Origin of the sequence: Sorangium sp. So ce281, assembly GCF_051527395.1 — a bacterium.
In the GTDB taxonomy this organism is placed as follows: domain Bacteria; phylum Myxococcota_A; class Polyangia; order Polyangiales; family Polyangiaceae; genus Sorangium; species Sorangium cellulosum_B.
Genome location: NZ_CP150322.1, coordinates 288357 through 519042, shown reverse-complemented (window position 1 = coordinate 519042; position 230686 = coordinate 288357). Strand labels below are relative to the sequence as shown.

Below are 230686 nucleotides of genomic sequence, written 5' to 3'. Positions count from 1 at the left end.
CTCGACTGGCCCGCGCGCTGCTCGCTGCGCGCCCTGCTCACCGGCGGCGACAGACTACGACGCTGGCCTCACCGCGCCATCCCCTTCGAGGTCGTCAACAACTACGGCCCCACCGAGGCCACCGTCGTCACCACCTCCTGCGCCCTCCCCAGGGACGCCCACGACGACCGCGGCCCCTCACGCGAGCCGCCCATCGGCCGGCCCATCGACAACGTGCGCGTCTACATCCTCGACCCGCGCCGACAGCCCGTCCCCGCCGGCGTCCCCGGCGAGCTCTACATCGGCGGCGACGGCCTCGCCCGCGGCTACCTCCACGACCCGGAGCTCACCCGCGAGCGCTTCCTATCCGACCCCTTCTCCGACGCGCCCGGCGCCCGCATGTACCGCACCGGCGACCTCGTCCGCTGGCGGCACGACGGCGACATCGAGTTCCTCGGCCGGCTCGACCACCAGGTCAAGATCCGCGGCTTCCGCCTCGAGCTCGGCGAGATCGAGGCCGCGCTCAGGCAGCACCCCGCCCTCGACGACGCCGTCGTCCTCGCGACCGACGACGCCCACGGCGACAAGCGCCTCGTCGCCTACGTGGTCCCGACGGGCGGCGACGGAGCCTCCGCGCGAGGAGTGGAGAGCGTGGAGGCGTCGCCGGCGGCGCTCCGCGCTCACCTCCAGGGCAGGCTGCCCGAGTTCATGGTGCCGTCCGCCTTCGTCGCGCTCGACGCGCTGCCGATGACGGCGAACGGCAAGGTCGACCGGGCGGCGCTCCCGGCCCCCGGCCCCGCGCGGGCCGCGCTGGCGCACGCCTTCGTCGCGCCTCGCTCTCCCGTCGAGCGGGCGCTCGCCGAGATCTGGCAGGAGGTGCTGCGGCAGGAGCGCGTGGGGGTGCATGACAGCTTCCTCGAGCTGGGCGGCAGCTCTGTCCATGCCGTGCGGCTGCTCTCCCGGGTGCGCAGCGCGCTCGGGGTCGAACTCGCGTTCCAGGAGCTCTTCCGCCGCCCGACCATCGCCGAGCTCGCGCCCCTCGTGAGGCAGGAGCCCGCGGCGCGCGGGGTCGAGCGCGCGATCTCGCCCGTCCCGCGCCTCGGGCCGCTGCCCCTGTCCTTCGGGCAAGAGCGCCTCTGGTTCCTCCAGCGGCTGGCGCCGGAGAGCCGGGCCTACAACTGCTTGTTCCCGTTCCGCCTGCGCGGGCGCGTCGATACCGGGGCGCTGGACAAGAGCCTCCGCGAGCTCGCGCAGCGGCACGAGATCCTGCGGACGACCTACGCGGAGCGCGACGGGCGGCCGGTCCAGATCATCGCCCCGCAGAGCTCGTTGCAGCTCAACGTGATGGATCTCCAGCACCTCTCCCCGGAAGAGCGGGAGGTCGCGGCGCACCAGCGCATCAACGCGGAGGCGCAGACCCTCTTCGACCTCGAGCGAGGCCCCCTGCTCCGGGCTTGCCTGCTCAAGCTCGGGCCGGAGGACCACGTCCTGTGGCTCCACCTCCATCACATCGCGACCGACGGCTGGTCCATCGAGCTCGCGTTCCGCGAGCTCGCCATCCTCTACGACGGCCACCGCCGGGGCGCCCCCGCGGCGCTGCCCGAGCTCGCGATCCAGTACGCCGACTTCGCCGCGTGGCAACGCGAGCAGATGAGGGACAGCGCCCGAGCAGCGCTGCTCGCCTGGTGGAGAGAGCGGCTGCTCGACGCGCCGCCTCTGCTCGATCTGCCGAGCGATCACCCGCGGCCGGCGATCCAGAGCCTGCGCGGCGCCACCGTCTCCTTCCGGATCGACGCGCCGCTCGCGGAGCGCCTCGGGGAGCTCAGCGCCCAGCGGGGGATGACGGTGACGATGGTCCTCATGGCCGCCTTCGCCGTCCTGCTGCACCGCTACACGCAGCGCGACGACCTCTTGATCGGAATGCCGAGCGCCAACCGGGCGCGCATGGATCTCGAGGAGATCATGGGCTTCTTCGTGAACATCGTGCCCCTGCGCGTCGATCTGTCCGGCGACCCGAGCTTCGACGAGCTGCTCCAGCGGGTGCGGCAGCTGTGCCTGGAGGCCTACGAGCACGACATGCTGCCCTTCGATGTGCTCGTGCAGGAGCTGAGGCCCGAGCGCAGCCCGGGCTACAACCCGGTCGTGCAGATCGCCTTCGCCCCGCAGAGCCCCGCGGAGCGCGATCTCGCGCTCGCCGGGCTCGAGGTCCGTCCCATCGAGGCCGACGCCAAGAAGACGATCTTCGACCTCTCGCTGTACTCCTGGGAGAGCCCCGGCGGCGTGACGGGGATGTTCGAGTACAGCACCGATCTCTTCGACCGAGCGACGATCGAGCGGATGGCGGAGCACCTGCTGACGGTGCTCTCCACCGCGGCCTCGGGGCCGGATCAGCCGGTGTCGTCGCTGCCGCTGCTCACGCGCGTCGAGCAGCGGAGGCTCGTGATCGAGATGAACGACACGGCGGTCGACCCTCCAGGAGACCGGTGCGTCCTCGACCTGTTCGAGGAGCAGGCGGCGCGCGCGCCGCATGCCTTGGCCGCCGTGACCGACCGCGGCTCGTTGACGTACGGCGAGCTCGATCGCCGGGCGAACCAGCTCGCCCACCGCCTGCGCGAGGCCGGCGTGGAGCCGGGGACGGCGGTCGCGATCCATGCAGAGCGGTCGCTCGCTCTCCTGATCGGCATCGTCGGGGTCCTCAAGGCTTCCGGGGCGTACGTCCCCTTCGGCCCCGAGAGCTCGAGCGAGCGGCTGGAGCTCATGCTGAACGACTCCAGGGCGCCGGTGCTCATCACCGGGGCGCGCCTCGCCGACCGCATCCCCGCGTTCGGCGGCGTGGTGATCCGCCTCGACGCCGACGGGCGGGCGCTCACCGGGCAGCCTGATTCGGCGCCGCCGAGGAGCACGGGCCCCTCCGACCCGGCGTATGTCATCTACACGTCGGGCTCGACGGGCCGGCCGAAAGGGGTGCTCGTGGAGCACCGCGGGCTCACCAACCTGGTCGCCTGGCACAGGCGGCGGTTCGCCCTGTCCAGCACGGATCGAACCACCCTCATCGCGAGCCCGGGCTTCGACGCCTCGGTCTGGGAGATGTGGCCCTCGCTCTGCTCCGGGGCCTGCCTGTACATCCCCTCCGAGCCCCTCCGCCGCTCGCCCCTGGAGCTCCAGCAGTGGCTGCTGGAGCAGCACATCTCGGTCTCCTTCGTCCCCACCCCGATCGCCGAGGAGCTGCTGCGCCTCGACTGGCCCGCGCGCTGCTCGCTGCGCGCCCTGCTCACCGGCGGCGACAGACTACGGCGCTGGCCTCACCGCGCCATCCCCTTCGAGGTCGTCAACAACTACGGCCCCACCGAGGCCACCGTCGTCACCACCTCCTGCGCCCTCGCCAGGGGCGCCCACGACGACCGCGGCGCCTCACGAAAGCCGCCCATCGGCCGGCCCATCGACAACGTGCGCGTCTACGTCCTCGACCCGCGCCGACAGCCCGTCCCCGTCGGCGTCCCTGGCGAGCTCTACATCGGCGGCGACGGCCTCGCCCGCGGCTACCTCCACGACCCGCAGCTCACAGAAGACCGCTTCCTCCCCGACCCCTTCTCCGACGCGCCCGGCGCCCGCATGTACCGCACCGGCGACCTCGTCCGCTGGTTGCACGACGGCAACATCGAGTTCCTCGGCAGGCTCGACCACCAGGTCAAGATCCGCGGCTTCCGCCTCGAGCTCGGCGAGATCGAGGCCGCGCTCAGGCAGCACCCCGCCCTCGACGACGCCGTCGTCCTCGCGACGGACGACGCCCACGGCGACAAACGCCTCGTCGCCTACGTGGTGCCGAGCAGCGGCGGGCAGCCCGCGGCGCACGACGCGAGCCTCCAGGCGGGCCACGTCACGGAGTGGCGCGCGCTGTACGACGACACCTACGCGAAGGACACCGCCGTCACCGATCCGGACCTCGACATCACGGGCTGGAACAGCAGCTACACCGGCGCGCCCATCGAGGCGGCGGAGATGCGCGCGTGGCGCGATTTCACGGTCGAGCGGATCCTGTCCTTCCAGCCGAAGCGGGTCTGGGAGATCGGCTGCGGGACAGGCCTCCTGCTCCTGAAGACGGCGCCCCGCTGCGAAGCCTACCTGGGGACCGACTTCTCCGAGCAGGCCATCTCCCTGCTCCGCCCCAGGCTCGCCGCCAGGGCGTATGCACACGTGACGCTGGCGCGCCGCGAGGCCAACGACTTCAGCCACGTCGAGCCCGGGAGCTTCGACGTGATCGTCCTCAACTCGATCGTGCAGTACTTCCCCGGCGCCGACTACCTGCGATCGGTGATCGAAGGCGCCGTCCGCTCGGTCGCCCCCGGCGGGCTCGTGTTCATCGGCGACGTGCGGAGCCTCCCCCTGCTCGAGGCCTTCCACGCGTCGGTTCAGCTCCACCGGGCGTCGCCGGACACCGCGGCCGAGGAGCTGCGTGGCCGGGTGCGGCGGGCGCTCTCGACCGAGGAAGAGCTCGTCGTCGCGCCCGACTACTTCCGCGCCCTGCGCGGCCGGATCCCGGGCGTGAGCCACGTGGAGATCTGGCTCAAGCGCGGCCACGGCGCCGAGGAGATGACCCGCTACCGGTACGACGTCGTGCTGTTCGTGGGCGCGGCGGCGGAGCCGGCCGCGATCGCGCGATCGATCGGCGGGCCGGCCGCGGCGGACCTCCGCGAGATCGAGCGGTCGCTGCGGGAGGACCGCCCCGAGGCGCTGGAGGTGCTGGGCATCCCGAACGCGCGCGTGCACGCGGACGTCGCCCTGGCAGCGGCGCTCTCGACGGCGAGCGGGACCAAGGAGGACCTCTGCGCCGCGGGCCCCGCGCGCGCCGGCGCCGCGATCCAGCCGGAGGCGCTCTGGGAGCTCGGCGACAGGCTGGGCTACGCGGTCCGCGTCACCTGGTCGCGGACCGGAGGCCCCGAGCGCATGGACGTCCTCTTCGAGCGCGACGGGGATCCGCGGAGGCCGCGCGCCCTCCTCGGCGCGAGCGCCGCCGAGGGACAGGCGCGCTCGCCGCTGATCAACGACCCGCTCCGCGCGAAGCAGGCGCGCGCGCTCCTCCCGGCCCTGCGGGCGTTCCTTGCGGCGAAGCTCCCCGAGTACATGGTCCCGGCGATCTTCGTGAAGCTCGACGCGCTGCCGCTCAACGCGAGCGGGAAGGTCGATCGGCGCGCGCTCCCCGCGCCCGAGCGCCCGACGCCGAGCGCCGAGCCCAGGACCGCCGCGCCGGCCTCGGACATCGAGGCCGTCCTGAGCGAGATCTGGCGCAAGGTGCTCGACCTCGACCGCGTGGGGCTCGATGATCGGTTCTTCGAGATCGGCGGCCACTCGCTCCTGCTCGTGCAGGTCCAGGCCGCGCTCCAGGCGCGCCTCGGCCGGAGCGTGCCGATCGTGGAGCTGTTCCAGCACCCGACGATCCGCAGCCTGGCCGCTCACCTCGGGGCGGCCTCGCGGGCCGCGGAGGCAGACGAGACCGCGGCGCCGGCGCCGCCGACGCGCCCCTCGAGCCGCCGGGCCCCCGCGCCGGAGCGCAAGGCGGCGCCCGCGAACGCCGTCGCGATCGTCGGGATGTCCGGGCGCTACCCCAGGGCGCGCGACGTCGACACGCTCTGGTTCAACCTGCGCAACGGCGTCGAGGGCATCCGCTTCTTCACGCCCGAGGAGCTGGAGGCCTCGGGCGTCGATCTGGAGCTGATCCGCGCGCCGAACCTCGTGCCGGCGTGCGGCGTGCTGGACGACGCGATGTGCTTCGACGCGCGGTTCTTCGGCTACAGCCCGAACGAGGCGATGCTCATGGACCCGCAGCACCGGATCTTCCTCGAGTGCGCCTGGGAGGCGATGGAGAGGGCCGGCTACGACCCGCTCTCGTGCGAGCAGTCGATCGGCGTCTTCGCCGGGAGCGACGCCCCGCTGTACTGGCTGGAGCGCGTCGGCATGCCCAAGGCGCCGCTGAGCGCCGAGTACTACCGGATCCTCACCGGGAACGTCACCGACGGCCTGACGACGCGGGTGGCGTACAAGCTGGGCCTCCGCGGGCCCGCCGTGACGGTGCTGACCGCGTGCTCGACGTCGCTCGTCGCGGTGCACCTGGCCTGCCAGAGCCTCGCCACGAAGGAGTGCGACATGGTCCTCGCGGGCGGCGTCGTGGTCCTCCCGCCGACGCGGCTCGGCCACGTCCACGAGGAGGGCTCGCTCGCGTCGCCGGACGGCCACTGCCGGCCGTTCGACGCCGACGCGCAGGGGACCGTGGCCGGCAGCGGCGTGTCGGTGGTCGTGCTCAAGCGGCTGGAGGACGCGCTGCGCGACGGCGACCACATCCACGCCGTCATCCTCGGATCCGCGATCACCAACGACGGCTCGCGCAAGGTCGGCTACGCCGCGCCGGGTACGGACGGGCAGGCGCAGGCGATCCTCAAGGCGCACGCCGCCGCGGGGGTGGAGCCGGAGAGCATCACCTTCGTCGAGGGCCACGGGACGGGCACGAGGCTCGGCGATCCGATCGAGGTCGCCGCCCTGTCGCGCGCCTTCGGAAATGGCACTGACAAAGTCGGGTTCTGCGCGCTGGGCTCGGTGAAGAGCAACCTGGGCCACCTGGGGGCGGCCGCCGGGGCCACCGGGCTCATCAAGGCCGCGCTCTCGCTCGAGCACGAGCTGATCCCGCCCACGCTCCACTTCCGGCGCCCGAACCCCGAGCTCCACCTGGAGAGCAGCCCGTTCTTCGTCAACGCCGCGCCGCTCGCCTGGAAGCGCGGAACGCGCCCGCGCCGCGCCGGGGTGAGCGCCTTCGGGATGGGGGGCACGAACGCCCACGTGGTCCTGGAGGAGGCGCCCGCGCTGGAGCCGTCCGGCCCGTCGCGGGCTTGCCAGCTGCTGGTCCTGTCCGCGCAGACGAGCGAAGCGCTCGAGGGCATGACGGATCGGCTGGCCGGGCACCTGCGGCACGCGGCGCACGTCTCCCTCCCCGACGTCGCCTTCACGCTCCAGCAGGGGCGGGCGCGCTTCGCGCATCGCCGCGCCGTCGTCTGCCGCGAGCCGGTCTCGGCGGCCGCCCGCCTGCGAGCGCGCGATCCCGCCCACGCCTTCGGCGACGTCGCCGAGGGCCGCGCGCCGAAGGTGGTGTTCCTCTTCCCCGGCGGAGGCTCCCAGCGGGTGGACATGGGGCGAGAGCTGTACGGGAGCGAGCGCGTCTTCCGGGAGAGCCTCGATCAGTGCGCCACGCTGTTCCAGCGCGCGCTCTCCATGGATATCCGGGCGCTGCTCTTCCCGGGCCCCGAGGAGCAGGAGCGCGCGGCCGAGCAGCTGCGCGCCCCCTGCGCGAACATGGCGGCCATCTTCTCGACCGAGGTCGCGACGGCGCGGCTCCTCCTGTCGTGGGGCATCCGCCCCGCGGCGGTCAGCGGACACAGCCTGGGCGAGTACACCGCCGCCTGCGTCGCGGGCGTGCTGTCGCTCGAGGCCGCGGTGACGCTCATCGCGGCGCGCGGGCGCCTGTACGAGCAGCTGCCCAGGGACGTGGCGACGCTCGTCGTGCATCTCTCCGAGGACGCGCTGCTCGATCGGCTCGGCGACGGCCTCTCCCTGGCCGCCGTCAACGGCCCGGAGGTGTGCGTCGTCTCCGGGACGCTGCCGGCGATCGAGCGCCTCGAGCGGGAGTGCGCGCGCGAGGGCCACGAGACCCGGCGCTTGCCGATCGCCACGGCGGCGCACTCCTCGCTCGTCGGCCCGCTCGCGGACCGCTTGACCCAGCTGGCGGCCTCCCTGGAGCGACGGGCGCCGCGCATCCCGATGCTCTCGAACCTGACCGGCACGTGGATGACGGACGCCGATGCCCAGGATCCGTCCTACTGGGCTCGGCACCTCCGGGGGACCGTCCGCTTCGGGCGAGGGCTCGCAGCGCTGCTCCTCGACCCGGATCACGCCTTCGTCGAGGTCGGACCCGGGCGGACGCTGTCCACGCTGGCGAGCCAGCACCCCGACGCCGGCGCGGGGCGGCTCATTCTCACCACGATGGCGAGCTCGGGCTCCGATCGGACGGACCTGGAGGCGCTGCTCGCCGCCGTCGGCCAGCTCTGGTGCGCCGGCGCCGACGTCGACTGGGCGGCGTTCTCCCGGGACGAGCGGCGCCGGCGCGTCCCGCTGCCGACGTACCCGTTCAAGCGCACGCCGTACGTGCTCGGCGCCTCGCGCCCGGCGCCCGCGACGACGGCGGCGCCCTCGTCGGCGCTCGACAGCGGCGACGCGGCGTCGCGCCCGGCGCCTGCGACGGACCGGGGCGACGCGAGCTCCGAGCAGAGGGCCGGGGCGCCTGCGGATCACGCGGCGCGCGCGCTCGCGGGCATCTTCAGGGAGGTGCTCGGCGTGGCCAAGGTGCGGCCGCACGACAACTTCTTCGACCTCGGCGGGGACTCCTTGAGCGCGATCGCGGTGCGGACCCTGATCAAGGAGCGGCTGAAGGTCGAGCTCTCGGTGCACACGCTGCTGGAGCTCCGCACCGTCGCGGCGCTCGCCGAGCACATCCACGAGAGCCAGCCTTCGAGCGCCGCCGCGCCGCCCACCCACAGGAGCGCCAGCGTGGCGTCGGGGCGCGGGCGCGGCCGGCTCACCGTCCCGCTCCACGTCGGGTCGCACCGCAAGGGGCCGCTGTTCCTCGTGCAGCCCATCGGCGGCACGATCTTCATCTACCGCGAGCTGGCGCGGCAGATGGGCGCCGAGCTGTCCATCTACGGGATCCGGGCGTCGGGGATGGAGCCCGACGAGCCCGTCTTCACCGAGATCCCCGCCATGGCGGCGCGGTACGTTCAAGAGCTGCGCGCCGTCCAGCCGGAGGGCCCGTACCTCCTGGGCGGCCACTCGGCCGGCGGCGTGATCGCCTACGAGATGGCGCAGCAGCTCCTGGCGGAAGGGAAGAAGGTGCAGCTCCTCCTGCTGGACACCGGATCCCTGGCGGCCGCGCGGGGCGCGTCGATCGAGAGCGCCGACGACGTGCTCCGGCAGCTGATCGGGCTCAAGGACGCGGCCCCCAAGGCGTACCAGGGCTTCGTCGCCGCGCTCCAGGAGGACGCGCCGTTCCGTGCCATCGTGCTGAGCACCTGGCGCGCCATGACGCTCTACGAGCCGCGCCCGACGGAAGCCAGCGTCCTGTTCGTGCGCGCGCACGAGCAGCTCGACGCGAGCGAATCCGACGACGTCGACTACTGGAGGGACCTCACCCGCGGACGGTTCGTCATGCACCAGGTCCCGGGCAACCATTTCACCATGATGGAGCCGCCTCAGGTCGCGTCCGTGGCCCGCGTCGTCCGGGCGCACATCACGGCGCAGAGCCGCGTGCGGGCCAGGATCCCCGAGAGCACCGCGCGTTCGGGATTGAGCCGATGGAGCTCCCGGAGAAGCGGCCCGGACAGCAGCCCCGACAGCGGACAGGCGAGGACCTGAGCCGGTCGAGCCGGCGCCGCGCTCAACGCGCGGCGCTCTTCACGAGGCCGTCGGTCCTCCCGGTCCTCTGCAGCGCGTACGCGATGCCGCTCTGGAGCGTCCCCCGCGTCACGATCTCCCTGAACTCGATCTGCAGGCCCGTGAGGGTCGTCGCGACCTCGGGGCGGATGCCCGTGATCACGGCCTGCGCCCCGAGCATCCGGAGGGCCCTCGCCGTGGCCATCAGCGTGCTCGCGACGTCGCTGTCGACGAGCTTCACGCCGGTGATGTCGATGATCACGACCTCGGCGCCGTTCGACTCGACCCCGTGCAGGGCGGTGCTGAGCGCCTGCTGGGCCCGCGCGCTGTCCATCATCCCGATCAGCGGCATGACCATGATCCGGTCGGTGATCGGGATGATGGGGGTGGACAGCTCCGCGAGCCGGTCGTTCTGCACCCGGATGATCTCTTCCTGCAAGGACAGGCGCTCCCGCTCGCTCCGCTCTCGCCCGGCGAACTCGACCCCGAGCCGCTGCTCGGCCTCCTGGAGCGCCGCCGTGCGGTGCTCCAGGTGCTCGTAGAGCAGCGCGTTCTCCACGGCCGTCCCGGCCTGCGTGAGAAGGAGCCTGACGAGCTCCTGCCGCGCCGGCTTGAAGGTGCTCGGGGCGAGCCGGTTCTCCAGGTAGATGATCCCCTTGGTCCGGCCCTGGTGGACCATGGCCAGGCACAGGATCGACCTCGGGGCGTACGCGGCGATGTACGGGTCGCCCGCGAACCGGGACTCCTGGGTCGCGTCCGCCAGGATCACGGGCTCCTTCGTCCTCGCGACGTACTGCACGATGGAGACCGGCACGTCGGCGCTCCCCTCGAGCGGGGCGGCCAGGCCCGCCCGGAGCGAGCTCGGCTCCGCCGTGACGACCGCCTCGACGAGCAGGTGCTGTTCGCGCTCGAGGATGAGGGCGCCCTTCTGCGCGCCGGAGTTCTTGATGACGATCTCCATCAGCCGGCTCACGACGCTCTCCAGGACGACCTCGCCCGCGAGCGCCTGCGCAGCCTGGATGACCGCTTCCACGTCGAGGATGCTGGTGCTGAGCCGCGTCGTCGACGTGGTCTGCGCCCTGCCGGAGCGCGACGAGGCGACCACGCTGCGCGGCCCGAGGAGCCCTCCGTCGGCAGGCACGAGGTGGGGAGCGACCCGCGCCAGGCTCTCCACCTTGGCTGTCGCCCCCCACAGGAGGTACGCGTGGTAGGCGTCCGTCATGAAGGCCCGAGCGGACCGGAGCAGCCCCTCGGCCTCGTACAGCTTCGCCGCGATCTCGTTCGCGATCGCCTCGTCGCGCACGAACCGGCTCGCCCTCGCCGCTTCGATCGCCTTCTCGTAGAGCATCATCGCGTCCCGCGTCCTCCCCGAGAGGCGCGCCACCTCGCCCGCCACGAGGGTGCTCTTGTGGGCGTAGTTGGACGGGCTCAGCTCCGCCCAGTGGTTCAGCTTCGCCTCGAGCCTCGCGATCGCCTCCATGTGCTCTGCCCGCTCGCCGTCCGGCGCCCCGTCGCACGACGCCGCGAGCGTCAAGCAGCCGAAGAACACGATCTCCGTCGCCCAGGCGTGGGTCGTCCACCCCACGCTCTGCCGCTCGGCCGTGGCCAGGAGCGAGCGCGCGGACGCGTAGTCCCCGTGGAGGTAGCTCAGCTGGAGCTTGAAGGCGCTGTACCAGCTGGCCACGTAGCCGAGCTCCGGCCCCTCGATCGACCTCGTGAACTCGGCCTCGTCGAACGACCCGCCGCTCAGGGAGTGCCCCCCTTCGGTTCGACCCGTGAGGTTCGCGACCACCTGCTTCGCGCAGACCAGGGCGTGGATCGTGGTCAGGTCGCCGATCCGCCGCACGAGCGCGAGGTTCTGCTCGATCTCGTCCGCGAGCGCGTCCAGATCGTCGCCGAGGTTCAGCTTCGCCGCCGCGATGTGCATGCAGCAATACGACGCATAGACCAGGTCGCCGCTCGCCAGCCCGGCCTGGCGGGAACGCCCGAAGCAGTCGATCGTCGCCGAGAGATGCTCGAACAGATGGAGTGTCGCCGCGAAGTAGATCAGCAGCTTGCAGGTGAGGCGAACGTTGTTGAGCTTCTCGTTGAGCGCGATCCCGAGCTTCGCGAACTCGTACCCTTCCTCGTATCGTTGAGGGTTGTCCCGGAACAGGGGCAGATCGTTCCCCAGCATGCTGCCGAACGAGACGTACCCCAGGGCGGACGTGGCCGAGTTGCCGTGCTTTATCGACAGGTTGATCTGCTTGACCACCGCGAGCAGGCCGAGGGTGGGATCCACGGCGTTCGCCGGCGTCGCCAGCTCGCCCAGGAGGCCCAGGGTCATCTGTGTCTCCGCGCTGGAGGCCAGCGGCAGGTCGATGAGCTCGGCGATCGCGCGCCCCTCCAGGCTCGCGCGCAAGGCGGCGAGCTCCGCGCGCAGCATCACCTCGCGCTCCTCGGCGGCCTGCGGGAACTCGACCCCGAGGAGCCCGAGCGCCTCCAGCGCCTGGTCTATCACCCGGTTGATCTGGCCGAGCATCAGGTAGAAGGTCATGCGCAGCACGCAGACCTTCGCGCGATCCAGCGTGCTCTTCGCCTGGGTCGCGAGGACGTCGAACAGCGGCTCGGCCGCCTCGAAGCCGCCGCTCAGGCACCTGCACTCCGCGAGCTCGGCGTGGAGCGCGAACGCGAGCTCGTACTCGCTCTTCCAGCTCTCGGCGTCGAGCAGCGATGTCCCGATCTCGAGGTAATGGACCGCGGCGTCATAGGCCGCCCCCATCTTCGCCCGCTTGCCGGCGTCGAGGTTCAGCCGCGAGAGCGCCCGCTTCTCGCGATCGTCCGTGATCAGGGCGACCCCCCTGTTCATGTGGCCCACGATGTCGAACAGCTCGGCCTCGGACTGTTCTCGCCTGCTGTCCTCCAGCATCAGCCGCCCGATCTGGAGGTGCGCCGCCTGCTTGTCCGCGTCGTCCATGAGCGCGTAGGCGGCCTGCTGCACGCGATCGTGCAAGAACCTGTAAGAGACGTTGAGCTCCTCGCCGGAGCCGTCCTCCGCGACGGCGAGCTCACCGTCCATGGCGATATCGAAGAACCTGGACTCCGCGTCCACGGGGAGGATGAAGCCCTCGCGGAGCACGCCCCAGAGCTCGCGGGCCGCCTCCAGGCGCGACCGCCTCGTCACGATCGCCAGCGTCGTCAGATCGAACTGGTGGCCGACGCACGCCGCGAGGGAGAGGATGCGCTGGGCGCGCTCGGGCAGCCGGCGCATCTTGCCCACCATGAGCTCGATCACGTTCTCCGAGGCCTTCGCCTCGCGGATGCGATCGAGGTCCCATGTCCACGAGAAGCCGCCGGGGTCGAACGAGAGGAGCCTCTCGGCGTGCAGGCTCTTCATGAGCTGGCTCATGAAGAACGGGTTGCCCCGGGTCTTGTCGAAGATGAGCCTCGCGAAGGGCTCCGCGCGGTGAGGATCGCAGCTCAACGTGTCGGCGACGAGCTGGTTCACGTCGGCGAAGGCGAGCGGCTTGAGCGTCAGCTCGCTCACCGCCGCCGCCTTCTTGCGGAGCTCCCCGAGGACCACGGAGAACAGGTGGCTCGCGTCGACCTCGTTGTCGCGGTACGCGCCGATCATGAGCATGTAAGGGATCCGCGCCTCGGCCGCGATGGTCTGGAGGAACTTGAGCGACGCCGCGTCCGCCCACTGCAGGTCATCGAAGAAGAGGACCAGGGGGCGCTCCTTGGAGGGGAAGGCGCGGCAGAAGTTCTGGAGCGTCAGCTGGAACCGCGCCTGCGACTCGGTGGGGCCGAGCGCCTGGACGGCCGGCTGAGGGCCGAGGAGGAGCTCGAGCTCCGGTATCAGATCGATGAGGAGCTGCCCGTTCGAGCCGATCGCCGCCGCCAGCCTGCGCTTCCACTGCGCCAGCGCCTCGGCGGGCTCCGCCATGATGTTGCGGATGAGCTCCTGGTAGACGTGCGCGACGGCCGCGTACGGCGTGGTCCGGTTGAGCTGGTCGAACTTGCCGGTCGCGAAATACCCTCTCTCGCGAACGACGCTCTTCTGGAGCTCGTTCACGAGGACCGACTTGCCGATCCCGGAGTAGCCGGAGACAAGGACGGATTCGCTCCCGCCCTGCCTCGTGCGGACCCACGCGTCGGAGAGGAGCGCGACCTCGGTCTCCCGGCCGTAAAGCTTCTGAGGCGCCCGCAGCTCATCGACGTAGTCGTATCGGCCGGCGGGGAACGGCTCGATCTTCCCCTTCGCGGAGAGCTGCGACGAGCACTCTTCCAGGTCGACCTTGAGCCCGTGCGCGCTCTGATACCTGTCGTCGGGGCTCTTGGCGAGGAGCTTCATCACGATGTCGGAGACGGCGCTCGGCACCGCGGGCGACACGGTGTGCGGCGCCGGCGGGGTCCGCGCGATGTGGCTGTGCACGAGATCCATGAGGTCCGTCGTCCGGAAGGGGAGGACGCCCGTCACCATCTCGTACAGGGTGACGCCCAGGGAGTAGAGGTCCGTGCGGCGATCGATGACGACGTTCAGCCGCCCGCTCTGCTCCGGCGACATGTAGGCCAGGGTCCCCTCGAAGGACGCGAAGCGGTTCGCTTTATGGGCTTCCTGCGACAGGCGCGTCGCGCTGCCGAAATCCGTCAGCTTCGCCTCCAGCGTCTCCGCGTTGACGAGGATGTTGTGCGGCTTGACGTCCATGTGAGTGACGCCTCTCCGATGGATCGACTCCAGGGCGTCCGCGATCGAGATCGCGATACGGAGCGCGTCCTCCAGCTTCAGCTTGCCCGCGCTGATGAGCTCGTTGAGCGGGCGCTCGCCCGCGTCCTCCATGATGAGCGCCAGGCTGCTCCCCACCATCTCGATCCCATAGACCCTCACGACGCCCTGCAGCGCGAGGTCTCGGGCGATGGCGTATTCGTACTTGAGCTTCGCGATCTCGACAGGCAGCGGGCGCTCGCTCTTGAGCCGCTTGATCGCCACCGGGGAGCGGTCGCTCTCTCGAACCCCCCGGTAGACCGTCGTCGCCGAGGATTCGTGGATGACGCCCGTCAATGTGTAAGCTGCCCCACTTGCCATAAATACATTCTCGCGGGTTCGGGTCATGGCAGCAAGGGAATCCCTTACAGGCGCAACCTGACGGAGCCGCCCAGGTGATCCACTGGGGTCGGACGTAGCAGCCCGCGGCAGGCGAGCGTCGGCGTCGCGCGCGCCGCCCGTCCGCCCCTCAGGCGCGCCGGCCCAGCAGGAACGCCGCCAGCGCCTCCGCCTTCGGGACCAGCGTGCCCACCTCGAGGAGCTCGTCCTTCGTGTGGAAGCCGCTCCCCCGCGGCCCCAGCCCGTCGATGGACGGGATCCCGATCTCGGCCGTCGAGCTGGCGTCGGATCCGCCGCCGAGGAGGGGCGCCTCGGCGTCGCCGAGCCCCGCCGCCCGCGCGCAGGCCGCGTACTCACGGCAGAGCGCCGCGCTCGCGTCGGTCCGCGCGAGCGGCGACCGCGCGATCTCGCCCTCGACCTGCACGGCGGTGCCGGGCACCTCGGCGGCCGCCTCGCGCGCCGCCGCGGCGAGCGCCGCCAGCATCGCCTCGCCGTCCGCGCGGCTCACGAAGCGGAGGTCGACCTGCGCCTCCGCCGCGTCGGGCACCGTGTTCCTGCCCTGCCCTCCGCTCACCTTGCCGACGTTGACGGTCACCCCCCGCCCGTAGTCGGTGAGCTGCTGCGCCCGGTCGACGAAGCGCGCGAGCGCCCAGATGGCGTTCGCGCCCTGCCGGTGCGCGTTGCCGGCGTGCGCCGCCTTGCCCGTGGCCCTCACCGTCGCGCCCCCCGTGCCCTTGCGCGCGGTGATGATCCGGTCCCCCTCGCGCCCCGCCTCGAACACGAGCGCGCACGCGGCGCCCGCGAGCTCGCGCTGCAGCAGCGGGCGCCCCTCGGGCGACCCGACCTCCTCGTCCGCCACGATCGCGAACCGCACCGGGATCGCCGGCAGCGCGCCGATCCGCTCGAGCGCCCTGAGCGCCTCGATCACCACCACGAGCCCGCCCTTCATGTCGAGCACGCCGGGCCCGCGCGCGAGCTCCCCGTCCAGGCGGAAGCCCTCGAAGACCCCCGGGGGGAACACCGTGTCGAGGTGCCCGACGAGGGCGACGTGCCCCACCGGCGACGCCTTGGCCGCCTCGCTCTCCGCCATCCAGTGCGCCGCGTAGCGCGCGCTCGCGAACCGCCGCACGCACAGGCCGGGGATCGTCGAGAGCTCGTTGGCCAGGACCTCGCCCACCGCGTCGCCGCCGCGCGGGTTGTCCGTGAACGAGTTGAGGTTCACCAGCCGCTCGAGGAGCGCGAGCATCGGCTCCGCGCGGCCGGACAGCGCCTGTCGGAGGGCCTGGATCACCGCGCCAGCATGCCACGGAAGCCACGGAGGGCCGAGCGCCGCCCGCGCGGGGTGGCGCCGGCGCCCGCTCGCGCTGCCACCCCGCGCGCGGGCGCGGGCGCGGGCGCGGGCGGCCTCTGCACGGGCCGCAGCAGAAGTGGTACGTGTGTCCCTCATGAAATGTCCCAGAGCAGCGCGGAGGCGCCCGTGACCACGGCGGCGGGCCCGCTCGTCATCAAGCTCGGCGGCGAGGTCGTGGGCGGCCCTGCCCTCGCCATCCTCTCCAGCGACCTCGCGGCGCTCACCCGCGCGGGCGCGCGCGCGATCGTCGTCCACGGCGGCGGCGCGCAGGCCACCCGGCTGCAGGAGCGCCTCGGCATCCCCGTCCGGCAGGTCGCCGGCCAGCGCGTCACCGACGCCGACACGCTCGACGTCATGAAGATGGTCGTCGCCGGCAAGCTCAACGTCGACCTCTGCGCCGCGCTCGTCGCCGCGGGCGCGAGGCCGGTGGGGCTCCACGGCGCGAGCGGGCCCGCCCTCTCGGCGGTCAAGCGGCCGCCGCAGATCTACGCCGGCGCCGGACCCGAGCCGGTGGACCTCGGCCTCGTCGGCGACATCACGGGCGTCGATCGCGCGCTGCTCGAGCTGCTCGGGAGCGGCGGCTACTTGCCCGTCCTCGCCTGCCTCGGGGCCGGCGCGGACGGGCAGGCGTACAACATCAACGCCGACACGGTCGCCAACCGGGTCGCCGTCGAGCTCGGCGCGGCGGGGCTCTTCCTCGTCAGCGACGTGCCGGGCGTGCTGCGCGACGTCTCCGATCCCGCCTCGCGCATCCCGAGCCTCACGGTCGCCGAAGGGCGCGCCCTCATCGCGAGCGGCGCCGTCACGCGCGGGATGATCCCGAAGCTCGAGGAGTCGTTCGCCGCGCTCGCCGAAGGGGTCCGCCGCATCCACATCCTGGGGCGGCTCAAGCCCGGCGATCTCGCGCGCGAGGCGAGCGAGCCCGGCGCGATCGGCACCGTGCTCGTCCCCTGAGCCGCCCGGCGCGCCTCGCCCGAGCCGGCCGCGCGCCGTATGCTCTGGCCTCGTCGCCGTATGTCCTCCGCCTCATCGATGACGGACGCCGCCCTCGGGTTCGCCGAGGCGCACCGCGAGCAGCTCGCCATCGGCGTGGGCGTGTGCCTCGCCAGCTTCATCGCGGGCATGGCGCTCGTCACTGTCGTGCTCGTCCGGCTGCCCGAGGACTACCTGGAGAGGCAGGAGGAGTCGCCCTTCCTGGAGGGGCGTCCGGCCTGGGTGCGCGGGGCGGCGCGCGTCGGGAAGAACCTGCTCGGCGTGATGGCCGTCACGCTCGGGATCCTGCTGTCGCTGCCCGGCGTCCCCGGTCCGGGCGCGCTGGTGATCCTGATCGGCGTGATGCTCCTCGACATCCCCGGCAAGCGGCGGCTGGAACGGCGGCTCCTCGGGGCGCCGCGGGTGCGCGCCGTCGCCGACCGCGTGCGCGCCCGCTTCGGCCGCCCTCCGCTGCGCGTTCAGGCTGGCGCCCGCGGCTCTTCACCCGGCTCACCCGGCTCACCCGGCGCGCCCTGAGCGCCGCGGGCGCCCTGCGCGGGCGCCGCCGGCCCTCCCTTCGGGGCCGCGGCGCGCCGCCGGAGGTGCCACCCGAAGAGCGCCGCAGCGAGCGCGAGCGAAAGCCCCGCCGAGATCCACTCGCGCGGCGCGAGCAGGATGCAGCCGGCCACGAAGGCGCAGCTCGCGAGCGCGAGGCGCTCTTCAGCGTCGGGCGCGTCGGGCGCGTCGGGCGCGTCGGGCGCGTCGGGCGCGTCGGGCGCGTTGGGCATGGGGCGCACGTCGCCCTCCTCGTTACCGTCCCGCGCCGCGCGCATCAAGCGCGCCGTGCCGTCGCGATCCTGCCCACAGGGCGTGACCCGGCGCGCTCACGCGTCGCGCTCCTGGTCGCCTCGTGCGGCGCCAGCGCGGTTGCGGTAGGTAGGGGATGGGAACGGCGAGCGCTCCGCTCGCGCAGCATCGATCTCGACGCCTTATGAACGCAAAAGACGATCGCGACGAGGGTGGGCCCGAGGGCGCGCTCCGGAACGAGGACCCCGGCGAGAGCCGCGAAGCAGGCCCGGAGGCCGCCGCCGCGAGCGGCGCGGGCGACGGCGCAGCGCGCGCGGCGCAGCGCGACGGGGCCGCCGGGGACGACGGCGCCGCGGAGGGCGGGCACGACGAGGAAGACGGCGCGGCGCCGGAGCCGCCTCCGCGGCCGCGCGGGCCCTCGATGTGGGACATCCTCCGGGACAGCTTCTTCACGTTCGACCGGCGGACGCTCGGCTTCACGCGCATCCTGCTCGGCTTCTTCCTGATCGGCGACCTGTTCCGCCGCAGCTGGGCGTGGTCCGACATGTTCGCGGACATCGGCGTCCTGCCGAACCACGTGAACCTCTGGCGCCCGCAGGGCGGCGGGAACTTCTCGCTCGTCAACGCGTTCTCCACGCCGGGCGAGCTCTGGGTCCTCTGGGCCGTGATCTTCGCCACCTACGTCTGCCTGCTCATCGGCTGGAAGACGAAGCTCATGCAGGTGCTCTCGCTCGTGTTCGTCACGAGCATGAACGGGCGCGTCCTGCTCATCGAGAACGGCGGCTACGTCGTCCACAACCTGCTGCTGCTCTGGACGTGCTTCCTGCCGCTGGGCGATCGCTTCTCCGTCGACGCGCTCCTCGCGTCGCTGAAGCGGAGCCGCGAGCGGACCGCGGACGATCTGAACGACCGCTCCACGCTCGACGACCCCCGGAAGCCGGACGCCTATGTGACCGTCCTCGGGCCCGTCCTGCTGATCCAGCTCTCGGCGATCTACTTCTTCAACGTGGTGCACAAGACCGGCCCCGCCTGGAAGAACGGGACCGCGGTCCACTTCGTGCTCTACGTCGACCGGATGGTGACGCCGATCGTGGCGGACATCCGCGACTACGCGCCGAACTTCCTCATCCTGTTCATGACGAGGATGGTGATCTCGTTCGAGGCGGCCATCCCGGTGTGCCTGCTGTCGCCCCTCGGCCGGGTGTGGGCGCGGCGGCTCACGCTCGTGATGATGAACCTGCTCCACGTCGGGTTCGGCACGACGTTCGTGCTGGGCCCGTTCGCGTGGGCGCTCTGCGTGTTCTCCACGCTCCTCATCAGCCGCGAGGACTGGGAGATCGCCGCGCGCACGATGCGGCGCGTGCATCGGACCCGCGTGGTGCTGTTCGACCCGCGCTCGCCGGGCGCCGTGCTCGCCTGCCGCGTGCTGAAGCGGATGGACCGGTTCGGCCTGCTCACCTTCGAGGCGTCGAGCTCCGCGCCCTACGGGCTCGCCGTGCGGCGTCCTGGCGGCGAGGCGGCCGAGGGGGCCGCGGCGCTCGCCGACGTCATCGCGGCGATCCCGCTCGGCCCCGCCGTGGCGTGGGCGCTCCGCCTGCCGCTCGTGCGCGACGCGGCGACCGCGGCGATGGAGGCGGCGCACCGCCGCAGCCTGGGCCGGGCGCTCGGCGCGCGGATCCCGGAGCGCTCCGAGATCGCGCCCCCGCCGGCGCCGCTCCGGCTGGCCGGCCGGAAGGTGCTCGCGACGTTTCGCGAGCTCGCCGTGCTCGTGATGTTCGCCGGCGCGGTCAACCAGGCGGCGGTCGAGCTCTGGGTCATCAAGAACCGCTGGAAGGTGCCTCACCCCGAGCCGACGCGTGTCCTCTCGCAGAAGCTCCGGTTCCTCCAGGGCTGGTTCATGTTCTCACCGAACCCCGTGATGGACGACGGGACGATCGTCGTCGACGCCATCACGGTCGACGGCCGCCACATCAACCCCTTCACCGGCGAGCCGCCGAACTTCGACCTCCTGCACGCGAAGAGCTTCGCGTACACCCAGATCTGGTGCGACTACTTCGCCCGCATCAAGCTGCCGGCGAACACCGCGTACCGGGACGCGATGAAGGAGTACATCTACCGGTACCCCGAGCGCACGGGCCGGCCCGAGGACGCGATCGTCTCCGGGGAGGTGTACTGGGTGAAGGACTGGAACCCGAAGTGGGGCAGCACGCAGAGCTACGGGGAGGAGCGCGAGAAGCTCTTCCTCTTCCAGAACCCGAAGGCCCAGGCGCGCGCGCAGGCGGAGCCTCCGCCGGCGCCCGGCGCGCCCGCGGCGCCGCCGAGCCCTGCCAACTAGCGCTGCTGCGGGAAGTCGGCCGGGGAAGGGAACCGCCAAGCCGCCAAGGACGCCAAGAAAACCGGGGAATAGGGCGGATGCCCGGACGGCCCCCTTCCCCCTCTCCCCCTTGGCGTCCTTGGCGGCTTGGCGGTTTTTCTGCCGCTCCGGGGCAACCTCCTGCAGTCGTGCTCGGGCGCGGGGAACCAGGGGAAGCAGGGGGACCTGGTGGGGCGCCCAGGGTCCTCCCCAACGACTGACCGGCGGTGGAGAAAAACCGCGATCCATGCTTGACAGCAGCGCCCCGGCGAGTAGAGTCCGCGCTCTCGAAAGCGAGGGCCTGTAGCTCAGTTGGGAGAGCGCTAGAATCGCACTCTAGAGGTCGCAGGTTCGATCCCTGTCAGGTCCACCCTCGAAGCAGCTCAGTTCTCTTTCTTAGCCGTTCTTCTTCATCCTCCACGCCATTGCCACGCTCTCGAAGGCGTGTGACCGCATGTGAAGCGGTCCACGGAGAGCGCATGAGCTCGATCGGTCGCGAGGTGACCGCGATGAGGTGCTCCCGTCAGCACGGGGAGGCAGCGCGCTGAGCGCCTGCCGCGGCGTTGCCTGACGTCGCCCTGTGCCTCGCGGCGCTGAGCGCCCGCGCGGCTGCGGATGGCGCTCACCCGGCCGCGTGCGCCAGGCCCATCCGCGGTGGATGAGGTGGAGCGTCCACCGGGACGGCGCGCGGCGCGATCCGAGGAGCACATCGGTGCGCGGACACCGCGCGGCCGATGTGCTCACCCCGCCGGCGCCTCCGCGCTGTCCGCGGCGCGAGGCTCGCCGAGACGGCGCGGAGGAGCGGCCCGCTCACTCGTCGATCGGCTCGAAATCGGCCTTGGTCGCGCCGCACTCCGGGCACATCCAGGTGTCAGGCAGGTCCTCGAACGAGGTCCCGGGCGCAACGCCTGTGTCGGGGTCACCGACCGCCGGGTCATAGACGAATCCGCAGACCAGACACCGATATTTCTTCATCCGTGGTTCTCCTCAGGAGCTCGACGAGCGGCGCAAGACGCTACCACGAGGGCGGACACGGCCGCAGATGAACCTTCTGGTCCGCAGCTCTCGCCGCAGCGCCCAGATCCTGCGCCACGAGCGCGCGCGCCGCCCCGGCGATCGTGGGCCCGAGGGGCGGGCGCCTCAGGGCGGCGCCGGAGCGTCGCGCACCGCGCGCTGCTTCTTCCGCAGCACGCGCGCGATCGGCCCGTAGGCGAGCCGGAGCAGCCACCGCGGGCAGATGACGCCGAGGTGGATGACGAGCCACGCCACCACCCCGGGCACCACGAGCGCGCGGCCGCGGTCCACCGCGCGGACCAGCGCGCGCGCGCAGCGCTCCGGGGCGATCGACAGGAGCGCGGGCGGCTCGAGGCCCGTGAAGTTGCCGGCCACCTCGTTGAACTCGGTCCGCACGGGCCCCGGACAGACCTGCGTCACCCGCACGCCGGTGCCGGCGAGGTCGAGGCGGAGCGCTTCGGTAAAGCTCGTGACGAAGTGCTTCGTGCCGACGTACGAGGCCATCCCGGGCCCGAACGTCAGCCCGAAGCCGGAGCTCACGTTCGCGATCGCGCCGCGCCCGCGCGACACCATCGGGCCGACGAGCCGGTGCGTGAGGTACGCGAGGCTCGTCACGTTCAGCGCGATCATCTGCTCGGTGCGCGACCACGCGGAGAGATCGAACACGCCGATGTCACCGAAGCCGGCGTTGTTGACGAGGACGTCGACCCCCCCGACCTCGGCCTCGACGGCGAGCAGCATCGCGTCGACCGCCGCCCGATCGGTGACATCGCAGCCGAAGGCGAGCACGGCGAGCGCCGGGCGCGCCGCGGCGAGCTCGGCGCGCAGCGCCTCCAGGCGATCCTTGCGGCGCGCGACCAGCACGAGCACCCGGGCGCGCTGGGCGATCTCGTGCGCCAGCGCGCGGCCGATGCCCGACGACGCGCCGGTGATGAGCACGACCCCGCTGTCGATCGGCGATTGCACGGCCGAAGGGTTGCCCGGCGCCCCCCGGGCGCGCAAGGGGCCCCTCGCCGACCGGCCTCGCATCGTCCCGTCCACGCTCCCGCGCTTCCGCCCTCCGGCGTTTCCGCGCTCCCGCGCTTCCGCCCTCCGGCGTTTCCGCGCTCCCGCGCTTCCACCCTCCGGCGTTTCCGCACCTCCGCGCTTCCGCCCTGCCACAGCTCGCCCGCTACACCCCGCAGGCCGCGCGAGCGCGCCGCGCGACACCTCGGAGAAATCCGGTGAAACGGAGAAGCGCACCTCGGAGGAGATAGGCGCGCAGGAGGCACCTCGACATCCATTGCGCTACCTTCGAGACCGCGAGTCGCAACCGGCCGGTAACACGCATCACCCCGGGGGCGCCCCCCGCGACCGCCGCCAGCTCCGCGCCTTGGCCGGCGAGCGGCGACGGCGCGGCCGCGGCCGCGGCGCGCGTTGACGTCCACGGCGGCTCTCTCATACCGTGGACGGCGTCCTCACGAAGCCAGGAGACCTCATGCGTTGGCCCTCATCTCTCATCAGTGTGCTCTTCCTCGCCGCCGGGCTGGGCGCCTGCGAACGATCCGCGGAGTACGAGCACAAGGCCCCCCCGGCCTCGAGCACGGCGAAGCCCGCCGCGGCGACAAGCGACGTGAAGCCGCTCGTCTTCGATCCGAACGACGTCAAGTCCTTCAAGGTCCTGCCCGCAAAATTCGAGACGGACAAGAACACGATCACCGATGACAAGGTGACCCTGGGAAGGATGCTGTGGTACGAGACGCGCCTCTCGAAGAACCACGACATCTCCTGCAACTCGTGTCATGGCCTCTCGACCTACGGCGTCGACAACAAGCAGTTCTCCTCCGGGCACAAGGGCCAGCTCGGCGGCCGCAACTCGCCCACTGCGTACAACGCGGGCCCCCACATCGCCCAGTTCTGGGACGGCCGCGCGGCCACGCTCGAGGACCAGGCCAAAGGGCCTATCCTGAACCCCGTCGAGATGGCCATGCCGGACGAGAAGCGGGTCATCACGACGCTCAAGTCGATCCCCGAGTACGTGAAGCTCTTCAAGACGGCCTTCCCCGACGACAAGGAGCCGATCACCTACGACAACATGGCCAAGGCGATCGGCGCGTTCGAGCGCGGCCTGGTCACGCCGTCGCGCTTCGACAAGTTCCTGGGCGGCGACGACAAGGCCCTTACCGCCGAGGAGAAGGCCGGGTTCCACAAGTTCATCTCGCTCGGGTGCCCGACCTGCCACACGGGCGTCGCCGTCGGCGGCTCGACGTTCCAGAAGCTCGGCCTCGTGAAGGAGTTCCCCGGCCTCAAGGACAACGGGCGCTTCGACGCCACGAAGGACGAGAAGGACAAGTTCTTCTTCCGCGTCCCGAGCCTCAGGAACGTCGAGAAGACCTTCCCGTACTTCCACGACGGCTCGATCGCGACGCTCGACGAGACCGTGACCAAGATGGCGTGGCACCAGCTCGGCGTGGAGGCCAAGCCCGAAGAGGTGAAGGCGATCGTCGCGTTCCTCAAGTCGCTCACCGGCGATCTCCCGACCGACTACATCAAGCAGCCCGAGCTGCCCAAGAGCGGGCCGACCACGCCCAAGGCCGACCCGACGTGAGCGGATCACGCGGATCACGCGAATCACGCGAATCACGCTGATCACCTGATTGCGCCGGGAGGGCGGATCGGCTCTGCTCCGCCCTCCCGGATGAGCACGAGCTCCAGCGACGACGGGCGATCCGCGCCCGCTCCCGAGGACGGAGCGGGCGCGTCCGCGGAAGGGGCTCGCGACGCGAGCGAGGGGCGCACCGCGAGGGCGCTCGTCTTCGTGCGCGAGCGCTTCGACGGCGCGTGCCTCGCCTTCCCCGTCGCGGCGCCGGACGTCGCGAGCTTCGGCCGCGACGAGGAGGTCCTCGTCGAGCAGCAGCTCTTCCTGCGCGAGCACGCCGCGCGCGCCCGGCCCGAGGCGGTCTCCCGGCTCTCGTTCCCGCAAGGGACGGGGCTCCTCTCCGTGAGCGTCCCCGTCCCGCGCGACGACCTGCCGCGCAAGCTGCGGAACGAGGTGCCGGTGAGCTTCCCCTGCGTCGTCGTGCCGGCCGGCGAGCTGGACGCGCGCGGGCAGGCGGAGACGCCGGCGGCGGAGCGCGGCGATCGCGACGCGTGGGTGCTCGTCCCGAGCCTCGGGCACGCGTTCTACGTGGAGGCGGGCGAGCCGATCGAGACGGCGATCCGGCACGAGGTGCGCCGGCTGCTCGCGTCGCAGGTCCTGTCGACGTGGGAGCACCTGGGGCTCCTGCCCGGGAGCGCGCACCGCCTGGAGGTGCTCCACGCGCCGCTGCCCGAGCCCGAGCGCGCGGGCGGGCACGGGCCGCGCGGCGCCTCGATCGTGGAGCGCGCGCTGCGGAAGAAGGCCGTGGAGACGCTCGTCGCGGTGGCGACGCCGCTCCACGTGGCGGCGCAGCGGAGCCCGCTCGCGACGCCGCCGCTCACCTGCCGCGACGCGGAGCTCGCGCGCCTCGCGGCGCTGCTCGACGGCGAGGAGCGCCTCGGCGTGCTGCTCGTGGGCCCGGAGCACGCCGGGAAGACCGCGCTCGCGCTGGCGTACGTCGCCCGCCAGACGCGGCTCGTCTACGCGACGTCGGGCGCGCAGCTCATCGCGGGCATGAGCGGGCTCGGGCAGTGGCAGGAGCGCATCCACGGCGTGATGGAGGCCGCCGCCGCGCTCGACGCGGTGCTCTACTTCGAGAACCTCGACGATCTCCTGGCCGAGCGCGTCGACGGGGGGCACGTGGACCTGGCCGGCGCGATGCGGCCCTACCTCGACGAGGGGCGGGTGCGCGTCCTGTGCGAGCTCCGGGACGACCGGCTCGACGCGCTCGAGGGGCGGCACTGGGCGTTCTTCGCGGGCCTGAGCCGCGTCCGGATCGATCCGCTCTCGGCCGCCGATACCCGGAAGGCGCTCGCCGCGCGCGCCGAGCGCGACGGCCGCGTCGAGCCGCACCGCCCCGCTGTCGCGGGCGACGCGCTGACGGCGCTCGTCGATCTCGCGGAGCGCTACCTGCCCTACAGCGCCTTCCCGGGCAAGGCGGTCCGCCTCTACGAGGACCTGCGCGCCGTGCACGAGCGGGAGCGGACCGCGCAGGGGGAGCCGGTCACGCTCGGGCGGAGCGATCTCCACGAGCTGTTCTCGATGCGCACGGGGATGCCGGCGTTCCTGCTGCGCGACGATCTCCCGCTCCGCGTCGACCGCGTGGCGCGCGACCTCGGCGCGAGCGTGGTCGGGCAGGAGCGCGCGGTGCGCGCGCTCGCCGAGACGATCGCCGTGGTGAAGGCGGGGCTCTCGCCGCCGGACAAGCCGCTCGCGGCGTTCCTCTTCGTGGGGCCGACGGGCGTCGGCAAGACCGAGCTCGCCCGCGCGCTCGCCGGGCTGCTCTTCGGCTCGCCCGAGCGGCTCTCGCGGTTCGACATGAGCGAGTTCTCGAGCGAGGGCGCGGCCGATCGCCTGATCCGCGGGACCGACGGCGCGGGCGGGCTGCTCACGCAGCGCGTGCGCGAGCAGCCGTTCTGCGTGCTCCTGCTCGACGAGATCGAGAAGGCCCACCGGGCCGTGTTCGATCTCCTGCTGCAGGTGCTCGGCGAGGGGCGCCTGTCCGACGCGCGCGGCAGGACGGCGTACTTCCACAACGCGATCGTGATCATGACGTCGAACCTCGGCGCGGCGGAGCGGCGCGCGCGGGCGGGGTTCGCCGGCGAGCGAGGCGCGGAGCGGCCGGAGGATCAGGCCGCGCTGGACGAGGCGCACTACCAGCGCGTCGTCGCGGGCGCGTTCCGGCAGGAGTTCGTGAACCGCATCGATCGCGTGGTGCCGTTCCGGGCGCTGACCCGGGCGGAGCTCGCCGAGGTCGCGCGCCTCACGGCGCGGCGCCTCGCCCAGCGCCGCGGGCTGTCCGAGGCGGGCGTCGCGCTCGAGGTGTCGGAGCGGGCGCTCGCGCGGCTCGCCGAGGACGGCCACGCGCCGGCGTACGGGGCGCGGGCGCTGCGGCGCCACGTCGAGGAGCACCTCGCCGCGCCGCTCGCGCGGCTGCTGGCGAGGCTCGGGGGCGACGCGCGGGATCTCGCGGTGTGGGTCACCGAGGCGGGCGAGCCTGAAGCGGCGGCGCCCGCCGACGGCGCCGTGGTCGCCCGCGCCGAGACGCCCGCGCTCCGCCTCGTGGCGCGGCGGCGGCGCGCGGCGAAGGCCGCGCAGCAGGCGTTCGGCGTCGAGCAGGTCGGCGAGCTCCGGCGCGAGGTGGACCGGTGGATGGGCCTCGGGCCGCTCGAGCAGCTCAAGGAGCAGATCGACTTCCTGCTGACGCAGCTGAGCCTCGCGAGCGGGCCGTCGCGCGATCGGCGGAAGGAGATCGACGCCGCGGCGCTGCAGGCCGAGCACCACCGGCTGAGCGAGCTCTGGGGGCAGCTCGAGCGCGCGCAGGAGGAGATGCACGGCGTCGAGGAGCTCGCCCTGATGGCGCTGCTCGAGGGCGAGGAGGTGCGCGGGCTCGCGAGCGAGGCGCGCGCGGCGTGGGAGGGCGTGCGCAAGGTGCTGCCCCGCGCGCTCGTCGCGACCGAGTCGCGGCGCGACGCGATCACGCTGATCCTGGAGGAGCTCGACGCGGGGGCGTTCGAGCGGTGGCTCGCGCCGCTCCTCAAGGAGCTCCCGCGGCGCGGGTGGGGCGCGACGCTGCACATCGACGGCGACCGGGCCGGGCCCGGCGACGGCGCGTGGCCCGCGAGCCGGCGGTGGGGCCCGCCGCGCGCTCCGGGCGACGTGCTGGACGCGCTCGACAAGCCGAAGCGCGGGTTCCGGAGCGTGCTCCTCCGCTGCACCGGCGCGTACGCCGGGGCGTTCCTCTCGCTGGAGCGGGGGCTCCACCGGGTGGTCACGCGCAAGCGGGACGCGGGCGAGGCGGGCGAGGCGGGCGAGGCGTCAAAGGACGGCCGGCTGCACGTGTTCGTGCACTTCGTCGCGCACGCGGCCGACATCGCCGAGGACCAGTGGGAGCACAGGTCGCTCGCCCCGCCGCCCGCGGGCTCGGCCGCGGCGCGGCGGCGCGGGGCGGCCGCGCGCGAGCTCGACGAGGTCGAGGGCGCGGCGCTGATCGCGGGGCGCAGGGCGCGGATCGCGATGGATCCGGCGTGGTACTGGGAGCGGCTCGACGAGGTCGCGCTGACGCACCTGCTCCTGCTCGAGGACGAGGGGAGCGGGCTGGATCGGAGCGAGTACTTCAGCGCGGGCGGGGACGGCCCGGCGCTGGATGATTTGCCGGACGCCTGACCTGGCAGAGCCACTACCCTGAGGCCGTGCACTTCACGATCCCGCTCTTCGAACGGCGGACGACGAACGTCGAGTGCGTGACGCTCGGCCTCGGCCCGAGCACGCGCTCGCGGGAGGGGCGGCACGCGGAGCGCGTCCGGCGCCTGCTCACCGACGAGCTCAGGCCCGTCTTCGAGAAGGCGCGCGCGGCCGAGCTCGCGCGCTTCGAGTTCCCCCGCGGCATCCGGCTCGAGAAGGTGCGCCTCGAGCTCACGCTCTCCGGCACCGCCGAGCGGCGCAAGGTGAGCGGGCTCTGTCCCGTCGTGATCGAGCCGCGCTGGGCGTCGGAGCAGGAGCGCGTCGTCTTCGCCTACCACCCCGCCCGCCAGGGCGAGGCCGCGCCGATCCGCGAGGATCTCCCGCTGGACGAGCAGCTCCGCGCGCTGTTCCAGGTCGCGTGGGCCGCGCTCGACGACGACGAGATCGCGCGGCTCTGGAGCCGGGGCAAGGAGCGCATCACGGCGCTGTCGTTCTCGTGCGCCCCGCGCTCGGCGCTCGCCGATCTGCCGGATCGACCGGGCGACGACGACACCGGCGCCGATCCGGCGTTCCGCTGGAAGAAGCGCCGGGGCCTCAAGGTCCTGCCGAGCCTCGGCGTGAGCCTCACGCAGCGCGCGGCCCAGGGCAACCTCGACGCGGGCGTGCCGCGATCGCCGCAGCGCGAGCAGCTCGCCTTGCTGCTCGGCGCGGGCAGGGCGCAGCCGGTCGTCGTCGTCGGCCCGCCGGGGTGCGGCAAGACGACCCTGATCCACCGGGCGGTGCACGATCTCCTCGCGGCCGACGGGTACGGCGCGCACAAGAACCTCGACCGCGTCCGCGACGTCGTCGCCGTGAGCGGCCGCAGGCTGATCGCCGGGATGAGCCACCTCGGCGACTGGGAGAAGCGGTGCGTCGAGCTCGTCGAGGACGCGCGCAGCCGCGGCGCGATCCTCGTGATCGACGACCTCCACCACTTCGGCCGGATCGGCAGGTCGCGCGAGAGCGAGCGCTCCCTCGCCGACTTCTTCCGCGGCCCGCTCTCCCGCCGCGAGATCGTGATGGTCGGCGAGTGCTCCCCCGAGGCGTTCCGCCTCCTCGAGCAGGAGTCCCCGTCGTTCGCGGCCCTGTTCACGCCGCTCTTCCTCCCCGAGGCGACGCCCTCCGAGACGTTCCGCCTCATGGTGCGGGAGGTCCGCGCGCTCGAGCAGCGCCACGCCGCCCGCGTGAGCCCGTACGTGCTGCGGACGATCCTCGACCTCGGCGGCTCGCTCCTCTCGGCGCAGGCGCTGCCGGGCAAGGCCGTCGACCTCCTGCGCGAGGTCGTCCGCGCGGGCGTGACGCCCTCGCCCTCCGGGGAGCCGGGGCCGGCGCGCGGCCACGCGCCGCGGCCGGTCGGCTCGCAGGACGTGCTGCGGCTCCTGTCGCAGAAGACCGGCGTACCGCGGCTCCTCCTCGGTGGCGACGAGCCGCTCGACGCCGGCGCGCTGGAGGAGGAGCTCGGCCGGCGGGTGATCGGCCAGCCGGAGGCCGTGCGCGCGGCGGCGGACCTCGTCGCGCGCATCAAGGCGGGCCTCGTGGATCCGCGGCGCCCGTACGGCGTGTACCTCTTCACCGGGCCGACGGGGACCGGCAAGACCGAGCTCGCCAGGTGCATGGCGGAGCTCATCTACGGCAGCGCGTCGCGCCTGCTCCGCTTCGACATGAGCGAGCAGAGCGGCCCGGACGCGCCGGCGCGGCTCGTCGGCGATCGCTACGCGCCCGACGGGCTCCTGACGCAGCGGGTGCGGGAGCAGCCGTTCTCGCTGGTGCTGCTCGACGAGATCGAGAAGGCGCACCCGTCGGTGCACGGCCTCTTGCTCCAGCTCTTCGAGGACGGGCGGCTCACGGACGCGGCGGCGAGGCCCGCGAACTTCCACCACGCGGTGGTGGTGATGACGTCCAACCTGGGCGCGCGGTCGCGGGCGCTGGTCGGCTTCGGCGGCGCGGGGCTGTCGGAGGCGCGGGCGCTCGCGATCGCGGAGGAGTCGGCCCAGGAGGTCGCGCGGGCGGTGCGCGACTTCTTCCCGCCGGAGCTGTTCAACCGGATCGATCGCGTCGTGCCGTTCCGGCCGCTGACGCCCGAGGTGGCGGTGCGGGTGGCCGAGAAGGAGCTCGACCGGCTGCTCGGCCGGCGCGGGCTCGCCGAGCGGAGCGTCTTCGTGCGCCGGGGCGCCGGCGTGGCCGAGCGGATCGCGCGCGAGGCGTTCGTGGCCGAGGACGGCGCCCGCTCGGTGAAACGGTTCATCGAGGACGAGATCGGATCGCTGCTGAGCGACGCGCTCACCCGCGGCGCGCCCGCCGCGATGCAGGTGATCCGCATCTTCACGACCGCGCGCGGCGACGGCGCCGCCGCGGCGGGCGAGGGCGCCGCGTCACCCGGGTCACCCGCGTCACCCGCGTTTGCGCTGCACCGCGAGGCGCTCGCGGAGGCCGAGCCCGCGGCCGCGGCGTGGGCCCTCGCGCCGCTCATGGCGAGGCCGCTCGGCGCGCTCACGGCGGAGCTCTCGCCGCTGCTCGAGTTCGTCGACGCGCTCGATCGGAGCGACGGCCTCGCGCGCCTCTCCGAGCGGATCCGCTACCACCTCGCGGAGCACGGCCGGACCGCCGCGGAGGGGCCCGAGGCGCACGAGCACGCCGAGGCGATCTACAACCTCGACGCCATGCGCGGCGCGATCCGGGCGTTCCGCGAGCGGATCGACCTCGTCCGGCGGCGGAGCGGCGACGACGACGAGCAGCAGCACCTCGACCTGGAGGTGCGGCGGTTCGGCTACGTGACGGTCGAGGACGAGTGGAGCCGCTCCCGGGTGCGCCTGTTCCACCGGCGCCAACTGCCGGGCCCGCTGCGCCGGCCGGCGAAGCAAGAGGTCCTGGAGTGCATCGCGGAGGGCCACGCGCTCCGGCGCGCGCTCCGGAAGGTGGACGAGCCGGGCCAGCACGCGGTCCTGATCGAGCTGCTCCGCGCGGCGCGCTTCGACGAGAGGCCGGCCGGCGCGCGCGACGAGCCCGAGGAGGGGCTCTTCGAGGCGCTCGCGCGCGCCTACGGCGAGGCGGGGGGCGAGGTGGAGGGGTGGGCGTGCGCGCCGCTCGGCAGCGCGTCCGACGGCGACGGGCGCGCGCGCGTGGTCGAGCAGGGCCGCGGGGCGGCGGGGCTCGAGGCGATGCTCGCCGCCCCCGGCCGCGGGGCGGAGCTCCTCGTCCTGAGCGTCGTGGGCCTGTGCGTGATGGACTTCTTCGAGCTCGAGACGGGCGCGCACGTCTGGACGTCGCTCTCGCGCGGCCCCGAGGTGGTGCGGGTGCGCGTCCTGCCGGCCCGGCCGGGCCTCTCGCCGGCGGGCGCGGTCCGGGAGCACCTCGACCTGCAGGCGGCGTTCGACGAGGCGGCGCGGCGCGGGCGCGCGCTCCCGCCGAACCCGGCCGAGCTCCTCCCGGTGGTGCGGCGGGTCCGGTTCGACCCGCCGCGCCGCCCGGGCGCGACCGCGCCGATCGAGATCGAGGACTACGTGATGGGGTACGCCGAGTCGTCGCTGGTGCGGAGCCTGTCGCAGGCGCTGGCCCCGCTGTGGCTGCTCCGGATGAGCCGGGAGGACGTCGCGTAGCCGGCCGCCCCGGGCTGCTGCCCCGGGGACGCGCCGGCGGCGGCGGACGGCCTCTCAGGGCAGCCGGAAGAGCGGGCGACCGTACGCCATGGAGGGCCAGGGAATGGCGGCGAGGATGACGAGCAGCGTGACGAGGACGCCGAGCGCCAGGCGCCGGTGCTGCGCGGTGGGGTCCGGGGCTCGCTTCGCCCGGGCCCAGGCGACGTGGGCGACCGCCACCGCCACGATCATGCCGAAGATGTGCTCGACGGCGAAGAAGCGCAGCGCCGCGATGGGCATGGCGGCCTTCAGCGCGGCCAGCGACGTGGGCCTGAGCGGGCTGAGCGCGGTGTAGAGCAAGACGCCGAGGAGGAGCTGGGCGTCGAGCGAACCGACGAACGCCGCGCCGACCTTGCGATCCGCCGCCGTCCAGGGCCCCCGCTGGGCCCAGCCGCGGACCGACCGCGCGAGCGCCAGGAGCCCGAGCAGCAGGACGACCCAGCGCAGCCACGAGTGCGCGACGAGGACGAACGAATAGATCATGGACCTTGCTTTCCGGCCGCGGTGCCGGCCTCGATGATGTACTGCGCGATGTCGGCGAGATCCGACTCCCGGACGCCGCGGAAGCTGGGCATCGGGGGGACGTCGGCGCGCTTTCGCCCCGGGGTCACGGCCCAGCGGACGATGCCCGCGGGATCGGTCCTGTAGAGCCCTGCGATCTCGCTGAGCGGAGGGCCGACCAGCTTGGCGCTGGGGGCGTGGCACGCCGCGCAGAGGGTGGAGAACAGGGCCTTGCCCTTCGCGGCCTGCGGCGAGAGCGCGACCGCCTCCTCGGCGGGGTCGGGCTTCTTGCACGCGGCCGCGAGCAGGAGCAGGGCGGCGAGGATCGGCGACCACTTCATGCGGGCGGGCCGGAACATAGCGCGCGGCGGCGCCGCGTGGGGCGGGCGTCGTGCGGCGAAAATCGCCAGGGCGCCGCGCGCCCGCGGCGAACGTCGCGTAGGCGGCCGCCATCTCGCGCGGCGTCACCTCGTAGGAGCCGAGCGCGAGGGACAGGTAGGCGCCGAGCTTCGACGTGATCCCGAGCTCGCGCGCCCACGCGACGACGGCCTCGGGGTCGCCCTCGAAGCGCACGCGCACATCCGCGCGCCGGAGCCAGCGGCGCCACCGCGGCGCCCGGATGGCGTGTTCCAGCCGCGCCACGGTATCACGAGGACGGGCGCCGCGGAGGGCGCCGGCCAGCCGCCCATCCATCGATGTTCCGCTCGCAGCTCATCCGCTTGTCCTCGAAGGAATTGCCCGCCAGCGGCCGCGCCGATCGCGACGAACGTCGTGCGAGGCACGCTGTCCTCGGGCCAGCGGCCGAGCCCTTCGATCGTGATGGGCCGCGCTGCCGATAGGCCATGGGGCACTGCCGCGCTCGCTGCGCGCCCCTCTCTCGCCGCTGTGCTCGAGCGCGAGGTCCGGACCGCGCGTGGCACCGCGTCTCCTGCTGGAGCGTGGCTGTGACCCGAGAGTGGGGCGCTGTCGGCTGCTTCCAGGCCTCGGATCTGAAGACCGAGGGCCGCCGCGACTGACAGGCTCTCCATCACGTGTTCACGTGGGGGGAGGAGCCGGAGCGGGAGAAGGCGTATGCGTGGGGGCTGCTCGCGCTCTACAATCCCTCGGCGACACCCAACGTGATGAATGACGGTCCGGTGCCGGACTCGATGGCTGCCATCGCGCTCCACGACATCCATGCGGACGAGGAGCTCTGCTTCGACCACGGCTACACCTGGTTCGCTCCTCGCTGAGGCGAGGACGCGAGCGCCGTGGCGGCGACCATACCGCTCCGGCTCACGTCGACGATGCCGGCGCGCTGGCAAGCGCCCGTCAGCCTCGCCGGCGCACCGCGCTCGCCTCGTGAGGCCGCGGCATCTCGGTCAACGCTCGGGCCGGACTGTCGTCGTTGCGGAGGTGAGGACGGGATTCGAACCCGCGTATAACGGTTTTGCAAACCGTTGCCTAACCACTTGGCTACCTCACCGACTGTTCGAAGCGGCGGGAGGTCATGCCTCATCTCTGCCCGGCTGTCAACGCCTTTGATACCCCGTCTACCTTCACGCGGCCGAGCCGCCCCTTCAGCCGGCGCTCCACCGCGCTCGTTCCGTCGTCGTTCCCCGCCGTCGTTCCCCGCCGTCGTTCCCGTCGTTCCCGTGGTTCCCCGTCGTCGTTCCGGCTTCCAGTTCCCTCCCGTCCCGATCCTGGAGCCGCCGGAGGGGGCTCCGGCGCCTCCCCTCCGCAGCCCTCCAGAACACCCGCGCCGCTTACTGCTCGCGCACGCCGCGCCGTGGCCTTCCCGCGCGCGGCACCCTCTCCCGCCCCCCCAGGGCTCGCCCGAGGTAGCTGGCCGCGTAGACCGCCCGCCGCGTCGCCTGGAGCAGCCCGCGCGGCACGATCCCCTTCCCCGTCTGGAACGGGTTGAAGCGGAGGGCGCGCTGGTCGATGTCCACCGGCTCGTACAGCTCCATATCGGCCACTGCCATCCACCGCGCGCGCGAGCCCGCTCGCCTCACCTCGAGGCGCAGCAGCGCGAGCCCCGCCGCAGCGGCGCGCTCCAGCTTCTCCACGCGGTTGCCTTTCACCACCGCCGCGCGCAGCGGCACCAGGCGGAACTCCGCGCGACCGAAGCCGGCCACGTCGAACCGCGCCAGCGGGTAGTAGTCGTTGTCCAGGAAGTCGTGCCTCTTCGTCGTGAAGACGGCGAACGGGAGCAGCAAGAGTCGGCGCGCGCTCACGAAGATGAGGTCCTGATCGCCGGCGCTCGCGGCCGGCGTCACCTCTTCGCTGGTCCGGAAGCGCACCGCGACCCCCAGCACGTCCGGACGGCGCTCGCCCTTGCCGCCCCGCCACCGCCATATCCCGCCCGAGAGCCGCACGAGCGCCGGCCCCGCCAGCCGCTGCGCCAGCGCGCCGACCTCGCCCTCCACCACGAGCGCCTTCACCCCCGCGCAGTAGACCACGCCGTCGGGATGGAACAGCCTCGCTCTCCGGATGAAGCTGCCCCCCAAGGCGATGGGAGACAGCGCTGCCCCGATCACACGCCCAACCGCTTCCAAGAACCGCATGGTGACCCCTCCCTCGAACCTGGAGCGCCGGGGGCCAATCGCAAGTTGGGCGCGCCCCGACAGCGCACCTCCCGCGGCGCTCACCCGCGGCGAAGCGCCGAGATCCGCTGTTCTCCGCGGGCCATCCGTTCTCCCGCGCGACGGCGATTCCAGGGAAGCGCCGTGTCCCCGGCGCTCCCTCTCGTACCGCTCGTGTCGAGCCCTCCAGCGGCCCTCGCTCCGTCGCGCGCGACGGAGCGCGCGCGTCACCCCGCGCCGGCCTTCGCCGCCGGGTCGATCTCCGGAGCGGCGTCTCGCTGCGCCCGGTGCTCGATAAGGCGCTTCGCCACGAGCGTCAGGAGCGCGAGCAGGACGAGCAACGAGGCGACCGCGAACGCCGCCGAGAAGTGGAACTCGTTGTAGAGCACCTCGACGTGCAGCGGCATGGTGTTGGTCTGCCCCCGGATATGCCCCGAGACGACCGACACCGCGCCGAACTCGCCCATCGCCCGCGCGTTGCAGAGCACCACGCCGTAGAGCAGGCCCCACTTCGCGTTGGGGAGGGTGATGCGGAAGAACATGCTCCACCCGCTCGCACCGAGCGACAGCGCCGCGTGCTCCTCGTCGGCCCCCTGGCTCTCCAGGAACGGGATGAGCTCGCGCGCGACGAACGGGAACGTCACGAACGTCGTCGCGAGGATGATCCCCGGACGATCGAAGATGACCCGGAGGTCGTGCTCGATGAGCCAGGGGCCGAACACCCCTTGCGCCCCGAAGAGCAGGACGAAGATCATGCCGGAGATCACCGGCGAGACCGCGAACGGCAGATCGATGAGCGTGACGAGGAGGCTCTTCCCCGTGAACTCGAAGCGCGCGATCGCCCAGGCCGCGGCCACGCCGAAGACGAGGTTGAGCGGCACGGCGACGACCGCGGTCGTGAGCGTCAGCTCGATGGCGGCGATGGCGTCCGGCGCGGTGATCGCCCGCCAGTACCCCGCGAGGCCGTCCTTCAACGCCTCGATGAACACCGCCACGACCGGCAGGAAGAGGAAGAACCCGAGGAACGCGAGCGCCCCCGCCGTCAGCGCCCAGCGCACCAGCGGGGGCTCGGACGTCGCGCCGCGCACCGCCCCGCGCGACCTGACCCGCAGCTTGCCGGCCGCGCCAGCCACTACGGCGCGACCCCGGGCGCTCTGGTCCCCGCGGGCCGCTCGGGCGCGGGCTGGGGCGCTTCGACAGCGCTCCGCGACGACCCGCGCGCGCCGCTCCAGGACTGGAGTCGGTTGATCAGGAAGAGGAGCACGAAGGAGCAGAGCAGCATCACGAGCGCGAGCGCCGTCGCGCCCGCGTAGTCGTACTGCTCGAGCTTGGTCATGATGACGAGCGGCGCGATCTCCGTCTTGAAGGGCATGTTCCCGGAGATGAACACGACCGACCCGTACTCGCCGAACGCCCTCGCGAACGACATCGCGAACCCCGTGAGGATCGATGGCCAGAGCGCGGGCAGGAGGATGCGACGGAAGATCTCGAAGCGGCCCGCGCCGAGCGACGCCGCCGCCTCTTCCTGGTCGGCCTCGAGCTCCTCCATCACCGGCTGGACGGTCCGCACGACGAACGGGAGCCCCACGAAGGTGAGCGCGATGACGACGCCCAGGCGGCTGAACGCGCTCTGGATCCCGAGCGGGTACAGAAACTGACCGACCCACCCCTGCTGCGCATAGATGGCCGTGAGCGCGATGCCGCCGACCGCCGTCGGGAGCGCGAAGGGCAGATCGACGAGCGCGTCGACGATCGACTTGCCCGGGAAGCTGTAGCGCACGAGCACCCACGCCACGAGGACGCCGAAGACCGCGTTGATGCCCGCCGCGATGAGCGACGCGGCAAAGCTCATCTTCAACGAGGCGACGGCGCGCGGCGAGGTCACCACCGCCCAGATCTCGGCGGGCTGGAGCGTCGCCGTCCTGAGGAAGATCATCGACAGCGGGACGAGCACGAGCAGCGACAGGTACGTTACCGTAATCCCCATCGTCAGCCCGAAGCCGGGCAGAACGCTCTGTCGCCGCCAGAGGAGAGCCACGAAGTCTACTTACCGGCCTGGTAGATCTGGTCGAAGACGCCGCCGTCGGAGAAATGCGCCTTCTGGGCTTTTTGCCACCCGCCGAAGACCTCGTCAATCGAGAAGAGCGCGACCTTCTGGAAGACACCCTCCGACTCGGCCGCCGCGAGGATCGCCGGGTTGCGCGGGCGGTAGAAGTGCTTCACCGCGATGCGCTGGCCGTCCTCCGTGGAGAGGAAGGCGAGGTACGCCTCCGCCGCCGCCCTCGTCCCGCGCCTGTCGACCACCTTGTCGACCACCGCGACAGGCGGCTCGGCGAGGATGCTGATCGACGGCACGATCACCTCGAACTTGTCCTTACCGCTCTGCTTCACCGCGAGCAGCGCCTCGTTCTCCCAGGCGATCAGGACGTCGCCGAGCCCACGCTCGACGAACGTCGTTGTCGAGCCGCGCGCCCCCGTGTCGAGGACGGGTACGTTCTTGAAGAGCCGGCCGACGAAATCCTTCGCCTTCGCCTCGTCGCCGCCTGCCCGCTTCAGCTCGTACCCCCACGCCGCGAGGTAGTTCCACCGCGCCCCGCCGGAGGTCTTCGGGTTCGGGGTGATGACCGCCACGCCCTCCTTCACGAGATCGTCCCAGTCCTTGATGCCCTTGGGGTTGCCCTTGCGCACCAGGAAGACAATGGTCGACGTGTAAGGAGCGCTGTTGTCCTTGAGGCGCGCCTGCCATCCCTCCTTGATCAGCCCGGCGGACGCGACCGCATCGACGTCGTAGGCGAGCGCGAGCGTGACCACGTCCGCCTCGAGCCCGTCGATCACCGACCGGCCCTGCTTGCCCGAGCCGCCGTGCGATTGCTTGACGGTGACGTCCTGTCCGCTCTGCTCCTTCCAGCGCTTCGCGAAGGCGGCGTTCACCTCTTCATAGAGCTCACGCGTGGGGTCGTACGAGACGTTCAGTATCTGCACCGACCCCGACTTCGAGGCGCCGGCCGCGTCGCCCTTCGAGCACGCCGAGAGCGCCAGCGCCAGCGCCCAACAGAGCATCGTCATCAAGCATCGCATCGATCGTCCCTACTCCCTTAGCCAGTGGCGAGATAACGCGATTCCCGCTGCGCCAGCGCGTCGAGCAGCTGCTGGAACCGCGAGGCGCCGCAGCGCCGGGCCATGAACGCCGCGCGGCCGAGCTTCTGGCAGAGCTTCTTGGCGAGGAGCACGCCGCCGTGGCTGTTCACGTCGGTCAGCACGATCACGAGATCGGCCCGCTCGATGGCCGCCCGCAGCTCGGCCGCCCCGCGGCCGCCCGTGTTGCCCGTGTGAAACTCCAGATGGTGCCCCGCCTGCAGCGCCATCCGCTCCAGCTGGGCCTGGTTGCGATCCAACCCACCAATCCAGGTGATCCGCATCGCTCCGCCTCCTTGCTCCTCGCAGCGGGTGACCGCCGTTATAACGGACATATCTCACGCTAAAGCAGAGGGCGCAAGGGAGATCTGCCAAAATAACGGAGGACATGTCTTGGATACCGGAGGGACACGAGGCCGGTGGGGTCCGGAAATGGGGCGGGGTTGCCTACCCGCGCGAGCCGTAGGTCATGACGAGGTACATGACGGCCTCGACGCTGCCCGGGTTGCGGTAGCTGTGCGGGCTGTCGGCCTCGAACAGGATGGCGTCGCCGGTCTCGATCAGGCGCCGCTCGCCGGCCACGGTGATCTCCACCGAGCCCTCGGTGACGATCAGGTTCTCCGCGGTGCCCGGGGCGTGCGCGTCGGCGTGCTCGACCGAGCGCGGCGCGAGGCGGAGCTCGTAGAACTCCACGTTGCGCGGCCGGTCCATCGGGAAGAGCGCCCGGGAAGAGAAGTCGCCGTTGCGCGAGCGCAGGATGCGCGCGTGCGAGGCCTGCATGACGGTCGTGACGGGCGAGGTCGCCTGGCTCATCAGCGCCGAGAAGGGGACCCCGAGGGCGCGCGCGATCTTCCAGAGGACGTTGATGGTCGGCGTGCTCTGGCCCAGCTCGATCTGCCCCAGCATCGCCCGGCTCACCCCGGACGCCTTCGCCAGGCGCTCGAGCGACAGGCCCCGCTCGGCCCGGAACCGCTTCAGGTTGGAGGCGACGACCGGCGTGAGGTCCGACGCGTCGTCGAACACCGGGTCGTCCCCGCCAGGCTCGCTCGCCGGGGGCGCGGGTGGGGACGGCGGCTCGGCGGCCGCCGATCGCGCGGGGGTCTGGGCTCTGCGTGCCTTCACTGGACGCGTATCCGCCATGGTGGAGGGCGCGCGTCAAGCGAGCGGGGGGAAGGGCGCGCTCAGGGGCCGCCGGAGACCGCCTCCGCGACCGGGCGCGCGGGCGACGGGCGACGCACCGAAGGCACGGGCGCCGCCAGGAGCACCGGCGAGGTATGGCCCGTGATGAGGCGGGCGCCGCGCTTGAAGGTGATGTACTGCCACATCCACGCGAACATGACGGTGAAGCGGTTCCTGAAGCCGATAAGGAACAGCACGTGGACGGCCAGCCAGGCGAGCCACGCGAGCGTGCCCGACATCTGCAGGCGCCCGACCTTCGCGATGGCGCGCGAGCGGCCGATGGTCGCCATCGTCCCCTTGTCGCGGTAGGCGAACTGCCCGCGCGGGCGGCCCTCGAGATCATCGAGGATGCAGCGCGCGACGAAGCGCCCCTCCTGGATCGCGGCGGGGCTGAGGCCGGGCACGTCGACGCCGTTCCGGTCGCGGAGCGTGGCCATGTCGCCGATCGCGAAGACGCTCGGGTGCCCGGGGAGGGAGCAGTCCGGCCCGACCTTCACGCGGCCGACGCGATCGAGCTCGACGCCGAGCGCGCGCGCGAGCGGGGTGCCGCGGACCCCCGCGGCCCAGATGACGGTCGCGGCGGGGAGGCGCTCGCCGTCCTCGAACAGCACGCCGTGCTCGTCGATGCTGCGGAAGCGGCGCCCCTTGATGACCTCGACCCCGAGGGACGTGAGCTGCTCCTCGGCGCTCGCCGAGAGGCTCTCCGGGAAGGCCTGGAGGATGCGGGCGCCGATCTCGACGAGCAGCACCCGCGAGAGCGAAGGCTCGAGGGAGCGGAAGTCGCGCGCGAGGATGTAGCGCGCGAGCTCGGCGAAGGCGCCGGCCATCTCGACGCCCGTGGCGCCGCCGCCGATGACGACGAACGTGAGCAGCCGCCGCCGCGCAGCGGGGTCCTCCTCGCGCTCGGCGGCCTCGAAGGCGAGCAGCATGCGCTCGCGGATGGTGAGCGCCTCGTCGAGGTTCTTGAGCGCCGGCGCGAACCGGGCCCACTCCTCGTGGCCAAAGTAGTTGTTCGTCGCGCCGACCGCGAGGATCAGGAAGTCGTAGTCCAGCGGGTCGCCGTCGACGGTGACGCGCCGGCCGGCGAGGTCCACGCCCGTCACCTCGCCGAGCAGGACCCGGACGTTGCGCTGGCGCGACAGGACCGATCGGATCGGGACCGCGATGTCGGCCGGCGAGAGGCTGGCCGTCGCCACCTGATAGAGCAGCGGCTGGAACAGGTGGTGATTGGTCCTGTCGACGAGGGTGACCCGGACGGGCGCGTCGCGGAGCGCCTTTGCCGCGTTCAGGCCGCCGAACCCTCCGCCGACGATCACGACGTGAGGCTCTCTCGCGGTCGTTGCCATGGTGCCTCCTGGCGAGGAACGCTTCCTCGGTGGCACGACGATGGTAGGGGGCGCGGATCACCGCGGCAAGCAGGCGCAGCGCGCGGGCGCGGCGCCGCGATCGCTCATGCTGCCGCGGCCTTCACGTCGCTCGCCGCCTCGGTCTTGCCGTCCGGCGCTTCGCCACGCAGCACCTCGGCGAGCAGCTTCCGGCCGCGGTGCAGGCGGCTCATGACGGTGCCGACCGGGACGCCCAGCCGCGTCGCTGCGTCCTTGTAAGACATCTCCTCGAGGTCCACGAGCACCAGGGTGTCACGGAAGGTCGGCGGGAGCGTCGCGAGCGCGCGCCGCACGCCGGGCGAGAGCGCGTGCATGTCGGCGCAGCGCTCCGGCGCCGTCCACGCGCACGGGTCGGTCGCGAGCACGTCGAGGGCGTTGCGCTCGCGGCGGCTGCGCCGGCAGCGGGTGATGAACACGCTGAAGAGGATCTGGTGCACCCACGCCCGCAGGTTGGTCCCGGGCTCGTAGCTCCCCGCGAACCGGATCGCGCGCTCCACCGTGTCCTGCACGAGGTCCTCGGCCGTCGCGGGCGTCCGGGAGAGCCGCAGCGCGCGGCCGAAGAGCTCCGGTGTCATTTCGACAAGGCCCCGGAGCAGCTCGTCGACCGCTCCCCGCGCGCCCTCTCCCGGCGCCGTCCGCGCCGCGCGCGCCACACCGAAGGACGGCCCGCGCCCGAGCGCGCGCGGCGCGCCGGGCGGCGGCGCTGGGTTCGAGGACCGGGCGGGGGCATGAGCGGCGTGGACGAGCATGGCGGGACCTCCTGCGTATCCGGCACTGGCAAGGCAGGTGCCACCGCGCGGACCTCGCGAAGGCCGCGGATCGCGCTGAACGGCGCGGGCGGAGGCACGCGGGCGCGTGTCAAATCGACAGCAGGGAGAGCGGGCGCGCCAGGGTGGCGAGCCGCCCCGCGGCGCGCCCGGCCCGGCGGCCCCACCCCCGCGGGCGCCGGGCGAGGCGTCCAGCCGAGCGGGCGCCGGGCGGGGCGTCCGGCGGAGCAGGCGCTCGCGTCACGTCGAGAGCGGGTCGCTCCCGGCGGCCAGCGCGGCGATCAGGCCCGGGACCAGCTCGGCGATCTCGCCCGCGAGCAGCCCCCGATCGCTGCCCGTCTGCGCGCGCCACACATCGCCGGCGAGCGCGTGGATCAGCACCCCGGCGCTCGCCGCGGCGGTGGGATCCATCGAGCACAGGAGGGCCGCGATCATCCCGGTCAGGACGTCGCCCGAGCCGGCGGTGGCGAGCGCGGGGTTGCCCGCCATGCAGATGAACATGCGGCCGTCCGGGAGCGCGATGATCGTGCGCGCCCCCTTGAGCACGACGATCGCCCGGGTGAGCGCCACGGCCTCGCGCACGGCGCCGAAGCGGTCCTCCTCGACGGCCCGGGCGCTCCGGCCCAGGAGCCGCCCGAGCTCGCCGGAGTGCGGCGTCATGATGAGGCTCCCGCGCGCGGTAGCGAGCGCCTCCGGGCGCCCCACGAAGTGCGTCAGGGCGTCCGCGTCGACGACCTTCAGGCCGTCCCAGCCGAGCACGACGTGATCCACCGCGGCCCGCGCCCGCTCGTCGAGGCCGAGGCCCGGGCCGATGGCGACCGCCCGCCGCCCGGCGAGCGCGCCGTCGAGCGACGCCGCGACGCGGGCCGGATCGATCGAGGTCGTCATCAGCTCCACGACGCGCGACTCCATCGCGCGCGCGGTGTCGGCCCAGGTGCAGATCGTCACGAGGCCCGCGCCCGTCCGCATCGCCGCGCGCGCGGTCAGCAGCGCGGCGCCGAGCTTGCCCGAGGAGCCGGCGATGACGAGCACGTTGCCCGCCTGGTGCTTGTAGACGCTCGCCTCGCGCGGGCGCAGCGACGAGCCGATCGTCTCCGTGCGGAGGACCTCCGCGACGTGGCCCACCTGGGCGAGGATCGGCCGGTCCGGGACCCCGAGATCGACGACGTGCACGTTGCCCGCGAGCCGCGCGCCCTCGGGCGTGAGCAGGCCGATCTTGAGGTGGCCGAAGGTGACGGTCTCGTCGGCCTGCACCGCGGCGCCGAGCGGCGCGCCGCTGTCGGCGTCGAGGCCCGAGGGCACGTCGAGCGCGATGCAGAGGCAGGTCGCCGTGTTGAGGACGCCGATGACGTCGGCGAGGTGGCCCTCGATGGGGCGGTCGAGGCCCGTGCCGAAGATCGCGTCGACGACGAGGTCGGCCCCCGCGAGCGCGACCTCGAGCGGGGCGAGGGAGGCGCCCGGGGGGAGCTCGGTCAGCGCGCCGCCGAGATCGACGTAGGCGTCGTGGTTGATGCGGCTATCGCCGGTGACCTTCTCGGACCGGGCGGCCAGGAAGACCTGGACCTCCGCGCCGCGGGCGAGGAGGTGGCGCGCCACGACGAAGCCGTCGCCGCCGTTGTTGCCGGCCCCGCAGACGACGACGACGCGGGCGTGGAGGGGGTACGTCGCGGGCTGCCCCGGGCTCGGGACGTGCCGCACCGGGAACGATCGGATGCGCGCGGCGCGGGCCTCCTCGGCGCCGCGGCGGCCGTTCGACGGCGGCGGGACGCTCCCGGGGCGGCCCCGGAGACCCGCCCCGGAGGGCAACGTCGCCGGCCAGAACGCCCGCGCGGGCGAAAGGCCGGACCCGAGCGGGTGCGGCGCGCGGAGCGCGGCGTCGCCGGGCTGCCCGGCGCTGCGCCCCTCGATGATCGCCGAGATCACGTCGGCGGCGCCGCGGCCGGCGTTCTCCATGAGGACCACGCCGGGGACGTGGCACTGGTGGATCGCGTGTTTGTCGAAGGCGCGCATCTGCGCGCGCGATAGGACCGGAATCACGAGCGCTCTTTCCCTTCGTCCAGGCTGGATCGGCTCTCGCCGTCCTCGTCCTCTTCGGTCGGAGATCGGCTCTCGCCGTCCTCGTCCTCTTCGGTCGGGGATCGGCGCTCGCCGTCCTCGCCTTCCTCGGTCGGGGATCGGCTCTCGCCGTCCCCTTCCAGGATAGCCACCGCCGCCGCCACGCCCGCATCATGCGTGATCGACAGGTGGACCCGCTGGACGCCCATGCGCTCGGCGAGCGCGCGCGCCGGGCCGTGGAGCGCCATCGTCGGCGGCATGCGCGGCGCGCCGCGCACCTCCAGGTGGTGCCAGCTGACGCCCGGCGCGCCGGCCATCGCCTTCACCACGGCCTCCTTCGCGGCGAAGCGGCCCGCGAGCGCCGTCGCCCGGTCCACGCGGTGCGCGAGCGAACGGCGCTCCGGCTCGGACAGCACCCGCTCCCAGAACCGCTCCCCCCATCGCGCGAGCGCCTCCTCCATGCGTCCGATGCCGCAGACGTCGATGCCGATGCCGAGGATCACGCGCCCCCCTCGCTCGGCCGAGCGTCCGGGCCGGCGGCCGGCGGCTGCACGGCGCCTCCGCAGGTGACGCTCGCCGCGAGGCGATTGGCGGGACGGACAGACACGGGGAAGGCCATGTGGCGACTCTACCCTATTCGACGGCGACGCCTCCTGAAACGCGATCCGCGCCTCGCCCCGAGCACAGACGCAGAAGCAGAGGCAGAAGCAGAAAGCGCGTCAACGGCGGCACGCGAGCGGGGAAGAGGCCCGGCGCGAGGCGGCCGGACGCGGCCTCGCGCGCCGCGCGGTCGCGGCGAGCGCAGCGAGCGCGGCCGTGGAGCGTCGCCCGCGCGCGCCGATCGCGGCTACCATGCTCGCGGCGCCAATGCAGACAGCCCTCGATCTGACGGTCATGCTCCCGCAGAGCGCCTACGATTACGGCGAGCGCTCGTCGGGCGAGGCCCACGGCGTGGTGCTGACCAAACCCCACGTCGTGAATCTCATCCTCGATCTCGCGGGCTACACCGCGGACCGGGATCTCGCGTCGCTGTCGCTGCTCGAGCCAGCCTGCGGCCACGGCGCGTTCCTGGTCCCCGCCGCCGAGCGGCTGATCCAGTCGGCGCGCCGCCACGATCGCGACCTCCTCGAGATCGAGCCGGCGATCCGGTCGTACGACGTCGAGCGAGATCACGTCGACCGCGCGCGCCTCGCGGTCGCCGGCGCCCTCGCGCGGCTCGGGCTGCCGCACGGCGACGCGACGCGCCTCTCGGGGGCCTGGATCGCCCACGGCGACTTCCTGCTCACCAGCCAGGGGCGCCGGTTCGACGCGGTGGTCGGCAACCCGCCCTATGTCAGGATCGAACAGCTCTCGCCCGAGCTCCAGGAGGAGTATCGACACCGGTACAGGTCGCTCTACGACCGCGCCGATCTCTACGTGGCGTTCATCGAGCGCGGCCTCGAGCTCCTCGCGCCCGGCGGGGTCCTCTCCTTCATCTGCGCCGACCGGTGGACCCTCAACCGGTACGGCGCGCCGCTCCGCCGGCTGCTGTCGAGGTGGTTCCGGGTGCGGTGCTACGTCGAGCTGCGCGGCGCGTCTCCCTTCGAGTCCGAGGTCGTCGCCTACCCGTCGATATTCGCCGTGTCGCCCGGCAAGACGGGGAGCGTCCCTGTCGCGACGCTGCGCACCGCCTCGCCGGAGGAGTGCGAGGCCGCGTCCGCCGCGCTTCAACGCGCGGAGGGACGGGCAGAGGGACGCGCGGAGGCGGGCGCGGCGGAGCGCGGCTCCGGCGTCGCCGTGTCGGAGTACGCTTCCTGGTTCGAGGGCGACGACCCGTGGGTGCTCGGCTCGCCAGAGCACCTCGAGGCCCTACGCGCGCTCGAGGCGCGGTTCGCGCCGATCGAGGAGGTCGGCGGGACGCGCGTCGGCATCGGCGTCGCCACCGGGAACGACAGGATCTACATCGTCGGCGAAGAGGTGGATATCGAGCGCGATCGCCTCGTGCCGATCGTCATGCGACACGATATCGAGGACGGCCGCATCCGCGACGCCAGGCGGTTCGTCATCAATCCCTTCGGATCCGACGGCAAGGTGGTCAATCTCGAGGAGTACCCCAGGCTCTCCGCGTACCTGCACGCGCACGAGGCCGAGATCAGGAGGCGCTACATCGCGCGGCGGGGCGGCGCTGGCTGGTTCCGCACCATCGATCGCGTGGCGCCGGGGCTGACCACCGCCCCGAAGCTGCTCGTCCCCGACATCGCGGGCTCCAACGAGGTGGTCTATGACGAGGGCAGGTTCTATCCGCACCACAATCTCTATTTCATCACCTCGGAGGGCTGGGACATGGAGGCCCTCGGCGGGCTGCTCGCCTCCAGGGTCGCCCTCTTCTTCGTGTGGTCCTATGCGGTCAAGATGCGCGGAGGCTACCTGCGCTTCCAGGCCCAGTACCTGCGGCGGATCCGCCTGCCCCCGCCGGAGAGCGTCGCGGAGGAGCTGATGCGCGATCTCCGCAGCTCCTTCCGGCGGCGCGACTTCGACAGGCTCGACGAGCTCGCGCTGCGCGCCTACGGCATCGACGCGCTGCCCGGGTTCGGCTTCCTCGACACGAGGAGATAGCCCGCTATCCGGGCCCACGCGCGGCGTGATACCGTCGCGCTCTCACGGGGTGCTCGCGGGCGAGGGGACGAGCGATGACGGCCGAGAAGATCGAGTGCGCTAGCCGTATCGAGGGGGTCGTCGTGTACGCGCGCGGGGCGATCGTCACCCGCCGCGTCGAGCTCGCGGCGCCGCTCCCCCGGGGGGCGGTCGAGATCTCGGTGCCGGGGATCACGCCGCTCGCCGAGCCCGGGAGCTTCCGCGCGCTCGTCGACGCCGCGGGCGGCGCCGCCGCAGGCGCCCCGGCGGCCTCCGGGCCCGCGCGCGACGTGCGCGACGTGCGCGACGTGATCGGCGTGCGCGCGCGGCTCGTCGTGCCCCCGGCGCCCGTCTCGAGGACGGCGCTCTCCGCCGAGCTCCGCGAGCTCGAGCTCGCGATCGCGCGCCTGTCGGCGGAGCGCGACCACCTCCGCCTCTGGCGCGACCAGCTCGGCGCCGTCGCGCTCGATCCGGAGCTCGCCCGGCGCTTCCGGCCGGGCGACCCGGCGGCCCGCATCCGCGACGCGCTCGCGGTGAGCCGCCTGCTCTCGGACGAGCTCGCCGCGCTCGACGCCCGCGCCGCCGCGCTCGACGCGGAGCTCGAGCGCGCCCGGAAGGATCTCCTCTGCGCCCAGCTCGACGCCGCCCAGGCGACGAGCGGCGAGGTCGAGGAGCGCGACCCGGCGCGCCTCGACGTGGTCGTGCGGCTCGCGCCGGAGCGCGGCGGCGCGGCCGGGGAGCCGGCGCTCCGGCTCGAGTACGCCGTGTTCGCCGCGCGCTGGTGGCCCGCCTACGCGGCGCGGTTCTCGCGCGGCGCGACCGAGGTCGCCTTGCAGCTCGACGCCCTCGTCGCGCAGGCCTCCGGCGAGGACTGGAAGGACGTGCGCCTCGCGCTCGCCACCGCCGATCTCGTGCAGGACACGCGGCTCCCGGAGCTCGCCTCGCTGCGGCTCAGCCGCGCGCAGCGCCCCCCGCGCCGCGGCTACCGCCCCGCGCCGGAGGGGCTCGACGCCATGTTCGAGGGGTTCGACCGCTTCGTCGCCGCCCTCCCCGAGCCGGCCGCGCGGACCACCGCGGCGCCTGGAAAGCTCCCGCCCGCGCGTGACGGCGACGAGGCCACGCGGAGCCTGGCCAGCCCGGAGCCCTTCGCGGCGCTGAAGAGGCCAGCGCCGCCTGCGCCGTCCGGCGCGGGCGCGCTGCCGCCCCCGGTGCAGGCCGCCGCGCCGATGGCGTTCGCCCCGCCGATGCCGCTCGCCGCGCCGGCGCGCAAGTCGCGCGGGCTGTCGCTCCCGTCGTTCGGCGGCGGCTACGGGGCGCCGCCCCCGCCGCCGGCTCCCCAGGCGAGCGCGCCCCCCGTCCCCCGGAGCGCCCTGGGCTCCGCGGCGAGCGTCGAGGCCAGCCTCGAGGAGGAATGGCTCGCTCCCGAGCAGGCGCTGGAGGGCGCCGGGGCCGCCCCGGCGCCGCTCGATCCCGCGCAGGTCGAGGAGTGGCTCGACTTCGACGCGCTGCACCTCCCCGGCGCGGGCAACCAGCGCGGCCGGCTCGCGCGCGACGAGCCCGGGCCCTCGCGGCGCACCGCGCGTCGGGCAGAGCAGGACATCGCGGACCTCGGCGCCCCGCCCCGGGCCGTGGATCCGCGCGACTCGCGCGGGCAGTTCGACCACCTCTACGTCGGCGAGAGCGCCGCCGACGTGCCGTCGAACGGCAGGCTCCACCGTGTCGCGCTGGGCGCCGCGCGCGCCCCCGCCGCGCCCCGGTTCGTGACCGCGCCCCGCGAGGCCGCCGAGGTCTACCGCGAGGCGCGCGTCGAGAACCCGTTCGACGCCCCGCTACTCGCGGGGCCGGTCGACATCTTCGTCGACGGCGCCCTCGCGGCGCAGTCCGCGCTCGGCCGCGTGGACCGGGGCGGCCTCCTCCGCGCCGGCCTCGGCGTCGAGGAGCGGATCCGGGTCGCCAGGAACGCGCGCGTGGACGAGTCGAGCGCCGGCCTGCTCGGCGGCTCGCTCGCCGTCGAGCACGCGGTCGTCATCGACCTCTCCTCGTCGCTCGGCATGGGCGTCGAGGTCGAGGTCCTCGACCGCATCCCGGTGACGGACGACAAGGACGTCGAGATCAAGCTCCTCTCGTCACAGCCAAAGGCCGAGCCGTACACCCAGGAGGAGCTCGGCGAGCCGGTGCGCGGCGGGCTGCGCTGGCGCGTCCCGATCGCGCCGGGTGGCAAGGCCTCCGTCGCCTTCACCTACCGCGTGGTGCTCTCGTCCAAGAACGAGATCGTAGGCGGTAACCGTCGGGAATAACAAAGGAAACGAGCGCACCATGGCAACGGATGCGAGCGGTTCGGACCGGGCTGGGCGGAGCGCCAGCGGCGGAGGGAGCGAAGAGAGCGGCGGCCACGAAGGTGCCCGCACGCCGCGCCCGAGCGTGGCGCGCGCGGTGACGCTGTTCGAGGATCGCGCCGAGGTCGTGCGCGCGGCGCGCGTCGAGGTCGAGGCCGGGGCGCAGTGGATCGCGATCGGCGGCGTCTCGGTGTTCGTCGACGAGCGCACCGTGCAGGCGCGCGTCGCGGGCGCGGATGCGGTCCGGGTGACGGCGGCGCGCGTGCGGTGGAGGGCGCACAGGGAGGCGGCGCTCGGCCGCGAGGCGATCGACGCGCTGGAGCGCGAGGAGCGCGAGGCGTCGCTGCGGGCGGGCGCCGCCGAGCGCGCGCGGGACCGGGCGTCGCGCCGCGAGGCCCACCTCGACCAGCTGCTCGCGAAGTGGGCGCGGGCGATGAGCGAGGTCCCGAAGGACGCCGGCGAGCCCGCGCGCCTCGCCTCGTGGCGCGGCGGCGCCGAGGCGCTGCACGCGGCGCTCGCCGAGGCGCTCGGCGCGTCGGCGGACGCGCGCGCGGCGCGGGCGCGCGCCGAGGAGGACGCCCGGCGCGCCGCAACGCGGCTGCGCGAGGGGTCGGTCGAGCAGCCGCGCTATGAAGCGGTGATCGAGGTCGAGGTGCACGCCCCCGGGCCGCAGCCCGTCGATATCGAGCTGACGTACCGCGTCGCGTGCGCGATCTGGCGCCCCGAGCACCTGGCGCGGCTCGCCGCCGGCGCCGCGGGCGCGGGCGGCGCGGCAGCGCAGGGGCCTGGCGGCTCGATCGAGCTCACCACCTGGGCGGCGGCGTGGCAGGCGACGGGCGAGGCCTGGGAGAACGTCACCGCGCGCTTCTCGACCGCGCGGCCGTCGAGGAGCGCCGAGGCGCCGCTGCTCGAGGACGACGTGCTCCGCGCGCGGCGCAAGACGGAGACCGAGCGCCGCCGCGTGATCGTCGAGGCGCGCGACCAGGCGATCGCCGCGGCCGGGCTCGACCGCGGGGCGCGGGCCGTCGACGAGATGCCGGGAGTGGACGACGGCGGCGAGCCGCTGATCTTCGAGGCGGCGGAGCCGGTGACCCTCCCCTCCGACGGCCGCCCGACGCGCATCGAGATCGCGCGGCGCTCGCTCCCCGCCGAGCTCGCGCTGGTGCTGTACCCCGAGGTCCACCCCGCGGCCCACCTGCGCGCCACGGTGACGCTGGACGGCGGCGGCGCCGGCGGACGGCCGCGCCCGCTGCTGGCAGGCCCGGTGCGCGTCGCGCGGGGCGGCAGCCTCATCGGCCGCGCCCGGCTCGATTTCGTGGGCGCCGGCGAGCCGTTCGAGCTCGGCTTCGGCGTGGACGACGCCGTGCGCGTGCGGCGCACCGTCGACGAGGAGCAGGACACCGCCGCGCTCACGGGGAGCCGCAAGATCCGCCGGCGTGTGAAGCTCTCCGTGTCCAACCTCTCCAGCAACGTGAAGCGGGTGCTGGTCACCGAGCGGATCCCTGTCAGCGAGGTGGCCGAGGTAGAGGTCGCGCTCGGCGAGGCCCCCGGCTGGACGCTGGACGAGAAGGACGGATTCCTCCGTGGCCACGTCGAGCTCCCTCCGAAGGGGTTGAAGACGATGTCGTTCAGCTACGAGCTCCGCGCCGCCGCGAGCGTGGTGTTGCCTTTTTGAAGCCGGGAAACGCAGAGAACGGGAACGTGCAAGGAGAGGAGCAGGGAAGCACGGAAGCACGGAAGCCGAGGCGCCGACGGCCGCCGTCGCACGGTTCGCGCGGAGCGCCGTTGACAGAACGCAGTGCGCTTCTGTAACGGATCGATCTCCCAGCGACTTCACTCGTGAAGGAGGAGGATCGCCATGAGGCAGCAGATCGACGGGGCCGTGGTGCTGACCGCAGCGGACGAAGACGTGATGGAGTATTTGCCCAACCGAGGCGTCTTCATGGCGCAGCTGCTGGGAAGAGACCGCGGTCACGCGTTCGGCTTCTACAGGGGCACGATGGGCCCCGGCTGTGAGATCTCGCGCGAGCTCCACACGGAGACCACCGAGACCATCTACATCCTGGCCGGGCAGGCGCTCGGCATCGTCGGCGACCGCGAGGTGCCCCTCGGTCCCGGCCAGATGATGCACGTCGAGACGAACGTACACCACGGGCTGCGCAACACGGGCGCCGGGCCGCTCGAGTTCCTCGTCATCGGCCACCCCGACTTCTGATCGCGCGGTCCGCTCCTTGAGGCGCGCCGCGCCCCTCCGGTTCGTCTCCAGCGCGCTCGCCGTGACGGCGCTGCTCGGCGCTGCAGCGGCGCGAGCCGAGCCGCACGCGGCGCCGTCCGGCGCGGCGACACGGGGAGCCGGCGACACCGCCGCCCTCCGTTCCGGGGCGGCGCTGCCGGGCGCGCCGCGCCGGGCCTCGCCGGAGGAGCGCTCGCGCGCGCGGCCCGAGGTCACGTGGGATCCGGCCTGGCCGCGCTTCCGCGTGAGCGAGTACGTGGCCACGGGGCTCCTGGCCGCGACCGCCTTCGGCACGCTCGCCATCGCGCCGTCGGAGGGCCGGTGGACGACCGTGAACGGCTTCGACGGCTCGGCGCGCGGCGCCCTGCGCATCCGCAGCGATCGCCAGCGCGAGATGGCGCGGGACGCGAGCGATCTCCTGCTCACGCTGATGACCAACCACCTCGCGGTGGACGCCCTTCTCGTGACCTGGTGGGGGCACGGCCGCGGCAGCGTCGCCTGGGAGATCGCGATGATCGACGTCGAGGCGCTCGCGCTCAACGCGGCCCTGAACGGCGTCGTCGCGGGGCTCACGAGCCGCGAGCGCCCCTACCGCGTCGGGTGCGCCGGGCCGGAGGCGCAGCAGGACCGCGACTGCCGGGGGAGCAAGCGGTACAGGAGCTTCTTCAGCGGCCACAGCTCGACCGCCTTCACGGCGGCGGGGCTCGTGTGCTCGCACCACGCGCGCCTGCCCCTGTACGGCGGCGGCGCCCCCGACGCGCTCGCGTGCGCCGCGTCGCTCGGGACGGCGGCGGCCGTGGCGACGCTCCGGGTCGTCTCCGACCAGCACTTCGCGACCGACGCGCTCACGGGCGCGGCGGTCGGCGCCCTGACCGGCCTCGGGCTCCCGTGGCTCCTGCACTACCGCGGCGGCGCCCCCGCCCCGGACGCGCCGCGCGGGGACGGCGTCACGCTCGGCTTCGCGCCCGCGCCGCTCGGCGGGTACCTGGTGGGCAGGTTCTAGCGATGGCGCTCCGCCGCGCGCTGGCCGCCGCCGCGGCGCTCGCCGGGCTCACCCTGCTGCCCGCCGGGGCCGGCGCCCAGGATCTGGCCGACCTGCCGTCGCCCGCCGGCGAGCCGCCGCCGGTGCCCTCGGGCATCGACCTCCTGCAGAAGCGCTCTTACTGGGCGCGGAGCGCCGCCGCGCGCCCGTTCCTCTCCGCGCTGATGGATCTCGGCGTGATCTATTTCAGGCCGAGCCTCGCGCTCGGCGTGGGCAAGCCGCACTGGTCCTGGCTCGGGATCGAGGCCTACGCGAGCGTGTCGCCGAGCGGCGGCGCGGAGTACCTGGGCCTCCGCGCCGCGCTGCCCAGCGTGGAGATCCGCGGCGGCGCGCGGTACGCCTTCTCGACGACCCAGTACTTCCTCGAGCCTCGGGCGTCGTACACGCGCAGGGACACCGAGCTCATGCAGGGCCCCCCGTCGCGGTACGTCGCGGCGGAGATCGAGGCGTCGGGCTCGATACCCTTGCTCGGAGGCAGCCTGTTCGGCGTCGCGACCGGCTATGCGGTGCTGGGGACGCCGGAGGGATTCTACCTCTACGAGGAGGCGCTCCACGCGGTGATGAAGCCGCCGTACCTCTACCGGGCCCGGCTCGGCTACATGGCGGAGATGGACAGGTTCGGCGAGCTCCGCCTGGGCGCCGCCGCCGAGGTGCTCGGCAACCCTGGCCGCGACAGCGTCGTCGTGCGCGTCGGCCCCGTGCTGGCCGTGTCGTTGACGCACCACCTGGACGCGGTGGGGACGGTGATGGTGGTGGCCGCGACGCCCGATCGGCTCGGCCTGCTGGGCGCGGATCTCGGCCAGCTCGGCCTTCGATACCGGTGGGCGACCGGCGATCGCTGGCCGGAGTTCCCGTGACGCATGCGCCTCCCGCGACGCGTGGTAAGCGTCCCTGGATGAACAGGCTCATCTCCCTGACGTTCCTCGCCGCGGCCCTCGCGGCGTGCACCCAGCCCGGCGAGGCGAGCGCGCCCGCGGCCACCGGCGCCGCCGCGCCGCAGCCCGCCAGGGCCGACGCCCCGAAGGCGAAGGCCGCGGACGCGCCGGCGGCTCAGGCCAAGATCGGGCAGCCCGCGCCCGATTTCACGCTGCCGGACCTCGACGGCAAGCCCGTCAAGCTGGCCGATCACAAGGGCAAGACGGTCGTCCTCGAGTGGTTCAACCCCGGTTGCCCGTTCGTGCAGCTCGCGCACCGCCAGGGCGGCCTGAAGGACGTGCCGGCGCAGCAGACCCAGAAGGGGGTCGTGTGGCTCGCCATCAACTCGGGCGCCCCGGGCAAGCAGGGCACCGGCAAGGAAGAGAACGTGAAGGCAAAGGGCGAGTTCGGGATGAGCTACCCGCTCCTCATCGACGAGAAGGGCGATGTGGGGCGCGCGTACGGCGCCCAGCGCACACCGCACATGGTCGTCATCGATCCGCAGGGTACGGTCGTCTACGCCGGCGCCATCGACAGCACGAAGGGCGGTGAGCCCGAGCCGGGCGAGCAGGTCACGAACTACGTCGATGCCGCGCTGGCCGAGCTCGCCGCCGGCAAGGCGATCTCCACGAAAGAGACCGAGGCGTTCGGCTGCACCGTCAAGTACTGACCAGCCCGCCGGCGGGCCCATGAGCAGCGGAGCAGCTGAACCCACCTCGGCATCATGTCGCGCGCCCCACAAGGAGCGTCGCGAACGGCGTCCCGCTCCTCGCTGCTCTCTCGTCGGATCGTTCATTGGCGCTGTCGTCGGCGCGGCGCTGAAACGTCGCTGAACGTCGCTGAACGTCGCTGAACGTCGCGCCCGCCGCCTGTTCCCGCCCCACGCCCATCGCCGCGCCGAGCGCATCGCACCCTGGCCCCCGCGCGGCGACAGGCCCAGTCCGGGGTGTTGACATGGACGTAAACTCAGGTTTACCGTTGGGCGACAGTTTTGTCACATCGCTCGTAGCTCACGCCTGAAGCGAGGCGCTCACTGGCACGCGGCAGGCGGTCCGGGATGATGGCGATTCGGGGCCATGCGCTGGGGGGCTCCACCTTCGCTGTTGAAAAGGGTCCGAGTCATGAGCCGAATGGGAGGAGCGGGCCCGGAGAGTGCGAACGCCGCGTGGCCGGCGAGCGAGGAGCCCACGTCCCGCCCCGTCTCGATCGCACCCCAGAGCAGGCCGCCCCGCTCCGCCCCGCCGGGGAGCTCGGGCGCCGCGCAGGAGACGGTGTTCCAGTGCGTCGAGCCGCCCTCGTCGCGCGTGCCGAGCAGGTTTCCCATCCGCAACTGGGATCGGTATGAGTGCGAGTCGCTCATCGGGAAAGGGGGAATGGGCACGGTCTACAAGGCCAGGGACCCGCGACTCCACAGGTACGTGGCGCTCAAGCTGATACGGGGCAACGATCCCGAGCTCGCCCAGCGCTTCATCTGGGAAGCGCGGGCCCAGGCCCGGGTCGAGCATCCGAACATCTGCAAGGTGTACGAGGTGGGCGAGGCGCAGGGCCAGCCGTTCATCGCCATGCAGTACATCGACGGCCAGCCGCTCCACCGGGCGGCGCAGCAGATGTCCCTCGAGCAGCGGGTGAAGCTCGTGGCCGACGTCGCGGACGGCCTGCACGCCGCCCACCGGCTCGGGCTGATCCACCGCGATATCAAGCCGGCGAACATCCTGGTGGAGCGGACGGCCGAGGGCGCCTTCCGCCCCTACCTCCTCGATTTCGGGCTCGCGAGGGACACCGCGGCGGACGCCCGTGCGACGGCGAGCGGCGAGGGGACGCCGGCGTACATGGCGCCCGAGCAGGTGTCCGGGGGCCAGCGCCAGCTCGACCGCCGCACGGATGTCTACTGCCTCGGCTCCACGCTCTACGAGGTCCTCGCCGGGCGCCCGCCGTTCGTCGACCCCTCGGTGACGAGCCTCATCGCCCGCGTGGCGCGCGAGCCGCCGGCGCCGGTGCGAAAGATCGACAAGCGGATCCCCGTCGATCTCGAGACCATCGTGATGAAGTGCCTCGAGAAGGAGCCCCAGCGGCGGTACGACTCCGCGAAGATGCTCGCGCTCGATCTCGAGCGCTACCTCGAGGGGGAACCGATCGACGCGCGGCCGATGGGCATCGGCTACCGCGCCCTGAAGCGCGCCAGGAAGCACAGGCTCGCGGTCGCGGCGGCCGCCGTGGCGCTCGTCGTGCTCGCGCTCTCGGGCGCCGTCGCCCTCCGCGCGAAGCTCGCCGCCGCGCGGCAGGCCGAGCTCGCCGCGCGCGTGGCGTCCCTGGCCGAGGGCTTCGGTCAGGACGTCAAGGAGATGGAGCTGTTCATGCGCTACGCCTACGCGCTCCCCCTCCACGAGGTGTCGCGGGAGAAGGAGGTCATCCGAGCGCGCCTGGGCGAGATCGACCGGAAGATGCAGGGCATGCGCGAGACGACGGGCGATCTCGTCGAGGGCCCCGGCCGCTACGCGCTCGGGCGCGGGCACCTCGCGCTGCACGAGCCCGAGGAGGCGCTCGCGCACCTCGAGGCGGCGCTCGCGAGCGGGTACGCCACGCGCGAGGCGAAATTCGCGGCGGGCCTCGTGCACGGCATGCTCTACCTGAAGGGGCTCGATCGGGCGCGGCGCCTCGCCGACAAGGGGGAGCGGTCCGCGCACCAGCTCGAGCTCGAGGAGCGGCACAAGCAGCCGGCGCTCAGGTACCTGAGGGACAGCGTGAGATCGGCCGCGGAGCCGCCGTCGTACGCCGCGGCGCTCATCGCGCTCTACGAGGGGCGGTTCGACGAGGCGCTCGCCGACGCGCGGCGAGCGTTCGCGCGATCGCCCTGGGAATACGAGGCGAAGAAGCTCGAGGGCGACGTCCTGCTCGCGAAGGGCACGGCGGCGCGCGACCTCGGGGAGCACGCGGCGGCGCTCGTCGAGTTCTGGGGCGCCGTCGCCTCGTACGAGGCCGCGGCGGAGATGGCCGAGAGCGATCCCGACGTCCACGAGGCGGCCGCGCGCGCCCTGAGCGAGATCATGCTGATCGAGGCGCAGCGCGGCGGAGACGCGGAGGAGGTCGTCGCGCAGATCATCGCCCGGTGCGACAAGGCGCTCCGGGCCAACCCGCGGGCGAGCGGCGCGCTCGCCAAGAAGGCCTGGGCGCTCGTGCACCGCGGAAGGCGCGACCTGTCGCGCGGCTCGGACCCGAGGTCGGACCTCGTCGAGGCGGTCGCGGCCAGCGAGCAAGCGGCCCGGGGCGACCCGTCGGACGCGACCGCGTACGGCGCGATGGGGGCGAGCTTCTTCCTCCTCGCGTCGCACGAGAGCGCCGTGGGGCTCGACGCGTGGCCCTCGCTCGGCCGCGCGGTCGACAGCGCGCAGCGGTCGCTCGCGCTCGACCCGAACTCCTTCTGGGCGTGGAACGACGCCGCCATCGCCTACGGCATGATGGCCGAGTACGCCGCGTCCCGCGGCGCCGATCCCCTCCCCCTCTTCGAGATCGGCGCGTCGTACGCCGAGCGGGCGATCGAGATCGCGCCGAACGACATGCCGCCGCTCCTCAACCAGGGCTGGCTCTACGCGCGGCGCGCGCAGTACGAGCTCGACCACGGGGCGTCGCCCGAGGAGTCGCTCGACGTGGCCAAGGACAGCCTCGAGGCGGCCCTGCGGCGGCGCCCGGACAGCTACCGCGCCTACAACAACCTGGCCCTGACCTACCTGATCCAGGGCCGGCACGAGCGGCTCACCGGCGGGAGCCCGGAGGTCTCGCTCGCGCGGTCGATCGAGGCGTACGGCGCGGCGGCGCACCTCAACCCGGACGATCTCGAGGCCAAGCAGGGCGCGGGCCTCGCGCGCACCGAGGCGGCGCACGGAGCGCTCCTCCGGGGCGAGGATCCGACGGCCGCGCTCCGCGCGGCGAGGGGCGCGTTCGAGCCCATCGTGGCCGCGAGGCCGCAGCACGCGGGGGCGCTCCTCGCGCTCGGGCACATCGAGCTGCTCTCGGCGCGGTGGGCCGCGTCGCGCGGCGGCAGCCCTGCGGCGGCGCTCGGCGCCGCGGAGCGGTCGCTGCTCCGCGCCCTCGAGGCGAACGGGGGCAACCCGAGGATCTTCGGCGCCCTGGCCGAGGTCCACCGGCAGCGCGCCGCCCTGACCAGGCCGGGGCTCCTCGACGTGCGCTCGGAGGTCGAGGCGGGGCTCGCGCTGATCGAGCGCACGCTGGCCATCGACCCGGGCTTCCCGCTGGCGAGCGCCAGGAAGGGCGCGCTGCTCCTCCTGCGGGCGAAGGCGGAGCGCGGGCGCGCGGCGCGCCTGGATCTGGCCCAGCGCGCCGGGGCCTCGCTCGACGAGGCGCTCCGCGGCAACCCGCTGCTCGCGCGCGAGTACGCGCCGCTCCTCGACGAGGCCGGGAAGGTCGCCGCGGCGAGCCACCCGTAGCCCCGGATCCCCGTGGCGGCGCTACCTGCGCCTGGGCCGCGCGAGCCTGGACATCGCCTCGTCGTGAGCCCACTTGACGCGCATGAACTCGCGGGCGTCGCCGCCGCGATCGGGGTGCGTGACGAGCGCGAGCCGGCGGAACGCCTGGCGGATCTCGTCCGCGCTCGCGGCCTCCGCCAGTCCGAGCACCGCGAACGGCGACGCGCCGCGCGCGGACGCGGGCCGCGACGGCGCGCGGCTCGACGGCCCGGGGGGCGGCGGGGGCGCCTCCCGCCGCGCGCGCGGCTTGGGCCACGGGGGCTCGCCGCGCAGGACGCGCGTCCAGGCCGTCGCCCAGGCCGGCTCGATCTCGACGAGCGGGCGCCCGGCGGCGCGCTCGGCCTGCGCCCGCGCCTCCTCGACGGTCCGCGCGCCGCCCTGGCTCGCGTCCGGAGGGCGGAACGGCTCGCGCGCCGGCTCGACCGTCCACCAGGCGGCCCACAGGAAGCGGCGGCGGCGGGTCGGGGTCACCGCGTAAACGCCGCGGAGCGGGAGCGTCATCGGGGCCTGGCCTTCAGAAGAGCTCGGGGCACCACGGGGCGCGCGCGGCGCGGAACAGGCTGTCCGCGCGCTCGACGGCGCCTCCGGAGAGCGCCTCGACCTGGCCCGCGTCGGCCATGCAACGGAACGAGACGCCGCCGAGGTACGCCGAGCCGAGCGCCGTGACGTCGAGGCGGAGGTCCGGCGCCGCCGTGGTCCGCGTCGCGCGCCGCTCGCCCCCGTTGAGCTGGAACCGGCCCGCGTTCCAGGGGCAATCGCGGTCGGTGATCTCGAGCGTGAGCGCCTCGCCGCTGCCATAGGCGCGCGCCGCGAGCGCGGCCTCGACGTCCACGATGCGCACCCACAGCCCGTCGCTCGCCGTGAGGCGCAGCCGCCGCGGCTCAACGAGGAGCATGCCGAGCGGATGATCGGGCGGCAGGAAGCTCGCCTCGATCCGCTGCGCCAGGTCGATGTCGAAGAGGTACCGCCAGACGAGCCTGGTCCCGAGCGGCGAGGCGCCGATCGCCTCGATGACGCGGACGGAGCCGATCGGGATCGAGGACGCGTCAAACCGGTGGTGCACGCAGTACAGCGCGTAGGCCTCGGGGCGCCCGTCGACCTCGATCACGACGCGCTGGAGCTGGCCGCCCCCCTGGCGGATGAAGTCGTTGTCGCTCAGCCGCCGGCCCCGCCACCACGGCTCCGAGCGCGCCAGCATCCCGGGGACGAGCGGGCGGGCGCGCTCCCAGACCGGCGCGAACGCCTCGAGCGCCTCGGCTTCCCCGAGCAGCCGCGCCCGGCCCTCCGCGCTCGCCTCGCCGCGGAACGCGGTGCGATCGCGCTCGATCGAGATGGAGCACGCATGCGACGCGAGGCCGTAGCCGAAGCGGCCGTAGATGGAGCCCTCCGTGGCCCAGAGCGCGGAGATCGGCTGCCCCGCGGCCCGCGCCTCGTCGAGGTGCCGCCGGATGAGGCGCGTGAGGATGCCGCGGCGGCGGTGCGTCGGCATGACCGCGACCGCCGTGAGCCCGGCGACCGGGGCGGCGCCGCCCGGCGTGGTCATCGTGAGCGAGAACGTGCCGGCGGCCCCGACGAGCGACTCGCCGTCATAGGCGCCGAGGCGGGAGGTGAACTCCTGGAGCCGCTTCGTCCCTTCCATGCGATCGACGTTCATGAGCGCGCCGAAGGCGGTGAGGATGGGATGGACGAACTCGCCGTACTGCTCGGCGCCCAGCTGCCGGAGCTCGATGCTCATCAGCCTACGATAGCAGTCACGCCGGCGCCCTCGCGTGGCGTCCTACGCGCTCAGCTGCTCGCGCCCCCTCGCCGCCGCCCACCGGATGCGCGTCTTCAGCCAGGCCTCGATGAGCGGCCACACCGTGAGCGGCGCGTCCCGGCCGACGACGATGTCGAGGTGGCCGCGCGGGAACTCGCGGTAGGTCTTGTCCGAGGAGCGGCTGAACTCGTACGCCGGCTTCACCGACGCCGGCGGCGCGAGGTCGTCGTGCGTGCCCGCGATGACCAGGAGCGGCACGTCGAGCTGCTCGAAGCGCTCGGCGTAGCCGAAGAGGCTCCCCATGTGGTGGCCGCTCTTCCGCGACGCCGCCGCGTCCAGGAACATGTTCCGGAGCACCGTGATGCTGCCGCTGTCCATCGCCAGCGACATGTGCTGCGTGAGCACCCGCGTCTCCATCGAGCCGGGCACGAACCCCCGGATCGGCAGCGGAAAGATCGGGCTCTCGACGAACGCCCGCACGAACCGGAACGGCTCGCCCCACGCCGACAGCGGGAGCGCCCCCTGCCCGAGCGGGACGCGCCGGTCGACCGTCAGCATCAGCCGGCCGAGCAGCGCGAGCGACCGCGACCCGTGCGTGAACAGGTACGGGCTCCCCAGCGTGACGATCCCGCCGACCGCGTCCCCCATCGTCGGCGCCGTCGCGTAGCCGACGAGGCCCCCGAGCGAGTGGCCGATCAGGTACACCGGCCGCGGGCCCGAGATGCGCCGGATCTCCTCGATCGCCGCCGGCACGTCCTCGCGGACGAAATCGGTCACGTGGGCAGGCCGCCGCGCCCCGAGGTGCCGCGACCGACCGTGCCCCCGCAGGTCCAGGTTGAAGACGTCGAAGCCCGCGCGCGCCAGGTAGTTCGAGAAGCTCCGCGACGGCAGGTGCCAGATGTACCGGTTCTGGCCGTACCCGTGGACCAAGAGCACGCTCGCCACCGTGCTCCGGAGCCGCGCGCTCCGCTTGCGGATCATCGCCAGCGGCACGTCCCGCTCCACCGGCTCCGCGTCGTCCACCCCCGACGCGCGCGCCCCCTCGATCCCACGGCTCGCCGGCGGGGACTCGTGCGCGGTGCTGCGGACCCGCACCACCACGAGTTCCTTGATGAACCTGTCCCGCTCGTCGCGGTCGATCGTCTGCTCGACCTGGGCCTGATGCAGGATCATCCTTTCCGTCTATTGCGGATTATTTTGCTGTGCGCAACCTCGTTTGGTCCGCCAGCAATGCCGCCGCCGTGGAGCCCTGCCGCGCCAACATCGCACGGCCATCGAAGGCGATCACGAGCAGGCGCGCTCTGACGCGCGGTCGTGGAAAAAGCTCCGCCGTGGGCGGTCCGCAGGCGTCACACGGCGCTGCGTCTCGTGTACCCTCCCCTCGCCGGTGCCCGGTCCACCGGGGCGCGCGGAGAACCCGAACCTGGCCTCGGCGCGCCTGTTCCGTGGGCGCGGAGCCCGGCCCTGAACTTACGCATCGCTAGGTGACCTACAATGTACCACGTGAAGATGGGTCGGCAGCTCGCGGTCGGGGCGCACGCCAGGGCCGCCGCGCTCGCCGCGTTGCTCGGCGCCGTGTGCTTCTCGTCGAGCGCCGGCGCGCAGCCCAAGGACGACGCCGAAGGCAACCCGGACGACTCCCCCGCCGCCGAGAAGCAGGCCACGGACGAGAAGGCGCAGGACGACAAGGCGCCCGGCGAGAAGGACAAGCCGCAGGAAGCGCCGCCCGAGGCGGCGGATGAGAACGCCCCGTTCGAGCGGGAGGGCAAGACCTATCGGTTCGCCGGGCTCCGGTTCCGGAACCTCATCGTGCCGAAGGCGATGATCAACCTCTTCGCGGACGGCGGGTCGAGCGTGAACGTGTTCACGTTCGGCCCGGAGCTCTCGACGCGCAGGGACGGGCTCGAGATCGATCTGGCGATCTCCTACGCGGACTACTCGATGGATCCCTTCCTCTTCAAGGGGAAGAACGACGGCGACGACGCCTGGGAGATGGTGTCGAGCACCATGAAGCTCGTCTACTTCACGACCGATCTCCTCTACGAGATCCCGCTCGACAAGGAGAAGGGCCGCTTCTCCCTGCTGATCGGCGGCGGCGTCGGGCTCGGCGTCGTCTTCGGCGACCTCTACCGCGCGCAGGCGTACCCGAACAACCCGTCTCGCCTCGACCCCGACGACGTGGGCTCGTGGAGCAAGTGCCCCGGCCCGATCGGCGGCTTCTGCGACGGCTCCAACGAGCATTTCGGCGACTACGACGAGCCGAGCTGGATCAACGGAGGATCCAAGCCGTCGGTGTTCCCGTGGATCTCGTTCCCGCAGCTCAGCTTCCGGTACAAGCCGATCAAGCAGCTTCAGACGCGGCTCGACGCCGGCTTCTCCATCACAGGGTTGTTCTTCGGGCTGTCCGCGGGGTATGGCCTCTGATCGAGGGATGAGGTGACGTCGCGTCCGCTGTTTCCGCCGCGCTATGAGCCGATCGGGGCCCTCGGAAAGGGCGGTGGTGGCGAGGTGTGGGCGGTGCGCGATCGCCTCACCGGCAAGACGGCCGCGCTGAAGACGCTCGGCGAGGAGGCGGACGAGCCGGAGGTGCTCGCGCTCGTCCGCGAGGCGGCGGCGCTGTCGGGCGTCGAGGGCCTCGGCGTGCCGCGCGTGCTGCGCTTCGGCCGGCTGCCCGCGTCAGGGCGGCCCTTCATGGTGCGCGAGCTCGTCGAGGGGACGAGCCTCGCCGATCTGCTCGCGCGCAAGGGCGACCTGGCCAGGAACCTCGCGGCCATCGCCGACGCGGCCGATCAGCTGACGCGCCTGCACCGCGCGCTCCTGCTGCACGGCGACGTGAAGCCCGCGAACATCATCGTCGGCGAGAACGGCCGCGCCACGCTCGTCGACCTCGGCCTCGCGGCGCCGTTCCGGGACGACGGCTCGCGGCCCGTGGGCCTCACGCCCCGCTACGCCGCGCCGGAGCTCTTCAAGGGCGACCCGCTCACCGTCCGCGCCGAGGTGTTCGCGCTCGGCGCGACGCTCGCCGAGGCCCTCCGCGACAGCGGGGGCGAGCGCGATCCGAAGGTCGTCGAGGCGCTCCAGGGGGTCGTCGACCGGGCGACCGCCAAGGACCCGAACGCGCGCTACCCGAGCGCGGACGAGCTCGCGAACGCGCTCCGGCGCGCGGCGCGGCTCCCCACCGGGCCGGGCGAGGCGGGCGCGCGGCCCGACGCGGACGCGGGCGCCGTGGTCTGGCCCATCGTCGGGCTGGACGCGCCCTCCACGCGGCTGCTCGCGCAGATCATGGCGCTGCCCGCGGGCGGCGGGCTCTCGATCGAAGGCCCGCGCGCTTCCGGGCGGAGCGCGCTGCTCCGGCGCATCGCGTGGTCGCTCGAGGTCGGCGGGTACGCCGTCGCGTGGGTCGAGGCGGCCCGCGTGGCCGACCCGCGCGAGGCGCTCTCGATCGAGCTGTCGGAGCACGATCTCGGCCGGGTGACGGCGCTCGTCGACGACGCCGATCGGCTCGGCGACACGGCGATCGAGCGGCTCGACGAGGTGCGGAAGGCCGGCGGCAAGCTCGTGCTCGTGCTCGGGGCTCCATCGGAGAGCGGCGCGCCCGCCGGCGACGCGCCTTCCCCCGCGCGCCTGGGCCGCGGGTTCGAGCGCTTCGAGATGGCGCCGCTCGACGAGCAGGTCGCCCGCGAGCTCGTGCAGCGCACCATCCCGTCGCTGAGCGACGCGGTGGCGGCGCACGTCGTCTCCCGCGCGGGGCGGTGGCCCGGGCGCATCCGCGAGATCGTCGCGTGCATCGCGCGCGCGCCCGTCGCGTCGACCGAGGACGTCGATCGGCTGCTCGACGCGCCCCCGACGAGCGCGGCGGCGTCCGGGCCGGGCGGCGCGGGCGCCGAGGGGGCGGCGCTGCGGCCGGCGGAGATCCACCGGCTGCTCGACCGCGGCCACTACGACGCGGCCGCGGAGGCGCTCGGGCGGCACGAGGGCGGCGGCTCGGCCCCCGCGGTGCCCTCCTTGACGATCGCGCGCGCGCGGCTCGCCATGAACCGCGGCGACACGGCGCGGGCGCTCGCCGAGCTCGCGCGCGTGAAGGACCAGGTCGAGGCCTCGAACGATCACGCGCTGGCGGCGTTCTGGTCGCTGCAGATGGCCCGCGCGCTCGTGCGCACCGGCGACTACGGCGAGGCGGAGCGCCGCGCGGGCGAGGCCGTGGAGCGGGTGGGCCCGCTCAAGATCGAGGCGGGGCTGACCGGCGCGTCGCGCCCCGAGCTCGCGACGGCCGCCGCGTTCGGCGCCTCGCCCGAGGCGATCGTCGCCGAGGCGGTGGCGACGCGCGGGCTCGCGCAGAGCTTCGCCTCCCGGCACGAGGACGCGAAGCGCACGCTGGAGCACGCGGTCCGGCTCGCGCGGCTCACGGGAGAGCCGCGGATCCTGTCGGTCGCGCTCGTGTCGCTCGCGTTCGCGCTCCAGCGGGACGACCACCTCAGCGAGGCGAAGGCGGTCTACGAGGAGGCGCTCACGGCCGCGGAGCAGGCCGGCGACGCGGGCACGCTCGCGACGACCCGCCTGAACCTCGCCGCGCTCACGAAGCTCCAGGGCGACCTCGGCGCGGCCATCCGCCACCTCGAGGCCGCCGTCGACCTGGGCCGGCGCTCCGGCCGCGTGGCGACGATCCGCCAGGCGCTCCTCAACCTCGCGAACCTCGACCTCTACCTCGGGCGGCTCGCGCGGGCCCGGGTGTCGCTCGACGCGCTCGCCGCCCAGCGCGCGGATCTCGCGCCGCAGCAGCAGGCGCAGCTGCTCGCGCTCGAGGCGGAGCACGCGGCGCGCTCGGGCGATCTCGAGCAGGCCGAGCGGCTCTGCCTCGAGTGCGCGGAGGCGTACGAGGCGATGGGCCGGCGCATCGACGGGGTCGAGGCGCGGCTCGAGCGCGTGCTCTTCGCGGTGGCGCGCGCCGTCGCGGATCCGCGCGCCCTCGGCGAGGAGATCGACGTGGCGTCGGAGCGCCTGGGGACGACCGGCGCCCACCGCGCCCTGCTCGCGCTCGCGCGCGGCCGCGTCGCGGCGCTCGCGCGCGACGAGTGGCGGGCCCGGGCGGCGTACGACGAGGCGCTCGACGCGGCGCGCGCCGCGGGCCAGCGCGACTGGATCTGGCGCGCGCTGGAGGCGCGGGCGCAGCTCGAGACGGAGCGGGGGCACCTCATCCGGGCGCGCCACGACCGCGAGGAGGCGCTGATCACGCTGGAGGAGATCGCCTCGAAGCTGCCGCGCGACCTCCGGGAGGTGTTCTGGAACGACGCGCGGCGCAAGGAGATCCGGGCGGCCGCGATGCTCGAGCTGATGAGCAGCCGCACGGTGCCGTTCACCCAGCAGAGCGCGGCGGCTCAGGCAGGCGCTGCGGCCCCGCAGGGCGAGGACCGGCTGGCGCGGGTCCTCGAGATCAACCGCGAGATCGCCGGCGAGCACGATCTCGCGCGCCTGCTCGCGAAGGTGACCGATCATGCGATCGCGCTCCTCCAGGCGGAGCGCGGGTTCATCATCCTGCAGCGGCCGCCGCGCGACGAGCTGACGCCGGTCGGCGAGGGCGCGGTCGATCTCTCGATCCACGCCTCGCGCGACCAGGCGGGGGACGACCCGCACGCGCGCTTCTCCAGCTCGATCGCCGAGCGGGTGATCTCCACGGGCGAGCCGGTCGTGACCGCGAGCGCGCGGGACGACACGCGCATGAGCGATTACGTCTCGGTGCACCAGCTCATGTTGCAGTCGGTCGCGTGCGTGCCGATCCGGCAGCGGAGCGGGCAGGTGATCGGCGCGCTGTACCTGGAGACGCGGCTGAGCGCGGCGGCGAAGTTCGAGGTGGAGCTCCCGACGCTGACGGCGCTGGCCGATCAGGTCGCGATCGCCATCGAGACGGCGCGCCTCGTGAGCGAGAACGAGCGCCGCGCCCGCGAGCTCGAGCGCGCGAACGAGGAGCTGCGCGCGGCGCGCGCCAAGCTGGAGGAGCTCCTCGGCCACCGCACCGCGCAGCTGGCCGCGACGCGGCGGGATCTGCGCTCGGCGCGCGCGGTGATCCGCGGCCATTTCGGCTACGAGGGCCTGGTCGGCACGAGCGAGGCGATGCGCCGCGTGTACGCGCTCATCGACCGGGTGAAGGACACGGACATCCCGATCCTGATCACGGGCGAGAGCGGGACGGGCAAGGAGGTCGTCGCGCGGACGATCCACAACGCGAGCCCGCGGGCGAAGAAGCCGTTCGTCGGCGTCAACTGCGGCGCGATCCCGGAGCACCTGCTGGAGAGCGAGCTCTTCGGGCACGTCCGCGGCGCGTTCACGGGCGCCGATCGCGACCGGAAGGGGCTCTTCCGGGAGGTGACCGGCGGCACCATCCTGCTCGACGAGATCGGGGAGATGCCGCAGAAGATGCAGGCGGGGCTCTTGCGTGTGCTGCAGGAGAAGGTCGTCCGTCCGGTCGGCGGCGCGCGCGAGGAGCCGGTCGACGCGCGGGTCATCGCGGCGACGCACCGGGATCTCGCCGACATGGTCTCGAGGGGCACGTTCCGCGAGGATCTCTACTACCGGCTGCACGTCGTCGAGGTGCGGGTGCCGTCGCTGCGCCAGCGGATCGAGGACATCCCGCTGCTCATCGACTACTTCCTCGGGATCTTCGCCGCGCGCTACGGCCGCGATCGCCGCAGCGTGTCCCGCGCCGCGCTGAAGCGGCTGTCGGCGTACACCTGGCCCGGGAACGTGCGGCAGCTCGAGAACGTGCTGCTCAACGCGTGGGTCCTGTCGGATCGCCCCGAGCTGGAGAGCGAGGACTTCGAGCTCCCCGACGCGGCGCCTCGGTCGCTGCGGGGCTCGCTCGACAGCGGCGCCACGCCCGCGCCCCGAGCGCCCGCCGGCGGCGGGGCGCCCGCGAGCGCGGGCCGGGCTCCGCCGTCGAGCGACCCACACCACGTCGAGACGTCGCTGGACGCGCACAAGGCGAGCGAGCGGGAGCGGATCCTTGTCGCGCTCTCGAGCTGTAACTGGAACCGGGTGAAGGCGGCGCAGGTCGTGGGCCTGCCGCGCCGGACGTTCTACCGGCGCCTCAAGGAGTACGGGATCCAGTGAGCGATCGTTCGAACCTCGCCGCCTCCATCGACGGCGCGCCCCTCGCCGACGAGGAGGCGCGCGATCTCTGGACGCGGTTCAGCCGGTACATGGATGAGCACCGCGGCGACATGGCGGGCTTCGCGCGGGAGAACGGCTACGTGAGCGTGACGCCGACCTTCGAGCGCGGGCGGGCGTTGCTCGTCGTCCGGACGACGGAGGCGCCGCCGGAGAAGCCGGCCCAGCGCCCCGCTGGAGAGAAGCCGGCCCAGCGCCCCGCTGGAGAGAAGCCAGCGCCGCGCGGCGGAGGCCGCGGCAAGCCAGCGCGCGGCAGGCGGCGGCGCTGAGCGCCCACCCTACGGGCGCGAATCGCGAGCTGCCTCGATCCCGGCGGAGAGGCGCCCCGATCGGCCGGAGCCTCACCGCGACTTGCCGGCCCCTCCGGGGAAGTCCTTGCGCTTGATCTTGGCGCGCCGGCCGTCGGGATGGTGGAACACGATCCCCTCCGCGAGGTGACCCGGGGCGAAGCGGCTCTCCAGGTGCTGGAACAGGCCGCGGAGGCCGTCATACGACCTCGGGACGTCATCGTAGACGGGAATCTCGAGGTTGAACGGCACGACCATGTGGCTGGCGAGCCCGAGCGGGTTGCCCTGAATGCTCGGTCCGAGCGCCTCGGCCGAGTGCTCGCCGTCCGGCCAGCCCTGGAACTCCGTCCCGCGAACCGCCTCGAAGATCCACCTGTCTTCCGGACCGTGCTCGTCGGCGTCGACGTACCAGCCGTCGATGATTCCCTGTTGCTTCTGGAGCTTGCTCGGGTTCCTGCGCTTCTCGACCCGGACCACGTGGCCCGAGCGGAGGGTCAACCGCACGTTCGTGCCGTCGAGCTTCTCGGTGGGACGGCCCTCGCCCGCAAAGACCCACTCGCACCCCTCCCGCGGCTTCGGGAGCACCTTGAAGTCGTCGCCGCGATCGAAAATCGTCGGAATCTTCTCCATGACCTGAATGCCCTTTCGTACCTGGCCGAGCAGCTCGTCAGGGGTGATGACGCCTCCGGCGAGCCCGCTCGCCAGGGCGCGCACCAGCTCCGCGACGGAGGTGTTCGCCTCGAGCGCGACGCGCTTCAGCGCCATCCGCTCCTCCGGCGAGATCCACGCGACCAGGCGTGACCAGCCTTCGGGCGGAACCCATGTCGCGAGCTGCTGCGGATCCTTCCTCGGTCTGCCGCGCGGGCGGCCTGGCGCTGTCACGAGCTTCAGGGTAGCCCGATTTTCTATTGTGTCAATTGGCAAAACAAGAATTGGGAGCGAGGCGGGAGAGGTGGGAGCAGGCGAGACGCCGAGATGGCGGCAGGCCCAGACGCGATCCCCGCCGCCGCGGGGGCCGGTGCTCCCCCTGGAGCCCCGCGACCGAACGCTCAGCGCCGGCGCCGTCGCGACGCCAGCGCGCCGAGCACGCCGAGGAGCATGACGCCGCCGAGATCGGCCGATCGGCCGGTCGTCGAGCAGGAGCACCCGGCATCGGCGCCAGAGTCCTCATCGCCGCTCTTCGGCGTGTCGTCCGGCTCGGCGCCGCCCGCGCCGCCCACCCCGCCGCTCGAGGCGACCGACGAGCTCACGGTCGCGCCCACGGTCGATCCGCCGCCGGCCGAGGAGGAGGAGGAGGAGGAGGAGGTCGACACGCCGCTGCCGTCCGCTCCGCCATCCCCCCCGCTGCCGCCGGCGCCGCTGCCGCCGGCGCCGCTGCCGCCGCCCTCGAAGCCGGCGCACTCGGTCGAGCACTCGGTCGAGCACTCCCCGCAGATGCACTCGAGGATGCGGATATACATGCTGGCCCCCTGGGCATGGTCATTCATGCATCGCTCGACGCACGCGTCGTCCTGGCACTCGTTGACACAGCCGATGAATCCCCTGCACGCGGTCGACGCGCCGCACGCGTCATAGGCCGCCCTGCAGGTGTCCTCGAGCGAATCGTTCGAGCAGCTATCGCAGCTGTCGCCGCCGCCGCTGGCAGCGCTCGTGGCGCTCGCGACCGTGGTCCCGCCGACGGGATACAGCGCGCACACGCCGTCGATGTCGTCCTGCTCGATGGTGCGCATCGACGAGCCCACGACATAGTAAGGGGTCATCGTCGCGTTCCGCTCGCCGGAGTGGCCGAGGCCCAGGAAATGCCCCTCTTCGTGCGTGGCGATCGACTGTGTGTCGACACAGCCGTTGTTGCCGGTGTCGTTCCAGCAAAACCCGACGTCGTTGAAGACCATGTCGGCGTCCACGATGGCGCCGTCGAAGCTCCAGACGGGCAACGTGACGCCGATGACCGAGTTGACGTCGCCGAGCATGTTCGGCCAGGAGGAGCTGATCCACTGAAACACGTTCTTGCCGTCGTTGTATTTGTAACGATCGGTGGTGTCGCCGAGGAAGTCGACCTGCCACGCCGTACACCCCGCGTTCGACCACGCCTCGAACCCGGTCTCGACACGGGCGACGGCGAAGGCGGAGATCTCGCCCGGGATCGTAGAGCGGTTGATGGAGTAGGCGACGGGCAGCTTGCCCCAGCGGGGGACCACGTCATCGAGCGGCGTCCACGCGGCGGCCTCACGGGCCACGGCGAGGGACGAGACGGCGCCGAGCAGGGCGGCGAGGGCGACGCGGCGCCTCACCTCACTTCCCTCCCGCGATGCGCACGACGTCCGTCATGAGGCTCTCGATGGGCTCGACCTCCTCGACGGGCGCCTCGATGGGCACGAGCGCGGCCCCGGTCCGCCGGACGAGGTGCAGCCCATCGAGGATGCGCCGCGCCATGCCCTTCTTGTCCACGTGATAGGCCGACAGCGCCAGCGCCGTGAGGTGCCACCGCCCCTTGTCGCCCGAGCGCAGGAAGACCACGGCGTCCTCGCCAGGCGAGAGCTTGGCGTCGCCGAGCAGCCGCTGTGTCTTGCCGTTGTAGGTGCCGCCCATCTGCTCCAGCACAATCATCTTCGAGCCCCCCTTGTCCGCCGCGCCGCCCTTGAGCGGCTGGGTGATCGTGAGCTCGGTGCGGGTCACGATCGATTTTCCGTCATCGGATTCCGTCGTGTACGATCGGCCGACGATCACGCGCGCGATCGTCGCCGACTGGCGCACGAGCTCCTCCCGCGAGAGCAGGACGGCCGTCGTCGCGTCCGCGGGCGCACCGATGCCTAGCAGAGCGAGCGCAGCGGACAGGGCGAGCACTGCTTTCAAGCCTCTCTTCATGTAGATGACTCCTTAAGACATTCTTTTCTATCCCGAAGCGCGCGCGGCGGCCAACCAGGAAACAGCGCTGCAACGTGCTCACGATGCCGTGGTGTCGCCCATCTGTCGTGACGGCGGATCATCACACCGCGGCGCGATGCCATGCCGACATGTACGGAAGCAGGGATTACCACCCGGGCCGTGGCGCGCCTGGATTTGTGCCGTACACGTAGACGACGCACTCCGGAGCTCTCGGGGCGGAGACCTCCTTATCGGGTCATCCTGGCTCTCGGCAGCATCGAGCGGAGTCAGGGTGGCTGTCCGTCGATCGAGTCAACTCGCCATCAGCGCCGTCGACGTCTGTCTCCGCTCGCCGGGAGCGGCGCGCGGGCCCTCGGCGCGCGCCGCGCCGCCCGCGGAGGCTCGCCCGGGCGCCCTCCGCGCTCCGGCGCGCCTCAGGGCCCTCTCAGTCGAACCGCTTCAGGCCGTTCGGCGCCCTGGAGTCGCGCTTCGCGGGAGCCTCGTCCCGGGCCACGACGCGGCCGGCGAGGATCGCCTCCGCGAGCTCGCGGCACTCGGCGCTGGTCGCGCGATCGGCCCGCGCGAGCGCCTGCTCCGCCGCGGCGCGCGCCTCGGCCGCGCGGCCCGCGAGCGCGTGCGTCCGGGCGATCTCGGCGAGGGTCGCCGAGAGCTCCGCGGCGTTGCCCGACACGTCCAGGAGCCGCTTCGCGCCGAGGTAGAGCGACAGCGCCCCGGCGAGATCCCCCTGGATGCGCGCCAGATCGCCCCGCGCCCGCAGCACGCCGGCCTGGCCCGCGCCGTCCTCGAGCACCTCGAACAGGGCGAGCGCCAGCTCGTAGTCCGCGAGCGCCTCCTCCAGGTCCGACGCGTCGGCCGCCGCGACGCCCACGAGGTCGGCCACCAGCTCGAACTGCTTGCGGCGGAGATCGCCCCGCACCTTGAGCGTCGCGGCCTGCCCGCGGCGCTCGAAGCCCGTGCGGAACAGCGCGAGCGCCCGGTCGTAGTCGCGCACCGCGTCCACGAGGTCCTCCTGCACGGAGCGCAGATCGCCCCGCGCCTTCAGCACCGCGGCCTGGCCCAGGACGTCGCGCGTCGCCGTGAACAGCTCGAGCCCCTGGTCGTAGTCCTTCTCGGCGCCCGCCAGATCCCCCTGCCGCACCCGGAGATCGCCGCGCGCCTTGAGCACGCCGGCCTGCCCGAGGTGGTCCTCGGTCGCCTGGTAGAGCGTCAGCGCCCAGTCGTAGTCGCGCGCGGCGCCCGTCACGTTGTCCTGGCCGAACCGCATGTCGCCCCGCGCCTTCAGCACGCTGGCCTGCCCGCTCCGATCCCCCGTGTCCTGGAACAGCGCGAGCGCGGTGCTGTAGTCGCGCGCCGCTCCCGCCAGGTTGCGGAGCCGGACCCGCAGATCGCCGCGCGCCTTGAGCGCCCGCCCGTGCGCGGCGCCGTGAGGGCGGGCGCGAGGCGGCTCCGAGGGGCCCGGGGCGTCGGCGCCGGCGGCCGCCCCGCGCGACCCGGCCCGGGGCTTGAGCGGCTCGCGATCGCCGAGCTGCAGGAAGAGCTGGATCGCCAGATCGTAGTCGCACACCGCGCCGCCGAGATCGCCCTCCTCGGCGCGCGCGAAGCCCCGCGCCCTCAGCGCGTCGCCCTCCGCCGCGCGAGCGCCCGCGCCCTGGAACAGCGCGAGCGCCTCGTCGTAGTCCCGCACCGCTTGCACGGGGACGCCCTCCCGCAGGCGCAGCGCGCCCCGATCCATGAACACCTGGGCCTGCCCGAGCACGTCGCCCATCGCCCGGAACAGCGCGAGCGCCTCGTCGTAGTCGCGCGCGGCGCCCGCGTAGTCGTTCCGCCGGAGGAGCAGGTTGCCGCGCTCCCGCAGCGCGTGGCCGCGCGCCTCCGGCGGGGTGCTGTTGAGGCTCGGGGGCGCCGCGCTCGAACGGGGCCCCCGCACCACCCCCTCGCCGAGCGCCTCGGCCAGCGATCCGCTCCTCGGCGTGCAGCGATCCGTCACGCTGTCGAACGAGCGCTGCGTGGGAGGATCGCCATCCACGCCCTTCAGCTCGGACTGGACTTCGGGAAGGCGACGCATGCCAGGCGGAACAGCATACCGCGCCGGCGCCCCCCTCGTGGAGACATTGCGCGGTCAGCGCGGCGGCAGCGCTTGATCTCCCTCCGGCCCCCTCCGGCCCCCTCGGAGCGGCGCGCCGACGGCTGGGGCCGCTGCCTTCTCGCACGTTGGCTCGCTCACGCAATCGAACGCGGGCCCGTGGGCTTCGCCCCGGGCACCCCGGCCGTGAAACGCCGCAGGCGGTCGATCCTCAGAGGCCCTTGCGCGAGACCAGCACCGCGTCCCGCTCGACCTCGTACATCGCGTGGGTCACGAGCGCCGCGGCCGTGCGCTCGCGCACGTGCACGACCCGCAGCTCGGCGTAGGTCTCGTCCGGCAGCAGCTCCTCGTCGACGCCGAACTTCGGCTCGTCGACCTGCGCCGCACGCTCGTCCTGCACCCGCGGCCGGACCGTGGCCAGCTTGCCCGCGCCCCCGATCTGCTGCAGCCAGCGGTCGCCCCGCCGGACCGCGAAGAAGCGCTGCCCCGGCTTCACGCCGTCCTTCTCGCCCTTGTCGATGAACACCACCTGGTGCTGCCCGACGAGCTGGTAGGGGTAGACGGCCGCGATGATCTTCGCCTCGAGATCCGCCTCGGCGCCCACCGGCGGCACCACGTCGAGGCGCCGCAGCACCGCGCCGACCCTGTCCGTGCGCTCGACGACGTCGAGCGACTCGATGAGCCGCGCACGCACCATGTGCGTCTTCGGGTTGTAACGATCCACGCGCGCCGTGCCGCGCACCGTCACGAGCTCGCCCTTCACGTCCCCGCTCTTCACCTTCTTGATCTCGCGGAAGATCGTCAGCTCCTGGCCGATCGAGACCTCGTGATCGTCCGAGAGGCGGAGGTAGACGTCGTCGCCCTCGCTGAGGAGCATCTGGTCGTCGGGGCTCGCGACGAGCTCCCCCCACGTGTCCTTCTTCACGTCGTCGACCCAGCCGAGCTCGCGCAGGAAGATCGTCTTCGACGGCACCCGCCCCCCTCGCGTCAGCTTGTTCGCGCCGAACCCGATGCTGCCGCGGGTCGGGCCCTCGCTCGGGTCGCGGAGCCGGATCCGGTCGCCCGGGTAGATCCAGTGCGGGTTCTGGAGCTGCGGGTTCAACGCCCAGACCTGCGGCCACGCATAGGGGTTCGTGTAGTACCTGCCCGAGATGTCCCAGAGCGTGTCGCCGCGCCGCACCGAGTGCGACTCGGGCACGAACTGCCCCTCGACGACGTAGCTGCCGTTCGCGCCGCCCTTCACCGAGGCGGGGCCCTCGCTGCGGCGGCCCAGATCGAAGCCGTCCGACGGGCGGGACGTGTCCGTCGTGCCCCGGGAGCTCGAGGGCAGGTGGGCGTTCGGATCGAACCCCGGCTGCGGATAACCCGGCACCACGACCTGCGTCTCGACGGTCGGCTCGCCCCTCGGGAGCTGGACCACGGTGACGCCCGGCGCCTGGCCGGCGCCCTCTTCGCCGCCCTGCTGGTCCTGAGCGCGCGCCGGCGGCGGCGCGGCGACGATCGCCAGGGAGACCAGGACCAGCGTTGCCTTCGCGGGGAACTTCATCGCTTGCGCCTCGACGGGGTGGAGGGGGGCGGGCTCGGCGGCGGCGACCCGCGCGGGGGCTCTTCGATCACGGCGCCGTTCGCGGTCGAGCGGAGCACCGGCGGCCGCGCGCCGTCGTCCTCGGGCGCGAGCCGCACCACCTCGAGGTCGGGCCTGTCCGGCTCCTCCGGGGGCGCGGCGCGCGCCCCGGCCTCGTCAGGGCGCGCCGCGCCGCGGGCGCCGCCCCGCGAGCGCTCCAGCGAGCCCACACGATCCGCGAGCACCGCGTTCTCCGCGCGCACCCTGACGAGCTCCGCGCGCAGCTCGGAGAGCTCTCGTTCGACCGCGTCCCGCCCTCCGCCGCAACCGACGTTGAGCGCGGCGAGCGCGAGCGCCATCGCGCCGATGCCCAGGCCAATCCTCATGGGACGCCCAGCCTACCCGCCGCCGCGACGGCCGGCCAAACGCGCGGCGATCTCCGCGCCCCGCGACGGGACGCCGCGCCCCCCGACGGGGCGACGCGCCGCGCGCCGCGCCGGAACAACCGCACGCGACGCACGCGACCCGAGGTGAGCGGCGCGACGTCACGCGTTACGGAGCACGCGCAGTTCTGCTAGGGTCCCACCCCGAGATCTGGGTGCGAGGGGTGAACGTGCGGGAATTCTTCCTGATTTTCCTTGTCGTGACGGCGTGCGCCGGCGCCGGCTGCGGTGACGACGGCCCCGGGCCCGCGGCGACGGCGTGCTTCGACTACAGCAAGTTCGACGGCACCACGCCCGAGGTGAGCTTCGCGGGCGAGATCCTCCCCATCTTCCAGCGGTCCTGCTCGTTCAGCTCGACGTGCCACGGCGCCGAGGCCGGCTCGGCCGGGTTCGCGTACCTCGGCCCGACGCTGAGCGAGCAGGCCACGCAGGCGCAGATCGACGCGATCGCGGCCCAGAACGTCGGCGTCGCGTCGAGGGCGCCCTCCGGGATGCCGCGGATCACGGCCGGCGACCCCGCGAACAGCTTCCTCCTGCACAAGCTCGACGACACCCTGAGCTGCGGGGACCTCGAGTGCGCCCCCGACGGCTGCGGGGCCCCGATGCCCTTTGGCGGCGACCTCCTGCCCTCGGCGGAGCGCGACGCCCTCCGCAGGTGGATCCAGCAAGGGGCCAAGGTCCATTGATCGGCCGGCTCTCCGGCCACGTCGTGGAAGAAGGCGACGAGGGCACGGTCGTCCTCGACGTCAGCGGGGTCGGCTACGAGGTGACCGTCCCGCTCGGGGCCGTGGGGCGCGCGCGCGGCATCGCCGCGAACGCGAAGGCCGGCTCGGACGCGATCACCCTGTTCGTCCACACCCACGTGCGCGAGGACGCGCTCCTCCTGTACGGCTTCGCGACGCGCGAGGACCGGGCGGCCTTCCGCGTGCTCATCGGCATCTCCAGCATCGGCCCGAAGATCGCGATGGCCATCCTCAGCGCGCTCGGCGCGGGGGAGCTCGCCGCGGTGATCACCCGCCGGGAGACCGCGCGCCTCACCGCCATCCCCGGCGTCGGCAAGAAGACCGCCGAGCGCCTCGTCCTCGAGCTGAAGGACAAGCTCGTCCATCTCCCCGCGGCCCCGCTCTCCCCCGCGGCCTCCCCGCCCGCGGCCACCGGCGCCAAGCAGGACCTCCTGCACAGCGCGCTCACCCGCATGGGCTACCGCCCGGCCGAGGCGGAGCGCGCCGTCACCGCCCTCGGCGCGCGCGTCGACAGCGCCCCGCTCGGCGACCTCGTGCGTGATGCGCTCGCGCTCCTCTCCAAGTGAGCCCCACGTGAGCCACGCCGCCGGCGCCCGGCGAGCCCGGCCGCCCCCGCCCGGAAAACTGCGGCCGCCCGCGCCGGGAAAACCGCGGCCGCCCGCGCCCGGCGAGCCGCGATTTGCCGGGCAGAATCGCCCCGGCGAACGGGCGGGCGGCGGCGCGCGACCCCCGCTCGAGGAGCGAAGGAGCGACAGACAGTCGACAGAGGGCCGCCGCGGCGAATATGCTCCCGCCGCCGTTCGCCCTGGGATCCAGTCCGGTCGCTCGTTGTGAGGAGGCGTGGTGATCACCTGCCCGAAGTGCTCCAAGGAAAATCAGGACCATTACAAGTTCTGCCTCGGCTGCGGCGCCGAGCTGCCTCGCGACGTTTCGCCCAAGAAGTTCGCGGCAGGCACCCCGCCCCACGGCGTGCCCGCGGCGTCGCGGGCGAAGGACTACGGCGATGAGCCGACCGCCATCGGCACGGGCGCCCAGAAGGGCCCCGCGGCCGCGCCCCCGCCGCCCGCGCTCGTCGATCCCGCGGCGTTCATCGCCCCGGCCCGCGGGGAGGACACCGGCGCCGGCAAGAAGGCCGCGGCGGCCGCAGCCGCGCCCGCGACGCCGGCGGCCGGCGCAGGGACGGTCGTCTGTCCCCAGTGCCAGGAGCCCAACCCGCCGTCGAACAAGTTCTGCGCGCTGTGCGGCTTCAAGCTCGTCAAGCCGGCGGGCCAGGCCGCGCAGCCGTCCACGCCGGTCGTCCCCACGTCGGGCGCCGCGAACGTCGTGCTGACGGCGCTCCGGGCCGACGGCACCGAGGCCGGCTCGTACACGCTGCCCACGAACCCCACGCTGGTCGGGCGCGACTCGGGCACGATCTTCGGCGGCGACAGCTACCTCTCGCCGCGCCACGCGACGTTCTCGATCAAGGGCGGGCGGCTCTTCGTCAAGGACGAGGGCTCGCTGAACGGCGTCTACCGCAGGCTGCGCAGGGACACGCCGGTGCAGCTCGACAACGGCGACGTCTTCCGCATCGGCCAGGAGATCGTCCGCGTCGAGCCGCTCTCCCCGGCGCCCACGACCCCCGACGGCGTCGAGCGCCTCGGCAGCCCCTCGAAGGGCTACGTCGCGCGGCTCGCCCTCATCATCGGCAGGGACGCGACCGGCAACGCGTTCCCGGTCCCCGACACCGGCCTGCACCTCGGGCGCGAGCGCGGCGACATCCTCTTCCCCGAGGACGGCTACGTCTCCGGGCTCCACTGCCAGATCTCGCTCCAGGGCGGCCGGCTGTTCCTCACGGACCTCGGCAGCTCGAACGGCACCTTCCTCCGCGTCCTCGGCGAGACCGAGATCACGGGCGGCGACATCCTGCTCATGGGTCAGCAACTGTTCCGCATCAACGTCTGAGCGCGCGCCAGCGGCGCCCCGAGGACGGCGACCGTCCCGCTCGCACAACCCGACGCTCCATCGTACGCTCAGCAGCCCTGAGACACTCGCCATGGAAATGGTCCGCACCATCCGCGTGGTCGCCGCCGTGATCGAACAGGACGGCCGGTACCTCATCACCCAGCGCCGGCCGACCGCCGTGCTCCCGATGCTCTGGGAGTTCCCCGGGGGGCGCGTGGAGGAGACCGAGACGGACGCGGCCGCGCTGAAGCGCGAGGTCCGCCACCGGCTCGACGTCGAGATCGAGGTGGGCCAGCTGATCTCGTTCGTGAGCCACCCCTACGAGCGCTACGTCGTCGACCTGTACCTCTACGAGTGCCACATCAAGAGCGGCGAGCTCGCGTCGCTGGCCGTGAACGCGTTCCGGTGGGTCACGAGCGCCGAGTTCGATCGCTACCCGTTCACGCCGGCGGACGAGGCCAGCATGAACAAGCTCCTCGGCATGACCTGACGCGCCCGCGCGCCCTTACAGCCGCGGCGAGCGCCGCAGCAGCGCGAGGAACATCGGCCCGCCGAGCACCGCGGTCACCGCGCCCACCGGCGGCTCCGTGCCGAGCCACCGGAACAGGAGCCGCGCGACGAGGTCGCACGTGGTGAGCAAGACCGCGCCGGCCACGAGCGACAGCGGCAGGAGCCGCCGGTGATCCGCGCCGCAGAGCCGGCGGACCGCGTGCGGGACGATCAGCCCGACGAAGCCGATGAGGCCGGTGCGGCTGACGATGGCGCCGACGATGCACGAGGACGCGAGGAAGACCCGGCGCTCGACGGCGCGGACGTCGACGCCCAGGGTCCCGGCCGACTCGTCGCCGAGCGAGAGGAGGTTCAGCCGCGCGGCGTCGGCGAGGAGCACGGCGCAGCCGACGGCGACGTAGGCGGCGACGCCGAGCAGGGCCGAGGTCGTGGGCAGCTCGACGAAGCCGATGAGCCACCGGAGCAGCTGCTGGGCGCGCGACGGGGAGACGAGCGTCTTGAGGAAGGAGATGAGCCCCGCCGCGATGGAGTTCACGATGACGCCGGCGAGGAGCATCGAGGCGCCGGAGGTGCCCTCGGCCGCGCCGCGCGCGATGGCGTAGACGAGCACCGTCGCGACGAGGCCGCCGGCGAGCGCCGCCGCGGGCAGGAGCGTGGCGCCGAGGACGGTCGTCGCGCCGACGCCGAGCGCGATCGCGACCGCGGCGCCGAGCGCGGAGCCGCCGGAGACGCCCAGCACGTACGGCTCGGCCAGCGGATTCCTGAGCAGCGCCTGGAACGCGGCGCCCACGGCCGCGAGGCCGGCGCCGGAGACGGCCGCGAGGAGCACGCGCGGCAGGCGCACGTCGATGAGGAGGGTCCGGTCGAGGCCGGGCTCGGCGACGGCGCGCGCGATCGAGACGGGCTCGGAGCCGAGGAGGACGGCGAGGAGGAGCGAGAGCACGAGCGCCGCGGGCGCCGCGGCGAGGACGAGCGCGCGGCGGAGGCCCCGGCCGGGCGCCGGCGGCGCCGGGAGGGAGGGCGCGCTCGCTCGGCGCGGGGCGCGGACGGACACGGGCGACGTCAATCCTGGCCGCCTCCGCGCGCCGCGGGGGGCAGGGTGGCGGGCCCGCTGTTGCGCTCGGCGTTCCGCTCGTAGATGAGGCGCAGCCCGCTGAGCGTCAGGTCGTCGTCGACTTCCTCGATGGTCTCGGTCTGCGGCGCGATGAGCTGCGCGAGGCCGCCCGTGGCGAGGACCCGGCACGGGTAGCCGAGCTCCCGCCGGAGGCGGCCCACGAGCCCGTCGACGAGCCCCGCGTAGCCGTACACGATGCCCGACTGCATCGAGTGGACGGGGTTGCGGCCGACGACCCGGGGCGGGAGCGCGATCTCGACGCGGGACAGCCGCGCGGCGCGGGAGAAGAGCGCCTCGGCGCTGATCTGGATGCCCGGCGCGATGACGCCGCCCAGGTACTCTCCCTTCGGGGTCACGCAGTCGAACGTCGTCGCCGTGCCGAAGTCGACGACGATGACGCCGGCGGCGGCGTGATCGCCCCGGTCGGGCTCGGCCGCGTGCGCTCGCGCCGGCGCGGAGCGGGGCGCGGACTGCCGCCGCCCCCACTCGTGCGCCGCGACCGCGTTGACGATCCGGTCGGCGCCGACCTCGCGCGGGTTCTCGTAGAGGATGGACATGCCGGTCTTGATGCCCGGCCCCACGACGAGCGGCTCGATCCCGAACGCCCGCTCGACGAGCCCCACCATCGTGTCGGTCAGCGTCGGCACGACGCTCGCGACGATCGCGCTGTCGATGCGGGCGAGGTCGACGCGGCGGAGCTCGAGCATCTGCCGGACGAGCACGGCGTACTCGTCCGAGGTGCGGGAGCGGGCGCTCTCGCAGCGGAGGTGGTGCTGGAGCACCTCGCCCTCCAGCACCCCGAAGCTGATGTTGGTGTTCCCGACGTCGATGGCGAGCAGCATGCTGGCCCGACTCTAGCGCCGCGCGCCCGGGATCCGGCCAGGATTTCGGACGCGCCGCCGGCGCTCGCGGCGCGCTGCCGCACGCCCGCCGCGCCCGGCCTTCAGCGCTTGCGCGCGAGCGTCACCCCGTCGCGCACGGTGAGCATGACCTTCTCGACCCGGGGATCGCCGAAGACGAGATCGTTGAAGGCGGCGATGGCGCGGCCGTCCGCGCTCTCGGGGGCGAGGACCTCGCCGCTCCAGAGGGTGTTGTCGGCGACGATCAGCCCGCCGCGGCGGAGGCGCGGGAGGGCCTCCTCGTAGTAGGCCGGGTACCGCTCCTTGTCGGCGTCGATGAACACGAGATCGAAGGCCGGGCTCGCCGGCATGGCGCGGAGGGTGGCGAGCGCGTCGCCGAGCGCGATCCGGATCTTCCCGCCGTGCTCGCTGCGATCGAAGAACGATCGGGCGATGCGGGCCACCTCGGGGTCGCGATCGCACGTGATGAGCTCGCCGTCCGGCGGGAGCGCCTCGGCCATGCTGAGCGCCGAGTAGCCGGTGAACGTCCCGATCTCGAGCACCCGGCGCGCCTGCATGAGCGCGACCAGCATCCTGAGCAGGGAGCCTTCGACCCGCCCGACCTGCATGACCGCCCTCGGCTCGTGGGCCAGGGTGAACTCGCGCAGCTCGTCGAGGAGCGCGGGCGGCGGCTCGGAGTGGTCGTGAACGTAGCGATCCAGCTCTGGATTGACGATGGCGATCATGGGGAGGTTCCTCGGCCGGGCACCGTAGCATCGGTGCGCGCTCCCTCCGCACCTCACCTTGAGCCGCCGGCGGCCTTCGCGGTAGCGTCGACCATGGCCTTCTCTTCCTGGAAGACGTGCGCCGCAGCGGCGCTCCTGGCGGCGGCCTGCAGCTCGACGGACGGCAGCCCCGGGACGGGCGGCGCTGGCAGCGCCGGCCCGGGCGGCGCAGGCGGCGCAGGCGGCGCAGGCGCTGGCGGGAGCGCGGGCGGCGCAGGCGGCGCAGGCGGCGCAGGCGGCGCAGGCGGTGGCGGGGGGGCGAGCTCCACGACGGCCGGCGGCGGCGCGGGGGGAGAGGCGGTCTACGACTGCGCGTCGCTCGGCGATCCGTGCACGACATGCCTCGCCCTGCGCTGCCAGGAGAGCTATTGCGCGTGCCAGCGGAGCGCGGAGTGCGCCGCGCTGGGCAACTGCCTCCTCGGCTGCGCGGCGGAGGACGTGGCGTGCGAGCAGGCGTGCCTCACGGCGCACCGGGCGGGCATCTCGGGCATCTTCCTCGAGGGCGGCTGCGCGTCCGAGCGGTGCAGCGCGCAATGCCCATCGCGAGACGCGCTGTCCCCCTGCGCGTCCTGCCGGCTGGCAGGGTGCGCAGCCGAGATGAACGCGTGCATCGCCGAGCCGTCGTGCAGGGCAATGCTCGCGTGCGTGGATACGTGTCGTGCGGACGGAGATGGCTGCCTGGAGGTGTGCTCGGCGATGCACGCGGACGGAGTGCAGGCTGCCGGGGCGGTCTTCGCATGCGAAGAGGCGCGGTGCGGGGCGGATTGCGAGTGACCGGTGAGCCGCCGCGAGCCGCCATGCCGCGCGGCGCCCGCCGGGGTCGACGCCCTGGGCGAACAGGCATACCATTCCGTCGTGGCCTTCCACGGATTGCGCGAGATTGAGCGGGACCCGTACGCGGTCGTCCATCACGACCCCGCTCAGCAGCTCGTGCTCATCAAGCGAACTTCGCTGAACTATCCGAGCATCGCGGCGATCGAGCTGAGCTTCGAGCGCATCGATCGGTCGCTCGAGGCGATCGCCAGGCGGCGCACGCTCCTGCTCGTCGACGCCCGCGACGCACCGCTGCGCAACGACGCCGGATTCGAGAATGCGTTCGCGCACTGTCACACGCGGCTGACGCAAGGTTTCAAGAAGACCGCGGTCCTCCTGAAGAGCGCGACCGGGGTGCTCCAGCTCGGCCGGCTTTCGAAGGGCTATGAAAAACCGATGGGCATCTTCACCCGCCCCGAGGACGCGCTCCACCACCTCGGCGTCAGCGTCGACCTGAAGCAGCTCACCGCTCCCTGACGCGCCCTCCACCCCCAGAGCGGCTCAAGAGAGCGGTTTGCCGCCGGTTACGCCGAGGACCTCGCCGTTGACGTAGCTCGCCTCGTTCGAGGCAAGGAACACGAACGCCGGGGCGAGCTCGGCCGGCTGCGCCGGGCGCTCCATGGGATGATTCTTGCCGAAGGTGGCCACCTTCTCCTTGTCGAACGATTGCTGGATGAGCGGCGTCCACACGGGGCCGGGCGCGACGACGTTGACGCGGATGCCACGCTCGATGAGGTCCTTCGCCAGGCCCTTGCTGAAGGTGACGATCGCCCCCTTGGTGGAGGCGTAATCGAGGATATCCGGGCTCGGCTGGTACGCCTGGATCGAGGCGACGTTGATGATCGAGCCGCCTTCCTTCATGTGCGGCAGCGCGTACCGGATCATGTGGAACATGGCCAGGATGTTGACGCGGAAGGTGCGCTCGAGGCGCGCGGCGTCGATGTCCTCGAACCGCTCGACGGCCTTCCCCTGCTCCGCCGCGTTGTTCACCAGGACATCGATGCGCCCGAATTTGCGCGCCACCTCCTCGACCACCTTCCGGCAATGGGCCTCGTCGGCCAGGTCGCCGGGTAGCGTGAGCGCCTCGCGCCCCGCCTCCTTGATGACCCGCGCCGTCTCCTTCGCGTCCTCGTGCTCGCTCAGGTAGGAGATCGCCACGTGGGCCCCCTCGCGGGCGAACGCGAGCGCGACGGCGCGGCCGATCCCGCTGTCCCCTCCGGTGATCAGCGCGATGCGGTCCTTCAGCCGGCCGAGCCCCTTGTACGACGACTCGCCGTAATCGGGCCGCGGCTCCATCTTGGCTTCGATTCCGGGACGCTCCTGTGTCTTGCCCTCGAAAGGCGGCTTCGGGCCCGCGCCTTTCGGATCCGCTGTCGGTCCAGTGTTCTGCATAACCTCCTCCTGACGCTGCGCTGTGGGGAGAGGCCGAACGCGCTCCCACCGAACCCTGGCCATAAGAGCGGCGGCGCAGCCCAGCCATCGGTGGCCGCCTGCTCTCCAGATCGGAGCTCCCCCTACACCGGCGCAGCGACCAGCGAGCGGCGCGCGCCGTCGGCCCCTCGCCGGGCGCTCCCGAGCGGACACGGCGGCAGACATCTCTCGCAGACGGCGCGCGCCCCTGCCGCGCGGTACCGCCGCGGCCTGTCACGTCGAGGCTTGACAGGCGACAGCCGGTCCGGTGTCTTCACCCTGCGCTGTCTCGCGGCACGCCGCCGGCGAAGACGCGGAGGAGAACCGTCGTGATGAAACACGTCGACGAGAGCCGTCTGGAGTCAGATCTCGAATATCGGTTCGGGTACCTCATCGAGTTTGTCGGCTTCGGCGAGGCAGACATCGCGGCGATCCACGGCGCCGCGCCGCACCTCGCCCCGCGGGTCGACGCGCTCGTCGACGCGGTGTACGAGAAGCTGTTCCTCTACGACGCCACGAAGCGCCACTTCGTGCCGAAGCAGCACGGCTACGAGGGGGCGCCCCCGGCCGACCTCGCGTCGCTCACGCTGGACCACGAGCAGATCAAGTTCCGCAAGCAGCACCTCTCAGGCTACCTCGTGCGGCTCGTGACCCACCCGTATGATCCGAAGATGGTCGCCTACCTCGACATGGTGGGGAAGATCCACACCGCGAAGGCCGGCAATCCCGAGGTCGTCGTCCCGCTCGTGCAGATGAACGCGCTCATGGGCTTCGTGTCGGACGCCCTGCTCCAGACCATCCTGTCGCTGGGCCTCGACCGGGAAGCCGAGGTGCGCACCCTCCGCGCCTTCAACAAGCTGCTCTGGCTCCAGAACGACCTCCTCGCGCGCCACCACCTCTCGGCGGCCTGATCCCCCTCCCCTTCCGGCCACGCGCCGCCCGCCGGGGCGGACCGCAGCGGCGGGCTGCGCGCCGGCATCCCGGGGGCGGCGGCGCGTCGAGCGGACGGCGCGGCGCGCTCAGATGCAGAGCGAGTCGCAGTCGTGATCTTCTTCGCACGCCGAGACGCAATCGCCGTCGTCGTCGCACGCCGCGATGCAATCGTCTCGATCCGTCGAACACGCCGTGATGCAGTCGTCCCCCCCTTCGTCCTTGTCGTCGTCCGTGTCGACGAAACAGCCGGCGGCCAGGGGAATCGTGGAGACCAAGAGCACGGCAAGCACCTTGCGCAACATGGATTGTCCTCCTTCGTGGTGTACTGTCCGCATGCGATGCAGGGGACATCGAACACTCAAGCAGGGGGCGTACCAACCGCTGTTCTGACGCGACTCCCCCGTCGGGCCGCGGACCTGGAGAGCCGTGATGCCGCGCAGAGCGAGCTCGGCGCCGGAGCTCCGGGTCCCCCGGGCGCCCCGGCCGGCGGACGTGGGGTATCCTGCGAGAAGGCAAATCGCCACAGCGGAGGAGGCCATGGCGGCGCTCGGCGCCCGCGGCGCCGGGGTTTTCCGCGCGGCGCGCCGGGCGTGCGCGCCGGGCCAAAGTGTCACACCCGGCTCGACCGTGGGCGACGGCCCTCCGTCCAAGGGAGCCTCCGGCCGCGCCGGGTCTCACCGGGGCGCGGCCCCGCGGCTCACCCCTCGTCTTCGGGCTTCTGCGGCTTGGGCGGCGGCCGGTCCACGGCGTAGCGCCGCAGATCCAGCGTGTAGGGCGCGTCCCCGTGGGCGAACGCCTGCTTCGCGGTCACCGGCCAGGGCGTCGGCCCCTCGATCGTGAACCGCTGCGCGCGCCGCGCCGACGCCTCGAACCGCGTGAGCGGCGCGTCGTGGAAGGCGCGGCCCTCGGGGTGCCACACGTGGTAGGCGCACGCGCCGATCGAGCGCTTGCCCCACGTGTCCAGGATGTCGATGTGGACCGGGTGGTGGATGCCGATGTGCGCGTGCAGGCTGTGCGGCGGCGCCCAGGCGCGGAACCGCACGCCGCCCACGTGCTCTCCCGCCGTCCCCGTCGGCCGGAGCGGCAGCACGTGGCCGTTCACGAGCACCGTGTGGCGCTCCGGCGTGAGCCCCTGCGCGCGCACCTCGATGCGCTCCATCGACGAGTCCACGTAGCGCGACGTGCCCGTCGTCGTCAGCTCCTCGCCGAGCACGTGCCACGGCTCGATCGCGTTGCGCACCTCCAGCACCACGTCGCCGGCGTGCAGCGTGCCCACCACCGGGCAGCGCAGCTCGATGAACGGCCGGTACGCGTCCGCGGGCAGGGCGAGCCCGCGCTGCTTCAGGTGATCGAGCACGTCCTCGAAGTCGCGCCACAGGTAGTACGGCAAGAGGAAGCGGTCGTGCAGCGCCTGGCCCCAGCGCACGAGCCGGCCCGTGTACGGCGCCTCGGCGAACGAGGCGAGGAGCGTGCGGACGAGCAGCGCCTGGGCGACCGCCATCCGGAAGTGCGGCGGCATCTCGAAGGCGCGCAGCTCGACGAGCCCCTGCCGGCCGTGCGCCGTCTGCGGATCGAACAGCTTGTCGATGCTCACCTCGGCCCGGTGCGTGTTGCCGGTCATGTCCACGAGCAGGTGGCGGAACAGGAGGTCCGAGAGCCACGCCGGCTCGTTCTGCCGGCGCTCGAACGCGCGCGAGAGCGCGATCTCCAGCTCGTAGAGGTTCTCGTGGCGCGCCTCGTCCACACGCGGCGCCTGCGACGTCGGGCCGACGAAGAGGCCGGCGAACATGTACGAGAGCGACGGGTGGTGCTGGTTGAACGTGAGCAGGCTGGCCAGGAGATCCGGCCGGCGCAGGAAGGGGCTCGAGAGCGGCGTCGGGCCGCCGAACGTGAGGTGATGGCCGCCCCCGCTCCCCGCCATGCGCCCGTCGATCAGGTATTTCTCGCAGTGCAGGCCGCTGTGGAGCGACGCGTCGAACACCGTCTCCAGGAGCGACGCGTACGCGCGCACCCCGTCGGAGGGCGGCAGGTTCACCTCGAGCACGCCCGGGTCCGGCGTCACCGAGAAGCGGAGCACGCTCGCGCCGGACGGGGGCGGGTACCCCTCGAGCAGCACGTCGATGCCCGTCTCCTGCCGGGTCGCGTCGATCGCGGCGATGAGCTCGAAGAAGTCGGCCGGCGCGAGGAACGGCGGCAGGAAGACGTGGACGATGCCGTCGCGCGTCTCGACGCAGAGCGCCGTGCGCACGCCGTAGCCCGATCGCCCCGCGGCGGGGGCGGCGCGCTGGGGGTGATGCGCGGCGCGCTCGCCGTCGTGGGCGTGCCGCTGGGCCGCGCGCGCGCGCGCCGTCTCGGCGTGCTCCGGGTCGCCGTCGCCCTCCAGGAGCTGGACGCGGCGCTGCCTCTCTTCCTCCTCGCCGGCCTCGGGCTCGCCGCGCCGCGGGTCGGGCGGTGACACGAGCTCCTCGATCGGCGGCGGCGGGGCCACCGCGACGAGCGAGCGGAGCGGGAGGCGCAGGCCGATGGAGCTGTCGCCCGGGAGCAGGAAGAGGTGCCCGCGCCGGAAGCCCCAGCGCTCGCTGATCCACGACCCCCACTGGCGCGCGAGGGGCAGGACGAAGCCGACCTCTCGCCCGAGCCCGCGATCGAGGACCCGCGCGAGGCGCCGCCGCTCCTCCGGGTCGTCGAGGTTCGCCTTGAGCGGGTCGACGTCGGTGGGCAGGCTCGCCTCGTCCTGGAGGTGGCGCCAGGGGTCCTCGAGGGCCGGCATCAGGAAGTCGGCCAGCCCGAGCCGCGCCGCGAGCGCGCCGGCGAACTTCCGCGAGAGCTCGACGCCGCGCCCGCGCGACGCGCTGGTCGCCGGATCGGCGTGGCGCGCCTGGGACATCTCGGTCCAGATCGGGACGCCGTCGCGCCGGCCGATGATCTCGAGCGCCCAGCGGGGCAGGCTCTCGCCGGGGTAGTGCTTGCCGGCGCGGAGCAGCAGGACGCCGCCCGGCGTGATCCGGCGCCGGAGCTCGTGCGCGAGCCGGAGCCCTTGCGACCACTTCGTCGGGCCGAGCGCGCCCTCGCACCACTCGGGCGCGTCCGGGTACTCGCGCGAGTTGAAGGTCGGCTCGCCGCCCATGGTCAGGGAGAGGCCCGCGGCGGCGAGCCGCTCGTCCGCGCGATCGGCCACGGACAGGAGCTCCTGCCACACGGGCTCCTCGTAGGGCGTGGTGGGCCGCGGCTCGTGGCCGAGCCGCCCGACCTTCATCTCGAAGGTCACGTCGGTCGCGCGCGTGTCGCTCGTGCCCTCGACCGGCGCCGCGAGCGCGGGCGAGGCGGTGCAGGCGAGCGGGATGTGGCCTTCGCCGCAGAGCAGGCCGCTCGTCGCGTCGAGGCCGACCCAGCCTGCGCCGGGAAGGTAGACCTCGGCCCACGCGTGCAGGTCGACGACGTCGCGGCTCACGCCGCGCGGCTGGTCGGGGATCATCCCCTCGTCCGTGAGCTGCACGAGGTAGCCGCTCACGAAGCGCGCGGCGAGCCCGCGCGACCGGAGTGCCGCGATGAGCAGCACCGCCGAGTCGCGGCAGCTGCCGCGCCCTTGCGCGAGCGTCTCCTCCGGCGTCCAGATGCCGGCCTCCTCCCGGATGACGTACTTGATGCGCCGGTTCACGGCGGTGTTCAGCGCGACGAGGAGCGACACGGTGTCGCCCTTCGAGGGCAGCCCGGCGAGGAACTCGTCGAGCAGCGGGCCGCGGGCGAACGACGGATCGGCGCTGTCGAGGAAGGGGGCCAGGTCCTGCTTGAGCTCGGCCGGATACGCGAACGGGACCTCCTTCGCGCGCTCGTCGAGGAAGAAGTCGAACGGGTTCACGGGGCGCACGCTGACCGCGAGCTCGACAAGGACGTCGAGCTGAGCGACGCGCTCGCCCGCGGGCAAGAGCACCCGCGCGACGTGGTTGCCATACGGGTCCTGCTGCCAGCGCGCCGCGATCGGCGGGTCGATCTTCAGGCTGTACGACTCGATCTTCGCCTTCGCGTGCGTCGCGGGCCGCAGCCGGATGAGCTGCGGGCCGAGCGAGGCGGGGCGGGGATAGGTGTAACGGGTCCGGTGCTGGATGAGCAGGCGCACGGTGGTTCGTCTCCGGGGGTGGCCCTATCCAACCAGAAGTGCCCTCTTCCGTCTCGCCTTCCGTGACGCGCGTGAGGCGCGCTGCGCGATCGTTTCGAGGACGATTCGGCCAGGGGTCGACGGCGTGGCGGCGCGTGGGCGCGAGCGCGCGGCGACGCGAGCGTCCGACGGCGCGGCGGCGCGGCGGCGCGGCCTCGCGGCGGCGCGCGCCGTGTGACGAATCGACCGTACGGCGGCACAAAAACCGCGTGCTGCGGCGCCTTTGGCGCCGTTCTGTCCGCCTCGCCACGCCGCGCCCCGACACCGGCGCCGCCCGCGCTTGCCGTCCGAGGGCGAAGCGGTGATCATCGCCCGCTGTGTCGGGTTCGGAGACGAAACAGCCCTCGCTGCCCCCGGTCGAGCCGGGGACGGTGCTCGCCGGCAAGTACCGCGTGGAGCGGGTCATCGGCCAGGGCGGCATGGGCGTGGTCGTCGAGGCCCGCCACGTCGTGCTCGACGAGCGGGTCGCCCTGAAGTTCCTGCTCCCCGAGTTCACCCAGCACCCCGAGGGCTCGGCCCGCTTCCTCCGCGAGGCGAAGGCCGGCATGAAGATCAAGAGCGAGCACGTCGCCCGTGTTTCGGACGTCGGCACGCTCGAGAACGGCGCGCCCTACATGGTCATGGAGTTCCTGATCGGGAGCGACCTGGCCCGCCTGCTCCGCGATCAGGGCGTGCTCGGCATCGAGGACGCGATCGACTACATCGCGCAGGGCAGCGAGGCGATCGTCGAGGCCCACGGGCTCGGCATCGTCCACCGCGATCTCAAGCCGGCGAACCTGTTCCTGACGGCGCGCGTCGACGGCTCGCCGCTCGTCAAGGTGCTCGACTTCGGCATCTCCAAGATGGCGACCGGAGGGGTCGACGTCCTGACGGGCACGGACGCGGCGCTGGGCTCGGCCCTGTACATGTCGCCGGAGCAGATGCGACAGACGCGCTCGGTGGATCACCGGACGGACATCTATGCGCTCGGCGTCTCGCTCTACGAGCTGCTCGCCGGCAGGCAGCCGTACTTCGCGGAGACGCTGCCGCAGCTCTGCGCGGAGGTGCTGACGGGCACGCCGACGCCGCTGCGGGACATCCGCCCCGACGTGCCCGCCGCGCTCGCGGCCGTGCTGGAGAAGTCGTACGCCCGCGAGCGCGAGCACCGGCACGCGTCGGTCGCCGAGCTCATCGTGTCGCTCGCGCCGTTCGCGCCCGCGCGCACGTACCCGACCCTGGCCCGGATCGCGCGCATGGGCGGCCTGTCGCTGCACGCCGCGATCCCCGGCGGCCAGCGCGGGTCGCAGCCGTCGTTCCCCGCCGTGGACTCGAGGCTCCCTGGGCCGGCCGCGCGCGAGCCGTCGTGGCCGGGGCCCACCTCGTATCCCGCCTGGCAGCGCGACACCGCGCAGCCGCGCCCGCCGACGCCGCTCCCCCACGGGACGCCGTTCCCGCAGGCCCCGTCGCCCATCGCCCACGCCTCGACGCCCTATCCGCACCCGTCGTCGCCGTTCTCGCACGCCCCGTCACCGGGCAACGGCGCCTTCGGGCCTCACCCTGCCGAGGACGGCAGGCCGAGCCCGGTCCCGCCGAACGGCTTCCCGGCGCCCACGCCGCAGCAGCACATCGTCCCCGGTCCGTACAGCGCGCCGATGAGCTCCCGCGCCGCCGCGACCTTCGCCTCGTCGACCCACCTCGGGATCTCGTCGGACGGGCGCCGGATCCCTGGGCTATCGGTCTCCCCGTCCGCGATCCTCGCGATCGCGCTGATCTCCGCGACCCTCCTCCTGGGGCTCATCGTCGGCAGCGTCTACATGCTCCGCCGGGGCGGCGCCGACGGGGCGGAGGGCACGGCGGCGGCGCCGACGGTCGCCGTGAGCGCGCCGGAGACCGCCGCGCCGGCGCCGGCCCCCGAGCAGCCCGCGCCTGCCGCCGGGACGACGACGCCGGACGGGCCGACGATCCGACCGACGGCGGCGGCAGCCGACGCAGCGACCACGGCTGACACAGCGGCGGCGAGCGCCTCCGCGGCCGCGAGCGCCCCCGCGCCGAACGCCGCGGCGGCCGCGAGCGCCCCCGCGGCGTCGCCGAGGACGGCGCCGAGGACGGCGCCCACGGCCACCCGGGGCGGCGCGCCTGCGGGGCGGACCACGCCGGCCGCCCGCCCGTCGCAAGCCACGACGACGCAGCGCCCTCCGAAGGGCATCGACCTGAACGACCCGCACTGAGCCCACAGCCATGATCCCCTCGACAGTCCATGCCCCCCGCGCGCTCCGTCGCGCCCGCCTCGCCCTCGCCGCGGTCGTGCTCGGCTCGGCCGCCCTGTTCGCGCCCTCGGGCGCTGCCGCGCAGGGCGCGGGCGGCGACGCGACGCTCGCCCAGACGTTGTTCGAGGAGGGGCGCCGCCTGATGGAGGCGAAGTCGTACGCGCAGGCGTGCCCGAAGCTGGCCGAGAGCCAGCGCCTGCGGCCCGGCACGGGGACGCTGCTCAACCTGGCCCTGTGCAACGAGGGGCTCGGCAGGACGGCGACGGCGTGGGGGCAGTTCAAGGAGGCGCTCTTCGCCTCGAAGAAGGAGGGCAACGCCGCGCGCGAGGCGTTCGCGCAGGAGCACATCGACGCCCTGGAGCCGAGGCTCTCGAAGATCCAGCTCAACGCGGAGAACACGCCCGGCCTGCTGGTCCGCGTCGACGGCGGCGACATCCCCGCGGCCGCGCTCGGCACGCCGATCCCGATCGATCCCGGCGCGCACGAGGTCGAGGCGACGGCGAGCGGCTACACGGTCTGGTCGACGACGGTCCAGGTCGGCGAGAGCGCCGATCTGAAGGCGATCGCCATCCCGAAGCTCCTGCCGGTGGCGCCCACGAGCAAGCCCGCCGGGCCCCAGGCGCCGCCGGCCAGCGGCGGCGCCGGCGTCCGCAGCGGCGGGGGCGGCCTGCAGCCCGCGGGCTTCGTGATCGGGGGCGCCGGCGTGGCGGTGCTCGGCGTCGGCGCCGTGTTCGGCATCCTCGCCGCGGGGCAAGCGAGCGACGCGGAAAAGGACGAAACGCTCTGTCCGGAGAAGCGGTGTACGCCGGAAGGTCGCAAAGAGATCAACGCGGCCGAGACCAAGGCGCTCGTGTCCACGATCGGCGTCGGCGTGGGCGTCGCCGCGCTCGCCGCGGGGGCGGTCCTCGTGCTGACCTCGGGCCCATCGAGGGCGGAGGGCGCGAGCGCCGCGGCGGCACGGCAGGGCTCGCCGGCGCGGGTGCACGCGCGCATCGTGCCGCTCATCGGCCCGGAGGGCGGCGGGGTCGGGGTGCTGGGCGCTTTCTAGAATACCGACGATGAGGCAGCCGCCGTACGGAGCACGTTGGCTCTTACAGCCGAGCGACCCGTCCGTCGTCGAGCAGCACCCAGGGGGCGGAAGCCGAGTACGCCTCGGTCCCGGCGACGGGCAGGCTTGGCGCATCCGTGAGCTTGGCAGGAGAGGAACGCCCACAGGGGAGCAAGCTCCGGAAAGCCTTCGACGCCAGCCCTGCAGCTCTCTGCGAACGACAAGGGGTTCTCGTCGACGTAGCTGTCCCAGAGGCGAGTGGCATGTTCGAGGCGTTCCCCCGACCAGGACTGCGCCTTACCAAGGCGGTCCAGAAGGACCTCGTCCGCATGATCGGACACGGACTCGGAGCAGGTAAACGGACGAGTCAACGCCTCACGGCTCGCTGCTCTCGACGGAGGAACAGGCTCAAAATCGAGAACAAATAGTTCGTGATGCGCGAACCCGAGAGGGCGCAACCAGCTGCAAGTCCTCCAGAGATTCACCCGCTCGTGAAGGCTCGCCGACACCCACAAGGCGACGGGGGGCTCCCAGCGGGCATCCGACGAATAGAGCTTGTCCCATTCTTCGGTCGAATTCCACCACGCACGACGCGCTCGCGCATGTTCCAGAGCATCCCGACGGCTCGGACCGATGACGAGACGGTCGGACGCGCACACGACATGGGTCGCACCAACCTGCAACAGCCGCTCGGTGGTGAGCCCATCGAAAACAACATGAGTAGCCCCGCCAAGCTCAACAATGTTCGCCATGCTCAACAGAGCCCACGCTTGCAGTGGTGTCTGAAGTTGTAATTCATGGCCTTTCAATGCGGAGCGGGGGACGACGTTCACGGCGCGGCTGCCACGGTGGGCGGCGGGAGCGAGGCGCTGGGGGCGGCGAGCGCGGCGGTGCAGTGCGCTCTTGCGAGAGGGCTTCCAGGAGGAAGCCAGTCATGACATGCAGCAGAAGGTGGAGGGCGCGCTCGCCTCGAGTTCGCCCACCGGCTCGCCCCCGTGCGGCGCGCACGCGCCCGGCTCGACATCCGCGATCACGGCCGACTTGCTCCCCAGGCCGACGCCCGGAGGCGTCACGACGCAGAACGGGACGCTGGAGCTGACGAGGCTCGACGCGAGCAGGTCCGTGCAGGCGGCGTCGCGGTACACGGACGCCATGAGGGTGCACGAGGCGCCGGTCGGATCGCCGCAGCCGCAGGGGGTGCACTCGCGGCCGTCGATCACGTCCTCGAAGAAGACGTGCCTGGCGGCGTACCCCTCCGGACAGCCGGCGTCGCCGCCCTCGTGGTAGACGCAGGTCAGGAAGCCCGACGGCGCCGCTGGCACGCACGTCGTCGCGTCCTCGCACGCGGTGTACGCGCCGGCGAGGCACGCCCTGGCCCGCGTCGCCCACGGATCCAGCCTGGGGACAGGCGGCGGCGCGTCGATGCGCGGCGTGCACGCGCCGGTCGCGACCGAGGGCGCCGCGATCGTGAGCGACTGCACGCAGGGCTCGCCGTCGCAGAGCTGACCTTCGGGGATCGGGTTCGCCGCGGTGCACGCGCCGTCCCAGCCGTCGGGCGCGGCGAACGAGGTCATCACGGTGCCCGGCTCGTCGCCGGGGCACGAGGCGGACGATGCGGCCCAGCCGGTGGGGAGCCCGCACGAGGCCTCGGGCGGGTCGCACGCGCAGACCGCGCAGTCCATCGGCGGCTGCTGGAGATCGGCGAAGCCTTCGTAGCCGAGCGTGGGCGCGTCGGCGGGGCAGTCGGGGACGGCCTTAGCCGGGCCGAACCAGAGCAGCGCCGGGCCGAACCAGCCGAGCGGCGCAGGCGGGGCGCACTGGCCGGAGCACAGCGAGCTGTGCATGTCGCCGCCGGCGCCACCCTGACCGCCGGCGCCGCCCTGGCCGCCGGCCGCGCCTTGGCCACCGGCGCCGCCCTGGCCGCCGTCCGCTCCGGCGTCGCGCAAGACGCCGCAACCGGACAGATTGTGCTCGATCTCTTCGGGCAGACAGGGACCCGTGATCACAATCGGCTCTTGTTCACAACCAAGGCACAACAGCAGGCCTGAGAGAGCCAAGGAAAACTTGCGCATCGCTGCGAACCTACCTGACCGCGGGTCTACGGCGCAAGAGGCGCATTCACGATGCTGCACCATCAGCCCCAGCGCATTCACGGATCCGAACATTTTCTCATCACCACTTGGCTATTCACGTATTTACGGCGCCGCTTCCGTTTCCGTTCGTTTTGTTACCGGATCGCTCAAAAGCTCGCGTGTACACCTAGCCCGAACGCCACAGAGGCGTTCGGTGCGCTCCACAGGGCGCGCTCAGATCCAGGAGCACCTGGATGACGATCGATCGCCGTGTCGATCAGTGTCTGTACGACGTCGGTGTATCCGCTCGTCGAGAAGCTCTCGGAGAAGGGCCAGTCGATGCCGATTCGTGCACCAAGTCCAGCGCGAAGATTCAGCCGCGACGCTCCACCCAAGGGGACGTCGGGGGAAGCACGAAGCCTCCCGAACTCGGAGAGGCCGCAGGCGAAAAGAATCTGCCGATGATGGCATAGCGCAGCGTTCGTCGTCAGAAGAGACACCGCCATGGGAACCTTGTCGATGGTCTTCGGCAGCGAAGCGAGCGCACGGACCTCCAGCGCGACCGACCACGCTGGCCAGCGTGCCCCGACCGACAGCGCCGGCCCAGCGGCGAGACCGGGCGTCATCCCGAGGCCCGTCACCGCGCCCAGGCCGGCCACCCAGCGGAAGCGCTCCCCCGTAACCGGCGACGCGCGGCTCCGGGGCGACGCCGTACGCGGCGGAGATGGCGGCGCAGGGGCCTGCTTTGGCGGGCAGGGCCGGTCCGGCGAGCAGGGCTCCTCGGGCGGCGCGGGCGGCGAAGCGGGCTTCGCCGGTGCAACCGGTGGTGCGGGGAGCTCGGCGGCGTCGTCGAGCAGCAAGGCGATGGACACGGCCATGGCGGTGACGAGCACCTTGCAGTCGTCGCGCGCGCTGAACCCGTCGGCCCAGCGTCCGTGACCGTCGCCATCGCGGAGGAACAGCGATGCGGCGAGCTTGCCGTGCCGGCGCTCGATGGACGCCGTCATCGTGAACGGAGCCTCCGCATCATAGGGGTCGACCCCGCCCATCGCCCTGGCCGTCTCCGCGCGCAGGAACGGCTCGTCCGGGCAATCCTCGGCGCCTGGCCCGCGGATGAGCTCGATCCGCACCCGGAACGGCGCGGGCGTGGGCTCGGCCCGGGCCGGCGTGACGCCAATGACGGAGATCGCGGCCGCGGCCATCGAGGCGAGCGCCGCGCGGGCCGCCCGCTTCATGCTCGCGCTCTCGCCGTGCGATGTCCGGCGCACGTGCCTCCTCCGCGCGGTCACGGAAGCTTCTGCCCCGCCGCGCCGCCGGCCTGCGTCGCCTGCGCCGCCGCCGCCTTCATTCGCAGCCGCTCGCGCATCAGCTTGAGCTGCCCCTCGGGGAACCGTCGCTCGTGGGCGGCGATGCGCTCCAGCGCGGTCGCCCTGTCTCCTTGCAGCAGCGCCTGCCTGGCGGCGTCGAGCAGCTGCAGCTCGTCGGCGAGCGGCTCTCGATCCTGGGTGGAGGGAGCGTGCTGCTCCAGCGCGGTGCGCTTGCGCTGGCGGAAGGCACCTGCCGGCGCCGCCGTGGGCGCACGAGGGGGTGAAGCTTCCTTGTCCGAGATCGCGTCGGTTAGCGGCGCATCGGAGCGCGACCGCCCCCCGGGACCGGTCTCCGGTCGCGTATCGGGGTGGACGGCACGCGAGAGGAGGAGCGGTGTCGCGATCGGGCCCAGGCGGTGGGCCCAGAGGGCCGGCGCCGGCGCGAGCGCGGCGCGACCTCGTAGGTCGCCTCGTATTGCGCGGCGCCGGTGGAGGGAGCGACGCGGGGTCGTCCTGCTCCTGCTGCTCCTGGGCGGTGTCCGCGGCGGCAGCTGGCACGGCGGGCACGAAGTCCTGCAGACGCCGCGAGGCGGCCGGAGGCAGTGGGGCAGAGCCGCCCGCCGCGGCGGGATAGGCGGGGTTGTACCGGGGGAGGCTTGTGTAGGCGCCCAGGAGGACCTCCTGGGACAGGTCGTCGATGTCGTCCTCGTCGACGCCGAGGTAGCGGAGCATGCCCGGGAGGACGTGAACGGCGGTCGCGTGCATGGACGTCCAGGTGCTGTGCTGGACCAGGTCGGCGGGAGGAGGCGGGAGGGGAGAGAGAGGCTCATACTTAGAATTGCGGGGGATTCTTGGGATCGTCACAGAATCGACGCGGGGGCGGGTGCCAAGGGGCGACATCCAGCGCGCCGGGGTCATGTCTTGTCCGCGGGGGGCAGCACGGCTAGAGACGGGAATGCGCAAGACCGTTTCGACTCGCAGCATCGTCTCGATCGCGCTCGCCACCTGCGTCCTCGCGACGATGGCCTGCGGCTCTGACGAAGAGTCGCCTGCTCCGGACGAGGAGGTGGTGGTCGCCATCGCCGAAGCCCGCGGCCTGGCCGAAGGCTCCACGGCGACGGTCGACGGTGTCGTGACCGTCGCGCCCGGCACATTCAATTCGGCGACCGGCGAGCAGGGCTTCGCGCTGCAGGACGACACCGGAGGCATCTACGTGAGCCTGCCCGACGCGCTCGATCTCGACCTCGACATCCGGGTGCGCGTCACGGGGAAGCTCGGGCAGACGGCCCAGCAGACGGTGCTCAATGCCAAGGCAGCCGCGGTCACGACGCTCGGCGAGGCCAGATCCGTCGGACCGAAGGACGTGACGACCGGAGATGTCGGAGAGCCCGTCGAAGGCCTGCTGGTGCGCGTGGGCGGCAGCGTGACCAAGGCCGTGGAGGACGACCAGCCCTATGGCTTCAAGGTGTACATCGACGACGGCTCGGGCGAGATCCAGGTCTTCGTGCATCTCGTGGACGGGCAACCTGTCATCGACACGGTGTCGCTCGCGATCGATCAGGACATCACGGTGACCGGCCTCGCCGCGCAATACGAGACGACCTACGAGGTCGCGCCGCGCCTTGCAGGAGACCTCGTGGCGCAATGAGCGAGCCGGGCGGCGCGCCGACCCGACCCTGCGCCTCACCGCCTTGCCTCGCCGCGCGCCCCCGTGCAGGCTTCGCCCATGGGCCAGCCCGCCGAGAAGCAGCGCCGCGCCACGTACGCCGACCTCGAAGCCGTGCCGGCGCACCAGGTGGCAGAGCTCGTCCGCGGCACCCTGCACGTCTTCCCCCGGCCGGCACCGCGACATGCACGGGCGTCGTCCAGGCTGGGCATCAAGCTGGGCGGACCGTTCGACCTGGGCGACGGAGGGCCCGGCGGCTGGCACATCATCGACGAGCCCGAGCTGCACTTCCGCGATCCGGACGCGCCGGGGGAGATCGACGCGCTCGTGCCCGACCTTGCCGGCTGGCGCCGCGAGCGCTTGCCCGAACTGCCCGAGACGGCCTACTTTGCGCTCGCCCCCGACTGGATCTGCGAGGTGCTGAGCCCTTCGACGGCGGGCGTCGATCGCGACGAGAAGATGCCGATCTACGCGCGCGAGGGCGTGCGGAACGCGTGGTTGGTCGACCCGATCGCGCGGACGCTGGAGGTCTACGTGCTCGGCGCGGATCGCGGCTGGGGGCCCGCCGTCGTCCACCGCGACGCCGCCCGCGTCCGCGCCGAGCCCTTCGACGCCATCGAGCTCGATCTCTCGGTCCTCTGGGCGAGGTGACCTGCGGCCGCGCTGACCTGTCCGAGCTGACCTCGACCGAGCAGCGCTGGTCGTGCTCCTGGCCCAGGCGATACAGGGTCCATCTCGGGATCAGCGCTTCTTGCTGGGCTCGCGCGCCGGATCGAGCTCCTGGAAGGGCAGCGCGGGCCGGGGGACGAACCGGCTCATCTCGGCGGTCCCGTGGAGGTTCCGCAGCGCGCCGGGCGCCGGCTCCGCGGGCGGAGCGGGCCACGGCGCGCTCGCGGCCTCCCGGGGCGCGCTCGCGGCCTCGTCGCGCAGGTACGACGGCCGCTCCGCCGCGCGCTCGCCCTCGAACGCGCGCGCGCCGTCGATGTCCCCCTGCTGGGCCACGGGCTCGCCGAGCGACTCGATGCGCGGCGGGAACTCGCGAAGTCGCCGCTCCTGGGTCGCGAGGGCCTTCGCGAAGCGCGTCAGGATCTCCGGCTCGTCGCGGGCGAGCGCGCTGCTCATCGCCGTGCCCCAGCCGCGCGTCGCCGCTTCCCAGCGCGCCGGCTGGTCGGTCGCGATGGGCTCGGCGTTATGCTCGCTCGCGCTCCTCGTGTCCTCGCCGTCACGGAACAGCGATGGAATCGCGATGTCGATATCGCTGTAACGGTCGTCGAAGCGCTCGCCGTTCCAGGGCACCTCGAGCTTGGGATCGCGCCCCTGCCGCGCCACGGGCGCCACGCTGTCCTTGATCGCGTTCGGCAGCGGGTTGCCCTGGATCTGCTCGTTCGTCACCCCGAAGCCTGCGCATAGGCCCCGGGGGAATCGGCGAAGACGATCACCTCGGGCGCCGCCGGGTCACCGCCCTCGGGCGGCTCGAACCAGAAGAAGACGCCGTCCTCCGCGCAGAGCCTGGTGATGAAGGCGAGATCGCTCTCCTGGTGCTGGACGCAGTAGACGCGCGGGGGCCGGGGCGCGGCGAGGGAGAAGCGGTGGGGCAGCCCCGCCTCGGTGAGCACCGCGCCGAGGACGCCCGAGAGGGGTTGTTCCTGGAAGATCCGGCTCTGCCGCCCCTCGCCGAGCAGGGCGAGCCGCGGCTCGACGCGCACGCGGACGACGGCGCGCCCGTCGCCGTCGGCGCGCTCGACGCTCACCCGGGTGACGACGCCGGTCACCGCGCGCGCCTGCAGGCAGCGCCTGCCCCGCAAGAAGAGCCCGCGACGCCGGCCGAGGTGCCGTGCTCCCCCGAGCGCCCGTGCGCGGGGCAGCCGGCGCCGCCGTCTAGCGCAGCACCCACCCTCGGCCGCCTGGCTCGGTCCGGTTCTGTTCGGCGCTCTAAGATGACCTACCCCCTGGTCGAGCCTGCACATGCCGCGCCGGGCGTCAGGCTCCGCGCGCCTCCCTTGAGCGACCGCGCCGTCAGAGCAGAGGCTGCAACGCCGCGTACCACTGCCCGCCCAGCAGCACGTAGCCCTGGAGGTTGGGGTGCCACTGATCTTCGAGTAACGTGGTCTTGTTCGGATTGAAGGGCGTGTACATGTCGACGGAGATGATGTGTCGGCCTGCGTCCGCGCGGGCCTTCACCACCGCCGGAATGGCGTCGCCGTAGGTCTTGATGCGCGCGCTGAGCGCGGTGTCGTCGCCCTTGCTCGCGTCGCCGCGCGACGGGACGGGCGCGGCCACCACGATGAGGACATCGGGGAGCTGCGCGTAGATGCTGTCAATCAACGCGCCCAGACGTTCGGGGGCGTTGGGCATGTCGTGATTGTCGATCGCGTCGTTGGTTCCAATCATCAAGAGCACGATGTCGGGCTTGTATTGCGGCATGACGGTCGACACCAGCGTCGAGATGCCGCTCCTTCCGCCGGCGGGGGCGATCGTCCAGCCGCTGTGGCCCTCGTGGTTGTGCGGGAACGCCACGCCGCCAACGGTGTTCGGTCCGTTCGATCCCGAACCGACGAACGTGATGTTCTTGCCCGCTGCGTGCGCGAGCCGGAACAGCTCGACGCGATAGCCGCCCGGCGTGTCCCCGTTGTATCCGTCGGTGATAGAGTCGCCGAACGGCATGATCTTGCACGCCGTACCGTCGGTCGGGCAGGGCCGATAGGTCGAGCCCGCGCCGCCGCCCGCGCCCCCCTGCGCGCCCGAGTCGCCGCCGCTGCCGCCGGCCGCCGCGCCGCCGCCATCCCCGCCACCGCCCGTTCCCGCGAGCGATCCACCGGTGCCGGCCGCAGAGGTCGTTCCGCCGGTGCCCGCGACAGCGCCGTCCGTGCCGCCACCGTCGCTCGTTCCGCCTGCGCCGCCGCCGGGGCCCGCTCCGCCCGCTCCGCCGGCGCCCGCTTCGCCCGCTCCGCCGGCGCCCGCGCTGCCGCCGCTGCAGCCGAGAGCGATAGCGATGACGACGAGCCCGGCCACGACCGGCCAGGATGTGATCGGCTTCATGCCGGAGGATGGTAACGCCGGAGGCGACGGCGTTGTCAACTGAAACGACGGCAGTCGGAATCGACGATCGGGCAGCCTATGGCAATCTCACGGCCCGACGACGGTCGCCCATCCGGTGCCCGGCATCGAGAGCTGCCGCTTCGCTCTCCCAACGGACGCATTCGAGCTCACCTACCTGATGCGGGCCGACGAAAGCGCGAGGGTGTGAAGCGGCAGCGACGCCGACCGCAGTCACGAGCTCACCCGAGAAGCCACGCGCCAGGAGAAAGAGAGCGGCGAAGATGTCGGCTGCCACCTGACGTGAGCGTCGCCACGACCCGCATTGTCGTGGCGAGCGTTCAGCCTGTTGCGGCACGACCGGCGGAACCGTCAGCGGCAGCAAGCCGAGTCACGTAAGGCGTACCCCGCACATCAAAGCGACATATCCAGGCGTGTTCTGGGTCGTATGCAACGGCGCCTCCGATAGCAACCGGTGGTGCGACCTGCAAGCTTGGCAGCGCATCAAGTATCGCCTCCCCTCCCGCACGCCATCGGAAGGACCATCGACTCAACTCGGACGACTTCTCCGGATGCTCCTCGCATTCGATAATCCGTCCGTGGGTGTGGCGAGACCAGGACAGCAGTCGCTCCGACACGTAGAGATCGCCGACGTGCGAGAGCCAGGCATGTAGACCGGACTGCGCCCTCATTCCGCTGGAAAACACTTTAACCGGCTTGATCCAATCGCTGGACAGCTGGCGCAGCAGGAGCTCGTCAAAGCGCGACATCAACAGGCCGCGCTCCGTCCGTCGCGGGAAGAATCCCGCATGATAGCGCCCAAGATTGGCCAGCAGCGGGTGCAGCGCGCCACCCGTCGCGCAAAATCGTGATATCGCGACCGGCGAGCGTCGACACCACAGTTTCCACAGCGTACCCGAGAGCGCGATCTCAAGCTCTGAACACCGCGCCATGGGCGGCGTTCGCCTCAGCGCGTCAGCGACATCGACATAAACTTTTGGCGACGGGTCAGGCCCCTGCGGCATTGCGCCGACGGCATCGGATTCAAGCGCCACCGTATACACATGTCGCCTTCGAGCAGCCCCGGAAGCGCAGATCCTGGAGAAGCTCAGCAGTCCGTCAATCGTCGGCGGCAGCGCTATGCAGATCGGCTTATTATCGTCGCGAGCAATGCTATTGTTCAGCTCCGCAGATGGCTGGACCCCCCAGTACCGGGTCCGCAGTATGCGATGGCGCTTCGGATCTGCGCTCGACGGGCCAAGAAGAAGGCAGTCATCCTCGACCACGACCGGGGACAGGACCTTTCTCAGCTCCGATTGGGCGATTCTGCCTATCGCGACATAGACGGCATCTTGAAGCGAGTAGCTCATCAGCGAAACCCGCATTGTCTACAGTTGCACTGTGGTGGATACGGCCGGTCGTCGAGGCAGGCAGCGAGGCAAGACTTGCACGGGCTGCTGCCGTGGACGTCACATCCGGGGAATCCAACGATGCACCTTCCGCCGATGTCTTCGCAGTCCTCGAACATGTCGTAGCAGTCCTTTGACGTGCATCCCGCCATCAGCGCTTCCGATGCTGCGTTGATGTCTTCCTCTCCATCCTGTTCACCATCTCTAAAATGATCCCCTGCCCCTGCTGAGCCTGTCGGTATCCCAGCACCAGCGCCTCCCGGTTCCACGGGTTCGCACTCGTAGCTCAAGTCGCATGCAGAGCTGAGCATGAGCAGGAATACGCCGCACAGAACGAGAGCGATTACCCTAACTTTCAATCGATGTTGCATCTGTTTCCTCCGAGTCCTTCCGGACGCGCCGATCCGCCTTTCTGCGGCGGAGAGGGTCGCGAGATCGATCCGGCCGTTCACCCTGCGCACGCCTCAATGGATCCACCGCCTTTCTGCGGCGGAGAGTTCACGGCAACGGCCTCCCAAGTCGTCGTTCGAGACTTGCTTCAATGGGGCCGCCGCCTTTCTGCGGCGGAGAGCATCTCGGCATGGGACGGGAGCTTTACCAAAGCGATGCTTCAATGGGGCCGCCGCCTTTCAGCGGCGGAGAGGCGCGGGCGCGACCGCAGCGGATCGTTGCGTATGCCGCTTCAATGGGGCCGCCGCCTTTCAGCGGCGGAGAGAGGGCTAGAGCGAGCGCCGCTGCGTCCGACGACTTCGCTTCAATGGGGCCGCCGCCTTTCAGCGGCGGAGAGGACATGCGCCTTGTCTCCTCAATGGGAGACCGCATGTGCTTCAATGGGGCCGCCGCCTTTCAGCGGCGGAGAGCTGCTCGTCGGCCTCATCAGCGACGAAGGCACGATGACCGAGCTTCAATGGGGCCGCCGCCTTTCAGCGGCGGAGAGGCAGACACTTCCGGGCGGCCGTAACGGTGCTCCTGGAAGCTTCAATGGGGCCGCCGCCTTTCAGCGGCGGAGAGGGGACCGCATGAAAGAAACCGTCGGCAAGGCCGTTTTGCTTCAATGGGGCCGCCGCCTTTCAGCGGCGGAGAGCCAGGAGGCCGGGCGTCAAGCGATCGTCGACTTCATCGGGCTTCAATGGGGCCGCCGCCTTTCAGCGGCGGAGAGGATGGAGCGCCGGGCCGTCTCGGCGGACGCGCGGATGCTTCAATGGGGCCGCCGCCTTTCAGCGGCGGAGAGGTCGACGCGGTGGTGGGCGAACTTCGCCATGGTGGTGCCGCTTCAATGGGGCCGCCGCCTTTCAGCGGCGGAGAGCGAGGCCTGCGCTGGCGACGGCTCCTGCGTCACGGCCGGGCTTCAATGGGGCCGCCGCCTTTCAGCGGCGGAGAGTACCGCCTCGCTGGCGCGCTCTCCCGGCCGGCAGACCTCGCTTCAATGGGGCCGCCGCCTTTCAGCGGCGGAGAGAGTCCTCCATCAGCCGAGCCACGACCGGGACCACCGCCGGCTTCAATGGGGCCGCCGCCTTTCAGCGGCGGAGAGTGCGTGGAACGCAAGCGGAGCCAACATGTTCCGCATGACGCTTCAATGGGGCCGCCGCCTTTCAGCGGCGGAGAGCGGGTTCAAGGTCGTCGTGGTGACGTCCGGTAAGCTGCTTCAATGGGGCCGCCGCCTTTCAGCGGCGGAGAGGGCGGAGGCGGAGGCGCTCTACTCCCGCGCCGTGGCCGAGCTTCAATGGGGCCGCCGCCTTTCAGCGGCGGAGAGCGTGGGCTACGACGACGACGGCTGGTGGCGCATCGCGAGGCTTCAATGGGGCCGCCGCCTTTCAGCGGCGGAGAGCTGGTCCAGACCCTGACACAGGCCAAGGGGGAGCCGCTCAGGCTTCAATGGGGCCGCCGCCTTTCAGCGGCGGAGAGACCGGGCAGATCCGACCGCTGCGCGAACACCAACTGCTTCAATGGGGCCGCCGCCTTTCAGCGGCGGAGAGGATGGAAGGACCGCACGGGCGAGACGCGGCGAAACACGCTTCAATGGGGCCGCCGCCTTTCAGCGGCGGAGAGGGATCGACTCCAGGATCAGGTGGCCAGCATTCCCGTAGCTTCAATGGGGCCGCCGCCTTTCAGCGGCGGAGAGGACTCACCGCACCTTAGCCGATCGTGGATCGGCGTGCTTCAATGGGGCCGCCGCCTTTCAGCGGCGGAGAGTACTATTTGCGCGGGCACGTTGCCCGGAAAGGACCGGCTTCAATGGGGCCGCCGCCTTTCAGCGGCGGAGAGCATCGCCGCCGGGAACACGTCGGGGGCACCGGCGAAGCTTCAATGGGGCCGCCGCCTTTCAGCGGCGGAGAGCACCGGATGGTCCCGAATATCTCTTCGCTGTCTCGACTGCTTCAATGGGGCCGCCGCCTTTCAGCGGCGGAGAGCCGGGCATGCGAGCAGGCTCACGCCAAGTACTGCGCGCTTCAATGGGGCCGCCGCCTTTCAGCGGCGGAGAGGTCACCTCTGGCGCGCAGCGCTAGAGAGCGCGGGCCTCGCTTCAATGGGGCCGCCGCCTTTCAGCGGCGGAGAGTGAGCGAATCCGTGTCGAGCGTAGGCAACCAGAAGGCTGCTTCAATGGGGCCGCCGCCTTTCAGCGGCGGAGAGCTATCTGGAAGGTGTGCGCAACTTCAACACCGCCAAGCTTCAATGGGGCCGCCGCCTTTCAGCGGCGGAGAGAGGCCTCCCAGACCTACCTGACATTTCGCGTACTTGCAACCCGGTCTGCGAGAGGTTCCCGTTCCACCCCCCGCTCCGGCCGCCGGAGACCCCTCCGCAAGCCCCCGGCCGCCTCGAAATCCATCGTCTTTTCAAACACCTGGCGGCCTTGCGAGCGCCCCCCGGGTTTTTCGCGTCACTCCACCGCTCGCGACCGCGGCTCCCGCCCTCTTCTACCACACCCACGCCCCCGCTCGCCCAGCCCTTCCGTTCCGCCCGGCTGCTCTGCCGCTCCATCCCCCACCTCCGCCGCTCGCCGCCCCGCCTCCAGCGCCGTCGCCCCCGGCTCGCCCGACTCATCCCCCGCGTGGCACCACGTCATCCCCGCGTCCCCCGACTCGCCCCCCACCTCGCCCGACTCATCCCCCGGCTCGCCGGCCTCGCCCCCCGCGGGGCGCTCGCCTTCCGCGCTGGGGATGCGGCCCGCCGACCTGGGGCTCGCGCCCGCCGACCCGGGGCTCGCGCGCGCCGACCTGGGGCCCGCACCCGCCGATCCGGGGCCCACGCCCGCCGACCCCGGCGCCCCGCCCTCCGGCACCGGACTCCCGCTCCCCGACCGCAGGCGCCCTTCCCCAGCACCCCGCCGCGACCCTCCCGCCCGCAGTCCTCACCATTCGCCACGCCCCGCGAACGCGCAGAGCACGTTCCGGACGCACTCCACCCATCGACAGCCATCCATCCACTCGTTAACTCCCTACGCCGGGAGGTGAACCATGGCCAAGCTCACGATAGGTCAGAAGGCCGAGCGAGTGCTCCTGTTGCTCCTCGGGCTCCGCAAGAACAAGGTCGCCGCGGCGCTCGTCGCCCACGGCTTCTCCGATGACGATCTCGCCGAGGGATGGCGCCTGCTCCAGCGCGTCACCCGCACCCGCCTCGGCTTCGTCGCCACCGCCGCCGCCGCCGACATCGGCTTGATCAACGAGATCGACGCCTGGGAAAACAAGTGGTTCCCCATCGCGTCCGCCACCCTCAAGCGCCACACCCCGCAGGCGTACGCCTTCGTCTTCCGCAACCTCGCCCAGACCGAGGGCGCCGCCGTCCTCGTCTCCGTCGGCACCTTCGTCGAACGCTGGGAGAAACTCGCCAGGTCCAAGGAAAAGGGCGGCCCCGACGCCCAGGGCGACGACGCCCGCAAGATCCTCACCAAGCGCGGCCTCACCAAGGCCGTCGTCGACGAGGCAAAGGAGCTCCTCGCCCGCGCAGGCAAGCTCGAGTCCACCGCCGAGGTCCCGCCCGCCGCCACCACGGACGAGGACTTCGACACGGCCGAACAGGAGCTCTGGGACTGGTACCTGGAGTGGAGCACCATCGTCCAGACCGCCATCAAGGACCGAAGGCTCCTCCGCGAGCTCGGCTTCCGCCGCTCCAGCTCCTCCAGGGCCGCCCCCGCCAGCGAGGACGCCGACGAGGAGTCCGACGACGACAGCGACACCGACGCCGACACGACACAGGCCGAGCCCGGCGCGTTCCTCACCGGCGCCCCCGTCGCGAAGGCCAAGACCGGCGCCCCCGCCGCGAACGGCAAGCGCAAGGGGCGCTGAGCGGCGCGGCGCGGGCACACCGCGCACACGCCCTCTCCCGCGCCTCGTACTCACGCCCCCTCCATCCATCGACGCGCGTGCCCCGGACGCCGCAGCAGACGCGCAGCGCCGCGCTCACAACGCTATTGCGACACGACATCGATGCGGCAGACGTAATACTGCCGCTCCTGCTCCTCCCCATACGCGGCGCCCCTCTCGCTCGCTTCGCAAAAACAGCACGATGAGCGCCGCGATCGGCTTGCCGAGACGCCCGACAAATCCCATCCTCGCCACCGCACCGATGCGCGGCACGTTCGGTGCCTTCGGCAAGAACACTGTGCGCGATTGCACTCCGAGTGCTCCGGTCGCGAGCGCTCGGCGCGGGCGCCGCAAGGCGGAGAACAGAAGGAAAACATGACGGAAGCGCAGCAGTGGTTCGAGCAGCTCAAGCAATCGATCCGGGATGGGGTCCGCCAGGAGATGCTCCAGGAAAGCATCAGGGAGGGGCAACTCCAGGAGCTGGCGAGGCAGTTCGAGAAGACGCTCGGCCGGCCGCTAGCCGACGCGGAGCGCTCCGTGCTGGCCTCGCGGTTCGACCGCCTCGGCCTGGATCGCCTCGACGATGTCCGGCTGGAGCGCTCCGCAGAAGCGCTCACCGCCTGGCTCGCGGACCCGGCGGCGAGCTGAAGACCGACGGGCCGGGGCCCGCCTCGCGGGCCCGCGACGCCTCGACGTCCGTCGCGGGTGCACCCGCCCCGCAGCGCGCCTCGCTCCCGCCGCCGGGCCGAGCGCTCAATCCCCCCGGATCGGCCGGCGGATGCCGACGATCTTCCTGCCGTCGCGCTCCCCCTCGACCTCGACCGGCGCGCCCGGCGCCGCCGCGCACAGCGCCTCTTCGAGGTCTCTCTCCTCGATCTTCACGTCCTTCCGGTTGCGCTCCTCCGGCTTTCGCCCGGCTGCGCCGACGAAGTGCAGCGTCGATCGGTTCTTCTGGTCGCGAGCGATCCAGGCGAGCCCTCTCTCCCACGCCCCTGCCCGCCGCGGCGCAGGGGCCGCCCCCACCGAGACCATTGGCTTCTGCGAGGGCTCGATGGGTCTCATCTGAAACCGTTCCGCAAACTCCACCTGCTCGGGGCTCGCGTCGCGCTTCAACCAGTCGCGCCAGCACTCCCTTTCCTTCTCATAAAGCGCCCGCAACGCTCCCCTCACGTCGTCGTGGAGCGATTCCTCCGCCGAGATCTGCTGGATCTCCTCGAACACCTGCCGCGCAGTCGACTTGCCCCTGAACGCCGCGACCAGATCGCCCAGCCGGCGGCGCCTCGCGCCGACCCGCCTTCTCTCCTCCTCGCGCCGCTCGCGCTCGGCCGCCTCTCGCTCCTCTCTCTCGCGCTGCCGCGGTGATTTCTCGAGGCGCATGCGCCCGTAGCCCGCCGCCGTCTTCGCGCCGATCCCATCGTGCTTCAACCCCACGTCGAGCCACTCGAACGCTGCCTCGACCCACTCCTCGGGCCCGGTCAACGCGATCAGGAACGCCCCCTTCGCCGTCAAGAACGCCACGGGGTTCGGCTCGTCGTGATCGGCAGGCGGGCTCGCGCCGTCCCCATAATAGCCCCTGTGGTGTACGGTCATCGTATCCAGATCGAGCGGCAGCTGGTCCCCTCTGGGACACCACCATGCGTCGTGGAACACGACACAACCGCTCTCGTCCGTATCGCCGAACAGCGAGCGATGGTCTTCGCCTTGAGGCGTCTCCTTCCTGGCGTCCGCCTTCTGCCAGGCGGCCACACCAGCTGCGTGAGCCGCGGCGCTGGCCAGGCCCTTGAGCGCGCTGCCGGGGAGGTACGGCACGCCCCACGTGTGGAGCAGCGCGATGTTCGTCTCCCGCGCCGCGGCCGCGCCGAGGTTCACAACGAGCCGGCCCTCCGCCGTCGCGTGCCGCACCTGCGTCACCCCGCGCTCGACGTTCCCGGCGAGCTGCTCGAGCAGCGCCCTCCGCCGCGCAAACGCGCGCGGATAGCCCTCAGGCACCTTGATCGACTCCGCCGCTTCCAGCAAAGCGCGGAGCGCCTCCTTGTCCGCCGCCTCTTGGCCAGCCCGATCGTCCAGCACCTCGGGCCAGACGAGCATCTTGTCCAGCAAGAGCCCCGCGTGCTGCACGTGGAGACGCCGGATCTTCTTCAAGTCACGCCGGCGTCCATCAATCGCGGTCATCGTCCTGCTCCCCCGCCTCGATGCCGAGCTCGCCCTGCACGAGCCGCCGGTACCAGTCCACACAGGCGAGCGCCTCGCGCGTCAGCACGAGGTACTTCGGCAGCGGCGCCCCGCGAACGAGCTCCAACAGCGCCTCGCCGCTCGTGATTCGTGCGTCGATGCGCCCGAGCTGTGCCGCGAGATGGTCGAGAACGCGCTTCTGTTCAACCGCCTTGCGCGACGACACGAAGTGCAGCGCCTGGCTCAGCCCCGCCGAGCGCATCAGCGCCGGCAGCCGGTGGACCATACCACCGTACTTCTTGCGAAGCTTCTCGTCCGGCCATTGCTTGACCTCGGTGACGTGCTTGTGAGCGAGGAGCGCGCGCTGTTGATCCAAAGACGGCATGCCTCACCCCACGATCGTCATGCGGCAGAGCCCTCGCCCCACCGTCGCCTTGCCGCCGAGCTGCACCACACCGCCTGCTGCGAGGCCCTGCACATAGCCGAGCAGCGCCTTGGCTTCGTACCGGTCCGGGCCCCCGTCGCGCAGGGGTTTCGGCTGCTTCACCGGCGTGGCCAGCACGAGCCCCGCGAGGATCGTCTCGACCGGCAGCGCCTCCTCGGTCCACAACGCGCCCTTCACGACCGTCTTCTTGTCCGCGTCGAGGCGGACTCGCGTCGTGATCTCGAGGCACGTCTCCAGGAGGAGCGCCATGACGTCATCGTGCACCACGCACACGCGCGCGGCGAAATGGCCTCGTTCGTCCGCGGCATCATCGCCTGCCCCCCAGAGCACCTTCGCTAGCACCCCGGCGAAGCGCTCGAGCTCCTTGCTGGCGGCGGACTCGAGATCGTAGTCCTCGAGCACGACCTTGTCCCCGAGATCGGCGATCCGGAGCGCGCCGCCCGTCACGATCGCCTTGCCCTCGTCCGGCTTGAGCGCGGGAGGCGAAAGCTCGCTGCACCCCGCCTCCCGCACATCCCGACCGAAGCGCCGCAGGATGTAGGGCGACGTCACCCAGGCGAACGTCCCGCGCGCGCTCCGCACCGGCAGGAACAGCAGCGTCGCGTCCGCGAGCTGCACGCTGCCCGCGTGCTCGCCGGCGTTCGCGGTGTCAGGCCCGAACACCGCCCTGTGCAGCCCCTCGTCCGTGTTCGGACCGCTGCGGAGCACGCCTTTCAGCGTCGAGCCCGGAATGAGCGGAATGCCGGTCGGCTTCTCGCGCGCGATGGGCAGATCGATGCCGCCGACCGACTGCCCCGTGCCGCAGTGGACCGGCGAGAGCGCCTTGATCAACAGGAGCTTGATGGATTCACTCATTGAAGAACTCCAGGAATCGGTCGAGAGGGTCAACGGCCTTGGCACCCATCGGGGACGTCTTGCGGGCACCGTCGAAGGACAGCCCGCGTTTCACCTGCCAGCGGTCACGCTCTCGCTTTCCGCGTAGCTCGATCTCGTCCGGGACACGCGGTTCGAGCAGGAGGGCGATCGCTTCAATTCCCTCGGACCCCCGGTGCGGCCGGAGGACGAGCGGCGAGCCCCATCGGTTGTAGCCGCGTGGGACCAGCATCGTTTGCGCTGGCTCGCCGCCCTTCTCGTCCTTGAAATGAAAGATGATGGGCAAGCCGAACGCGGCCCGCGGAAACGCGTTCACTGGATGCTCGGGCTTGTGATTCGAATGAGCGCGACCGGTCAGCCGGCGAATCTCGTCAGGCTCAGGCCAGAAGGAGCGCCCCGCCCTCTTGGTCCCCCCGTTCTTGCGACCCACGGTGCCCTGCCGCAGCTCGCGCAGCTTGCCGAGCAGGAACTTCTGGGCTGCCAGGCCGCTCTGCCAGCCTGCCTCGCGCCGGACGACGAGCCTTCGCGCGGCTTCCGGCCATGAGGGCAGGTGCGGCCACGCCACCTTGAGCCCGCGAACGTGGGACGCCCACTCTGCGTCGAGCGAGGTCTGCGGTGGGAAGCCAGGCCGAACCTCCACGACAGCGCCGAATCCACGCCTCGTGCGTCCACCCAACCCGCCGAGGTGGGCGAACGCCCAGAGCGCCGCCGCCATGTCGCTTTGGACGTCGCTGGGATAGCGGAGGCGCACCTGCCAGGGACCCGAGTACGAGTGCAGCACACCGTGTGCATCTCCTGCTCCGGATCTGGCGTCCGCACGCAATGGGAAAGCCCCATACGCGATCTCTTCCATCCCCCGCACCGCATCGAATTTGCCGGCCAGCACCTCCATCGGTGCATAGGTCGCGGGCTGCGCGACGACCTCCACCGAAAGCCGGCTCGGCTCGGCCGTCGAGCCGAACACCGCGTCCTCCTTGGCGCGCAGCTCCTCGGGCGTCCGGCAACCGCGTGGATTGCACGCCCTCCACCAGAACCGGAGCTGGCCGCGGATCGACGCCGCGCGGACCGGCGTCACCGGGTCGGCGCGCTTGTGCTGCCCATCCACCTTCACGCCGCCCCCGAAGACCGGTGTGAGGAACTCGTAGGTGCGCACCTCGTCGATCATCCCGGGCGTCGTTCGCTCCGTCGGCACCGCTGACGGTGATCGTCCTGGCCCTCTCCTCATGCCGCGCCTCCCTCCTCCACCACGTTGCCGATCGCCGCGACCCCGAACCCGTCGCGGCGGTCCTCCTCCGCGTCGCTCGTCGCCTGCGCCCAGGCCCGCTGCACCCACGCACGCCGCGCTGCGGGAGGCCCCGAGAGATCCAGCCAGTACACGCTCCCCGCCGGCGCCGCGCGCCGCGTCCGCTTGGGTTGCTGCTTCGCGAAATCCCACCCGGAGAAGACGAGCGGCCGCCCCACGCACGCCGCGACGAGCCGCACATGCGTCACGCCCTCGGCCGGCCCGAGCGGCGTTCCCGGCGACATGCGAGGACGCCAGCCTTCCTCGAAGACGGCAGGCGTGAGGAGCACCACCCGGATCCGACACCGGGTGCCTTCCAGGCTCGCTCCCTTCAGCACGGCGTCGGGGACTCCTGGCAAGGCGCGATTCGCCCTGGCCCAGCGCACCAGCCGGCGCTTCGCCCCCATCGGCGCCAGCCCCTCACGCAACGAGCCCACCTTCGCTGCCGCCGCGTCATCCACCTCGACGGCGAGCGCGAGCGGCGCCCGCGTCCCCGGGTGCACGAAGCGCAGCCCCTCGGTCTCGAACAGCATCCCCTCCTCGGCCGTCGCGTGCTCACCCACCTGGACGTGCAGCCGACTCTCGCGCGGCAGCGCGTCGATGGCGTCGTGAAGGGTGCTGTCCGCCTCCTCGCCCGCGCGCCGCCCCGGCCGGACGAGCCACCGGGCGAAGGCATCCCAGCGGAGGAACGCCGGCGGATCTTTGGCCTTCTCCTTCTCCTCGTGCGCACGGCCATACGCCCAGACGGGGAGGAGATCACCGGGCATCCCCTCGTCCACCAGGCCCGACGCGGCGAACGGTGCGGGCGAGAGCGCGGTGATCGTCCGGCGCTCCTCGCCCGCGACGACCACGAGGTCCGCGGGGCTCGGCGCATAGAACGTCCCCGCGTCGGGCTCGACCAGCCACGGACCGCGCACGGCCACCGCACGGAGCGCCGCGAGCTCGTCCGCGCTCGTCCGCGCAAACACGCCATCGGCCCCGAGCCCCAGCCGCGTCCGCACCGCGCCCGCCACCGTCGAAGGAAGCGGGAACGCGCGCGCCGCGCTCTCGCTGCGCCCCTGGTTCGGCCGCCCGTCGCGCACCACCAGCGGGTCGCGCGGCTCGATCGTCCACACGCTCATCCCTTCGCCTCCTTCGCCGCCTGCGCGAAGACCCGCGCCACCGCCACCTCGCGGCCCAGCGTGGGGCCGTCGAGCTCCCGCTCCTCGATCCTGCGCCCGAGCTCTTCCAGGACCGCGCGGTCGATGTCCTTGCGCCCGAGGATCCGCCGCGCCTCCGCGCGCTGCACGGCGCGCGCCTCGTCCAGCGCGTCGCCGCGGAGCCCCGCGGCCAGCCGCTCCAGCGCCGCGAGCTCCTCGATCATGGTGCCTGGCAGCGCATCTTTGACTTGCAGGTCGACGGCGCGCTGCAGCCGCGGCGCCAGCACGTCCCAGCGATCACACACCGTCAAGGGCGCTCCAGAGCGCTTGTGGACCGCGATCGCGAGCGCGTTCTTCTTGTCGGTCGGGCTGGCGCGCCTCGCCTTGGCGCGCGCCTCCGCCTCGCGCGCCGCGACGAGCCCCTCCTCGAGCGGGCTCCACGCGTGGACCACCGCAAGCCCGGCCGACAAGGAGGGGGCGCGCTCGGACGTGGCCCAGCATGCGAGCTCCTCCCGGAACGCCTGCGCCAGGCGCACCGCCGTGGTCAGGGCCGTGTGCAGCGGCAAGAGCGCCAGCACGTCGTCGCCGCCGGCGTAGAGGAGCGCGCCCTCGCCCTCTTGCACGATCGCGGGTACCCGCTCCCGCGCGAAGCGCGCGAGCGTCGTCGAAAGCCTTCGCTGCTCGCCGGGCGTCTCGAGGTTCGCGATGAGATCACCCATCGAGTCGCCGTCCGCGACGAGGATGCCATAGTAAGCGCTGGGCTCGCCGCGTCCGGTGGCCTTCAGCAGCGCGCAGCGCCTCTCCTCCACAACGCGCCTCGTCGCCTCGCTCGCGCCACCATCGTCGAGCGCCTCGCGCACGCGGCCCGGGTACAGCACGCCACCGTCGATCTTGCCCAGCAAGGCGGAGCGGAGCAGCGGCGGAGCGTCCTGGAACTCGCCGAGCACCCCGGCCTCCTCCAGCGCCGCACGGTAGTCGCGCCATGCCCGGCGGACGGCCTCATGGCGTATCTGGTCGCGATCGAGCCCGCGCAGAAAGGGCAGGGTCGAGAGGTGGTTGGTGCTGGGGATGCGCTCGGCCTCGTCGATCACGCGCCGCCCGAAGCGCTTCAGCAGACCCACGCCGCAGAGCCGCTCGCTGCCGTGCACGTCGTAGAAGCGGCGCCGCTCCTCGGAGGCGAGTGCGGCAGGGCGCGCTCGGCCGGTGACCGGCTTCTCGTAGATGCGCTCGTCCAGCACCGCATCGCGAAGACCGTCGAGCGAGGACTTCGGCACGCCGTCCCTGGCCCATGAGGGCTGATGGAACGTGCGCGTCCGCTTGCGCGCCGCGAGCATGCGCTCGGCCTCGGCGCGGGCAGCGGGGAACCCGCCACCGAGCGGCACGGCGACCCAGCTCGTCTCGAACAGCTCCGCGACCTGGGCGCGCGCGGCGCGCTCGTGGAAGTTCTCCAGGCGCCCCGGGTCGTCCCGCCCTGTTCGGTCGTCTCGACCCACCCGCCCGAAGATCTCGGCGGTCCATCGATCGCGCGCCTGCTCGAACGCGCGGACACCCGAGCGCGCCAGCTCGACCGGATCCCGGTCCGCGGACACGAGCGCGAGCACCTTGTTGGCCACCGTGAGACTCGACGCGGGCGCGAGCTCCTCGACCGACGCTGGCGCAGGGAACAGCAGGGCCTCGTGGCCACCGGTTCCGATGGCCTCGGCGATGCCACGCGCCACGGCCTTGCTGAGCGCGGCGATCCACCAGGAGCAAAACCACAGGTCGTGACAGCGCCGCGCCCGGGAAATGAACTCTTGCAGGCTCTCGTGCGCGGGCGCCAGAGAAACGACGAGCAGATGCTCAGGCATCGGATCTCCCTTCTGCGTGCTTCATGGTTGCGCGCCGCTCGCGCCAACGACGTCTCACGTACTCCATGGAGCGAGCTTGCCCCTGTACTCGTCAACCAGAAACACCATGGCCTGCTGAATCGGGTCACGCGCATAGCTCTTCACGGCGTCGACGAGAGCGCCGGGTTCGAATCCTGGACGCCGGGCTTGCCTGACCAGGTGCCCGCCGATGGCGCAAAATAGCTCGGTATCGGGCAGCGCTCGCTTGACGACCTTCTCGTAGCGCTCGGTATCGAGCTGACCTGCCAGCGGTGCGAGCTCGACGGTCAGCGGCGGACGTAGCATCTCATCGACGTGCGCCGGCTCCCGGATCGTCGCCGCGCGCGCGAGCTGAAGATGCCACATGAGGTATCGACGGAGGCGGCGCTCGTCAAGCCGGGCCATCTTTATCGCACCCTGTGCCATGATGTCGAACGCCGAGATGCCGTGGAGCACCCACTCCAGCCAGCGCTCGAGACGAGCGCGCACCTCGTCGCGAGCCGCGTCGCCGCCCCTGTCGAGCTCCATCTTCATCAGCGCCCGCACCGCGAACGCGTCCGCCGCATAGTCGACCTGCTCGAGCACGAAGCCGGCGCCACCGACGGCGGAGTAGTTCGTGCTCCGGAGAGCCTGCCAGTCGTGGAGGAGCTCGTGCATGATGAGCAGCTTCGCGAAGCCTTGCTGCTGAGGCACGGTGCTCCTGCGGAGCGCTTCGGCGATCCCCTCGCCCAGCGCATAGTGCCCCTCGATCACGCGCAGCCTGAACGCGCCGCCATTCTTCGCATCCGTCGATCGCTCCAGGCGGACGAGGCGGTCGATGAACTTCTTACGATCGTTCGCCGACAGCACGTCGGCGGGCAGGTGCTCGGCTCTCATGTGTCGCTTCAGCTCGTCGATCGCTGCGACCATCGCGTCGAGCACGTCCCGGCGCGCGTTCACGTCCTCCGCGCCGCGCGGGATCTCGGGCTCGGTCCTCGGGTTGAACGGGAGCGAGTAGACCCGCTCGTAGCGCGGAGCGCGGTACTCGGTGAGCCAGATGTCCGTGCCGACCCCGACCACCGTCGGGTTGATGGCGCGCCCGACCGCGAAGGCGACCTGCGCCGGGCCACCGACGAAGAGCGAGAGGCCCGAGCGGTCCGGGTAGCGCGTGGGAGCTTGCGAGAAGAACTGCGCGAGCTGCAGGACGAGCGCCGGCGCGTCCTCCGGCGTGAGGCGAAGCTGGGTCGAAGAGCGGAGCTTGACGACGCCGGCCACGTGGTCGCCCTCCTCCTTGATGAAGTCGCGGAAGACGTCCGTGCACGTGTCCCTGCCGGCGGTGTCGACGTAGATGCCGACGCGCCCCGAGCTCGGCACCTCCTCGGCGGGCAAGCCGACCAAGAGGTCGAGCAGGGGTGGCCGCTCGCCGGCTACCGCCTCCATGGGGAAGTGCTCCCAAGGGCCCCCGCCGGGTGGCTGGTTGAGCACCACCTGCCTGCCACCGAACTTGGAGAGCAGGTAGCCCAGGTGGACGAAGACGGCGAGCGGGCCACGGCCGCCGATGAACAGCACGGCGGACTTGTCCGCGCGGATCGCCTGGACCTCCGCCACGAGCTTCTCGACGGCGCGCCCGATGGCCGGCCAGTCGATCGGCGAGGCGTCAGGGGGAGGCGCGAGCCGGGGAGCGCCAAACTTCGTCAGGAGAAGCGTGCGGCGGTCCTCGCGCTCGTGCGGGAGCGTGTCGCAGAGCTCGGCGACGGAGACAACAGGATAGAGGTCGACTGCGATCAGGATCTGGAGTTCGTTGTTCGCCATGGTAGCTCGCTCCTCACCAACTGCGCTACTTGCCCTCGGGAAGCGGGAAATCGTCGCCGAGCTGCTCCCCGAGCTCCTTGCAAGCAGCGCGCAGCTCCACGGCGTTCTGGGCCCTCTTCAGCGCGGCATCGAGCTTCTCGAGGGTCTCCTTGAACCCGAGCATGCTTGCGGTCGACATGTTCGAACACAAATCGTAATTCCGCGCCACGGGGTTCTCGATCCGAAGGCGTGAAACAGACCGCAGTTCCTCCGCGCTCCAGACAGGCATGAACCGGCTCAGCATCGTGCTTACCAGATTGCTCAGCGCCCCGAGGTCGTCGTACTTCGTATCGCTCGCGGATGCGGCTTGCCGCTTGCACGGCCTGAACCAGTGCAACGCCGCGACCGTCAAGGCGATCCCCTTCGTGGATTTTCTGCCGTGGCTTCTGGAGAGGCGGAGGTCCTTCCAGCGCTTGAGGGCGCGGATCACACGGCGGAACTGCTGCGCATCCTCACCGGAGTGCGCGGCGGTGAGGAGACGCTGGAGCTCCTGCGGGTCGGACGGCTCCCAGAAGCGCTCCTCCCGGCGCGATCCGGGCTTGCCCTTGGCGATGTAGTCCTTTCCGTCGGAATTCCTCTTACCGCTCGAGTAGATCGCGAGGTCGACGTGGTAGACGTCTTCCCCACCCTCCTGGTAGAAGACGGTCACGCACGTACGGCGGACTTCGACTTTGTTGGTGTGTGACTTGACCGCATCGTGGACCCATGTCTTGACGACCACGGGATCCGGGTACTCGTCCTTCGACAGGTCGAAGCGCAAACCAACATCGAGATCGAAGTCGCCATCGACGGGCTTCACCCCGATGTTCATCGCGTAGCTGCCCTGGTTGAAGGGCTCGTAGGACGGGATCTTCACGCCCTCCACGCGCTGCCGCTTGATGCCCTCGCTCAGCCTGCGGAGGATGCGCTCACGCTTCTCCGCGAGGATCTGCTTCTCATGGTCCCTATCGAACCGGATGGCCTCGTCGAACTGCACGAAATATTTCTGCACGTCTGCCACGGGATGGACCTCCAGGAACGGCTCCGCAGGAGCGCGGGGGGAACGGCACGCCGGGGCGGCCGCCGGCTGCTCGGTCGCTCCCACCGGGGGAAGACGCCGCTCCGGAGGAAATCGATCGCGGGCCCTGTCGATTTCTCGACGAGCCCTCCCCTCGGCTACCGCAGGCCGTCGAGCTGGCCGAGCACCTCCTGCATGGCCGGCCTCGTCGACGGGACCTTGTTCAGCATCCGGCCGACGAGCTCGCGCAGCGCCGGCGGGGTCCGCTCGTCGAGCCCGCCCAGCGGCGGGCGCTCGAACAGGTGGAGCGCCATCAGGTCCTTCGGCTCGTCCGCGACGAACGGCAGACGGCCGCACAGCATCTGGAACAGGAGCACACCGAGGGAGTACACGTCCGCCGCCGCGCCGGCGGCCTTGGACTTGATCCACTGCTCGGGCGCCATGTAGTCCCAGGTCCCGAGCAGCGCGCTCCCACCGGTCGAGACGTGGCCGGCGGCGATCGGCTCACCCCGCGCTTCCGACCGCACCTTGGCGAGGCCCAGATCGGCGAGCCGGACCTGGGCGGCGCCGAGATCGTGTGCGTCGAGCAGCACGTTCGCCGGCTTCAGATCGCGGTGGACGATCCCCCGGCCGTGCAAGGCGAGGAGCGCGCTCGCGATCTGGGACGCGAGGCGCGCCGCGGTCCTCGGCGGCAGGGCGCCGTCCGCGTCGGCGAGCGCGCGCGCGAGGTGGGTGGGCAGCCGCTCCAGGATCATATAAGGCGCCCCTGACGGCAGGGTCCCCGACGCGAACAGGCGGACCACGTGCGGGTGCTGGATGCTCCGGAGGACGCTCGCCTCGTTCCGGAACCGGGTCGCGAGCTCCTCATCGGCGCACAACGCCTCGTGCAGGACCTTCACCGCAACCGGCCAAGGACCCTGGCCGGCGCGCGCCTCGTAGACATGACAGATCGCCCCGATGGCCAGGATGCTCACCACCTCGTAGCCGTCGATCCTCACGCCGGGCGCCAGCATCAACGCTCCTCGCTTCCCTCTTCCCCGAGCTCCCCGAGGCGCGCCAGCCGCTGCGCCTCGATCCGTTCGACCCACTCGAGCATGGGTCGAAGCTCCGAGGCGCACGAGGCGTGCTCGGCGATGAACGCGCCGGCGTCGACGCGCTCTCCGGCTTCACGCCGTCGCAGGTACGAGAGCAACGCCGCCCTGGCGTCCTCCGCCAGCTGAGCCGCCCGACGGGCGCCATGCGCCGCAGAGGCAGGCTCCGCAGCGCCGGTCACGCGCTCCTGGAGCGCCTCGATGCCTCGGTGCAAGAGGCCGCGGATCGCCGCATCGGACTTCTCCATGCATCGAGCCGCGTCGGAGACGCGAAGACCTTTGAGGTAACACAGCCAGATCGCCGTCTTCTGCTCCTCCGGGAGCTCGAAGATGCGACCGAACACCTGCCGCCACTGCTCCTCGTCCGCGGCGGCCTGGCTGGGGCTCAGCTGGGGCACGAGGTGCTTCTCCTCGTCGAGCGGCACCTCGCCGGTCCTGTCCCGCTTCTTGCGGGCGGCCGCGCGGAAGGACTGGATAGCGCAGGTCTCCACGATGCTCTCCAGCCAGGAAAGCCACTCGGCCGTCGTCGTCCCCCTGAAGGAGGAGATGCCGCGAGAGGCCCTGTCCGACGCTTCCTGCACGAGGTCGGACGGGCGCGTGATATCCGGCTGCTTCCTCCTCAGCCTACGGGACGCCCAGTCCTCGAGGAGCGGCGCGGACCACGTGAACAGCTGCCGCATCGCCGCCTGATCTCCGGCCCGCGCGCGCGCGATGAGCTCCTCCAGTGGAACGGCTTCCTGGCCCATAGAAGAATGAAATCCATCGTACGCCACGGGGCGGACGTTGCAAGGCCGGGCTCTGGAGGGCGCAAGTTGGGCGGTGATCATGGAACGGGCGCGATGCGCGCCTCGATCCGGATGGATGCCGTTCCGCGGAAGATCGATCGCGGAGCGGTCCTTTATTTTTTCTGCCGGCTCACGGGCAGGCCAGGCGCCTGAACCGCACGTCCTCCGGGTCCCGCTCGACGAACCCACGCGCTACCTCGCACCGGCGTGCGCGCGCCTCCGCGGCGCGCGTCCGCCCTCCGCGGGCCCCCGCCAGCTCCTCCACCCCCCGGAGGCTCTGGCACAGGAGCAACCCGTACTCCTTGTGGGTCGGATCTCCGAGGTGCAACGCCTCGCCTGTGCCGGCGGCCTGCTCGTAGAGCCGCAGCGCCTCGGCGGCCTGCCCTCCCTCCGCCCGCGCCGCGGCCAGGGCCGCCTCGGTCTTGCTCAGGATCAAGCGGAAGTACACGTTCCCCGGCTCGCCCTGGAAGAGCTCTCTCGCGAGCTCACGGGCGTGCTCGATGTGGCGCACCGCGACGCGCAGCTCTCCGCTCCTGCGCGCGGCAGCCCCCAGGGCGGCCAGCGTTTGCGCGATCAAGGAGCGGTTGTATCGCTTGCCCTCTTCGTCGGGCTCGTCGATCTGCTCGAGCAGACCGAGGGCATCCTCGTATCGAGCCGCGGCGGCGGGTGCATGGCCGAGCTCGAGCTGGACCTCCCCTTGCTCGGCGTAGCTCGTCGCGAGCGTGCGCCTGTAGTTGTTGGGCTCGACGGAGCGCACGCCGCTCAGCACCGCCACCGATCGATCGAAATCGTCGCGGGCGAGCTCGTATCGCCCATACGCGAGGTTGAGCTTCCCGCGCTTCGAGTGGGTCCACCCGAGCCTCAGGCGCAAGATCTCGCTCGACGGGTCCTTCGCAAGACCGAGCCGGATGCGGTCCTCCGACTGCGAGACGAACGCGTACGACTCGGACAGGCGCCCATTCGCTCGGGCGAAATCGCTGCGCCGGAGCTTGATATCCACCACGGCTCGGAGGACGTCCGGTTCGTCCTTCTCCTCCTCGCGCAGGGACGAGAGGTTCTCGTCCAGGTGCTCGAGCAGCATCGCCCGGATGCTCGACGTGTACAGGACCCTGCCGAGCTTCCAGTCGAGATCGCCGACCAGCTCTCTCGTGGCCATGAGGATGTGTTGCCGGTTCTTCTCGGCGCGCTGCCGTTCTTCCTCGGCGCGCTGCCTCTCCTGCTCCGCGCGCTGCCGTTCTTCCTCGGCGCGCTGCCGCTCCGTCCAGGCCCAGAGCGCCGTCGCGGAGATCGCGACCACCGCGGCGCCCAGGATCAGGATGAGCGCTCTCCGTATCCAGAGACGTCGCCGCTCGAGCTTCTCCGCCTTTCCCAGGAACGTGCGCGCCCGCTCGCTGGCCATCCGCAGGAGCCGCCCCGGGTCGCCCGCCGCGGCGATCTTCCCGCGGTAGTGATCCAGCAGGGAGCCCCAGGGCAGCCCATCCTCGCGCCTCCCTGATTGCGCCCACGCGTGCGCCGCGACCTCGAGATCCGCGTGCCGCTCGAGGAGCGCGCGCTCGGCCTCGATCCACCCGACGATCGCCGGGACCTTCTGCAGCAGCGTCTCGTGCACCAGGTCGACGCGCTGCTGGGACGGCTCCGCCGGAGGATCCGCGGCCATCACGACGAGCCGCAGGCTCTCGGACGCTGCCGGCGATTCCCCGGCCGGCATGCCCGAGATCCGCAGGAGCACGTCCTCCGCCAGCCTGTCGCCTCCCGCGGCTGCGAGGACGTCTCCCCGCGTCCTCGGGCGCCGGGTGTCGGGGACGCCGCGACCGACCTGGACGAGATCGAGGATGAGCCATTTGGCCCGCTCTCGCCCCTGCTCGCCCAGCGCATCGAGGAGCAGCGCGGCGTGGCGAGCCAGCGCGCCGCTGACCCCGCCGATCTGCTCGTAGTGGTCGTGGGTCAACGCGCCCGCGGCGCGGGACGACCAGAGGCTGCGGAGCGTATGCCCCAGGAGCGGGAGCCGCGCGTCGGTGCCGGCCGCGTCGCGCACCATGCGCGCGGGCAGCCCCTCGGAGAGCCGGAGCCCGGCCCGGGTGGCCATGCCGAGGATCACCTGTTCGAGCGCCTCGCCATCCATCGGCCGGAGGTGATAGCGGCACGCCTTGCTGTTCAGCGCCCGCGCCAGGCCGGGCGCCTGCTCCAGCCGGTGCAGGTAATCGCTCCTCAGCGTCGTCAGCAGGCGCAGCGGAGAGCGCTCGGCGGCGAGGCACGCCGACAGCAGGGCGTCGACCTGGCGCACGTGAGCGCCGCCCAGCGCGAACAGCTCCTCGAGCTGCTCCACCACGAGCAGCAGCCTGGCTCCCGGGGGAACGCAGCGGGAGAGGAGGGCGGCGAGCGCATTTCCTTCCGAGCGCAGCGCGGCCTCCATCTCTGCCTGCGCCCCTGCGGGCTCCTGCGCTGCGCGCACCGAAGCGATCGCGGCAGCGAGGCTCTTGATCGGGTCCTCGGACGGGCGGAGCGTCACGACGAGCCACGGCGCCGCCCCTGGAGCTCGCTCGATCAGCCTCGGCAGGAGCCCGGCCTGCACGAGCGACGATTTCCCGGTGCCGCTCGGCCCCTCGATCTGGAGCCAGCGCCTGGCGCCTTCCTCGCGCATCTCCTCGAGGACGGGCACGAGCTCGTTGATCTCGACATGGCGCCCGAAGAACAGCTCGGCCTGCGCCTCCGTGAACGGCTGTAATCCCGGGAAGGGGCACTCGTTTCTTTCGCTCGCCCACGACCGCGCGAGCATGTCCCGGCAGCGGATCATCGTGGGTCGTTGCTCCGGCGCCTTGGCCAGCATCGAGGAGACGAAGGCGCTGAGCGCCGGGGGCACCGTGGGCACGAGCTCGTCCAGGTGCGGGGGCTCCTGGTGCACGTGGTGATAGAGAAGCTCCACATCGTCCGTCGAGACGAACGGCGGCCTCCCCGCGATGAGCTCGAACAGGACCACGCCGAGCGCGTAGACGTCGGCCCGGTCGGTCACCTCGGCGGCGTTCCTGCACTGCTCCGGCGCCATGTACGCCGAGGTTCCCAGGAAATTGTGTGCGGCGGTCTGAACGTGCGTATCGCCGCGCTCGTCGCTGGCCGGCGGCACCTTGGCGATACCGAAGTCGAGGATCTTGGGCTGGAGGCCGAGGGGAGCCGCCTCGTCCGGGACGAGGAGGACGTTCTCGGGCTTCAGATCGCGATGAACGATCCCTTTTGCATGGACCTCGCTCATCGCGTCGGCGAGCTGCCGGCCGATCGCCAGCGCGGCGTCGAGCGGCGCCGGCCCGTCCTGCCGTTGCACCCACGCGCGGAGCGTGGTGCCGTCGAGGTACTCCATCACGAGGTAGGCGGCGCCGTCCTCGCGTCTGTCGCAGTTGTGGACCCGCACGATGCCCGGGTGGCGGAGCTGGGCGAGGGCGCGCGACTCCTGGACGAACCGCGCCGCGAGCTGGGGGTCGCCGGCCGACTCGTGCGAGAGGACCTTGAGCGCCACCTCCTGGCCCATGTGCTGGTGGACCGCGAGGAAGACGCGCCCGGCGCCGCCGCTGCCGATGGGCTGGAGGAGTCGGTAGGGACCGAACCTGTCGCCCGGGAGGTCCATGATCGGGTGAGCGGAATCTAGCCGATGAGGCTCCGGCAGGACCAGCGCGCGGGCGCGAGGCGCTCTCGCTTGCCGGCGCGCGGGCGCCGCAGCAAGCTGGCCGCGGGATCGCCCGAGGGCCGGAGGGGAAGCCGAGATGAGCCTCAGCGCAGCGGGAGCCGCGCTCCAAGGACACGACTACCAGCACCTCTTCGCCTGGTATCACGCGCTGCGAGCGCTGATGCCGGCGGAGGACGTCGACGGGATCGCGATCGAGGTGAAGAACGCGGGCAACGTGGACGACGTCGTTGTGCGCCGCCGGACGGCGGCGGACGAGCACTTTCAGGTGAAGTACTCGGTGGACGGGCGCCACCCGATCGACCGGGCCTGGTGGATCACGCCGGCGACCGACAGGGGGAAGAGCCCTTTACAGATGTTCTGGGCGAGCTGGCAGACGCTGTCGCGGGACGGACAGCGGCCGAGGATGGGCCTGTACACGAACCGATCGCTCGACGTGTCCGATCCGGTGCTGGCCTTGCAGGACGGACGCACCGGCACGCTCGGCCCGAGGCTGCGGCGGGCGGCGCCGAGATCGAAGGCTGGGCTCGGGCGAAAGCGCTGGGCGGACCATGTCGGCGTGGCGGAGGCCGATCTGCTCGAGATGCTCGATCACCTCGTCCTGTTCACCGGCCAGCCGGGGTGGACGGGGCTCGCGACGAGCGTCTCGGATCGGATGGCCGCTGTGGGGCTGAGGAGCGATGAGCTCGCGGTGGAGCAGGGCGTCCAGATGATCCGTGCGTGGGTGACGGGGGCCCGGCAGGAGGTGGATCGGCAGGTGCTAGCCGCGGAGATCGCGCGCCGCGGCCTGCACGGCGAGGCGCGCCGGGCGACCGTGGTGGTGCAGGCAATCGATCGCGATCCCTGGGCAGCCGGGGCGACGGAGCACCTCGACTGGGTCGACCGGTTCGAGGGCGACCACCCCCGGGCGCGCCGGCAGCTCCGCGATCCGCGGGACTGGAACGGGCGCCTGCTGCCGGAGCTGGAGGCCGCCGAGCGCCGCATCCGCGCGCTCGGGTTCGACCGGGTCCTCGTGCGCGGCGACATGCGTTTGCCCGCGTGGTTCGCGGCCGGCGTCACCTTCGGCGACACGCGCAAGTTCCGGGTGGCGTGCGTGCAGCGCGGCGAGCGGTGGAGCAGCGACGTGGTGCCTGGCGAGCTCCCGCTGCGCGTCGGCCCGCCCGTGGAGCTCGGGGCGGGGGGCGAGCTGGCGGCGGGCCTCAGCGTGGCCAACGACATCTCCGAGGACGTGCTCGGGTATCTGCGGGGCAGCGGGCTTCCCGTCGGGCGCTTCGTCGAGATCGCGGCCGCCCCTGCGCCGAGCGACACGGCGATCCCGGACGCGGCGCGGGCGAAGGGGTGGGCGCGCGCGGTGAGGCAGGTGGTGCGCGATCAGGTGCGCGCCACGGGAGCGCGCAGGGTCCACCTGTTCCTGTCAGGGCCGGCGGGGGGAGCGCTGCTCCTCGGGCACCTCTGGAACCGGATCCCGGGCACCCAGCTGTACGAGGATCTGAGCCCGGGCTATGCGCCGGCGTTCTTCATCCCTGGCTGATCACTCCTGCCCGTCGGGTGCGGATCCGGCTTCGCCGCGGCTCGAGAGTCGCAAAACAGCCACGGCCACCGCGCGCAGCTCGTGAGGTGGCTGGCGCGTGGTCGCCCAGTCCGACACCAGGGCGGCCAATCGTCGGGCGACGTCACAGTCGCCTTGATGCACGAGGAGCGCCGTCGTCACCTCTTTCGCCAGGATCGCTTCGAGAGCGTCCCCCATCGCGCGAAGAGTCCCTACCCATTCATCCATCGGAAGGTCGGCCCCCGGCGAGCCGACGTCGAGCGCCTCCACGATCGCAGAGGCGCAGTTCAGCCCGTCAGAGAGCGCCTCCGCCACACGCCGTGCATGTGCCATCTGTCCACCTCCCAATTTCTCGAACGAATATCGGCAAAGCCACGTCCCGAGCGGACGAATGACGGTACAATTGTCGCCATTCGAATATTGATAGCGCGACGACTCCGACCGTCCAGCTTCAATGGGGCCGCCGCCTTTCAGCGGCGGAGAGTCGCCGATCAGACGCCGAACGCGACGCGCGCCGGATGCTTCAATGGGGCCGCCGCCTTTCAGCGGCGGAGAGCGCGCAGAAGGGGGGACGAGCCATGGCCGCACTCACGCTTCAATGGGGCCGCCGCCTTTCAGCGGCGGAGAGGCCTACCTTCGGTCCGGTGTTCGACGCGTACCTATCGCTTCAATGGAGCCGCCGCATTTCAGCGGCGGAGAGTGCCCATGGACGAGGAAGGCAACGTGCTGCACTTCGATGCTTCAATGGGGCCGCCGTCTTTCAGCGGCGGAGAGTCCGCTGCACGACTTTCTGAAGGCAACCTCGTTCTGCTTCAATGGGGCCGCCGCCCTTCAGCGGCGGAGAGACGACGGGCGTGGACATGGGCGAGGTCCGGAAGGGGTTGCTTCAATGGGGCCGCCGCCTTTCAGCGGCGGAGAGGCCAGCGTGCGCGACTGCCGCGCCCGGCTGCCGCAGAGCTTCAATGGGGCCGCCGCCTTTCAGCGGCGGAGAGCGCTCGCGCGGACGGCAACCTTGCGAGCTTCCGCGGGCTTCAATGGGGCCGCCGCCTTTCAGCGGCGGAGAGAAAGCACGCACAGGCGGAGCAGAGCAAGATCGACATGCTTCAATGGGCCCGCCGCCTTTCAGCGGCGGAGAGGGTCCGTGAAGGCAAGATCCACTGGAAGACCGCAAGCTTCAATGGGGCCGCCGCCTTTCAGCGGCGGAGAGGACGGAACCTAAAGTGATTGGGGACCGGCCGGGACTCGCTTCAATGGGGCCGCCGCCTTTCAGCGGCGGAGAGGAAGCTGAAGGCGGAGCCGTGGATGCTCGACTGCCTGCTTCAATGGGGCCGCCGCCTTTCAGCGGCGGAGAGCGAGGACGATGAGGAGGACGGCCTCGGTCTGGACGAGGCTTCAATGGGGCCGCCGCCTTTCAGCGGCGGAGAGGGCCTGCGGCCCCGGGCTCGACCTGTTCGACTCGATGCTTCAATGGGGCCGCCGCCTTTCAGCGGCGGAGAGCGGCGTGGACGATGCCCGGTTCCTCGCGGCCATGGCGCTTCAATGGGACCGCCGCCTTTCAGCGGCGGAGAGGAAGGGAGGCGAGCGGCGATGAGCGGCGGCAGCTAGCTTCAATGGGGCCGCCGCCTTTCAGCGGCGGAGAGGCTGATTGCTCACCTGGCGATGGGCGCCGGAACGCAACTTCAATGGGGCCGCCGCCTTTCAGCGGCGGAGAGATCTTGTTGATCGTGCATATAAGCCTTTGGACTCATTGCTTCAATGGGGCCGCCGCCTTTCAGCGGCGGAGAGTCATGCCGGCCATCTGGCGCCGGCCAGGGGGAGGGTGCTTCAATGGGGCCGCCGCCTTTCAGCGGCGGAGAGGACGGGCCCCGGCCGCCAGCGGCGGGCGGAGCTACGAACGCTTCAATGGGGCCGCCGCCTTTCAGCGGCGGAGAGTCAGGTTCGGCGGACACTTCGGGGAGCTCGTCGTGTAGCTTCAATGGGGCCGCCGCCTTTCAGCGGCGGAGAGGAACCAAGCAGAGCGCGATCGCGCTCACGACCGTGTGCTTCAATGGGGCCGCCGCCTTTCAGCGGCGGAGAGGGACAGCGTTGACCGCTGCGCTTACGTTCGTGTCCCGCTTCAATGGGGCCGCCGCCTTTCAGCGGCGGAGAGGTCCCCCGCGGGCCGCATCTGGAACGTCGATGCGTCGCTTCAATGGGGCCGCCGCCTTTCAGCGGCGGAGAGAGACCCACCAACCGTATACCTCAATTCCGTCAATGTCGCTTCAATGGGGCCGCCGCCTTTCAGCGGCGGAGAGAAGCTCGCGGAGGAGGTCGCGGGCACTGTCGTTCAGCTTCAATGGGGCCGCCGCCTTTCAGCGGCGGAGAGAGTTCGAGGCGCTCGATGCGATGCGCGAGCTTCTCATGCTTCAATGGGGCCGCCGCCTTTCAGCGGCGGAGAGGTACGCCCTCGAGCGCGCCGGCAACCAGCAGTTTGCGCTTCAATGGGGCCGCCGCCTTTCAGCGGCGGAGAGGGCCCGCGCGCGCATCGCCGCGGCCGCACAGACCACCTGCTTCAATGGGGCCGCCGCCTTTCAGCGGCGGAGAGTACTGCTATTTATAATTGGCGCGTTAAGCTGGGAAAAGCTTTAATGGGGCCGCCGCCTTTCAGCGGCGGAGAGCTCCGCGAGGCCGCGTTTCAGGCGATCATCCACGGGCTTCAATGGGGCCGCCGCCTTTCAGCGGCGGAGAGATCGCGGATGGGTGCGAGGTCCCGCAGCGGATCGCCGTGGCTTCAATGGGGCCGCCGCCTTTCAGCGGCGGAGAGTCGTGGGCGTGCAGCGCGACCGGCATTTGCACCACGAAGCTTCAATGGGGCCGCCGCCTTTCAGCGGCGGAGAGTTCGACTACCACGCGCCGGTCGTGCGGCTCATCGAGCTTCAATGGGGCCGCCGCCTTTCAGCGGCGGAGAGTTCGTGAGCTCGAAGGAGCTCTCCCCCCGCTCGGGGTCGCTTCAATGGGGCCGCCGCCTTTCAGCGGCGGAGAGATCGCGGATGGGTGCGAGGTCCCGCAGCGGATCGCCGTGGCTTCAATGGGGCCGCCGCCTTTCAGCGGCGGAGAGTCGTGGGCGTGCAGCGCGACCGGCATTTGCACCACGAAGCTTCAATGGGGCCGCCGCCTTTCAGCGGCGGAGAGTTCGACTACCACGCGCCGGTCGTGCGGCTCATCGAGCTTCAATGGGGCCGCCGCCTTTCAGCGGCGGAGAGTTCGTGAGCTCGAAGGAGCTCTCCCCCCGCTCGGGGTCGCTTCAATGGGGCCGCCGCCTTTCAGCGGCGGAGAGTCGGCGAGGCGTCGCGCCCGTCCAGCCTGCCCGATTCCCAGCTTCAATGGGGCCGCCGCCTTTCAGCGGCGGAGAGCTGCGTCGCGCTGGTAGCTCCGCCGCCCTGCATCGAGCTTCAATGGGGCCGCCGCCTTTCAGCGGCGGAGAGCGAGCACTACCTAGCCGGGTGGCGCCTCCACGTGCGAGGGCTTCAATGGGGCCGCCGCCTTTCAGCGGCGGAGAGCGCGCTCATCCCTGGGCTCGCCTTCATGCGGCACCGGAACATGCTTCAATGGGGCCGCCGCCTTTCAGCGGCGGAGAGTGGCCCGGGTGGATCTTGTGGAGTCTGTTGATCCGTGGCTTCAATGGGGCCGCCGCCTTTCAGCGGCGGAGAGTGGACGAACCCCGACTACCTCGAGGCGCTGATCGTCTTGCTTCAATGGGGCCGCCGCCTTTCAGCGGCGGAGAGGGGCCCCAAGTGCGACGCTGTCGCATGACGTAGCGAGGGCTTCAATGGGGCCGCCGCCTTTCAGCGGCGGAGAGGGCCCTGGTCGCGTGGTCACGGAGGATGACTTATGAGCTTCAATGGGGCCGCCGCCTTTCAGCGGCGGAGAGGGCCCTGGTCGCGTGGTCACGGAGGATGACTTATGAGCTTCAATGGGGCCGCCGCCTTTCAGCGGCGGAGAGGCCAGCCCTACGTGCTCTCGTTCGAGACCGCCGACATGCTTCAATGGGGCCGCCGCCTTTCAGCGGCGGAGAGGCCTGCTCGCGCGCGTCCTGCGCCTGCTTGGTCGTGGCTTCAATGGGGCCGCCGCCTTTCAGCGGCGGAGAGGGCGTACTCCCCGCTGCCGGGCCGCACCACCCCGGAGCTTCAATGGGGCCGCCGCCTTTCAGCGGCGGAGAGTCCTCCTCCTGCGCGTTCGGGATCCAGACGAAGTGAGCGCTTCAATGGGGCCGCCGCCTTTCAGCGGCGGAGAGAGCGACACGATCCGTTGACGTTCGCTGAACTGCACGTGGCGCTTCAATGGGGCCGCCGCCTTTCAGCGGCGGAGAGGTCAGGGAAGGCGCCGCGTTCGCGGCGCGGCGGCGCGCTTCAATGGGGCCGCCGCCTTTCAGCGGCGGAGAGCTGCGCGAGGGCAAGGAGATCTCGACCGCGCAGTAGCTTCAATGGGGCCGCCGCCTTTCAGCGGCGGAGAGTCGGTGCCGGACGGCGACGACATGGACGACCTCTCGCTTCAATGGGGCCGCCGCCTTTCAGCGGCGGAGAGTCGGGACGGGTTCTTCACAGGCGGCCACCTTCGTCCCGGCTTCAATGGGGCCGCCGCCTTTCAGCGGCGGAGAGCCCTCCTCGAGCTCGAATCCGAAGCGGTCGATCAGGTCGCTTCAATGGGGCTGCCGCCTTTCAGCGGCGGAGAGTCGCCCGAGATGACCGACCCGGGCACGAGCGCGGCGCTTCAATGGGGCCGCCGCCTTTCAGCGGCGGAGAGTAGCACTGTCGTATGGCCAACCTGAACGATTCTCAGGCTTCAATGGGGCCGCCGCCTTTCAGCGGCGGAGAGATCCTCTTCATGCCCTACGGCGGCACGTACCCTTGGCTTCAATGGGGCCGCCGCCTTTCAGCGGCGGAGAGGCGCCCTTTGCCCGCAAGGCGTCGACTGGGCCTGCGTCGAGCTTCAATGGGGCCGCCGCCTTTCAGCGGCGGAGAGCGCACGAAGCGAGCCGGCAAGCCGAGCACCAGCGCAAGCTTCAATGGGGCCGCCGCCTTTCAGCGGCGGAGAGCTCGATCGGTCCGGATGACAGGGAGAACTGCGAAGGGCTTCAATGGGGCCGCCGCCTTTCAGCGGCGGAGAGCACTACACCGAAGGTCTCCAGACCTGGCACAACATGCTTCAATGGGGCCGCCGCCTTTCAGCGGCGGAGAGCAAGAAAGCTGTCCTCCTGGCGGAGAGGGAGCTGGAGCTTCAATGGGGCCGCCGCCTTTCAGCGGCGGAGAGCAAGAAAGCTGTCCTCCTGGCGGAGAGGGAGCTGGAGCTTCAATGGGGCCGCCGCCTTTCAGCGGCGGAGAGTTCGTGGGTCTCGCGATCATGCCCTCGGGTCTCAAGCTTCAATGGGGCCGCCGCCTTTCAGCGGCGGAGAGGCTCGCTGACTGCGTGCAACGACTGCGCGGGCGTGCGCTTCAATGGGGCCGCCGCCTTTCAGCGGCGGAGAGCTCCCGGTCCCAGACGAGGCCGTCGGCGGCCGAGCACGCTTCAATGGGGCCGCCGCCTTTCAGCGGCGGAGAGTGGGATCTGCCTGTGGCACCCGCACTGGTTGGTGGGGCTTCAATGGGGCCGCCGCCTTTCAGCGGCGGAGAGAGCCTTCTGCCGTTCTCAGGTCGAAGCCCCACGTCTCGCTTCAATGGGGCCGCCGCCTTTCAGCGGCGGAGAGGCGTCCAGCACGCCGTCGCTGTCCCGGAGACCGTGCAGCTTCAATGGGGCCGCCGCCTTTCAGCGGCGGAGAGTGAGGTGGTGCGCCGACGCGGGAGGGCGTCAGCGCGGTGGCTTCAATGGGGCCGCCGCCTTTCAGCGGCGGAGAGCCTCGGCGAGGACCTCGCCAGGGCTGGCCGGGACAGGCTTCAATGGGGCCGCCGCCTTTCAGCGGCGGAGAGAAGGAAGGGGAGGACGCGAAGCCTCCCGCCCATGGTGCTTCAATGGGGCCGCCGCCTTTCAGCGGCGGAGAGGCAGCGTGGGGCCTGTCCGGGTTCCAGAGGCCGGCTCGGCTTCAATGGGGCCGCCGCCTTTCAGCGGCGGAGAGCGCCTCGGCCTTGGCAGAGGCCCCGTGCAGCGGGCCGGCTTCAATGGGGCCGCCGCCTTTCAGCGGCGGAGAGTGCAGGTCGGCGTGCACGACGCCGTTGTCGTGCAGGTGCTTCAATGGGGCCGCCGCCTTTCAGCGGCGGAGAGCGGGGATCACGCCGTCGCCCCGGCTGCCAACGTTCACGCTTCAATGGGGCCGCCGCCTTTCAGCGGCGGAGAGCGCGGCGACGGCGCCGCTGAGGGGAATCGAGTGGACGGCTTCAATGGGGCCGCCGCCTTTCAGCGGCGGAGAGTAGATGGTCTGATCGCCGGTCTGGCTGATCTTCTCGCTTCAATGGGGCCGCCGCCTTTCAGCGGCGGAGAGATCCTCTTGGCGAACCGCCCCGCGTTCGATCCGTGGCTTCAATGGGGCCGCCGCCTTTCAGCGGCGGAGAGGCCCAGGGTGGCGGCCCTGGGAAGCTCGGGACGATGCTTCAATGGGGCCGCCGCCTTTCAGCGGCGGAGAGAGGTCGCGCGAGCGACCAAATTCTCCCGTGGCCACGTGCTTCAATGGGGCCGCCGCCTTTCAGCGGCGGAGAGCGGCATGGCCTGGGGTGCGGCGGAGGAAGGCGCTGGTGACGCTTCAATGGGGCCGCCGCCTTTCAGCGGCGGAGAGCGGGTGAACACCAGTGTATCGGTCTGCCCCAGTGGTGGCTTCAATGGGGCCGCCGCCTTTCAGCGGCGGAGAGCGCCATGTCGACGGACATGGCCTATCTGCAACACGAGTTGCTTCAATGGGGCCGCCGCCTTTCAGCGGCGGAGAGAGGCCTCCCAGGCGTACCTGAGATTTCGCGTACTTGCAAGCCGGTTTGCGAGAGGTTCCCGTTCGCCCCCCCTTCCCCGGCTGCCGGGGACCCTCCGGAGGCCCCCCTCCCTCTCGAAAACCATCGTCATTTCAAACACCTACCGGCGTTGCGAGCGCCTCCCGGGATTTTCGCGTCACTCCACCGCTCGCAGCGGGCCCGTCGCCTCCCTTCTACCACACCCCTCGCTCGCCGTGCCCAGCCCCTCCGTCGTCGCGCGTAGCGGTGTCTCTCCAGCCCGGCCTCGTCCGCTCACCCACCGTCGGTCGGCCTCGCGACGCGGAGCTCCGATGGCTCGGGCCCTCCACGGTACCCCGACCGCGCTCGACCCACCGCCGCCATCTTCCCCACCATCCGCCGCCGTCGCTCGCCGTGGTTCCCCCCGCCAGATCCGTTCCTCACGAAACGGCGCACGCGCACGGGACCGGCGCTCCTTCCGTCTCCTTCCTCCTGCATGTCACGATACCGGGCGACCCCCCACCGCCCCGCAGGACGCCCGCGCGGCACGTGCGTCCTGCGGGGTGGCGTGTTCTGGCGCCAGGACCGCGGGAACCGTGGCGCCGGCTGTCGGTCGCTGCGCCGGACAGGTCGTCCTTCTGCCCGAGGCGGCCTGCGCGACCGAGCTCGCCCGCGTTCCCGGACCGTCCCAGTCCCCCGGGCGAGCGCGCTCGTACCCGCACCGCGGAGATGGGTGCCCCCATCTTTTGTGGAGGCACGTCCACCGCGGAGATGGGTGCCCCCCATCTTTTGTGGAGGCACGTCCAGGCAGGAGATGGTTCCCACTCGTCTTTTTGTGGAGGCACGTCCACCGGGAGATGGATCCCACTCGTCTTTCTGTGAAGGCACGTCCAGGCGGGAGATGGGTCCAACCATCTCTCGCCTGGACGTGCCGGATCACCCGAACGGGTTCGCAGCTGCCGACCGCCCCGGCCGGGGGTGCAGGGACGGCTTCGGGCTTCTCGGCAGGGCCGTTCGACCGGGCCTCGCGCGATCGTCGACCGTCTCGACGTGGGACGCCAGCAGGATCCGTCGACGCAACGCCGCTCTGCCGCGGCACGAAGCGCCGCCGGCAGCAGCGGCCTGTCAGGCGAGGACCGAAGGCTCCTCCGCGAGCTCGGCTTCCGCCGCGCCAGGCCGAGACCGGCGCGTTCCTCACCGGCGCCCCCGTCGCGAAGGCAAAGCGCAAGGCGCGCTGAGCGGCGCGGGCGCCGGCCGCCGAGCGGCGCGAGCAGATGACGCGCCCCCGCGCTCTCCTGCCTCGTCCCCCGCCCCCGCCGGCGCGGCGCCTCACACCACCACGGCCACCCGCTCCGACGGGACGTACGCCCTCCCGAGGGACGCGATGGCGCTCAGCCCGCGCCCGTTCGCCGGACCGATGTCGATGATCAGCACCTGGTCCACCCTCGGATCGATGATCTGCCCGAGATCGCTCCGCAGCTCCACGAGCTCCCTCCGGCTCAGCTCGCACTGCCACACCGAGAGCTGCAGCCAGTCGCCGTACCCCCGCATCGCCTTGAAGATCTTGCGCAGCCGCTTCGGATCGCAGACGTCGTAACTCACGATGTAGCTCTGCCTCACGCCGGCCTCCTTCGCTCGCTCTCTCCTCCGCTCCCTCGCCCCTCGCTCTCCCGCGCTCCTCCTTCACCTCATCTCGTCCGGAACGACGGGTACGCCTCCACCTCGCCGAGCAGCACCCGCGCGAGCAGCCGCGCCTGCACCTCCAGCACCCTGCGGTAGCTGACCCGGTACCCGAACACCGGGTGCGTCACGAGCTGGTCCATCCGCCGCTCGTAGGCCAGGAGGAACTTCTTCCGCCCCGCGGGCCGCAGCGCCACCGCGCCGCCGAAGCGCTGGAAATCGTCCGGCGCGACCACCCCGTTGTTGATCGCCGCCACGACGACCGAGTCCGCCACGATGGGCCGGAACTCCTCCATCAAGTCGAGCGCCAGCGCCGGCCGCCCGAAGCGCGGCTGGTGATAGAAGCCGAGCAGCGGATCCAGCCCGACCGTGCCCAGCGTCGTCGCGAGATCCTTCGCGAGCAGCGCGTAAGCCAGCGACAGCAGCGCGTTCACCGGATCCCGCGGCGGCCGCCGGTTCCTCCCCTCCAGATCGAACTCGCCCCGCGCCTCGCCCGCGCCCTTCAACATGCCGGCGAACGCCCCGAAATACACGCGGGCCGCCGTCCCCTCGATCCCGAGCAGCGACGGCAACGACGGCGCCGCCGCGGCCTTGCGCCCGAGCTGGTCGAGCTCCGACAGCACCGCCGCCTCGGGCGCCGCGTGGTTGCGCCGGAGCATCGTCCTCGCGTTCTTGATCTTCGACACCACCACGCCGCGCGCGAACGATGAGCAGAACGCCTCGTCCGCCGCCGCGCGGTGCTGCGCGACCCGGAGCTCCACGTTCCTCGACTCGAGACCCGTCGCGCGACCCAGGTAGTAGCCGCCGTACGTCATGAAGCAGAGCGGTATCCCCCGCTCCAGCAGCGCCCGCATCGCCTGCGTCGAGATCTGCACGTTGCCGAGCAGCGCGACCTGCGACGTGTTCGAGAGCCGCGCCTCCGTCTGCCCGCCGGCGCGGCTGGTGATCACGAGCCGTTCCCCCGCGAGACCGATGCGCGCCCCCTGCTCCTGCACGTAGACGGGGAGCTTGTCGTCCCGCGCAGGGTGGAGGCGCCTGAGCTCCGCCCCGGGCTGCTCGTCCGCGTCCTCGGACGTCGCCTCCGCACCCGCTGCGCCGGCGAGGCCCCACGGATCCACGTCGAGCAGGCCTTCCAGCTCCTCCGACCCATCGGCCTCGACGGGCGGGCTCGCTGCCTTCGCCGTCTTCGCGTCCATCGCCGCGTCGAGATCCTCCCCGTCGAGACGCCGCAAGAAAGTAGATGGCCGCCTCGTCGCACGTATACCCGTGCTCGCGCAGGAGCAGCACATGGGCGCAGAGCTGCGCGCGCTCCGGCGGATCGGCTCCTCGGCAACACCCTCGTGCGCTCGCTCCAACGCCATGGTGCCTCCTTTGCAAGGTCATGAGATGCTGGCGCCGCCGGCAGGGTCAAGAACCCAGAAAAACATAAATAGTGATAATTTCGAGCGAACAACCGTAAGTGCACACGCGTGCCCCTTCTTGGCCCCGATGCGGAGGGCGCCTTGTAGAACCGGCGCGGTAGCAGCCGCAGATCCCGCCGCTCGGCGGGCCGGCCGCTCGACAGGGATGACCCGGCCGCCCTGCCGCGGTATGCTGGCGCCGTCATGCCGGGCACCGGGTATACCGCTCTCGTCGATGGCCATCGCGTGGACGTCCTGCGGGATGGAGTCGTCGTGGCCACCGGACGATGGACCGGCCAGCGCATCGAGCAAAGCCCTGCCTGCCTCATCGAGGGAGACATCGTCGATCTGGACGAAGCGCTCGCCGCTTCGGACGCGATCTACGCGGAGCTGGAGGAACGGCTGGCCGCCGAAGAGGCCGCAGCGCTGGCCGTGCCCACGTGCAACGAGGAGGGCGTCGATCTGACCCTGATCGACTGGGTCCTCGACATGACGCCAAGGGAAAGGCTTGAGATGATCGAGTCGTACGCGGGGGTCCCGTTCGGGCGCATCCTCGAGATCCTCGAGGCGCACGAGGTCGAGTTCATTGTCATCGGCGGCGTGGCCGCGAGCCTGCAAGGCGCAGACTGGAACACGAAGGACCTCGATGTCTTGTACTCGCGCGACGCACCGAACATCCGCCGGATGCTGGACGCACTGTCCGCGCTCGAGGCCCGATTCCGCGATTTCGCCGGCCGACACATCGTTCCCACCGAGTCGCACCTGACCACGTTCGGCGTGAAGCCTTTGAGCACGAAATTCGGTCCGCTGGATCTGCTGGGAACGCTGAGCATGCACGACGACGAGACAACCTATGAGTGCCTCCTCGACCAGACGCTCACGCTGGAGACACCGCGGCTCTCCATCCGTGTTCTCACCCTGGAGAAGCTGGTCGAAGTCAAAAAGAAAGCGGGACGTCCCAAGGACCTGCTGGCGCTGCAGATCCTGCAAGCGACAATCGAGCGCTCAAAACAGCGCGGATGAGCCGCCGCCAGCGTCGATCTCACGCTTCCCCTGCCCTCGCTCTTCTGCGAAGCTGCTCTGGCCTGAAGGAGGCGCCTCCCCGCGCGCCCGGCACCTGGAACGTCCCCACGTGATGCCTCCGCCGCCCTACGCTGCCTGGTTCGAGACCGTCACCCGCTTCTCGCCCCACGGCTGGCAGCGCGCGCTCGGCGAGGCGACGCAGTGCGGACACCGGCTCCTCCGCATCCCGACCGGCTTCGGCAAGACGGCGGGCGTCGTGCTTCCCTGGCTCTACCATCGCGTGCGCCGTGAGGACCTCGGCTGGCCCACGCGCCTCGTCTTCTGCTTCCCGATGCGCACGCTCGTCGAGCAAACCGAGACCGCCATAAGGGCCTGGCTCGAGCGGTCGGGGCGGTCCGTCGCCGTGCACGTCCTCATGGGCGGAGTCGAGGGCCAGCGCTGGGAGCTCGCTCCGGAGCAGCCGGCCATCCTGCTCGGAACGCAGGACATGCTGCTCTCGCGCGCCATGAACCGCGGCTACGGCGCGGGCCGCGCGCGGTGGCCCATGCCGTTCGGGCTCGTGAGCCAGGACGCGCTCTGGGTCCTCGACGAGATCCAGCTCATGGATGTCGGACTCGCCACGAGCGCGCAGCTCGCCGCGTTCCGCGACCACGATGCGGCCGCGCGCCGGCGGCTGCGGCCCACCCATGCATGGTGGATGAGCGCCACGCTCCAGCCCGGGTGGCTCGCGACCGTCGACTTTGGAGGACAGGTCCCCGCCCTCGACGAACAGGCCGTGCGCATCCCGGAGGCGGAGCGCCAAGGAGGGCTGTGGGAGGTGAGCAAGTCGATCGACCTCCGCGATGTCGCGGCGGAGGCCGACGTCGCCAAGCTCGCGCTGGAGATGCACCAAAAGGGCACGCTCTCGCTCATCGTCGTCAACCAGGTCCAGCGCGCCGTCGACCTCTTCCAGGCGCTCGACGATCGATGCCACGAGCGCAAAGGGAAGGCGCGTGTCCGGCGCCCTGGCGCGCCGGAGCTCAAGCTCGTGCACAGCCGCTTCCGCGGCGCCGAAAGGGCCCAGTGGAGCCGCGACTTCCTGAGCCGCGCCGCGAGCCAACCCAAGGCGCTTCCCGACGAAGGGCGCATCATCGTCGCCACGCAGGTCGTCGAGGCGGGCGTCGATATCTCGGCGCGCCTGCTGATCACGGACCTCGCTCCCTGGTCGAGCCTGGTCCAGCGGTTCGGGCGCTGCGCCCGCTATGAAGGGGAGTCCGGCGCCATCGTGGTGCTGGGCAAGACGAAGACCACGGCGCCCTATGCGGAGGCCGAGCTCGACGCCGCAGCCGAGGCCGCCGCGACGCTCGCCCGGAGCGCCGGCGACGCCTCGCCGCGCGCCGTCGACGCCTTCGAGCAGGCGTGCGCCCCGGATCTGCTCGGCCGGTTCTACCGCTACGCGCCGGCCCACGTCCTGCGCCGCCGCGACGTCGATGAGCTGTTCGACACGACGCCCGACCTGACCGGCAGCGATCTGGACGTCGGCCGGTACATCCGGAGCGGGGAAGACCGCGACGTCCGCGTCTTCTGGAGGCCTGTCGACGCGGCGAGCAAGAGCGTCCCCCGCGAGCTCGTCGGCCGGGTGCACCGCGCCGAGCTCTGCCCCGTCCCGGTCCGCGATCTGCGCGACTTCGTGCGCGCCGATCGCCGCGGGCGCCCCGTCTTCGCGCTCGATTACGTGCTCGGCACCTACCGCAGGGTCGACGAGGTCGATCGCATCCCGCCGGGGAGCACGCTCCTGCTCCCGTCGTCCGCAGGCGGGTACACGGCGGATCTCGGCTGGAACCCCAAGGCGAGCGCCGACGTCGTGCCCGTGGCTCCGCCGGCGGAGCCGGCCGAGAGCGCGGCGCTTCGGCTCGATCAGAGCGCCGAGGCAGCGGAGGACGACAGCCTGTCGCAGGCGGCGTGGAAGAGCATCGCCACGCACGGCCGCGAGACGGCCGAGGAGCTGCGCGGCATCGCGACGGCGCTCCGGTTGCCGGCGCGGCTCGCGGATCTCCTGGATCTCACGGCGCGCTGGCACGACGCCGGCAAGGCGCATGCGGTGTTCCAGGACGCGATCCGGCAAGACGCGCGCGCGGAGGCCGGTGAAGTCGGCCTGCGCCGCGATCTCGCCAAGGCGCCGCGCGGGGCGTGGACCGGGAAGGGCTACCCGACACGGCCGGGCTTCCGGCACGAGCTCGCGAGCGTCCTCGCCCTGTTCTCGCTGCTCCGCCGCGCGGATCCGCAGCATGCCGCGCTGCTCGGGGGCAGCGCGGAGCTCCTCGCAGCGCTGGGCGAGCCGCCGCCCGCGGCGCCGCCGGAGACCTCCATCGACCGGAGCCATCCGCTCGCGCACGAGCTCGCCGCGCTCTCGGAGGAGGAGCTCAACCTCGTCGCCTTCCTCGTCTGCGCGCACCACGGCAAGGTGCGCACCGCGTGGACGAGCACGCCGCTCGACCAGGCCGAGGGCCACGGCGGCATCCACGGCGTGTGCGAGGACGACGCGCTCGCCCCGTTCGAGCTCGCCGCCGCGGAAGACGACGCCCCGGTTCCATCGCTCACGCTGTCCCTCGAGCCCGCCGCGCTCGGCGTCGGAGCGCGGTTCGGCGCCTCCTGGGGCGAGCGCGTCTCCGGGCTGCTCGAGGCGTGGGGCCCCTTCGCGCTCGCCTACCTGGAGGCGCTGCTCCGCGCCGCCGATGCGCGCGCCTCGATGGACGCGACCTCATGAGCCTCCACTTCCACCACCTCGCCGGATGCACCCCCGAGCCGATCGCCGGCTACCTCAAGGCGCTCGGCGTCCTCCGCGCCGTCGCGAGCCAGGCCGACCGCGGGGCGCGGGCCCGCTGGAACAGCGGGCGGTTCGAGCTCGTCACGTCGCTCGATCGCGATGACCTGGCGCGCTTCTTCCTGGAGGCCTACGCGCCGTCGCCGATCATCGCGCCGTGGAACGGCGGGAGCGGGTTCTATCCGAAGGACACGAAGGACGGCATCGAGCCCCTCTCGTCGTCGCCGGCGGATCGCTTCGCCGCCTACCGCGAGGCGATCGCCGCGGGGCGCGCGATCGTGGCGGCGCGCGCCGAGAGCCCGAAGGGCGAGGAGAAGCTCGAGATGATCCGCGCCTGCCGGCGCGCGTGGCCCGAGGCCATGCTCGCGTGGCTCGACGCCGCGGTGGTCCTGGCCGGAGACGCGGCGAAGTACCCCGCGCTGCTCGGCACGGGCGGCAACGACGGCCGGCTCGACTTCACCAACAACCGCATGCAGCGCCTGATCGAGCTCTTCGATCCGGCGACCGGCGCCGCGCGGCCGGCGGCGCGCCCGCTGCTCGCGGCCGCGCTCTTCGGCGAGCCGGCGCCGGGGCTGGAGCGGCGCGCGGTCGGCCAGTTCCTGCCGGGAAACGCCGGCGGTCCGAACCAGGCCTCGGGCTACATGGGCGAGTCGCTCGTGAACCCGTGGGACTTCGTCCTGCTGCTCGAAGGGGCGTTGCTCCTGCCCGTCGCCGCGGTGCGGAGGCTCGAGAGCGCCGACCTGGTGCAGGCGGCCGCGCCGTTCGCGGTGCGAGCGCGGGCCGGCGGCTACGCCAGCGCGTGCGCCGCCGACGAGGGCAACCAGCGCGGCGAGCAGTGGATGCCGCTCTGGGGCGGCGCGGCGACGCTCGCCGAGGTGCGTGCCCTCTTCGCCGAGGGGCGGCTCGTCGCCAGCGCGAACAAGCGGCAGGCGGGGCACGCCATCGACGCGGCGCGCGCTGTCACCGGGCTAGGCGTCGCCCGCGGCGTGACCGAGTTCGTCCGGTTCGGGTACATCGAGCGCAACGGGCAGGCAAACCTCGCGGTGCCGCTCGGCCGGTGGACGGTCGAGGCGGGCGATGGCGCCGGCACCTCGTCGCGGTCGCGGTTGCTCGACGAGATCGACCCCTGGGTCGAGGGCCTGCGCCGCCTGGGCCAGGGCGACAGCGCGCCCGCGGCGCTCGCTCGCGCGCTCCGCCGCGTCGAGGCGGCGATGCTGGCGGTGTGCCGCGACGGGTCGCCGGAGCGCTGGCAACGGCTGCTCCTCGGGCTGGCCGAGGCGGAGAGCGCGCTCGTCTCGCGGCCGAAGGTCGCGGCGTCAGCGCCGTGGCTCGGGCCGCTTCCGCCGCTGTCCCACGCGTGGTGGAGCGCGGCCGACGACGGCTCCGCGGAGCTGCGCCTCGCCGCCGCCATCGCGTCGCAGACAGGCCCGGCGGAGCGCCCCGGCGCGGACGAGCTCGGCCCGATCCGCGCGCACTGCCTCCCGCTGGATCCGCGCTCCGGCTTCCGCCGCCTCGCCTTCGGTACCGACGGCCTCGTGCGCGACCCGCGCGTCGTCTGGACCGGCCGCGATCTCGCCGACGATCTCGCCGCCGTGGCGCTGCGCCGCATGGTCGAGGCCCCGCTCCACGGGGCGCGCGCCTTTCCCCTGCGCGGCCGCGCGTACGCGCACCTGGACGATGTCGCGCTGTTCCTGGACGGCGCGGTGGACGAGGCGCGCGTCGCCGGGCTGTCGCGCGCCTTGATGGCGGTCGACTGGAGGCGTGCGCCGCGGCCGTCGCGCGCGCCGCGCGCCGAGCGCCCGTCGGCGCTCCACGGGCTCTTCCGGCTCGCGTACACGCCCGACGAGGTGAAGCCCCGGCCTGCTCCCGGCCGCGATGGCGCCGGCGAGCTGTCGCCGCTGGAGCCGCGCCTCGATCCGGCGCCGCTCCGCCTGCTCGTCGCGGGGCGCCTGCACGACGCAGGAGCCGCGGCGGTGCGCACGCTGACCGCGGCCGGCGCGCGCCCGAAGCTGCGCCTCGTCGCGGGCTCCGCCGATCTCGCGCGGCGCCTCGCCGCGACACTCGCCATCCCTGTCGCGCCCGAGGATCTCGTGAAGCTCCTCGGGCTGGTCTGTAAGCCGGCCAGTTCCGCGGTCGAGGACGCGCCGTCCACGCCGCTGCCCGCGGCACATGCAACGTCGGAGTGATCATGCCCATCGATCTCAGCGCCCTGCTCCCCGATCGCGCCCCGTACCCCTCGCGCCTGCTGCTCGAGCAGGAGCTGCGCCCCGTGCAAGGGGTCCGCTTCCAGCCGACCGGCTTCCCGGATCTGGGCGCGAGCGTCTTCGAGGATCCCGTGAACGGCGGGCAGCGGCTGCTCGTCGAGAGCGCGCAGAGCATGGCCAACCGGCTCGAAGCGGTGTGCTGGGACCGGACCGCGCAGGACCTGGTCCCCGAGCTCAAGGCGCTCTCGTATGTGCGCGTGGTCCGCCCGGACAAGAGCTATCTCACGAGCTCGATCACGGAAGCGCACCGGCTCAACTCGCCTTACATCCTGGAGAGCAAGGACAAGTCGTTCTTCAACCGGCTGAAGGACGAGACCGCCCCCCTCGCGGAGGGGCCGATCGATCGCACAAAGCTCGCGGCCATCGTGTTTCGCTACGACGCGAACACGCTGCTTCACGGCCTCTTCCTCGCGAAGCCCGACCTCGTGGGCGGGCGATTGCGCATCGAGCGCGCGCTGTCGTCGTTCATCGAGGCCGAGGACGTGCGCGTGGCCGCCTCCGGTGGCGTGAAGAACGATGCGGTGAACCCGAGCGGCGATACGGGCAAAGGTTTCGGCAACGTGCCGTTCCACCGGGACGAGTACACCGCGAAACGGATCATGGCGTTCTTCAGCCTCGATCTGCACCAGATCCGCGGCTACGGCCTCGGCGCGGCGGCGGAGCGGCTGCTCACGTTGCTCGCGCTCTACAAGATCGCGGCGCTGTTGGAAGGTGACCTGCGCCTGCGGACAGCGTGTGACCTCACACCGCAGGGGTCGTTGCGCGTGGTTCGCCCCGAGTCGTTCGTCGTGCCGCCCGTGGCCGCGCTGCGGGCGGAGCTGCCCTCGGCCATCGCGGCGTGCAAGGACCTGTTCGCGGGCGCCGGCGCTCCGACGACCGTCACCTTCTCTGCCTGATGCTGCGGCTAGCTATCCGGTTCCTGGCCGGTTCGTACCACGCGACCCCCTGGGGCCGTCACGTGAACGAAGGGGACATCGAGTGGCCACCTAGCCCATGGCGCCTCTGCCGTGCGCTCCTCGCGACCGGGTTCGCCCGGCTCGGCTGGACGGCGGTGCCGCCGGAAGGCCGGACGCTGATAGAACGGCTGGCGACATCGCCGCCCGGCTACCATCTTCCGCCGGCGTCGACGGGCCATACGCGCCATTACATGCCCGTCCACAAGAACGCCACGGCCAAGGTGCTCGATGCGTTCGCGTTCGTCGGGCGCGGCGACGGCGCGGTGCTCGGCGTCACCTGGGACGTGGAGCCCACGGCGGCAGAGCGAGCGCTCTTCGAGGCGCTCGCAGAGCGCTTGAGCTACCTGGGACGCGCCGAGTCCTGGGTGGCTGCCGAGGCGACGGAGGTCCTGCCGGAGGACCTGTCTCCATGCCGCGCGTCGGAGTGTGCCCCCGGGCCGGGCTACGAGCGCATCGCGCTGCTCGCGCCGCTCGGCGCCCCGGAGTACGCGGCCTTCCGGAGCGAGCGCGTGGGCGCAGCGCGCGGCACCGAGCAGGAGGAGCCGGCGCGGCGAGGCGCGAAGGCGCCGAAGAAGAGCGCGGCTTCGAAGGAGGCCGCGAAGCTCGACGCGCTTTATCCGGCGGACCTCCTGGCGGCGCTCCTCAAGGACACCAGCGATCTCCAGCGGGACGGGTGGAGTCAGCCGCCCGGCAGTCGATGGCTATCGTACTGGCGCCGCCGAGACGCGCTTGCGAAGGTGCCAGCGAGCACGACGCGGGCAGCTCACCGGAGCGCATCGCAGAAAGACACGGCGCTCCTCGCGTTGTCGTCCGACACCGCACGAGGAGAAGTCCTGCCTCGCCTCGTGGACGGCCTGCTCTGGATGGAGGTGCTGCATGCGAAGCTCGTCAGCCACTCGGATCGCCGCGACGGCAGCGGACCATCTTCCTGCCTGAGCGGGAGAGACGCGTGTGGAGAGCGGCTCAAGGATCACAGACACGCCTGGCTCTTACCGGCGTCGCTGGAACGCGAAGGCCATATCGACCACGTGCTCGTGCATGCGGCGATGGCGTTCGACGGACGCGCGCAGGATGCGCTCTCCAAGCTGCGGCAATTTCACATGAAAGAGGCGCTCACGTTCGTCACGCTGGTGGGCACCGGCACGCGGGAAGACTTCGAGCAGGCGGTGCCTTATGCCAGGGCGGCGAGGGTCTGGAAAAGCGTGCTGCCCTTCGTACCTCCGCGGCACCTGAAGAGGCAGGGAGCGAGCTCGCTCGAGGGCCAGGTCCAGGCCGAGCTCGCATCCCGGAATCTGCCGCGTGCCGAGCGCATCGAGGTGGAGCTCGACGGAAGCGGCTACTGCGCCGCGAGCGATTTCTGGGAGCTATGGAGCCACCGTCATCCCGGTGAGGTCCGCGTCGAGGCGCGCGGGGAGGGCGCTCCCCAGCCGGAGGAGCGCCTGGCGGCGCGCTGGCGTCACTTTCGCAACGTGCGCCAGCTCAAGCCCGATCAGCGCCCTCCCATCGCCGCGAGCCTCGGCCTGCGCCTCACCTTCGCCGAGCCCGTCCGCGGCCCCATCGCCCTCGGTTACGCCTCCCACTTCGGCCTCGGTGCGATGGCCCCATCGCCGTGATCCGCCGCCCCGGATCTCCTTCATCCCCTCCCCACCCCGCCGTATCCTGCTCGCAGGAGGCTCCATGCCGACCGCGACGCGCCCCCAGAACGCCACGCTCACGGGCACGCTGCCGCTCGACCGCCCCACGGCGGAGCGGCCGCACCGGCTCTACGTGGCCACCTCGAACCACTGCAACCGCTCCTGCCCGTGGTGCTGCACCTGCTCGTCGCCCCGGGGGCAGACCTTCCTCGCCCTCGACCGCTACCGCGCGAGCTTCCCGGCCGAGGGCCCCTTCGAGGTGCAGCTCGAGGGCGGCGAGCCGACGATCCACCCGCACTTCGACGAGATGGTCCGCCTCGCCCGCGCCGAGCCCCGCTGCGCGCGCGTCGTCGTGGTGACCAACGGCGTCGAGATCCCGCGCGATCCGGCCGGCCTCGACGCCTGGCTCCAGAAGCTCGGCGAGCCCGCCACGATCAAGCTCTCGGTGAACCACCACCTCCTCGAGAACGACGGCGGCCTGCTCGCCCTCGCGCGCGCCCTGCGCGAGCGGCTCTCCGCGCTCGGCGGCGATCGCCAGCTCGTCCTGAACGTCCGGCTGCGCAAGACCGAGCCCGACGGCGACGCATGGGTCGTCGAGGCGGTGCGCGACGCGGGGCTCCTCGAGCTCGCCAACGTGTTCCACCTCCAGCGTTATGGCTTCGCGCAGAAGCGCGACGACTGGGACGAGCCTTTCCTCGTGGGGACCCACTTCACGATGCTCAACCCGGACGGCAGCGCCTTCGGCCCCGACCTCGTGGCGCGCTCCGACGCGATGAGAAGGCTGCCGTGAGCGCCCGCCCCTTCCGCGAGGAGTGGCGCCGCCTGAAGAGCCGCGCCTTCGATCTCGAGCGCAACAGCACCGCCGGCGACACGGTGCGCTTCGACCTCTGGGGCCAGCCGGTCGAGGTCTATCGCAACGCGAACTTCTCCATCTACAGCCGTCAGCCCTGCAACGCGAAATGCCACTTCTGCGTCGAGGAGCTCAGGCCCGCGTCGCGCGGGCGCAGCCTGTCGGTGCAGAAGAGCGTCGAGGACGACGACGGGCGCTATTTCGATGCCATGGCGGCGTCCCTCGAAGCGCTCCGGCCGCTCGATCCGACGATCTCGGTGACCGGCGGGGAGCCGAGCCACGATCCGCGATTGCCCCGCATCCTCGCGCTCGGGCAGGCCCACCGGGGCCGCAAGCGGACGCTCACGACGAACGGCTCGGGGCTGCTCCAGCAGCGCGAAGGAAAGCGGGTGATCGACTGGATCGTCGACACCGGCGTCCAGCACCTCAACATCAGCCGCGCCCACCCCGATCACGACAGGAACGCACGGCTGATGGTGATGAAGGACGGCCTCCGCGCCGACGAGCTGCGCAGCGTCGTGGCGGCGGCCTCCGCGGGCGGCACCCGGGTGCGCCTCTCCTGCGTGCTCCTCGACGGGCAGATCGACGCGGTCGAGCCCATCGTCGATTACCTGCGCTTCGCCCGGTCGCTCGGCGTGGACAACGTGATCTTCCGGCAGCTGATGAAGACCGACCCGGCCGCCGTGGTCGAGAACCACGTCGTCAAATACAGCGATCGCGCGCGCGTCCGCCTCGAGCCGCTGCTCGACGCGCTGAGCGCCGACGCGCGGTTCTCGTTCGAGCGGCAGATCGTGGGCTATTACTACTACGTCGAGGTGTTCCGCTTCGAGGACATGGATGTCGTCTTCGAGGAGGCCGACCTCGCCCAGCTCGAGGAGACGAAGCGCTCGGGCCCGGGCATCGTCCACGAGCTCATCTTCCACCCCAATGCGAGGCTCGCCTCGACCTGGCAACCCTGGGACGGCGTCCTCGGCCCTCCTCCATCGATGCGCGCCTCGCTCACCACGACATGACACCGCTCGTCATCCCCCTTCCGTACATCGGCCGGAACCTGCTCTTCCTCGAGGAGGTCCTGGACGAGCTCGAAGGGCGCGGCGCTCCTCCCCCTCCCCCTCTCCTGTTCCGCGCGAGCGAGGCGGACAAGCTGGCTCGCCTCCTCGAGCACGGCACCGACCGCGCAGGATACCCAGGAGAGAGGGCCTGGACCGACGGCCCGGATCAAGCGCGGCCGATCCGGCACGAAGACGTGATCTTCGCGACGACCGAAGGCGAGATCCGGAGAGGGGAGCGAGAGCCCGAGCGGTCCACGTCGCTCAAGAAATTCGCCGTGATCGAGCGGCCTCTGTTCATCGCGCACGACGCCCGCTGCTTCGCCAAGCTGTGCGACAGGCAGTACGAGTACCGCGATCCGGCGCAGAAGCGCGCGGCGCTGCTCGCGCTGTTCCCGGTGACCCGGGTCGCGCCCATCCAGGGCTGGTTCTCCGAGGAGGACGGCCTCGCCTACCGGGCGCTGGTGCGCCCCCTCCGGGGCGGCGCGATGGTCGAGGTGGGCTCGTGGAAGGGGCTCTCCACGGCGTACGTCGGGCGGCTCGCCGCGAGGAACGGGGTCGCGCTCCATTGCGTCGACACATGGGAAGGCTCGAGCGACAAGTACGCCGACAGGTATCGCGCCATGCTCGCCGCGGAGGACGTGCCCGGCGCGTTCAGGGCGAACATGGCGGCGCTCGGGATCCAGCCAGAGGTCCTCCGGATGGCGTCCACGGACGCGGCGGCGCGCTTCGCCGACGCCAGCCTGGATCTCGTGTTCCTCGACGGCTCGCACGACCGCGCGGCCGTGCTCGCCGATCTCGAGGCGTGGTGGCCCAGGCTCAAGCCTGGCGCCGTCCTGGCGGGCCATGACCACAACGAGGATCACCCGGGCGTCCTGGAGGCCGTCGCTCACTTCATGTCCCGCGCCGGGCGGGCGATCGAGCGCGGCGCAGGCTCGGTGTGGTGGGCGCGGCGATAGGTGGGCCGGGGATGGGCAAACCCCTCTTCGTGGCGACAGGGGCCTATTCGTGCGGCAAGACCACGACGCTCCGTCACCTCGCGTCCACGCGGGGCTACCGCGTGCACGGCGAGGCGCACCGGCGCGTGCTCGACGAGCTCGGCGCGCGCACCCACGGCCACGCGCCGGACGCGCCGTTTCGCCCGATCGACGCGCCGGAGCACCTCTGTCCGATGTGCCGGAAGCGGGAGTTCGCCGCGCTCGTGCTGGAGGCCCAGAAGAAGATCGAGGCGGACGCGCGGGAGGGAGACTGGCTGGAGCGCGGGTACCTCGATCCGGTCGAGTACTACCTGCGCACGAGCGGAGAGGCGGAGTACCCCTGGCCGGCAGGCGAGCCCGCGTTCGAGCGCTATGCGCTGGTGTTCCTGTTCTCCGTGATGCCGGAGCTCCAGGAGCCGCGCTGGGGCAAGAGCAGAGAGGCGCGCGCGGCCGAGGCGGAGCGGATCAACCAGCGGCTCGGCGCGCTCTACCGCGCTGCGGGCTTCGAGGTGATCGACGTCGGCCCCGGCGCGGTGGAGGAGCGGGCGGAGCTCCTGGCGAGCCGCGCGCGGCTCATCGAGCGTGCTATCCTCGGCACGAGCCCATGGTAGCCGCTGCGCACATGCCGCTTCCGTCCTCGACCGCTCCTGCTGGGGAGCAGCGGTTCGTGATGCACGACGTCCCCTGGCAGACCTACGTGAGGCTGCGGGACGAGCTCGACACCCCTGGCCTGCGGATGAGCTTCTGCGAGGGAACGCTGGAGCTGATGCGCCCGTCGACCGATCACGAAGTGGCGAAGAAGAGCATCGCCCGCCTCATCGAGCTCTTCGCGCTGGAGCGGGACGTGCCTCTCTACGGCTACGGCTCGACCACGTTCCAGCGCGAGGCCAAGTCACGCGGCCTCGAGCCCGACGAGTGTTATTGCGTCGGCGGCACGCTGAAGGAATTCCCTGAACTCGCGATCGAGGTGGTGTTGACGAGCGGCGGGCTCGACAAGCTGCCTGTGTACAGCGGGCTCGGCGTGCGCGAAGTCTGGTTCTGGGAGCGCGACGCGTTCCACATCCATGCGCTGCGCGGCGAGCAGTACGAGCCCATCGCGGCCAGCGAGCTCATTCCGGATCTGGATCTCGTCGCGCTCGCGCGCTTCGTGCGCTGGCCGGATCAACACGAGTCGGTCAAGGCGTTCCGCAGCTGGCTGCGAGACGGAGGCTGAGGCCGCCCCGCCGTCAGCCCACGGCCGTGCCCGGCGCGCCTGGGCGCATGGCGCGGGGCCCTCACCCCTCCGCGAAATCCTGAGCGAGCCGCACGTCCTTGAGCTCCGCGCCGAGCAGCTCGATCGCGGCCGTGACGAGCGGGTGGTCGGCCACGGCGCGCTTGGCGGCCTCGACGCGGGCCTTGCGCTCGGCGGTCTCGACCTGGGCGAGCGACGGGCCGGCGCTGCCGCGGGTGATCGTCTCGAAGACCAGCTCGGCGGGGGCGCCGAAGTGGGAGCCGAGGACGCGGGCGAGCAGGTCGCGGGACGCCGGCTCGGTGGCCTGGCCGGACAGGAACGAGTTCGCCTCGTAGCCGAGCGCGACGCGGGTCGGCGTGAGCTCCAGCACCGCCGCGTGCTCGAGGACGGAGGCGAGCGCCGGCCGCTGCACCCGGACCGCGGCGATCACCGCGCGCCAGGTGGCGAGGTCCTCGGCGCTCATCGATGGCGGCGGCGGCGCGCTCGACGCCGGCGCCGGGCTCTGCGGCGAGGGCGGCGCGCTCGACGCCGGCGCCGGGCCCTGCGCCGAGGGCGGCGCGCTCGACCTCGCCGCCGAGCCGGGCGCCACGAACTGCGGCGCGCTCTGCGGAACGGAGTACAGCGCGCCGCGCGGCGACGGTGGCGGAGCGCTGTCGGCGCGGTACGCGGGCGCGACCGCGCCGCTCGCGTACGGCGGCGCCTTCGCGAAGGCCGGCGCGGCGCCGCCGCTCGCGAAGCTGGTCGCGGCGCCGTGCACGCCCGGCGCGCCGTTCACGAAGGGGACGACGTTGGCAGCCGACGTGCCGCTCGCCGCGACACCGCCGTTCGCCGCCATGCCGCCGTGCGCTCGCGCCACCCCGCCCCCGCCCGGCGCGCCATAGACAGCCGCCGCACCGTTCGCTCTCACCACGCCGTTCGCCGCCGCGCCGTTCGCCGCTACCGCGCCGTTCGCCGCCGCGCCAGCCGGTCTCCCCGCCACGCCCGCGCCCGCCGCGCCGCTCGCGAAGGCGACGCCGTTCGCCGGTGCGCCGGTGGCCGCCACGCCGTTCGCTCTCGCCGCGCCGCTCGCCGCCGCGCCATTGAACGCCGCCGCGTCATTCGCTCTCGCCGCGCCGGCCGCCGCCGCGCCGGAGGCGCGCGCGTCCTCGGGCGCTGCCTCGGCCGATGCCGCCCCGCGCCGGGGCGCAGCCGCTCCGCCGGGCGGCGCGCCAGGCCGCTGCGGCCCGCGCTCCGGCGCGCCGCCGCCGCCACCCCCGCCGCCGCCTCCGCCGTTCAGGCGCCGCTCGAGATCGCCGAGGCGGCGCAAGAGCTCGTCGATCGGCAGGAGCGGCGGCCTCCGGGCGAGCCGGACGAGCGCCATCTCGAACGAGGCGCGCGGCTGGCCGCTCCGGGCGATGTCGTCGAACGCGCGCGAGAAGCCCTGGTGCAGCCGCGTGAGATCGTCCGCGTCCGCCCGCGCCGCGAGCGCGCGCGTGTCGGCGATCTCCTCGTCCGCGAGATCCAGGAGCGGCGCCGGGTCCTCGCAGACCTTGGCCACCACGAGATCGCGCAGGTGCGCGAGGAAATCGCGGGCAACGTGGGGCAGATCGTACCCCTCCTGCGCGAGCTCGCCGACGATGCGCACGCACGCCGCAGGGTCGCCGTCCACGAGCGCACCCGCGAGCCGGTGCAGCACGACGCGGTCGGCGACGCCGAGCACCTTCGCCACCCCCTCGGCCGTGATGCGATCGCCGCTCGTCCCCACCCACGCGATCACCTGGTCGAGCAGGCTCATCGCGTCGCGCATGCTCCCCGCCGCCTCCCGCGCGAGCGCGCTGAGCGCCGGGTCGTCGGCGGGGATCTTCTCCTGATCGAGCACCCAGCGGAGCCGCGCCGCGATCGCCTGCGCCCCGATGAGCTTGAAGTCGTAGCGCTGGCACCGGCTCAGGATCGTGACCGGGACCTTGTGCACCTCCGTCGTCGCGAAGATGAACTTCACGTGCGGCGGCGGCTCCTCGAGCGTCTTCAAGAACGCGTTCCACGCCGCGTTCGAGAGCATGTGGACCTCGTCCACGATGAAGATCTTGAACCGGTCGCGCGCCGGCCGGTACGGCAGGCTCTCCTGGAGCTTGCGCACCTCGTCGACGCCGTTGTAGCTCGCGCCGTCGATCTCCTGGACGTCGACGTCCGCGCCGACCGTGATCTCGGCGCACGGCGCGCACGTCTGGCAGGGCGTCGCCGTCGGCCCGTGGACGCAGTTCAGCGCCTTCGCGAGGATGCGGGCGCTCGTCGTCTTGCCGACCCCGCGGACGCCCGTGAAGAGGAACGCGTGGGCGACGCGATCCCGCGCGATGGCGTTGGCGAGCGTCGTGGAGACGTGCTCCTGTCCGACGAGATCCTCGAAGGACTGCGGGCGCCATTTCCGCGCGAGGACGACGTAGCTCATACGCTGCTCGACTAGCACCTTCTCGCGGGCGCGTCGCCGCGGCTGTGGCCGGTACGGAAGTCGCCCTGCATTCCGGAGAGTTTGCCAGAATTGCCGCACAAAATGCACCCCGCCCCGCGCCAGGGCCGGAACCTACCGGAACCGGGCCACAGCACGCGCCAGGGAGCCCCTGGAGAGCGCGCCAACCAGCCCCCTGAAGAGACGGAGGAGCCCGCTCGCAGCGGGCAGCCCCGGAGGGCGACGCCCGCGGTGCCGCGCGCTGCGTCGAACGGCCGCGCGCTGCGTCGGCGGGCCGCGCGTCCAGCGCCCCTCCTCGTCCCCCGTCCCCCTCCCCTTCACGGTTGCGGCGCGGCGCGGTTCACGGCATAGACGCCGATCTGAATATGCAATTTCGCGGCGGAATGAACGAGCTGGTTCGCCAGGCGGCGCGCATGCAGCGCAAGATCGACCAGGTGAAGGGCGAGCTGAAGGACCGCGAGGTGAGCGCGACCGCCGCCGGCGACAAGGTCACCGTCGTGGTCTCCTGCGAGGGCAAGGTGCGCCGGATCGAGGTCGACCCCGCCTTCCTCGCGAGCGAGGGCCTGGAGATGGCGCTCGACGCCATCGTGGCCGCCTCGAACTCGGCGCTCGACGCGGCCGACAAGCTCGTCGAGGCCGAGATCACCAAGGTGACCGGCGGCGTCAAGCTCCCCGGCATGCACCCTTGACGGCGTTGCGCTCCCCGGCTTCGCTCCCCGGCTCCTCGAGGGTCCCGAACGGCGACCGGGGCGCGCCCGCGGCCGGCTTCCGGAGCGCGCCCGGCGGCCTGCCCGGCCGGCTGTCGCGGGTCGCCCAGCTGCTCGCGCGCCTGCCGGGCGTCGGCGAGAAGACGGCGCAGCGCTTCGCCCTCTTCCTCGTGACCACCGGCGAGGACACCGCGCGCGACCTGGGCGGCGAGCTCGTCGAGCTCTGCGATCACATCAGGCCGTGCATCCGGTGCGGCCACATCACCGAGGTCGACGACGGCGGCCGGGCGCTCTGCGCCATTTGCCTGGATACGCGGCGCGACGGCGCGCTCCTGTGCGTGGTCGCGCGCGTCCAGGACCTCCTGGCGATCGAGCGGAGCGGGGCGATGCGCGGGCGGTACTTCGTGCTCGGCCGGCTCCTCTCGCCCCTCGAGGGGGTCGGCGCCGAGGAGCTGCCGCTCGAGGCGCTCCGGGCGCGCGTGCGCGATCCCGAGCAGCCGGTGAGGGAGGTGCTGGTCGCCACCCCGCCTTCCGTCGACGGAGAGGCGACCGCGCTCCTGCTCGCGCGGGAGCTCGGCGCGATGGGGATCCAGGTCACGCGGATCGCCAGCGGCGTGCCGCACGGGGGAGATCTGGAGTTCGCCGACCAGGTGACGCTGGGGCGAGCCATCGAAGGCCGGAAGAGCTTCGGCTAGCAGGAAACGCGAGAATCGGCCCCAGCCCACGAAAGCCAGGGCCGGGGCGGGCGGGCGTTCTTCACGCCGAAGCGCTCACGAACTTCAGAGGTCCACATGTCCAAAATCGCCATCACATCCGATCGGGCCCCGCGCGCCATCGGCCCCTACTCGCAGGCCGTCAAGGCCGGAGATCTCGTGTTCTGCAGCGGCCAGATCCCGATCGATCCCGCGACGGGCGAGCTCGTCGCCGGGGGGATCGAGGAGCAGACGGCCCGGGTGATCAAGAACCTGACCGAGGTGCTGTCCGCGGCCGGCGCGAGCTGGAGCGACGTGGTGAAGACCACGATCTACCTGACGGACCTCGCGGATTTCGCCATCGTCAACCAGGTGTACGGAGCAGCCGTCGGCGGCGTGCTGCCCGCACGGGCGACGGTGCAGGTGGCGGCGCTGCCCAAGGGCGCCGCCGTCGAGATCGAAGCTGTTGCCCATCTTTCGCGATAATCGGGGAGCCGCGGCCGCGGTCCCCATCTCCACTATGTCCCCGGGAGCCTCGACATGAGCACAAAGAACGAGAGCGAGAGCACGGAGCGGACCGCCAGCGCAGTTCCCGAATCTGCGCGCGAAGGCGCCCCCGATGCAGAGAGCGGAGACAAGCCGCGCGCGCGGAGGGTCGTCCGCTCGGCGAGCACGTCCGTCGGCGCGAGCGGCGTGAAGCGGACCGACGAGCCCTCCGAGGGCGCGCCGGCGCAGCCCGCAGGCGAGGCGCCGCGTCCCTCGTCGAAGGCCGCCGCAAAGGAACCGCAGGGCTCGCTGCTGGACCTCATCGCGCCCCGCAAGCGGCCGGCGCTCGCGGACGCGCCGCCGCCGACGACCGAGGACGCCGCGCCGCCGCCGGCCGCCGCGCCGCGGGTGGTGCGCGACTACCGCGCGCCCAGGCCCGAGCGGCCCGCCGTGGCCTCCGGCGGGCCGAGGCCCGACCGCGGGCCCAGGCCCGATCGCGGCCCGCGCCCCGACCGTGGACCGAGGCCCGACCGCGGGCCGCGCCCCGACCGCGGGCCGAGGCCCGACCGTGGACCCAGGCCCGAGCAGGGCCCTGGAGCGGCGCAGGTAGCAGGCGCAGAGCAGGGCGCGAGGCCCGAGCGCGGGCCGCGCCCCGACCGCCCCTGGTCCGACCGCGGGCCCAGGCCCGACCGTGGACCGCGCCCCGACCGCGGGCCGCGCCCCGACCGTGGGCCGCGCCCCGACCGCGGGCCCAGGCCCGACCGCGGCTTCTCGGCGCGGCCGGCAGCAGAAGGCGGTCGGCCGCAGGGCCCCGGGGGCGCCGAAGGACGGGCACCCGCCGCGGCGAAGCAGCAGCAGAGCGACCGGATGGTGACCGTGGTCGGCCAGGGCGCGACCGCGACGGTCGTGACGGGCAAGAGCGCCCGGCAGCCGCAGGGGCCGGCGAAGCCGGCGCACCTCCTCTTCGCGCTCCCGGCCGCCAAGGCGAAGCCGGTCGCGACCGCGGAGAAGCCGGCGCTCACGGCGCGCGAGGCGCTCGGCGCGCGCACCGCGAAGGCCCAGCAGGCCGCGGCCACCGCGAAGAGCAAGGCCGAGAGCGGCGCCCGCCCGGAAGGCAGCCCGAGCGCCGGGGCGACGAAGGTCGACTTCGACGCCGAGGTGCTCGCGGCGGGCTGGGATCGGGCGCTCGAGGCGCTGAAGTCGGCGGGCGACGCCGCGCCGGCGCTCGTCGACGCCTGGCTCGGCGCCTCCAACGCGGAGGCGATCGCGGCGGCCGCCGAGTCGGAGGACGCCTCCGGCGCGGCGCGGAAGGCGGCGCGGCGCGCGCTCAACGTGCTCAAGTCGCGCGGGGCGGCGATCCCGACGCGCCCGCGCGTGGTGCGGCTCGCGGAGGAGCGCGCCGAGGTGGTCGAGGCGACGCTCATCCCGCCCGACTCGAGCGGGACCGAGGCCATCGCGATCACGAGCCGCGACACCAGCGGCCGCTACCGGATCGCCGAGGTGATCGTGCGCGACTCGGTCGGCGTGCTGCACGCCGGCGCGGGGTGGCTCAGCGGCTCGCAGATCAAGGAGGGCCGCGCGCGCGCGTACGAGAACCTGGGGACGGCGCCCGTGCCGGTCTCCCTGGAGTGGGCGCGCCACCGGATCGCGGCCGCGAAGCGGCAGAACGCGGTGTCGGGGCAGGTCGTGCCGCTCGGGTTCGAGGGGTGTCGCGATCTCATCGAGCCCGCGCCGGACGCCGAGCCGAGGCACCCGGCGGCGGACCTCGAAGAGAGCCTGACGGACGAGCTGGTGACGGCGCAGATCGCTGGCTCCGCCGCGCTGCACGAGGAGCCCGAGTTCCGGCACTGGCTGCCCGCGCGGCAGGCGCTCGACGAGCTCCTGCAGAAGGTCGGCCAGCGGCTCGGCGCCGCCGGGATGCGCGATCCCGGGCTGGTGAACACGGCCATGCGGGAGGAGATCGACCTCGCGACCGACCGGTTCTTCTCGCCCGAGGTGCGCGGGCAGCTCGCGACACGGATGCGGAGCAGCGCCGTGTCGCTGCGGGCGCGCAAGGGCGACGCGGCGGCCACCACCGCCCTCGCCGTCGCGCGCGCCATCAAGGACGCCGGGCTGATCACCTCGCCGCCGCGGGAAATCCCCTTCCTGGCGGCCTTCTTCCAGAAGGCGCTCGGCGTGCTCGCCCAGCAGGGCGGCGGGCAGCTGCGGATCCCGGTCCCGGCCGGCGCCGTCCCGCCCGCGAGGGAGGCCGCGGCGGGCGGCGAGGAGCCCGCCGAGGGCTCCGGCGCCGAGGCCCAGCCGTCGACCGGCGGGTGATCGGGAACGCCGGCCTCGCCGGCGCGCCGGCGACGCGAAGCCGGTGACCCAAAGGCCAGGAGGCGAGCCCGGGGCGACCCGGCGCTCGCCTCTCGGCTTTTGTCCCGGCGGCGCTACTTCACCGCGATGGTGATGTCGCCGTTCTCGGTGAAGAGCTCGAGCAGGCCGCCGTCGCCGTCACCCATCGTGTACGACGTCGCGCTGCCCTCGCCGGCGGTGGCCCACGTGGAGGGGATGCCCTGCTCCACGACGTCGCCGTGGAGCGTCTGCGCGGTCATCGTCCCGTCCACCCCGGCCGGCACCGCGAGCTTGATCGCGCCGTTGCCGGAGCTGATCGCGCCATCGGAGGCGCTCCACGCGTCGAGGTCGACGAAGACATGGCCGTTGTCGGTGGCCACGTCGATCGCGCCGCGCGCGCCGACAACGTCGATGCTGCCGTTGTCGCTCACCACCGTGGTGCCGCGGGACGGGGCGCCGTCCAGGTTGATCTCGACGCCGCCGTTGTCCTGCTCGACGCGGAGCCCGCCGTCGAACGCGGCGGGCAGGACGACCTGGATGTCGGCGCCCAGCCCTCCCCACCCGCCCGAGACGCGCCGCGTCGAGATCACGACATCGCCGTCGACGATCGCGGCGAGCTTGAGGTCGTTCTCGATCTCCTCGACCGCGACCTCTCTCTCGTCCTTCTTGCGCATCGTGAACGGGGAGAAGCTGACCTCGACCTCGCTCACGTCCCCGGTGACGACCTCGACGTCCCCGTTCTCGCTCACGATGCGGACGCTCTGGGTGGGTAGGTAGTCGACCCGAGCGCGCTCGTTGGTGCCCTCGTAACGCACGAGGGTCTCGGCGGTGATGGAGTTGTCGTCGATGCTCAGGGCACACCCGGCCGTCGCTGCAGCGGACACGGAGCACACCAGGAAGCAGGCGATTCGAAGCGAGCGATTCATCATGGATTCCTCTCGGGCAGATTGTACGGCGGGCGAACTGCGAGCCCCACCCGACCCGCGCAGGGAACATGCCGGCCAGTTCCTTGGACGCCCGCGCCGAGCGGCACGTCATGGATCGCAAGATTTCGACGCTGTCGAGCCGGCCGCGGCGGGCTCAGAGCGTCTCCCACGGGAGGGGCATCGCACCGGCGCCCACCCTCCTGCGGAAAGCCGCGTGCAGCGCCCGGACCTTCGGGCCGGGGACACCCGCGCCGATCGTGTGGGCGTCCACGCGAACGACGGGGACGATCTCCCGGAGGCTCGAGGTGATGAACACCTCCTCGGCGGCGAGGAGCCGGGCCATCGTGACCGGCTCGCAGCACACCGGCATGCCGAGCTCGCCCGCGACGTGCATCACGTGGGCCCGGGTGATGCCGACGAGGATCCCTGCCTCCCTGGGCGGCGTGATCAGCATGTACCCCGGGTCCTCCGCGCCCTCGTGCGCCGCGGGCCGCCGCTCGACGAGGAAGACGTTGGACGTCGTGCCCTCGACGACATGACCCGACGGGTCGAGGATCAGCGCCTCGTGCGCCCCCGCGGCCCGCGCCTCGCGCAGGGCGAGCAGGCTCTCGAGGTAGTTCGAGACCTTGGCGCCCGGCGCCGCGTCGCCGGCCCGCTGGGTGCGGATCGTGACGACCGCGATCCCCTCGCGGTAGAGCCCGCCCGCCAGCGGCTTCAGCGGCTCGACGAGGATGACGCGCAGGGGCGCGCCCGCGAGCGAGGGATCGAGCCCGAGCGGGCCGCTGCCGCGCGTCAGCATCACGCGGATGGTGCTCTCGAGCGGCGCGACGGAGCTGCCGGCGGACGCCGAGCCCGCCGTGGCCCCGGCGCTCCCGGCCGCCGTCGCTGCCCGGAGCAGCGCGACGACCTCGCGGCCGAGCTCGTCGCGCGGGATCGGCAGGGCGATCGCGATCCGCTCGGCCGAGCGCTCCAGGCGGGCGAGGTGCTCTTCCAGAGCGAACGGCTCGCCGCCGTAGGTGCGGATGGTCTCGAAGACACTATCGCCGTAGAGGAAGCCGCGGTCGTAGACCGAGACCCTGGCCTCCTCCGGCCGGTGGATGACACCGTCGATGCTGACTAGCCGCGTCACGCGGCGAGATTACGTCACTTCTTGAGCTGCGCCAGGAGCTCCTTCGCCGGGGCGAAGTCGCGATCGTTGTCGAGCGCGCGCTCCAGCATCTGGATCGCCTTTTTGTCGTCGTTCTGACGGTGGCTGATCACGCCGAGGTAATAGAAGACCTCGCCCTTGCTGATCGGCGCGCTCTCGTCGAGCTTCTGGAGGAGCAGGGCGCGGAAGGTCTTCTGCGCGCGATCGATGTGCGCCGTCTTCGCCGCGTCGTCGCCCGACTCCGACAGATCGAGCGCCAGCACGCCGAGGTCGCGGAGGATGGCGATCGAGCCCGGGTCGATCTTGAAGGCGATGTCGAGCTCGGCGAGCGCCCGCTCCCGCTGCCCCTCGGCCAGGTAGGCCTTGGCGAGGCGGTGGTGGATCGCGGCGAGATCCTTCGAGCGGCGGCCGCCGTAGGACTCGACGATCTGCTGGAGCGCCTCGGCGGCCTTCTGGCCGCGGCCCGAGGCGCTGTACGCGTCGCACAGCGCGAGCAGGAGCTCGCGGTCGCCCGGCACGAGCTCGGTGGCCTTGACCAGGAGGTCCGCCGCGCGGCCGGGATCGCTCCGCTTCGCCAGGTGGATGCCGGCCGCCTTGCGGTAGAGCGCCACCTTCTCGGCCGGCTGCGCGGCCGCCTCGGCGTCGCCGGTGATGAGATCGGCGAGCTCGGTGAAGGCCTGCTGCTTCTCGTAGAGGGCGAGGAGCTGCTTCCTGATCTCCTGCGCCGACCCGTCCGCCGCGAGCCCCCGCTCGAGCACGCGCCGGACCGCGCCCTCGTCGCCGAGGGACCGGTGCAGATCCGCGAGCCGGAGCGCCGTGCCCACCGCCTCCGCGGCGCGGGCGTCCTCGAGGATCACCTCGAGCCGCTGCGCCGCCTCGGCCTTCTCCCCGCGCTGCTCGTGCAGGCGCGCCAGCGCGAGGAGCGCGCCGTGGTGGCGCGGCTCGCGCTCGAGGACCGCGCGGTAGGTCTCGATCGCCCGCGCCGTGTCGTTCAGCCGCGCCTCGTAGACCTCGCCGAGGCGAACGCTGTACGAGAGCTCCGCCGCGACGTCGCCGCGGTCCTTCGCGCGCTCGATCTGCGTGACGAACAGGTCCGACAGCTCCTGATCGCGGCCGGTCTTCTCGAGCAGCTGCGCGAGCAGGACCGTCGCCTTCTCGTTGTCGGGCTGCTCGTCGAGGACCGCGCGCAGGTGCTCGGTCGCCTCGCTCACGGCGTCGAGCCGCGAGAGGCAGATCTCCGCGCTCTCGAGGCGCAGCGCCGAGCGGGCCTCGGGCGACTCGGCCAGGTCGGTGAGCCGCTCGAGCAGCGCGAGGAGCTCCTTGTGCTTGCCGGCCTTCGCGTAGAGCTCGCGCAGCGCCGTCGCGGCGCGCTCGTCGCCCGGATCCGCCTCGAAGAGCGTCTCGTAGAGCTCGATCGCCGCCGCGTCGTCCCCGAGCCGCTCGCGCGCGACCGCCGCGGCGGCGTGCCGCGCGTCGCGGATGCGCTCGGCCTCGGCGTAGAGCTCGGACTGGCGCACGAGCAGCCGGAAGACCTCCTTGTGGTCGCCCGCCTCCTCCCGCACCTTCGTGAGCTCGGCGAGCGCCCAGGTGTCGCCCTCGTCCGCGGCGATCATCTCGCGCAGGATCGCCTCGACGAGCTCGCGGTCGCCCAGCGCGCGCTCCGCCAGCTCCTTCGCCTCGCGGCGCAGCTCGCCCGCGCTCCCTTCCATGCCGTCGAGGGCGGCGATCCGGCGCAGCGTGCCGATGAGGTCGCGCTCGCGCCCCGGCGCCCGCTGCAGCTCCTCGATCGACCGCAGGATGTGCTCGCTCGTGGGATCGTGCGTGAGCGCCGCCTCGTACGCCGCCTCGGCGGCCTTGGCGTCGCCCACCTTGTTCTTCTGCCACTCGGCGATGCGCATCCAGAGGTCGCGCGCCGTGTCGCCGTCGAGCTCGGTCCCGGCCTGCACCGCCCGCTCCAGGGCGGAGGCGGCGCTCGCCCAGCCGCCCGTCAGCGGGGCCAGGCGCTCGATCTCGCCGAGCACGTCGGGGTCCGACGGGTCGTCGGCGAGCGCCTTCTCGAGGGTCTCCAGCGCCGCCCTCGGGTCGTTCGAGCGCACCTCGAGCACCTTCGCCAGGTCGAGGCGCATGCGGATCCGCTCCGCGCCGCCCGGCGCGAAGCGGATGCGCTTCTCGTAGAGGCGCGCCAGCGCGGCGTTGTCGCCCCGCGTCCGGTAGACGCCCTCGAGCGCCTCGGCCGCCTCGTCGAAGAGCCCCGGGTCCTCGGTGAGCGCCTCGAGCGCGCCGCTCGCCCGCTCGTGATCGACCGCGCGATCGAGCGCCTGCCGCAGGGTGTTCAGGCCCTGGGACTTGTCGCCGAACGACCCGATCTGGATCACCGCGAGCCGGTAGAAGAGATCCGCCTGGTCGCGATCGCCGGGCGTGACCGCGACGCGGCGCTCGAGCACGTCCGCGAGCGCCCGCTCGTCGCCGAGGCGGCCGTAGAGCCGGTCCAGCGCCTCGAGCAGCTCCGGCGTGTCGCCGGCGTGCTCGACGGCCTTCGCGTAGGCCTGGGCGCTGCGCCGGTCGTCGCCGAGCTTCTCCTCGGCGATGCGGCCGATCCGCAGGAACAGGTCCTTCGCGATCGTCGCGTCGAACGTCGCCCCGGCCCGCTGCGCGAGCGCGTCGCAGTAGCGGCCGAAGCCGCCCGTGCGCTCCGCGAGCCGCTCGATCTCGCCGTGCAGCGACGCGTCGTCCGGCGCGTCCTCCAGCGCGCGGAGCAGCGCCTGCTCCGCCTCGAGCGGGCGCCCGAGCTGGACGTCCTGCACGAGGGCGATCGCCCGGAGGGTCGCGGCCCGATCGGTCGGCTCGGTCTGCGCGCGCAGGCGCAGCTCGAGCGCGGCCGCGAGCTCCTCGTGGCGGCCGGCCGCGCGCAGGACGGGCTCGAGCACCTCGGCGGCGTCGAGCCGCAGCTCCTCCCGGCCCTCGCCGATGGCGCGGACCGCCTGGATCGCGTGGTCGTTCACCGCGTCCTCGTCGAGGACGAGCCGGTACTGCTCGATCGCGTCGCTCGGGCTCTCCAGCTCCCCCGCGTAAAGGTCGCCGATCGCCGTCCGCAGCTTGATGCGCGCGTCCCTGTCCGCGGCCGCGCTCGCCTGGAGCATCAGGTTCGACAGGAGCTCGTCCCACATCCGCTCGGCCCGGTAGAGCCGCTCCAGCGAGGACAGCACCGCCGGATCGCCCTGCTTCGCCTCGAGCGCCGCGTTGAGCGCCGCGATCGCGTCGCGCGGGCTCGAGAGATCCCGCTCGTAGCGCTCGGCGGCGCGCACGTTGAGGTCGTAGCGCAGCTCCTCCTCGTCGGGGCCCGCGAGCTCGACGCGCCGGCCGTAGAGCTCGACGAGGCGGCTCGCGGCGCCGCGCGGCTCGTGCAGCTCGATGAGGGCGTCGATCGTCATCGCGCTCTCGGGATCGAGCTCGAGCGCCCGCTCGTACGCCTGGATGGCGCCCTCCGTGTCCTCGAGCATCTCGAGCTTGGTCTCGGCGATGCGCCGGCAGATCGAGGCGTTCTCCTCGTCCGACGCCATCTCGCTCTTCTTCTCGAGGACGGAGATGAGCGTGTCCCAGTCGCTGAGCAGCACGGCCAGGGTGTCCATCTGCTCGAGCGGCTCGGGATCGCTCGGGTCGAGCGCGGACAGCCGCGCGTAGGCGCGGAGCGCCCGGCGCGGGTCGTCGATGCGCGTGTCGTAGACCTTGGCCAGCGACGAGAGCAGCTCGCGCTTCGTGAGCTCGTCCGACGTGGTGCTCACGCCCGCCTCGAGGCTGTCCGCGAGCTCCTCCCACGCGCCGAGCTGCTCGGCGAGCCGCTCGAGCTCGCCGCGCGTCTCGCCGTCGTCCGGATCGAGGCCGAACGCCGTCCGGGTCGCGTCGAAGGCGCGCAGCTCGTCATTGCCGCGCGTCTCCCAGAGCTTCGCCGTCTCCCGGAGCACCGCGACCTTCTCGCGCGCGTCCGAGGCGAGGCCGAACCGCTCGTCGTTGAGCCGGACGAGCTGCCGCCAGTCGTCCGCCCCCTCGTAGAGCGGCCCGAGGATCTCGACGACCCGCGCCTTGTGCTCCGGGTCCTGGATGAGCGCCTCGAGCGCCCGGATCGCCTCGGCATGCGAGGGCACCTCGCCGACGATCGCCTCGAGCTGATCGATCGCGCCCGAGGTGTCCTCGAGCCGCGTGCGCAAGAGCGCCGCGAGCGCGAGCCGGTAGGGCGCCGCCCGCTCGCCGTTCGGGGCCGCCTCGGCCCGGCGCAGGTAGAGGTCGGCGAGGTCCCGCGGCCGGTCGAGCTCGCGGTAGAGCTCCGTCAGCGCGTCGAGCGCCCGGGCGTCGTCCTCGTCGACGTCGAGCGCCGCGCGGTACGTCTCGATCGCGAGCGCGGGCTCGCGGAGCTCCGTCCGCTCCAGGCGCGCGATCGTGTGGAGGGCGTCGAGCCGGTCCTCGTCCTTCCGGTAGTCGAGCGCCGCGCGGTAGAGCTGGATGCGCTCCGCGTGGCGCCCTTCCTTGACGAGCAGCCCGTCGATCGCGTCGAACAGCTCGCGCGAGTCCGGCTCGAACTCGTGCGCGCGCCGGTACCACCGCAGCGCGTCGGCCACGTCGCCGAGCTGGGCGTAGAGCTCGCCGGTGCGCCGGCTGAGCTTCGCGCTCGAGGCGTCGTCCGAGGTGAGCTCCCCGAGCTCCGCCGCGTAGATCTCCGCGAGCCGCCGCTCCGCGCTCGCCACCTTCGCGAGCCGCTCGAGCTCCGCCCAGACCCCCTCGTCGGTGAGGTCCTCGTGGAGGAGCTTCGCCACCGTCTCGAGCGCCGCGCGGTAATCCTCGAGCTGCTCCTCGTGCAGCGTCGCGAGCCGCTGCAGCAGATCGCGGCGCTCGACCGGGTCCTGGCTCGCGGCGAGGCGCGCGTCGAGCGCGATCTTCACCCGGTTCCAGTCCGCCCGGCGCAGGTACACCGGCTCGAGCATCTCCCCGGCGCGCGCCCGGTGCTCCGCCTCGGCCGAGCCCTCGAGGATCGCCTCGAGCAGCGAGACCGCGCCCTCGTGCGCCGGATCGATGAGCAGCGCCTCGGAGAGCTCGTCGAACGCGCGCTGCACGTCCTCGGTGTGCCGGTGCGCGACGAGCGCGATCTTGACGTGCAGCTCGGCGAGGTCGCCGGCGCGCACGTCGAGCTGCCGCTCGTAGAGCCGGATGAGGTCCTGGAAGCGCCCCGCCTCGCGGTAGAGGGCGTCCAGCGCCGCGATGGCGTCCGGGTGGAGCGCGATGTCGAGGATCGTCTCGTAGGTCGCGATCGCGCCGGCCTGGTCCCCGAGCGGGCCCCGCTCGAGCTCGGCGATCCGGAAGAGCAGCCCCGTCTTCTCCTCGTCGATCTCGGCGTTCTCGACCCGGAGCTTCAGGATCTCGAGCAGCCGCCCGGCGTCGCGCGCCTCGCCGTAGAGCTCCTCCAGCGCGATCATCGCCCGCCGGTCGTCCCCGCGGGCCTCGAGCGCCTTCTTGTACTGCTCGACCGCGAGCTCGCGGTCGTCGAGCTTGTGCCGCGCGAGCTCGCCGACCCGCAGCCGCACGTTCTGCTGCACGTCGCCGTCGAGGATGTCCGGCGCGATGCGCTGGAACAGCTCGCACACCTCGGACCAGCGCCCGGTGGCCTCGCCGAGCCGCTCGACCGTGGCGATCCAGGTCGTCACCTCGGGCTCGCCCGCCGCCTCCCGCACGCCGCGGAGCGCGTAGCCGAACGCCCGCGACGTGTCGCCGAGCGGCCCCTCCGCGGTGCGGAGCGACTTCTGCAGGGTGGCGAGCCGCTCGCTCGGGAGATCCGAGGTCTCGACCTTGATCTCCAGGACCCGGAGGAGGCGCTCGGCGTCGCCGTCCGCCTCGTAGAGCGGCTCGAGCGTCTCGGCCGCGTCGCGCCGCGCGTCCTCCCGCTCGAGCATCGCCTCGAGCGCCGCGCGGCAGCGCGCGTTCGACGGGTCGAGCGAGAGCGCCTGGCGGTACGCCTCGAGCGCCCCCGTCGCGTCGGCCTGGTGCAGCCGCCGCACGTCGCCGAGCCGCGCCAGCAGATCGAGCCGGGCGGGCGTCTCCACCGCGAGGGACAGGTCCACCTCGAGCGTCTCGGCGAGGTCGACCCAGCGCTCGTCGAGCTCGTAGAGCTCCTCGAGCGCCGCGAGCGTCGGGCGCTCGGGGCCGAACTCGTCGAGCACCGCGCGCCACGCGTTGATCGCCTCGGGCACGTCGGCGAGCTTCTGCGCGAGCGTCTCGGCCGCCTTGGTCATCGCGCGCCGCCGCTCCTCCGGCTCGGTCGTCGACTGCTCCCGCGCCCGGAGCACGGAGACGAGCTCCCGCCACTGCGACGTCCGCTCGTAGAGCCGCTCGAGCGCCGCGAGCGCCGCCACGTCGGCGCCGTCGTCGCCGAGCCGCGCCTGCCAGGCCTCGATCGCCTTCGCCGGATCGTCCAGCACCGTCTCGTGCAGCGTCCCGATGCGCTCGTAGAGCGACCGCCGCGTCTCGACGTTCTCCTCGAGGCGCACCTCGATCGCGAGCACGCCCGCGAGCGCCTGGTGCTGCTCCTTCGCCGCATAGATGCGGCCGAGCGCCTGCGCCGCCGGGATCACCAGCATCGGATCGGTCGGATCGATGGCGAGCACGCGCTGGTAGACCTTCTCGGCCCGGTCGGCGTCGCCGAGGAGGTCCTCGCAGATCCTCGCGACTTCCATCAGGATCTCGCCGCGGATGGTGGCCGTCCCGCACGCGTCCGCGGCCGCCGTGAGCACCTCGGCGACCTGCTCGTGCTCGCCGAGGCGCCGGCCGATCTCGATGAGCCGCTCGCGCGCGGCGAGGTCCTCCGGCTCGAGCGGCAGGAGCTCCGACAGGCTGGCGAACGCGCCCGCGTCGTCCCTGAGCCGCTCGTCCTGGAGCACGCTGACCCGCCGGAGCAGCTCGCGCCGCTCCGACTCGGTCTCGGCGCCCTGGCGCCGGATCTCGAGGACCCGCACGAGCTGCCGGATCTCGTCCCGCGCCTCGTACACCGCCTCGAGCACGCGCGCCGCGCGGAGCCGGAGCGCCCCGATGTCGAGCAGCCGCTCGACGAGCTCGCGCGCCTTCGGATCGTTCTGGCGGATCCGCAGCACGTCCTCGAGGTGCCCGAGCGAGCCATCGGGCTCGTGCAGCCGGTCGAGGTAGATGCTGCCGAGCGACAGCTTGATCTCGACGCTCTCGGCCTCGGTCGCCGTCTTCAGGCGCTGCTCGAGGAGCGCCGCGAGGTCGCGGAAGCGGCCCTCGCGCTCGTAGAGCTTCTCCAGCGAGTCGAGCGCCGCCGTGTAGAACGGATCGAGCTCGAGGATGCGCTCGTAGTAGCCGATGGCCTTGGCGGCGTCGCCGATGATCTCCTCGGCGATGAGCGCCACCTCGTTGAGCAGCTCGATGCGCTCGCTCTGGTCCGTCGTGCCCTTCGCGGCGCGGTCGTAGAGCTCCTCGAGCTCGCCCCACCGCTCGGCCGCCGTCAGGATCTGCTTCAGCCGCTCGAACGCGCGGTGGTTGTTCGGGTCGAGGCTCAACACCCGCTCCAGGTAGGGCTTCGCGCCCTCCGGGTCGCCGAGCTGCTCGTCGTGGAGGCTCGCCGCGCGCTCGCAGAGCTCGACCTCCACGGAGCTGCCGAGCACCTTGTCGCCCTCGGTGCGGCCCGCGACGAGGTGCACGCGGTACGCCTCGGCGAGGTCGGTCGGGCGGCCGGCGCGCCGCGACAGCTCGGCGGCGCGGTCCCAGAGCTCGATGTCGTCCGAGAACTCGTGCAGCGCCCGGAGGAGCGCGTCGAACGCCGTCCCGGCCGCGTGCAGCTTCGCCTCCTCGACGCTCGCGAGCGTGAGGTAGAGCTCCCGCCGCCGCTCCGGCTCCCGCTCCGCCTCGAGGATCACCCGGAGCGCCATGGCCTCGCGCCGGTGGTTGCCCGTCTCGGCGTACTCGACGGCGAGCACCTTGGCCGCGCGCACGCGCGTCTCCGGGCGCTCGACGAGCCGCGAGAGGACGGCGATCGCGTCCGGATCGTGCGCCGCCAGATCGAGCGCGCGCACCGCCGCATCGAACGCGTCCGCCGGCCGATCCAGCCGGTCCAGGTAGAGCGCCGCGAGCTCGATCTCGCGGCGCGCCCGCTCGTCGCCCTCGCTGACGTCGCGGTGCGTGGCCACGATCACGGACGCCGCCTCGTACTCGCCCGCGGCGTTCAGGAGGCGCGAGAGCACCCGCAGCGCGTTGATGCGCCCGGGCGTCAGCGCGATGACCTTGCGCAGGAGCTCGATCGCCTTCGCCGGGTCGCCGAAGACCTCCTCCTCGAGCGTCGCCCACTCCTCGAGGATCTCGGCGCGGTCCTCGCCCCCGACCTGGCTCGCCCTGAGCTCGAACAGCCACCGCAGATCGGCCTGCCGCTCGTTCGCCCGGAGGAGCGCGTCGAGCGCCCGCACCGTGTCGTCGTCGGACGGGTCGTCCTCGACGAGGCCGCGGTAGACCGTCACCGCCTCGTCGAGCTTGCCCATCTCGCGCGCGTACACCTCGGCGAGCTTCAGCCGCAGCGTGCGCTGCACGTCGGTCGCGAGGTCCTCCGCCGTCCGGAGCCGGCCCTCGACCGCCTCGACGAACGGCCCCCACGAGCCCGCCGCCCGCGACCAGGCCTCGAGCAGATCGAGCCCCTCGTCGTCCGGCTTCTGCTCGTAGGCGCGGCGCGCGTAGCCGAGCGCGCTCGGCTTGTCCGAGAGCGGCCCGCCCGTCACCGCCGCGAGCTTGCGCAGCATGCCGACCTGCGCCTCGGCGTCGTCCGTCGCGTCGAGGAGGATCTCGTAGAGCGCCGGCAGCCGGGCCCACTTCTCCTCCTCCTCGTAGATCGGCACGAGCGCCGCCGCGGCGCGCGCGTCCTTCGGCGAGACGCTGAGCACGCGCTCGTACGAGCGCGCCGCGCGCTCGGGCGCCTTGAGCTGCGCCTCGAAGATGCGGGCCGCGCGGAAGGAGATGTCGAGCTTCGTGGCCGGGTCGGTCGCCTTGTCCGCCGCGCCCGAGAGGAAGTCGACGAGGCCCTCCCAGTCGTTCTGCGACGCGTAGAGCTCCTCGAGCCCGTCCCAGTCGCCCGCGGCGAAGTACGCGTCGCGCAGGACGCGGAGCGCGCGCGCGTGCCCCGGCGAGAGCGTGAGCACGCGCCGCCACGTCCGCGCCGCCTGGGCCGGATCCTTGAGGCGCTCGGCGTACACGGCCCCGAGCTTCTGCAGCGAGACGAGCCGCGCCGCGTCGTCGGGCGCGAGGTCGACGCGGCGCTCGAGCACCTCGGCGACCGTGGCGAAGTCCTTCTCGCGCTCGGCCTGCTTCTCCAGCGCGTCGAGCACCCCGGGGGCGCTCGGGTCGAGCTCGAGGATCCGCTTCTGCAGCGCGATCGCGTCCGCGCCGCGGTCGAGCCGCTCGGCGGCCAGCTTGGCCATCTCGCCGAGGAGCTCGATCTTCGCGGCGCCCTCGGCGGCCTCGAGCTTGCGCTCGTAGAGCGAGTAGAGCTGCGGCCAGGCGCGCCGCTTCAGGTACAGCTCGCGGAGCTTCTGCTGCGCCTCCTCGTCGATCGGCTCGACCGTGAGCAGCGCCTCGTACGCCGCGATGGCGTTCTGGACGTTGGAGAACTGGTCGAACCAGCGCCGCGCCACCGCGCGGTAGAGCCCCGCCTTCTCGGCGGGGCTCTCGGTCAGCTCGGCGAGGCGCTGCTGGTACGAGAGCAGGTCGCGCCAGCGCCCGAGCGACTCGTAGATGCGGGTCAGCTCCCGCACGGCGTCGGCGTCCTTGTCGTCGAGCTGGACGATCTGGGTGAGGACCGTGACGAGGGCCGCGTCGTTCTTGGCGCGATCGCGGTAGATCCCGGCGATCTCGCGGAGCACCGCGACCCTGCCGGCGACGTCGTCGGCGGGCGTGCGCTCCAGGTCCTGCCGGTGGAGCTCGACGAGGGCGTTGTACCCCTCGGTCTGCAGGTAGAGGCGCTTCAGGGCGTCGCGCGCCTGGCGGTTCTCCGGGTCGGTCCGGAGCACGGACTTGTACTGCTCGATCGCCTTGGCGGCGTTCTCCTGCGACTCGGCGAGCCGCGCGAGCTCCGTGGCGATGGCGCGCCTCTCGGGGCCGTCGGGCACGGCGCGCTGCGCGTCCGTGAGGATCGTCGTGAGCCGCGGCTTGTCGCCGCGCTGATCGAGCACCTCGCGGTAGAAGTTGAGCATCCCGGCGTGCGCGGGGTCGGCGCGGCGCACGCGGTCGAAATAGGGCTCGGCCGCCTGGGGCTGGCCGCGCATGCGCCAGTGGACCATGGCGATCTGCACGAGCATGCCGAGCTCCTCGCCGGGCTTCACGCCGCCGCTGCGGAGCTGGTCCTCGTAGAGGGCGACGAGGCGATCCCAGTCGCCCGCGGCGGAGTAGGCCTCGGTCAGGAACGAGAGCGCCTCGGGCTGGCCGGGCGAGAGGTCGAGCAGCTCCTCGTACGCCGCGACCGCGCGGGCCGGATCGCTCAGGTGCGCCTTGGTGGTGCGCGCCGCGCGGACGGCCGCCGCGATGCGGTCCTCCTTGAGCTGGGCCTCGCCCTTGACGAGCGACTGGACGCGGACGACGGCGTCCCAGTCCCCCGCGGTGGAGAAGGCGATCTCGGCGAGGTTGGCCGCGCGGAGGTTCTTCGGGTCGAGCATGAGGGCGAGCTCGATGAGCTCGGCCACCCTGGCGCCGAGCTCGGCGCGGCCGTAGCGGTAGCCGATGTCGGCCGCGCTCGTGTAGAGCGCGCTCTTGAAGGCGCCGTCGGTCGCGCCCTCGGCCTCGGCCACGTACCGGTCCACGAGGTCGCGCCAGCGCTCGCGCTTCGAGGCGTCGGTCTCGAGCGCCTCGGCCGCGGCGTCGTCGTCGGGGCGCAGCTCGATCAGCCGCTTGTACGCGGCCGCCGCGCGATCGACGTCGATGAGCTCCTCGTGGTAGACGCGGGCGAGCTCGGCCTGCATCGCGGGCTCGACGGCGCTGCCTGCGGCGAGGGCGATCTCCAGCTCGAGGAGGCGGGCCACGGCCTGCCATTCCTTCCGCTGCTCGTGCCGCCCGCGCGCCGCGCCGAGCAGGCGCTCGACGTCCCCGGGGCCCGCGCCGTTGTTCGGAGCAGTCACGGCCTCCGCGAGCTCGTTCCAGGCTGCCTCGTTCTCGGGCTCGTCCTGCAGACGCCCAAGGGCCATCCGAATCGTCTCAACGCTCATCGTCTCTCCGCGGACCTCGCGAATTCGGTCCGGTCCGTTCACGGGCCGGGCGAAGATAGCCGGGCGGACGACACGGTTTCAAGGTTCCTCGCCCCCGCGGGCCTGGAAGGTCGGCCGGAGCTTTCGCGCCCTTCTGCTCCTGTGGCGCGGGGACGTCCGAGCGGGCGGGCTGTCGGGCCGTCGGGCCGCGGGCGAGGGCGGTTCACCGCGCTCTCGGCTTCGGCTATCAACCGCGGCCATGGAAGCTACGACGATCAAGCGCTTCGGGGTGATCGGCGCGGGCCAGATGGGGCGAGGCATCGCCCAGATCGCCGCGGCCGCGGGCCTCGAGGTGGTCCTGTGCGACGTCTCGAGGGCGCTGGCGGAGTCGGGCAAGGCCCAGATCGCCGCCATCCTCGCGAAGCAGGTGGAGAAGGGCAAGCTGGCCGCGGAGGCGCGGGAGGCGCTCCTCGGCCGGGTCGCGGTGGCCGACGGGATCGCGGGCCTTGGCGGGGTCGACCTGGCCGTGGAGGCGGTGACCGAGAGCTTCGACGTGAAGAGCGGGATCTTCAAGCTCGCCGACGCGGCGCTGCCGAAGGGGGCGATCCTGGCGTCGAACACGTCGTCGATCTCGATCACGCGGCTCGGGGCGGTGACCGGGCGGCCTGAGCTGGTCATCGGGATGCACTTCATGAACCCGGTGCCGCTGATGAAGCTGGTCGAGCTCGTCCGCGGGGTCCAGACGTCGGACGCGACGTACGAGTCCGTCCGGGCGCTCTCGGTGGGGCTCGGCAAGACGGTGATCACCTCGAAGGACCAGCCCGGGTTCATCGTGAACCGGATGCTGATCCCGTTCCTCAACGAGGCGTGCTTCGCGCTCCAGGAGGGGCTGTCCACGCCGGAGGACATCGACGCGGGGGCGCGGCTCGGGCTGAACCACCCGATGGGGCCGCTCGAGCTCGCGGACCTGATCGGGCTCGACACGGTGCTCTCGATCGCGGAGGTGCTGCACCGGGAGTTCGGGGACTCGAAGTACCGGGCGGCCACGCTGCTCAGGAACCTGGTGGCTGCCGGGTGGTACGGGAAGAAGAGCGGGCGGGGGTTCTACGTGTACGACGAGAAGGGGCAGAAGAGCGGGCGGGCGGTGTAGGCGGCGGCTACGGAGCCAGGGAGGGAGGGGGCGCCGCGCGGGGGGCCGGCGGGGGCCCCTCCCACGAACTCGCGCCTTTTGGGGGGCTGTGGCCGGCTGGACGGCGCGGCCGGTCAGAGAGGGCGTCGCACGGAGCGGGCCGGCGCTCGGGTTCGTGGGGCCCTACCCCGCCGGCCCCCCGCGCGGCGCCCCCTCCCTCCCTGGCTCTCTCCAGGGGGGATGAGGGGGACGGCGACGGGATATGCGCGAGGCGAACACGGGTGTGCGGGTCGGAGGACGGGCGGTCTGCCCGACTCACTACGATCGCACGCGGGCTCGCAGGGCCGTCATGTCGCGCGCACCCACGCTACGAGATCGGATCGGATCTGCGTCCACCGCTCCTCCGTCATCCCTGCCGGCATCGGTTCCGCCTCGGCGTCGGCGAAATAGGCCAGGCTGCGCACCACGTGGCCAACATCCTCGGTTGCATATTTCCTCGCGTACGCATCGAGCGCCTGCCCCACGCTGCGCCCTCGTGACGTGAGCAGCGCGTGGAGGTCCCAGAAATCCCGGCGCGCCCCGCGCCCCGCGATCGCCGACAGCTTCATGCACTCCAGGTCATCGAGCGACGCGACCGGGAGAGGGATCCCGGATAGACACTCGGGCGGCCCCAGCAGCGGATAACAATACCGCAGGATGCTCGCCGGAACCCCCCCAACCTCCAGGTACAACGTCCCCTCCGCGCGCGTCAGGACCCGGATCGTCGGATCGACGAGCGCCGACACCAACGCCGCCGGATCCGATTCGGCAGTGAACAGATCGAGATCGCGCGATTGCCGGTGCTGCAGCCGAAGCGCCACGGCGACGCCGCCGGCCAGGTAGGTCGATGGCTCGACGGCCCGTGCCAGCACCTCCAGCGCCGTGCGCTGCGCGCTGGAAAGAACCTCGGTCATCGCCCCGCCCACGTCGGCCGCGCGCCTCCACGGGGGATCGGCAGATCGATGCCAGCGATGACCGCCCAGTACGCAAGCTCCCGAGGAGCAAGCCGGTGCCCCTTCCGGCGCAAGAAGTCAGCGAGCGCCTCCGCCGAGTACGCCTGCCTCAGCCAGCACATCGCCGCCCATCCGCCCCGGCTCATCACCCGCTCCATGACGTAGTCGCGGTGCCGCTCCAGATCGATGGCGTCCGGGTCCGTGTCCCAGAACAGGCGCGTGACGTCCTCTGGAAATCGCTCGGTCGTCGGCTCGGCCACGGGCTCAGCATAGCAGGCCCGAGAGGACAAGGAATGACGCCTTCCCTGGCCCACGGCATGCGCTTCCCCCCGGCGCGGCGCGCTGCTAACCACGCTCCATGACCGCTCAAGAACAGCAGCCGGGGGCCCCTGCTCGCGGTACGCTCCAGTTCGTCGCCGTCGAGCGCGCGGATCACGTCGCCACCGTGACCATCCAGCGGCCCGACAAACTCAACGCACTGAACCCCGCCGTGCTCGGCGAGCTCACCGCGGCCTTCCGCGACCTCCTCGCGCCCGCCGAGGGCAACGAGGTCCGCGCGGCGGTGCTGACCGGCGCCGGCAAGGCGTTCGTCGCCGGCGCCGACATCGCGGAGATGGCGACCATGAACAGCATCGCCGCGAAGCGGTTCGCCGACGCAGGCCACCGGCTCGCCGAGCTCATCGAGACTGCCCCCTTCCCCGTGATCGCCGCCGTCAACGGCTTCGCGCTGGGCGGCGGCTGCGAGCTCGCCCTCGCATGCGACTTCATCTACGCCGCCGAAGGCGCCAAGCTCGGCCAGCCCGAGGTGAACCTGGGCGTCATCCCGGGGTTCGGCGGGACCCAGCGGCTGCTGCGACGGGTCGGGCCCGGACGCGCGCGCGAGCTCGTCTATTCAGGTGACATGATCACCGCCCAGCAGGCGCTGTCGATCGGGCTCGTCAACGCCGTCTTCCCGGCGACCGAGCTGCTCGCGCGCGCCCACGAGACCGCCCTCAAGATCGCCTCGCGCGGCCCGCTCGCCGTCGCCGCCGCCAAGCGCGTCCTCCTGCGCGGCGAGAGCCTCGATCTCGCCGCCGCCAACGAGCTGGAAGCACAGGCATTCGCCGCGCTCTTCGGCAGCGAAGATCAACAGCTCGGAATGAAAGCGTTCCTGGCGAAATCGCAGGCCACGTTCACCGGAAAGTGACGCCTCGGGAGGCGCGAACCGCGCGCTCGAGGGCAAAAAAAATACCGCGCATCACGCTGGAGGGGGGCCCAGAATGACCGCGGCAGGGAAACCGCGACGGAGTCTTGAACGTCCGCCACGGTGCAGAAGAAAGACCGCATGCGCTCCGGGCTGGGGGGTCCGCGCCGGTGCGCATGCGGTAGTCAGATTGTGGCATCCGCAAGCGCGTTGTCGATAACAAAGTGCAACGCGTGCACGCCGAGCGAGCAGAACGCTCCAGGCGCGAAGGCGGCCAGGCAGCCAGGCGGGCGCGCGGCCCCCACACACACGATCTGCGGGAATTCACGTTCGAGCCGGGCATACCCCTCCACCAGAGACAGCACCCAGCACAGCGCTCGTCTCGCATTCCGAGACGAGCGAACACGAAATCCCTCATCTCTTCAATAAGAGAGGCCACGAGGCAACAGGCCGTACACCGGACACCTGCTCCCGAGTAAAGAGTCAGGACGAACAAAGCACACTGCGGAAGGAATGCGCCGTCGCCCGCATTCAAACGCACGAGAGCCCCTCGTCCGGGCCCCAACCGAGACGGGGGCTGCGCCCGCGCGGCGACAAAGTAAACAGACTTTATCTAAGGGGGACATAATTCGAGACGTGCGCTCGACGACTCGTCGCGTGATGCGTCTGGGTCAATTTCTCGACCTCGGGCCACAGCACGACAGGGCCTCGAGCGCTCGTCGGCGCCCATGACCGCTCGATGGGGGGCGCCGGCGGGCGCACGGCGCGCCTCGGCGGCGATGGCCTCGTGCGCCTCGGCAGCGCCCCCGAGGGCAGGGTGTCCACCTGCGCAGGCATCACCGCCGCGCCGACGCCGCGGACGAGGGGGCTCGCGGCGGGCCGCGAGCCCCCTCCTCCACGATCGGGGCGCGACGTCCTTGACGCCGGGCACGAAACGGGATTACCGAGCACCGGCCTGACAATCCATTCCTCGGGTGCCCTCCGGGGCATAACAGGGAAGCCGGTGCAAAACCGGCGCGGTCCCGCCACCGTGAGTGGGGAGCTGCTTCCGAAGACCACTGGGCCTCATTGAAAGAGGCCTGGGAAGGTGGACGCAGCGCTGGGAGCTCAAGCAGCTCCCTGAACCCATGAGCCGGGAGACCTACCCGAGCCTCCCACGAGGTGCAGCTTGCGCACGTCTTCGTGGCGTCCGGGTGCGGACTTCACCCGGAGCGCCGAAATCGGTCTTCACGGCCGCGCATTGTCGATCGCCGCCGTGTCCTTGGGAACGCTCCTCGCGCCCCGGCCCGCGGCGGCGATGCACCTCGCGGAAGGCGTCCTGCCGCTCGGCTGGTGCGCCTTCTGGAACGCGATCGCCCTGCCCTTCGTCGCGATCGCCCTCCACCTGCTCCGGCGCCGCACCGAGCAGGACGCCTTCTACAAGCCGTTCGTCGGCCTCATCGCGGCCGCCGTCTTCGCGATCTCGTGCATGCCCGTGCCGGTGCCGACCGCCGGGACCTGCTCCCACCCGTGCGGCACAGGGCTCGCGGCGGTGCTCATCGGCCCCTGGATGACCGTCCTCGTCACCGTGGTGGCGCTCCTTATCCAGGCCCTCTTCCTCGCGCACGGCGGCCTCACAACGCTCGGCGCCGACGTCGCGTCGATGGGCATCGCGGGCGCCTTCACCGGATACTTCGCCTTCCATCTCGCGCGGCGCTGCGGCGCGAACCTCTGGGTCGCGGGCTTCCTCGCGGGCGTGACGTCGGACTGGGCAACGTACGCCACCACGGCGCTCGCGCTCGCGCTCGGGCTCTCGGGCGAGGGCTCGGTGACGTCCATGTTCACGGGCGTCGCCCTCGCCTTCGTCCCCACCCAGCTGCCGCTCGGCATCCTCGAGGGCGTCATGACCGCGGGGGCGCTCGTCTTCCTGCGCGCCCGGCGGCCCGACATCCTGGACCGGCTCCAGGTCGTCCGGCTCGCCCCGGGGGCGTCGTGACGCGGCGGCTCGGACAGCGCCCGCTGCCAGCGCCGCTCGCGCGGCGCGCGCGCGCGGCGCTCCTGCTCGCCGGTTCATTCTGGCTCGCCGCCTGCGGCAACGCGTCCTGGGACGGCGTCGACGAGGCCGTGGTCCGCCGCGTCGCCGAGGACGCGGGGCGCCACGACACGGGGCCGCTGTTCGCGGGCCTCGAGGGCGACCTCCTGCTCTTCGCGTTCCTCTGGGCCGGGCTCCTCGCCGGCTTCGCCGTCGGCTATTTCTCGCGCGTGCTCTTCGTCGAGCGCGCGGGCGCGCCGGCGGGCAAGGCCGGCGGCGAAGGCCTCCGTGCGGACTGACCCGCCCGCGCGGCTCCGGGACGTGGACGCCCGGCTCCGCCTCGGGGCCGCCGTGGCGGCGTGCTGCGTCGCCGCGGGCGCGCGCTCGCCCGTCACGCCGGCCGCGCTGCTCCTCCTCGCGTGCGCGGCCCTCCGCCTCCAGGGCACGCCGGCGCGCGCCGTCCTCCGCGCCGCCGCGCCCGCCGCGTGGCTCGGAGCGGTCGCGGCGGCGCTCGCGCTCGCGCTCACGCCGGGGGCGCCGCTCCTCCCCGGCGCGCCGTTCCCCGTCGACGCGATCACGGCCGAGGGGGCCCGCCGCGCCGCGGCCATCGGCGCGCGCGTCCTCGCGGCGGCCGCGGTGCTCCGGTGGCTCGCCGGCGCCGCCGCGCCCGCCGAGATCGAGGCGGCGCTCGCCGGGCTCGGCGTCCCCGCGGCCCTCGTCGAGCTGCTCGCGCTGACGCGGCGCTTCGCCGGCGTGCTCCAGAGCGCGGCCGACAGCGCGTGGAGCGCAGCCGCGCTCCGCGGCGGGTTCACCCGCCCCGGCGCCGCCGCGCGCTCGGCCGGCGCCGTCGCGGGCGTCGTGGCGCTCCGGACGCTGGAGCGCTCCGAGAGCGCCGCGCTCGCGATGCAGCTCCGCGGCTACAAGGGGAAGCTCCCCGTCGCCGACCGGAGGACGAGCGCGCCCGCCGCGAACGTCGCGTTCGCCGCCGCCGCCCTCGCGGCCCTCGGGCTCAGCGTCGCCGCGGGAGAGGCCGGATGATCGCGATCGCGCTGCGCGCCCCCCGGATTGGCTACCGGCGCGGCGAGCCCGTGCTGCGCGACGTGCGCCTCGACGTCGCCGAGGGCGAGTCCGTGGCGGTGCTCGGCGGCAACGGCGCCGGCAAGACCGCGCTGCTCCGGACGCTCGTCGGGCTCCTCCCGGCGCCCGGCGGCGGCGTCGAGATCGCGGGCCGCCGCGTGGGCTCGCCCTCGGACGCCGTCGCCGCGGGCGCCGCGCTCGTGCTCCAGGACCCGGACGACCAGCTGCTCGGCGCGACGCTCCTCGACGACGTCCTGTTCGGCCCGCGAAACCTCGGCCTGCCCGCGCCCGAGGCGCGCCGCCGCGCCGAGGCGGCGCTCGCCGCCGTCCAGATCGCGCACCTCGCCGATCGGGCCATCGAGGCGCTGAGCTTCGGCGAGCGCAAGCGCGCGTGCATCGCCGGGATGCTGGCGATGCGACCGCGGGTGCTGCTGCTCGACGAGCCGACCGCGGGGCTCGACCCGGAAGGCGAGCTCGCCCTGTGCGAGACGCTGCGCGCGCTCGCCGAGCAGCAGGGGACCACGCTGGTCACCGCGACACACGCGGTGGATCTCGTGCCGCTCTTCGCCTCGCGCGCGGTCTTGCTGGGCGACGGCCAGGTCCTCGCGGACGGGCCGCCGCGGGAGGTGTTCGCGCGGGGGGAGCTCCTCGCGCGGGCGCGGGTGCGGCGGCCGTGGGTCGCCGAGCTCTGGACCCGGATGAGCCCTGCGCCGCCGCGGGGCGGCGCGGGCCTCCCGCTCACCCTGGAGGAGGCGCTCGCGTGCATGACGACGGTCTCCTGCTGATCGGCCACGGCAGCCGCGACGCCGCGTCGAACGCCGAGTTCGAGGCGATCGTGGCGGATTACGCCGCGGCGCGGCCCGGGATCGCCGTGCAGCACGGCTACATCGAGCTCGCGACGCCTCACCTCGCCGACGCGCTCGCGGCGCTCGCGGCGCGGGTGTCCCGCGTGGCGGTCGTGCCGCTCTTCCTGTTCGCGGCGGGGCACGTGAAGAACGACATCCCGCTCGCGCTCGAGCGGGCGCGGGCCGCGCACCCGGGCGTGCGCTTCTCGGCGGCGCGGCCGCTCGGCGTGCACCCGGCGCTCGCGCAGATCGCGTTCGAGCGCGCCGCGACCGCGCTGCCGGACGACCCGGCGGCGCGGGCCCGGTCGGCGCTCGTCGTCGTGGGGCGCGGGTCGAGCGACCCGGACGCGAACGGCGATTTCTGCAAGACGGCGCGCCTCATCGGCGAGGGCCGCGGGCTCCAGCTCGTCGAGCCGACCTTCATCGGCGTCACCCGGCCCTCGGTCGAGGAGACGCTGGAGCGGGTCGCGCGGCACCGGCCGGAGCGCGTCGTGGTGGTCCCCTACTTCCTCTTCGCCGGGCGGCTCATGACGAAGCTCGCCGAGCAGGTCGACCGCTTCTCGTCGACGTACCCGTGGATCCGGGCCTCGCTCGCGCCGCACCTCGGCCGGTCGAGCGCGCTCGAGGGCCTGATCGACGAGCGCGCGCGCCAGGCGCTCGCCGGCGAGGCGCCGCTCCCCTGCGACACGTGCATGTACCGCACCGCGCTGCCCGGGCTCGCCCGGGAGGTCGGCGGGCTCAAGGCGATGCTCCACAGCGTGCGCCACACGCTCACGCACACGCAGGCGTCGAACCACCCGCACGCGCACCGCTCGCTGCGCAAGCACGTGCTCGTCTGCGGCAACGCCGACTGCGTCGACCGCGGCAGCCTGGCGCTGCTCGATTCGGTGCGCCGGCTCGTGAAGCAGGCCGGCCAGCAGCAGCAGATCCGCGTGACGAGGACGTCGTGCATGGGGCGCTGCGGCGAGGGGCCGACGGTCGCCGTCTACCCCGACGGGGTCTGGTACCGCGGCGTCCGCGACGAGGACGCGAAGGACCTCGTCGAGGAGCACCTGCTCGGCGACCGGCTGGTGGCCCGGCTCGTCGACGACATCATGCAATGAAGGATGCATAGGAGAGAACCGACATGGCCTGTCACGAGATCGCCGCGCTCCGCCTTGGGCTCATGAACATCCTGGGGATCGACGACCCGGGCGAGCGCGCGCACGAGCTCGCCGAGCTCGGCGCCGCGGCCGCCGAGCCGGGGCCGGTCTCGGCGATGCTGCGCGCCGGGGACCTGAAGAGCCTCTCGCGCCTCTTCGAGGGGTCGCTCGTGGAGCTCCAGGAGAAGGTCGCGAAGACCGCCGCCGGCGACCCGAAGCTGCCTTACCTGCGCTCGCTCCTCATCCTGACGAAGCAGGTCGAGCTCGATCTGCGCGCCCAGGTCGACGGGCTCGGCCGGCTCTACCGGGAGCTCGAGGAGATGCACGACTTCGTGCACGAGATCTACCCGGCCGAGTGAAGCGCGCGCCGCTCACGCCCCGCTCACCGGAAAGACCATGGGGCGCGTGATTGCGACCGCGCGGAGACAGGAGCGACGTCATGGCAACACAAGGCAACCCGAAGATCAGGATCGCCCACGCAACGCCGCTCGGCGACGCCGCCCGGCTGCTCCGCCTCGAGCGCGTCGACGGCGCGGAGATCGGCTTCGCCGGCGGGCAGTACGTCATCATCAACACAGGCGTCACCCTGCCCGGCGGCAGGCTCGCGAAGCGCGCCTACTCGATGCTCTCCAGCGACGCCGAGCAGCGCGCCGTCGAGATCGCGGTGAAGCGCGTCGGGGCCGGGCCGGGCTCGAACGTGCTCAACGACATCGCCGCCGGCGCCGAGCTCGAGTTCAGCGGACCCTGGGGCAAGCTGCGGCTCGCGCCGGGCTTCTCCGGCCGCGCGCTCGTGATCGCCACCGACACCGGCATCACCGCCGCCCTCGGGATCGCCCGGAGCGCGGCCGCCGCCGGCGCGGCGCAGCTCGACCTGCTCTGGCTCGTCGAGCCGGGCGAGACCTTCGCCTCCGAGCCGTTCGTCCGCGAGCGCCTCCCCGCCGCCGTCCGCCTCACGGTCGCCCGCGACCTCCCCCCGGTCGGCCACCCCGAGCGGCCGGCGCGCGCGTGCGCCCTCGTGGAGCGAGAGCTCGCGGCAGGGCCCCACGACGCCGTGCTCTGCGCGGGCGACGGCGCGGTCCTCTACCCGCTCCGCGACCGGCTCGCCTCGCTCGGCGCGCCCGAGGGCAGCGTGCTCCTCGAGAGCTTCTTCAACAACCCGATGAAGAAATCCGCGTAATCGTTCAGGATCCCTGGATGGTAGAGGTCCGGCCGAGAGACCCGAAGGGGCAGCGCGAGGGGTTCACGACGGGCGCGTGCGCGGCCGCCGCGGCCAAGGCGGCGGCGCGCGTGCTCACGCGCGGCGCGGCGGTCGACGCCATCGAGACCACCTTGCCGAACGGGCAGAAGGTCACCTTCCCGCTGAGGCGCTGCGATCGCGACGGGCCGCGCGCCACGTGCAGCGTCGTCAAGGACGCCGGCGACGATCCCGACTGCACGCACGGCGCCGAGCTCGTCGCCGAGGTCGAGCTCCGCCGCGAGCCGGGCGTCGAGATCCGCGGCGGCGCCGGGGTCGCCGTCGTCACCAAGCCGGGGCTCGGGCTGCCCGTCGGCGCGCCGGCCGTGAACCCCGTGCCGCGCCGGAACATCACCGAGATGGTCCTCGAGGAGCTCGAGGGCTCGGGCTTCGCCGGGGCCACGGTCACCCTCAGCGTCCCCCAGGGCGAGGAGATGGCGAAGCAGACCATCAACGCGCGGCTCGGGCTCCTCGGCGGCATCTCCATCCTCGGGACGAGCGGGATCGTGAAGCCGTACTCGACCGCCGCCTTCCGCGCGAGCGTCGTGCAGGCGATCGACGTCGCCGCCGAGCGCGGCATCGCGGCGCTCGCGCTGACGACCGGCGGCAAATCCGAGGCGTACGCGATGAAGCTCTACCCGGAGCTCCCGGAGGAGGCGTTCATCCAGGTGGGCGACTTCATCGGCACCGGGGTCCGCCACGCCGCGCGGCGGCGGATCGTGCGCGCTGTCATCGTCGGCATGATCGGCAAGCTCTCGAAGATGGCCGACGGCAAGATGATGACGCACGCCGCCGGCTCGGAGGTGAGCATGGAGCTGCTCGCGCAGATCGCCGAGGAGCTCGGCGCGCGGACGGAGATCGCCGCCGAGATCCGGCAGGCGAACACCGCGCGGCACGTGCTCGAGCTGTGCCAGCGCGAGGGGCTCACCGGCGTGCCGGGGGGGATCTGCCGGCGCGTCGTCGAGCACACCTCGCGTCACGCGGGCGGCGCCCTCGAGGTGCACGCCTGCCTCGTCGATTTCAACGGGGCGCTGCTCGGCCGGTATCCGGCCGGCGACGCCGGTGCCATCGGTGCGGACAGAGCGGAGAGAGCGGAGGAGCCATGAGCGGTGATGAGGTGCGCGCGGTGAACGACATGCGGCAGATGACCGCGCTCGGGCGGCGCATCGAGGACAAGAGCTTCGCGATCATCGACGAGGAGGTCGGCGCGCACGGGTTCCCGGAGGCCGAGTGGCAGGTCGTCCGCCGCGTGATCCACGCGACAGCGGACTTCGAGTTCTCGTCGCTCATGCGGCTCCACCCCGAGGCGATCGCGCGGGGCATCGCGGCGCTCCGGGGCGGCGCGCCGGTCCTCGTCGACGTGAAGATGATCGGCGTCGGCCTGAACGAGCAGCGGCTCGCGTCGTACGGCTGCGCGATCCACTGCTTCATCTCGGACGACGACGTCATCCAGGCCGCCTCCGCGGCCGGCTCGACCCGCGCGATCGAGTCGATGCGCAAGGCGCACCGGCTCGGGCTCCTCGACGGCGCGATCGTCGCGATCGGCAACGCGCCGACGGCCCTGCTCGAGGTCGTGCGCCTCGCCCGGGAGGAGGGCGCGCGGCCTGCGCTCGTCATCGGCGTGCCGGTCGGCTTCGTGTCGGCGGCGGAGTCCAAGGAGGCCCTGATCGCGTCCGGGCTCCCCTCCATCGTGGCGCGCGGCCGCAAGGGCGGCAGCCCCATCGCCGTCGCGATCGTCCACGCGCTGCTGCTCCTGTCGGCGGAATCGGCGGAACCGCCGGGATCGACAGGATCCGCGGGCTCCTCCGGAGCGGCCAAGGTGGCGCGATGAGCGCGCGCCGCGCCGTCACCGTCGTCGGTATCGGCGACGACGGGTGCGCCAGCCTGTCGAGCCGCGCCGCGTCCGCGGTCGCCCGCGCCGAGGTGCTCGTGGGGGGCGAGCGGCACCTCGAGTTCTTCCCGCAGTTCCGCGGCGAGAAGATCGCCCTCAAGGGCGGCCTGTCCGCGGCGCTCGACCGCGTGGACGCCCTGTCCGCCGAGCAGAACGTGTGCATCCTCGCCTCGGGCGACCCGCTGTTCTTCGGCGTCGGCGCGCTCGTCGTCCGGAGGCTCGGCGGCGAGCACGTCGAGATCATCCCGAGCCTGAGCTCGGTCCAGTGGGCGTTCGCGCGCACCGGCATCGCCTGGGACGACGCCGCGTTCGTCTCGGTCCACGGGCGCTCCCCCGAGGGGTTCGCGACGCGCCTCCGCCGGCTCTCGAAGGTCGCGGTGCTGACCGACGGCGAGAACGGCCCGGCCCGCCTCGCGGCGCGGCTCCTCGAGCACGGCGACGCCGGCTGGAGGGCGTGGGTCTGCGAGAGCCTCGCCGGCGCCGGCGAGCGCGTGCGCGCGTTCGACCTCCCCGCGCTCGCCGCCTGCGAGGACATCGGCCCGCTGAACGTGCTCCTGCTCCTGCGGAGCGACCCCGCGTGGCGCCCGCCGCCGGCCGTCCCCTACCTGCACGAGGACGCGTTCGCGAAGCGCATGCCGAAGAACGGCCTCATCACGAAGCGCGAGGTGCGCATGCTCTCGATCGCCTCGATGGCGATCCGCCCCGACGCGGTCGTCTGGGACGTCGGCGCCGGCTCGGGGTCGGTCTCGATCGAGGCGGCGATGCTCTGCCCCCTCGGGCGGGTCTACGCGATCGAGGTGGACCCGGAGGGCGTGGAGATCTGCCGCGACAACGTCCGCGCGCACGGGGTCGACAACGTGCGCGTCGTCGCGGGCCGCGCGCCCGAGGCGCTCGCGGGGCTCGAGGACCCGGACGCTGTGTTCGTCGGAGGGAGCAAGGGGAGCATGGAGGAGATCGTCACGGTGGCGCTCGATCGGCTGCGGCCGGGCGGCCGGCTCGTGGTCAACGCCATCACGATGGAGAACGTCGCCGAGACGTACCGCGCGCTGCGGGCGCGGGGGCTCGACCCCGAGGTCACGCTGCTCTCGGTCTCGCGCGGCGTCCCGCTCGCGCGCTACGTGCGGTACGAGGCGCTGAACCCGATCCACATCTTCGCCGCGACGAAGCCGGCGAAGGCGCAGGAAGCAGAAGCAGCGGAGGGCGCGGAGCAGGCCCGGCCCGCGCCCTCCGGTACGCCGCGGTCCACCTCGGAGGCGTCATGAGCGGCCTCGGCAAGCTCTACGGCGTCGGCGTCGGCCCCGGCGCGCCGGACCTGCTCACGCTGCGCGCCGTGCGCGTGCTTCAGGAGGCGGACGTGCTCGCGCTCCCCCGCAGCTCGGACTTCGGCGCCTCGATGGCCTACCGGATCCTCGAGCCCGTCGTCGGCAAGCAGCGGGACAAGGAGCGGCTGCTCCTCACCTTCCCCATGAGCAAGGACCCGGATCGCGTCCGCCCCTACGTGGACGCGGCCGTCGAGAAGATCGGCGACCGGCTCTCGCGCGGCCTCACCGTCGCGTTCGCCACCGAGGGGGATCCGTCGCTCTTCAGCACCTTTGTCTATGTGCGCCGCGAGGCGCTCCGCCGCTTCCCCGGGCTCGAGGTCGAGGTCGTCCCCGGCGTCACCTCGGTCACGGCGGTCCCTGCCGTGAGCGGGCTCGCGCTCGCCGACGGGCAGGAGCGCATCGCCATCCTGCCCGCCACGTACGGCGTCGACGACCTGACCGACGTCCTCCGGCGCTTCGACACCGTGGTCCTGATGAAGATCGGCTCGGAGATGCCGAAGGTGACCGAGGCGCTCACGCGCGCCGGCCTCCTCGATCGGGCCGTGTTCGTGTCCAAGGCGACGATGCCCGAGCAGCGGATCGTCCGCGATCTCCGGGCCGCGCAGGGCGAGCGGGGCGACTGCTTCGCCATGGTCGTTGTCACGCGCGGCGAGCGCAGCGGGCTGCTCGTCGGGGAGGCCCCGGCCTCGCCGCCGGGCGGCTTCGACAAGGCTGTTACCGAACCGGAGGCCCCATGACCGCCGAGCGCAAGCCCTACGCCATCTACGCCATCACGCGGCACGGGATCTCGATCGCGCGCAAGCTCATCGAGGGGCTGCCGGGCGCGGATCTCTACGTGTCGCAGAAGCTGTTCGACGGGGCGCCGGCGGGGGCGAAGCCGCTGCCGCTGCCGATGGGGCCGCTCCTGACCGAGGCGTTCACGGCCTACGACTGCCATGTCTTCGTGATCAGCGTCGGCGCGGTCGTGCGCATGATCGCGCCGCTGCTCAAGAACAAGAAGGTCGATCCTGCGGTCGTGTGCGTCGACGACACGGCGCGTTTCTCGATCTGCGTGCTCTCCGGGCACGTCGGGCGGGGCAACGCGTTCACCGAGAAGGTGGCCGGGCTGCTCGGCGCGCAGCCGGTGGTGACCACGGCGTCCGACGCGCTCGGGACGCTGACGGTCGACATCCTCGGCCGGGAGCTCGGATGGACCCTTGACGATCCCGACCGCAACGTGACGCGCGGCTGCGCCGCCGTCGTGAACGCCGCGCCGGTGCTGTTCGTCCAGGAGACCGGCGAGCCCTCGTTCTGGCCCGAGGCGACCGCGCTGCCGCCGGGCGTGCGTTACGCGACGTCGCTCGACGGCGTGGACCCCGGCGCGTGGGAGATCCTGCTCGTCGCCAGCGATCGCGATCTCTCCCGCTCGCACCCCGGGATCGTCGAGCGCGCCGTCGTCTACCGGCCGAAGAGCCTGGTCCTGGGTATCGGCTGCGATCGCGGCGCGCCGCTCGCCATGGTGGAGCGCGGCGTCGACCGGCTGCTCGAGGAGCACGGGCTGTCGGCGAGATCGGTGAAGGCGCTGGCGACGATCGACAAGAAGGCCGACGAGGAGGCGCTGCTCGCGCTGTCGGCGCGGCGGGGGTGGCCGCTGGTCACGTTCACGCCCGAGGAGCTCGACGCCACCGAGGGCATCGAGAACCCGTCGGAGACGGTGAAGAAGCACGTCGGCGCCCGGGGCGTCGCCGAGCCGGCCGCGCTGCGGGCGGCGGGGGCCGCGAGGCTGCTCGTGCCGAAGCGCGCGTACACCGAGGAGGGCGTGGGGCGGTCCATGACGCTCGCGGTGGCGCGCGTCCCGTTCGCGAAGCGCAACGTGGAGGAGAGCCATGGGTGACAGCAAAGGAGTCCTGTCGATCGTCGGGATCGGCCCTGGCGCCGAGGAGCACGCGTCCCGCGCCGCCCTCGAGGCGATCGCGGCCTCGGACCTCATCGTCGGGTACACGACCTACATCCGGCTGGTGAAGCACCTGATCGAGGGCAAGGAGGTGATCAAGACCGGCATGACCGAGGAGATCGGCCGGGCGCGCGCCGCGGTGGAGCGGGCGCGGGACGGGGCGCGCGTGGCGATCATCTCGTCGGGCGACGCGGGCGTGTACGGCATGGCCGGGCTCGTCTTCCAGGTGCTGGAGGAGATCGGCTGGAAGCGCGGCGGGTCGCCGGAGCTCCGCATCGTGCCCGGGATGACGGCGCTCAACGCGTGCGCGTCGCTCGTCGGCGCGCCGCTCGGCCACGACTTCTGTGCCATCTCGCTCTCCGACCTCCTGACCCCGTGGCCGGTCATCGAGCGGCGGCTCGAGGCAGCGGCCGCGGCCGACTTCGTCATCGGCCTTTACAATCCGGCGAGCGGGCGGCGGACGCGCCAGATCGTGCGGGCCCAGGAGATCATCCGCCAGCACCGCGCGGGCACGACGCCGGTCGCGCTGGTGAAGAGCGCCTACCGCAAGCTGGAGAGCGCGGTGCTCACCGATCTCGACCATTTCCTCGAGTACGAGATCGGGATGCTGACGACGGTGCTCGTCGGGTCGACCAACACCTTCATGTTCGAGGGGTACATGGTCACGCCGCGCGGGTATACCAACAAGTACACATGGGATGGAGCCGCGCTCCCCGGCCAGACGCCGGGGCGCACGCTCGTGCTCTCCGAGGAGAGCGGCACCGCGGAGGAGGTCTAGATGGCACGCGTAGGGAGGCTGGGCGGCGCGATCCTCGCCGAGACCCAGGGGGCGTATTACCTCATCGGCAACACCAAGGCGCCGTGCGACTTCCGCGCGGCGGGGTTCGAGCCGCCGGACGAGGTCGACCTCGTGAAGGGGGCTTATGTCCGGCTCAAGCCGCTGCGCGACGCGGGCGAGATCGAGGTGGCGCCGCCGGTGCTGCTGCTCGACGTCGAGGGCGAGGAGCTCGCGAAGAAGCTCGTCCACCGCTTCGTGATCGACCGGAACGGCTCGGTGAGCGAGCGGCTGTGGCGGCTCGTCTACAGCCACGACGACCCGCTCGACGACGCCGAGGCGCCGGTCGAGCGGGACGCGCGCTGGCTGGGCGGGATCCCCGAGCCCATCTGGCAGCTCGTGCGGGACAACGTCCTGCGCTGCCTCTGAGCTCGGCTCCTGACGCACGCCGGCGAAGCTCGCGAGCGGCCGACGCCGGGCGCGATCTCACCATGCGCCTCGATCCCCAGCACAGGACCGAACTCGCGCTAGTTCCGCGTGGTGACGGTCCAGTTGTCCGACGTGTTCTGACCGCCTGTATCGGCCACCACGTCGTATGTGATATTCCCGCTCTTGATGGAGAACGAGATTGTGCCCGAGATATAGTTGAGCGCCTGCTGCGTGGGCGTCACGAAGAAGCCCTGCGTCGGAGACGTCGTGGAAGGGGCCACGGAGGAGAAGACCATCTTACCTCCCGGGATCACTATCGAAAAGCTAGACGTCACCGGGTCCTTGCTCCCCGACCACCAAACGATGATATCCTCCTGCTTCAGGGTAACATTCTGCAGCGCGTATTCGCTTTTGTTGGTCACCGAGATATTCACGGTGTTCACATTGTTTACGCCGAGGTTGGTCTGGCCGAGCGAATACGTGAAATTGATCACGACGTCACTCGGATCGACCGTAAGGATTTGCCTGCTTTTGCTCATGATTCACTCCTGCTCGTTGGTGAGAGTTGCTGCCTGAGCGGCGACCTTGCGTCGAGGCCCCCTTGGCCTAGACCGGGCGCCGCCCGTCATGGCGCGAAGGGCAGGTTTGCCCCGTGCGCCAAACCTGTTTTGTGTGAAGGTTGCCGCGTCGGGCCTACGTTCGTACGACCCCCGAAGCGCGGCAAAGCGGGGACACGGGAAGTCGGCTTTCTCCGCGGCGAGGAACGCAAACGTCACGCCCCTCGCCCGCGGCGCCTCGAATTGTCTCTAGAGCCGGGTCACCTCGATCCCCTGTCCCCTGTCGCCTGTCCACTGTCCCCTGTCCCCTGTCCACTGTCACTTGCAGCACGCATACCAGGCACTCGAACCGTCTCCCGCGAGCCGCCGACGTGGCGATCGGCGCGGCCCGCGCGGGCATGCAGGGGCCCCCCGGCAGCCGACGACGGCCGGGCTGCGTCACCTGGAGACACGACGCTTCTTCCAGAGACATGCGCGGCCGGCCATGGAGCCGGGGGGCACGTGGGCAGACGAACCTCACCCCGATTGGCCGGCTGCTTCCGTTGCACGAGGCGCGCGTGCGTGCCCTCGTGGAGGAGGATCTCGCATGCGCGGATCCTCGGCAGCTAGACGAACAGAGGGACCGGGTTGAGCTCGCCCTCGGCGAGCGGGCGGGCGAGCCACCCCAGCGCGCAGGGCACCTGGTAGAGCCTCCCCGGGCCGAACCGGGGCCAGAAATGGCGTAGCCCCGGGACGATGACCTGGACCACGGGCAAGCCGATGTCGGGGCGGGTCTTGTCCACCGCGACGAGCTCCAGGCCCGCGGCGTCGAGGCGACCCAGGCATTGCTCGATATCGGCGCGCAGATCGGCGCCGCCGATCCGGGGCAGGTGCTCGGCCGCGACCCGGCGGAGATCGGGGCTCGGGAAGAGATGCGCGCGGTCAGGCAGCCGCTCGAGGTCCCACGGCGCCCGGCGCGCGCCTTCAGGCTCGAAGAGCTGATTGAGCTCGGTGAGCGATCGCTGCACGGCGAGGCGCGGGTCGAGGTGGCAGCCGAACCCGATGGTGAACCGATCCTCCCGGGCCTCGTGGGCGAGCGCAACGCAGGTGGGGATACCGAGGTCGTGCGTCAGATCGAGCACCCAGACGGCCCAGCCGAACCGGGCATAGTCCTCCTGGAGGGCTTCGAAGTACGGGTCCCCGAAGCTGTCGAGCGCGATGGCCGGGCGCGCGAGCCGGTTGTACCACCAGAGCGCAGCGGCATCGCGCTCCACGAGCTCGAGCAGGGCCTGCAGCACGGCCTCCTCGAGGCAGGTGCCGGCCGCCACCCCGTTGCCGCAGGGGCCGCAGAACGCGGTGCCGCTCTCGGCCGGGGCCTCGGCGTAGCAGTAGGCCAGCGGGACGTAGCGCCGCTCGCGCTTGCTCAGCGACCAGGCCGGGGTCCAGTCGATCCGGGTGCCGGCGTCGAGCGGCTCCGGTACCCACTGGCGACGATCCGCTGCCCGCGCGTTGAGGTGAGCGCGCTCGCGGTACTGCGCCTCGCTGAAGTTCAGCAGATCGCCGGGCGAGAGCGCCGCCGCGCCGAGCTCGTCCTGGCTGCCGCGGACGCGCGCCTCGTCCCCCTGGTAGACGCCGCTGGTTCGCTCGAGCGCCTCGCAGAGCGCGCTCACCCTGGCCTGGTCCACGCTGCGCCCCTTGCCGGCGCAGCTCTTGTCGAAGACGTTGGTGCGCGGGACGCCCTCCCGGGGGCAGGCCAGGTAGCCGGACGCGTACACGGCGCGGAGCTCGGTGTCCCGCCCCGGCATCGGCGCGAGGTACGTCACGGCGCCGGTGATCGGGCTGACGAGGTGCTGATAGCGCTCGTAGGTCCGCCGCGGGGTCTGCCGGCGATATCCACCGTCCTCGTAATGCGCCTTCTCCACCGGCTGCAATTCGATCGGGCGCTCGCCGACGGCCGCCATCCGCGCCGGATCGCCGCACGCCGGGCACTGCGGCCTCCGGACGACCGCGTGCGCGGTGATCTCGAACGTGGCCAGGTCGAGGGCGAGCACCCGGGAACCGAGCGCCTGAGGAGAGCTGGACTCCTCCCTGGCGAGCGCGCGGGCGATGGCCGAGGCGCCGAGCCCGCAGGCGGTCCGTACGCTCGCCTCGGTGGCCGCCCTGGGGGGAGGGACGTGGCCCTCGTGCCCCCGGCGCCGGCGAACGAGCTCCTCGACCGGGCGGTTCTGGCGCATCCGGAACGCCAGGCATTCCCAGCAGGGGCCGGCGCCGGGCTCGAAGACGGGCCCGATGAGCGGCCGGACGCCGGCAGGCTTGATCAGGAACCAGCGCGCCCCTTCACGCAGCGCGCGGCGGTTGATCGAGGCCAGCTCGGGCTGCAAGCAGTCGTCGGCCACGACCACGTGCACCGCCGCCTCGCCGTCGATCCGCACGCCTGCCTGTTCGAGCGCCTCGGTCATCCATGCAGCGGGAGCGGCTTCGCCGACGGCCAGGACCGACACCGGGGTCCGGCTCAAGGCCTCGGCAGCCGCCTTGCCGTCGAGACCCACCCCGCGCCAGAACGCCGCGTGCTCGGAGGGGAGCTCCGGTGTTGCGGGGACCAGGTAGCCGCGCGCCGCGAGCCGGCTCAGGGCATACAGGGTCTCGGGCTCGGAGAACCGATCGCGCGCGGCGCTCAGGATCTCGTGCACCGTGCGCCGGCCGTCGACGAGCGCGGCCACCTCGGCGGCGCAGGCGCCGGATACGACGAAGCGCTCGCGCTCGCCGATCAGGAAGACCACGCCCGCATCCATGCGCTCGACGCGCAGGGTGGGCTTGAACGCCAGCACCTGGCTCAATTCCAGAGGATCCATCGCCGTTCCTGTTTTCACCCGCCAAGGAGCATGTGCAAGTGGCTCGCTCGAGGAGAGCGACCGCCGGATGGCCGGGGATCGCCTCGCCTCCCTGGACCCATCAGGATCCGGGCGGAGCGGAGCCGCCCGCGGCCGTGCCCCTACATCCCCATGAGGCCGCAGGGGCTCTCCCAGAGGATCGTCCGCAGCGCCTCGTCCCCGAGCGCGTCCCGCAGCGCCATCACCTCGTCGACCATCCCGGGCCCGTGGTCGAGGTGGGGGAAATCGGTTCCGAATACCATCCGCGTCGCGCCGATCTCCTTCACCACCCGGTCGAGCATCGCCTCGCCGGGCTCGAGCGCTATCCAGCACTGCCGCTGGAAGTACTCGGAGGGCGGCCGGCGCACCCGGCCGCGCACCTCGCCGCGCATCTGCGCGTACTCGACGTGGTCGAGCCGCCAGAGCCAGTAAGGCAGAAAGCCGCACCCCGCCTCGAGCAGGCCCACCCGCAGCGTCGGGTGGGCCTCGAGCACGCCGCCCTCGATCAGCGAGAGCAGCGCCATCATCGCCTCCATCGGATGAGAGCAGGCATGCCGGCCAAACTGGGTCTGGAAGCGATCAGCGCCTGCCGTGGGGAGACGCGCGTGTGTGCCCTCGTGCAGGAGGACGGCGACCGCGTGGTGCTCGCACGCGGCCCAGAATCGCGCATAGGCAGGAGCGCTCAGCGTGCGGCCCTGCACCGGGTTGGGCCGGAGGACCACCGAGCGCACGCCGCCATGGACCGCTTGCTCGAGATCGCCCACCATGGCCTCCGGATCGTGGCGTGAGATGAGCGCCGGGCCCAGGAGCCTGGCAGGCGCGCTCGAGCAGAAACCGCCCAGCCATCGATTGTAGGCGCTGGCGTAAGCGCGCGAGCGCTCCGCGTCGATGGAGTCGTCGTTGACCAGGTAGGACGCATACGTGGGGAGCATGACGGCGACGTCGATGCCCGTCGCGTCCATCTCGGCGAGGTGCCCCGAAGGCGTCGCCGCGGCGGCGAGAAGCTCGCGACGACGCTCGGCGATGAGCCCGGCCTCGATGTACGCCGCCTCGGGGACGCGCATGACGGGCTCGCCGGCCACACAGAGGGTGAGCGGCGTGGGCAGGAGCGTGTGCTCGCCCAGGCGATTCAGCCGCTCGGCCAGGGTCTCGGGGGGACCGAAGGGCTCGAACCGAGGCGCAACTTCTCTCATCCGCGCCGGCAGGTACTCCGGCCACATGGCGACGGGCTCGAGGACGTGACGGTCCACATCGATGATCCGAAATCCATCTCGCATCCTCGGCTCCTCGGCTCCTCGGCGGCTACACGAACGAGGACGAAGCGCTCCCGCTCACCGGTCAGGAAGACCACGCCGGGATCCATGCGCTCGACCCGCAAGGTGGGCTTGAACGCCAGCACCTGGCTCAGCTCCAGGGGCTCCATCATCGGTCCTGGTTCCGACCGCTAGGAACAGCAGCTGAACGGGTATTGTGCCCCGGCGGCGTTGTACGCGGCGACGGCGAGAGGCTCGTCGCTCGAATTGTCCGGCGGCTGGGGCAGACAGAGCGTGAGCATGTGACGCCGGCTAGACTCCCAGGGGCCAGCAATGTTTCTGGGATTGTTGTTTCCTGCGCCAAGCCCCTCGTCGCCTGTTGTATCGTTATTTCCTACACCGTTGCCCCTACCACCGGCGGGAGCCTTCCAGTTGGAAGCGCCGTCCCATTTGGCGCCCTTATCTTCCTGGATATAGAGCCCCATCTCCCAGGGCATTCTGTACCTTCGGATGGTCTGCAGAGCTTGGATGGCGTTGGTCTGGAGCATTTCTTTGAAGGACGGGTTGGCCCATGCCTTGGCCATCGCCCCGAGCAGCGCGACCTTGAACGCCGTGAAATCCGCGTCGTCAGGCATGAGCTGGCCGGAGATCGTCGGCGAGCTGATGCAGACCTCCCCGTAAAAACTGGTCGCGTCGCCCGGGTCGACCTGGAGCGGCGCGACGGCCTCATCCGCCGGTTTGATGCACCAATTCCCCCAGTCGTCGCTGAACAGATTCGCGTGCTGCATGTAAAACTCTGTGAGCGCGCGAGCCTGGATCGGATGATCGCCAGACGTCGTGCTCCCGGCGGAAGACGGCGCGCTGAGCGGCAGCCACAACGTCAGGCTGTCTATCGGGGGCAGGGCGGTCGGTGGGGTATTGCGGGGTGAAGACGGCGCGGGCCTGGGCCAGATCCACTCGTCGCCAGTCCACTCGAGCCTGGTGTTGCCCACGATCTGGATCTGGCATACATTGTTCCACGGTGAGCGCTCCCAGTCAAAGCCATACTCCCTCAGGACAGTGATGGTGTTGCCGGTGCCAGCCTCGCTCGCGTAAGGGCTGGTGGTCAGCTGTTCAAGAAGTTCAGGATCGCTCCACGCTCCCGCGATCGCGCGCAAATACGCGGTGCGAAACCGCATCAGCTGGCTCATGTCTTTCATCGAATTCTTCCTTTTTCGTGAAGCGCTCCGCGATGTCTCGCAGGCAGGGGTGAAGCGCGAGCAACTCGTCGAGGCGGGCTCGGTATGGCGAGGCGCCGCCGAAGCGCCGGAGCAGCTCCAGCGTCGCCAGCGCTTCAATCCTCGGCATGTCGTAGCGCCGCGCGAGCCGGGCGGCTTGCTCCAGCGAGAGCCGCACGCCTTCGGCCGCAGGATCCTTGTGCGCCTCGTACATGGCCCGGCGGAGGTGGAGATCGGGCTCGTAGTAGTGCTCGTCGTTCTCGCGGCACAAAGAGAGGCAATGGTCGATGCACGCGATGGCCGCGTCGAGATCGCCGCGCTCGGTCTGGCGGTCGGCCATCAGAGAGCCGTAGTACGAGAGGCCGAGCTTGCACCCGAGGCTGGAGAGGCCTTCCATGATCGCCCGGGCGCGCTGGTCGTCGCCGGTCGCCCAGTCGTGGAGGGTCTTCGCATAGCCCTCGTAGGCAGGCAGCCCATGTTTACCGCTCAGGGTGAGGATCTCTCCGGCCATGGAGGCGACCGCGCGCCGGTCGCCAGCGAGCTGGTAGATCATGCACCCATACAGCAGACAAAGGGCGATCGAGGGCACGTGGCCGACCTCGCGCGCCCATTCGAGGGCGCTCGTGATGTGCGCGAAGGCAGAGGCAGTGTCGCCGGAGTACCAGCAGAGCTGCGCCACGTACGCCTTCGCCAGGACAAGCGAGTCCAGCCCGAACCGCACCCCGTGGTCCCGATGAAGGTCGGGATCGTAGAGCTCGACCGCGCGCTCGGCCACGCGCCGCGCGGCTGCGTGGTCGCCATCCACGAAGAGGGCGAGCGCGTAGAGCGCCTCGACAGCGGCGCGGAGCCCCCGGTCGCCGGAGCGCTCGGCGATGGCGACCAGCTCTTCTATCAACGCGCGCGCCGTTCGGCGGTTGCTGGCCACGTGATGGTAGACGAACAGGAAGCTCAACGTCGGCACACGGTGCTCGCTGTCCTGTGTGAGCAGCTGCAGCAGGCTGGCCGAGCGATCGACGGTCGCCTTGACCCGCGGATCGGCCCAACCATGGTTCGCCATCAGGGCCTGGGTCAGGACGCCGTTCGCGCGGAGCTCGGCCTCGACCCCCTCGGCGCCCGACAGCGCTTCGGCCCACGCCACAGCATTGGAGGCGTGCACGACGGCCTCGGCGTAGGCCGAGCGCTGCAGCGCCTGCTCCGCGGCGCGCTGCGCGTAACCGACGGCCTGCCCCTTCTGCTCCGCCGCCGCGTGGTGGTACGCGAGCAGATCCGGCCGCGTCCGGACCATCTCCGGAAACCGCTCCTCCAGCGTCGCAGCGATCCGCGCGTGGACCCTCCGCCGCGCGCCCGTGGAGAGCGACTCATAGGCCGCATCCCGCACCAGCGCGTGCTTGAACACCCCTAGTGCATCCTTCTGCCGCCGCTTGCGCAGCAGGAGCCCCGCGCTCATCAGCCGCTCCAGGTCGTCCTTCACCGCCGCTGGGCCGAGCGGGCTCGCTGCCGAGAGCACCTCGACGCTGAACTCCCGCCCCAGCGCGGCCGCGAGCTGGGCCGTCTCCTTGGCGCGCTCCAGCCGATCCAGGCGCGCCGTGAGCAGCGCCCGCAAGGTCCCCGGGATCGCTGCCCTCGAAAGCGACCCCGTGAGCTCGTAGCGATCCTCCCGCTCCACGAGGAGCCCCGAGTCGACCATCATCCGGAGCAGCTCCTCCGCGAAGAGCGGGACCCCGTCCGCGCGGCCAGCCACCTGCTCGATCACGGCGGGAGGCAGCGCCTTGTTGCCCACCAGCCGGGTGAGCATCTCCTCCATCTGCGCGCGCTCGAGGCGGCTCAGCGGGAGCAGCAGCACATCGGCCGTCGAGAACGACGGCGAGAACTCCGGGCGAGCCGTCATGACGACGCACAGGGGGACCGCGGGCGCCTCGCGAACGACCTGCGCAAGGAACTCCATCGTGGTGGAGTCGGCCCATTGCAAATCTTCGGCCAGCAGGAGGACGGGCCGCCTGTCGGCCATCGCGAGGAGCAGCGACGCGACGGTCTGGAGCGTCAGCGCCTTCTGCCGCTGCGCCGAGACGTCGAGCGGGGCGTACGGGGCGCCGAGGGGCAGGGAGAAGAGCGGCACGAAGAGCGGCATGGACTCGGCCAGCGCGAAGCCGTGGCCGGCGAGCTCCCCCTCGAGCCGCGCGATCTTGCTGCCCACGTCGGGCTCCTGGTCGAGCCCGAGCGCGCGCTCGAGGAGCTCGATCACCGGGCGCAGGGGGCTGTTTTGCGTGGCGGGCGAGCACCTCGCCTCGAGGAAGGTGTGGTCCTCGTGCGCTACCCGATCGCGCAGCGCGCGCGCCAGGCGGCTCTTGCCGATGCCGGGCTCGCCGGTGATGAGGCTCGACTGGCCCGCCCCTTCGCACGCGCGGCGCCACCGCTCCAGGAGGAGCCCGATCTCCGCATCTCGACCGGAGAGCGGGGCCTTCGATCCGTCGGGGGTCGGCCACCTCGCCGCGGCGCCGTGCTCCTGCCGGAGGCGGTAGGTCTCCACCGGCGCCGCGATTCCCTCGATGGCGCGGCCCCCTTCGCTCTCGAGGTCGAAGGAGGCGCGCAGCAGCGCTTGCGACGCGGCGCTGACCGCCACGGCTCCCGGCGGCGCCAGCGCGGCGAGCCGCGCGGCGAGCCGCGGGGTGGCGCCGGTGACGAGGCACGCGCCGTCGAGATCCCCCAGATTCCCGTCGACGACCAGGCCGGTGTGGAGGCCGACGCTCACGTCGATCCGCACGCCCGGCGCCGCGCTGCGTGGGTCCTCGGCGTCCTCGGGTTGCGCGGCGCCGGCCATCGCCAGCGCCGCGCGGGCAGCGCGCTTGGCGTCGTCCTCCGCCGCGCTGGGGTAGCCGAAGTAGACCAGCAGATCGTCGCCGAGCGCCGCGGCCACGTACCCCCCGTACCGGCGCCCGACGTCCGCGCAGAGGGTGAGCGCCGAGCGCAGGGGATCGTCCAGCGCCTCGGCGTCGGCGGCCTGCCCGGCGGCCGCGCGCGCCCTCAGGTGACAGCAGAGCGCCGTCAGCTGCCGGCGCTCGCCGTCGAGCGCGGGCGCCCTCCGTCGGTCGAGCGACGTGGCGACCGTCGCGGCCAAGGCGAGCGACCGCGTGTCCCCGCCGGCCGGAGCGCCGCCGGCGCCGAGCATCGCCTCGCGCGAGAGCCCGCGCAGGGTGCAGGCGTCGAGCGCCTCGAAGAGCCCACGGGCGGTGACATCGCGCGCGCCTTCGTCCTTGCGGAGAGCGCGGGCGAGCAGGTCGCCCAGGGGGTGGCGCTCGAGCGCGGCGGGGATCGGGACGGGATCGGGGCCGAGCAGCCGGTAGAAGATCTCGGCCTCCGTGCCGCAGTACGCCGGCTTGCCCGTCAGGCACTCGAGGAACACGAGGCCCCACGAGAACAGATCCGCGCGCGGCGAAGCCTCGGCGCCGCGCCACTGCTCCGGCGCCCCGTAGCCGGGCGTGCCCAGCGCGTCGTGGCTGCCGGTCAGGCGCGTGGATCGCCCGTCGTCGAGCGTGGCGCCGATCCCGAAGTCGAGCACCAGCGCGTTGCGGCGGGCGCCCGTGGGGATCACCATGATGTTGCTGGGCTTGAGGTCGCGGTGGACAACGCCCGCCGCGTGGGCGCACGCGAGGGCGTCGAGCACCTGGAGCATCAGGTGCCGCGCCTCGGACGGCGCGAGCGCGCCCTCTCGCTCGAGCAGGGCGGCGAGGTCGTCGCCGGGCGCGAAGGCGAACGCGGCGTAGAGGGTCCCATCTTCGACCTGCCCCGCGTCGACGAGCTGGACGAGGTTGGGGTGGTGGAGCTGGGCGCAGAGCCGCGTCTCGCGCAGGAAGCGCGTGACCCGCCTGTCGGCCTGCGCGACGCCTCCCTGCTCGGCGAGGCGCAGGATCTTCAGGGCGATCGGCTGCCCGGTGGTGAGCTGGCGGGCCTTGTGCACCACGCCGAAGCCGCCCTCGCCGAGCTTGGCCAGGATCTCGTAACGCCCGTCGAACGTGGCGCCTGGCGCGAGCGCGGCACCGTTTCCAACATAGCACGGCATGATCGATCTCGTGGTCGCTGGAGGCGCTCGGAGAGCGCTGGCGCCGCTCCCTCAGGGCTCCTTGTCGGCGTCGAGCACCGCCAGGAGATCCGGATCGACCTCACCTCCAAGCAGGTCCAGGACCTCGCGCACCCGCGAGAGCTCGCGCCGCAGCGTCCGATGATGGTTGCGGTTCTTGAGCAGCATCTCCTGGCCGAGCAGCGTGAAGGCGTCGTCCCGGTTGCCCGCCCGCTGCACCGCCGCGCCGAGGACCATGCCTCGGAAGGCGTCGGTCAGCTCGAGCGGGAGCGGGGCGCTGCCGCCGCGGCGTCGCTCGGCCTCGTTCACGAAGCTGAGCGCCGCCCGCCAGAGCAGCTTGGTCAGCGCGCTCGGCTCGGCGTCGCTGTCGAAGGTGAGCGCGCGCTCGACGTGGCGCCGCTGGATCACCAGATCGCCGCCGAGGCCGCTCTGCCCCGCGAGCTGGAGCGCGTAAGCGCGCCGGACGATGTTGTCGAGCTGCCGCAGGTTGCCCGGCCAGGGCGCGGACACGAGGAGCTTCATGGCTTCGGGCTCGAAGCGCGCCGTCCCCTTGCCTTCGGCCTCCTGATTGCGCCGGTTCAGCATGTAGTCGGCCCAGCGCGGGAGCTCGTCGAGCCGCTCGGCGAGCGGGAGCAGCCGCACCGGCAGGACGTTGATGCGGTAGTACAGGTCCTCGCGGAAGCGGCCGGCGCGCACGGCGGCGCGCAGATCGGCGTTGGTGCCGACGAGGAGGCGCGCGTCGGCGCGGCGCTCCCCCGCCCCGTCATCGCCCAGCATCCGGTAAGCGCGCTCCTCGATGAAGCGAAGGAGGCCCGCCTGGGCCTTGAGCGAGAGCTTGTCGATCTCGTCGAGGAAGAGCGTGCCCTTCGCGGCGCGGGCGACCGCGCCAGGGTTGTCCTTGACCGCTCCGGTGAAGGCGCCCCGCTTCCAGCCGAACAGCTCGGCCATCTGCAGGTCCTCGGGCACGCCGAGGAGGTCCAGCGATTCGAAGGGCTGGCCCCGACGCTGCGAGTGCTCGTGGCACCAGCGCGCGAGCCTGGATTTCCCGGCGCCGGTCGGGCCGGTGATCAGGATGGTGTCGTCCCGCGGGGCGAAGGCGCGGAGCAGCTCGACGAGGTGCGCGGTGCTCTGACCGACGACCGGCAGGAACTCGTCCGGGCTCGCCGGCTCGTCCGAGCGGAGCGGCAGCGCGCGGGCGGCGATGAAGGCCCCGGCGATGCTGGCGAGGATCGCCAGCTCCTCGTGGCACTCCGCCCAGGGGAGCTCGAGCCCGACGGCCCCCCTGCAGCTCGCCTCGATCGTGATCATGCCGTCGACGCTGCCGCCCGGCGCGCGCAGCGGGACGACATGGACGTGGGTCGCGTCGCGACCGAGCATCCGCTCACGTGTCGCGTCGCCGGGCATGCCGGCCCCATCCGGCAGGTGGCGGAGCGCCATGGCCCCGTCCGGCATCCAGGAGCGGAGCGAAGCGCGCTGGACGTCGATCGAGACCGAACAGCGGTGCTTCTCGATCCAGCTCCAGACGCTGCCGGAGGTGAGATAGCCGGTGCCTTCGATGCGCGCGCCGCTCAGGCGGTCGACGCCGAAGAGGCGCTGGTAGCTGTCCTCGGGGCGGAGGTGGACCACGCCACGCAGGATCCGAGCGCGGCTGGCGAACGGGCTGTCGGCGAGCGCCTCTTCGACGCAGGTGAACATGGCCTGGAGGACCGCCGTGGCAGCTTCGTCGAAGTACGTGGCCGACACGAGGCGGGGGACGAGGGAGATGAAGCGCTCGTCACGGGATGCGGTCACGGTGGGCAGCAGGAAAGCAGGAGAACCGGGACGGGTCCAGGTGGAACGAACAGGCTCGCGTCTCCCGCGGACGCAGCGCGTCCGGGCGGGACGCGCGCCCCCTCTTGACTCGGAGGCCGTGGCAGCGCCGGCGCCCTGCCGGAGGGACCACGGGAGCCGCCGCGGGTCCGAAAGCCGGACGCGCCATGAGGTGGCCGAACGCCATGCGTGGATGCCGTCCAATGCGGCCGGTGCAATGCAAGAAGAAGTGAATCGAAGATGTCAAGGGTGAATCGCATCGCTCGCTTCTGCCACCGCCGCTGATCTGCGGGGGAGACGAGCGCCGAACGACGCGGGCCATCTGGCGGTCGGACGTGCGCGCAGGTTCGCCTGACGGCGAAGCATGTTTCGGATCTTGTTCAATCGCGGTTCGGCAGCTCAATGTCGAGCGCCGCGCTCGCATAGAGGATCGGGAGCTTCTCCCGCAGCCATAGCGTCTTCCACGTGCGCCGGTAGGTGCGGACTCCGATGTTCGCGAGCAGCCGGACCTTCTCCGTCTCGCGCGCGACCTTGAGCACCAGGAAGCTCCTGAAGTCGTTCTTGCCCTCGAGCGCGCGTCGGACGCGATACACCCACCCGATGTCGCGATCACCCTCGCCCGAGACGTCCAGCTCTGTCTGGCCGATGTCGATCGTGAAAGGGCCGGCCAGCACCTTCGCCTCCGCCGCCGCGTCGACGCCCGCGCGGGGCACGGCCTCTGTCTCGACGGAGAACTTCATGGACGCTTCCAGCGCGACGGAGAGCTGGGCCGAGGCCTGGAAATATGCGGCGTGCACGCGCTGCGGGAAGACCTCGACGGCCCGCGACGCGCGCGGCCCGTCGATACCGTCGCGGATCTTCACCACGAACTCGGCATGGTCCGGCGATTCGTCGTCGTCGAGGCGCAGGCTGAACGTGAGCGCCACGAGGAGGAACTCATAACGTTGCTCCTCGCTCGCCACGCGGAGGGGCGGAGGGAGCTCTCGACCGAGCGCCGCATAGAGCGGCAGGAGCGGCGTCGTCTCTGCGAATGGCGCGAGGCGCACCCCCCTCCGGACGAGCCCGATCGCGTCTTCCGGATCCGAAGCCACCGCCGCGGCGGGGCGGAACGGGTCGAAGAACGCCTCGAGCTCCGGCCCGGCGGGCGCCTCGCCGTCACCACGGGCCGCCGCCCGGAGCGCTTCTTCCCAGCTCGCCACGGCTTCGGCCGGCAGCACCGCGATGACCTCGCGCATCGATACCTCCAACCGTCAATAGAGCCGACTCGACCCGCCCGGACAAGGCCCGCGCGCCGCGCTGCTTGCCCGCGTGCGGCGACTGCGGGTACCCTCGCGTCGTGACCGCGTGCGCCGGCCGCCTGGTTCGCCTGTTCGGACGCGTCGGGCTCGTGCTGGGCTTCGCCGCCCTCGCGCGCGAGGCCTCCGGTCAGGCTCCCGCAGCACCATGCCTGTGGGGCCGCGATCCCGCGACGTTGAAGTGCCTCCCCGAGCCGATCAAGCCGCCGCCTCCTCCTCCGACGCTGGAGCTCACGAGCTCGCCGAGCGAGGCGGAGGTGTTCCGCATCCCGGCGGCACTGGAAGGGTGCCAGTCGGCCGAGGGACGATCCCTCGGCCGGACGCCTTTGACGCTGACGCCGAAGAACGGGTTGAGATCGGGCACGCAGAAATTCTGCCTGAAGGCGGCGGGGTTCGGGCCGACGCCCGTCTCGGTGAAGGTCGCCCCGTCGGGGCTCACCAGACCGCCTCCCGTCACGCTGGCCCCGTTCGTGCGGGTCAAGCTCAGGTGGGATCCGGCGTGCGCTTACTCCAGTCCACCCGAGTGGATCCTCATCGTCCCGGAGGCTTCCGACGCGAAGGTCGAGCCGTGGAGGGCACCCTTTCCGACTGATCCCATGCCGCTCCCGCAGGGCGATCACAGGTTTGCTGTGTCGGCGGACGAGTTCAAAAAGAAGGAGATCACCGTGACGGTGGGGGCGCCGGGCGGCCCCGACCTGGATGCCCCCATCTGCCTCGAACCGGCGACGTCGGTCACGATTCGCAACGGGGAGAAGAAGCACCCGCTCGATGGCCTGTTCATCCAGCTGGTGAATCATGAAAAGCGGGTGCTGTGGAGCGGTGAGGCCCCCGTCGGATCGAAGTCCGTCGAGGTGCCTGTGCGGCCGAGGGATGTCGAGGACATCTGGGTCTTCGCAGACCGCGCTTATACCCGGCGCGTGCCGGAGCAGCACGTTGGGCGCCAACACGGGAGGACCGGCAAGGCGGAGAAGTCCATCCGGAGCGCCGAGGAGCTGGCCCGGTGGGAGGTGTGGCTCGACCTACGCTCCGGCGAAAAGGAAGGCGCCGCGAATCGCAAATCGGTTCGCAAATCGATGACGAAAAAGTGCCTCGATCGCGAGAACAGCTACGGCGGCCAGTATTGCGCGAGCGAAGCCTACCTGCGCGTCCACAAGGACCACGTGAACCCGTCGAGCGCGAAGGTCCTGGAGCTCCTCAGGGCCGGCTGCCTGAAGGGCGACATCGCCTCTTGCGCGGCAATGCCCTCGCCGGACGCAGGTGCGCTCGTCAAGCTCGACGCGCAGTGCCAACAGGGCACCGCCGACCTCTCGTGGCTCGCGTGTGTGCGCCGCCGGCAGGGCTCACGCCCGGGAAGCGAATTCCTCTACATCGATAGCATCGCGGATCCCTACGAGTTCGAGACGACGCTAGATCTCAGCTTCGGCGGAGCGACGGCCCTGACCGTCCAGGGGCGGCCGGGGCTCGTGCAGTGGGCCGAGCTGGGGTTCGTGGTATTTCCGACGGAATTGTTCGGCATAAAGTTCGCATTGCGTCCGATCGACATCGCCGTCCTGCCGGCGCAGAGCGAGTCGGGCCGGCCTCGCGGCTACTTCGGCCTCGCGGGCGCCGGCCTGGAGCTCGGGGCCTCGGTCAACGCTGCGCCGAGCGTGCGCCTGGATCTCGCCGGCTTCGTGACCGGGTACTACACGGCCTCTGCCTCCAGCGCCGGCGGCTACCTCGACGTGAACGTCTTCATTCCGACGATGGACGACGAGTTCTTTCTTCAGCTCCGCGCCCGCGGCGGGCTCGCGCGCTTCCCGCAGTTCACGTCCATCCGCGACGACGAGCGCGTGCCGCAGGGCGGCGCCGTGCGTCCATTCGTCGGGCTGGGGGTCAACTGGGGGGCTCGGGAGCAATGAGGGCTCATCGCTCCGGAAACACGTCCTCGAAGCGCCGGACGCGCTGGGGCCCCACCTCGTCGAACCGCTCGATGCGCGCGCTCTTCCCGTAACGGATCGTCAGGCCGAAGCGGCGCTGGGCCGCCTCCCACGATCGATCGGTCGAGCGCTCCCACGCGTGCAGCCTCATCCTCCCGACGAGCGGGACCGCGGCCACGACCTGCGTCTGCCAGGCTCCGACCGCCACATCGGCCGGGCTCTCGTCCAGGAGCGTCACGTCGGGCTGGCCCTCCCGCACGAGCACCAGCCAGGTCCGAGATGGGCTCGGGCCATCGACCGCGTCGACCAGCAGACCCGCGAGATGATCCTCGTCGACGCCTGCCACCGCCCGAACGAAGCACGACGGCGCGTTGCAGAGGGTCAGGGGCCACTGCTGCTGGATGGCCACCTGATCACCCGAGCGCGCCAGCACCCCGAGAATGGGCGCGGTCACGGTTGCTCGTTCGACGAAGCTCCCCGTGCCGAACGCGACGAGGCGCGAATTCCCCGCGAAGCTCGCGAGCGCATGAACGAGCGGGAGGCGGAGCCCCGGGCCGCCTTTCACCTTCACGCGGCCCTCGTGGCCGGCCGTGGCGATGAGCAGCTGGTCGCCGAGCCACGCCGCCGCGCGGGCGCCATAACCTCCGTCCACCGGAGGCGACTTGTTTCCTTTGGTCAGCCCCTCGAACCAGGCGTCGAGGCGGGCGATCGACTGCCGCCCGTAGGTCCCGTCGGAGCAGACGTAAGCGATCATCGCGCCATCGCCGGACGGCTTGATCTCCAAGCTGATGACGTAGGTCGACCGGCGCGCGTCCCGCGCTCCCTGCGCAGGGCATACCGGCAGCGTCACCGCGCCTTCCCCTCGATTGATCACCAGCGCGTCGTCCGCGGCGCCGATCGACCAGCTCCCCTCAGGCCGGATCTGCACGCGCCGGGTCCCGGATCCGGCGATTGATATCGGCGCGAGGTCCGGGCGAAAAACGACGAGCTTCCCCGAGCACGAAGCCGTCAGCGTGCCATCCGAGAGCTCCAGCCGATCGCAGGTCTCCGCGCGCCGCTCCTTGCAGCGCTTCTCCTCCGTGCCCTCGTTGAGCTGCGCGGGGAGCCAGAGCGTGGCCGCGATGTCCGGCTCCGGCACGGCGGGCGCACGGTCAGCCCCACGGCGCGCGGCGGCGAACGCCCGGACAACAGCCGCCTCCTCGGAGCACGCCGCGGCGCCGAGCTGGTTGGCGAGCTCGTCGAGCTCTCTCCCGCGTCGATCCCAGTAGGCGCGCGCCGCCTCGCGCGCGGGCGAGCCGTCGCCGGCGAGCCCGTCGGCCCGGAGGCTGCTCCAGGTCGCCGAGGCCTTGTCGTCGTCCGTGGCGTTCTGGATCTCCTCAGCGCCCCGCCGCGCCTTGTTCTGGCGCTCGATCGCCTCCTGCTCCGTTCGATCCCTGTTGCGCTTCCACAGGACCCCGCCCGTCCCGGCGCCCGCGACGACGACCGCGGCGAGCAGGCCCCAGACCCACCGCGGCACGGGCGGCGCGGGCAGGATCTCCCGGACCCAGCGCTCGTCGAACCGCAGCCCGTAGATGCGGTTGCGCAGGCGGAGGCTGCCATCGGCGTTCCGGTGGACCAGGCCGGCGAGGAGCAGGGCCTCCTCGTCGCGCTCGGGCACACCGGGCACGCTCTTGCGCTTGAGCATGGTGAGGTAGCGCGAGCGCGCGTGCGAGGATCCGGCGATGCGCTCCCGTACGATCTGCTCGATCCGGTTGAAGTGGACCTTGAACGTGGTCGGGTCGTTGATCTCCGCGAGCGCGAAGGCCTCGACGTCGGCGCTGCGCGCCCGCGCGGCCTTCTCGCACAGCGCGATCGTGAGGAACGGCTGTCCCGACGTCCAGGCGAGGATCTCGTCGACGACCGCCGCGCCCGGGAGCCCGTGGCCGGCGAGGTAGGCATCGAGCGGCGTCATGTCGCAGCGCTCGCGCGAGAAATCGGTGAGGCGGATGGTGCTGCCCACGTTGTACGGCGTGCTGGTCGAGCGCTTGATGAGCTCGTCCGCGGTGAGGACCCCGACCAGGCAGAAGGTCAGCCGGTCGAGCTCCGGCCGCGAGGCGCGCTCGTTGTGGAGGGAGCGAATGGTGAGGAAGAGGTCGTCCGTGAAACCGAGGCCTTGCGTGACGTCGACCTCGTCGAAGACAACGACGATCGATGTCGGATCCGCCAGCAAGAACGCCTCGACGAACGCCTGGAATCGAGCGCCCATGGCCTCCTCCGCCGGCCGCTCGGACCACCACGCCTTGAAGGGTCGGCTCGCGCCCATGCTCAGCGCCATCTTGAGGAGCAGAGCCCGGTACCACGCTGTCCCGTCCTTCAGCTGGTTTCCGCCGAGCGCGCTCAGGTCGACCGACACCACCCGGATACCCGCCGCCTGGAGGCGCTGCATGGCCCGATGGACGAGGCTCGATTTCCCCATCTGGCGCGACGTGAGGATGTTGCAATACGTGCCGGCCGCGAGGAGGTCATAGACCTCCTCGTCCTCGGGTCGCGTGATGTAGATCGCGAGGTCGGGGACCGTCCCCCCGACCTTGATGGGCTGCAGCTGACGGATGTCGTCCGGCGGGCTCACGTGAGGGCGCCGAAGAACTGCGCGTAGGCGAGGTTCAACGCGACGAAGCGCGGCGCTGGACGGCCCTCGGCGCGCACGAGCCCGAGCGTCACCAGCGCGGCGGCGGCTCTCGCTTCCACCGGGGAGAGCGTCCTGTTGTGGACGATCTTGCGCATCACGGAGACGAGCTTCGGTTGGTCCGGGAGCTGCGGCGGGATGCTCTCGATTCGACTCAGCAGGGCCTTGAGGCTCATGGAGAAGGGCCCGGTCAAGGAGCCGCACTGCTCGTGAAGAAAGGCGACGCGGTCGCGGATTTCGGCCGACGTCGGCGGCGCCGAGGGCGTGCCTTTCCCGGGGGCGAGCACGTAGGCCAGGGCCTGCCGGGTGAGGGCGGGGTGCCCGCCCGTGGCTTGATGGAGCAGATCGACCTGGGCCGCCCCCAATCGGAAGCTCGCCCGCTCCGCGACGATCGCGATGTCACCAGGCGCGAACGTACCAAGCTCGATCGGCCCCTTGTCGATGTTGAACGGCGACCGCGCGATGTCCCTCATGAGGTCGGACGGCTCGGTCGCGATGCACAGCACGAAGCTGCAGCTCAGGTGGACGGCGTCGATCCAGGAGCGGATCGACGAGAAGAACTCCTCGGCGTAGGGGCGCTCGATCACGCGGTCCACCCCGTCCAGGATGAGGACCAGCCGAGGCATGTCCTCGAGGGCCATCATCAGGACCTCCTCGAAATCCGGCGGGCTCTCGAGCGGCTGCGTCGGGATCGGGAGCTTCAGCCCTTTGCAGAAGACGCGCGCGAGGTCGTTCAGGAACGTCACGTACCCGCGGTTCTCTCCGTCGTCCTTCGGCAGCCGTCCGAACGAGCGAAAATTGATCAGCAGCACCGGGCGCCCCTCGTCCTCGCAGCGCTGACGCAGGCGCAGGGCGAGGCTCGTTTTACCGAAGCCGGACGGGCTCAACATCGTGAGCACGAATGTCTCCGAGCCCATGCGATCGTACGCGTCGGCGTCCACGGGCCGCTCCAGATAGAAGAGATCGCCAGGCGGGAGGGCCCCCGCGCTCATCCGGATGCGCTGGAAGTCGGCTTTCGGGAGCGACGGAGGCGCGGCCGGTGCCTGGGGGACGCCGGGCTCGACGGCCTGGTGGCCGATCGCCGCCATGACGGCGCGGACAGCGCTGGGCGTGTCCTGCTCGCCGCGCCATGGCGCGTACTGGAGCCGCCCGAGGTAGGTGTCGAACTCGAAGGGCAGCGCTTCCAGCGCCGGGTCACGCACAGGGAGCAAGATCGGCCGTCCGGTCTGCCGCCATCGGGCGTACGCGATGCGCACCTCTTGCAGGAGCATCTGGCTCTCCAGCGACTCGGGCGTGAGGACGGGGACGAACACGTCGGCCCGCTCCAGCGTGGTCTGGATGCGCCGGGCCCAGTCCTCTCCGACCTTGATGTCGAGATCGACGAATGCCTCGTGCCCCGCGCCCTGGAGCGCGCGCTGGAGCTCCGCGACGAACGTGGCCTCCGGCTCCTTGCGACGGTAGGCGAGGAACACGCGCGACGAGCCCGCGATCGAGCGGAGGAACGAGGGGATCGACTGGAGGAGCCGGGTCGGGACCGCGAACGCCTTCGCGAACGCCGGGCTCACCGAGGGCTTGCCGCCGCCGTCCGGCACGACGCGCCTGTAGAGCTGGTGACTGACCAGGCCGACGACCCCTCGCTCGGTGAGGACGGGCGCGCCGGACATGCCCTCGATTGGCGCCGGGTCCCCGTTGACGTGGAGCGAGAGCAGCCAGCCGTCGGTGCCCGCGGCGCGCCGGGCGATCGACCCGTCGACCGTGCCACCCAGCCAGAGCGGCGCCCGCTCGATGGAGAGCGGGTGGCCGAAGCTCCGCCAGTCGGGGTGCTCGGCGAGATCCTCCCCCGAGAGCGGGAGGCAAGCCGTCCCTTCGACCTGGCGCGCAAGCTCGAGAACCGCGATGTCGAGGCCGACGTCCGGATCGAAGCGCTCGAAGACGACCTTGAACGGGACCTCCGACGCGTCTCGCGCCTGGGTGAAGGAGATGCTCCCCTGCGCAGCCTTCTCCTCCGCTGGCCCTCGCAGGCAATGGGCACATGTGAGGACGCGCGTCGGCGTCACAAGGAAACCCGTGCCGTAGACCGAGCCCCCTCGATTGAGCGTCGCGCGGATCCGCCCGACGGACCTCGGGAGCGCGTCGTGCTGTAGGGTCATAACCGTGGCCTCTCGCCCAGGATCGGGAGGAACCGACGCGGCGTCAAGGCGGGCGGGCGGCGGGCGCGCCCCGACACGCGAAGTCGCCATCCAGACGTGCGCCGCTTCGATGGCCAGCTCCCGCACCGTCGTATAGCCAAGCCACCAACTCCGAAGCTGCCCCGGCGGGAGGCTGCCTTGGCCGTCCGATGGCGTGCTCGATCGCAAGCTCCCACCAGGATGCGACCGAAATCAGTATCTGCGCGCCGGGATCCTGGACCGCATCGACGACCTCCCGCCGTAAGCGGTTGGGGTCGGCGGCGAACCAGATTGCGACGTGCGTGTCGAGGAGCCACTTCAAGGCTCGTCTCCCTCGAATGCACCCCGGACGTCGTCAGGGCGAGCGGCCGTGGCGGCTCATCCACGGCCACGACGACCCGTTCTGACGATGCCCCGTCGCCCGTCGAGCGCGACACGCGCTGGGTGGCCGGTACCCCTGAGCCCATCTGGCAGCTCGTGCGCGACAACGTTCTGCGCTGCCTGTAGTAGTCTCGGCCGGATCGCTCTTCCCGCGGCGACCGCGGGAGCGACGATCGGAGGTCGAACGTGAAACGGTCTTTCCTCGCCCTCGCGGCGGCGTTGCTCGCGGTGGGCTGCTCGGCGAAGTCGAGGACGTTCTCCGGCGAAGAGCCCCGAGGCGGGGGCGGAAACGACGGCGGCGGCGGCGCGGGCACCGGCGGCAAGAGCGACGGCGGCGGCGGGAACGACGGCGGCGGTGACGCGGGCACCGGCGGCGGGCCGCTGTGCGCCGGCGTGGACTGCAGCCACCTCGACGGCGGCTGCATGCGCGGCGTGTGTATCGAGGGCGAGTGCCTCGCCGCGCCGCGGCGAGCAGGCACCGAGTGCGCGGCCGCGGACGGCGAGTGCGACGCGGCCGACACGTGCGACGGCGCGGGCGAGTGCGTCGCGAACCGCGCGCCGGAGGGCACGGCGTGCACGGGGTGCCCGAGCGGCGCGTGCGGCGGCTGCGCGATGGGGGTGTGCGCCGATGGGCCCGCGGTCACCTGCGGCCTCCGCTTCACCGACGTGACCGCCGCCTCGGGCCTGCCGGCGACGACAGGCAGCTCGGTCGTCGCGTGGCTCGACGTCGAGAACGACGGCGACCCCGACGTGTTCCTGCGCGGCAGCGGCCTGTACATCAACAACGGCGCGGGCGTGTTCACGGAGGGAGCCGCCGCGCGCGGCATCAAGGATCTCGGCACCACCTCCGAGCATTACCCGGTGATCGCCGCCGACTTCGACAACGACGGCGACATGGACATCTTCGTCGCCAACGATACCCGCTACGGCACGATCCCGAACCGGCTCTATCGCAACGACGGCACCGGCACGTTCACGAACGTCGCGCTCTCGGCCAACCTCGAGCTCACGACCACGACGCCCGGCCCGGCCGTGTGGGTCGATCACGATCGCGACAACGACCTCGATCTGTTCTTCGGCTCGGAGTTCGGCACGTCCGCCATGTTCCGGAACGACGGGGCCCTGCCGTTCGCGGATGACAGCGCGCGCTTCAGCACCTTCCTCCAGGGCGACAGCGCGGCGTGGGCCGATCCAGACGCCGACGGCGATCTCGACCTCTACATGGCCACCGGCTCGACCGGAAACGGTAACCGCTTCTTCCGCTTCACGTCGCCGAGCTGGACCGACGTCTCGACATCGGCCGGGCTCGAGGACACGCCGGCGGCCAGCTCCCGCTGGGGCGGCGCGACCTGGATCGATATCGACGCCGACGGCGATCTCGATCTCCTCTCGGTGCGCGACGGGGACGCGGACGATCGGCTCTATTACAATGCCGGCGCCGGCGCGCCGTTCTCCGCCTCCACGGCGGCGAGCGTCGGGCTCGGAGACGGCTCGTTCATGAGCGCGAGCGTGTGGGCCGACTGGGACCAGGACGGCGACCTCGACGCGTACGCGGGCGACACGCTCTACCGCAATGACGCGGGCAGGTTCGTGGCCGCCGGCGCCTCGCTCGGGGTCGCCGCGCAGCAGGTCGGCTCGTTCGCGGACATCGACGGCGACGGCGACCTCGACCTCCTCACCACGAGCTTCGGGGGCACGGCGCTCTACCGCCGCGACGTGACCGGAATGCCTTGTCGCGCGCCGGGCTACGCGGTCGTCCGCGTGCTCACCGATCGCGACGGCAATGCGACCGACGCGAACGTGAGGGAAGATCGCGACGCGATCGGCGCGCGCGTCGACGTGGACCTCGACGGCGACGGGGACTTCCGCGCGGGCGGCTATACAGGGGCCGATCGCGTGGCGACCTACCTCGTGGGCGCCGGCCAGTGGGGCAACCGGCAGCAGAGCCAGCTGCCGCTGATCATCGGGATGGGGGCCGCGGCGTCGGTCGATATCCGCGTGACGTTCCCCGACGGCTCGGTGGTGACACGCAACGACGTCGCCCCGGGCGCGCGCATCACGATCAACGATATCTGAGGAGGGTGGTAAACGAGATCGGCGCCATCTGGCGTGACGGGTGGAGCCGTGCAGGCCGGTCTGCGCGGTGCTTCCGTGGTAGCGGTCTCCGGTGGGGCGGTCAGGCGGCCATGTACACGATCGATCTGGAGAAGCCGATCTGGCATCGCAACAACAGGAACCGCGTCTGGGCAGACGCGTTTCTGAGCGCGTTCGGCGAGTTCGTCGAGGAGGACATCGATCATCAGGCGGCAGCGCAGGATCTCGCCGGCGACGCGGGGATGAGCGTTGCCGACTACCTGGCACGCGGGATCGGAATCACGGTGGAGCGCCCAGGCTGCGCCTTCTGGATCGCCGTCTCCTTCTGGAAGAACGTCGTCACGATCGCAGTTCCGAACCATCCACCGGGCGATGTCGACGCCGCAATCGACGAGCTCGAGCCGTACATCGACTTCTTTGTCCAACGCGGGTTCAAGGCGCTCGACCCCGATACGGGTCATCCGCTCGGTCAGGCAGCGATGCGAGAGAAGCTCGCTGCCGGGTACAGGCGGAGGCAGGGAATGCTCGACACCGTTGCGGCGCTCGTCGGCGGCGAGGTCCCCGGCAAGCCGGCGCCCTGACGAGCGCAAGCTCTGGACATGACTGTGGACGGCGAATTCCGCGCGTCACGACGCCACCAGGGATCCGCATCGCGAGCGGAGAGAGAATTGAACGCAAAGCCGCCAAGAGCGCAAAGGCGCAGCGGTATACAGATCTATTCTTTTTGCGCCTTTGCGCCTTTGCGTTCAATTCTCTCTCAGATCCCTGGCCGGACTCCTGGCGGGCGGAACTAACGCCGCGCCCGCAGCGCGCCGAGCCGCGCTCGCGCCTGCTCCGCGGAGATGGATCGCGGGCGCGCCTTGCCCCAGCGCTCGAGGACAGCCTCGTACGCCGCGGCGGCGCCGCGCAGATCGCCTGTCGCCTCCAGGGCCATGCCCAGATAAAGCCGCGCCTCCGTGGTCGAGAACGGGTCGGCCAGGGCCGCGCACGAGCGCGCAACGCGCGTTAGCGGCCCGATCGCCTCCTGCCCCTTCCCCACGAGCGCGTACACCTTGCCGATGTGCAGATCGAGCAGGAGCCACCGGCCGCTCTCCGACGGGAGCGGCTGGTCGAGCGGCATCGTCTCGAACGCCGCCGCCGCGTCGGCCGCGGTCTCCACGGCGGCGGCGTACGCCTCGGTCCAGAGCAGCCAGCGGTGCTCCGGCTTGATCTCCTGCGCCGCGGCGCGCCACTTCGACTGGACCCGCTCCACCCACGCCGAGCGCGCCGCGTCGTACGCCTCCTGCGTCATCGACGCGGCCCGGAGGCCGTACGGCAAGAACGCGATGGTCCAGTCGGCCGTGGTCGCCGGCTCGGACCAGGCGCTCATCCGGCGGAGGAAATCGTCCGCCACCCGCCCGGCCTCCCGCGGCAAACCCATCTCACGGTAGAGCTCCGCCAGCTTGAGGGCCGGGCTCGCGTGCGCGTCCTGATCGTTCCTGCCGGCGACCTCCCGCTGCCACGCGCGGGCGTGCTCCACCGCCAGCTCGAAATCGCCGTCCAGGACCGCGAGCGAGCTCCGATCGAGCAGCTCCTTCGCCCTCCGCTCGCCCTCGGGGACCGCCGCCCAGCCCTGCTCCAGCGCCACGAGCACGCTCTCGCGCGGCGCGCCCCGCGCGTGGAGCGCCAGCGCCAGGTGCCGGTGCGCCGGCGCCGCCTTCGGATCGATCGAGAGCCAGCGGCGCGCGTGCTCCTCGACTTGCCGGCAATCGCCCTGGCGATGGAGGAGGCGGACCCGGTTCGCGAGGCAGAGCGTCGCGCCGGGCGCCGTCTCGGCGCAGGCCTGGTAGGCGGAGAGCTCCGCCGCGACATCCCCCTTCATCCCGAGCGACTCTCCCTTGAGCCCCCACGCGAGCACGTGGCCCCGGTCCAGGGCGAGCGCCCGATCGTAGGCCTCGACGGCGGCGTCGAACCGGAGCTGCGCGAACCTCGCCCCGCCGAGGTACACGAGGAGCTCCGGATCGGCCGGGAACCTCGCGACAGCGGCCTCGAGCCGCCGCTCCCATGCCACGGCGTCGGAGGGCTGGCGCACGTACGGCTCGGCCGCGTCGAGCAGCGCCATGTCCCGCTCGCCGAGGGCGGCCCGGTGCCGGAGCGCGAGCTGGAAGTGCTCGCGCGCCGCGCCCGGCGTCTGTCGAAACGTCCAGATCGCCACGCGCAGGTGGCCGGCGCCGAGGCCGCGATCCAGCGCGACGGCGCGCTCCATCGCGCGCGCGGCCACGTCCGGCGCGCCGTCACGGTAGGCCTGGAGCGCTTCCTGGTAGAGCGCCGCGGCCTCCGGGTTGCTCGAGGCGGGGCGCGGCGACTCCGGGGCGGCGACGGCTGCGCCGCTCGGCCGGGGCGGCGGCTCCGGGGGACGCCGGAGCACCGCGACCGCGGCGCCTGCGACCGCCGAGGCCACCAGCGCGAGCGCGACGAGCCCGCGCCGGCCCGGGCGCGCGCGCTCGTCGGGTGCGGTCCGCACCGCGACGGCCTCGCCCGACGCGGCCCCGTGCTCCGGCCGCGGCGCAGGCTCCGCACCGGCGGGCGCGGGCGGCGCGCCATCGGGGCGCAGCGACGCCGGGTCGGTCCGGTGCGGCACGGTCGGCTCGAAGCCGATCCCCGCGGGCGTGCCCGCGTGCCCGGCGGCTGGCGCAGGGCCGCCCCGCGCGTTCCCGCTCTCGACCCGCGTCTCGGCCTCTCGCGCCGCGGGCGGCGAGCGCGGCGGGAGGCTCGGCAGCTCGTCCTCGAGCCCCTCCGCGGCGATCAGCGCGCGCCAGAACGCGCCGGCGTCGGGGTACCGGTCGCGCGGAGCGACGCTGAGCGCCCGCGAGAGCACGCGCTCGACCGCGTCCGGCGCCGAGACGCCGCGCGCTCGCAGCGTGGGGCGCAGCGCAGGATCGACGACCACCGAATAGAGCTCGACGATCCCCTCCCCCTCCAGCGCCCGGGCGCCCGTCACGAGCTCCACGAAGACGAGCGCGAGCGCGAAGACATCGGTCCATGGCCCCGTCGCGCCCCGCTGCTTGTCGAACTGCTCCGGGGCGCCGTAGCGGGGCGTGAACACCGACGGCCCTTCCGCGGTGCTCGCGAGCGCCGCGGTGCGCGAGCGCTGATCGCCGATGATCTTGGCGATGCCGAAATCGAGGACCTTGAGCGTCCTCGCGCCCCCCGCCTCGGCGAGGAAGAGGTTCTCCGGCTTGACGTCGCGGTGCGCGATGTTCTGCTCGTGCGCCACCGCGAGGGCGCGCACCGCGGGGTCGAGCAGGCGTATCGCCTCGCGGCGGGACAGGGCGCCGCCGCCTCCGGCGCGCAGGCGCTCGAGGTGGCCGGCGAGCGTCTCGCCGTCCAGCCACTCGAGCACGAGGTAGGGCACGCGAGCGCCGTCCTGGGTCGTGAACGCGCCGATGTCGAGCGCCTGGACGATGCCGGGCGAGAGGCGCGAGAGCTGGAGCAGGAGCCGCCCCTCGTCGCGCAGCCGTCGGACGAAATCCTGCTGCGCCTCGGGCGAGAGCTCGTCGGGCAGCCTGAGGCACTTGATCGCGACGGGCGCGTCGAACCCCTCGTGCACGCCGCGATAGACGACGCCGAACCCGCCGGCGCCGACGGCGGAGAGGACACGGTATTTGCCGTCGATCGTGGCCCCGCAGAGCCGAAATACGTCGCGCTGGGCGCCGGACATCGGCGGAAGTATACGCCATCTCCGGAGGACAGACTCAGGGCGACTCGGCGTTCGCCATGGCGGCCCTTAGCCGGCCGCAGGCGTCCACGAACCCGGTCGAGAGGATTTGGTCGAGGTGCCAGAAGTTCCTCTGCCGCTCGTGCTCGTAGAACCGGGCGATCGTCACCAGGAGCAGGTCCACGCACAGCGCCGGGTCGCGCCAGGCGAGCTCCGTCCGCGGCCCGCTCCGCGACCCGCTCCGCGGCCCGCCCGCGCACGACGCGGCGAGCGTCCGCTCGAGCACCGCGGCGACCTGCGCGAGCTGCAGGACCATCCGGCGGCATGCGCTCGCGCGGATCCCTCCGCCCTTGGCAGCCACCGGCCGCAGCGTGTCGTCGAACGCCGTCGCGAGCTCGCGCCACAGCAGCGCGCCCGCCTGATCCACCGCCTCCTTGAGCCCCGCAGCCGGAACGCGCGGCGAGAGCGCGTCGACGAGGCGGGCGCGCGCCCCCTCGTCCTCGGCCAGCGCGCGGTACGGCTTCGACCAGCGGGCGACCTGGCGGCGAACGTCGCCCACCGTCAGATCGAGCTTGAGGCCCGTGATGGGGAGCAGCGACGCGTCCGGCAGCTTCAAGGAAGGCCTGTGCCACGCGTACTTGCTCTCCATGAAATCGGCGAGCATCTCGGCGATGCCGTTGCTCGCGGCCACCTGGAGTCGCGCCCTGATGTCGGCCTCGGCGAAGCGGAGCAGCGCCGCCTCGTCGAGCTCGGTGCGGCCCCCGCGCTCGACGAAGGCCGAGGCGATGCCGGGGCCGACCGCGCCGGGAAAGACGGTGTCGAGCGCGAGGGGCTCCTCGATCCGCGGCAGCACCGCGTACTCCCACTCGAACTCGGCCAGCGCCTCCTGCCACGCATGGCCCCAGGCGTCATGAACCACGTAGTCCTCGACCTCCGGCGTCCGGAGGACCATCACCATGGTGGCGAGGGTCTGAGTGACGACCTCCGTCGGGACCGCGGCCGCGTCCGCGAGGGAGCGCGCGAGCGCCGGATCGATGGCCGCGCGGTCGAAGTAGCCGAACGCGGGAAACCGCGCCGTCGCCGCGGTGTTCGTGTCGTCGCATCGGGCGATGAAGGCGGAGATGGCGCGCCGCTCCTCCTCCGGGCGCTCGTCCCAGCCGGGCACCTCGAGCCGCGGCGCCTCGCCGGAGCCCGCTCCGGGCGAGCCGGTCACAGGCGCCGACGCGCGGATGCACAGGAAGATCGCGGTCGACGTCATGAGCAGATCCACGTCGCCCGGGCGCCACGGCAGCGGGCCGTAGATCGCGCTCATGAGCTCGGCGCACGCGGCGGGCGACGCGCCCCCCTTCGCGGCGAGCTGCGAGGCGATCGCCTTCGTGATCGCGTGCTTCACCGCGAGGTTGGAGGTCATGTGATCCATCGCGGCCTCGACCTGCGCGAGCTCCGCCTCGTCCCACCCGAGCGCCTCTCGCAGCGCCCGCCGGACGCGCGGGATCCCCTCGCTGCCCTCCGGCAGATCGAGCGGGAAATCGAGGAGCGGGCGCGACGCGACGGTATCGATGAGCGGCGCGGAGCTGCTGCCGGCGAACCGGAGCCAGAGCAGCACCGCCTCGGTGAACCAGGCCCGGAACGACGCGCTCGCCGCGTGGAACTCGTCCGGGGTCGGCTCGCTCAGGGCGTCGATGCCGCGCATCAGCCGGTCGTGAAGATCGCGCCCCCTCGCCTCCCGCTCCTCGCGGCTGCCCGTCGTCGCGTCCTGCAGCTCCTCGATGTCGGCGAGCAGATCGAGCGTGGGCCCCCACGCGGCCGGGAGCGCCGGCTCGAAGAGGGCTGCCGCGCACAGGATGGGCGTCGAGGGCTGAGACCTTCCGTTCTGCTGGTCCATGGCCTTTCCTTGGAGAGGGGTGCGACCTCCCATCGCATCACAGGCGCATGCCCTGAGCAAGGCCCCGGACCAGCACGTCCGAGGGAGAAGACGGGAGCCTCGCGGCACACACCGCAGGTTCGTGTCCTCGGGCCTGCGCTTCGTCTTCGTCATCATCCGTCATCTTCGCCCCTCGCGCAGAGCGCGCGAGCTCCACCATGAACGCTGGCGTTCGCTTCGGGACCGCTCTAGTTTCGCGCGCCCGCGGTCCCTTCCGGGATCGCCGGCGCACGAAGCAAGGAAAGAACCCCCCATGCGCGTCTACATCATCGGCGCGGGCCCGGGCGATCCCGGGCTCATCACGGTCCGCGGCGCCGAGCTCGTCGCTCGCTGCCCGGTCGTCATGTACACGGGCTCGCTCGTCCCCCAGGAGATCGTCGCGTCCGCGCGGCCGGACGCCCGGGTCATCGACTCCTCCGGCATGACCCTCGACCAGATCGTGGAGGTCCTCGTCGAGGCCAGGGACGCAGGGCACGACGTGGCGCGCGTCCACACGGGCGATCCCGTCCTCTTCGGGTCGACGGCCGAGCAGATGCGCCGGATGGATGCGCTCGGGATACCGTATGAGATCATCCCCGGCGTCTCGTCCTTCACCGCGGCGGCCGCGGCGCTCGGGCGCGAGCTCACGCTGCCCGAGCTCTCGCAGACCGTCATCCTGACGCGCGCCGAGGGGCGCACGCCGGTGCCGCCCGCCGAGCGGCTCGAGGAGCTCGCCCGCCACCAGGCGACCCTGTGCCTGTTCCTGAGCATCACCCTGCTCAAGGACGTGGCCGCGGCCCTCACCCCGGCGTACGGCGCCGATTGCCCGGTCGCGGTGGTGCACAAGGCGAGCTGCCCCGATCAGAAGATCGTGAGAGGCACGCTCGCCGACATCCGGGACAAGGTGCGGGCCGAGGGCATCAAGAGCCAGTCGATGATCCTGGTCGGCCGGGTGCTCACCTCCACCGATTTCGCCGACTCGCGGCTCTATGATCCGGAGTTCAGCCACCGCTTCCGCAAGGCCGAGAAGAAGCTCCTCGTCCCTGGCACGCCCGAGGAGGACTCGTGAGCGCGGAGGAGAGCGCCGGAGCGGCGGCAGGTCGACGAGGGCTCGTCATCGTCTATACGGGCCACGGCAAGGGCAAGACGACGGCCGCGCTCGGCATGGTGTTCCGCGCGCTCGGCCGGGGCATGCGCGTCGCGGTCGTGCAGTTCATCAAGGGGAAGTGGAAGACGGGAGAGCGGCTGTTCGCCGAGACGCTCCCCAACCTGACGTTCCTCGTCATGGGGCGCGGCTTCACCTGGGAGAGCGACGATCTCTCGCGCGACAAGGCCGCGGCGCGCGCGGCCTTCCAGGAGGCCGCGGCGCTCATCGCGGGCGGCGAGCAGGACATCGTGGTGCTCGACGAGATCACGTATGCGCTCCATTACGGCTTCGTCGCCGAGGACGAGCTGCTCGCGGCGCTGCGCGCGAGGCCCGCGCACGTGCACGTCGTGATCACCGGCAGGAACGCGCCCGACGCGCTCCTCGCGCTCGCCGACCTGGTGACGGAGATGAAGTCGGTGAAGCACCCGTTCGAGCAGGGGCAAAAGGCCCAGATCGGAGTCGATTTCTGATGTCCCGGGCCATCCCCCGGCTCGTCGTCGCCGGCACGGCGAGCGGCGTCGGCAAGACGACCGCCACGGTGGCGATCGCGCGCGCGCTCCGCGCCCGCGGCCTGCGGGTCGCGCTGTTCAAATGCGGCCCCGACTACCTGGATCCGACGTACCACGCCCGCGCCGTGGCCGGGACATCGCACAACCTCGACGGCTGGATGATGGGCCGGGAAGCGGTCCTGTCGACGTTCGCGGCGGAGGCCGCCGACGCCGACGTCGCGCTGATCGAGGGGGTGATGGGGCTGTTCGACGGGGCGAGCCCGACCGGGGAGGAGGGCTCGACCGCCGAGATCGCGAAGTGGCTCGAGGCGCCGGTCGCGCTCGTGATCGACGCGTCCGGGATGGCCCGCAGCGTCGCGGCGCTCGTCCAGGGCTTCGCGGGCTTCGATCCGGCGCTGCGCGTCGCCGCTGTCGTGTGCAACCAGGTCGGCAGCCGCGGCCACCTCGACATCCTCCGACAGGCGCAGGCGCAGGTGAACCGGTCGCTGCCGGTCCTCGGCGGCCTGCCGCGGGACGAGGCGCAGCGCTTCCCCGAGCGCCACCTCGGCCTGCGCACGGCCGACGAGGCCGCGCTCCCCGAGGAGCGCCTCGACCACTGGGGCGCGCAGGCCGAGGCGTGGATCGGGCTCGACGCGCTGCTCGAGATCGCGCGCGGGGCGGCGCCCTTGCCGGCGGCCGACGCGGCGGCGACGCCGGTGCTGGGGTCATTTGAACATGAAGGCGGGAAGGCGGGAAGAAAATCATCAATGATCTTCCAGCCTTCCCGCCTTCATGTGACATCTCTCCGGGCAAATGCCCCCACCACCCAGCGCGGCCGGGCGCGCATCGGCGTGGCGTTCGACGAGGCCTTCCACTTCTACTACGCGGACAACCTGCGCCGCCTCGAGGCCGCGGGCGCCGAGCTCGTGAGGTTCTCGCCGATCCGCGATGCGCGGCTGCCCGACGTCGACGCGCTCTACCTCGGCGGCGGCTACCCCGAGGTGCACGCGGAGCGCCTCTCCGACAACGCGGCCCTGCGCGCCGAGATCCGCGCGTTCGCCGGCCGTGGGGGCCCGATCTACGCCGAGTGCGGCGGGCTCATGTACCTGACCGAGGCGATCCGCACGCTGGACGGGCGCGCGCACCCCATGGTCGGGCTCGTGCCCGCGGAGGCCGCGATGTGCGAGAAGCTGCAGGCGCTCGGGTACGTGGAGGTCGAGACGCAGGCGCGCACGATCCTCGGCGGCGCGGGGCTCCGCTTCCGCGGGCACCAGTTCCGCTACTCCGAGCTCCGCCCGTCGCAGCGCGCGGCGCCGGCCGAGCCGGCCGCGGCGCCGGCCGAGCCTCCGCCCGCGCAAGCGCCGCCGCCCGAGCACGCGCCCTTGCCGATCGAGCACGCCTACTCCGTGCGGCGCCGGCGCGGCGGCCAGGTCGCGCGCGAGGGGTACCGGGCGGGGAGCGTCCTCGCCTCCTACGTGCACGCGCACTGGGCCTCGAACCCGCTCGTCCCCGAGGGGCTCGTCGCGAGCGCCGCCGCGCACCGGAAGGAGCGCGCGCGATGAGCGGCCAGGGCACGGCGCCGCGCCGGGTCGCCCTCATCGGCGGCGGCGTGCGCTCCGGCAAGAGCGCGTTCGCGCTCTCCCTCGCGCGCTCGCTCGGCGAGCGCCGCGCCTTCATCGCGACGGCCGAGCCGTTCGACGACGAGATGCGAGCGCGCATCGACGCGCACGTCCGCGAGCGAGGCGGCGCGTTCCTCACCGTCGAGGAGCCGATCGCGCTCCCCGAGCGCATCGCCTCGCTCTCCGGCGTCGACGTCGTCGTCGTCGACTGCCTCACGCTCTGGCTCTCGAACCTGCTGCTCCGCGACGAGACCGAGGGCCGCGCGCTCGGGCCCATCGAGGAGCGCATCGAGGCGCTCGCCGCTGCCGTCGAGTCGGCGACGCCGCACGTCGTCCTCGTCTCGAACGAGGTCGGCATGGGCGTGGTCCCGGAGAGCCGGCTCGGCCGCGCGTTCCGCGACCTCGCGGGGCGCGCGCACCAGCGGCTCGGCCGCTCGGCCAGCGAGCTCTACGTGGCCGTGATGGGCGCGATCCTCCGCCTGCGCCCCGGCCCGGTCGCGCTCGTCGGCGGCGGCGAGGACGCGCGATGACGGCCGCCGCCGCGCTGCTCGTCGCGGTCGCGTTCGACCTCGCCTGCGGCGAGCCCCCCGCCGCCGTCCACCCCGTCGTGTGGATGGGCTCCGCGATCCAGGCCCTGAAGCGCGCCGCGCCCACGGGCGGCCGCGCCGCGGAGCTCCTCTTCGGCGCGCTCATGGCCCTCGCCGTCCCCTGCCTCTTCGCCGCGCTGGGCGCCGGCGTCGCGGCGCTGCTCGCCCCGCACCCCGTCCTCGCGCTCGCTTTGTCAGGTCTCTTGCTGAAGCCCACCTTCGCGCTCCGCGCGCTCCGCGACGCGGCCTTCGGCGTGCGCGACGCCCTCGAAGCGGGCGACGTCACCGGGGCCCGCGGCGCGCTGCGGAGCCTCTGCAGCCGCGACCCGTCGGAGCTCGACGAGCCCGCGCTGGTCGCCGCGTCGGTCGAGTCGGTCGCGGAGAACGCGTCGGACAGCTTCGTCGCGCCGCTCTTCTATTTCGCCCTCTTCGGGCTCCCCGGCGCGCTCTTCTACCGCGCTGTGAACACGCTCGACGCGATGATCGGCTACCACGGCCGCTACGAGTACCTCGGCAAGGCGTCGGCGCGGCTCGACGACGCGCTGAACTTCGTGCCGGCGCGGCTCACCGCGCTCCTCCTGCTCGCCGCCGGGTGGCTCCGCGGCGCCGACGCGCGCCGCGGCCTCGCCGTGCTCCTGCGCGACGGCGGCCTCACCGAGAGCCCGAACGCCGGCCGGCCCATGGCGGCGATGGCCGGGCTGCTCCGGGTCGAGCTCGAGAAGCGCGGCCACTACCGCCTCGGCGACCCCGTGGAGCCGCTCCGGCGGGGGCTCATCGACGAGGCCTGCCGGATCGTGGTGCTCGCGGCGCTGCTCTTCGCCGGGCTCGCGGCGGCCCTGCTGGCGGCGGTTTCCTTTGGGCTTGGACAGGAGCTCTTCCGATGACGGCGCTCACGGTGATGGTGCAAGGCACGGCGTCCTCGGTCGGCAAGAGCCTCCTCTGCACGGCGCTCTGCCGAATGTTCCAGCGGCGGGGCCTCCGGGTCGCGCCGTTCAAGTCGCAGAACATGGCGCTGAACTCGTTCGCGACCCTGGACGGCGGCGAGATCGGCCGGGCGCAGGCGGTGCAGGCCGAGGCGGCGCGCGTCGCGCCGACGGTCGACATGAACCCGGTGCTGCTCAAGCCCGAGGGCGACTCCCGCTCCCAGGTGATCGTGCTCGGCAAGCCGGTCGGCAGCCTGCACGCGCGCGACTACTTCGCGTACCGGGGAGAGCTCAAGGACATCATCGCCCGCTCGCTCGGGCGGCTGCGCGAGGCGCACGACGTCGTTGTGATCGAGGGGGCGGGCAGCCCCGCGGAGATCAACCTGAAGGACCGCGACATCGTGAACATGCACGTCGCGCGCGCCGCCGACGCGCCGGTGCTGCTCGCCGGCGACATCGACCGAGGCGGCGTGTTCGCGGCGCTTGTCGGGACGATGGCGCTGCTCGAGCCCGACGAGCGCGCGCGTGTGGCCGCGTTCGTGATCAACAAGTTCCGCGGCGACCTCAAGCTGCTGGAGCCGGGGCTCGACATGCTGACGGCGCGGACGGGCGTCCCGGTGCTCGGCGTGGTGCCTTACCTGAAGCAGCTGCGCATCGCGGACGAGGACTCGGTGTCGCTGGAGGGCCGGCGGCGCCGGGCGCCGGCGGGCCCGGGAGAGCTCGACATCGCGGTGGTCCGGCTGCCGCGGATATCGAATTACGACGACGTGGAGCCGCTGGAGCACGAGCCCGGCGTGGTGGTGCGGTTCATCGAGCGGCCGGACGAGATCGGCGATGCAGACCTCGTGCTGCTCCCCGGGACGAAGAGCACGATGGCCGATCTCGCGTGGCTGCGCGCGAGCGGCCTCGCGGAGGCGGTCGCGGCGCGCGCCCGGCAGGGCGGCTGGACGCTCGGGATCTGCGGCGGCTGCCAGATGCTCGGCGGGGCGATCGAGGATCCGGAAGGCGTCGAGTCGGCCGAGCCGGCGGCGCGCGGGCTGGGGCTAATCGAGGTGTGGACGCGGTTCGAGCGGACCAAGACGGTGGCGCAGGTGCGGGCGCGGCTCGCGGGCGGCTCGTTCCTGGGGGCGGCCGGCGCGGCGAGCGCGGGAGAGGCCGAGGGCGAGGGCGCCGGAGAGCTGACCGGCTACGAGATCCACATGGGCCGCGTGGAGCGGGTGGGCGGCGCGGCCGCGGCGTTCGCGATCGGGTCGAGGGGCGGCAAGGCCGAGGCGGCGCTCGACGGGGCCGTCTCGGCGGACGGCGCCGTGGTCGGCACGATGATCCACGGGATCCTCGACAACGACGGACTCCGGCGGTCGCTCCTCGCGGCGCTGCGCGAGCGGAGAGGGCTCCCCGGGGCCGCGGGCGAGCCGGCGATACCGAGCCGGCACGAGGAGTACGATCGGCTCGCGAATGCGGTGGAGGCGAGCCTCGACCGGGGGCTGCTCGACCGCATCGTGGGGCTCGACTGGCGCTGAGCGGCGCCCCGACGACCGGGCTCGCCGCGGCTCACTCCTTCGTGAACCTCATGTAGTGCTTGATGGGCCCCGACACGTTCTCTCCCGCCGACGTCGGCATACCCATCGTGAACGAGGATCCCTGCGCGCAGAACGGGCTCTCCTCGGGCTCGTCGCCCTCGAGGGTCAAGATGGAGCCGGAGACCGACCAGGTGCCCGTGAACGTCGTCGTGTCCCGCCCGAAGACAAACGTACACGCGCAGTCGGCGCCCGCTTGAGCGCACTCCGCCGAGGTGATGGGCGACTCCTTCCCACCTGCGGCCCCCTGCATTTTCACGCTGAGCTGCGCGCACGTGATCGGGATGTCCTCGGCCGCGAGGCACGCCGCAGGGTACACCACCTTGATCGGCCCTTGCTGCGTGATGGTCGTGACATAGGTGGTATCGGCCCGGAATTCGGCGCGTCCGCTCACCACCATGCCGCTGCTGTCGATCTCCGCGTCACACCCCTCGTCGAGGTCCTCGAACATCGCGGGATCCAGGCACGCCTCATCCATCGTCCACGTTCCTGTCGGATCGCCGCCGCACGCCGCGACCAGCCCGCAGGAGGGGCCTTCTTCCTTGCTCTTTCCCTCGTCGTCGACGCTGCCGCCGCACGCGGACAGCGCCAGCAGGGATTTCACGATCACGGCCCAGCACGCACGAGAAACCCATTTCATCCCATCCTCCATGGCAACGAGCCAGCCCCCAGCACATGCCGTGCATAGCACGGGAGGCGTCATGGCTTGCGGGGAAGCGGAGCCTCTGATCACGCTGTCACGGCGGCGTGCCTTCCGGGCAACAATAGTCGAGGCTCGTCAGCGGTACGCACCCGGGCGGCGGTTCTTTCCCTATCTTGCACGTCGCCCAGTCCGGAGGGTCGCCGAAGTAGGTGCAGGACTCGACGTCCGCGGCCACCACCGCGCAGTCCGCGCCTCCGGTCCTCCGGCACTGCGTATACGCCGTCCACTCGGGCCTGCACGCCGGCGCCCACAGGCCGAAGAAGTTCTCGTCTGCTCCGCAGGCGAGCTGCGCGGGCTCCTGGGCCGCCAGGCAGGCGTGGTAGGCGTCGAACTCGGCAAAACACGCCTCCGTCGGGTACTGGTCCACCGCCACGAAGCACGCGATCGAGCAGTTCTTCGGCGCGCAGGCGGCGCTGAACACGTCGCACGCGTCCTCGCACACCGCTGTCGACCGAGCCTCCGAGTACCCTTCTACGCCCCCGCCCTCTCCAGCTCCCCCGCCGCTCGAACCGCCGCCACAGGCGACAAGAGCCGCTGCGAACAACATCCCCGCAGTTCCGAAAATTTCAGCACGAACAGCAATTTTAACAGAACCAGGAACAGGCCAAACGCTCATTCCGCGCCCGCACTGCAAGTGCGTGAGCCGCCCCGGCGAGCGCGCATCGAGGCGCTCATCCGGACGCCGGCGGCGGGGCGAGGTGGGGGCCGCGCCGCCCTCACCCCCCCCGGCATCCGCGCAGGCGCTGGCTTCGATGATGTCCCGTGGCGCCTTCTCCTCGCCGCCGTTTCGCGCCATCGTGCTCGCGGGATGAACAGGGCACGAACGATCCACGGCGGCCGGGCGCGGCGGGCTCCCCGCGCGATGGCGGCGCTCCCGGCGCTGCTCGCCGTCCTCTCGGGCTGCGGGGACCGGCAACCCCAGCCGGGCGGCGGTCCCGGCGATGGCGGCCCCGCCGCCCCGCAGCCGCCGCCCGACGCGGCGGCGTCCTCATCGGCGCCCGCGCCGACCGCCTCCTCGTTCGCCGCCGCCTCCGCGCACCCGGCCGTGCCGACCGCGGTGCCGAGCGCGTCGAGCGACGTGGTCGCGGGCGCGTCGCAGCGGTACGAGTCCGGGCCCTCGGTGATCGCGTCCGACAGCATCGACGGCGCCGCCCTCAGGAAGCGGCACGTCGAGCGCATCAAGGCCGACGACTCGCCCGTCACCGTGCTCCGCGGCCAGGGCCCCCTGGAGCTCGGCAAGCGCATCTGCGAGGCGGTGGTGCCGAGGCGCCCCGCGGCGACTCCCGTGCTCCTCAAGCCGAACATCTGCGGGTTCGACAGCGTGAAGGACCCGGCGAAGCACAAGGGCGACGATGGCGTAACGGGCAGAATCACCCAGCCGGAGTTCGTTCGAGGCGTCGTGCAGTGCCTCAAGGCGCGCGGGCACACGAAGATCACGATCGCGGAGGGCTGCGGCCACTCGCACAAGTTCTGGAAGGACATCGCGCAGCGCACCGGCTACGAGGCGATGGCCGCGGAGGAGGGCGCCGCGCTCGTCGCGATGGACGACGACGGGGTCTACGACGTCGCCGGGGACAGGCCCGGAAAGCCGCTCGCCATCCGCGGCATCCAGGCGACCCACGTCCCGACGCTGCTCATGCCGAAGGTGCTGGCAGAGCACCTCGACCACGGGCTCTTCCTGTCGCTCCCCCGGCTCAAGATGCACCGGTACGCGGTCATCTCCGCCGGCATCAAGGGCATGCAGGGCACGGTCATGCTGTCGGACAGCGCGCCTGCGTACAAGCAGAAGTGGAGGATGCACAGGGAGCTCAAGGGGTACCTGGACACGAAGGCCGCGGGCCAGGAGGATAGAGCTCTTTACTTATCGTCGCTCCGCGTCTTCGCCGAGCGGATGGTCGACGTGCTCGAGATATCCGCGCCGGACGCGGTGCTCGGCGACGGCGCGCCGGCGATGGGCGGAGACGGCTTCCAGGTCCTCTACCCCACGGCGGAGATGGTGGCCGTCGGCGGCACGAACCCGGTGCGGGTCGACCGCGTGGCGGCGGAGCTCCTCGGCGTGTGGAACAGCCCCGCGCTCGCGCGCGAGCTCGGCGGCCACCGGACCTCGCCGCTCATCGACGCCGCGGCGAAGCGCTTCGGGCTGGAGCTCAAGGCGACGGCGATCACGGGAGACGGGGCAGATCTCCTGAAGAGCCCGAGGCCCGTGCATTACAAGGCGATGGCGCCCTTCCGGCTCGACTGGGAGCCCGGACAGGCAGCCTTGCCCGGCGGGCCCGCCAAGGGCCTGGATCCCGCGCCGCCGGCCTCGCAGGAGGCGCCCGAGGGGAAGCAGGGCGGCGGGTCGGACGGAGGCCCTGCGAAGCCGGAGGCGCACGCGTCACCGCTGCCGCCGGGAGAGCAGATCGTGCTCGACGGAAAGGCCGACGACGCGGCGTGGAGCCGCGCGAAGGCCGTGTTGTGGGACACCGACTATGCCGGCAAGCCCACCGGATACCCCACGCGGGCGCGCTTCCTCTGGTCGAAGCAGGGGCTCCACGCGCTCTTCGAGCTCTCGAACGCAGGGCTCAACACGGATCGCTCGAAGCCGGTCGGCGCGGAGCGACATGGTCTTTACAAAGAGGACTGCATCGAGCTCTTCCTGACGCCGGCCCCGGGCTCGCCGAGGCGGTATTTCGAGGTGGAGATCGGGCCGTTCGGTCATTTCTTCGATATCGCCATCGACCGCGACGCGCGCCAGGAAGACACGGCGTGGTCGAGCGGCGCGACGATCGCGACGCGCCAGGACGCGCAGGCGCGCACGGCCGTCATCGAGGCGCTGCTGGCGGCGCCGGGGATCGTGGACGCGCTCGCCCCGAACGCGCGGCTGCCCATGAACCTGTACCGGATGGAGGGCAAGGATCCGCGGCAGTACCTCGCGTGGAGCCCGCCCCGCACGAGCAAGCCGAACTTCCATGTCCCCGAGGCGTTTGGAACGCTCGTGATCGATCCCTGAGCCGGACAGGCATTCCAGCCATCGCTTCGCTGGTGACGGAGCACGCTCCGCGGATTTGACCCGGCGGCGCCTCCTCGGTTACGAGCGCAGGATGCCGATCGATCTCGCCGCCCTGCTCCGCTCGGTCGAGCTGCGACGCGAGGACGAGACCACGGATCCCGGGCCGCTCTCGGCCACGTGGGAGGACCCCGCGGCGTTCCGGCGCGCCCTCTTCGCCTTCGCCGCCGAGCGGACTGGCACGCTCAAGAGCCGCGCTGGAACGGCCTATGACGTCTACGCCGACGCCGTGCTGCGGCACGCCGCCTCGGACAGGATCGCCTTCGTCGAGGTGCCGAGTCGAGGGGTTCCGGGGCGGCTCCGGTTCTCCGAGCTCCACGCGCGCGCCTCCGCGCTCGCCGCGGCGTGGACGCCCCTCGGCGTCAAGCCCGGCGCCGCGATCGCGATCGTCCTCCCGCCCGGCGTGGCCGGCGTCGTGGCGCTCGCCGCCGCGCTGTACGCCGGCGCGTGCGTCTCCTGGATAACGCCAACGGGCGATCTCGCGCTCGCGGCCGCCATGGAGGCCCTCGCGCCGGCCCACGTCGTGCTCGATCCGAAGGCGCCCGCGAAGGTGGGCGAGAAGCTCGCGAAGAAGGCGCTCCCGATCGCGGCCCCCCCGCGCGCCCCGGCCGCGGGCCCGCACGCCTACGCCCCGAAGGAGCCGTGCCTCGGCGCGCTCTCCCCCCTCCGCGCGCCGTTCGGGACAGCCACCCTCGTCCCCGCCGAGGCGGTGGTCTCGAGCGCCCTCTCGGACGCGATGCTGGTCCATCGCCTCGCGCCCGGAGAGCGGCTGTCGGCGCCGGGGTTCCACCACGAACAGGCCTTCTTGCCCATGGTGCTGTCGGCGTGGCTCGCGGGCGCGGCGTACGTCTCCGTGCCGCTCGCCACCTTCCAGTCGACCCCCGCCGTCCTCGACGCGGAGGGCGTCAACGTGCTCGGCCTCTCCGCGTCCGCCACCGCGGCGCTGCGCGCCTCGCCCCGCGCGTGGCCGGGCTCGCTCAAGGCGCTGTTCCGCGACGTGGGGGAGCCGCTCGACTGGATGGAGACGCGCGCCGCGCTCGCCGGGAACAACCTCGGCAAGCTGCCCCTCTCCAGCCTGCTGCTCGACACGGCGGCGGGGGGCACCGTGCTGTTCTCGGCGCGGCGTCCTCAGGGGATCAACGCCAAGACGCTGCCTTCTCCCGGGGTGCCGTGGGACCTCTTCGATCCCGCCACGAAGAAGCCCACGCCCGGCGACGCCGGCCTGTTCGTGCGGCGCGGCGACGAGCCGGACAAGGACGGCTATTTCCTGCTCGCCCGCGTGGCGTCGGAGTACCTGTGGGGCAGCACGCTCACCCCTCGGCGGTCAGCGCGGGTGTTTCCGGGAGAGGCCTTGTCGCTCGCGGTGAGCGAGCTGCCTTTCTGCGAGGGCGCGGCCGTGGTGCCCTTGCCGGGCGCGGCCGCGCGCGGCGACACGCGGTTCGTGCTGTGCGTGTTCATCGGCGCACGGCAGAGCGAGCCGAGCTTCGCCGACGCGATCGACAAGCTCGTCCGCGAGCGCCTCGGGCCAGACTACACCCCCGACGCGGTGGAGCTCTTCCCGCTGTACGGACGCGGAGAAGGCAAGAAGGTCGACCCGGAGTGGTGCGCCTCCAACTACCGCGCCGGCCGCCTCCACGCGCGCGCCGCGAACCCGGGCGTCGCCGCGCTCGTGGAGCTGCGGCGGCGGCTGACCTCACCGCCCCCTCGCGGGGAGACCGGCGGATGAGCCTCGGGCCGCGGCCCGCTCGGGTGGGAATCACCTCCCACCTGCGGGGAATTGGGTCCTCGCCGGCGTGACGGGTACGTTCGCGCTCGGCCGCCCGTGTATGACAACGAGATCAGGCAGGCGCTGGACCGAGGGCTCCAGCTCATCGGCACACAGGGAGTGTCCCTCGCCCCTTGAACAACGCCGACGACGCCCGCCCGTACATCGAGAGCGCGCTCCGGGCCATCGTCTCGGATCTCGATTGGCACCTCGGCGTGGACGGGATGCGAGCGATGATGGCGCCCCCTCGGGTCAACCCGCTGGCGCGCGTGATCCTCACCACCTCGACCATGGTCCGCCAGCACGTGAACGGCATCACGGAGTACTTGCGAGGCACGCTGATCGACGAGACCACCGCGATCAACGGCAATTTCATGAGCTGGACGGAGTGGTACGGGGGCGTCTTCAACGCGGTGCCCGCCGCGTTCTTTCCGCCTCGCGACAAGGCGGTCATGTACGATCCTCGCCCCAAGATCGGCGTCACGACCGCGGCCGCCGCGCTTGCCGGGGTCCACGTCTCCAGCACCCAGGAAGTCCGTATTCGGCTCGCCACGACGCACATGGGCGGCGCCATCGCCCGCACGAAGGCGGATCTCCAGACAGCGCTCGAAGCGGAGCTGCAGATCCCCCGGCGCCTCCAGCATCCAGAGAGGGTGCGCCAGCACCTCTGATCCCGAAAACTTCACTCCTCCCCTGGCCTCGGGCATGCTCGCGCTCCTGCGAGAGGAGCGCCTTCCATGTCCGGTCCCCAGGTCGTCGCCGGCGCGACCATGATGTGCAGCTTCGGGCTCGCCCCCTCGACGCTCGCCGTGCTCCCCGTGAAGGGCGTGCTCGCGAGCGCGCCCTCCGCGAACATCGCCGACATGGCGGCGGTGGTGACCATCCCCCCGTTCGGCGCCTGCACCTCGCTCGCCAATCCGACCGTGGCCTCGGCCACCGCGGCCGCGCTGGGCGTGCTCACGCCCATGCCGTGCGTGCCGGTCCCGGCCGGGACGTGGCTGCCGGGCAACACCAAGGTGATGATCAAAGGGCCGCCGGCCACCGACGTCTCCTGCAAGCTCATGTGCTCCTGGGGCGGGGTCATCCAGGTGCTCAATCCAGGGCAATTCAAGGTGATGGACGTCTGAGGCATGCTCGATCCCGCGCTCCTCGACAAGGCGCTCTCAGGCGGCGGAAAGGACGCCGAGGACGGCCGTCTCTCCGCGCTCGAGAGCGCCATGGCGAACGACCCGATCGGCGGCGCGGATCTGGCCCGGAGCGCCCTCGAAAAAGGGGTGACCGACGTGCGCGTCATCACCGCGTATGCGCTCGGCCTGTTCGCGGAGCAGGGGCCCCAGGCGCTCGCGCCGATCTTCACCTCCCTCCGGAAGGCCGTCGCCGAGAGGTGGAGCGCGCTGCGCCCCGCGGAGCGCAAGGAGCGGACGGTCGATGGGGCGTATTCGACGCTCTTCCGGACGATCGTCCAGCACATCGACGTCCATGAGAAGATGAAGGACGCGACCTTCAGGCAGTGGAGCCGCGCCGATCACGACGCCGTCGGCGGGCCCGCGCTCCTCGCCTCGGCCGCGCTTCGAGAGGCCATCACCCAGGTGCTCCCGGCGCCTCGCTCGACGGACGCGCTCTCCGAGCTGGAGGCCCGCGTGAGGACGCACTTCGATCGGATCGCCGCGCCCGCCAGGCCGGCCCCGCGGCCCGAGCCGCCCGCCGACATCGCGCCGGAGGCCCCGGAGGCCCCCGAGGACGACCCAGCTCCCGCCTCGGAGACAGTGCCCGCCCGCGTCTCTCCCTGGCGCGCGCCGGACATCTCCGCTCCTTCGGGCACGCTGCGCATCTCGCCGGCGTTCGCGCACCTCCTCCGGAAGCTCGAGGCCTTCAGCCTGCTGGTCGAGAGCGGGCAATATCCGAAGGCGGCGGTCGTCGCGGACGACCTCCGCCGCACCCTCAAGAGCTTCGATCCCAAGGTGTTCTTCCCCGACGTCTTCGTGCCCTATTTCCAGGCGCTCTCCTCGCACATCGACGAGATCGCGCCCTGCTGGGAAGAGATGGGCAGTCCGCGGTGGGAGGCGCTGGAGCAGCTCTACCAGGTGGACCTGGACGCCTTCGTGGACGGGTGACCGGCGGTGGCCGCGCCCGCATTGCCCGCCTCCTCCGGCCCGCCGGACGCGCCCCCCGCGGGTGAGCTGGAGTCGGCGCTCGCGAAGCACGCGCGGCGATTCGAGCCGTGGGCGCTCTACCGGCTCGTCCAGCGCCTCTTTCCGGGCCGCCCCATCCACCTCCGGGGCCGCTCGTCCGCCGCGCCGCAGCCCTCGGCCGTGGATTCCATCGGATTCGGCCCCGCCGGAGTGACCATCACGCTGAACCTGGGCCTCCGGTCGGCCACGTCGGCGCTCCCGTCGTATTTCCGGGAGCTGGAGGCCGATCCGCGGCTCGGGCCGCCCCTCTTCACGCTGATCGAGCGCATCGACGCGGCGCTCCTCCGCGACAGGCTCGAAGCCCTGGACCCCGGATCGAGCGGCTGGCTCGCTCCGGCGGGGCGGTACCTCGGCGAGAGGCTGCGGCAAATCTCGCGGCTCGCGACGCCCTCGGGGCTGCATTGGCTCTTTTCGCGGGCATTCCCCGAATTTCAGGTCTCCGTCCGGAGAGGGATGTTCACCGAAAGGCTCGCTGCCATGGCGGCCGAGCTCGGGCGAGCGGCGCTCGGCTCGGCCATGCTCGGCGGCACCGTGCGCTCACCGACGTGGGGGTTCGACGTCGTGCTCAACAAGACGTGGAACGACACGTGGACCGAAAATGACTGGCCCGTCGAGGTGATGCGCCGGCTGAAAAACACGGTATGGCGCGGGCTCGACCCCACCGAGGCGCTCCTCCGCGTCTGGCTCGTCGATCCGGACGGGCGCGCGGCGCTCCGGCTCGGCGACGGCAGGGTGGGAGTGGAGCCCCTCGTCGTGGCCTCGCGGCCCGAAGTGCGCCTGATGTTCGAGGGTCGCGCGCCGCGCTCGCGCGGCGATTGAAGCGGGGCGGACCGGGGCTGCACCGCGCTTCTTTGGCCCTGGGCGCTGGACCGTGAAATGCTGGCCATATCGCGCTGGAAGGCGGTCAGGCTCGTGACGCCTGCTCCGCGGTGTGAGAGCCCGCGCCCAGGAGAAGATCGTGAGCAATCAATTTCCCTATCCTTTCCCAGAACGGTTCCGTTCCCGGCTGATGCTCCGTTACCGGACGCGCATCAGCGGGACGGAGGCGCAGAAGAAGCTGCCCTTCCGGCTGCTCGTGCTCGGCAACTTCACCGGGGACCACGCTCACGCCGAAGGTGAATACGCAAACCGGGCCTCCCACCTCCCCTCCCTCTACGACAGGCCCATTCGCTCGTACGTCTTCGGCGTGCTGGGCGCCAGGGTGGACAAGTTCATGGGGGAGCTGCTCCCCTATGTGAAGCTCGAGCCGGGGCTCGCCACCGACCTGCCCGGGACCATGACGAACCTCCAGCTCACGGGCGCTCTTCCCGCCAGCAAGGCGCCCGAGGGAGCGCCCGAGAGCGTGCAAGTGAAGCTCTCCGGCTCGGCGAGCTTCACGAGCACCGAGGACCAGAACGGCCTCTGCAAGGTGGCCGGCAAGCTCTCCTTCGGCGCCCAGGTCGAGCTCGTCGCTGACAGCCTGCCCACGATGATCGACGCGGGCCTCGGCGGCGGCGGCAAGGTGCGCGGCCTGTTCACGATCCCGGCGCGGGACGAGCCCGTCGGCGTCGTCGCGGGCGTGGTCGAGACGGTCGGCAAGGGCGAGAGGGCCTTCAGAACGAGGCTTTACGTCCAGAAATCGGAGCAGGACGACACCAAGGTCGTGGCCACGCCGATCACGATGACTCAGTGGGCAGGCCTGGTCCCGGACGAGCAGAAGGGCTTCGCCGTGGACGCGGCGGCGGCCGTCGATCGGGCGACCCAGCAGGTCACGGACGCGGGCGCGCAGAAGACCGCCACCGACGCCCTGAGCATCGATGCCCTGCCGGACGCCGTGAAGACCGCGCTCGGCGCCACGACGCTGCAAGACGCGAAGGACGCCGCCGACGCCTCGGTGAAGGCCGCGGCCGCGGCCAAGGGCGCCGCGGACACCGCGAAGACCGCCACCGATGCCTCGGCGACCAAGGTCGCCGCGCTCGACGGCAAGAGCGGCGCGGATCTGGACAAGGCCGCTGCCGACGCGGAGGCCGCGCTGCAGAAGGCCCGCGACCTGAACGATTTCGCGAAGTCGGCGGGCGGGGCCGCCAAGGACGCCGCCAGCGCCGCGAAGGCGGCTTACGACGCGCTCGCCGCCCTGATCGCCAAGGGGCAGAGCGCCACCGCCGCGGACGCCACCGACGCCGGGACCCAGGTCCGGAAGGACGTCGCCACCAGGGCCCAGGCCAGCGCCGAGGGCGTGAAGACGTCGTCGGACGCGCTGAACGCCGCTCCCCTCTCGCCGATCCCGCCGGTCGTGCCGAACGGCAAGATCCCCTTGAACGCCGAGCGCGTCCTGCCGTTCGACTCCATCGCTGCGTTCCATCCGGACACCATCGCGTCGAACATCCCTGAGCTGAACCGCCTCGGGATCATCAGCGAGCTGCTCGGATCGCTCAAGAGCGAGCTGCGCAACGTGCCCGCGCTCCGCGACACGATGCGCGCCGCCCTGGAGAACGACACGTCAGGCCTCCTCGCCCTGCAGGCCGCTCTGCAGCCCGGCTACCAGCAGCTCGCCATCGTGAAGCCCGCGGCGCCCCTCGTCGCGTCGGCCGGCGGCCCGCCGGAGCTCCAGAGGGCGGTGCTCAGCGCGGTCGGCTCCTCCGTGGGAGAGACGGTCGACAAGAACGGGGCGCTGGCGCTCGTCAAGCTGGAGGGCCCGGCCCCCCAGAACGGCGCGCCCGTGCGCTATTCGAAGGTCGAGTTCCGCGATCACGACGTCACCGTGAGCGACGGCGCGAGGCTCATGAACGAGCTCGCCGCGCTCCTCCTCAACGTCGACATCGTGACGACCAAGCCGACCGGGCCTCTTTCGCCCGGCTCGAAGCTCAAGCTGTATTCCGGCAAGGGCGCCAACCTGAGCGAGCTCCTCGACGTCTGCTCGAAGCTCAGCGCCCAGGTGGATCGACAGCTCAGCGAGTACCTGGACAAGGTCTACCACACTCCCGCGGTCCAGGAGCTGGAGCGGAACTGGAAGGGGCTCGAAGATCTCTGCCAGTACGTCCAGCAGGAGAACATCGTGATCGATTTCCTCGACGTCACGCGCGAGGAGCTGCGCAACGACTTCCTGGATCACGACTCCGACATCTTCTCCAGCGCGCTCTTCCGCAAGGTCTACATCGAGGAGTACGACCGGTACGGCGGGGAGCCCTTCGCGACCATGCTCGGCCTCTACGAGTTCGAGGACGTGCGGGGCGACGGCGCCGACATCAAGTGGCTGCGCACCATGTCGAAGATCGCGGCGTCCGCGCACTGCCCGTTCCTCGCCTCGGCGAACAGCAAGTTCATGGGCAAGGACTCGATGCAGGACGTGGCCGATCTGGCCGATCTCGACGCCGTCCTGTCCAACCCGAAGTACGGCAAATGGGACGCCTTCCGCGACGAGGACTACGCCGCCTACATCGGCCTGATCCTGCCGCGGTACCTCGTCCGGACGCCGTGGGGCTCGACGGGAGAGCCCGAGCTCGGCAACGAGATCGCCTATGAAGAGACGGTGCACCCCGAGCGGCCGGGCGACGAGAACAACTTCCTCTGGGGCAACCCCGTGGTGCTGTTCGGCAAGAACCTCATCCGCTCGTACGCGACGAGCGAGTGGGCGCAGCACATCCGCGGCCCGAAGGGCGGCGGCAAGGTGGACGGGCTCACCGTCTTCTCGTACACGCGCAAGGACGACGAGATCGTCTACGGCACGAGGGCCATCGGGGTCGACGGCAAGGAGGAGTTCCTCCCGCCCGTCGAGATCGTGATCCCCGATTACCGAGAGTACCAGTTCGCGAGGAACGGGCTCATCGCGCTCGTGCACAAGAAGGGCGAGGCGGTCGCCACGTTCTTCAGCGCCCAGTCCGTGAAGAAGGGCAGGACCTTCCTCGAGGACGTCGCGACGAAGAACTCCTTCCTCGTCACGAACCTCGCGTACACCTACTCGATCACGATCATCGCGCACTACGTCAAGGCGATGGTGCGCGACTACATCGGGTCGACCGCGGACGGCGACTACATCCAGAAGTCGCTCGCCGAGTGGCTCTCCGGCTACGTCACCACCGTGACCAACCCGGACGATCTCACGCTCCGCTACTACCCCTTCAAGGCCACCTCGGTGACCGTCGAGCCGAAGCCCGGACCGTTCGGCTGGTACAAGTCGGTCATCTCGGTCCTCCCGCACGTGCAGTTCGAGGGCATGGACGTCGAGCTGCGCCTCGAAGCCAGCCTGGGCGGCAAGTGATCCCGAAGCGATCCGAGGAAAGGACGAGCTGCCATGCCTGAATACAGAAGAAGCCTCGATATCTACCAGGGATACAACTACAAGAAGGACAAGCAGACCCCGGTCGGCTACCTGACCAAGATCAAGGTCGCCGGCACGGATCTCACGGTCGATCAGACCTGCAAGGACCCGACGAACCCCACCACGGATCTCAAGTGCGTGGCGGTGCTGAGCGGCGCCCTGTGGGAGACGGGCGTCACCGACGCGGTGTACCTCTCCGGCCAGGTCTCGGCGCCGAACCGGCAGACCCTCGCGAGCCTGATCATCAACAGCCTGACGAGCGTCGAGGTCGTGTACCAGTTCGCGGTGTACGACTACGACCCCGTCGCGAAGAAGTACTACCTCGCGTTCCACGCGAACCAGACCGACATGAACGGCCTGCTCGAGAAGCGCGGGGAGGACCTCAACGTCTCGGTCGCCGACGACGCCTCCCTCGAGGTGCAGTCTCCGATCAACTACTCGTTCCAGATCGGGATCAAGCCGCAGCCCAGCGCGCAGACCCTCCACATCGCGACCGCCGATCAGAAGAACGTCGTCAAGTCCTGGGGCCTGGCCCTCGGCTGACGGGAGACGACATGGAGAGCCTCGCCCGCGTCGACTGGCACCTCGGACAGATCCTCCGCCCGGAAGACTTCGAGTCTCTGGAGGAGTCCCTGTCCGAGGAGTCTCGCGCGCGGGCCGAGGCTCCCGGGCTCCCGGCGTACGGCTGGATCGAGCTGGAATGGGATCCCGGCGACCTCTCGCGCGGCATCCTGCGCCTCGAGAGGGCGACGGCCGCCATGCCGGGCGGGCCGATCGTGCGCTCCTCCGACAACCTCGCTCTCCCGGAGCCCGTGAAGCTCAAGGCCGCGGGCACGCCCGAGGTCGACGTGTACTTCCACGTGCTCCCCGCGGAGCCCGCCGAGGGCCAGCGGGCGGGCGCCGTGGGGACCCCCCGCGTCACCCTCCGATCCGAGCTGTCGTTCAAGGAGGCGTCCGCGCGCGGCCGATCGCTCCACGTGGGGCGCTTCGAGACGCGGGACGGCAAGGCGTTCCACGTCGCTCCGGCCGTCGTCCCACCCCTCCTCCGGCTCCGATCGACGCCTCATCTCCACGCCCGCCTCGTCGGGTTGCGAGACCGGCTCACCCGGTACTCCGACGAGCTCCGCAAGCACGTGGCCCAGGCCCGGAGGTCGGCCGGCCCCACGCAGGCCTTCCTGCGCGGGCGCGGCGAGGTGATGAAGGCCGTCGCCCTCCTCGACGACGCGCTCCTCGACGCCCCGCAGGGCGCCGAGAGCCGCTCGCACGCGCGCCTGCACCCGCACACCGTGCTCGCGGCGCTGCGGTCGCTCCTCGTGGAGCTCCACCTCGTCGAGGGCACGCTGCCCGACAGCCTCCTTCCGAGGTACGATCACGACGACCTCGGCGGCCTGTTCGGCGACTTGATCCACGCGATCGAGGCCCGGATCGACGGGCTGCCCCTCACGACGCCGACCATCCAGCTCGTCGAGTCGGAGGGCCGCTTCGTGGCGCAGGACATCCCCGAGGACGTGCTCGACGCGCCGGAGATCTACCTCGTGATCGAGCGCCCGACGCCGTACGGCGAGATGCCCCTCGAGCGATACAACGTGCGCCTCGGCGAGCCGAGCCGGCTGCCATGGATCAACCAGCACTCCACGCGCGGGATCCGCCCCGCCCGGACGAGCGCCTCCCCCGCCGACTTCGGCTCTCGGTTCGACGTCTACGCGCTCCCGAAGCCCGACGGCAAGCAGCGGCAGCGGCTCGAGGGGCACCGCGTGGACACGCAGCGCATGGAGCCGCACCGCCTGGACACGCAGCGCGTGGAGCCGCACCGCCCGGACACGCAGCGCGTCGCCACGCCCGAAGAAGAGTGGAAGTACGTGCGTGCCAGCCGCTCCATCGGCTTCCTGCGCCCGAAGGAGCTGGAGGGCATCCGCGCCGCCCTCTACTGGACCTATCCGGCGAGCACGGCGCGCTGAGGGCGGACGATGAGCCTCCTGGGACGTCTGGCCGGTGAGCGCATGGAGCCCGCGCTGAAGTCGGTCGCGCGGAACCTCGCGACCGTGCTGAACGCGAAGAAGGGATATGCCGAGGCGGCGGAGGTCTTCGGCCTCGGCGACTACGACGAGCACCTCGCGACGACCCCGCTCATCGAGACCCTGGGCCGCGAGATGCTGAAGCTCATCGAGGACTACGAGCCGCGCGCCGAGAAGCCGGTGCTCACCTTCCTCGGCGCGGACAGCACCCTGTACGCGGCCTTCCAGCTGCAGTGCGAGGTCGAGGGGAGCCCCGCGGCCTTCTGGATCCGGATGCACACGATCCTGCGCTACGTGACCGTCGAGCCCATGGCCCCGGGGCCGGACGGAGGGAGGGCGCCCGCGTGAACGACCGGCTCGCCGCCACCCTGACGCTCACCTGCGGCGGCACGGCCCACACGATCGAGGGCGGCAACGTGCGCGGCTTCTCGCTCCGCCTCACGCCGTGGGGCGCCGAAGGAACGGTGGAGTTCGTCCTCCAGGACGACCAGACACGAGGCGGCCAGTACACGGACGGCGTGCTCGCCGACTTCCAGAAGCCCGATCTCGCCGAGGTGAGCCTCTCCGTCGCCGCGGTGCGCTCGGACGCGCAGAAGGACGCTACCATCCCGGCGATCGCGACGCGCGGCCTCGTCGTCGAGCGGAGCGTGACCGAGAAGATCCACGACAAGGGCTTCGCGGAGCGCCCGGTGCTCTACCGCAGATATCGGGTCCGCTTCGTGGACGCGGCGCGCGCCCTCTGGAGGCAGCACCACCCGACGCTGCTCACCGTGGACCAGTCGTTCCAGGACGTCCTCGACGCCAACAAGGGCGACAAGATCGCGCTCTCCTACGACTGGGACACGCTGTCCGCCGCGGTGCCGATGGTGTTCTTCCACCTCCACAGGGCCGCGGGCGCGAGCTTCTACGATCTCGTGATCTGGTACGTGAGCCACAAGGCGGGCGTCCTGACGTTCGATCACACGGCCGGGACCTACAAGCTCTCCAAGACCAAGGACGCCTCGGGGACGGCGGCGGTCCTGCCGCGCGAGGACGTTGTCGACTTGACCTGGGAGATCGCCGAGCCCGTGCGGTACGCCCCGCGCGTCCTGAACGTCTCGGCGGCGTCCCCGGAGCTCTCGGCGATCACGAACCAGGACGCCGCGACTGGCATTTACGAGGACATGGTGATCTGCACCGACGTCGCGCAGGAGGGCGACGATCAGGTGACCGCCGAGACAGCCCGCGCGCGCGCGCCCGCGACCCGGTTGGCCCTCTCGTTCGCGCGGTTCCCCGCCGTGCCTGTCTCCCCGGGCAGCCTGGTCACCGTGTCGACGAGCGGCGGGTTCCCGAGCTCCATCCGCACGCCCCCGGGCGACCTGCGCGTGCTCGATCTCTCGATGTCGGCGCGCGCGCTCGATCAGGGCCCCGAGGCGGACTACGGCGACACCGCGACGGGGTTCGAGATCGAGCTCGGCCTCCTGCTCGAGGACCAGGACGACCCCTTCGTGTCCCTCCCGCCGTTCGTCCCCCCGAAGTTCCCGGGCTACCTCGAAGGAAAGTGCGTGAGCGCGGTCGGCGAGGACACCGACGTCACCTACGAGATCACCGCGAACGAGACCACGTCCGTGGACGAGTACAAGGTCGAGATCCCGTCCTTCGAGAGCAAGCAGATCAAGGCGCCGTACATGTCGGCGCAGGCGACGGGCACCTTCTACCTGCCCGTCTACAAGAACGAGCGGGTGCGGCTCGCGTGCTTCTTCGATCGCGCGGAGATCGTCCGCGTCCTCGACCACCGGCCCGGCGCGCGGGTGCCGCAGGACGGCCAGGGGCAACACCTGCTCTTCGGAAAATCCGACAAGAGCAACACCTCGATGCTCCACGACTACCAGAGCGACAAGCCGGTCCTCCGCGTGCTCCGCACGAACGAGAACGACACGGTGCTCCTGCGCCTCGAAGAGGGCAAGATGACCCTCAAGGTCGAGGAGACGGAAGGGGGAGGGTCGTAGTCGTGGGCAAACTGGTCTGCACCGTGGAGCTCGACAAGGTGGCGGGGATCACCGTCACGATCGAGAACAAGGACGACCAGATCACGCAGACCGTCGCCATGAACGGGACCTCGATCACGCTCACCGTGAAGGGCTCCGACGCGACCAGCACCATCACGCAGACCTCCGCGAAGGTCAGCGTCTCGTGCAAGGAGTTCGAGGTGACGGCCTCCGAGACGATCACCATGAAGTCGACCAAGGCGTCCACCTACCAGAGCGACGACACGATGACCGTGAAGAGCGCGAAGGACATGACCCTCTCGTCGGACAAGGACATCTCGGCGACCGGCACCAACGTGAGCGTCACCGGCAACACGAAGATCGCCCTCTCCGGAGGCGGTCAGAGCACGGTGGATCTGACGTCCTCCGCGGCCAAGGTCGCGTCGATGGAGGTCGACGCCACGGGGCAGACCAAGGTGAGCGTGTCGGGGGCGATGGTCCAGATCAAGGCCGACGCGACGCTCAACGCGGAGTCGACGGGCACGGCCACGCTCAAGGGCAGCCTCACCAACGTGCAAGGCCAGCTCGTGAACGTGGGCTGAGGGAGCGGCGACATGGACGAAGGACCCCAGTTTCGCGCCCTGTTCCACGAAGAGCTCGCGGCGCTCGATCACACCATCGAGGACGGCGTCCGCAGGGGCGACCTCGCGGCCGGGACGGACGATCCCGACGTGCGGAGGCTCATCGAGGCCATGGCGTTCTTCTCGGCGCGCACGCGCGCGTCCGCGAGCGCCGCGATGCGGGCGGCGATCATCCGCCTGGCCGGCGGCCTGCTCGACGATCTGTTCGCCCCGATGCCCGCGGCGGCGCTCCTCCAGGCGGACGGGTGGGGCCTCCTGGACGCGCCGATCGAGCTGCCGGAGAGCACGCAGATGCGGGTCGAGACCTATGACGGGCGGGCGTCGATCTTCTCGACGCGAGGCCCCCTGCACGTGCGGCCGATCCGGATCCGGAAGGCCGAGATCGCGAGGAGCGCGCGCGGCGCGGAGCTGCGCGTCCACCTCGCGGCCAGGGTGCCGCAAAAGGGCCAGATCGAGCTCCCGTTCTTCGTCCGGCGGCACGGCGACTACACCGCCGCGGCCGAGCTGCACGAGGAGCTGCGCCGCCACTTCCTGCGCGCGGTCGCGACGAAGGACGACGGGATCGAGTGCGCCTGCGACGTGTCGTTCGAGCCGCCCGCGCCCGCGAGGCCGTGGGACACCGGCGAGGGCGGCTCGCCGATCGACCGGATCCGCTCCTTCTTTCACGCCCCCGAGCAGGCCTTGCTCTTCCGCGTCTCCGTGCCGGCCGAAGGGCCCGCTCCCGAGCGGATGACGCTGACGATCTCGC

Annotated in this window: 156 protein-coding genes, 2 tRNA genes, 1 pseudogene, 2 CRISPR repeat arrays and 1 riboswitch (2 of these 162 only partly in view); of the genes and pseudogenes, 85 read left to right on the top strand and 74 right to left on the bottom strand. The window is 72.1% G+C overall.

The window, feature by feature from the left end:
* A protein-coding gene (locus WMF27_RS01875) for an amino acid adenylation domain-containing protein (protein WP_437761970.1) crosses the window boundary here: on the top strand, nucleotides 1–9429 show its 3' portion. Its footprint begins 2136 nt before the window's first position; 9429 of the gene's 11565 nt are visible here — the last part of the coding sequence; its start codon lies off the left edge, out of view; its stop codon occupies nucleotides 9427–9429.
* A gap of 22 nt (nucleotides 9430–9451) precedes the next feature.
* Here WMF27_RS01875 and WMF27_RS01870 read toward each other — a convergent pair whose 3' ends face one another.
* Nucleotides 9452–14512 (bottom strand): protein kinase domain-containing protein, encoded by a 5061-nt coding sequence (locus WMF27_RS01870; RefSeq protein ID WP_437761971.1) that lies wholly within the window; start codon nucleotides 14510–14512, stop codon nucleotides 9452–9454.
* A 148-nt stretch (nucleotides 14513–14660) separates the two neighbouring features.
* Nucleotides 14661–15821, bottom strand: a complete 1161-nt coding sequence (locus WMF27_RS01865; RefSeq protein ID WP_437761972.1) for a M20 family metallopeptidase — start codon at nucleotides 15819–15821, stop codon at nucleotides 14661–14663.
* A gap of 159 nt (nucleotides 15822–15980) precedes the next feature.
* Between WMF27_RS01865 and argB the strand changes: the two genes are divergently transcribed.
* Complete coding sequence (gene argB, locus WMF27_RS01860; RefSeq protein ID WP_437761973.1) at nucleotides 15981–16835, top strand: acetylglutamate kinase; 855 nt, start codon at nucleotides 15981–15983, stop codon at nucleotides 16833–16835.
* A gap of 60 nt (nucleotides 16836–16895) precedes the next feature.
* A complete protein-coding gene (locus tag WMF27_RS01855) occupies nucleotides 16896–17390 on the top strand; it encodes a hypothetical protein (RefSeq protein ID WP_437761974.1) in 495 nt (164 codons plus the stop codon).
* Here WMF27_RS01855 and WMF27_RS01850 read toward each other — a convergent pair.
* A complete protein-coding gene (locus WMF27_RS01850; protein WP_437761975.1) occupies nucleotides 17333–17650 on the bottom strand; it encodes a hypothetical protein in 318 nt (105 codons plus the stop codon). The two genes, WMF27_RS01855 and WMF27_RS01850, sit on opposite strands and share 58 nt — an antisense overlap.
* A gap of 194 nt (nucleotides 17651–17844) precedes the next feature.
* Between WMF27_RS01850 and WMF27_RS01845 the strand changes: the two genes are divergently transcribed.
* Both WMF27_RS01845 and WMF27_RS01840 read left to right on the top strand, forming a co-directional pair.
* Entirely contained in the window at nucleotides 17845–19995 is a 2151-nt protein-coding gene (locus tag WMF27_RS01845; protein WP_437761976.1) for a hypothetical protein, read from the top strand.
* Between the two features lie 315 nt (nucleotides 19996–20310).
* Nucleotides 20311–20383 (top strand) — tRNA-Ala (locus WMF27_RS01840).
* Nucleotides 20384–20823: 440 nt separating this feature from the next.
* On the opposite strand, the gene rd is transcribed toward WMF27_RS01840, so the two are convergent.
* The gene (gene rd, locus WMF27_RS01835; protein ID WP_437761977.1) at nucleotides 20824–20988 is read right to left on the bottom strand and encodes a rubredoxin; all 165 of its coding nucleotides are present in this window, start codon (nucleotides 20986–20988) and stop codon (nucleotides 20824–20826) included.
* A gap of 165 nt (nucleotides 20989–21153) precedes the next feature.
* Complete coding sequence (locus WMF27_RS01830) at nucleotides 21154–21993, bottom strand: SDR family NAD(P)-dependent oxidoreductase (protein ID WP_437761978.1); 840 nt, start codon at nucleotides 21991–21993, stop codon at nucleotides 21154–21156.
* A 511-nt stretch (nucleotides 21994–22504) separates the two neighbouring features.
* Here WMF27_RS01830 and WMF27_RS01825 point away from each other — a divergent pair.
* The 3 genes from WMF27_RS01825 (at nucleotide 22505) to WMF27_RS01815 (ending at nucleotide 30963) form a co-directional block, all read left to right on the top strand.
* Entirely contained in the window at nucleotides 22505–23614 is a 1110-nt protein-coding gene (locus WMF27_RS01825; protein ID WP_437761979.1) for a cytochrome-c peroxidase, read from the top strand.
* A gap of 90 nt (nucleotides 23615–23704) precedes the next feature.
* Nucleotides 23705–27310 carry an AAA family ATPase gene (locus WMF27_RS01820; RefSeq protein WP_437761980.1) on the top strand — a complete coding sequence of 1202 codons (3606 nt, stop codon included), beginning with the start codon at nucleotides 23705–23707 and terminating at the stop codon, nucleotides 27308–27310.
* 26 nt (nucleotides 27311–27336) lie between these two features.
* The gene (locus WMF27_RS01815) at nucleotides 27337–30963 is read left to right on the top strand and encodes an AAA family ATPase (protein WP_437761981.1); all 3627 of its coding nucleotides are present in this window, start codon (nucleotides 27337–27339) and stop codon (nucleotides 30961–30963) included.
* 54 nt (nucleotides 30964–31017) lie between these two features.
* Here the strand turns inward: WMF27_RS01815 and WMF27_RS01810 are convergent, their stop codons facing one another.
* Nucleotides 31018–31485, bottom strand: a complete 468-nt coding sequence (locus tag WMF27_RS01810; protein ID WP_437761982.1) for a hypothetical protein — start codon at nucleotides 31483–31485, stop codon at nucleotides 31018–31020.
* On the bottom strand, nucleotides 31482–31844 hold the full coding sequence (locus WMF27_RS01805) for a c-type cytochrome (RefSeq protein ID WP_437761983.1): 363 nt from the start codon (nucleotides 31842–31844) through the stop codon (nucleotides 31482–31484). Before WMF27_RS01805 ends, WMF27_RS01810 begins: the two co-directional genes overlap by 4 nt.
* Before the next feature lie 690 nt (nucleotides 31845–32534).
* Here WMF27_RS01805 and WMF27_RS01800 point away from each other — a divergent pair.
* On the top strand, nucleotides 32535–32735 hold the full coding sequence (locus WMF27_RS01800; RefSeq protein WP_437761984.1) for a hypothetical protein: 201 nt from the start codon (nucleotides 32535–32537) through the stop codon (nucleotides 32733–32735).
* 161 nt (nucleotides 32736–32896) lie between these two features.
* Here the strand turns inward: WMF27_RS01800 and WMF27_RS01795 are convergent.
* From WMF27_RS01795 to acpS, 11 genes are all read right to left on the bottom strand, one after another.
* Nucleotides 32897–32968, bottom strand: a tRNA-Cys gene (locus WMF27_RS01795).
* 280 nt (nucleotides 32969–33248) lie between these two features.
* Nucleotides 33249–34049, bottom strand: coding sequence for a hypothetical protein (locus WMF27_RS01790; protein ID WP_437761985.1), 801 nt, complete (start codon nucleotides 34047–34049; stop codon nucleotides 33249–33251).
* A 245-nt stretch (nucleotides 34050–34294) separates the two neighbouring features.
* Nucleotides 34295–35200 (bottom strand): sulfate ABC transporter permease subunit CysW, encoded by a 906-nt coding sequence (gene cysW / locus WMF27_RS01785; protein ID WP_437761986.1) that lies wholly within the window; start codon nucleotides 35198–35200, stop codon nucleotides 34295–34297.
* Nucleotides 35200–36054, bottom strand: coding sequence for a sulfate ABC transporter permease subunit CysT (cysT, locus tag WMF27_RS01780; RefSeq protein ID WP_437761987.1), 855 nt, complete (start codon nucleotides 36052–36054; stop codon nucleotides 35200–35202). The genes cysW and cysT overlap by 1 nt, the downstream gene beginning before the upstream one ends.
* A 56-nt stretch (nucleotides 36055–36110) precedes the next feature.
* A complete protein-coding gene (locus WMF27_RS01775; RefSeq protein ID WP_437761988.1) occupies nucleotides 36111–37133 on the bottom strand; it encodes a sulfate ABC transporter substrate-binding protein in 1023 nt (340 codons plus the stop codon).
* Between the two features lie 29 nt (nucleotides 37134–37162).
* Nucleotides 37163–37486, bottom strand: coding sequence for a DUF2325 domain-containing protein (locus tag WMF27_RS01770; protein WP_012232960.1), 324 nt, complete (start codon nucleotides 37484–37486; stop codon nucleotides 37163–37165).
* A 163-nt stretch (nucleotides 37487–37649) separates the two neighbouring features.
* Complete coding sequence (locus tag WMF27_RS01765) at nucleotides 37650–38324, bottom strand: helix-turn-helix domain-containing protein (protein WP_437761989.1); 675 nt, start codon at nucleotides 38322–38324, stop codon at nucleotides 37650–37652.
* Nucleotides 38325–38383: 59 nt separating this feature from the next.
* On the bottom strand, nucleotides 38384–39727 hold the full coding sequence (locus tag WMF27_RS01760) for an NAD(P)/FAD-dependent oxidoreductase (RefSeq protein ID WP_437761990.1): 1344 nt from the start codon (nucleotides 39725–39727) through the stop codon (nucleotides 38384–38386).
* Between the two features lie 104 nt (nucleotides 39728–39831).
* Nucleotides 39832–40515, bottom strand: a complete 684-nt coding sequence (locus WMF27_RS01755; RefSeq protein ID WP_437761991.1) for an RNA polymerase sigma factor — start codon at nucleotides 40513–40515, stop codon at nucleotides 39832–39834.
* Nucleotides 40516–40773: 258 nt separating this feature from the next.
* Nucleotides 40774–42570 carry an NAD(P)H-hydrate dehydratase gene (locus WMF27_RS01750; protein WP_437761992.1) on the bottom strand — a complete coding sequence of 599 codons (1797 nt, stop codon included), beginning with the start codon at nucleotides 42568–42570 and terminating at the stop codon, nucleotides 40774–40776.
* A complete protein-coding gene (gene acpS / locus WMF27_RS01745; protein WP_437761993.1) occupies nucleotides 42567–43091 on the bottom strand; it encodes a holo-ACP synthase in 525 nt (174 codons plus the stop codon). Before acpS ends, WMF27_RS01750 begins: the two co-directional genes overlap by 4 nt.
* Before the next feature lie 364 nt (nucleotides 43092–43455).
* Between acpS and WMF27_RS01740 the strand changes: the two genes are divergently transcribed.
* The 8 genes from WMF27_RS01740 to WMF27_RS01705 all read left to right on the top strand — a co-directional run bounded on the left by WMF27_RS01740 (nucleotide 43456) and on the right by WMF27_RS01705 (nucleotide 56169).
* Entirely contained in the window at nucleotides 43456–45183 is a 1728-nt protein-coding gene (locus WMF27_RS01740) for an Eco57I restriction-modification methylase domain-containing protein (RefSeq protein WP_437943738.1), read from the top strand.
* A 74-nt stretch (nucleotides 45184–45257) separates the two neighbouring features.
* Nucleotides 45258–47498 (top strand): DUF4139 domain-containing protein, encoded by a 2241-nt coding sequence (locus WMF27_RS01735; protein WP_437943737.1) that lies wholly within the window; start codon nucleotides 45258–45260, stop codon nucleotides 47496–47498.
* Nucleotides 47499–47517: 19 nt separating this feature from the next.
* The gene (locus WMF27_RS01730; RefSeq protein WP_437943736.1) at nucleotides 47518–49212 is read left to right on the top strand and encodes a DUF4139 domain-containing protein; all 1695 of its coding nucleotides are present in this window, start codon (nucleotides 47518–47520) and stop codon (nucleotides 49210–49212) included.
* A gap of 183 nt (nucleotides 49213–49395) precedes the next feature.
* Nucleotides 49396–49752: a cupin domain-containing protein gene (locus WMF27_RS01725; protein ID WP_437761997.1), complete on the top strand. Its 357-nt coding sequence runs from the start codon at nucleotides 49396–49398 to the stop codon at nucleotides 49750–49752.
* 16 nt (nucleotides 49753–49768) lie between these two features.
* Nucleotides 49769–50773, top strand: coding sequence for a phosphatase PAP2 family protein (locus WMF27_RS01720; protein WP_437943735.1), 1005 nt, complete (start codon nucleotides 49769–49771; stop codon nucleotides 50771–50773).
* A 2-nt stretch (nucleotides 50774–50775) separates the two neighbouring features.
* The gene (locus tag WMF27_RS01715; RefSeq protein ID WP_437761999.1) at nucleotides 50776–51669 is read left to right on the top strand and encodes a hypothetical protein; all 894 of its coding nucleotides are present in this window, start codon (nucleotides 50776–50778) and stop codon (nucleotides 51667–51669) included.
* 38 nt (nucleotides 51670–51707) lie between these two features.
* Nucleotides 51708–52397 carry a thioredoxin family protein gene (locus WMF27_RS01710; protein WP_437762000.1) on the top strand — a complete coding sequence of 230 codons (690 nt, stop codon included), beginning with the start codon at nucleotides 51708–51710 and terminating at the stop codon, nucleotides 52395–52397.
* 451 nt (nucleotides 52398–52848) lie between these two features.
* Nucleotides 52849–56169 (top strand): protein kinase domain-containing protein, encoded by a 3321-nt coding sequence (locus WMF27_RS01705; protein ID WP_437762001.1) that lies wholly within the window; start codon nucleotides 52849–52851, stop codon nucleotides 56167–56169.
* Between the two features lie 21 nt (nucleotides 56170–56190).
* On the opposite strand, the gene WMF27_RS01700 is transcribed toward WMF27_RS01705, so the two are convergent.
* The 3 genes from WMF27_RS01700 to WMF27_RS01690 are packed head-to-tail and all read right to left on the bottom strand — an operon-like array spanning nucleotide 56191 to nucleotide 59137.
* Nucleotides 56191–56709, bottom strand: a complete 519-nt coding sequence (locus WMF27_RS01700) for a J domain-containing protein (RefSeq protein WP_437762002.1) — start codon at nucleotides 56707–56709, stop codon at nucleotides 56191–56193.
* A gap of 13 nt (nucleotides 56710–56722) precedes the next feature.
* A complete protein-coding gene (locus tag WMF27_RS01695; RefSeq protein ID WP_437762003.1) occupies nucleotides 56723–57943 on the bottom strand; it encodes a GNAT family N-acetyltransferase in 1221 nt (406 codons plus the stop codon).
* A 42-nt stretch (nucleotides 57944–57985) separates the two neighbouring features.
* A complete protein-coding gene (locus tag WMF27_RS01690; RefSeq protein ID WP_437762004.1) occupies nucleotides 57986–59137 on the bottom strand; it encodes an alpha/beta fold hydrolase in 1152 nt (383 codons plus the stop codon).
* A 321-nt stretch (nucleotides 59138–59458) separates the two neighbouring features.
* On the opposite strand from WMF27_RS01690, the gene WMF27_RS01685 reads away from it, so the two are divergent.
* Genes WMF27_RS01685 through WMF27_RS01675 form a run of 3 tightly spaced genes read left to right on the top strand, consistent with a single transcriptional unit; the run spans nucleotide 59459 to nucleotide 65394 of the window.
* Complete coding sequence (locus WMF27_RS01685) at nucleotides 59459–60388, top strand: hypothetical protein (protein ID WP_437762005.1); 930 nt, start codon at nucleotides 59459–59461, stop codon at nucleotides 60386–60388.
* A 12-nt stretch (nucleotides 60389–60400) separates the two neighbouring features.
* On the top strand, nucleotides 60401–65068 hold the full coding sequence (locus WMF27_RS01680; RefSeq protein WP_437762006.1) for a sigma 54-interacting transcriptional regulator: 4668 nt from the start codon (nucleotides 60401–60403) through the stop codon (nucleotides 65066–65068).
* Complete coding sequence (locus tag WMF27_RS01675) at nucleotides 65065–65394, top strand: hypothetical protein (RefSeq protein ID WP_437762007.1); 330 nt, start codon at nucleotides 65065–65067, stop codon at nucleotides 65392–65394. Before WMF27_RS01680 ends, WMF27_RS01675 begins: the two co-directional genes overlap by 4 nt.
* Nucleotides 65395–65466: 72 nt before the next feature.
* Here the strand turns inward: WMF27_RS01675 and WMF27_RS01670 are convergent, their stop codons facing one another.
* The 6 genes from WMF27_RS01670 to WMF27_RS01645 form a co-directional block, all read right to left on the bottom strand.
* Entirely contained in the window at nucleotides 65467–66177 is a 711-nt protein-coding gene (locus tag WMF27_RS01670; RefSeq protein ID WP_437762008.1) for a hypothetical protein, read from the bottom strand.
* A 284-nt stretch (nucleotides 66178–66461) separates the two neighbouring features.
* Nucleotides 66462–67703, bottom strand: coding sequence for a matrixin family metalloprotease (locus WMF27_RS01665; RefSeq protein WP_437762009.1), 1242 nt, complete (start codon nucleotides 67701–67703; stop codon nucleotides 66462–66464).
* Nucleotide 67704: 1 nt separating this feature from the next.
* On the bottom strand, nucleotides 67705–68277 hold the full coding sequence (locus WMF27_RS01660) for a hypothetical protein (RefSeq protein ID WP_437762010.1): 573 nt from the start codon (nucleotides 68275–68277) through the stop codon (nucleotides 67705–67707).
* A gap of 445 nt (nucleotides 68278–68722) precedes the next feature.
* Complete coding sequence (locus WMF27_RS01655; protein WP_437762011.1) at nucleotides 68723–70363, bottom strand: tetratricopeptide repeat protein; 1641 nt, start codon at nucleotides 70361–70363, stop codon at nucleotides 68723–68725.
* Between the two features lie 229 nt (nucleotides 70364–70592).
* A complete protein-coding gene (locus WMF27_RS01650) occupies nucleotides 70593–71927 on the bottom strand; it encodes a LysM peptidoglycan-binding domain-containing protein (RefSeq protein ID WP_437762012.1) in 1335 nt (444 codons plus the stop codon).
* The gene (locus tag WMF27_RS01645; protein ID WP_437762013.1) at nucleotides 71924–72331 is read right to left on the bottom strand and encodes a hypothetical protein; all 408 of its coding nucleotides are present in this window, start codon (nucleotides 72329–72331) and stop codon (nucleotides 71924–71926) included. The genes WMF27_RS01650 and WMF27_RS01645 overlap by 4 nt, the downstream gene beginning before the upstream one ends.
* Nucleotides 72332–72558: 227 nt before the next feature.
* Here WMF27_RS01645 and WMF27_RS01640 point away from each other — a divergent pair, with 227 nt between their 5' ends.
* The 4 genes from WMF27_RS01640 to WMF27_RS01625 all read left to right on the top strand — a co-directional run bounded on the left by WMF27_RS01640 (nucleotide 72559) and on the right by WMF27_RS01625 (nucleotide 75565).
* Nucleotides 72559–73074 carry a hypothetical protein gene (locus WMF27_RS01640; RefSeq protein WP_437943734.1) on the top strand — a complete coding sequence of 172 codons (516 nt, stop codon included), beginning with the start codon at nucleotides 72559–72561 and terminating at the stop codon, nucleotides 73072–73074.
* Entirely contained in the window at nucleotides 73071–73697 is a 627-nt protein-coding gene (gene ruvA / locus WMF27_RS01635; protein ID WP_437762015.1) for a Holliday junction branch migration protein RuvA, read from the top strand. The genes WMF27_RS01640 and ruvA overlap by 4 nt, the downstream gene beginning before the upstream one ends.
* A gap of 277 nt (nucleotides 73698–73974) precedes the next feature.
* Nucleotides 73975–75075, top strand: coding sequence for an FHA domain-containing protein (locus WMF27_RS01630; protein ID WP_437762016.1), 1101 nt, complete (start codon nucleotides 73975–73977; stop codon nucleotides 75073–75075).
* A gap of 91 nt (nucleotides 75076–75166) precedes the next feature.
* Nucleotides 75167–75565, top strand: a complete 399-nt coding sequence (locus WMF27_RS01625) for a (deoxy)nucleoside triphosphate pyrophosphohydrolase (RefSeq protein ID WP_012232930.1) — start codon at nucleotides 75167–75169, stop codon at nucleotides 75563–75565.
* Between the two features lie 15 nt (nucleotides 75566–75580).
* Here the strand turns inward: WMF27_RS01625 and WMF27_RS01620 are convergent, their stop codons facing one another.
* The 3 genes from WMF27_RS01620 to WMF27_RS01610 all read right to left on the bottom strand — a co-directional run bounded on the left by WMF27_RS01620 (nucleotide 75581) and on the right by WMF27_RS01610 (nucleotide 78284).
* The gene (locus WMF27_RS01620; protein WP_437762017.1) at nucleotides 75581–76639 is read right to left on the bottom strand and encodes a FecCD family ABC transporter permease; all 1059 of its coding nucleotides are present in this window, start codon (nucleotides 76637–76639) and stop codon (nucleotides 75581–75583) included.
* Between the two features lie 8 nt (nucleotides 76640–76647).
* Nucleotides 76648–77541: a type III pantothenate kinase gene (locus WMF27_RS01615; protein WP_437762018.1), complete on the bottom strand. Its 894-nt coding sequence runs from the start codon at nucleotides 77539–77541 to the stop codon at nucleotides 76648–76650.
* Nucleotides 77542–77642: 101 nt separating this feature from the next.
* A complete protein-coding gene (locus WMF27_RS01610) occupies nucleotides 77643–78284 on the bottom strand; it encodes an O-methyltransferase (RefSeq protein WP_437762019.1) in 642 nt (213 codons plus the stop codon).
* Nucleotides 78285–78377: 93 nt separating this feature from the next.
* Between WMF27_RS01610 and WMF27_RS01605 the strand changes: the two genes are divergently transcribed.
* Together WMF27_RS01605 and WMF27_RS01600 are read left to right on the top strand one after the other, a co-directional pair.
* Nucleotides 78378–79097 (top strand): hypothetical protein, encoded by a 720-nt coding sequence (locus WMF27_RS01605; RefSeq protein ID WP_437762020.1) that lies wholly within the window; start codon nucleotides 78378–78380, stop codon nucleotides 79095–79097.
* An 81-nt stretch (nucleotides 79098–79178) separates the two neighbouring features.
* On the top strand, nucleotides 79179–79613 hold the full coding sequence (locus tag WMF27_RS01600; protein ID WP_437943733.1) for a hypothetical protein: 435 nt from the start codon (nucleotides 79179–79181) through the stop codon (nucleotides 79611–79613).
* Nucleotides 79614–79637: 24 nt separating this feature from the next.
* Here the strand turns inward: WMF27_RS01600 and WMF27_RS01595 are convergent, their stop codons facing one another.
* On the bottom strand, nucleotides 79638–80528 hold the full coding sequence (locus WMF27_RS01595; RefSeq protein WP_437762022.1) for an SDR family oxidoreductase: 891 nt from the start codon (nucleotides 80526–80528) through the stop codon (nucleotides 79638–79640).
* 350 nt (nucleotides 80529–80878) lie between these two features.
* On the opposite strand from WMF27_RS01595, the gene WMF27_RS01590 reads away from it, so the two are divergent.
* Nucleotides 80879–81457, top strand: a complete 579-nt coding sequence (locus WMF27_RS01590; RefSeq protein WP_437769911.1) for a protoglobin family protein — start codon at nucleotides 80879–80881, stop codon at nucleotides 81455–81457.
* 108 nt (nucleotides 81458–81565) lie between these two features.
* On the opposite strand, the gene WMF27_RS01585 is transcribed toward WMF27_RS01590, so the two are convergent.
* Complete coding sequence (locus tag WMF27_RS01585) at nucleotides 81566–81781, bottom strand: hypothetical protein (protein WP_437762023.1); 216 nt, start codon at nucleotides 81779–81781, stop codon at nucleotides 81566–81568.
* Between the two features lie 395 nt (nucleotides 81782–82176).
* The gene (locus WMF27_RS01580) at nucleotides 82177–85596 is read right to left on the bottom strand and encodes a DUF2126 domain-containing protein (protein WP_437943732.1); all 3420 of its coding nucleotides are present in this window, start codon (nucleotides 85594–85596) and stop codon (nucleotides 82177–82179) included.
* Between the two features lie 356 nt (nucleotides 85597–85952).
* On the opposite strand from WMF27_RS01580, the gene WMF27_RS01575 reads away from it, so the two are divergent.
* Nucleotides 85953–87842 carry a serine/threonine protein kinase gene (locus WMF27_RS01575; protein WP_437762025.1) on the top strand — a complete coding sequence of 630 codons (1890 nt, stop codon included), beginning with the start codon at nucleotides 85953–85955 and terminating at the stop codon, nucleotides 87840–87842.
* Between the two features lie 10 nt (nucleotides 87843–87852).
* Entirely contained in the window at nucleotides 87853–88929 is a 1077-nt protein-coding gene (locus WMF27_RS01570; RefSeq protein ID WP_437762026.1) for a hypothetical protein, read from the top strand.
* Nucleotides 88930–89861: 932 nt separating this feature from the next.
* Here the strand turns inward: WMF27_RS01570 and WMF27_RS01565 are convergent.
* The gene (locus WMF27_RS01565; protein WP_437762027.1) at nucleotides 89862–90935 is read right to left on the bottom strand and encodes a hypothetical protein; all 1074 of its coding nucleotides are present in this window, start codon (nucleotides 90933–90935) and stop codon (nucleotides 89862–89864) included.
* 233 nt (nucleotides 90936–91168) lie between these two features.
* Nucleotides 91169–92008, bottom strand: a complete 840-nt coding sequence (locus WMF27_RS01560) for a hypothetical protein (protein ID WP_437762028.1) — start codon at nucleotides 92006–92008, stop codon at nucleotides 91169–91171.
* Nucleotides 92009–93191: 1183 nt separating this feature from the next.
* Between WMF27_RS01560 and WMF27_RS01555 the strand changes: the two genes are divergently transcribed.
* Both WMF27_RS01555 and WMF27_RS01550 read left to right on the top strand, forming a co-directional pair.
* Nucleotides 93192–93956 (top strand): DNA-binding protein, encoded by a 765-nt coding sequence (locus WMF27_RS01555; RefSeq protein ID WP_437943731.1) that lies wholly within the window; start codon nucleotides 93192–93194, stop codon nucleotides 93954–93956.
* Nucleotides 93957–94034: 78 nt separating this feature from the next.
* Nucleotides 94035–94625, top strand: a complete 591-nt coding sequence (locus WMF27_RS01550) for a Uma2 family endonuclease (RefSeq protein ID WP_437762030.1) — start codon at nucleotides 94035–94037, stop codon at nucleotides 94623–94625.
* Nucleotides 94626–94715: 90 nt separating this feature from the next.
* On the opposite strand, the gene WMF27_RS01545 is transcribed toward WMF27_RS01550, so the two are convergent.
* From WMF27_RS01545 to WMF27_RS01530, 4 genes are all read right to left on the bottom strand, one after another.
* Nucleotides 94716–95366, bottom strand: coding sequence for a hypothetical protein (locus tag WMF27_RS01545; protein WP_437762031.1), 651 nt, complete (start codon nucleotides 95364–95366; stop codon nucleotides 94716–94718).
* Nucleotides 95363–95746 carry a contractile injection system protein, VgrG/Pvc8 family gene (locus WMF27_RS01540; protein ID WP_437762032.1) on the bottom strand — a complete coding sequence of 128 codons (384 nt, stop codon included), beginning with the start codon at nucleotides 95744–95746 and terminating at the stop codon, nucleotides 95363–95365. Before WMF27_RS01540 ends, WMF27_RS01545 begins: the two co-directional genes overlap by 4 nt.
* Nucleotides 95747–95990: 244 nt before the next feature.
* Nucleotides 95991–97013: an SGNH/GDSL hydrolase family protein gene (locus tag WMF27_RS01535; RefSeq protein WP_437762033.1), complete on the bottom strand. Its 1023-nt coding sequence runs from the start codon at nucleotides 97011–97013 to the stop codon at nucleotides 95991–95993.
* Between the two features lie 338 nt (nucleotides 97014–97351).
* The gene (locus WMF27_RS01530) at nucleotides 97352–98380 is read right to left on the bottom strand and encodes a hypothetical protein (RefSeq protein WP_437762034.1); all 1029 of its coding nucleotides are present in this window, start codon (nucleotides 98378–98380) and stop codon (nucleotides 97352–97354) included.
* 500 nt (nucleotides 98381–98880) lie between these two features.
* Nucleotides 98881–101122: direct repeats of the CRISPR family, unit length 36 nt; unit sequence GCTTCAATGGGGCCGCCGCCTTTCAGCGGCGGAGAG.
* Between the two features lie 752 nt (nucleotides 101123–101874).
* On the opposite strand from WMF27_RS01530, the gene WMF27_RS01525 reads away from it, so the two are divergent.
* Entirely contained in the window at nucleotides 101875–102702 is an 828-nt protein-coding gene (locus WMF27_RS01525) for a hypothetical protein (protein WP_437762035.1), read from the top strand.
* 393 nt (nucleotides 102703–103095) lie between these two features.
* On the top strand, nucleotides 103096–103368 hold the full coding sequence (locus WMF27_RS01520) for a hypothetical protein (protein WP_437762036.1): 273 nt from the start codon (nucleotides 103096–103098) through the stop codon (nucleotides 103366–103368).
* Nucleotides 103369–103473: 105 nt separating this feature from the next.
* Here WMF27_RS01520 and cmr6 read toward each other — a convergent pair whose 3' ends face one another.
* From cmr6 to WMF27_RS01465, 11 genes are all read right to left on the bottom strand, one after another.
* Nucleotides 103474–104955, bottom strand: a complete 1482-nt coding sequence (cmr6, locus tag WMF27_RS01515) for a type III-B CRISPR module RAMP protein Cmr6 (RefSeq protein WP_437943730.1) — start codon at nucleotides 104953–104955, stop codon at nucleotides 103474–103476.
* Nucleotides 104879–105277 (bottom strand): type III-B CRISPR module-associated protein Cmr5, encoded by a 399-nt coding sequence (gene cmr5 / locus WMF27_RS01510; protein WP_437762038.1) that lies wholly within the window; start codon nucleotides 105275–105277, stop codon nucleotides 104879–104881. The genes cmr6 and cmr5 overlap by 77 nt, the downstream gene beginning before the upstream one ends.
* A 3-nt stretch (nucleotides 105278–105280) precedes the next feature.
* Entirely contained in the window at nucleotides 105281–106192 is a 912-nt protein-coding gene (gene cmr4 / locus WMF27_RS01505; protein WP_437762039.1) for a type III-B CRISPR module RAMP protein Cmr4, read from the bottom strand.
* A complete protein-coding gene (gene cmr1, locus WMF27_RS01500) occupies nucleotides 106185–107375 on the bottom strand; it encodes a type III-B CRISPR module RAMP protein Cmr1 (RefSeq protein WP_437762040.1) in 1191 nt (396 codons plus the stop codon). Before cmr1 ends, cmr4 begins: the two co-directional genes overlap by 8 nt.
* A gap of 56 nt (nucleotides 107376–107431) precedes the next feature.
* Nucleotides 107432–108613 carry a type III-B CRISPR module-associated Cmr3 family protein gene (locus WMF27_RS01495; protein WP_437762041.1) on the bottom strand — a complete coding sequence of 394 codons (1182 nt, stop codon included), beginning with the start codon at nucleotides 108611–108613 and terminating at the stop codon, nucleotides 107432–107434.
* Nucleotides 108610–110478 carry a type III-B CRISPR-associated protein Cas10/Cmr2 gene (gene cas10 / locus WMF27_RS01490; protein ID WP_437762042.1) on the bottom strand — a complete coding sequence of 623 codons (1869 nt, stop codon included), beginning with the start codon at nucleotides 110476–110478 and terminating at the stop codon, nucleotides 108610–108612. Before cas10 ends, WMF27_RS01495 begins: the two co-directional genes overlap by 4 nt.
* A gap of 54 nt (nucleotides 110479–110532) precedes the next feature.
* Nucleotides 110533–112287, bottom strand: a complete 1755-nt coding sequence (locus WMF27_RS01485; protein WP_437762043.1) for a hypothetical protein — start codon at nucleotides 112285–112287, stop codon at nucleotides 110533–110535.
* A 25-nt stretch (nucleotides 112288–112312) separates the two neighbouring features.
* Entirely contained in the window at nucleotides 112313–113326 is a 1014-nt protein-coding gene (locus WMF27_RS01480; RefSeq protein WP_437762044.1) for a cyclic GMP-AMP synthase DncV-like nucleotidyltransferase, read from the bottom strand.
* A 155-nt stretch (nucleotides 113327–113481) separates the two neighbouring features.
* Nucleotides 113482–114336 carry a serine/threonine-protein kinase gene (locus WMF27_RS01475; protein ID WP_437762045.1) on the bottom strand — a complete coding sequence of 285 codons (855 nt, stop codon included), beginning with the start codon at nucleotides 114334–114336 and terminating at the stop codon, nucleotides 113482–113484.
* A complete protein-coding gene (locus tag WMF27_RS01470; RefSeq protein ID WP_437762046.1) occupies nucleotides 114336–115187 on the bottom strand; it encodes a sigma-70 family RNA polymerase sigma factor in 852 nt (283 codons plus the stop codon). The genes WMF27_RS01475 and WMF27_RS01470 overlap by 1 nt, the downstream gene beginning before the upstream one ends.
* Nucleotides 115188–115329: 142 nt before the next feature.
* Complete coding sequence (locus tag WMF27_RS01465; protein WP_437762047.1) at nucleotides 115330–118815, bottom strand: nSTAND1 domain-containing NTPase; 3486 nt, start codon at nucleotides 118813–118815, stop codon at nucleotides 115330–115332.
* A 136-nt stretch (nucleotides 118816–118951) separates the two neighbouring features.
* Between WMF27_RS01465 and WMF27_RS01460 the strand changes: the two genes are divergently transcribed.
* Nucleotides 118952–120403 carry an SAVED domain-containing protein gene (locus WMF27_RS01460; protein ID WP_437762048.1) on the top strand — a complete coding sequence of 484 codons (1452 nt, stop codon included), beginning with the start codon at nucleotides 118952–118954 and terminating at the stop codon, nucleotides 120401–120403.
* Here the strand turns inward: WMF27_RS01460 and WMF27_RS01455 are convergent, their stop codons facing one another.
* The 3 genes from WMF27_RS01455 to cas1 all read right to left on the bottom strand — a co-directional run bounded on the left by WMF27_RS01455 (nucleotide 120404) and on the right by cas1 (nucleotide 130184).
* Nucleotides 120404–120754: a hypothetical protein gene (locus WMF27_RS01455; protein ID WP_437762049.1), complete on the bottom strand. Its 351-nt coding sequence runs from the start codon at nucleotides 120752–120754 to the stop codon at nucleotides 120404–120406.
* A 115-nt stretch (nucleotides 120755–120869) separates the two neighbouring features.
* A CRISPR array of direct repeats spans nucleotides 120870–127311; the repeat unit is 36 nt; unit sequence GCTTCAATGGGGCCGCCGCCTTTCAGCGGCGGAGAG.
* 1326 nt (nucleotides 127312–128637) lie between these two features.
* A complete protein-coding gene (cas2, locus tag WMF27_RS01450) occupies nucleotides 128638–128928 on the bottom strand; it encodes a CRISPR-associated endonuclease Cas2 (protein ID WP_437762050.1) in 291 nt (96 codons plus the stop codon).
* A 68-nt stretch (nucleotides 128929–128996) separates the two neighbouring features.
* Entirely contained in the window at nucleotides 128997–130184 is a 1188-nt protein-coding gene (gene cas1 / locus WMF27_RS01445; protein ID WP_437762051.1) for a CRISPR-associated endonuclease Cas1, read from the bottom strand.
* Between the two features lie 408 nt (nucleotides 130185–130592).
* On the opposite strand from cas1, the gene WMF27_RS01440 reads away from it, so the two are divergent.
* From WMF27_RS01440 to WMF27_RS01395, 10 genes are all read left to right on the top strand, one after another.
* Nucleotides 130593–131411: a hypothetical protein gene (locus WMF27_RS01440; RefSeq protein WP_437762052.1), complete on the top strand. Its 819-nt coding sequence runs from the start codon at nucleotides 130593–130595 to the stop codon at nucleotides 131409–131411.
* Between the two features lie 112 nt (nucleotides 131412–131523).
* Nucleotides 131524–134157 (top strand): type I-G CRISPR-associated helicase/endonuclease Cas3g, encoded by a 2634-nt coding sequence (gene cas3g, locus WMF27_RS01435; RefSeq protein WP_437944512.1) that lies wholly within the window; start codon nucleotides 131524–131526, stop codon nucleotides 134155–134157.
* Complete coding sequence (gene cas8g1, locus WMF27_RS01430; RefSeq protein ID WP_437762053.1) at nucleotides 134154–136400, top strand: type I-G CRISPR-associated protein Cas8g1/Csx17; 2247 nt, start codon at nucleotides 134154–134156, stop codon at nucleotides 136398–136400. The genes cas3g and cas8g1 overlap by 4 nt, the downstream gene beginning before the upstream one ends.
* A gap of 2 nt (nucleotides 136401–136402) precedes the next feature.
* Nucleotides 136403–137374 (top strand): type I-G CRISPR-associated RAMP protein Csb1/Cas7g, encoded by a 972-nt coding sequence (gene cas7g / locus WMF27_RS01425; protein ID WP_437762054.1) that lies wholly within the window; start codon nucleotides 136403–136405, stop codon nucleotides 137372–137374.
* Nucleotides 137374–139047 (top strand): type I-G CRISPR-associated protein Csb2, encoded by a 1674-nt coding sequence (gene csb2 / locus WMF27_RS01420; RefSeq protein ID WP_437762055.1) that lies wholly within the window; start codon nucleotides 137374–137376, stop codon nucleotides 139045–139047. The genes cas7g and csb2 overlap by 1 nt, the downstream gene beginning before the upstream one ends.
* A gap of 64 nt (nucleotides 139048–139111) precedes the next feature.
* Nucleotides 139112–139858 carry a radical SAM protein gene (locus tag WMF27_RS01415; RefSeq protein WP_437762056.1) on the top strand — a complete coding sequence of 249 codons (747 nt, stop codon included), beginning with the start codon at nucleotides 139112–139114 and terminating at the stop codon, nucleotides 139856–139858.
* Complete coding sequence (locus tag WMF27_RS01410) at nucleotides 139855–140931, top strand: radical SAM protein (protein WP_437762057.1); 1077 nt, start codon at nucleotides 139855–139857, stop codon at nucleotides 140929–140931. Before WMF27_RS01415 ends, WMF27_RS01410 begins: the two co-directional genes overlap by 4 nt.
* Nucleotides 140928–141926 (top strand): class I SAM-dependent methyltransferase, encoded by a 999-nt coding sequence (locus WMF27_RS01405; RefSeq protein ID WP_437762058.1) that lies wholly within the window; start codon nucleotides 140928–140930, stop codon nucleotides 141924–141926. The genes WMF27_RS01410 and WMF27_RS01405 overlap by 4 nt, the downstream gene beginning before the upstream one ends.
* 11 nt (nucleotides 141927–141937) lie before the next feature.
* Nucleotides 141938–142555, top strand: coding sequence for an AAA family ATPase (locus WMF27_RS01400; RefSeq protein WP_437762059.1), 618 nt, complete (start codon nucleotides 141938–141940; stop codon nucleotides 142553–142555).
* A complete protein-coding gene (locus WMF27_RS01395; protein WP_437762060.1) occupies nucleotides 142549–143157 on the top strand; it encodes a Uma2 family endonuclease in 609 nt (202 codons plus the stop codon). Before WMF27_RS01400 ends, WMF27_RS01395 begins: the two co-directional genes overlap by 7 nt.
* Before the next feature lie 61 nt (nucleotides 143158–143218).
* On the opposite strand, the gene dnaX is transcribed toward WMF27_RS01395, so the two are convergent.
* Nucleotides 143219–145600 carry a DNA polymerase III subunit gamma/tau gene (dnaX, locus tag WMF27_RS01390; protein WP_437762061.1) on the bottom strand — a complete coding sequence of 794 codons (2382 nt, stop codon included), beginning with the start codon at nucleotides 145598–145600 and terminating at the stop codon, nucleotides 143219–143221.
* Between the two features lie 383 nt (nucleotides 145601–145983).
* Between dnaX and WMF27_RS01385 the strand changes: the two genes are divergently transcribed.
* The 4 genes from WMF27_RS01385 to WMF27_RS01370 all read left to right on the top strand — a co-directional run bounded on the left by WMF27_RS01385 (nucleotide 145984) and on the right by WMF27_RS01370 (nucleotide 149819).
* Nucleotides 145984–146307: a YbaB/EbfC family nucleoid-associated protein gene (locus WMF27_RS01385; RefSeq protein WP_437762062.1), complete on the top strand. Its 324-nt coding sequence runs from the start codon at nucleotides 145984–145986 to the stop codon at nucleotides 146305–146307.
* Between the two features lie 5 nt (nucleotides 146308–146312).
* Entirely contained in the window at nucleotides 146313–147020 is a 708-nt protein-coding gene (gene recR, locus WMF27_RS01380; RefSeq protein ID WP_437762063.1) for a recombination mediator RecR, read from the top strand.
* A 96-nt stretch (nucleotides 147021–147116) separates the two neighbouring features.
* A complete protein-coding gene (locus WMF27_RS01375) occupies nucleotides 147117–147503 on the top strand; it encodes a RidA family protein (RefSeq protein WP_437279214.1) in 387 nt (128 codons plus the stop codon).
* Nucleotides 147504–147557: 54 nt separating this feature from the next.
* Entirely contained in the window at nucleotides 147558–149819 is a 2262-nt protein-coding gene (locus WMF27_RS01370; RefSeq protein ID WP_437762064.1) for a hypothetical protein, read from the top strand.
* Nucleotides 149820–149932: 113 nt separating this feature from the next.
* Here WMF27_RS01370 and WMF27_RS01365 read toward each other — a convergent pair whose 3' ends face one another.
* The 3 genes from WMF27_RS01365 to WMF27_RS01355 form a co-directional block, all read right to left on the bottom strand.
* Nucleotides 149933–150766, bottom strand: coding sequence for a hypothetical protein (locus WMF27_RS01365; RefSeq protein ID WP_437762065.1), 834 nt, complete (start codon nucleotides 150764–150766; stop codon nucleotides 149933–149935).
* Between the two features lie 151 nt (nucleotides 150767–150917).
* Nucleotides 150918–151892 carry an aminotransferase class IV gene (locus tag WMF27_RS01360; protein ID WP_437762066.1) on the bottom strand — a complete coding sequence of 325 codons (975 nt, stop codon included), beginning with the start codon at nucleotides 151890–151892 and terminating at the stop codon, nucleotides 150918–150920.
* Nucleotides 151893–151906: 14 nt separating this feature from the next.
* On the bottom strand, nucleotides 151907–163126 hold the full coding sequence (locus tag WMF27_RS01355; protein WP_437762067.1) for a tetratricopeptide repeat protein: 11220 nt from the start codon (nucleotides 163124–163126) through the stop codon (nucleotides 151907–151909).
* A gap of 259 nt (nucleotides 163127–163385) precedes the next feature.
* Between WMF27_RS01355 and WMF27_RS01350 the strand changes: the two genes are divergently transcribed.
* Nucleotides 163386–164276 carry a 3-hydroxyacyl-CoA dehydrogenase family protein gene (locus WMF27_RS01350; RefSeq protein WP_437762068.1) on the top strand — a complete coding sequence of 297 codons (891 nt, stop codon included), beginning with the start codon at nucleotides 163386–163388 and terminating at the stop codon, nucleotides 164274–164276.
* Nucleotides 164277–164602: 326 nt separating this feature from the next.
* Here the strand turns inward: WMF27_RS01350 and WMF27_RS01345 are convergent, their stop codons facing one another.
* Nucleotides 164603–165208 carry a nucleotidyl transferase AbiEii/AbiGii toxin family protein gene (locus WMF27_RS01345; RefSeq protein WP_437762069.1) on the bottom strand — a complete coding sequence of 202 codons (606 nt, stop codon included), beginning with the start codon at nucleotides 165206–165208 and terminating at the stop codon, nucleotides 164603–164605.
* Nucleotides 165205–165507 (bottom strand): DUF6922 domain-containing protein, encoded by a 303-nt coding sequence (locus WMF27_RS01340; RefSeq protein WP_437762070.1) that lies wholly within the window; start codon nucleotides 165505–165507, stop codon nucleotides 165205–165207. Before WMF27_RS01340 ends, WMF27_RS01345 begins: the two co-directional genes overlap by 4 nt.
* 98 nt (nucleotides 165508–165605) lie before the next feature.
* Between WMF27_RS01340 and WMF27_RS01335 the strand changes: the two genes are divergently transcribed.
* A complete protein-coding gene (locus WMF27_RS01335) occupies nucleotides 165606–166433 on the top strand; it encodes an enoyl-CoA hydratase/isomerase family protein (protein ID WP_437762071.1) in 828 nt (275 codons plus the stop codon).
* Nucleotides 166434–166615: 182 nt separating this feature from the next.
* Here WMF27_RS01335 and WMF27_RS01330 read toward each other — a convergent pair whose 3' ends face one another.
* Entirely contained in the window at nucleotides 166616–166795 is a 180-nt protein-coding gene (locus WMF27_RS01330) for a hypothetical protein (protein WP_437762072.1), read from the bottom strand.
* A 590-nt stretch (nucleotides 166796–167385) separates the two neighbouring features.
* Nucleotides 167386–167593: riboswitch (cobalamin riboswitch) on the top strand.
* Between the two features lie 98 nt (nucleotides 167594–167691).
* Here WMF27_RS01330 and WMF27_RS01325 point away from each other — a divergent pair.
* From WMF27_RS01325 to cobJ, 13 genes and pseudogenes are all read left to right on the top strand, one after another.
* Complete coding sequence (locus tag WMF27_RS01325) at nucleotides 167692–168405, top strand: energy-coupling factor ABC transporter permease (RefSeq protein WP_437769913.1); 714 nt, start codon at nucleotides 167692–167694, stop codon at nucleotides 168403–168405.
* Entirely contained in the window at nucleotides 168402–168740 is a 339-nt protein-coding gene (locus WMF27_RS01320) for a hypothetical protein (RefSeq protein ID WP_437762073.1), read from the top strand. Before WMF27_RS01325 ends, WMF27_RS01320 begins: the two co-directional genes overlap by 4 nt.
* Nucleotides 168730–169479: a CbiQ family ECF transporter T component gene (locus WMF27_RS01315; protein ID WP_437762074.1), complete on the top strand. Its 750-nt coding sequence runs from the start codon at nucleotides 168730–168732 to the stop codon at nucleotides 169477–169479. The genes WMF27_RS01320 and WMF27_RS01315 overlap by 11 nt, the downstream gene beginning before the upstream one ends.
* Nucleotides 169476–170303, top strand: a complete 828-nt coding sequence (locus tag WMF27_RS01310; protein ID WP_437762075.1) for an energy-coupling factor ABC transporter ATP-binding protein — start codon at nucleotides 169476–169478, stop codon at nucleotides 170301–170303. The genes WMF27_RS01315 and WMF27_RS01310 overlap by 4 nt, the downstream gene beginning before the upstream one ends.
* The gene (locus WMF27_RS01305) at nucleotides 170279–171466 is read left to right on the top strand and encodes a CbiX/SirB N-terminal domain-containing protein (RefSeq protein ID WP_437762076.1); all 1188 of its coding nucleotides are present in this window, start codon (nucleotides 170279–170281) and stop codon (nucleotides 171464–171466) included. Before WMF27_RS01310 ends, WMF27_RS01305 begins: the two co-directional genes overlap by 25 nt.
* Before the next feature lie 23 nt (nucleotides 171467–171489).
* The gene (locus WMF27_RS01300) at nucleotides 171490–171864 is read left to right on the top strand and encodes a DUF3209 family protein (RefSeq protein WP_437762077.1); all 375 of its coding nucleotides are present in this window, start codon (nucleotides 171490–171492) and stop codon (nucleotides 171862–171864) included.
* Nucleotides 171865–171944: 80 nt separating this feature from the next.
* A complete protein-coding gene (locus tag WMF27_RS01295) occupies nucleotides 171945–172682 on the top strand; it encodes an FAD-dependent oxidoreductase (RefSeq protein ID WP_437762078.1) in 738 nt (245 codons plus the stop codon).
* Nucleotides 172683–172699: 17 nt separating this feature from the next.
* Nucleotides 172700–173845 carry a cobalt-precorrin-5B (C(1))-methyltransferase gene (locus WMF27_RS01290; protein ID WP_437762079.1) on the top strand — a complete coding sequence of 382 codons (1146 nt, stop codon included), beginning with the start codon at nucleotides 172700–172702 and terminating at the stop codon, nucleotides 173843–173845.
* The gene (locus tag WMF27_RS01285) at nucleotides 173842–174570 is read left to right on the top strand and encodes a precorrin-8X methylmutase (RefSeq protein WP_437762080.1); all 729 of its coding nucleotides are present in this window, start codon (nucleotides 173842–173844) and stop codon (nucleotides 174568–174570) included. Before WMF27_RS01290 ends, WMF27_RS01285 begins: the two co-directional genes overlap by 4 nt.
* A complete protein-coding gene (gene cbiE, locus WMF27_RS01280) occupies nucleotides 174567–175892 on the top strand; it encodes a precorrin-6y C5,15-methyltransferase (decarboxylating) subunit CbiE (RefSeq protein ID WP_437762081.1) in 1326 nt (441 codons plus the stop codon). Before WMF27_RS01285 ends, cbiE begins: the two co-directional genes overlap by 4 nt.
* A complete protein-coding gene (gene cobI, locus WMF27_RS01275) occupies nucleotides 175889–176689 on the top strand; it encodes a precorrin-2 C(20)-methyltransferase (protein ID WP_437762082.1) in 801 nt (266 codons plus the stop codon). The genes cbiE and cobI overlap by 4 nt, the downstream gene beginning before the upstream one ends.
* The gene (locus WMF27_RS01270) at nucleotides 176686–177825 is read left to right on the top strand and encodes a cobalt-precorrin 5A hydrolase (RefSeq protein ID WP_437762083.1); all 1140 of its coding nucleotides are present in this window, start codon (nucleotides 176686–176688) and stop codon (nucleotides 177823–177825) included. Before cobI ends, WMF27_RS01270 begins: the two co-directional genes overlap by 4 nt.
* A pseudogene (cobJ, locus tag WMF27_RS01265) lies at nucleotides 177818–179089 on the top strand (precorrin-3B C(17)-methyltransferase). Before WMF27_RS01270 ends, cobJ begins: the two are co-directional and overlap by 8 nt.
* Nucleotides 179090–179187: 98 nt before the next feature.
* On the opposite strand, the gene WMF27_RS01260 reads toward cobJ, so the two are convergent.
* From WMF27_RS01260 to WMF27_RS01230, 7 genes are all read right to left on the bottom strand, one after another.
* A complete protein-coding gene (locus WMF27_RS01260; protein WP_437762084.1) occupies nucleotides 179188–179628 on the bottom strand; it encodes a hypothetical protein in 441 nt (146 codons plus the stop codon).
* Nucleotides 179629–180251: 623 nt separating this feature from the next.
* Nucleotides 180252–182477, bottom strand: coding sequence for a TOMM precursor leader peptide-binding protein (locus WMF27_RS01255; protein ID WP_437762085.1), 2226 nt, complete (start codon nucleotides 182475–182477; stop codon nucleotides 180252–180254).
* A 140-nt stretch (nucleotides 182478–182617) separates the two neighbouring features.
* Nucleotides 182618–183772 (bottom strand): amidohydrolase family protein, encoded by a 1155-nt coding sequence (locus tag WMF27_RS01250; RefSeq protein ID WP_437762086.1) that lies wholly within the window; start codon nucleotides 183770–183772, stop codon nucleotides 182618–182620.
* A gap of 167 nt (nucleotides 183773–183939) precedes the next feature.
* Complete coding sequence (locus WMF27_RS01245; RefSeq protein ID WP_437762087.1) at nucleotides 183940–184947, bottom strand: hypothetical protein; 1008 nt, start codon at nucleotides 184945–184947, stop codon at nucleotides 183940–183942.
* On the bottom strand, nucleotides 184871–189022 hold the full coding sequence (locus WMF27_RS01240; RefSeq protein ID WP_437762088.1) for a TOMM system kinase/cyclase fusion protein: 4152 nt from the start codon (nucleotides 189020–189022) through the stop codon (nucleotides 184871–184873). Before WMF27_RS01240 ends, WMF27_RS01245 begins: the two co-directional genes overlap by 77 nt.
* A 51-nt stretch (nucleotides 189023–189073) precedes the next feature.
* Nucleotides 189074–190831, bottom strand: a complete 1758-nt coding sequence (locus WMF27_RS01235) for a sigma 54-interacting transcriptional regulator (protein ID WP_437762089.1) — start codon at nucleotides 190829–190831, stop codon at nucleotides 189074–189076.
* A 398-nt stretch (nucleotides 190832–191229) separates the two neighbouring features.
* Complete coding sequence (locus WMF27_RS01230) at nucleotides 191230–192084, bottom strand: hypothetical protein (protein ID WP_437762090.1); 855 nt, start codon at nucleotides 192082–192084, stop codon at nucleotides 191230–191232.
* Between the two features lie 101 nt (nucleotides 192085–192185).
* Here WMF27_RS01230 and WMF27_RS01225 point away from each other — a divergent pair, with 101 nt between their 5' ends.
* Nucleotides 192186–194042, top strand: a complete 1857-nt coding sequence (locus tag WMF27_RS01225; RefSeq protein WP_437762091.1) for a hypothetical protein — start codon at nucleotides 192186–192188, stop codon at nucleotides 194040–194042.
* A gap of 4 nt (nucleotides 194043–194046) precedes the next feature.
* Here WMF27_RS01225 and WMF27_RS01220 read toward each other — a convergent pair whose 3' ends face one another.
* Genes WMF27_RS01220 through WMF27_RS01210 form a run of 3 tightly spaced genes read right to left on the bottom strand, consistent with a single transcriptional unit; the run spans nucleotide 194047 to nucleotide 199215 of the window.
* Nucleotides 194047–196668, bottom strand: coding sequence for an AAA-like domain-containing protein (locus WMF27_RS01220; RefSeq protein ID WP_437762092.1), 2622 nt, complete (start codon nucleotides 196666–196668; stop codon nucleotides 194047–194049).
* Nucleotides 196665–198875, bottom strand: a complete 2211-nt coding sequence (locus tag WMF27_RS01215) for an AAA-like domain-containing protein (RefSeq protein WP_437762093.1) — start codon at nucleotides 198873–198875, stop codon at nucleotides 196665–196667. Before WMF27_RS01215 ends, WMF27_RS01220 begins: the two co-directional genes overlap by 4 nt.
* A gap of 43 nt (nucleotides 198876–198918) precedes the next feature.
* Nucleotides 198919–199215 carry a hypothetical protein gene (locus WMF27_RS01210; RefSeq protein WP_437762094.1) on the bottom strand — a complete coding sequence of 99 codons (297 nt, stop codon included), beginning with the start codon at nucleotides 199213–199215 and terminating at the stop codon, nucleotides 198919–198921.
* Nucleotides 199216–199460: 245 nt separating this feature from the next.
* Here WMF27_RS01210 and WMF27_RS01205 point away from each other — a divergent pair, with 245 nt between their 5' ends.
* Together WMF27_RS01205 and WMF27_RS01200 are read left to right on the top strand one after the other, a co-directional pair.
* On the top strand, nucleotides 199461–201350 hold the full coding sequence (locus tag WMF27_RS01205) for an FG-GAP-like repeat-containing protein (protein ID WP_437762095.1): 1890 nt from the start codon (nucleotides 199461–199463) through the stop codon (nucleotides 201348–201350).
* A 110-nt stretch (nucleotides 201351–201460) separates the two neighbouring features.
* Nucleotides 201461–201949 carry a hypothetical protein gene (locus WMF27_RS01200; protein ID WP_437762096.1) on the top strand — a complete coding sequence of 163 codons (489 nt, stop codon included), beginning with the start codon at nucleotides 201461–201463 and terminating at the stop codon, nucleotides 201947–201949.
* A gap of 209 nt (nucleotides 201950–202158) precedes the next feature.
* Here WMF27_RS01200 and WMF27_RS01195 read toward each other — a convergent pair whose 3' ends face one another.
* Nucleotides 202159–205068, bottom strand: a complete 2910-nt coding sequence (locus tag WMF27_RS01195; RefSeq protein ID WP_437762097.1) for a protein kinase domain-containing protein — start codon at nucleotides 205066–205068, stop codon at nucleotides 202159–202161.
* Between the two features lie 34 nt (nucleotides 205069–205102).
* Nucleotides 205103–206950: a hypothetical protein gene (locus WMF27_RS01190; RefSeq protein ID WP_437762098.1), complete on the bottom strand. Its 1848-nt coding sequence runs from the start codon at nucleotides 206948–206950 to the stop codon at nucleotides 205103–205105.
* Between the two features lie 292 nt (nucleotides 206951–207242).
* Here WMF27_RS01190 and cobM point away from each other — a divergent pair, with 292 nt between their 5' ends.
* Genes cobM through WMF27_RS01160 form a run of 6 tightly spaced genes read left to right on the top strand, consistent with a single transcriptional unit; the run spans nucleotide 207243 to nucleotide 213252 of the window.
* Nucleotides 207243–208037, top strand: coding sequence for a precorrin-4 C(11)-methyltransferase (gene cobM, locus WMF27_RS01185; protein ID WP_437762099.1), 795 nt, complete (start codon nucleotides 207243–207245; stop codon nucleotides 208035–208037).
* Nucleotides 208034–208585 carry a cob(I)yrinic acid a,c-diamide adenosyltransferase gene (gene cobO, locus WMF27_RS01180; protein ID WP_437762100.1) on the top strand — a complete coding sequence of 184 codons (552 nt, stop codon included), beginning with the start codon at nucleotides 208034–208036 and terminating at the stop codon, nucleotides 208583–208585. Before cobM ends, cobO begins: the two co-directional genes overlap by 4 nt.
* Nucleotides 208585–210165 carry a cobyrinate a,c-diamide synthase gene (locus WMF27_RS01175; RefSeq protein WP_437762101.1) on the top strand — a complete coding sequence of 527 codons (1581 nt, stop codon included), beginning with the start codon at nucleotides 208585–208587 and terminating at the stop codon, nucleotides 210163–210165. Before cobO ends, WMF27_RS01175 begins: the two co-directional genes overlap by 1 nt.
* Nucleotides 210162–210752: a bifunctional adenosylcobinamide kinase/adenosylcobinamide-phosphate guanylyltransferase gene (cobU, locus tag WMF27_RS01170; RefSeq protein WP_437762102.1), complete on the top strand. Its 591-nt coding sequence runs from the start codon at nucleotides 210162–210164 to the stop codon at nucleotides 210750–210752. Before WMF27_RS01175 ends, cobU begins: the two co-directional genes overlap by 4 nt.
* The gene (gene cbiB / locus WMF27_RS01165; protein WP_437762103.1) at nucleotides 210749–211693 is read left to right on the top strand and encodes an adenosylcobinamide-phosphate synthase CbiB; all 945 of its coding nucleotides are present in this window, start codon (nucleotides 210749–210751) and stop codon (nucleotides 211691–211693) included. Before cobU ends, cbiB begins: the two co-directional genes overlap by 4 nt.
* Nucleotides 211690–213252 carry a cobyric acid synthase gene (locus tag WMF27_RS01160; RefSeq protein WP_437762104.1) on the top strand — a complete coding sequence of 521 codons (1563 nt, stop codon included), beginning with the start codon at nucleotides 211690–211692 and terminating at the stop codon, nucleotides 213250–213252. The genes cbiB and WMF27_RS01160 overlap by 4 nt, the downstream gene beginning before the upstream one ends.
* A 31-nt stretch (nucleotides 213253–213283) precedes the next feature.
* On the opposite strand, the gene WMF27_RS01155 is transcribed toward WMF27_RS01160, so the two are convergent.
* Nucleotides 213284–213913, bottom strand: a complete 630-nt coding sequence (locus WMF27_RS01155) for a hypothetical protein (RefSeq protein WP_437762105.1) — start codon at nucleotides 213911–213913, stop codon at nucleotides 213284–213286.
* A gap of 133 nt (nucleotides 213914–214046) precedes the next feature.
* A complete protein-coding gene (locus WMF27_RS01150; protein WP_437762106.1) occupies nucleotides 214047–214454 on the bottom strand; it encodes a hypothetical protein in 408 nt (135 codons plus the stop codon).
* A 420-nt stretch (nucleotides 214455–214874) separates the two neighbouring features.
* On the opposite strand from WMF27_RS01150, the gene WMF27_RS01145 reads away from it, so the two are divergent.
* The 13 genes from WMF27_RS01145 to WMF27_RS01085 form a co-directional block, all read left to right on the top strand.
* Complete coding sequence (locus WMF27_RS01145; protein ID WP_437762107.1) at nucleotides 214875–217004, top strand: DUF362 domain-containing protein; 2130 nt, start codon at nucleotides 214875–214877, stop codon at nucleotides 217002–217004.
* A gap of 91 nt (nucleotides 217005–217095) precedes the next feature.
* Nucleotides 217096–218787 (top strand): AMP-binding protein, encoded by a 1692-nt coding sequence (locus WMF27_RS01140; RefSeq protein ID WP_437762108.1) that lies wholly within the window; start codon nucleotides 217096–217098, stop codon nucleotides 218785–218787.
* Between the two features lie 173 nt (nucleotides 218788–218960).
* Entirely contained in the window at nucleotides 218961–219497 is a 537-nt protein-coding gene (locus WMF27_RS01135) for a hypothetical protein (protein WP_437762109.1), read from the top strand.
* Between the two features lie 66 nt (nucleotides 219498–219563).
* Nucleotides 219564–219953, top strand: coding sequence for a DUF4280 domain-containing protein (locus WMF27_RS01130; protein ID WP_437762110.1), 390 nt, complete (start codon nucleotides 219564–219566; stop codon nucleotides 219951–219953).
* Nucleotides 219954–219956: 3 nt separating this feature from the next.
* Nucleotides 219957–220940 carry a type VI secretion system protein IglI family protein gene (locus WMF27_RS01125; RefSeq protein WP_437762111.1) on the top strand — a complete coding sequence of 328 codons (984 nt, stop codon included), beginning with the start codon at nucleotides 219957–219959 and terminating at the stop codon, nucleotides 220938–220940.
* Between the two features lie 6 nt (nucleotides 220941–220946).
* Nucleotides 220947–221837, top strand: a complete 891-nt coding sequence (locus WMF27_RS01120; protein ID WP_437762112.1) for a hypothetical protein — start codon at nucleotides 220947–220949, stop codon at nucleotides 221835–221837.
* A 139-nt stretch (nucleotides 221838–221976) separates the two neighbouring features.
* Nucleotides 221977–225255: a type VI secretion system contractile sheath large subunit gene (tssC, locus tag WMF27_RS01115; protein ID WP_437762113.1), complete on the top strand. Its 3279-nt coding sequence runs from the start codon at nucleotides 221977–221979 to the stop codon at nucleotides 225253–225255.
* Nucleotides 225256–225288: 33 nt separating this feature from the next.
* The gene (locus WMF27_RS01110; protein WP_437762114.1) at nucleotides 225289–225858 is read left to right on the top strand and encodes a hypothetical protein; all 570 of its coding nucleotides are present in this window, start codon (nucleotides 225289–225291) and stop codon (nucleotides 225856–225858) included.
* An 11-nt stretch (nucleotides 225859–225869) separates the two neighbouring features.
* Nucleotides 225870–227273, top strand: coding sequence for a type VI secretion system baseplate subunit TssK (gene tssK / locus WMF27_RS01105; protein ID WP_437762115.1), 1404 nt, complete (start codon nucleotides 225870–225872; stop codon nucleotides 227271–227273).
* A 9-nt stretch (nucleotides 227274–227282) separates the two neighbouring features.
* Nucleotides 227283–227678, top strand: coding sequence for a GPW/gp25 family protein (locus tag WMF27_RS01100; protein ID WP_437762116.1), 396 nt, complete (start codon nucleotides 227283–227285; stop codon nucleotides 227676–227678).
* On the top strand, nucleotides 227675–229318 hold the full coding sequence (locus WMF27_RS01095; RefSeq protein WP_437762117.1) for a hypothetical protein: 1644 nt from the start codon (nucleotides 227675–227677) through the stop codon (nucleotides 229316–229318). Before WMF27_RS01100 ends, WMF27_RS01095 begins: the two co-directional genes overlap by 4 nt.
* 2 nt (nucleotides 229319–229320) lie before the next feature.
* Nucleotides 229321–229899 (top strand): hypothetical protein, encoded by a 579-nt coding sequence (locus tag WMF27_RS01090; protein ID WP_437762118.1) that lies wholly within the window; start codon nucleotides 229321–229323, stop codon nucleotides 229897–229899.
* Between the two features lie 12 nt (nucleotides 229900–229911).
* Nucleotides 229912–230686, top strand: partial view of a type VI secretion system baseplate subunit TssF gene (locus tag WMF27_RS01085; protein ID WP_437762119.1) — the start only. The gene runs 839 nt beyond the window's last position; 775 of the gene's 1614 nt are visible here — the first part of the coding sequence; the start codon lies at nucleotides 229912–229914; its stop codon lies off the right edge, out of view.

What these genes read in the sequence shown, in the direction of transcription:
- WMF27_RS01605 (WP_437762020.1), top strand. Translation starts at nt 78,378, where the DNA reads ATGGCCTTCTCTTCCTGGAAGACGTGCGCCGCAGCGGCGCTCCTGGCG.
- WMF27_RS01525 (WP_437762035.1), top strand. Translation starts at nt 101,875, where the DNA reads ATGGCCAAGCTCACGATAGGTCAGAAGGCCGAGCGAGTGCTCCTGTTG.
- argB (WP_437761973.1), top strand. Translation starts at nt 15,981, where the DNA reads ATGTCCCAGAGCAGCGCGGAGGCGCCCGTGACCACGGCGGCGGGCCCG.
- WMF27_RS01595 (WP_437762022.1), bottom strand. Translation starts at nt 80,528, where the DNA reads ATGCAGAACACTGGACCGACAGCGGATCCGAAAGGCGCGGGCCCGAAG.
- WMF27_RS01535 (WP_437762033.1), bottom strand. Translation starts at nt 97,013, where the DNA reads ATGAAGCCGATCACATCCTGGCCGGTCGTGGCCGGGCTCGTCGTCATC.
- WMF27_RS01650 (WP_437762012.1), bottom strand. Translation starts at nt 71,927, where the DNA reads ATGAAGTTCCCCGCGAAGGCAACGCTGGTCCTGGTCTCCCTGGCGATC.
- WMF27_RS01730 (WP_437943736.1), top strand. Translation starts at nt 47,518, where the DNA reads ATGGCAACGGATGCGAGCGGTTCGGACCGGGCTGGGCGGAGCGCCAGC.
- WMF27_RS01250 (WP_437762086.1), bottom strand. Translation starts at nt 183,772, where the DNA reads ATGCGAGATGGATTTCGGATCATCGATGTGGACCGTCACGTCCTCGAG.
- WMF27_RS01740 (WP_437943738.1), top strand. Translation starts at nt 43,456, where the DNA reads ATGCAGACAGCCCTCGATCTGACGGTCATGCTCCCGCAGAGCGCCTAC.
- WMF27_RS01625 (WP_012232930.1), top strand. Translation starts at nt 75,167, where the DNA reads ATGGAAATGGTCCGCACCATCCGCGTGGTCGCCGCCGTGATCGAACAG.
- WMF27_RS01240 (WP_437762088.1), bottom strand. Translation starts at nt 189,022, where the DNA reads ATGCCGTGCTATGTTGGAAACGGTGCCGCGCTCGCGCCAGGCGCCACG.
- WMF27_RS01855 (WP_437761974.1), top strand. Translation starts at nt 16,896, where the DNA reads ATGTCCTCCGCCTCATCGATGACGGACGCCGCCCTCGGGTTCGCCGAG.
- WMF27_RS01485 (WP_437762043.1), bottom strand. Translation starts at nt 112,287, where the DNA reads ATGGCGAACAACGAACTCCAGATCCTGATCGCAGTCGACCTCTATCCT.
- WMF27_RS01300 (WP_437762077.1), top strand. Translation starts at nt 171,490, where the DNA reads ATGGCCTGTCACGAGATCGCCGCGCTCCGCCTTGGGCTCATGAACATC.
- WMF27_RS01735 (WP_437943737.1), top strand. Translation starts at nt 45,258, where the DNA reads ATGACGGCCGAGAAGATCGAGTGCGCTAGCCGTATCGAGGGGGTCGTC.
- WMF27_RS01160 (WP_437762104.1), top strand. Translation starts at nt 211,690, where the DNA reads ATGACGGCGCTCACGGTGATGGTGCAAGGCACGGCGTCCTCGGTCGGC.
- cas1 (WP_437762051.1), bottom strand. Translation starts at nt 130,184, where the DNA reads ATGGACGCGAAGACGGCGAAGGCAGCGAGCCCGCCCGTCGAGGCCGAT.
- WMF27_RS01685 (WP_437762005.1), top strand. Translation starts at nt 59,459, where the DNA reads ATGTACCACGTGAAGATGGGTCGGCAGCTCGCGGTCGGGGCGCACGCC.
- WMF27_RS01825 (WP_437761979.1), top strand. Translation starts at nt 22,505, where the DNA reads ATGCGTTGGCCCTCATCTCTCATCAGTGTGCTCTTCCTCGCCGCCGGG.
- WMF27_RS01615 (WP_437762018.1), bottom strand. Translation starts at nt 77,541, where the DNA reads ATGCTGCTCGCCATCGACGTCGGGAACACCAACATCAGCTTCGGGGTG.
- WMF27_RS01230 (WP_437762090.1), bottom strand. Translation starts at nt 192,084, where the DNA reads ATGCGCGAGGTCATCGCGGTGCTGCCGGCCGAAGCCGTGGCGAGCTGG.
- WMF27_RS01475 (WP_437762045.1), bottom strand. Translation starts at nt 114,336, where the DNA reads ATGCTGGCGCCCGGCGTGAGGATCGACGGCTACGAGGTGGTGAGCATC.
- WMF27_RS01660 (WP_437762010.1), bottom strand. Translation starts at nt 68,277, where the DNA reads ATGAAGAGAGGCTTGAAAGCAGTGCTCGCCCTGTCCGCTGCGCTCGCT.
- WMF27_RS01110 (WP_437762114.1), top strand. Translation starts at nt 225,289, where the DNA reads ATGCCTGAATACAGAAGAAGCCTCGATATCTACCAGGGATACAACTAC.
- WMF27_RS01695 (WP_437762003.1), bottom strand. Translation starts at nt 57,943, where the DNA reads ATGAGCATCGAGCTCCGGCAGCTGGGCGCCGAGCAGTACGGCGAGTTC.
- rd (WP_437761977.1), bottom strand. Translation starts at nt 20,988, where the DNA reads ATGAAGAAATATCGGTGTCTGGTCTGCGGATTCGTCTATGACCCGGCG.
- WMF27_RS01460 (WP_437762048.1), top strand. Translation starts at nt 118,952, where the DNA reads ATGAGCCTCAGCGCAGCGGGAGCCGCGCTCCAAGGACACGACTACCAG.
- WMF27_RS01845 (WP_437761976.1), top strand. Translation starts at nt 17,845, where the DNA reads ATGAACGCAAAAGACGATCGCGACGAGGGTGGGCCCGAGGGCGCGCTC.
- WMF27_RS01130 (WP_437762110.1), top strand. Translation starts at nt 219,564, where the DNA reads ATGTCCGGTCCCCAGGTCGTCGCCGGCGCGACCATGATGTGCAGCTTC.
- cas10 (WP_437762042.1), bottom strand. Translation starts at nt 110,478, where the DNA reads ATGCCTGAGCATCTGCTCGTCGTTTCTCTGGCGCCCGCGCACGAGAGC.
- WMF27_RS01655 (WP_437762011.1), bottom strand. Translation starts at nt 70,363, where the DNA reads ATGCGTCGCCTTCCCGAAGTCCAGTCCGAGCTGAAGGGCGTGGATGGC.
- cas3g (WP_437944512.1), top strand. Translation starts at nt 131,524, where the DNA reads ATGCCTCCGCCGCCCTACGCTGCCTGGTTCGAGACCGTCACCCGCTTC.
- csb2 (WP_437762055.1), top strand. Translation starts at nt 137,374, where the DNA reads ATGCTGCGGCTAGCTATCCGGTTCCTGGCCGGTTCGTACCACGCGACC.
- cbiE (WP_437762081.1), top strand. Translation starts at nt 174,567, where the DNA reads ATGAGCGCGCGCCGCGCCGTCACCGTCGTCGGTATCGGCGACGACGGG.
- WMF27_RS01125 (WP_437762111.1), top strand. Translation starts at nt 219,957, where the DNA reads ATGCTCGATCCCGCGCTCCTCGACAAGGCGCTCTCAGGCGGCGGAAAG.
- WMF27_RS01810 (WP_437761982.1), bottom strand. Translation starts at nt 31,485, where the DNA reads ATGATCTATTCGTTCGTCCTCGTCGCGCACTCGTGGCTGCGCTGGGTC.
- cas8g1 (WP_437762053.1), top strand. Translation starts at nt 134,154, where the DNA reads ATGAGCCTCCACTTCCACCACCTCGCCGGATGCACCCCCGAGCCGATC.
- WMF27_RS01570 (WP_437762026.1), top strand. Translation starts at nt 87,853, where the DNA reads ATGATCCCCTCGACAGTCCATGCCCCCCGCGCGCTCCGTCGCGCCCGC.
- cbiB (WP_437762103.1), top strand. Translation starts at nt 210,749, where the DNA reads ATGACGGCCGCCGCCGCGCTGCTCGTCGCGGTCGCGTTCGACCTCGCC.
- WMF27_RS01700 (WP_437762002.1), bottom strand. Translation starts at nt 56,709, where the DNA reads ATGACGCTCCCGCTCCGCGGCGTTTACGCGGTGACCCCGACCCGCCGC.
- WMF27_RS01805 (WP_437761983.1), bottom strand. Translation starts at nt 31,844, where the DNA reads ATGAAGTGGTCGCCGATCCTCGCCGCCCTGCTCCTGCTCGCGGCCGCG.
- WMF27_RS01385 (WP_437762062.1), top strand. Translation starts at nt 145,984, where the DNA reads ATGCAATTTCGCGGCGGAATGAACGAGCTGGTTCGCCAGGCGGCGCGC.
- WMF27_RS01820 (WP_437761980.1), top strand. Translation starts at nt 23,705, where the DNA reads ATGAGCACGAGCTCCAGCGACGACGGGCGATCCGCGCCCGCTCCCGAG.
- cobI (WP_437762082.1), top strand. Translation starts at nt 175,889, where the DNA reads ATGAGCGGCCTCGGCAAGCTCTACGGCGTCGGCGTCGGCCCCGGCGCG.
- WMF27_RS01270 (WP_437762083.1), top strand. Translation starts at nt 176,686, where the DNA reads ATGACCGCCGAGCGCAAGCCCTACGCCATCTACGCCATCACGCGGCAC.
- WMF27_RS01495 (WP_437762041.1), bottom strand. Translation starts at nt 108,613, where the DNA reads ATGAGCGTGTGGACGATCGAGCCGCGCGACCCGCTGGTGGTGCGCGAC.
- WMF27_RS01405 (WP_437762058.1), top strand. Translation starts at nt 140,928, where the DNA reads ATGACACCGCTCGTCATCCCCCTTCCGTACATCGGCCGGAACCTGCTC.
- WMF27_RS01365 (WP_437762065.1), bottom strand. Translation starts at nt 150,766, where the DNA reads ATGATGAATCGCTCGCTTCGAATCGCCTGCTTCCTGGTGTGCTCCGTG.
- WMF27_RS01310 (WP_437762075.1), top strand. Translation starts at nt 169,476, where the DNA reads ATGATCGCGATCGCGCTGCGCGCCCCCCGGATTGGCTACCGGCGCGGC.
- WMF27_RS01710 (WP_437762000.1), top strand. Translation starts at nt 51,708, where the DNA reads ATGAACAGGCTCATCTCCCTGACGTTCCTCGCCGCGGCCCTCGCGGCG.
- WMF27_RS01725 (WP_437761997.1), top strand. Translation starts at nt 49,396, where the DNA reads ATGAGGCAGCAGATCGACGGGGCCGTGGTGCTGACCGCAGCGGACGAA.
- WMF27_RS01590 (WP_437769911.1), top strand. Translation starts at nt 80,879, where the DNA reads ATGAAACACGTCGACGAGAGCCGTCTGGAGTCAGATCTCGAATATCGG.
- WMF27_RS01145 (WP_437762107.1), top strand. Translation starts at nt 214,875, where the DNA reads ATGGCGGCGCTCCCGGCGCTGCTCGCCGTCCTCTCGGGCTGCGGGGAC.
- WMF27_RS01255 (WP_437762085.1), bottom strand. Translation starts at nt 182,477, where the DNA reads ATGGATCCTCTGGAATTGAGCCAGGTGCTGGCGTTCAAGCCCACCCTG.
- WMF27_RS01455 (WP_437762049.1), bottom strand. Translation starts at nt 120,754, where the DNA reads ATGGCACATGCACGGCGTGTGGCGGAGGCGCTCTCTGACGGGCTGAAC.
- WMF27_RS01350 (WP_437762068.1), top strand. Translation starts at nt 163,386, where the DNA reads ATGGAAGCTACGACGATCAAGCGCTTCGGGGTGATCGGCGCGGGCCAG.
- cysT (WP_437761987.1), bottom strand. Translation starts at nt 36,054, where the DNA reads ATGGGGATTACGGTAACGTACCTGTCGCTGCTCGTGCTCGTCCCGCTG.
- WMF27_RS01440 (WP_437762052.1), top strand. Translation starts at nt 130,593, where the DNA reads ATGCCGGGCACCGGGTATACCGCTCTCGTCGATGGCCATCGCGTGGAC.
- WMF27_RS01705 (WP_437762001.1), top strand. Translation starts at nt 52,849, where the DNA reads ATGAGCCGAATGGGAGGAGCGGGCCCGGAGAGTGCGAACGCCGCGTGG.
- WMF27_RS01520 (WP_437762036.1), top strand. Translation starts at nt 103,096, where the DNA reads ATGACGGAAGCGCAGCAGTGGTTCGAGCAGCTCAAGCAATCGATCCGG.
- cmr5 (WP_437762038.1), bottom strand. Translation starts at nt 105,277, where the DNA reads ATGCCGTCTTTGGATCAACAGCGCGCGCTCCTCGCTCACAAGCACGTC.
- WMF27_RS01465 (WP_437762047.1), bottom strand. Translation starts at nt 118,815, where the DNA reads ATGGACCTCCCGGGCGACAGGTTCGGTCCCTACCGACTCCTCCAGCCC.
- WMF27_RS01670 (WP_437762008.1), bottom strand. Translation starts at nt 66,177, where the DNA reads ATGGCGCTGAAGCGCGTCGCGCTCGAGGCGAACACCTCCGTCGCGGAG.
- WMF27_RS01395 (WP_437762060.1), top strand. Translation starts at nt 142,549, where the DNA reads ATGGTAGCCGCTGCGCACATGCCGCTTCCGTCCTCGACCGCTCCTGCT.
- WMF27_RS01370 (WP_437762064.1), top strand. Translation starts at nt 147,558, where the DNA reads ATGAGCACAAAGAACGAGAGCGAGAGCACGGAGCGGACCGCCAGCGCA.
- WMF27_RS01285 (WP_437762080.1), top strand. Translation starts at nt 173,842, where the DNA reads ATGAGCGGTGATGAGGTGCGCGCGGTGAACGACATGCGGCAGATGACC.
- WMF27_RS01775 (WP_437761988.1), bottom strand. Translation starts at nt 37,133, where the DNA reads ATGACGATGCTCTGTTGGGCGCTGGCGCTGGCGCTCTCGGCGTGCTCG.
- WMF27_RS01100 (WP_437762116.1), top strand. Translation starts at nt 227,283, where the DNA reads ATGAGCCTCCTGGGACGTCTGGCCGGTGAGCGCATGGAGCCCGCGCTG.
- WMF27_RS01290 (WP_437762079.1), top strand. Translation starts at nt 172,700, where the DNA reads ATGGTAGAGGTCCGGCCGAGAGACCCGAAGGGGCAGCGCGAGGGGTTC.
- WMF27_RS01645 (WP_437762013.1), bottom strand. Translation starts at nt 72,331, where the DNA reads ATGAGGATTGGCCTGGGCATCGGCGCGATGGCGCTCGCGCTCGCCGCG.
- WMF27_RS01755 (WP_437761991.1), bottom strand. Translation starts at nt 40,515, where the DNA reads ATGCTCGTCCACGCCGCTCATGCCCCCGCCCGGTCCTCGAACCCAGCG.
- WMF27_RS01190 (WP_437762098.1), bottom strand. Translation starts at nt 206,950, where the DNA reads ATGGACCAGCAGAACGGAAGGTCTCAGCCCTCGACGCCCATCCTGTGC.
- WMF27_RS01415 (WP_437762056.1), top strand. Translation starts at nt 139,112, where the DNA reads ATGCCGACCGCGACGCGCCCCCAGAACGCCACGCTCACGGGCACGCTG.
- WMF27_RS01585 (WP_437762023.1), bottom strand. Translation starts at nt 81,781, where the DNA reads ATGTTGCGCAAGGTGCTTGCCGTGCTCTTGGTCTCCACGATTCCCCTG.
- WMF27_RS01530 (WP_437762034.1), bottom strand. Translation starts at nt 98,380, where the DNA reads ATGAGCTACTCGCTTCAAGATGCCGTCTATGTCGCGATAGGCAGAATC.
- cobM (WP_437762099.1), top strand. Translation starts at nt 207,243, where the DNA reads ATGCGCGTCTACATCATCGGCGCGGGCCCGGGCGATCCCGGGCTCATC.
- WMF27_RS01345 (WP_437762069.1), bottom strand. Translation starts at nt 165,208, where the DNA reads ATGACCGAGGTTCTTTCCAGCGCGCAGCGCACGGCGCTGGAGGTGCTG.
- WMF27_RS01335 (WP_437762071.1), top strand. Translation starts at nt 165,606, where the DNA reads ATGACCGCTCAAGAACAGCAGCCGGGGGCCCCTGCTCGCGGTACGCTC.
- cas7g (WP_437762054.1), top strand. Translation starts at nt 136,403, where the DNA reads ATGCCCATCGATCTCAGCGCCCTGCTCCCCGATCGCGCCCCGTACCCC.
- WMF27_RS01195 (WP_437762097.1), bottom strand. Translation starts at nt 205,068, where the DNA reads ATGTCCGGCGCCCAGCGCGACGTATTTCGGCTCTGCGGGGCCACGATC.
- WMF27_RS01715 (WP_437761999.1), top strand. Translation starts at nt 50,776, where the DNA reads ATGGCGCTCCGCCGCGCGCTGGCCGCCGCCGCGGCGCTCGCCGGGCTC.
- cmr4 (WP_437762039.1), bottom strand. Translation starts at nt 106,192, where the DNA reads ATGAGTGAATCCATCAAGCTCCTGTTGATCAAGGCGCTCTCGCCGGTC.
- WMF27_RS01260 (WP_437762084.1), bottom strand. Translation starts at nt 179,628, where the DNA reads ATGAGCAAAAGCAGGCAAATCCTTACGGTCGATCCGAGTGACGTCGTG.
- cobU (WP_437762102.1), top strand. Translation starts at nt 210,162, where the DNA reads ATGAGCGGCCAGGGCACGGCGCCGCGCCGGGTCGCCCTCATCGGCGGC.
- WMF27_RS01550 (WP_437762030.1), top strand. Translation starts at nt 94,035, where the DNA reads ATGGGCCAGCCCGCCGAGAAGCAGCGCCGCGCCACGTACGCCGACCTC.
- WMF27_RS01215 (WP_437762093.1), bottom strand. Translation starts at nt 198,875, where the DNA reads ATGACCCTACAGCACGACGCGCTCCCGAGGTCCGTCGGGCGGATCCGC.
- cmr1 (WP_437762040.1), bottom strand. Translation starts at nt 107,375, where the DNA reads ATGATCGACGAGGTGCGCACCTACGAGTTCCTCACACCGGTCTTCGGG.
- WMF27_RS01245 (WP_437762087.1), bottom strand. Translation starts at nt 184,947, where the DNA reads ATGAAAGACATGAGCCAGCTGATGCGGTTTCGCACCGCGTATTTGCGC.
- WMF27_RS01760 (WP_437761990.1), bottom strand. Translation starts at nt 39,727, where the DNA reads ATGGCAACGACCGCGAGAGAGCCTCACGTCGTGATCGTCGGCGGAGGG.
- WMF27_RS01790 (WP_437761985.1), bottom strand. Translation starts at nt 34,049, where the DNA reads ATGCGGTTCTTGGAAGCGGTTGGGCGTGTGATCGGGGCAGCGCTGTCT.
- WMF27_RS01870 (WP_437761971.1), bottom strand. Translation starts at nt 14,512, where the DNA reads ATGGCAAGTGGGGCAGCTTACACATTGACGGGCGTCATCCACGAATCC.
- WMF27_RS01295 (WP_437762078.1), top strand. Translation starts at nt 171,945, where the DNA reads ATGGCAACACAAGGCAACCCGAAGATCAGGATCGCCCACGCAACGCCG.
- dnaX (WP_437762061.1), bottom strand. Translation starts at nt 145,600, where the DNA reads ATGAGCTACGTCGTCCTCGCGCGGAAATGGCGCCCGCAGTCCTTCGAG.
- WMF27_RS01140 (WP_437762108.1), top strand. Translation starts at nt 217,096, where the DNA reads ATGCCGATCGATCTCGCCGCCCTGCTCCGCTCGGTCGAGCTGCGACGC.
- WMF27_RS01400 (WP_437762059.1), top strand. Translation starts at nt 141,938, where the DNA reads ATGGGCAAACCCCTCTTCGTGGCGACAGGGGCCTATTCGTGCGGCAAG.
- WMF27_RS01610 (WP_437762019.1), bottom strand. Translation starts at nt 78,284, where the DNA reads ATGATCGCCATCGTCAATCCAGAGCTGGATCGCTACGTTCACGACCAC.
- WMF27_RS01355 (WP_437762067.1), bottom strand. Translation starts at nt 163,126, where the DNA reads ATGGCCCTTGGGCGTCTGCAGGACGAGCCCGAGAACGAGGCAGCCTGG.
- WMF27_RS01560 (WP_437762028.1), bottom strand. Translation starts at nt 92,008, where the DNA reads ATGACGGCGTCCATCGAGCGCCGGCACGGCAAGCTCGCCGCATCGCTG.
- tssK (WP_437762115.1), top strand. Translation starts at nt 225,870, where the DNA reads ATGGAGAGCCTCGCCCGCGTCGACTGGCACCTCGGACAGATCCTCCGC.
- WMF27_RS01770 (WP_012232960.1), bottom strand. Translation starts at nt 37,486, where the DNA reads ATGCGGATCACCTGGATTGGTGGGTTGGATCGCAACCAGGCCCAGCTG.
- WMF27_RS01200 (WP_437762096.1), top strand. Translation starts at nt 201,461, where the DNA reads ATGTACACGATCGATCTGGAGAAGCCGATCTGGCATCGCAACAACAGG.
- WMF27_RS01175 (WP_437762101.1), top strand. Translation starts at nt 208,585, where the DNA reads ATGTCCCGGGCCATCCCCCGGCTCGTCGTCGCCGGCACGGCGAGCGGC.
- WMF27_RS01690 (WP_437762004.1), bottom strand. Translation starts at nt 59,137, where the DNA reads ATGATCCTGCATCAGGCCCAGGTCGAGCAGACGATCGACCGCGACGAG.
- WMF27_RS01375 (WP_437279214.1), top strand. Translation starts at nt 147,117, where the DNA reads ATGTCCAAAATCGCCATCACATCCGATCGGGCCCCGCGCGCCATCGGC.